Annotated in this window: 201 protein-coding genes, 3 tRNA genes, 2 pseudogenes and 4 riboswitches (2 of these 210 running past the window's edge); of the genes and pseudogenes, 90 read left to right on the forward strand and 116 right to left on the reverse strand. The window is 59.4% G+C overall.

The window, feature by feature from the left end:
* The 3 genes from gcvP to gcvT form a co-directional block, all read right to left on the reverse strand.
* Positions 1–1,891 carry the 5' portion of an aminomethyl-transferring glycine dehydrogenase gene (gene gcvP, locus GKA01_RS03365; protein WP_194265848.1) on the reverse strand. The gene continues 965 nt to the left of window position 1, outside the view, so only the first 1,891 of its 2,856 coding nucleotides appear in the window; the start codon lies at positions 1,889–1,891; its stop codon lies off the left edge, out of view.
* Positions 1,892–1,968: 77 nt separating this feature from the next.
* Entirely contained in the window at positions 1,969–2,328 is a 360-nt protein-coding gene (gcvH, locus tag GKA01_RS03370) for a glycine cleavage system protein GcvH (protein ID WP_146859238.1), read from the reverse strand.
* A gap of 36 nt (positions 2,329–2,364) precedes the next feature.
* Positions 2,365–3,510 (reverse strand): glycine cleavage system aminomethyltransferase GcvT, encoded by a 1,146-nt coding sequence (gcvT, locus tag GKA01_RS03375; protein WP_146859240.1) that lies wholly within the window; start codon positions 3,508–3,510, stop codon positions 2,365–2,367.
* A gap of 81 nt (positions 3,511–3,591) precedes the next feature.
* A riboswitch (glycine riboswitch) is annotated at positions 3,592–3,668 on the reverse strand.
* Positions 3,669–3,758: riboswitch (glycine riboswitch) on the reverse strand.
* A 91-nt stretch (positions 3,759–3,849) separates the two neighbouring features.
* On the opposite strand from gcvT, the gene GKA01_RS03380 reads away from it, so the two are divergent.
* The 3 genes from GKA01_RS03380 to GKA01_RS03390 all read left to right on the forward strand — a co-directional run bounded on the left by GKA01_RS03380 (position 3,850) and on the right by GKA01_RS03390 (position 4,965).
* Complete coding sequence (locus GKA01_RS03380; RefSeq protein ID WP_146859242.1) at positions 3,850–4,152, forward strand: putative quinol monooxygenase; 303 nt, start codon at positions 3,850–3,852, stop codon at positions 4,150–4,152.
* A gap of 3 nt (positions 4,153–4,155) precedes the next feature.
* A complete protein-coding gene (locus tag GKA01_RS03385; RefSeq protein ID WP_146859244.1) occupies positions 4,156–4,437 on the forward strand; it encodes a putative hemolysin in 282 nt (93 codons plus the stop codon).
* Positions 4,438–4,536: 99 nt separating this feature from the next.
* A complete protein-coding gene (locus tag GKA01_RS03390; protein WP_146859246.1) occupies positions 4,537–4,965 on the forward strand; it encodes a MarR family winged helix-turn-helix transcriptional regulator in 429 nt (142 codons plus the stop codon).
* 36 nt (positions 4,966–5,001) lie between these two features.
* On the opposite strand, the gene speE is transcribed toward GKA01_RS03390, so the two are convergent.
* The 6 genes from speE to miaA all read right to left on the reverse strand — a co-directional run bounded on the left by speE (position 5,002) and on the right by miaA (position 11,123).
* Complete coding sequence (gene speE, locus GKA01_RS03395; protein WP_146859248.1) at positions 5,002–5,874, reverse strand: polyamine aminopropyltransferase; 873 nt, start codon at positions 5,872–5,874, stop codon at positions 5,002–5,004.
* Positions 5,875–5,939: 65 nt separating this feature from the next.
* Positions 5,940–6,419 (reverse strand): adenosylmethionine decarboxylase, encoded by a 480-nt coding sequence (gene speD / locus GKA01_RS03400; protein ID WP_146859583.1) that lies wholly within the window; start codon positions 6,417–6,419, stop codon positions 5,940–5,942.
* Between the two features lie 341 nt (positions 6,420–6,760).
* Positions 6,761–7,780: a ketol-acid reductoisomerase gene (gene ilvC / locus GKA01_RS03405; protein WP_146859250.1), complete on the reverse strand. Its 1,020-nt coding sequence runs from the start codon at positions 7,778–7,780 to the stop codon at positions 6,761–6,763.
* Positions 7,780–8,307 carry an acetolactate synthase small subunit gene (ilvN, locus tag GKA01_RS03410; RefSeq protein WP_146859252.1) on the reverse strand — a complete coding sequence of 176 codons (528 nt, stop codon included), beginning with the start codon at positions 8,305–8,307 and terminating at the stop codon, positions 7,780–7,782. The genes ilvC and ilvN overlap by 1 nt, the downstream gene beginning before the upstream one ends.
* On the reverse strand, positions 8,307–10,100 hold the full coding sequence (ilvB, locus tag GKA01_RS03415) for a biosynthetic-type acetolactate synthase large subunit (RefSeq protein WP_146859254.1): 1,794 nt from the start codon (positions 10,098–10,100) through the stop codon (positions 8,307–8,309). The genes ilvN and ilvB overlap by 1 nt, the downstream gene beginning before the upstream one ends.
* Before the next feature lie 30 nt (positions 10,101–10,130).
* Entirely contained in the window at positions 10,131–11,123 is a 993-nt protein-coding gene (gene miaA, locus GKA01_RS03420) for a tRNA (adenosine(37)-N6)-dimethylallyltransferase MiaA (RefSeq protein WP_146859256.1), read from the reverse strand.
* 41 nt (positions 11,124–11,164) lie between these two features.
* Here miaA and serB point away from each other — a divergent pair, with 41 nt between their 5' ends.
* A complete protein-coding gene (gene serB, locus GKA01_RS03425) occupies positions 11,165–12,058 on the forward strand; it encodes a phosphoserine phosphatase SerB (RefSeq protein WP_146859258.1) in 894 nt (297 codons plus the stop codon).
* 63 nt (positions 12,059–12,121) lie between these two features.
* Here the strand turns inward: serB and GKA01_RS13580 are convergent, their stop codons facing one another.
* Positions 12,122–12,796 (reverse strand): hypothetical protein, encoded by a 675-nt coding sequence (locus tag GKA01_RS13580; RefSeq protein WP_194265849.1) that lies wholly within the window; start codon positions 12,794–12,796, stop codon positions 12,122–12,124.
* Positions 12,797–12,909: 113 nt separating this feature from the next.
* Entirely contained in the window at positions 12,910–13,452 is a 543-nt protein-coding gene (locus tag GKA01_RS03430) for a DUF721 domain-containing protein (protein WP_146859260.1), read from the reverse strand.
* A gap of 10 nt (positions 13,453–13,462) precedes the next feature.
* Here GKA01_RS03430 and mutY point away from each other — a divergent pair, with 10 nt between their 5' ends.
* From mutY to GKA01_RS03445, 3 genes are all read left to right on the forward strand, one after another.
* Positions 13,463–14,521 (forward strand): A/G-specific adenine glycosylase, encoded by a 1,059-nt coding sequence (gene mutY / locus GKA01_RS03435; RefSeq protein ID WP_146859262.1) that lies wholly within the window; start codon positions 13,463–13,465, stop codon positions 14,519–14,521.
* Positions 14,518–15,141 carry a hypothetical protein gene (locus tag GKA01_RS03440; protein WP_146859264.1) on the forward strand — a complete coding sequence of 208 codons (624 nt, stop codon included), beginning with the start codon at positions 14,518–14,520 and terminating at the stop codon, positions 15,139–15,141. Before mutY ends, GKA01_RS03440 begins: the two co-directional genes overlap by 4 nt.
* Before the next feature lie 653 nt (positions 15,142–15,794).
* Complete coding sequence (locus GKA01_RS03445; protein ID WP_146859266.1) at positions 15,795–17,486, forward strand: alpha-keto acid decarboxylase family protein; 1,692 nt, start codon at positions 15,795–15,797, stop codon at positions 17,484–17,486.
* Between the two features lie 92 nt (positions 17,487–17,578).
* Here GKA01_RS03445 and GKA01_RS03450 read toward each other — a convergent pair whose 3' ends face one another.
* Positions 17,579–18,643, reverse strand: a complete 1,065-nt coding sequence (locus tag GKA01_RS03450) for a transporter (protein ID WP_146859268.1) — start codon at positions 18,641–18,643, stop codon at positions 17,579–17,581.
* A gap of 245 nt (positions 18,644–18,888) precedes the next feature.
* On the opposite strand from GKA01_RS03450, the gene GKA01_RS03455 reads away from it, so the two are divergent.
* The 3 genes from GKA01_RS03455 to GKA01_RS03465 all read left to right on the forward strand — a co-directional run bounded on the left by GKA01_RS03455 (position 18,889) and on the right by GKA01_RS03465 (position 21,161).
* Positions 18,889–19,266, forward strand: a complete 378-nt coding sequence (locus GKA01_RS03455; protein ID WP_141353555.1) for a hypothetical protein — start codon at positions 18,889–18,891, stop codon at positions 19,264–19,266.
* Positions 19,267–19,410: 144 nt separating this feature from the next.
* Positions 19,411–20,706 carry an adenosylhomocysteinase gene (gene ahcY, locus GKA01_RS03460; RefSeq protein WP_062107190.1) on the forward strand — a complete coding sequence of 432 codons (1,296 nt, stop codon included), beginning with the start codon at positions 19,411–19,413 and terminating at the stop codon, positions 20,704–20,706.
* Between the two features lie 74 nt (positions 20,707–20,780).
* On the forward strand, positions 20,781–21,161 hold the full coding sequence (locus GKA01_RS03465; RefSeq protein WP_141353553.1) for a DUF3597 domain-containing protein: 381 nt from the start codon (positions 20,781–20,783) through the stop codon (positions 21,159–21,161).
* 87 nt (positions 21,162–21,248) lie between these two features.
* On the opposite strand, the gene GKA01_RS03470 is transcribed toward GKA01_RS03465, so the two are convergent.
* The 4 genes from GKA01_RS03470 to sucB all read right to left on the reverse strand — a co-directional run bounded on the left by GKA01_RS03470 (position 21,249) and on the right by sucB (position 27,067).
* Positions 21,249–22,436 (reverse strand): histidine-type phosphatase, encoded by a 1,188-nt coding sequence (locus GKA01_RS03470; protein ID WP_146859270.1) that lies wholly within the window; start codon positions 22,434–22,436, stop codon positions 21,249–21,251.
* The gene (locus GKA01_RS03475) at positions 22,433–24,697 is read right to left on the reverse strand and encodes a TonB-dependent receptor (RefSeq protein ID WP_146859272.1); all 2,265 of its coding nucleotides are present in this window, start codon (positions 24,695–24,697) and stop codon (positions 22,433–22,435) included. Before GKA01_RS03475 ends, GKA01_RS03470 begins: the two co-directional genes overlap by 4 nt.
* 143 nt (positions 24,698–24,840) lie before the next feature.
* Positions 24,841–25,851, reverse strand: coding sequence for a L,D-transpeptidase (locus GKA01_RS03480; protein ID WP_146859274.1), 1,011 nt, complete (start codon positions 25,849–25,851; stop codon positions 24,841–24,843).
* 115 nt (positions 25,852–25,966) lie between these two features.
* On the reverse strand, positions 25,967–27,067 hold the full coding sequence (gene sucB / locus GKA01_RS03485) for a dihydrolipoyllysine-residue succinyltransferase (RefSeq protein WP_146859276.1): 1,101 nt from the start codon (positions 27,065–27,067) through the stop codon (positions 25,967–25,969).
* A gap of 167 nt (positions 27,068–27,234) precedes the next feature.
* Between sucB and GKA01_RS03490 the strand changes: the two genes are divergently transcribed.
* The 3 genes from GKA01_RS03490 to rho all read left to right on the forward strand — a co-directional run bounded on the left by GKA01_RS03490 (position 27,235) and on the right by rho (position 31,007).
* Complete coding sequence (locus GKA01_RS03490; protein ID WP_146859278.1) at positions 27,235–27,882, forward strand: gluconate 2-dehydrogenase subunit 3 family protein; 648 nt, start codon at positions 27,235–27,237, stop codon at positions 27,880–27,882.
* A 14-nt stretch (positions 27,883–27,896) separates the two neighbouring features.
* Positions 27,897–29,426 (forward strand): GMC family oxidoreductase, encoded by a 1,530-nt coding sequence (locus tag GKA01_RS03495; RefSeq protein WP_146859279.1) that lies wholly within the window; start codon positions 27,897–27,899, stop codon positions 29,424–29,426.
* 279 nt (positions 29,427–29,705) lie between these two features.
* Positions 29,706–31,007: a transcription termination factor Rho gene (gene rho, locus GKA01_RS03500; protein WP_141352803.1), complete on the forward strand. Its 1,302-nt coding sequence runs from the start codon at positions 29,706–29,708 to the stop codon at positions 31,005–31,007.
* A gap of 82 nt (positions 31,008–31,089) precedes the next feature.
* On the opposite strand, the gene GKA01_RS03505 is transcribed toward rho, so the two are convergent.
* A complete protein-coding gene (locus GKA01_RS03505) occupies positions 31,090–31,536 on the reverse strand; it encodes a methylated-DNA--[protein]-cysteine S-methyltransferase (protein WP_141352805.1) in 447 nt (148 codons plus the stop codon).
* A gap of 463 nt (positions 31,537–31,999) precedes the next feature.
* Between GKA01_RS03505 and GKA01_RS03510 the strand changes: the two genes are divergently transcribed.
* The 11 genes from GKA01_RS03510 to GKA01_RS03560 all read left to right on the forward strand — a co-directional run bounded on the left by GKA01_RS03510 (position 32,000) and on the right by GKA01_RS03560 (position 45,395).
* Positions 32,000–34,273 carry a PQQ-dependent dehydrogenase, methanol/ethanol family gene (locus GKA01_RS03510; RefSeq protein ID WP_141352807.1) on the forward strand — a complete coding sequence of 758 codons (2,274 nt, stop codon included), beginning with the start codon at positions 32,000–32,002 and terminating at the stop codon, positions 34,271–34,273.
* 29 nt (positions 34,274–34,302) lie between these two features.
* Positions 34,303–35,739 (forward strand): c-type cytochrome, encoded by a 1,437-nt coding sequence (locus GKA01_RS03515; protein WP_146859281.1) that lies wholly within the window; start codon positions 34,303–34,305, stop codon positions 35,737–35,739.
* A 115-nt stretch (positions 35,740–35,854) separates the two neighbouring features.
* Positions 35,855–37,168, forward strand: a complete 1,314-nt coding sequence (mnmE, locus tag GKA01_RS03520; RefSeq protein ID WP_146859283.1) for a tRNA uridine-5-carboxymethylaminomethyl(34) synthesis GTPase MnmE — start codon at positions 35,855–35,857, stop codon at positions 37,166–37,168.
* A gap of 3 nt (positions 37,169–37,171) precedes the next feature.
* Positions 37,172–39,028 (forward strand): tRNA uridine-5-carboxymethylaminomethyl(34) synthesis enzyme MnmG, encoded by a 1,857-nt coding sequence (gene mnmG, locus GKA01_RS03525; RefSeq protein WP_146859285.1) that lies wholly within the window; start codon positions 37,172–37,174, stop codon positions 39,026–39,028.
* Positions 39,025–39,606, forward strand: coding sequence for a 16S rRNA (guanine(527)-N(7))-methyltransferase RsmG (gene rsmG, locus GKA01_RS03530; RefSeq protein WP_146859287.1), 582 nt, complete (start codon positions 39,025–39,027; stop codon positions 39,604–39,606). Before mnmG ends, rsmG begins: the two co-directional genes overlap by 4 nt.
* Complete coding sequence (locus GKA01_RS03535) at positions 39,596–40,399, forward strand: ParA family protein (RefSeq protein WP_146859289.1); 804 nt, start codon at positions 39,596–39,598, stop codon at positions 40,397–40,399. Before rsmG ends, GKA01_RS03535 begins: the two co-directional genes overlap by 11 nt.
* Before the next feature lie 6 nt (positions 40,400–40,405).
* The gene (locus GKA01_RS03540) at positions 40,406–41,281 is read left to right on the forward strand and encodes a ParB/RepB/Spo0J family partition protein (protein ID WP_146859291.1); all 876 of its coding nucleotides are present in this window, start codon (positions 40,406–40,408) and stop codon (positions 41,279–41,281) included.
* A 118-nt stretch (positions 41,282–41,399) separates the two neighbouring features.
* Positions 41,400–41,475, forward strand: a tRNA-Lys gene (locus GKA01_RS03545).
* Positions 41,476–41,963: 488 nt separating this feature from the next.
* Complete coding sequence (locus tag GKA01_RS03550; RefSeq protein ID WP_167506309.1) at positions 41,964–43,538, forward strand: CHASE2 domain-containing protein; 1,575 nt, start codon at positions 41,964–41,966, stop codon at positions 43,536–43,538.
* Positions 43,535–43,909: a hypothetical protein gene (locus GKA01_RS03555; protein WP_146859295.1), complete on the forward strand. Its 375-nt coding sequence runs from the start codon at positions 43,535–43,537 to the stop codon at positions 43,907–43,909. The genes GKA01_RS03550 and GKA01_RS03555 overlap by 4 nt, the downstream gene beginning before the upstream one ends.
* Before the next feature lies 1 nt (position 43,910).
* On the forward strand, positions 43,911–45,395 hold the full coding sequence (locus tag GKA01_RS03560) for a M48 family metalloprotease (protein ID WP_146859297.1): 1,485 nt from the start codon (positions 43,911–43,913) through the stop codon (positions 45,393–45,395).
* Between the two features lie 45 nt (positions 45,396–45,440).
* On the opposite strand, the gene GKA01_RS03565 is transcribed toward GKA01_RS03560, so the two are convergent.
* Together GKA01_RS03565 and GKA01_RS03570 are read right to left on the reverse strand one after the other, a co-directional pair.
* Complete coding sequence (locus tag GKA01_RS03565) at positions 45,441–46,127, reverse strand: histidine phosphatase family protein (RefSeq protein WP_146859299.1); 687 nt, start codon at positions 46,125–46,127, stop codon at positions 45,441–45,443.
* Positions 46,124–48,172: a hypothetical protein gene (locus GKA01_RS03570; RefSeq protein ID WP_146859301.1), complete on the reverse strand. Its 2,049-nt coding sequence runs from the start codon at positions 48,170–48,172 to the stop codon at positions 46,124–46,126. Before GKA01_RS03570 ends, GKA01_RS03565 begins: the two co-directional genes overlap by 4 nt.
* Positions 48,173–48,359: 187 nt before the next feature.
* On the opposite strand from GKA01_RS03570, the gene rfbB reads away from it, so the two are divergent.
* The 5 genes from rfbB (at position 48,360) to GKA01_RS03595 (ending at position 52,933) form a co-directional block, all read left to right on the forward strand.
* Positions 48,360–49,415, forward strand: coding sequence for a dTDP-glucose 4,6-dehydratase (gene rfbB / locus GKA01_RS03575; RefSeq protein WP_146859303.1), 1,056 nt, complete (start codon positions 48,360–48,362; stop codon positions 49,413–49,415).
* A gap of 20 nt (positions 49,416–49,435) precedes the next feature.
* Positions 49,436–50,302 carry a glucose-1-phosphate thymidylyltransferase RfbA gene (gene rfbA / locus GKA01_RS03580; RefSeq protein ID WP_146859585.1) on the forward strand — a complete coding sequence of 289 codons (867 nt, stop codon included), beginning with the start codon at positions 49,436–49,438 and terminating at the stop codon, positions 50,300–50,302.
* A gap of 103 nt (positions 50,303–50,405) precedes the next feature.
* Positions 50,406–50,969 carry a dTDP-4-dehydrorhamnose 3,5-epimerase gene (rfbC, locus tag GKA01_RS03585; RefSeq protein ID WP_146859305.1) on the forward strand — a complete coding sequence of 188 codons (564 nt, stop codon included), beginning with the start codon at positions 50,406–50,408 and terminating at the stop codon, positions 50,967–50,969.
* A gap of 8 nt (positions 50,970–50,977) precedes the next feature.
* Positions 50,978–51,883 (forward strand): dTDP-4-dehydrorhamnose reductase, encoded by a 906-nt coding sequence (rfbD, locus tag GKA01_RS03590; RefSeq protein WP_146859587.1) that lies wholly within the window; start codon positions 50,978–50,980, stop codon positions 51,881–51,883.
* Between the two features lie 111 nt (positions 51,884–51,994).
* Positions 51,995–52,933: a glycosyltransferase gene (locus GKA01_RS03595; RefSeq protein WP_146859307.1), complete on the forward strand. Its 939-nt coding sequence runs from the start codon at positions 51,995–51,997 to the stop codon at positions 52,931–52,933.
* On the opposite strand, the gene GKA01_RS03600 is transcribed toward GKA01_RS03595, so the two are convergent.
* The gene (locus tag GKA01_RS03600) at positions 52,925–53,365 is read right to left on the reverse strand and encodes an HIT family protein (protein ID WP_146859309.1); all 441 of its coding nucleotides are present in this window, start codon (positions 53,363–53,365) and stop codon (positions 52,925–52,927) included. The two genes, GKA01_RS03595 and GKA01_RS03600, sit on opposite strands and share 9 nt — an antisense overlap.
* 35 nt (positions 53,366–53,400) lie before the next feature.
* Complete coding sequence (locus GKA01_RS03605; protein ID WP_167506310.1) at positions 53,401–54,885, reverse strand: sugar porter family MFS transporter; 1,485 nt, start codon at positions 54,883–54,885, stop codon at positions 53,401–53,403.
* Positions 54,886–55,003: 118 nt separating this feature from the next.
* Between GKA01_RS03605 and GKA01_RS13965 the strand changes: the two genes are divergently transcribed.
* Positions 55,004–55,132 carry a hypothetical protein gene (locus tag GKA01_RS13965; protein WP_264788709.1) on the forward strand — a complete coding sequence of 43 codons (129 nt, stop codon included), beginning with the start codon at positions 55,004–55,006 and terminating at the stop codon, positions 55,130–55,132.
* On the opposite strand, the gene GKA01_RS03610 is transcribed toward GKA01_RS13965, so the two are convergent.
* The 4 genes from GKA01_RS03610 to GKA01_RS03625 all read right to left on the reverse strand — a co-directional run bounded on the left by GKA01_RS03610 (position 55,119) and on the right by GKA01_RS03625 (position 57,962).
* On the reverse strand, positions 55,119–55,925 hold the full coding sequence (locus GKA01_RS03610) for a metal ABC transporter permease (protein ID WP_146859311.1): 807 nt from the start codon (positions 55,923–55,925) through the stop codon (positions 55,119–55,121). The two genes, GKA01_RS13965 and GKA01_RS03610, sit on opposite strands and share 14 nt — an antisense overlap.
* Entirely contained in the window at positions 55,912–56,601 is a 690-nt protein-coding gene (locus GKA01_RS03615; RefSeq protein WP_146859313.1) for an ATP-binding cassette domain-containing protein, read from the reverse strand. The genes GKA01_RS03610 and GKA01_RS03615 overlap by 14 nt, the downstream gene beginning before the upstream one ends.
* Positions 56,588–57,460 carry a metal ABC transporter solute-binding protein, Zn/Mn family gene (locus tag GKA01_RS03620; RefSeq protein ID WP_146859315.1) on the reverse strand — a complete coding sequence of 291 codons (873 nt, stop codon included), beginning with the start codon at positions 57,458–57,460 and terminating at the stop codon, positions 56,588–56,590. Before GKA01_RS03620 ends, GKA01_RS03615 begins: the two co-directional genes overlap by 14 nt.
* 100 nt (positions 57,461–57,560) lie before the next feature.
* Entirely contained in the window at positions 57,561–57,962 is a 402-nt protein-coding gene (locus tag GKA01_RS03625; protein WP_146859317.1) for a lytic transglycosylase domain-containing protein, read from the reverse strand.
* Positions 57,963–58,043: 81 nt separating this feature from the next.
* On the opposite strand from GKA01_RS03625, the gene GKA01_RS03630 reads away from it, so the two are divergent.
* Entirely contained in the window at positions 58,044–58,547 is a 504-nt protein-coding gene (locus GKA01_RS03630; RefSeq protein ID WP_146859591.1) for an aminoacyl-tRNA deacylase, read from the forward strand.
* Here the strand turns inward: GKA01_RS03630 and galE are convergent.
* The 5 genes from galE to GKA01_RS03655 all read right to left on the reverse strand — a co-directional run bounded on the left by galE (position 58,544) and on the right by GKA01_RS03655 (position 62,202).
* Entirely contained in the window at positions 58,544–59,533 is a 990-nt protein-coding gene (gene galE, locus GKA01_RS03635; RefSeq protein WP_146859319.1) for a UDP-glucose 4-epimerase GalE, read from the reverse strand. The two genes, GKA01_RS03630 and galE, sit on opposite strands and share 4 nt — an antisense overlap.
* A 69-nt stretch (positions 59,534–59,602) precedes the next feature.
* Positions 59,603–60,052, reverse strand: coding sequence for a DUF2501 domain-containing protein (locus tag GKA01_RS03640; protein WP_146859321.1), 450 nt, complete (start codon positions 60,050–60,052; stop codon positions 59,603–59,605).
* A 94-nt stretch (positions 60,053–60,146) separates the two neighbouring features.
* Positions 60,147–61,301: an AGE family epimerase/isomerase gene (locus GKA01_RS03645; protein ID WP_228119897.1), complete on the reverse strand. Its 1,155-nt coding sequence runs from the start codon at positions 61,299–61,301 to the stop codon at positions 60,147–60,149.
* A 111-nt stretch (positions 61,302–61,412) separates the two neighbouring features.
* A tRNA-Ala gene (locus GKA01_RS03650) sits at positions 61,413–61,488 on the reverse strand.
* A 102-nt stretch (positions 61,489–61,590) separates the two neighbouring features.
* Positions 61,591–62,202 (reverse strand): Maf family protein, encoded by a 612-nt coding sequence (locus tag GKA01_RS03655; protein WP_146859323.1) that lies wholly within the window; start codon positions 62,200–62,202, stop codon positions 61,591–61,593.
* A gap of 353 nt (positions 62,203–62,555) precedes the next feature.
* Here GKA01_RS03655 and hemE point away from each other — a divergent pair, with 353 nt between their 5' ends.
* Genes hemE through hemJ form a run of 3 tightly spaced genes read left to right on the forward strand, consistent with a single transcriptional unit; the run spans position 62,556 to position 64,773 of the window.
* Complete coding sequence (gene hemE / locus GKA01_RS03660; protein ID WP_146859325.1) at positions 62,556–63,617, forward strand: uroporphyrinogen decarboxylase; 1,062 nt, start codon at positions 62,556–62,558, stop codon at positions 63,615–63,617.
* Between the two features lie 8 nt (positions 63,618–63,625).
* Positions 63,626–64,330 carry an HAD family hydrolase gene (locus GKA01_RS03665; RefSeq protein ID WP_146859327.1) on the forward strand — a complete coding sequence of 235 codons (705 nt, stop codon included), beginning with the start codon at positions 63,626–63,628 and terminating at the stop codon, positions 64,328–64,330.
* Positions 64,327–64,773 (forward strand): protoporphyrinogen oxidase HemJ, encoded by a 447-nt coding sequence (gene hemJ / locus GKA01_RS03670; protein ID WP_146859329.1) that lies wholly within the window; start codon positions 64,327–64,329, stop codon positions 64,771–64,773. Before GKA01_RS03665 ends, hemJ begins: the two co-directional genes overlap by 4 nt.
* A 101-nt stretch (positions 64,774–64,874) precedes the next feature.
* Here the strand turns inward: hemJ and GKA01_RS03675 are convergent, their stop codons facing one another.
* Together GKA01_RS03675 and GKA01_RS03680 are read right to left on the reverse strand one after the other, a co-directional pair.
* Positions 64,875–65,846 (reverse strand): SDR family oxidoreductase, encoded by a 972-nt coding sequence (locus GKA01_RS03675; protein ID WP_146859331.1) that lies wholly within the window; start codon positions 65,844–65,846, stop codon positions 64,875–64,877.
* Between the two features lie 23 nt (positions 65,847–65,869).
* Positions 65,870–66,469: a DedA family protein gene (locus GKA01_RS03680; protein WP_194265847.1), complete on the reverse strand. Its 600-nt coding sequence runs from the start codon at positions 66,467–66,469 to the stop codon at positions 65,870–65,872.
* 150 nt (positions 66,470–66,619) lie between these two features.
* Here GKA01_RS03680 and GKA01_RS03685 point away from each other — a divergent pair, with 150 nt between their 5' ends.
* Positions 66,620–68,530 (forward strand): S9 family peptidase, encoded by a 1,911-nt coding sequence (locus GKA01_RS03685; RefSeq protein WP_146859333.1) that lies wholly within the window; start codon positions 66,620–66,622, stop codon positions 68,528–68,530.
* Positions 68,531–68,540: 10 nt separating this feature from the next.
* On the opposite strand, the gene GKA01_RS03690 is transcribed toward GKA01_RS03685, so the two are convergent.
* Positions 68,541–68,924 carry a hypothetical protein gene (locus tag GKA01_RS03690; protein ID WP_194265841.1) on the reverse strand — a complete coding sequence of 128 codons (384 nt, stop codon included), beginning with the start codon at positions 68,922–68,924 and terminating at the stop codon, positions 68,541–68,543.
* Positions 68,925–69,279: 355 nt separating this feature from the next.
* On the opposite strand from GKA01_RS03690, the gene GKA01_RS03695 reads away from it, so the two are divergent.
* The gene (locus GKA01_RS03695; RefSeq protein ID WP_228119896.1) at positions 69,280–70,245 is read left to right on the forward strand and encodes a DMT family transporter; all 966 of its coding nucleotides are present in this window, start codon (positions 69,280–69,282) and stop codon (positions 70,243–70,245) included.
* Between the two features lie 67 nt (positions 70,246–70,312).
* Here the strand turns inward: GKA01_RS03695 and GKA01_RS03700 are convergent, their stop codons facing one another.
* A complete protein-coding gene (locus GKA01_RS03700) occupies positions 70,313–71,611 on the reverse strand; it encodes an MATE family efflux transporter (protein ID WP_146859601.1) in 1,299 nt (432 codons plus the stop codon).
* A 243-nt stretch (positions 71,612–71,854) separates the two neighbouring features.
* Between GKA01_RS03700 and flgE the strand changes: the two genes are divergently transcribed.
* The 5 genes from flgE (at position 71,855) to rfaE1 (ending at position 79,270) form a co-directional block, all read left to right on the forward strand.
* Positions 71,855–73,165: a flagellar hook protein FlgE gene (gene flgE, locus GKA01_RS03705; RefSeq protein ID WP_228119895.1), complete on the forward strand. Its 1,311-nt coding sequence runs from the start codon at positions 71,855–71,857 to the stop codon at positions 73,163–73,165.
* Between the two features lie 23 nt (positions 73,166–73,188).
* Positions 73,189–74,697, forward strand: coding sequence for a flagellar hook-associated protein FlgK (gene flgK, locus GKA01_RS03710; RefSeq protein WP_146859335.1), 1,509 nt, complete (start codon positions 73,189–73,191; stop codon positions 74,695–74,697).
* A 2-nt stretch (positions 74,698–74,699) separates the two neighbouring features.
* A complete protein-coding gene (locus GKA01_RS03715) occupies positions 74,700–75,761 on the forward strand; it encodes a flagellin (protein ID WP_146859337.1) in 1,062 nt (353 codons plus the stop codon).
* A gap of 66 nt (positions 75,762–75,827) precedes the next feature.
* The gene (gene htpG, locus GKA01_RS03720) at positions 75,828–77,699 is read left to right on the forward strand and encodes a molecular chaperone HtpG (RefSeq protein ID WP_146859339.1); all 1,872 of its coding nucleotides are present in this window, start codon (positions 75,828–75,830) and stop codon (positions 77,697–77,699) included.
* Between the two features lie 131 nt (positions 77,700–77,830).
* Positions 77,831–79,270 (forward strand): D-glycero-beta-D-manno-heptose-7-phosphate kinase, encoded by a 1,440-nt coding sequence (gene rfaE1 / locus GKA01_RS03725; RefSeq protein ID WP_146859341.1) that lies wholly within the window; start codon positions 77,831–77,833, stop codon positions 79,268–79,270.
* On the opposite strand, the gene GKA01_RS03730 is transcribed toward rfaE1, so the two are convergent.
* From GKA01_RS03730 to GKA01_RS03755, 6 genes are all read right to left on the reverse strand, one after another.
* Complete coding sequence (locus GKA01_RS03730) at positions 79,256–80,116, reverse strand: helix-turn-helix domain-containing protein (protein WP_194265840.1); 861 nt, start codon at positions 80,114–80,116, stop codon at positions 79,256–79,258. The genes rfaE1 and GKA01_RS03730 overlap by 15 nt on opposite strands.
* Positions 80,117–80,326: 210 nt before the next feature.
* Entirely contained in the window at positions 80,327–83,758 is a 3,432-nt protein-coding gene (locus tag GKA01_RS03735) for an AAA family ATPase (RefSeq protein ID WP_146859343.1), read from the reverse strand.
* Positions 83,758–84,996, reverse strand: coding sequence for a metallophosphoesterase family protein (locus GKA01_RS03740; protein ID WP_146859345.1), 1,239 nt, complete (start codon positions 84,994–84,996; stop codon positions 83,758–83,760). Before GKA01_RS03740 ends, GKA01_RS03735 begins: the two co-directional genes overlap by 1 nt.
* 93 nt (positions 84,997–85,089) lie before the next feature.
* On the reverse strand, positions 85,090–85,608 hold the full coding sequence (locus tag GKA01_RS03745; protein ID WP_146859347.1) for a DUF892 family protein: 519 nt from the start codon (positions 85,606–85,608) through the stop codon (positions 85,090–85,092).
* Positions 85,609–85,762: 154 nt separating this feature from the next.
* Complete coding sequence (locus GKA01_RS03750) at positions 85,763–88,282, reverse strand: TonB-dependent receptor (protein ID WP_146859349.1); 2,520 nt, start codon at positions 88,280–88,282, stop codon at positions 85,763–85,765.
* A 225-nt stretch (positions 88,283–88,507) separates the two neighbouring features.
* Positions 88,508–89,278 carry a sulfotransferase family 2 domain-containing protein gene (locus GKA01_RS03755; RefSeq protein WP_146859351.1) on the reverse strand — a complete coding sequence of 257 codons (771 nt, stop codon included), beginning with the start codon at positions 89,276–89,278 and terminating at the stop codon, positions 88,508–88,510.
* 159 nt (positions 89,279–89,437) lie between these two features.
* Positions 89,438–89,645: riboswitch (cobalamin riboswitch) on the forward strand.
* A 107-nt stretch (positions 89,646–89,752) separates the two neighbouring features.
* On the opposite strand from GKA01_RS03755, the gene GKA01_RS03760 reads away from it, so the two are divergent.
* The 4 genes and pseudogenes from GKA01_RS03760 to GKA01_RS03775 form a co-directional block, all read left to right on the forward strand.
* On the forward strand, positions 89,753–91,771 hold the full coding sequence (locus GKA01_RS03760; protein WP_167506311.1) for a TonB-dependent receptor plug domain-containing protein: 2,019 nt from the start codon (positions 89,753–89,755) through the stop codon (positions 91,769–91,771).
* A 28-nt stretch (positions 91,772–91,799) separates the two neighbouring features.
* Positions 91,800–92,621, forward strand: coding sequence for an ABC transporter substrate-binding protein (locus GKA01_RS03765; protein ID WP_146859353.1), 822 nt, complete (start codon positions 91,800–91,802; stop codon positions 92,619–92,621).
* Entirely contained in the window at positions 92,618–93,604 is a 987-nt protein-coding gene (locus GKA01_RS03770) for a FecCD family ABC transporter permease (protein WP_146859355.1), read from the forward strand. Before GKA01_RS03765 ends, GKA01_RS03770 begins: the two co-directional genes overlap by 4 nt.
* 73 nt (positions 93,605–93,677) lie before the next feature.
* A pseudogene (locus GKA01_RS03775) lies at positions 93,678–94,385 on the forward strand (ABC transporter ATP-binding protein); the annotation flags it as partial.
* Here the strand turns inward: GKA01_RS03775 and GKA01_RS03780 are convergent.
* From GKA01_RS03780 to GKA01_RS03800, 5 genes are all read right to left on the reverse strand, one after another.
* On the reverse strand, positions 94,310–95,332 hold the full coding sequence (locus GKA01_RS03780; protein ID WP_146859359.1) for a bile acid:sodium symporter family protein: 1,023 nt from the start codon (positions 95,330–95,332) through the stop codon (positions 94,310–94,312). The pseudogene GKA01_RS03775 and the gene GKA01_RS03780 sit on opposite strands and share 76 nt — an antisense overlap.
* A gap of 111 nt (positions 95,333–95,443) precedes the next feature.
* Complete coding sequence (locus GKA01_RS03785) at positions 95,444–96,454, reverse strand: DUF6624 domain-containing protein (protein ID WP_146859361.1); 1,011 nt, start codon at positions 96,452–96,454, stop codon at positions 95,444–95,446.
* 72 nt (positions 96,455–96,526) lie between these two features.
* Positions 96,527–97,156, reverse strand: a complete 630-nt coding sequence (locus GKA01_RS03790) for a DUF1269 domain-containing protein (protein WP_146859363.1) — start codon at positions 97,154–97,156, stop codon at positions 96,527–96,529.
* Between the two features lie 113 nt (positions 97,157–97,269).
* Positions 97,270–97,731, reverse strand: coding sequence for a hypothetical protein (locus GKA01_RS03795; RefSeq protein ID WP_194265839.1), 462 nt, complete (start codon positions 97,729–97,731; stop codon positions 97,270–97,272).
* 145 nt (positions 97,732–97,876) lie between these two features.
* Complete coding sequence (locus GKA01_RS03800) at positions 97,877–98,800, reverse strand: FkbM family methyltransferase (protein ID WP_146859365.1); 924 nt, start codon at positions 98,798–98,800, stop codon at positions 97,877–97,879.
* Here GKA01_RS03800 and GKA01_RS13755 point away from each other — a divergent pair.
* Positions 98,797–98,967, forward strand: a pseudogene (locus GKA01_RS13755) (IS5/IS1182 family transposase); the annotation flags it as partial. The gene GKA01_RS03800 and the pseudogene GKA01_RS13755 overlap by 4 nt on opposite strands.
* Before the next feature lie 189 nt (positions 98,968–99,156).
* On the opposite strand, the gene GKA01_RS03810 reads toward GKA01_RS13755, so the two are convergent.
* The 9 genes from GKA01_RS03810 to hisG all read right to left on the reverse strand — a co-directional run bounded on the left by GKA01_RS03810 (position 99,157) and on the right by hisG (position 105,473).
* A tRNA-Phe gene (locus GKA01_RS03810) sits at positions 99,157–99,232 on the reverse strand.
* Between the two features lie 60 nt (positions 99,233–99,292).
* Positions 99,293–99,472: a DNA gyrase inhibitor YacG gene (locus GKA01_RS03815; RefSeq protein ID WP_146859367.1), complete on the reverse strand. Its 180-nt coding sequence runs from the start codon at positions 99,470–99,472 to the stop codon at positions 99,293–99,295.
* The gene (locus GKA01_RS03820) at positions 99,469–100,512 is read right to left on the reverse strand and encodes a ribonuclease E/G (RefSeq protein ID WP_146859369.1); all 1,044 of its coding nucleotides are present in this window, start codon (positions 100,510–100,512) and stop codon (positions 99,469–99,471) included. The genes GKA01_RS03815 and GKA01_RS03820 overlap by 4 nt, the downstream gene beginning before the upstream one ends.
* Complete coding sequence (locus GKA01_RS03825) at positions 100,509–101,165, reverse strand: Maf family protein (RefSeq protein WP_141353310.1); 657 nt, start codon at positions 101,163–101,165, stop codon at positions 100,509–100,511. The genes GKA01_RS03820 and GKA01_RS03825 overlap by 4 nt, the downstream gene beginning before the upstream one ends.
* A gap of 13 nt (positions 101,166–101,178) precedes the next feature.
* A complete protein-coding gene (gene infA / locus GKA01_RS03830) occupies positions 101,179–101,397 on the reverse strand; it encodes a translation initiation factor IF-1 (RefSeq protein ID WP_007282896.1) in 219 nt (72 codons plus the stop codon).
* A gap of 195 nt (positions 101,398–101,592) precedes the next feature.
* Entirely contained in the window at positions 101,593–102,888 is a 1,296-nt protein-coding gene (locus GKA01_RS03835; protein WP_146859372.1) for a DEAD/DEAH box helicase, read from the reverse strand.
* 127 nt (positions 102,889–103,015) lie between these two features.
* Positions 103,016–103,456 carry a hypothetical protein gene (locus tag GKA01_RS03840; protein ID WP_146859374.1) on the reverse strand — a complete coding sequence of 147 codons (441 nt, stop codon included), beginning with the start codon at positions 103,454–103,456 and terminating at the stop codon, positions 103,016–103,018.
* Positions 103,456–104,748: a histidinol dehydrogenase gene (gene hisD / locus GKA01_RS03845; RefSeq protein WP_146859376.1), complete on the reverse strand. Its 1,293-nt coding sequence runs from the start codon at positions 104,746–104,748 to the stop codon at positions 103,456–103,458. Before hisD ends, GKA01_RS03840 begins: the two co-directional genes overlap by 1 nt.
* On the reverse strand, positions 104,748–105,473 hold the full coding sequence (gene hisG, locus GKA01_RS03850; protein WP_371859248.1) for an ATP phosphoribosyltransferase: 726 nt from the start codon (positions 105,471–105,473) through the stop codon (positions 104,748–104,750). Before hisG ends, hisD begins: the two co-directional genes overlap by 1 nt.
* Positions 105,474–105,633: 160 nt before the next feature.
* Between hisG and GKA01_RS03855 the strand changes: the two genes are divergently transcribed.
* Together GKA01_RS03855 and GKA01_RS03860 are read left to right on the forward strand one after the other, a co-directional pair.
* Positions 105,634–106,074, forward strand: a complete 441-nt coding sequence (locus GKA01_RS03855) for a GntR family transcriptional regulator (protein ID WP_146859378.1) — start codon at positions 105,634–105,636, stop codon at positions 106,072–106,074.
* Positions 106,075–106,079: 5 nt separating this feature from the next.
* Positions 106,080–107,024 (forward strand): slipin family protein, encoded by a 945-nt coding sequence (locus GKA01_RS03860; protein ID WP_228119894.1) that lies wholly within the window; start codon positions 106,080–106,082, stop codon positions 107,022–107,024.
* Here the strand turns inward: GKA01_RS03860 and gmk are convergent.
* A complete protein-coding gene (gene gmk, locus GKA01_RS03865) occupies positions 107,014–107,640 on the reverse strand; it encodes a guanylate kinase (protein ID WP_146859380.1) in 627 nt (208 codons plus the stop codon). The two genes, GKA01_RS03860 and gmk, sit on opposite strands and share 11 nt — an antisense overlap.
* 225 nt (positions 107,641–107,865) lie before the next feature.
* On the opposite strand from gmk, the gene GKA01_RS03870 reads away from it, so the two are divergent.
* Positions 107,866–109,602 carry a PAS domain-containing protein gene (locus GKA01_RS03870; protein WP_146859382.1) on the forward strand — a complete coding sequence of 579 codons (1,737 nt, stop codon included), beginning with the start codon at positions 107,866–107,868 and terminating at the stop codon, positions 109,600–109,602.
* Between the two features lie 24 nt (positions 109,603–109,626).
* Here the strand turns inward: GKA01_RS03870 and GKA01_RS03875 are convergent, their stop codons facing one another.
* From GKA01_RS03875 to GKA01_RS03895, 5 genes are all read right to left on the reverse strand, one after another.
* Positions 109,627–111,063, reverse strand: a complete 1,437-nt coding sequence (locus tag GKA01_RS03875; protein WP_167506312.1) for a PepSY-associated TM helix domain-containing protein — start codon at positions 111,061–111,063, stop codon at positions 109,627–109,629.
* The gene (locus tag GKA01_RS03880) at positions 111,060–111,377 is read right to left on the reverse strand and encodes a hypothetical protein (protein WP_146859386.1); all 318 of its coding nucleotides are present in this window, start codon (positions 111,375–111,377) and stop codon (positions 111,060–111,062) included. Before GKA01_RS03880 ends, GKA01_RS03875 begins: the two co-directional genes overlap by 4 nt.
* The gene (locus GKA01_RS03885; RefSeq protein ID WP_146859388.1) at positions 111,370–111,651 is read right to left on the reverse strand and encodes a hypothetical protein; all 282 of its coding nucleotides are present in this window, start codon (positions 111,649–111,651) and stop codon (positions 111,370–111,372) included. Before GKA01_RS03885 ends, GKA01_RS03880 begins: the two co-directional genes overlap by 8 nt.
* Positions 111,648–113,924, reverse strand: coding sequence for a TonB-dependent siderophore receptor (locus GKA01_RS03890; protein ID WP_146859390.1), 2,277 nt, complete (start codon positions 113,922–113,924; stop codon positions 111,648–111,650). The genes GKA01_RS03885 and GKA01_RS03890 overlap by 4 nt, the downstream gene beginning before the upstream one ends.
* Positions 113,925–114,037: 113 nt before the next feature.
* Complete coding sequence (locus GKA01_RS03895) at positions 114,038–115,297, reverse strand: AI-2E family transporter (protein WP_146859392.1); 1,260 nt, start codon at positions 115,295–115,297, stop codon at positions 114,038–114,040.
* Between the two features lie 192 nt (positions 115,298–115,489).
* On the opposite strand from GKA01_RS03895, the gene pqqA reads away from it, so the two are divergent.
* The 5 genes from pqqA (at position 115,490) to pqqE (ending at position 118,673) form a co-directional block, all read left to right on the forward strand.
* Positions 115,490–115,570: a pyrroloquinoline quinone precursor peptide PqqA gene (gene pqqA, locus GKA01_RS03900; protein ID WP_010502998.1), complete on the forward strand. Its 81-nt coding sequence runs from the start codon at positions 115,490–115,492 to the stop codon at positions 115,568–115,570.
* A 112-nt stretch (positions 115,571–115,682) separates the two neighbouring features.
* Complete coding sequence (gene pqqB, locus GKA01_RS03905) at positions 115,683–116,597, forward strand: pyrroloquinoline quinone biosynthesis protein PqqB (RefSeq protein WP_146859394.1); 915 nt, start codon at positions 115,683–115,685, stop codon at positions 116,595–116,597.
* The gene (pqqC, locus tag GKA01_RS03910; RefSeq protein WP_146859396.1) at positions 116,594–117,313 is read left to right on the forward strand and encodes a pyrroloquinoline-quinone synthase PqqC; all 720 of its coding nucleotides are present in this window, start codon (positions 116,594–116,596) and stop codon (positions 117,311–117,313) included. Before pqqB ends, pqqC begins: the two co-directional genes overlap by 4 nt.
* The gene (gene pqqD / locus GKA01_RS03915) at positions 117,310–117,600 is read left to right on the forward strand and encodes a pyrroloquinoline quinone biosynthesis peptide chaperone PqqD (RefSeq protein ID WP_146859398.1); all 291 of its coding nucleotides are present in this window, start codon (positions 117,310–117,312) and stop codon (positions 117,598–117,600) included. The genes pqqC and pqqD overlap by 4 nt, the downstream gene beginning before the upstream one ends.
* Positions 117,597–118,673 carry a pyrroloquinoline quinone biosynthesis protein PqqE gene (pqqE, locus tag GKA01_RS03920; RefSeq protein ID WP_146859400.1) on the forward strand — a complete coding sequence of 359 codons (1,077 nt, stop codon included), beginning with the start codon at positions 117,597–117,599 and terminating at the stop codon, positions 118,671–118,673. Before pqqD ends, pqqE begins: the two co-directional genes overlap by 4 nt.
* Here the strand turns inward: pqqE and GKA01_RS03925 are convergent.
* The 7 genes from GKA01_RS03925 to GKA01_RS03955 form a co-directional block, all read right to left on the reverse strand.
* Positions 118,664–119,965 carry a discoidin domain-containing protein gene (locus tag GKA01_RS03925; RefSeq protein WP_146859401.1) on the reverse strand — a complete coding sequence of 434 codons (1,302 nt, stop codon included), beginning with the start codon at positions 119,963–119,965 and terminating at the stop codon, positions 118,664–118,666. The genes pqqE and GKA01_RS03925 overlap by 10 nt on opposite strands.
* 41 nt (positions 119,966–120,006) lie before the next feature.
* Positions 120,007–122,124: a hypothetical protein gene (locus GKA01_RS03930; protein ID WP_146859403.1), complete on the reverse strand. Its 2,118-nt coding sequence runs from the start codon at positions 122,122–122,124 to the stop codon at positions 120,007–120,009.
* A gap of 264 nt (positions 122,125–122,388) precedes the next feature.
* Positions 122,389–122,868, reverse strand: a complete 480-nt coding sequence (ribH, locus tag GKA01_RS03935) for a 6,7-dimethyl-8-ribityllumazine synthase (protein ID WP_146859405.1) — start codon at positions 122,866–122,868, stop codon at positions 122,389–122,391.
* The gene (gene ribB / locus GKA01_RS03940; protein ID WP_146859407.1) at positions 122,865–124,118 is read right to left on the reverse strand and encodes a 3,4-dihydroxy-2-butanone-4-phosphate synthase; all 1,254 of its coding nucleotides are present in this window, start codon (positions 124,116–124,118) and stop codon (positions 122,865–122,867) included. The genes ribH and ribB overlap by 4 nt, the downstream gene beginning before the upstream one ends.
* Positions 124,115–124,753 carry a riboflavin synthase gene (locus GKA01_RS03945; protein ID WP_146859409.1) on the reverse strand — a complete coding sequence of 213 codons (639 nt, stop codon included), beginning with the start codon at positions 124,751–124,753 and terminating at the stop codon, positions 124,115–124,117. Before GKA01_RS03945 ends, ribB begins: the two co-directional genes overlap by 4 nt.
* A complete protein-coding gene (ribD, locus tag GKA01_RS03950) occupies positions 124,735–125,769 on the reverse strand; it encodes a bifunctional diaminohydroxyphosphoribosylaminopyrimidine deaminase/5-amino-6-(5-phosphoribosylamino)uracil reductase RibD (RefSeq protein ID WP_146859411.1) in 1,035 nt (344 codons plus the stop codon). The genes GKA01_RS03945 and ribD overlap by 19 nt, the downstream gene beginning before the upstream one ends.
* Positions 125,770–125,885: 116 nt before the next feature.
* Positions 125,886–126,043, reverse strand: a riboswitch (FMN riboswitch).
* Between the two features lie 178 nt (positions 126,044–126,221).
* Positions 126,222–126,425: an entericidin A/B family lipoprotein gene (locus tag GKA01_RS03955; protein WP_146859413.1), complete on the reverse strand. Its 204-nt coding sequence runs from the start codon at positions 126,423–126,425 to the stop codon at positions 126,222–126,224.
* Positions 126,426–126,623: 198 nt separating this feature from the next.
* Between GKA01_RS03955 and GKA01_RS03960 the strand changes: the two genes are divergently transcribed.
* The gene (locus GKA01_RS03960) at positions 126,624–128,063 is read left to right on the forward strand and encodes a cryptochrome/photolyase family protein (RefSeq protein ID WP_146859415.1); all 1,440 of its coding nucleotides are present in this window, start codon (positions 126,624–126,626) and stop codon (positions 128,061–128,063) included.
* 60 nt (positions 128,064–128,123) lie between these two features.
* On the opposite strand, the gene GKA01_RS03965 is transcribed toward GKA01_RS03960, so the two are convergent.
* Positions 128,124–128,579, reverse strand: coding sequence for a hypothetical protein (locus tag GKA01_RS03965; protein ID WP_146859417.1), 456 nt, complete (start codon positions 128,577–128,579; stop codon positions 128,124–128,126).
* Positions 128,580–128,653: 74 nt separating this feature from the next.
* The gene (locus GKA01_RS03970; RefSeq protein WP_146859615.1) at positions 128,654–129,250 is read right to left on the reverse strand and encodes a Crp/Fnr family transcriptional regulator; all 597 of its coding nucleotides are present in this window, start codon (positions 129,248–129,250) and stop codon (positions 128,654–128,656) included.
* Between the two features lie 271 nt (positions 129,251–129,521).
* On the opposite strand from GKA01_RS03970, the gene GKA01_RS03975 reads away from it, so the two are divergent.
* The 4 genes from GKA01_RS03975 (at position 129,522) to GKA01_RS03990 (ending at position 136,391) form a co-directional block, all read left to right on the forward strand.
* Complete coding sequence (locus GKA01_RS03975; RefSeq protein ID WP_146859419.1) at positions 129,522–130,328, forward strand: OmpW/AlkL family protein; 807 nt, start codon at positions 129,522–129,524, stop codon at positions 130,326–130,328.
* 280 nt (positions 130,329–130,608) lie between these two features.
* On the forward strand, positions 130,609–131,745 hold the full coding sequence (locus GKA01_RS03980) for an efflux RND transporter periplasmic adaptor subunit (RefSeq protein WP_146859421.1): 1,137 nt from the start codon (positions 130,609–130,611) through the stop codon (positions 131,743–131,745).
* Positions 131,746–131,763: 18 nt separating this feature from the next.
* Positions 131,764–134,874, forward strand: a complete 3,111-nt coding sequence (locus GKA01_RS03985) for an efflux RND transporter permease subunit (protein WP_146859423.1) — start codon at positions 131,764–131,766, stop codon at positions 134,872–134,874.
* Complete coding sequence (locus GKA01_RS03990) at positions 134,871–136,391, forward strand: efflux transporter outer membrane subunit (RefSeq protein WP_228119892.1); 1,521 nt, start codon at positions 134,871–134,873, stop codon at positions 136,389–136,391. Before GKA01_RS03985 ends, GKA01_RS03990 begins: the two co-directional genes overlap by 4 nt.
* 127 nt (positions 136,392–136,518) lie before the next feature.
* Here GKA01_RS03990 and GKA01_RS03995 read toward each other — a convergent pair whose 3' ends face one another.
* The 8 genes from GKA01_RS03995 to GKA01_RS04030 form a co-directional block, all read right to left on the reverse strand.
* On the reverse strand, positions 136,519–138,459 hold the full coding sequence (locus GKA01_RS03995) for a M61 family metallopeptidase (protein ID WP_146859425.1): 1,941 nt from the start codon (positions 138,457–138,459) through the stop codon (positions 136,519–136,521).
* Between the two features lie 117 nt (positions 138,460–138,576).
* Positions 138,577–139,998, reverse strand: coding sequence for a glycosyltransferase family 2 protein (locus tag GKA01_RS04000; RefSeq protein WP_146859427.1), 1,422 nt, complete (start codon positions 139,996–139,998; stop codon positions 138,577–138,579).
* Between the two features lie 37 nt (positions 139,999–140,035).
* Positions 140,036–141,916 carry a glycosyltransferase family 2 protein gene (locus tag GKA01_RS04005; RefSeq protein ID WP_167506313.1) on the reverse strand — a complete coding sequence of 627 codons (1,881 nt, stop codon included), beginning with the start codon at positions 141,914–141,916 and terminating at the stop codon, positions 140,036–140,038.
* A gap of 62 nt (positions 141,917–141,978) precedes the next feature.
* Positions 141,979–142,590: a histidine phosphatase family protein gene (locus GKA01_RS04010; protein WP_146859431.1), complete on the reverse strand. Its 612-nt coding sequence runs from the start codon at positions 142,588–142,590 to the stop codon at positions 141,979–141,981.
* Positions 142,591–142,636: 46 nt separating this feature from the next.
* The gene (locus GKA01_RS04015; protein ID WP_146859433.1) at positions 142,637–143,569 is read right to left on the reverse strand and encodes a ribose-phosphate pyrophosphokinase; all 933 of its coding nucleotides are present in this window, start codon (positions 143,567–143,569) and stop codon (positions 142,637–142,639) included.
* 128 nt (positions 143,570–143,697) lie between these two features.
* Entirely contained in the window at positions 143,698–144,588 is an 891-nt protein-coding gene (locus GKA01_RS04020) for a hypothetical protein (RefSeq protein WP_146859435.1), read from the reverse strand.
* Positions 144,589–144,665: 77 nt separating this feature from the next.
* On the reverse strand, positions 144,666–145,613 hold the full coding sequence (locus GKA01_RS04025; protein WP_146859437.1) for a hypothetical protein: 948 nt from the start codon (positions 145,611–145,613) through the stop codon (positions 144,666–144,668).
* A 76-nt stretch (positions 145,614–145,689) separates the two neighbouring features.
* Complete coding sequence (locus GKA01_RS04030) at positions 145,690–146,808, reverse strand: energy transducer TonB (RefSeq protein WP_146859439.1); 1,119 nt, start codon at positions 146,806–146,808, stop codon at positions 145,690–145,692.
* 266 nt (positions 146,809–147,074) lie between these two features.
* On the opposite strand from GKA01_RS04030, the gene GKA01_RS04035 reads away from it, so the two are divergent.
* On the forward strand, positions 147,075–147,722 hold the full coding sequence (locus GKA01_RS04035) for a DNA-3-methyladenine glycosylase family protein (RefSeq protein ID WP_146859441.1): 648 nt from the start codon (positions 147,075–147,077) through the stop codon (positions 147,720–147,722).
* 17 nt (positions 147,723–147,739) lie between these two features.
* On the opposite strand, the gene GKA01_RS04040 is transcribed toward GKA01_RS04035, so the two are convergent.
* From GKA01_RS04040 to GKA01_RS04050, 3 genes are all read right to left on the reverse strand, one after another.
* Positions 147,740–149,920 carry a putative bifunctional diguanylate cyclase/phosphodiesterase gene (locus tag GKA01_RS04040; protein WP_228119891.1) on the reverse strand — a complete coding sequence of 727 codons (2,181 nt, stop codon included), beginning with the start codon at positions 149,918–149,920 and terminating at the stop codon, positions 147,740–147,742.
* 416 nt (positions 149,921–150,336) lie between these two features.
* Positions 150,337–151,065 (reverse strand): hypothetical protein, encoded by a 729-nt coding sequence (locus GKA01_RS04045; RefSeq protein WP_146859445.1) that lies wholly within the window; start codon positions 151,063–151,065, stop codon positions 150,337–150,339.
* 221 nt (positions 151,066–151,286) lie between these two features.
* Entirely contained in the window at positions 151,287–152,054 is a 768-nt protein-coding gene (locus tag GKA01_RS04050; protein WP_146859447.1) for an alpha/beta fold hydrolase, read from the reverse strand.
* A 249-nt stretch (positions 152,055–152,303) separates the two neighbouring features.
* Between GKA01_RS04050 and GKA01_RS04055 the strand changes: the two genes are divergently transcribed.
* The 6 genes from GKA01_RS04055 to flgA all read left to right on the forward strand — a co-directional run bounded on the left by GKA01_RS04055 (position 152,304) and on the right by flgA (position 158,496).
* Entirely contained in the window at positions 152,304–154,082 is a 1,779-nt protein-coding gene (locus tag GKA01_RS04055) for a chloride channel protein (RefSeq protein ID WP_146859619.1), read from the forward strand.
* Positions 154,083–154,181: 99 nt separating this feature from the next.
* Positions 154,182–154,649 (forward strand): RidA family protein, encoded by a 468-nt coding sequence (locus GKA01_RS04060; RefSeq protein ID WP_146859449.1) that lies wholly within the window; start codon positions 154,182–154,184, stop codon positions 154,647–154,649.
* A gap of 22 nt (positions 154,650–154,671) precedes the next feature.
* Positions 154,672–155,853, forward strand: a complete 1,182-nt coding sequence (locus tag GKA01_RS04065; RefSeq protein WP_146859451.1) for a GNAT family N-acetyltransferase — start codon at positions 154,672–154,674, stop codon at positions 155,851–155,853.
* Positions 155,854–155,935: 82 nt separating this feature from the next.
* The gene (gene flgF, locus GKA01_RS04070; protein ID WP_146859453.1) at positions 155,936–156,676 is read left to right on the forward strand and encodes a flagellar basal-body rod protein FlgF; all 741 of its coding nucleotides are present in this window, start codon (positions 155,936–155,938) and stop codon (positions 156,674–156,676) included.
* A 33-nt stretch (positions 156,677–156,709) separates the two neighbouring features.
* Entirely contained in the window at positions 156,710–157,501 is a 792-nt protein-coding gene (flgG, locus tag GKA01_RS04075) for a flagellar basal-body rod protein FlgG (protein ID WP_146859455.1), read from the forward strand.
* Between the two features lie 2 nt (positions 157,502–157,503).
* Positions 157,504–158,496, forward strand: a complete 993-nt coding sequence (gene flgA / locus GKA01_RS04080) for a flagellar basal body P-ring formation chaperone FlgA (RefSeq protein WP_146859457.1) — start codon at positions 157,504–157,506, stop codon at positions 158,494–158,496.
* A gap of 30 nt (positions 158,497–158,526) precedes the next feature.
* Here flgA and GKA01_RS04085 read toward each other — a convergent pair whose 3' ends face one another.
* The 4 genes from GKA01_RS04085 to GKA01_RS04100 all read right to left on the reverse strand — a co-directional run bounded on the left by GKA01_RS04085 (position 158,527) and on the right by GKA01_RS04100 (position 165,940).
* Positions 158,527–160,452 (reverse strand): alpha/beta hydrolase family protein, encoded by a 1,926-nt coding sequence (locus GKA01_RS04085; RefSeq protein WP_146859459.1) that lies wholly within the window; start codon positions 160,450–160,452, stop codon positions 158,527–158,529.
* A 33-nt stretch (positions 160,453–160,485) separates the two neighbouring features.
* Positions 160,486–163,791 carry an efflux RND transporter permease subunit gene (locus GKA01_RS04090; RefSeq protein ID WP_146859461.1) on the reverse strand — a complete coding sequence of 1,102 codons (3,306 nt, stop codon included), beginning with the start codon at positions 163,789–163,791 and terminating at the stop codon, positions 160,486–160,488.
* An 80-nt stretch (positions 163,792–163,871) separates the two neighbouring features.
* A complete protein-coding gene (locus GKA01_RS04095) occupies positions 163,872–164,687 on the reverse strand; it encodes an SDR family NAD(P)-dependent oxidoreductase (RefSeq protein ID WP_146859621.1) in 816 nt (271 codons plus the stop codon).
* Between the two features lie 56 nt (positions 164,688–164,743).
* Positions 164,744–165,940, reverse strand: a complete 1,197-nt coding sequence (locus GKA01_RS04100) for a lipase family protein (RefSeq protein WP_146859463.1) — start codon at positions 165,938–165,940, stop codon at positions 164,744–164,746.
* Positions 165,941–166,122: 182 nt separating this feature from the next.
* On the opposite strand from GKA01_RS04100, the gene GKA01_RS04105 reads away from it, so the two are divergent.
* Genes GKA01_RS04105 through GKA01_RS04115 form a run of 3 tightly spaced genes read left to right on the forward strand, consistent with a single transcriptional unit; the run spans position 166,123 to position 168,626 of the window.
* On the forward strand, positions 166,123–166,374 hold the full coding sequence (locus GKA01_RS04105; RefSeq protein ID WP_146859623.1) for a DUF3297 family protein: 252 nt from the start codon (positions 166,123–166,125) through the stop codon (positions 166,372–166,374).
* Positions 166,371–167,339, forward strand: coding sequence for a nucleoside hydrolase (locus GKA01_RS04110; RefSeq protein ID WP_146859465.1), 969 nt, complete (start codon positions 166,371–166,373; stop codon positions 167,337–167,339). Before GKA01_RS04105 ends, GKA01_RS04110 begins: the two co-directional genes overlap by 4 nt.
* Before the next feature lie 39 nt (positions 167,340–167,378).
* On the forward strand, positions 167,379–168,626 hold the full coding sequence (locus tag GKA01_RS04115; protein ID WP_146859467.1) for an NAD(P)/FAD-dependent oxidoreductase: 1,248 nt from the start codon (positions 167,379–167,381) through the stop codon (positions 168,624–168,626).
* A 139-nt stretch (positions 168,627–168,765) separates the two neighbouring features.
* Here GKA01_RS04115 and GKA01_RS04120 read toward each other — a convergent pair whose 3' ends face one another.
* The 4 genes from GKA01_RS04120 to GKA01_RS04135 all read right to left on the reverse strand — a co-directional run bounded on the left by GKA01_RS04120 (position 168,766) and on the right by GKA01_RS04135 (position 176,492).
* Positions 168,766–171,969, reverse strand: a complete 3,204-nt coding sequence (locus tag GKA01_RS04120; protein ID WP_228119890.1) for a TonB-dependent receptor domain-containing protein — start codon at positions 171,967–171,969, stop codon at positions 168,766–168,768.
* A 711-nt stretch (positions 171,970–172,680) separates the two neighbouring features.
* Positions 172,681–173,226, reverse strand: coding sequence for a cupin domain-containing protein (locus GKA01_RS04125; protein ID WP_194265838.1), 546 nt, complete (start codon positions 173,224–173,226; stop codon positions 172,681–172,683).
* Complete coding sequence (locus GKA01_RS04130) at positions 173,223–173,786, reverse strand: VOC family protein (RefSeq protein WP_194265837.1); 564 nt, start codon at positions 173,784–173,786, stop codon at positions 173,223–173,225. The genes GKA01_RS04125 and GKA01_RS04130 overlap by 4 nt, the downstream gene beginning before the upstream one ends.
* 117 nt (positions 173,787–173,903) lie before the next feature.
* Positions 173,904–176,492, reverse strand: coding sequence for an MMPL family transporter (locus tag GKA01_RS04135; protein ID WP_146859630.1), 2,589 nt, complete (start codon positions 176,490–176,492; stop codon positions 173,904–173,906).
* Between the two features lie 80 nt (positions 176,493–176,572).
* On the opposite strand from GKA01_RS04135, the gene GKA01_RS04140 reads away from it, so the two are divergent.
* Positions 176,573–177,160 carry an IMPACT family protein gene (locus tag GKA01_RS04140; protein WP_146859471.1) on the forward strand — a complete coding sequence of 196 codons (588 nt, stop codon included), beginning with the start codon at positions 176,573–176,575 and terminating at the stop codon, positions 177,158–177,160.
* Positions 177,161–177,337: 177 nt separating this feature from the next.
* Positions 177,338–178,960: an alginate export family protein gene (locus GKA01_RS04145; RefSeq protein ID WP_456305904.1), complete on the forward strand. Its 1,623-nt coding sequence runs from the start codon at positions 177,338–177,340 to the stop codon at positions 178,958–178,960.
* 6 nt (positions 178,961–178,966) lie between these two features.
* Here GKA01_RS04145 and GKA01_RS04150 read toward each other — a convergent pair whose 3' ends face one another.
* The 10 genes from GKA01_RS04150 to pspA all read right to left on the reverse strand — a co-directional run bounded on the left by GKA01_RS04150 (position 178,967) and on the right by pspA (position 189,960).
* Entirely contained in the window at positions 178,967–180,937 is a 1,971-nt protein-coding gene (locus tag GKA01_RS04150; RefSeq protein ID WP_146859475.1) for a glycosyltransferase family 4 protein, read from the reverse strand.
* 20 nt (positions 180,938–180,957) lie between these two features.
* Positions 180,958–182,556 (reverse strand): Hint domain-containing protein, encoded by a 1,599-nt coding sequence (locus GKA01_RS04155; RefSeq protein ID WP_146859477.1) that lies wholly within the window; start codon positions 182,554–182,556, stop codon positions 180,958–180,960.
* Positions 182,557–182,760: 204 nt separating this feature from the next.
* Positions 182,761–184,164 carry a DNA repair protein RadA gene (gene radA, locus GKA01_RS04160; RefSeq protein WP_146859479.1) on the reverse strand — a complete coding sequence of 468 codons (1,404 nt, stop codon included), beginning with the start codon at positions 184,162–184,164 and terminating at the stop codon, positions 182,761–182,763.
* A 178-nt stretch (positions 184,165–184,342) separates the two neighbouring features.
* Positions 184,343–184,549: a hypothetical protein gene (locus tag GKA01_RS04165; protein WP_146859481.1), complete on the reverse strand. Its 207-nt coding sequence runs from the start codon at positions 184,547–184,549 to the stop codon at positions 184,343–184,345.
* Complete coding sequence (locus GKA01_RS04170) at positions 184,546–185,373, reverse strand: ABC transporter ATP-binding protein (RefSeq protein ID WP_146859483.1); 828 nt, start codon at positions 185,371–185,373, stop codon at positions 184,546–184,548. The genes GKA01_RS04165 and GKA01_RS04170 overlap by 4 nt, the downstream gene beginning before the upstream one ends.
* Positions 185,370–186,155 carry an MlaE family ABC transporter permease gene (locus GKA01_RS04175; protein WP_146859485.1) on the reverse strand — a complete coding sequence of 262 codons (786 nt, stop codon included), beginning with the start codon at positions 186,153–186,155 and terminating at the stop codon, positions 185,370–185,372. Before GKA01_RS04175 ends, GKA01_RS04170 begins: the two co-directional genes overlap by 4 nt.
* 71 nt (positions 186,156–186,226) lie before the next feature.
* Positions 186,227–187,651, reverse strand: coding sequence for a GIN domain-containing protein (locus GKA01_RS04180; RefSeq protein WP_146859488.1), 1,425 nt, complete (start codon positions 187,649–187,651; stop codon positions 186,227–186,229).
* 3 nt (positions 187,652–187,654) lie between these two features.
* The gene (locus GKA01_RS04185) at positions 187,655–189,013 is read right to left on the reverse strand and encodes a hypothetical protein (RefSeq protein ID WP_194265836.1); all 1,359 of its coding nucleotides are present in this window, start codon (positions 189,011–189,013) and stop codon (positions 187,655–187,657) included.
* Positions 189,010–189,249: an envelope stress response membrane protein PspB gene (gene pspB / locus GKA01_RS04190; RefSeq protein ID WP_146859490.1), complete on the reverse strand. Its 240-nt coding sequence runs from the start codon at positions 189,247–189,249 to the stop codon at positions 189,010–189,012. Before pspB ends, GKA01_RS04185 begins: the two co-directional genes overlap by 4 nt.
* Before the next feature lie 27 nt (positions 189,250–189,276).
* On the reverse strand, positions 189,277–189,960 hold the full coding sequence (gene pspA / locus GKA01_RS04195; RefSeq protein WP_146859492.1) for a phage shock protein PspA: 684 nt from the start codon (positions 189,958–189,960) through the stop codon (positions 189,277–189,279).
* A 114-nt stretch (positions 189,961–190,074) separates the two neighbouring features.
* Here pspA and pspF point away from each other — a divergent pair, with 114 nt between their 5' ends.
* The 5 genes from pspF (at position 190,075) to GKA01_RS04220 (ending at position 196,497) form a co-directional block, all read left to right on the forward strand.
* Positions 190,075–191,130 (forward strand): phage shock protein operon transcriptional activator, encoded by a 1,056-nt coding sequence (pspF, locus tag GKA01_RS04200; protein ID WP_146859632.1) that lies wholly within the window; start codon positions 190,075–190,077, stop codon positions 191,128–191,130.
* Between the two features lie 306 nt (positions 191,131–191,436).
* Complete coding sequence (locus tag GKA01_RS04205) at positions 191,437–192,117, forward strand: phosphoadenylyl-sulfate reductase (protein ID WP_146859494.1); 681 nt, start codon at positions 191,437–191,439, stop codon at positions 192,115–192,117.
* A gap of 80 nt (positions 192,118–192,197) precedes the next feature.
* A complete protein-coding gene (gene cysD, locus GKA01_RS04210; RefSeq protein WP_146859635.1) occupies positions 192,198–192,992 on the forward strand; it encodes a sulfate adenylyltransferase subunit CysD in 795 nt (264 codons plus the stop codon).
* A 2-nt stretch (positions 192,993–192,994) separates the two neighbouring features.
* Positions 192,995–194,875 carry an adenylyl-sulfate kinase gene (gene cysC / locus GKA01_RS04215; RefSeq protein WP_146859496.1) on the forward strand — a complete coding sequence of 627 codons (1,881 nt, stop codon included), beginning with the start codon at positions 192,995–192,997 and terminating at the stop codon, positions 194,873–194,875.
* 215 nt (positions 194,876–195,090) lie between these two features.
* Positions 195,091–196,497 carry a sugar porter family MFS transporter gene (locus tag GKA01_RS04220; protein ID WP_146859498.1) on the forward strand — a complete coding sequence of 469 codons (1,407 nt, stop codon included), beginning with the start codon at positions 195,091–195,093 and terminating at the stop codon, positions 196,495–196,497.
* Between the two features lie 22 nt (positions 196,498–196,519).
* Here the strand turns inward: GKA01_RS04220 and GKA01_RS04225 are convergent, their stop codons facing one another.
* The 4 genes from GKA01_RS04225 to GKA01_RS04240 form a co-directional block, all read right to left on the reverse strand.
* Positions 196,520–197,845, reverse strand: coding sequence for a UDP-glucose dehydrogenase family protein (locus GKA01_RS04225; RefSeq protein WP_194265835.1), 1,326 nt, complete (start codon positions 197,843–197,845; stop codon positions 196,520–196,522).
* Positions 197,846–197,921: 76 nt separating this feature from the next.
* Positions 197,922–199,841, reverse strand: a complete 1,920-nt coding sequence (locus GKA01_RS04230; RefSeq protein WP_146859500.1) for an AsmA family protein — start codon at positions 199,839–199,841, stop codon at positions 197,922–197,924.
* Positions 199,842–200,002: 161 nt separating this feature from the next.
* Positions 200,003–200,536 carry a GlcG/HbpS family heme-binding protein gene (locus GKA01_RS04235; protein ID WP_146859502.1) on the reverse strand — a complete coding sequence of 178 codons (534 nt, stop codon included), beginning with the start codon at positions 200,534–200,536 and terminating at the stop codon, positions 200,003–200,005.
* Between the two features lie 147 nt (positions 200,537–200,683).
* The gene (locus GKA01_RS04240; RefSeq protein WP_146859504.1) at positions 200,684–202,411 is read right to left on the reverse strand and encodes an OprO/OprP family phosphate-selective porin; all 1,728 of its coding nucleotides are present in this window, start codon (positions 202,409–202,411) and stop codon (positions 200,684–200,686) included.
* Between the two features lie 355 nt (positions 202,412–202,766).
* Here GKA01_RS04240 and pstS point away from each other — a divergent pair, with 355 nt between their 5' ends.
* A complete protein-coding gene (gene pstS, locus GKA01_RS04245) occupies positions 202,767–203,795 on the forward strand; it encodes a phosphate ABC transporter substrate-binding protein PstS (RefSeq protein ID WP_146859507.1) in 1,029 nt (342 codons plus the stop codon).
* 147 nt (positions 203,796–203,942) lie between these two features.
* Positions 203,943–205,190, forward strand: a complete 1,248-nt coding sequence (locus GKA01_RS04250) for a multidrug effflux MFS transporter (protein WP_146859509.1) — start codon at positions 203,943–203,945, stop codon at positions 205,188–205,190.
* A 78-nt stretch (positions 205,191–205,268) separates the two neighbouring features.
* Here the strand turns inward: GKA01_RS04250 and GKA01_RS13585 are convergent, their stop codons facing one another.
* Both GKA01_RS13585 and GKA01_RS04255 read right to left on the reverse strand, forming a co-directional pair.
* Complete coding sequence (locus tag GKA01_RS13585; RefSeq protein WP_153429664.1) at positions 205,269–205,406, reverse strand: hypothetical protein; 138 nt, start codon at positions 205,404–205,406, stop codon at positions 205,269–205,271.
* Between the two features lie 282 nt (positions 205,407–205,688).
* Positions 205,689–206,186: a DUF2721 domain-containing protein gene (locus GKA01_RS04255; protein ID WP_146859511.1), complete on the reverse strand. Its 498-nt coding sequence runs from the start codon at positions 206,184–206,186 to the stop codon at positions 205,689–205,691.
* A 143-nt stretch (positions 206,187–206,329) separates the two neighbouring features.
* Here GKA01_RS04255 and GKA01_RS04260 point away from each other — a divergent pair, with 143 nt between their 5' ends.
* Entirely contained in the window at positions 206,330–207,202 is an 873-nt protein-coding gene (locus GKA01_RS04260) for a creatininase family protein (RefSeq protein WP_194265834.1), read from the forward strand.
* Positions 207,199–208,431: a YncE family protein gene (locus GKA01_RS04265; protein WP_146859513.1), complete on the forward strand. Its 1,233-nt coding sequence runs from the start codon at positions 207,199–207,201 to the stop codon at positions 208,429–208,431. Before GKA01_RS04260 ends, GKA01_RS04265 begins: the two co-directional genes overlap by 4 nt.
* Positions 208,432–208,500: 69 nt before the next feature.
* Here GKA01_RS04265 and GKA01_RS04270 read toward each other — a convergent pair whose 3' ends face one another.
* The 3 genes from GKA01_RS04270 to GKA01_RS04280 all read right to left on the reverse strand — a co-directional run bounded on the left by GKA01_RS04270 (position 208,501) and on the right by GKA01_RS04280 (position 209,690).
* Positions 208,501–209,052: a hypothetical protein gene (locus GKA01_RS04270; protein ID WP_146859515.1), complete on the reverse strand. Its 552-nt coding sequence runs from the start codon at positions 209,050–209,052 to the stop codon at positions 208,501–208,503.
* Positions 209,053–209,129: 77 nt separating this feature from the next.
* Positions 209,130–209,363: a hypothetical protein gene (locus GKA01_RS04275; RefSeq protein ID WP_146859517.1), complete on the reverse strand. Its 234-nt coding sequence runs from the start codon at positions 209,361–209,363 to the stop codon at positions 209,130–209,132.
* 15 nt (positions 209,364–209,378) lie between these two features.
* Positions 209,379–209,690 carry a hypothetical protein gene (locus GKA01_RS04280; RefSeq protein ID WP_146859519.1) on the reverse strand — a complete coding sequence of 104 codons (312 nt, stop codon included), beginning with the start codon at positions 209,688–209,690 and terminating at the stop codon, positions 209,379–209,381.
* Between the two features lie 202 nt (positions 209,691–209,892).
* Here GKA01_RS04280 and GKA01_RS04285 point away from each other — a divergent pair, with 202 nt between their 5' ends.
* The gene (locus GKA01_RS04285) at positions 209,893–210,090 is read left to right on the forward strand and encodes a hypothetical protein (RefSeq protein WP_146859521.1); all 198 of its coding nucleotides are present in this window, start codon (positions 209,893–209,895) and stop codon (positions 210,088–210,090) included.
* A gap of 36 nt (positions 210,091–210,126) precedes the next feature.
* On the opposite strand, the gene GKA01_RS04290 is transcribed toward GKA01_RS04285, so the two are convergent.
* Positions 210,127–212,601: a mechanosensitive ion channel family protein gene (locus GKA01_RS04290; RefSeq protein WP_146859523.1), complete on the reverse strand. Its 2,475-nt coding sequence runs from the start codon at positions 212,599–212,601 to the stop codon at positions 210,127–210,129.
* Positions 212,602–212,683: 82 nt separating this feature from the next.
* Positions 212,684–213,100 carry a winged helix-turn-helix transcriptional regulator gene (locus GKA01_RS04295; protein ID WP_146859525.1) on the reverse strand — a complete coding sequence of 139 codons (417 nt, stop codon included), beginning with the start codon at positions 213,098–213,100 and terminating at the stop codon, positions 212,684–212,686.
* Between the two features lie 109 nt (positions 213,101–213,209).
* Here GKA01_RS04295 and GKA01_RS04300 point away from each other — a divergent pair, with 109 nt between their 5' ends.
* The 3 genes from GKA01_RS04300 (at position 213,210) to GKA01_RS04310 (ending at position 216,938) form a co-directional block, all read left to right on the forward strand.
* Positions 213,210–214,307: an SDR family oxidoreductase gene (locus tag GKA01_RS04300; RefSeq protein ID WP_146859527.1), complete on the forward strand. Its 1,098-nt coding sequence runs from the start codon at positions 213,210–213,212 to the stop codon at positions 214,305–214,307.
* A 126-nt stretch (positions 214,308–214,433) separates the two neighbouring features.
* Complete coding sequence (locus tag GKA01_RS04305) at positions 214,434–216,518, forward strand: protein-disulfide reductase DsbD family protein (protein WP_146859529.1); 2,085 nt, start codon at positions 214,434–214,436, stop codon at positions 216,516–216,518.
* A gap of 36 nt (positions 216,519–216,554) precedes the next feature.
* On the forward strand, positions 216,555–216,938 hold the full coding sequence (locus tag GKA01_RS04310; RefSeq protein WP_146859531.1) for a hypothetical protein: 384 nt from the start codon (positions 216,555–216,557) through the stop codon (positions 216,936–216,938).
* Positions 216,939–216,944: 6 nt separating this feature from the next.
* On the opposite strand, the gene GKA01_RS04315 is transcribed toward GKA01_RS04310, so the two are convergent.
* From GKA01_RS04315 to GKA01_RS04325, 3 genes are all read right to left on the reverse strand, one after another.
* A complete protein-coding gene (locus tag GKA01_RS04315; protein WP_146859533.1) occupies positions 216,945–217,475 on the reverse strand; it encodes a cupin domain-containing protein in 531 nt (176 codons plus the stop codon).
* 112 nt (positions 217,476–217,587) lie between these two features.
* Entirely contained in the window at positions 217,588–219,936 is a 2,349-nt protein-coding gene (locus GKA01_RS04320) for a TonB-dependent receptor (RefSeq protein ID WP_146859535.1), read from the reverse strand.
* Positions 219,937–220,132: 196 nt separating this feature from the next.
* Entirely contained in the window at positions 220,133–221,041 is a 909-nt protein-coding gene (locus GKA01_RS04325) for a LysR family transcriptional regulator (protein ID WP_146859537.1), read from the reverse strand.
* A 170-nt stretch (positions 221,042–221,211) separates the two neighbouring features.
* Here GKA01_RS04325 and GKA01_RS04330 point away from each other — a divergent pair, with 170 nt between their 5' ends.
* Genes GKA01_RS04330 through GKA01_RS04350 form a run of 5 tightly spaced genes read left to right on the forward strand, consistent with a single transcriptional unit; the run spans position 221,212 to position 225,834 of the window.
* Entirely contained in the window at positions 221,212–222,657 is a 1,446-nt protein-coding gene (locus tag GKA01_RS04330) for a SidA/IucD/PvdA family monooxygenase (protein WP_146859539.1), read from the forward strand.
* Between the two features lie 14 nt (positions 222,658–222,671).
* Positions 222,672–223,571, forward strand: coding sequence for an allantoinase PuuE (puuE, locus tag GKA01_RS04335; protein WP_146859541.1), 900 nt, complete (start codon positions 222,672–222,674; stop codon positions 223,569–223,571).
* Complete coding sequence (gene uraD, locus GKA01_RS04340; protein ID WP_146859544.1) at positions 223,568–224,092, forward strand: 2-oxo-4-hydroxy-4-carboxy-5-ureidoimidazoline decarboxylase; 525 nt, start codon at positions 223,568–223,570, stop codon at positions 224,090–224,092. Before puuE ends, uraD begins: the two co-directional genes overlap by 4 nt.
* Entirely contained in the window at positions 224,089–224,421 is a 333-nt protein-coding gene (gene uraH, locus GKA01_RS04345) for a hydroxyisourate hydrolase (protein WP_146859546.1), read from the forward strand. The genes uraD and uraH overlap by 4 nt, the downstream gene beginning before the upstream one ends.
* A 9-nt stretch (positions 224,422–224,430) precedes the next feature.
* Positions 224,431–225,834 (forward strand): nucleobase:cation symporter-2 family protein, encoded by a 1,404-nt coding sequence (locus tag GKA01_RS04350; protein ID WP_146859548.1) that lies wholly within the window; start codon positions 224,431–224,433, stop codon positions 225,832–225,834.
* A 45-nt stretch (positions 225,835–225,879) separates the two neighbouring features.
* Here the strand turns inward: GKA01_RS04350 and GKA01_RS04355 are convergent, their stop codons facing one another.
* The 4 genes from GKA01_RS04355 to GKA01_RS04370 form a co-directional block, all read right to left on the reverse strand.
* The gene (locus GKA01_RS04355) at positions 225,880–226,863 is read right to left on the reverse strand and encodes a DUF3034 family protein (RefSeq protein WP_228119889.1); all 984 of its coding nucleotides are present in this window, start codon (positions 226,861–226,863) and stop codon (positions 225,880–225,882) included.
* Between the two features lie 176 nt (positions 226,864–227,039).
* The gene (gene guaD, locus GKA01_RS04360) at positions 227,040–228,392 is read right to left on the reverse strand and encodes a guanine deaminase (RefSeq protein ID WP_167506314.1); all 1,353 of its coding nucleotides are present in this window, start codon (positions 228,390–228,392) and stop codon (positions 227,040–227,042) included.
* Positions 228,393–228,402: 10 nt separating this feature from the next.
* Positions 228,403–229,644 (reverse strand): DUF6056 family protein, encoded by a 1,242-nt coding sequence (locus GKA01_RS04365; protein ID WP_146859550.1) that lies wholly within the window; start codon positions 229,642–229,644, stop codon positions 228,403–228,405.
* On the reverse strand, positions 229,628–230,113 hold the full coding sequence (locus GKA01_RS04370; protein ID WP_146859552.1) for a hypothetical protein: 486 nt from the start codon (positions 230,111–230,113) through the stop codon (positions 229,628–229,630). Before GKA01_RS04370 ends, GKA01_RS04365 begins: the two co-directional genes overlap by 17 nt.
* A 167-nt stretch (positions 230,114–230,280) precedes the next feature.
* Between GKA01_RS04370 and trhO the strand changes: the two genes are divergently transcribed.
* Positions 230,281–230,686: the 5' end (the start) of an oxygen-dependent tRNA uridine(34) hydroxylase TrhO gene (trhO, locus tag GKA01_RS04375; protein WP_146859554.1), read on the forward strand. Its footprint extends 536 nt past the window's final position; only the first 406 of its 942 coding nucleotides appear in the window; the start codon lies at positions 230,281–230,283; its stop codon lies off the right edge, out of view.

A 230,686-nucleotide genomic window follows, 5' to 3' on the forward strand; every position in this document is an offset into this window, starting at 1 on the left:
CATTGCCGTTCTCGTCGCAGGCCACGACGACAACCCGCATCCCAACCATCTGCGCCGAAGCCGGATTGGTCCCATGCGCGGACGCCGGAATCAGGCAGACGTCGCGGTTCTCGTCCCCACGCGCCCGGTGATAGCCACGGATCGCCAGAAGCCCGGCATACTCACCCTGCGCGCCGGAATTCGGCTGAAGCGAGACAGCGTCATACCCCGAGATCGCACAGAGCGTACGCTCCAGATACGCAAACAGCTCGGCATAACCCTGAACCTGATCGGCAGGTGCGAACGGATGAATCCGCGAGAACTCCGGCCAGGTGATGGGGATCATCTCCGCCGTCGCATTGAGCTTCATCGTGCAGGAGCCCAGCGGGATCATCGTCCGGTCCAGCGCCAGATCCTTGTCCGCCAGCGCGCGCATATAGCGCAGCAGATCCGTCTCGGAACGATGCGCATGGAACACGGGATGCGTCAGCAGCGGAGCCGTCCGGGACAGGCTCTCCGGCAGCGCATCCGTCACATCGAGCGACTGTTCGACAGATGCGAGATCTGCGCCTTCACCCGCGAACGCCGCCCAGACCGCACGGATTGTTTCCGGCGTCGTGGTCTCGTCACAGGACACGCCGATCCGGCCATTCCCCGCATCACGCAGATTGATGCCGGATACCACGGCCAGCGCCAGAACCTGCGGTGCAGCAGCACCCACCTGAACGGTGATCGTATCGAAGAATACGTCCGTCTCGACGCTCGCGCCCAGAGCCTTCAGCCCCGCGGACAGGATCGCCGCCATCCGGTGTGCGCGCGCAGCAATCGCCTTCAGCCCTTCCGGACCATGATAGACCGCATACATGGACGCGATGATCGCCAGAAGCGCCTGCGCCGTGCAGATGTTGGACGTCGCCTTCTCGCGGCGGATATGCTGCTCGCGCGTCTGAAGTGCCAGACGATAAGCGGGCTTGCCCGCACTGTCGCGCGACACTCCAACCAGACGCCCCGGCATGTGCCGCTTGAACGCATCGCGTGTCGCCATGAACCCCGCATGCGGGCCACCAGCCCCCATCGGCACGCCATAACGCTGCATCGAGCCGATCGCGATATCCGCGCCCAGCGCACCAGGGCTTTCCAGCACCACGAGCGCCAGCGGATCACAGGCCAGAGCCGCAATCGCACCCTTCTCATGCAGCGCCGCAATCACGCCGCGCAGATCCCGCACCTGCCCCGAAGACCCCGGATAGGACAGCAGCGCGCCAAACACGGAGGACGCATCCAGATCCGTCTCTGGATCACCCAGGACAACATCCCAGCCCAGCGGCTCAGCCCGCGTGCGGATCACGGCAACCGTCTGCGGGTGCGTGTCGGCATCCACAAAGAACGCCGTCGCCTTCGACTTGCCCACGCGCTGCGCCAGCGCCATGGCTTCCGCACAGGCCGTGCCCTCGTCCAGCAGGGACGCATTGGCAATGTCCAGCCCCGTCAGATCCGCCACCAGCGTCTGGAAGTTCAGCAGCGCCTCAAGACGGCCCTGGCTGATTTCGGGCTGATACGGCGTATAGGCCGTGTACCAGGCCGGATTTTCCAGAATGTTCCGCTGGATGACCGGCGGCAGAACCGTGTCGTAATAACCCTGCCCGATCATGGACGTCAGAACCTGATTGCGCGACGCAATCTGACGCAGACGCGCGAGCGCATCCTGCTCGGTCAGGGCCGCACCGATCCCGTGATCCCCGCGATCGAGAATGGCGGCCGGAATGGTCCGGTCGATCAAGTCATCGAGACTGGACGCCCCAACGACCCGCAGCATCTCCCCGATTTCGGAAGGACGCGGGCCGATATGGCGGGAACTAAAATCTTCGGTCTGGGCAGGCCACAAGGTCGTCACAGGCAGGTTCTCTGGCATTTTCATGAAAAGCGGAGGCAGGAATTCGGGGTAGGCCGAAAGAAAAACGGGGCCTGCCAGCGCAGACCCCGCAAGCCTCAGAGGCTCTTGTACTGCTCGGCCGTCAGCAGGCCCTTGAGGTCGTCCGGGTTGGAAACCGTCATGCGGAAGATCCAGCCCTCGCCTTCCGCATCGCGGCCCACCAGCGTCGGATCATCGGACAGCGCTTCGTTAAAGCCCGCCAGCGTCCCCGCAACCGGCGCATAGATGTCGGACGCCGCCTTCACGGACTCGACAACCGCAGCCGCATCACCGGCGGCAACTTCCGTGCCCTCGTCCTTGGCTTCAACGAACACCAGTTCGCCCAGCTCTTCGGAGGCATGCGTCGTGATACCAACAATCGCCTGCTCGCCATCGACGCGGATCCATTCATGGGACTTCGTGTAATAGGTCGTCATTGCTACTTTTTCCTGATCTGAAATTCGACTGTAAATTCAGCGCTTGAAGCCGGGTGCCACGAACGGCATCGCCCGCACATGCAGTGGCACATACTTGCCCCGCAGTTCCGCAAAAACGGGTGTGTCCAGCGCCGCATAGTCCGACGCGACATAGCCCATCGCAACAGGAGCCTTCACGCTCGGGCCAAACGCCCCAGACGTGACCACCCCAATTTCCTTCTGCCCCTCCGCATCGGCAAAGAGCTTCGCCCCCGCCCGCACCGGAGCCCGACCTTCCGCCAGCAGACCCACGCGTTTGCGCGGCACGCCATCGTGCACCTGCTTCAGCACGACCTCAGCACCCGGGTAGCCACCCTCACGGGAACCGCCCTCACGGCGCGCCTTCTGGATCGCCCAGCCCAGCGAGGCTTCAACCGGCGTGGTCGTGACATCAATGTCATTGCCATACAGGCACAGCCCGGCCTCAAGACGCAGCGAGTCCCGCGCGCCCAGACCAATCGGCAACACATCCGGCTGCGCCAGAATCGCACGCGCGACCTTCTCGGAATCCGCGCCCGCACAGCCGATCTCGAACCCGTCCTCGCCCGTATAGCCGGACCGCGACACCGTCACCTTCACGGGCCCAGTCGCAGTGGCCAGCTCTGTCTCGATCACATCCATGAAGCGCATATCCTTCACGGCCGGGCAAAGCGGCGCCAGAGCCGCTTCCGCAGCCGGCCCCTGAAGCGCCATAAGCCCACGATCAAACTGGCGCGTCACAACACACCGATCAGACAGCGCCTTCTCGATCCGGTCCGCGTCCTGAACCTTGCAACCCGCGTTCACGACCACCAGAAGATCATGGCCCATATTGGCGACCATCAAATCGTCCAGAATGCCACCCTCTTCATTGGTCAGCAGTCCATAACGCTGACGCCCGGCGGCAAGGCCGACATAATCCGCGGGGACCAGCGTCTCCAGAGCCGCAGCAGCCTCCTTCACGTCGCCGCTTTTCGCAGCAATGCGGATCTGCCCCATATGAGACACGTCGAACAGACCGACCTTCTCACGCGTATGCAGATGCTCCGCCATCAGCCCCGCAGGGAACTGGATCGGCATTTCAAAGCCTGCGAATGGCACCATCTTCGCGCCAAGTTCCAGATTCAGATCATAAAGGGGAGTACGCTGGAGGGAATCGCTCATACGAAAAAGCCCGGTCCATTCTATCTCAAGACGTGAAGATGCAGACGCCCCCAGCTCCACGCAGAACGCGGCCGGAAACACGTCGCCCCTTCTGTCCTTTCGCCTGAGATCGCTATCCCGTCGGCGGATGCGTCACGCGCACCTCTCTCCAGAATGTCCTGACCGCCTCGGTCCTTTAGCCTGAGAGTTTCCGGGGCGGTTGCTCCTTCGGCGCCAGCCTTTCGGCTGGTCTCTCCCGTGTCGGTCCTTCCAATCCTGCCAGTTTCCGAAAAACTCCGCAATCGTTACGATTGCTCATGCGTTGTGTCTTCTGACCCTAAAAACATGAAGGAGAATTCCATGGCTGGCGAACTGACGGTTATTGCCGAATTCGAGACCACACCCGCGACCTACGAGAAATTTCTCGAAGCCTGTGCTTATGACAGCGAACGCTCCGTCGCCGACGAATCCGGCTGCCACAGCTTCACGGTCCTCTCTCCCGAAACGGAAGCCGACACCGTCATCCTGGTGGAAGTCTATACCGACCGCGCCGCTTTCGAGGCCCATCTCAAAACCACACATTTCGGGGTCTTTGCAAACGCTGTAAAAGAACTGGACATTAAGGAACGCGGCGTCCGCTTCCTGAAGAAAAGGGCTCCCTGAGCAATGCATCTTTCAAGCACGAAACGCCTCCTCGCCATCACACTCCTGTGCGGCACGGTTTCCGCCTGTGCTTCACACCCGCAGCACAATCCCCGCCAGCGCCTGATCGGGATCCCCAACCCTGCCAGCGTCTATTGCACGCAGCAGGGCGGCCGACACGGCGACGTCCGGACGCGCGGCGGCGAAACCGGCACCTGCACTTTCCCCCCAAACCAGATCTGCGACGAGTGGACGCTCTACCGCGAACACCGCTGCGTCGCTCCCCTGGCCAAGATGAAGCCCTGATTTTCCAGCCCGGTCAGGCCTGAACAGGGCCGCCGGGTTTTTAACAATCCATATACATAACATGTTATGTATTCTATCCACACAATACCCGGAATCCGCATGACCACCCCTTCCCCGCTAAGTGCCCTGACCACGCGTAACACCAGGCTCTTCACGCTCCTGCTGGAACGCGAACTCAAAAAGACAGGCCTACGGATCGGTCAGCTTCCTGTGCTTCAGGCTTTGCAGGACGGGAAAACCCTCAATCAGAAAGCGCTCGCGGATTTTGCAGATATCGAACAGCCGGGCATGACGACACTTCTCGTCCGGATGGAACGCGACGGCCTGATCCAGCGCGAACCAGACCCGACAGACCGCCGCAGCACACTGGTCACACTGACATCGGACGGACAGCGGAAAAGCCGGAATATCGTTCCCATTATGGAACATTTAACCGACATAGCACTCAAGGGGTTTACACCCCTCGAACGCGATATTCTCGTAACACTTCTGGAACGGATCAACAGCAGTCTGAAAGAACAGCTGTAACCGCCCGCCCCTTCAGTCAAAGAGGCAGGCGCACGATCATTTTCCGGTTTTGGGAAGATGCTCGGCAATATAGGGCGGCAGGTTGAACGAGCCGACATGGATTTCCGGCGTCCAGTAGCGTGTCGTGCCCACAATCTTCGCAGCCTCCGCACGGGTACGGATCTGCTCGACCGTCTGCGTGTTCGGTGCCTGTCCCTTGGAGGCCACACCCAGCGTCATGAACCCACCGACATAGGTCGGAACAGCGGCCACATACGCTCCCACATGCGGGAAGAACTTCGCACGACGCAGACTCGTCTCATGCAGTTCGTCCGCCTGCATGAACGGAACACCGCACTGGTTCACGATCAGACCTTCGTCCGAAAGAATGCGCGCGCAGTTGCTGTAGAACTCGTCCGTGAACAGCACTTCACCCACACCGATCGGATCGGTGCTGTCGACGATAATCACATCAAACGAGCCGTCTGCCGCCTTCAGGACGTAGTCGATGCCATCGCCAACGATGACCTCGGCCCGCGGATCGTTCCACGCATCACCGGCAATATTCGGCAGATACTGCTTGGACAGTTCAATCACCGCGCCGTCGATCTCGACCATGACAGCCTTCTCGACCGTGTCATGCTGCAGGACGCGACGCAGAACACCGCCGTCACCCGCACCGATGATCAGCACGCGCTTTGCACAGGGATGCGCCAGAAGCGGCACATGCGTCAGCATTTCCTGATAGACGAACTCGTCACGTTCGGTGATCTGGATGACACCATCCAGCACCAGCACACGACCATGGCTGGAGCTTTCAAACACCACCACATCCTGGAAGTCGGATTTTACCCGTGCGAGCTCACGCGTAACGAGAAAGCGCTGTCCCCAGTCCGGGTACAGGGTCTCGTTGAGCCATGTTTCAGCCATGGATCATCGTTTCCTTGTCGGATTGTATTGAAAAAGGGCCGGTTTCATCCGGCCCTTTGGTCAGTTCAGGCAGCCTTGACGGCCTTGTCCTGCACACGGCCACGCCGTACGGCGTCAACCTCGATCCGGCCGGCCTGGAACAGGCGCTGCATCACCGGGATCGACAGATTCGGATCACACACGCCGCACATGAACACGTCCACGGCTGCATAATTCCGTTCCGGCCACGTATGGATCGAGATGTGGCTTTCCGCCAGCACGATCACGCCGGATACGCCACCATTGGGCGTGAAGTGATGGAAATGGCTGTGCAGGATCGTCGCACCAGCCGCCACGGCGGCTTCGCACAGCGTCTCGTCGATCCGCATCGGATCATCGAGATTCCGAGCGTCCCAGAAATCGATCAGCAGGTGATTGCCAGCAAAACGCTCGCCATCACGCTCAATGAAGTAATCCTTGCGCTCATCTTCAACAAAGTGAGCGTCGCTGTTCTGGATATCTCTCGGGAGTTCCGATACCATCCCCAGTTGAGCAAGTGCGTTCATCACGTACCCCCAAACCAGTAGACAGCCTGTTGGGCAAAAAATGCCCCCTTGGGCCAAGAAGCGCGCTAGTTACCGGCCCCTCCCCCCCGATGCAAGCACTTTATGGGGCGATTCCCCAATATGTCATATATCTTCTCCGGCCCATGTCCCTATTGCATGAGAAAGAGGTTTTCCCTTTCCTAGACACAGGGCTGAGACCGAAAATTTCATACCCCCCCAAGCCCCAGAAACAGTTCGGGCGTCGGGATCTGCGGGAAACGACTCCCCAAATCCCGACGCCCGACAGACGCTGATACATCCCGTTTTCGGGAGGCAGCATCCAGCCTCCCGAACCTGCCTGATCAGTTCTTGGTTTTGTCGACCAGCTTGCCCTTGGCAATCCACGGCATCATCGCACGCAGCTTCTCACCGGTCTTTTCGATCTGGTGCGCGTCGTTGCGGGCGCGAATGGCCTTGAAGCCAACGCCACCGGACTGGTTCTCAAGGATGAAGTTACGAACGAACGTGCCGTCCTGAATGTCCGTCAGGACACGCTTCATCTCAGCCTTGGTTTCCGGCGTGATGATGCGCGGACCCGTCACGTACTCACCATACTCCGCTGTGTTGGAGATGGAGTAGTTCATGTTGGAGATGCCACCTTCGTAGATCAGATCCACGATCAGCTTCATCTCGTGCAGGCACTCGAAATAGGCCATTTCCGGTGCATATCCGCCTTCGACCAGCGTCTCGAAACCAGCGCGGATCAGATCGACAACGCCACCACACAGGACAGCCTGCTCACCGAACAGATCGGTTTCGACTTCTTCCTTGAAGGTCGTCTCGATGATGCCTGCACGGCCGCCACCATTGGCGCTGGCATAGGACAGGGCGATTTCGAGCGCATTGCCCGAAGCATTCTGCGCCACAGCCACGAGGGACGGAACACCACCACCACGCTGGTATTCGGAACGGACCGTGTGCCCCGGGCCCTTCGGCGCGATCAGGAACACGTCCAGATCCGGACGGGCTTCGATGATGCGGAAGTGGATGGACAGACCATGCGCGAAGGCAAGGGCCGCGCCCTGCTTCATATTCTTTTCAAGGCTATCCTTGTACAGGGCGCCCTGGCCTTCATCCGGCGTCAAAACCATGACCACATCGGCCCATGCGGCTGCATCTTCCGGGGACATGACCTTGAAACCAGCCTCTTCCGCCTTCTTGACGGCAGAAGACGTCGGACGCAGGCCAATGACGATGTCCGTCAGGCCACTATCCTTAAGGTTGTTGGCATGCGCGTGACCCTGGCTGCCATAGCCGATGATCGCGACTTTCTTGCTCTTGATCAGATTCAGATCGGCATCGCGATCATAATATACCCGCATCAGACAGGCTCCTTGTTAAGGTGAAAGACAGAAGGACCACGCCCGATGGCGGCAATCCCGGTGCGCGAAACCTCGGCCAGACCAAGGGGGCGCATCAACTCGATGAACGCGTCGATCTTCTCGGGCGATCCCGTCAGTTCGAACACGAAACTCGTGGCCGTCGTATCCACAGGCCGCGCGCGGAACGAATCCGCAATGCGCAGGGCCTCCGTCCGGTGCTCGCCGGACGAGACGATCTTCACCAGCGCAAGCTCGCGACCCACATACGGACCTTCTTCCGTCAGGTCGCAGACGTCATGCACCGGAATCAGACGCTTGAGCTGCGCCTTGATCTGCTGGATCACCATCGGCGTGCCCGACGTCAGCACCGTGATGCGCGAGAGCTTCTGCTCCGCATCCACCAGCGCCACCGTCAGGCTCTCAATGTTGTAGCCACGGCCGGAAAACAGACCCACTACGCGGGCCAGCGCGCCACTTTCGTCCTCGATCAGGACTGAAATGACCGAATTCTGGATCGTCTCCGTCATCAGACCAGCATCTTCCCTTCTTCGGTCAGTCCCGCCGCTTCGGAATCCTGATCCGGACCCAGCAGCATCTGGTTATGCGCCGCACCCGACGGGATCATCGGATAGCAATTCTCGCCCTCGGCCACGCAGATATCCGCCACGACCGGCCCGTCATGCTCCAGCATCCGGCGGATCACGTCATCAAGCTCACCCACATGCGTTGCCCGCATTCCAGTAGCGTGGAAGGCTTCGGCCAGCTTCACGAAGTCCGGCAGCGCTTCGCTGTAGGACTGCGAATAGCGTGACCCGTGAAGCAATTCCTGCCACTGACGAACCATGCCCATATAGTGGTTGTTCAGGATGAAGATCTTCACCGGCAGGCGATACTGCGCGATCGTCCCCAGCTCCTGGATGTTCATGAGCGTGGACGCCTCACCGGCGATATCGATCACCAGCGCATCCGGATGCGCCACCTGTGCGCCCACAGCAGCCGGCAGACCATAGCCCATCGTCCCCAGACCACCGGATGTCAGCCACCGGTTCGGCTTGTCGAACTGGAAGTGCTGGGCCGCCCACATCTGGTGCTGCCCAACTTCGGTGGACACGAACGTATCGCGGCCCGTTTCCTTCGCCAGCTCATACAGACGGCGAACCGCATGCTGCGGACGGATGACGGCAGACGGCGTCATATCTTGCGTGAAGCCGAACCCATCCACACTCCGCCAGGACGCAATCTGGTTCCACCAGGTCGACAGATCCGGCGCAGGCGTATCACCCCAGGCTTCCAGAAGCGCTTCGAGCGTATCACGCACATCGCCTTCGATCCGCACATCCACCGGCACGATCTTGTCGATCTGGCTCGGATCGATATCAGCATGAACCTTGAACGAATTGGGCGAGAACGCATCCACACGCCCCGTCACACGGTCATCGAAGCGCGATCCCAGAGCGATCAGCAGATCACAGCCATGCGTGGCCATGTTTGCCTCAACCGAACCGTGCATGCCCAGCATACCCAGAAACTGCGGATCGGGAGACGGAAACGCCCCCAGCCCCATCAGCGTGGACGTCACCGGAAAGCCGGTCTTGCGCGCCAGACGACGCAGCAGGTCCGACGCTTCCGGCCCTGAATTGATGATACCCCCGCCCGTATAGAAGAGCGGGCGCTTCGCCGTCTTCATGGCTTCGAGGGTCCGGGCGATCGCCTCCGCATCCGGACCGCCCTGATGACGCAGCCGCTGGAGGCGCGACAGTGCCGGCTTCGTCAGCGGCGCCTTGCCGACCGTGATGTCCTTGGGCAGATCCACCAGAACCGGCCCCGGACGGCCCGAACGCGCAACCTCGAACGCCTCACGCACGGTCTGTGCCAGCGTGCCCGGCTCGCGCACGAGATAGTTGTGCTTGGTCGCAGGGCGCGTGATGCCCGTCGTGTCGGCTTCCTGAAACGCATCATTGCCGATCAGCTTGGTCGGCACCTGACCCGACAGGCAAACGAGCGGGATGGAATCCATCAGTGCATCCACCAGCCCGGTCACGGCATTCGTCGCACCAGGCCCCGACGTCACCAGCACCACGCCCACCTTGCCCGTCGAACGCGCATAGGCTTCTGCCGCATGAACGGCAGCCTGCTCATGGCGGACAAGCACATGGCGAATTCGGTCCTGCTGGAAAAGAGCATCGTAAATCGGAAGGACAGCCCCACCCGGATATCCGAATATGACCTCCACACCCTCTTCGTCGAGAACGCGCAGAAGCACTTCCGCGCCATTCAGCGCCTCGTTGCCTGTTCCTGCGTCTCTTTCAGCAGCCGTCACCGTTCCCTCCCAAGGTATGAGCCGCCGGATTTAGGACGACACCGCGACGGCGTCAACTCGTTCCGATATAAAGTTCTCTATTTTTTCATAATGACTTTCCGAATCTTGCGCATAATGGGTATATCTACGCAACGAAATCATCGCATCACCCTCTTTCCCCAATGCATGATGCCGGAACCACGTCGCCTGCCGCCGCGTATAGCGCCCGATCGAAAGAACTGCAGATTTCTGGGCCTCCTCAATCGATTCCTCCCCCCGCAAAACAGCAGTCAGTTCGGGCACACCATGCGCCCGCATGGCAGGCAGAACCGGATCGAGCCCCCGTTCCAGCAAAGAGGACACTTCTTCAAGAGCCCCGGCTTCCAGCATCTGTCCGAATCTGAAATCGATCGCCCGGCGCAACCCCTCACGCTCCGGATCAAGCTGCACGGACACGAACCGGCACGGCGCAGGTGGCAGACCCGGCTGCGACCGCCACCACGCCAGCCCATGCCCCGTCCCCGTCCAGACCTCCCAGGCCCGCGAAATCCGCTGCGTATCGTTCGGACGCAAACCAGACGCTGTTTCCGGATCAACTTCCGTGAGCCGCGCGTGCAGCGCCTCCGGCCCTATCTCTTCCGCCAGCCCCCGCGCTTCGGTCCGCGCAGCGTCTCCGGGATCCGGCACCTCCACCAGACCATCCGTCAGTGCCCGCAGATACATCCCCGTCCCACCACACAGGATCGGTATACGCCCCACGGCCCACGCTTCTTCCATTTCCCGCAAGGCTTCGGACCGCCACCACGCCACACTGCCCGGCACAGCCGCATCCAGAACCCCGTAAAGCCGGTGCGGGGCGGCAGCCTCATCCGCGTCGTCAGGACGGGCCGTCAGAATCCGCAAATCGCGGTAAACCTGCATGGAATCCGCGTTGATGATCGTACCGTTAAAGCGTCGGGCAAGGTCGAGCGCCAGTGCCGACTTGCCGGAGCACGTCGGTCCAGCCACAATGATCGCAGTTTTTATTGTCTTCGGGGCGTTCATTCTCCCCTCCTGCCACACGTGCCGGACCGTTACGAGATCTCATGTCCCTTCCTGCTGTCCTGACCCTCATCGCAGACCGGAAATCCGGTCCCCTCAAGCCAGAAGCGATCGACATCGCCCGCACGCTCGTCAAGGGCAATGCCCCGATCGTCCTGTCTCCGGGCGAAGCGGTAGATATTCCCTGCCCGCCGCCGCGTCCCGGCTCGGCCAGCATCGCCACAATCCGCGCAACCCTTGCGCCCTGTCGTGTCGATGCGCTGCTTCTCAAAACCCGTGGTCGCCGCCGGGCCGTCCTCGTCGCGGACATGGACAGCACCATCGTCACCGGCGAAACGCTGGACGAACTGGCGGACCTTCTGGGCTGCGGCGAAGAGGTCGCGGCCATCACCCGCGCCTCCATGAACGGCGAGCTGGATTTCGACACTGCGCTCGAACAGCGCGTGGCCCTTCTGGCCGGAAAACCGGCATCAGTTCTCGAACAGGTCTGGGAGTCCGTCACACTGACAGAAGGGGCCCGCGAACTCGTGCAGACCATGCGCAGGCATAATGGCCGGACGGCCCTCGTCTCGGGCGGCTTTACATGGTTCACCCAGCGCGTCGCCGAGCTTTGCGGATTCGACGAGAATTACGGCAATGAACTGGAAATCGCAGACGGCAAAATTACCGGCCGTCTCGCTGGCCCGATCCTCGGCCCCGACGCCAAGCGCGACCATCTCGAACGCCTGACCTCAGAACGCGGCGTTCAACTCCGTGCAGCCCTGACGACCGGCGACGGCGCCAATGACATTCCGATGCTCGCCAGCGCGGGACTTGGTCTAGCCTTCCACGCCAAACCCAATGTCCGCCGCATCATTCCCACTCAGATCAACTTCGCCAACCTGCGCGCGCATCTTTTCGCACAGGGCTATCATGCGAAAGACTTCGTCACGGACTGAGCGGACCTCAAACCCGCAGAAACGAAAAAGCCGCCGGACACTCTCTCCAGCGGCTTTTTTCGATCAGTATCCCCAGGTGTAAGGCGGCACACCCGAATAGGACGGCGCGGCGTAATAGCCAGGAGCATAGCCCGGCGCGTACCCATAGCCACCGCCATAACCTCCGTAACCGTATGGAGTGCTGCTTTCGATCGCCATGCCCGCAGCCATCCCGAGACCAACGCCAAGGCCCCAGCCACCCCAGCCCCAGCCGCCGCCCCAGCCCGGCATCCCCCAGCCGTAACCGAACCAGCCAGGACCGCCCCAGCCATTCCAGCCACCCCAGCCCGGATATCCCCAGCCAGCAAAGCGGGGGCCACCCCAGCCGCCGCCCCATGCATATCCCGGACGAAATCCCCAGCCCGGGCGTCCACCGCCCCAGCCACCGCGATATCCGCCGCCGGGTCCACCTCCGGGACCAAAGCCGGGACCGCCCCGGAAACCGCCACCTCCCATACCGCCGCGGACGCCTCCGCCCATGCCGCCGGGGCCCATGCCGCCTCCACGGAAACCGCCTCCCCCCGGCCCACCGCCACCATGAAAGCCCCCGCCGCCACCTGGTCCACCGCCACCTCCGCCATGCTGGGCCAGAGCGGAAGAGGAGAATGTGGAGGCCAGAAACGCCATCGACAGGACCATCATCGGTCTGCGTACGCGAGAGACCACAGGCCACACGGCGAATGTTGAGGCGAGAGTCATGGGAAGTCTCCTGTAGGAAAGCCCGTTCATTCTATCCATATCGGCATTGCCTGATCGCGCGCAAAGGTGGCTTTCCGATGACGAAACAACTTGTTTCACGTGAAACACTTCCGTCACCTTTTCTTGCGCCGCGCCCCCAGATGCCCCCCTAGACTTTCGAGCGCCAGCCGGAGTTCCTCGTCCTCAATATCCGGAACCTCGATCTGAAGCGGCCTGGGCCGTTTCGGGGATGGCCTTTCAAAGGCCACCAGATCCTGAACAATCTTGAGGCGCTCAATTCCGTATTCTCCCCGCAGGCCGCAAGCCACATTGATGCGCTCGATGATCTGCGGTGCCAGATGCTGAAGCTCCATGGCGATCGGCCCGGAACAGGCAAGCGTCAGTGTTCCCGCCGAAAGCCGTCGCGGTTCGGTCTGCTTACCCAGACGTGGCCCCACGAAATCAACCCAATCCATCATCAGGCGCGCCAGAACCGGGGGTTTCTTCCTGAAAACAGGCTGCGTCAGACCGTGAACGAAAGATCCGATCTGCTTCGCTCCCGACCGTCGCGGCGTCCAGTTCCGCTCCGATGGAATCCATCCATCCGGCTGGGGCAGCGCTTTCGCGCGGGAGGTCTTTCGTGTGGGCCGCTTGTCCGAAGCGTGATCCTTCGTCATATCCGTCCCTGTGACTCCTGATGCATCCGCCCTGCTCCGCTGGTACGACCACCACCGCCGCGTCCTGCCCTGGCGCAGCCTCCCCGGCCATCGCCCGGATCCCTATGCCGTCTGGCTAAGCGAGATCATGCTCCAGCAAACGACCGTCAAGGCTGTCATAGCCTATTACGAGCGTTTTCTCACACATTACCCGACCGTGCAGGATCTTGCGGCGGCCCCGCTCGAAGACGTCCTGCATCTCTGGGCTGGCCTCGGGTATTATGCCCGTGCCCGCAATCTCCATGCCTGTGCGAAACGCGTCTCCGAACGCGGCGGTTTCCCAGACACTGTCGAAGAGCTTCTAACCCTTCCCGGAATCGGGGCCTACACAGCCCGCGCCATCGCCGCGATTGCTTTCGGGCGCCCCGTCGTCCCCGTTGACGGCAATGTCGAGCGCGTCACGGCCCGGCTCAACGCCACCGAAGAGCCACTGCCAGCCTCACGCCCACTCCTCGCCCGACAGGCCGCGCTCCTCAACGACGACCCTGTGGCCCAGGGCCGCCCGTCAGATTTCGCACAAGCCCTCTTCGACCTTGGTGCAACGATCTGCACACCCCGCAATCCGGCCTGCCTGACCTGCCCCTGGCAGAGCAGCTGCATTGCCCATGCCCGTGGCATTGCGGCCCGGCTTCCCGCAAAGCAGCCAAAACAGGCACGCCCCGAACGCTATGGTGTCCATTTCCTCCTCCATGACGGCAATGGACAGATTCTCCTGCGCACCCGCCCTCCCACAGGCCTGCTCGGCGGCATGGACGAACTTCCCGGCACTGAATGGCGAAGCGCACCGTGGACCGGGGATGAGGCCCTCCTGCATGCCCCTGTCCTGACGAACTGGACCCACCGGGGACAGATCCGGCATGTCTTCACCCATTTCACCCTGCATCTGACGGTCTATGAAGCTTGCCTTCCAGAAGGCCATAATGCAGGGATCGATTCCTCTTTCGGCACGTTTCGTCCAGCGCAACGCGCCGCACTGCCCGGCGTCATGAAGAAATGCCTGGCCCTTACCAAGCACCCTTCGGAGACATGATGACTGAATCTTCCCCGAATATCCGCCTGTGGTTCATGGACTGGTACGGCTGGATGCTCGACCACGATCCCCTGAAAGACACCCCGACCCGCACGCCGTTCCAACCCGGACGCCTGCCGGGACTTTCCGCAGTCGTTCCCGCGCCGCTTTCATTTCCATGCTCTCCTGTCATGGAAAAGCGGGTGTCCATGCCGCGTCCTTTTCCGGAACTCGAAATGCAGGAACTGTCCAACAATCGTGTTGCTTTTTTCGTCCCCCGGTCCGGGACCTATCTGAGAAGCGTTCCCGTGCCGACCCCTTATGTCGATTACACAGGCTCGACTCCACTCGGATGGGAAAGTTTTCTGCCCCTGACCCTCAACATGCTGCGCGGCCTCTCTCTGATCATGACACCCGGGGCCCTCCGGATAGAAAACGGGACCGGCGACCTTCTCACCGCCCCCTCTTTCGAAGAGGAAATGACCCTTCGCTTCGGTGACCGGACCTTCCCGCTCTTCCTGAATCCGGCGGCCCTTTCGCAACTCGGGCAGCTCGCCGCCGGGCAGAGCGCATCACTCTCCGTGACCTGGGAAAACGGCGCAGAACCCGACATCCTCAAGGCACAACGCCAGACAGAGTAACGCCCAATCCCGCCATTGTCATGAAGGGGTCGTGTATCGGTAGGCAATCCGGTGCAATCTCATCCCCCTCATGAGAAAATTTTTTGAATTAATTGTAATATTTGATTGATGTCCTTCACAGACAGGATTTTTGTTTTAAACATTCCCGTGTCTGGAACAGGAAAATATTTCATACAAGGCCGGTCTTCTTTCCGGCTGTTATGGGAAGATATGTTACCATCAGGTTATTTTCTTGCCGAATGTGGAGACCTTCTTAAAAAATTGGTCTGTTTACTCGATTATACTCTCCGTTATTTAACGAAATACAATCGCTATCCCGAAAAATCCGGTCTTTCATGCCCCACTGACAGCGTGATTTTTCTCTCTCTCCTGTTCCAGACATCCGTTCCCTTCATGCAGACCGCATCCCGCGTCTTTTCCGGCATGAGAACGGATCATTACTCCGTTTCACATCACAGATTTTCCTATTGGCCGCGAGGGTCCGAAAGACTCGCCGGCGACTTTGCGTCCGGATCCATCAGGCGCACGGCCCCGGTTCCGTATCCCCGTGACCTCCCACCCGCCTCCTCCGGTCGGATGACTGCATGGTCCTGTCAGCACGGCAGATCATCCAGTCATCCGATCGTTCCCATGGCTCCTGAGGTACTGAAATCATGACTTACACTGTCGGACATTATCTTTCAGAACGACTTTCGCAGATCGGACTAAAGCATCACTTCGCCGTAGCGGGTGACTACAACCTCGTGCTGCTCGACCAGATGATCGAGCAGGGCGGCACCAAGCAGATCTATGACTGTAACGAGCTGAACTGCTCTTTCGCTGCCGAAGGCTACGCCCGCGCCAATGGTGCCGCTGCGGCGATCATCACCTTCAGCGTCGGCGCGATTTCCGCCATGAACGGTCTGGGCGGTGCTTACGCCGAAAACCTGCCAATTCTTGTGATTTCCGGCGCGCCGAACACCAACGATCACGGTTCGGGCCATGTTCTGCACCACACGATCGGCACGACCGAATACAGCTACCAGATGGAAATGGCGAAGCACGTTACCTGTGCCGCCGAAAGCATCACCTCCGCCGAAACGGCCCCCGCGAAGATCGATCATGTCATCCGCACGATGCTGCGCGAAAAGAAGCCCGCCTATCTCGAAATCGCCTGCAACATCTCGGCCGCGCCCTGCGTCCGTCCGGGCCCCGTCTCGTCCCTTCACGCCCATCCACGTCCTGACGAAGCCAGCCTCAAGGCTGCTCTGGACGAGAGCCTGAGTTTCCTCGACAAGGCCACCAAGGTTGCCATCCTCGTCGGCACCAAGCTCCGCGCTTCGGAAGCCCTCAAGGAAACGGTCGAACTGGCCGACAAGCTTGGCTGTCCCGTCACGGTCATGGCTGCTGCCAAGAGCTACTTCCCCGAGACGCATCCCGGCTTCCGTGGCGTCTACTGGGGCGATGTCAGCAGCCCGGGCGCCCAGGAGATCATCGAAGGCGCCGACGCCGTGATCTCTCTGGCTCCGGTCTGGAACGACTACTCGTCGGAAGGTTGGACGAGCGTTATCAAAGGCGAGAAGGTTCTCGAAGTCGATCCCGACCGCGTCACCGTCAACGGCAAGACCTTCGACGGCTTCCGCCTGAAGGAATTCGTCAAGGCCCTGACCGAGAAGGCCCCGAAGAAGTCCGCAGCCCTGACCGGCGAATACAAGCCCGTCATCCTGCCCAAGGCCGATCCGGCAAAGCCGCTGACCAACGACGAAATGACCCGCCAGATCAACGATCTGATCGACGGCAACACCACCCTTTTCGCCGAGACCGGCGACTCATGGTTCAACGCCATGCGCATGCATCTTCCCGAAGGTGCGAAGGTCGAGACGGAAATGCAGTGGGGCCATATCGGCTGGTCCGTTCCGTCCATGTTCGGCAACGCCACCGGCTCGCCGGAGCGCAAGCATGTGCTGATGGTCGGTGACGGTTCTTTCCAGCTCACCGCGCAGGAAGTGGCTCAGATGGTCCGCTACGAACTGCCGGTCATCATCTTCCTGGTGAACAACCACGGCTATGTCATCGAAATCGCCATCCATGACGGCCCGTACAACTACATCCAGAACTGGGATTACGCCGCTCTGATGCAGTGCTTTAACCAGGGCGTCCCCGGCAAGGAAAGCGGCAAATACGGTCTCGGCCTGCATGCCACGACGGGTGAGGAACTGGCCGAAGCCATCGCCCAAGCCAAGAAGAATACCCGTGGCCCGACGCTTATCGAGTGCAAGCTCGACCGGGCGGACTGCACCAAGACACTGGTCCAGTGGGGCAAAGCTGTTGCAGCTGCAAACTCCCGCAAGCCCCAGAACACTTGATCAACGCCTGACCACAAACAGGTCTCCAAAGAAAAACCCCCGTGTCAAACACGGGGGTTTTTCTTTTGTCGCACATGAAAACCTGACGATCGTCAGAGCAGACGCGCGACCTTCATGAACAGAAACGTCACGCTCATGAAGACGAAACAGACAATGCCTGCCTCCACGGTCCCCAGCGATCCCTGAGCCAGAAACATCCCGCCGGTATTCATGCCGAAGAACCCGGTTACGAATGTCGCGGGCAGCATCAACGTGGTCCCGACGGAAACGATATACAGCCGCCGGTTGGTCTCTTCCGCCTGATTGGACCCGAGTTCGTCCTGCAACGACCGCGCACGGTCCTGAAGCGCGATCAGATCGTCCAGAGCCGCATGAACCTGCCGTTCCGCCCGGTCCCGCAGTTCATCTTCCGCCCAGTCCGGAAGGTCCAGGTCCTCGTCTTTCAGAACACGATCGATCGGCGTCACAACCCGGCGCAGCTCGGTCGCACGACGGCGCACCTTGCCCACGATACTACCCAGATGCCCCAGATCGGAGCGATGCTCGATCAGCAGAAGCACGTCCTCGGCCCTGTCCAGCTCGTCATCAAGATGTCCGAGCTGCCGACGCACGGTTCCCGTAAATTCCCGCAATGCCCGATCGATGATTCCCGCGGGCGTCCGGGGAATCTGATCCGGTCTGAGAGAGCGATAGGCCGCTCCCAGAACAGGAATGGGGTTGCGTCGTGTCGTGATCAACAGATCCGGACGCATCGCAAACCGCCAGGCGCAGATCTCCCGGTCCTCTTCGGACAAAGCATCATCGAACGCTGGCAGCGCGCCCCAGATTAGATCGCCGAATGCTTCCAGAGCGATGCCGTATTCCGTCTCTGCCAGCATGGCGCAGACGTCCTCGGGCAGATCAGGCAGATGCGCGACATATCCGCGCGCCGAACTGTGGACCGTATCGAAATGCAGCCAGTACCAGCCATCATCCGAAACCGAACGCCCTGCCGCCAGAAGTGCTTCGACCTCGGCTGACCCAAGGGTGCGCAGCTCCTGCCCCGGAACGGCATGAACAGCCCAGACAAGACCATTCGCAAAAGCAGGAGCGCCGGTCTCCTGATGTTCGGGATCCAGAACCGTGAAAGGGAAGTTGTAGGCAGTGCTCTCTGACACGACATCCTCCTGTTCTCAGGGGGTTCAGGACCGATAGGCGATTTTCACAGAAACAATCCGAAAAAGGACTGGGAACAAGCCCTGTCCGGCTTCTCGCATGCCCGGTGAAGGGACGCAATACACCTGTCCGGACCAAAAATGTGAGGCCCGGCAGATGCAACTCCCACCCATTGGGGCTGTTATGGTTCTGCTCCGCAATGAGTCAGCCCCTGACCTAAGAGGCTTCCCTCCGGAAAGGAATATTCATGTCCCTCCGCACTTCTTTTTTCGTTGCCAGCCTTATGCTCGGCACCGCAGCACTTGCGCCTTCCGCAATGGCGCAGGCCGTTAGTGCTCCCAGCAATGATCAGACACAGACCTCCACATCAGCGATCCAGAAAGCCCAGAATTCTACGATCAGCCAGCCCAATAACGCTCTGCCGACCAATCCGCGTACGATCACGGAACAGCCTGACCAACCACCACCGAGTTCTCCGGGCGCCATGACCAGAAGCACGAGCGAAACTGGGCCCGTGCCGCCGAACCAGAAAAACCCCCGTAAGCTTGATCGCCGGCACACCCATTCTCACAAAAAGGCGTCGACGCCTGCCGAAACATCCCCACAGACCACGGCACCCCAATAAGGCTAGGCATCCAGACTGACGGTAAGACTGAAAAGTCCTGTCGGGGGAAGCCGCAGACAGGGACCCGGTAAGGGCGCCCTTTGCGCGGCTTCCCCAAGCCTTTATACAGGCACCCATCCAAAGATGGGCAGCAAGGGCCATTTCATGACGACGCAGGATTACAAGGTTCGCGACATTACTCTGGCAGACTGGGGCCGCAAGGAAATCTCCATCGCCGAAGGCGAAATGCCGGGCCTGATGGCTCTTCGCGAAGAGTACAAGGATACACAGCCGCTCAAGGGCGCCCGCATCGCAGGCTGCCTGCACATGACCATCCAGACCGCCGTTCTGATCGAGACGCTGATCGACCTCGGCGCCACGGTCCGCTGGTCCTCATGCAACATCTTCTCCACGCAGGATCATGCCGCCGCCGCCATCGCAGCAGCGAACATCCCCGTCTTCGCCTGGAAGGGCCTGACGGAAGAGGAGTTCAACTGGTGCATCGAACAGACCATCCACGGTCCCGATGGCTGGACGCCGAACATGATCCTCGATGATGGTGGTGATCTCACCATCATGATGCACGACAAGTACCCCGAAATGCTCAAGGACGTGCGCGGCATCTCCGAAGAGACGACAACGGGCGTGCATCGTCTGTGGGAAATGTCAAAGAAGGGCACGCTGAAGGTTCCGGCCATCAACGTGAACGACAGCGTCACGAAGTCGAAGTTCGACAACCTGTATGGCTGCCGTGAGAGCCTCGTGGACGCGATCCGTCGCGGCACGGACGTCATGATGGCGGGCAAGGTCGCCGTGGTTGCCGGTTATGGTGACGTGGGCAAGGGCTCCGCTGCTTCCCTGCGCAACGCAGGCTGCCGCGTTCTCGTGACCGAAGTCGATCCGATCTGCGCCCTTCAGGCCGCCATGGAAGGCTATGAAGTCGTCACGATGGAAAACGCAGCCCCGCGCGGCGATATTTTCGTCACCTGCACCGGCAACGTGGACATCATCACGATCGACCATGTACGCGAGATGAAGGACCGTGCGATCGTCTGCAACATCGGTCACTTCGACAGCGAAATCCAGGTCGAAGCCCTGCGCAACTACCGCTGGAACAACATCAAGCCGCAGGTTGACGAAATCGAGCTGGCTCCGAACCGCCGCATCATCCTTCTGTCCGAAGGCCGTCTGGTAAACCTTGGCAACGCAACGGGCCACCCGTCCTTCGTAATGTCTGCATCCTTCACCAACCAAACCCTGGCACAGATCGAACTGTGGACGGCAAAGCCCGGCCAGTACGAAGTCAAAGTCTACACCCTGCCGAAATCTCTGGACGAGAAAGTCGCTGCCCTGCACCTCGCAAAGGTCGGTGCAGAACTTTCCAAAATGTCACAGAAACAGGCGGACTATATCGACGTTCCAGTCAACGGTCCGTTCAAGCACGAAGAATACCGCTACTAAGACGAGGCGGATCAGGAAGGGCGGAATCCCGGTTGCACCCTTCCGGATTTCCTTAACCAACAGGAGTTACACTCATGGGTCTTTTCAGCACGATCATGTCCAAGATCTTCGGACATGCAGAAGCCGCCACACCGTCCACCACAGCCGCTCCGGCTGAAGCAGCCGCAGCTCCAGCAGCAGCAGCCCCGGCCGCAGCGCCCGTGGATGTGGACGCCGTCCTGTCCGGTCTGGCCGCAAATGCAGGCCAGCCGCTGAACTACAAGACTTCCATCGTGGACCTCCTGAAGCTGCTCGGCCTCGACAGCTCGCTCCAGTCCCGCAAGGAACTGGCCGGCGAACTGCATTATTCGGGCAGCACGGACGACACCGCAACGATGAACGTCTGGCTCATCAAGCAGGTCTACGCCGAGCTGGCCAAGAATGGTGGCAAGGTTCCGGCTGACTGGACGCACTAATCCGCGCCCCGTTCCTACGGACATCATGAAAAAAGCCTGGCTGTTACCAGCCAGGCTTTTTTTACGTCTGATCGCGGAAACTGGCCCTCAAGGAAGAATGGGGTTATGCGGCTCCAGCGTCTGCATCGACGCCTCAACACCGGCCGCCTGCCCTGTCCGGAGTTCTTCAAGGGACTGATGGAAAACCCGGACTCTGACCTCCACATGCCGGTCAGGATAACGCCACCGCTCGAACGCCAGAACCGTATCCGGCGCGGTGCTGTCCGGCTGGTCATCGAACGTCCAGGACAATCCGAAAATTGCCGCCATGGCATCCTGGTTCGTATCATGTCCCGCCAGAACCAGAAGACGTGTGGAGGGCGTGACACCGGGAATATCCGCAACCGGACGATCCGCCAGAAAAGCACGGATACTCTGCGCCATCACACCATTTCGCGCCCGTGCCACGACAGGCAAACGACGCAACAGCAGACTTTCCGCCTCATGAACCGGCATCACGGTTTTCAGGAGCGCCGGAACATCCGCTTTCCCGGATCCGAAAACCTCCGCGGGAAAACCCTGCGCATAAAGAAGCAGCAGACTTTCCGCCGCCATGCCGCCCCGTGCCACGGCACCCGCAAGATGCGGTTCGGTTTTTTTCCATTCCAGAACCGGTTTATCGCGCAGACACCATGCTTTGCGGCCGGTCTCCTGACAGGCCTTCGGCGCCATCAGCGCCTGCAAAGCCTGTAATCCACGCTGCACCTCAAGCGTGCGGGCCACGGGTTGCACGGAAGCAAATGCCTGTTCCGTCTCCTGTTTCTGCGGCGCTTCCCGCCCCGCGGCGATGGCATTGTACACAGGATCAGCCCCCTGCTCCTGCCATTGAGCCGAAACATGGCAGTCCGGAGCCAGACCCCGCGCCCAGACCTGTCCGGTCTGCTGCGTCCTGTGATCCGCGCCATCAGCCCAGATCCGGACCATATTGGAACAGGACCCCAGCGGACTGAAACCAAGGTTCTGGTAATGCATGCGCACGACCTGAATCATGGCCCCCAGTGCCTCCGCGCCATGCGGCGTCATCTCACCCGGCGCTACAGACCATTGAGGCCAGTCAAAGCCGGTCTTGTCCCGCAACGCCGCCGGGGACGCTGTCGGACTCCGGATGCCATGACGCGACAGAAGCACGACTTTTTCGAGTACAGGCCCGGACGAAACAATCCTGTCTTCCGAACAGCCTGTCAGGAACAGGGTCGGAGCCAGAGCAAGAATAAACGCATAGCCGCTTTTTTTCATGGGAATGTCGCCGTCATGTTGAAGAAGACGCTCCGACCTGCGAGCCGCCAGTAAAGCGGCGCATCACCATAAGACTGGTTACCCGCGAAATCGCTGATGGAGCGGTTGTTGAAAAGGTTGGAAATCTTGAGGCTCGGCGTCACGTCACGCATAAAACCGCCGATATTGTGAATGCGCCACCCCAGTGCCAGATCCGCCGTCACATTGCTGTGGATTTTGTACTGGTTTTCAAACACCGTATTTCCGGCCGCGTTCGTGGTGCTATCCAGCCCCCAGTGATGCCCGACATATTTCCCCATCAGCGAGAAATACGGCCCCTTCGGATTTTCATAAAGCAGACCGAACGACGCCAGTGAATCCGGCGTCGTCGCAACGCGCACGGTGCTATGTTTGTAGCGCGCATCATTCACGCTGTAATTGCCGTAAAGCGAGAAGCCATATCCAATGACATACTGCCCCTCAAGCTCGATTCCCTTATAAATCGCGCCGCCACTGTTCACATAAGTGGATGTCGTCCCGATCCCATCGACCTTGATCTGTGCGGATGCGATATAATTGGAAAAATCGATGTAATATCCATCCAGTGACAGCATCCAGTTCTTGCCGTGATAAACCGATCCAACCTGATAATTCAGCGTCGTTTCGGGCTTCACGTTCCCAACCGATTTTACCTGAAAAACCGACATTGGAGGCGCCAGAAAACCACGTGCGATCTGCGCATAAGCGCTCCAGTTTTTCATAATTCGTTGGTTAATCGCAATAGAAGGCTGCCACGAACTATAATGCTGGGTATCCTTCAGCGGTACTTTCGTGGACTTATTGATGGCCGCATCATAATCCCTCGTGAACATTGAATATTTCACACCCGGTTTGATAACGGCACCTTTCCAGGGATGAATATCAAACTCAAGATAGGGCTGGATCGTCGTGTTCAGATCGGAAATATCATAGCTGTAAGCCGACCCGGTTTTGGACGGAACCGAAACGGAGTTTTTACTCAGATCCAGCGCATAGGTATAGCGACGATCCTTCTGTACATCGGCCCATACACCAAACAGAATATCAGCATAGGACATATGCGCCTTGAATCGTAACGTATCGCCATAAGAACGGAATTTGGCGTCCGCATATTTCCCGGGAATATCATTGGCATAGGTCGCCACCTTCTTTCCGGCCGTATTATAGAACGTCACCCCGTTCGCAGCCGTGCTCGTCTGGCTGGCATCCGTGCTTTCCGTATAATCATGCTCAAACCCGCTCGTATAAAGCTGGTTCTCCATCGTCAGCCACGACGCAAGACGGCTTTTCAGACTGACGTAATCAAAATCCGACGTGTAGGTGCTGGGATTATATCCATAATAACACTGCGCGGCCGGGTCGTTGCACAGACCATAATTTTTGCCGTATTTCGCATATTCTGCGAGCGTCGCACCCTGCGTCGTAAACTGCCATTCCTTGTTATACGTCGTCTCGAATGTCAGCGTTGTCTCTGGCGCAAGATCGACCACGTCCTTGAACATCAGATTGCTCCGGCGCTCCGCCGAATTGGTCAGATACCCATTTGTCTCTTCATGCTGCATATCAAGAAATGCACGACCAAACCGCGTCTTTCCACTGTCAAATTCGACACCGCCCGCGCGCGTATTGAAACTTCCATAAGTCCCGTACAGCGACACACCGCTCCTGGCCGATGGTATTTTGGATATGAATCCCATCGTTCCACCGAACGTCGCATTTCCAATCGTAGAGCCCGTTCCGGGACCGCGATCAATCTGCGCCTCACCCAGAAAATGCGAAATAAACAGCGATGATGTTGTGTGGTGCAGGTCACTGGCATCACCAAACGGAATGCCATCGAATGTCATGTTGTATTGCCCGTCCTGAAAGCCACGAAGACTCATCGCCTCAGCCTTACCCATTCCGGGACCGTTTGGATTTTGCGAATAAACACTCGGCTGAAATCGGATAATATCGTCAACGCTGGCAAGCGGAATAATGTTGTTACTCAGAAAGCCGGACTGAATTTTTGATGTCGGCTCCGTAATATCCAGTGGTACCGTCGCCGGCGCAATCCGCGCGGCATGCCCCAGAACGGTCAGGTTTTCCACACTGGGTGTGGTGTCTTTTATTTTTTTGGCTTTATGCTCTTCATGTTTTTTCTGTTTTGAATCAGGAACATCAGCCTGCGCGCCTCCTCCCAGAAACAGGGCGCCAGCAAAGCACCCAGAAAGCAGGATATGGTTACGCATTTTAAACGTCATGGGGAGTGGGCTCCAGTGAATGGCGCGCACTCCATACGGAAAGCTTCAGGTCAGGAAAACTGCTTTACCGTTCCTGAAATAAAACATTCACAAGTATTACCTCAAACCTTCATACTTATTTTGAAATATTTTCAATTCTTTACCTATGGCAACGGTCTTTTATCCGCAATTGGATCAATCCTGGGTTCCGTCAATGGTCCAGAATCGACCACAACGACCAGATCGCCCGCGATCCGCGTCGGCTGCCGATCTTTCGGCAGGAGTGCCTGAAAACGCGGATCGTAGCTCGCCGCCTGTTCATACAGCGCATCAATTAGCCCGTAATGGTCCATGAATTTGTTCATGGTCGCCGGAATACGAATGCACCCTTCCGAAGCCGGATGCCCCAGCCGCCATTCCAGAAACTGCGGGTCTGTCGCATGGATCTCCAGCCGGATCTGGCCGGTCTCATGACGCGGCAGCCAGCCTTTCATCGCAGTCTGCCAGCCCATGTCCCACACACGCGATCCCTTGGCTCCGATTCCGCGGATCCCGTATTTGTTCTTCGTGCCTTCCGCCCGATACCCCAGACGGTCCGCCGTATTCTGAAAAACCCCGGTTGGCGTGATGTAATAATATTTACGTCCCGTCGTTCCGGTCGAAACCGGCGTTCCACCCAGAGATTCCCAAGGAGCATCCGGCAGCGCCAGCACGTAGTCCAGATGCTGGACATGCTCATTGCGATCCACAACCATAATCAACTGAGGCCGTGAAACAGGCATGGCAGCCTGCGTCACCTGGTCTTTCGCAAGTGTAAGAAAGGCCTTGCGACGTTCAGGTGTGTAGGTCGTAAATCCCTTGACCGTGTGTTTCATCAGGACCACGAGGCGAGACGCTTCTTCCCGCGCTTCATCATCAGGAACGACTGGAAGATCCGGAATGACGAGGGCTGGCGGTACCAGATCCGGACGTGGCGGCGTATCGGTCGGCGGATTGCTGGCAGGAGGAGGCACGGACGCGCCCAGCGACGGTATCGTATCCGGCTGATGCGTGGACAGTTCCGGCGTAGCCCCGTCCGGCCTTGCGCAGGCCGCCAGCGGCGCCACGCCTGCGATCATCGCCGTGGACGCACATAAGAAAGCGGCAAACCGCGTCAATCTGGAAACATCACGCATATTCTACGACACCATCCCCGAGCTCAGAACAACACATGGAACGCGAGGAAACAGAAGCCTGTCCGGCGTTCGGCATGACTGGAATGTCTACAACGCACCAGCCACGCAAAAGGCATCACAGATCCAGAAGCAAACGCCTCGGATCTTCCACAAGCTGCTTGATCCGGACTAGAAAGCTCACCGCTTCCCGCCCGTCCACGATCCGGTGATCGTAAGACAGCGCAACATACATCATCGGCCGGATCACGATCTGCCCATCCCGCACGACCGGACGATCCTGAATGGCATGCATCCCCAAAATGCCCGACTGCGGCGTATTCAGGATCGGCGTGGAGAGCAGAGATCCAAAAATCCCACCATTCGTGATGGAGAACGTCCCGTGCGACAGTTCCTCCAGCTTCAGACCGCCCGTCCGCGCCCGCTTGCCGTAATCGGCGATGCGACGCTCCAGCTCGGCAAAGCTCATCTGATCGGCATCATGCAGCACCGGCACCACCAGCCCGCGCTCCGTGCCCACCGCAATGCCCAGATTGACGAAATCGCGATAGACGATCTCATCACCCTCGATCTGCGCGTTGATCGCCGGATAATCCTTCAGCGCACCAACGACTGCGCGCGCAAAGAACGACATGAATCCCAGACGCGCACCATCATGCTTCTTCTCGAACTCGTCCTTGTATTCCGCCCGCAGCGCCTTGGCGGCGGACATGTCAATTTCGTTAAACGTCGTCAGAATGGCCGCCGTGTTTTGTGCCGCCTTCAGATTCCGCGCGATCGTCTGACGCAGACGGCTCATGGGAACCCGGCGCTCCCGCACCTCATGCGCAGACAGCTTGGGGACCGGTGCGGCAGAAACGGGCTTCGGCGCTTCCGGAGCGGGAGGCGTGACGCGCGCGGGGGATGTAACAGATTCCAGAGCCGCAGTCTTGAGAGCAGGAGCCGGTTCAGCCGCGACAGGTTCAGGCGCAGCCGGTGCCTCCGCCGTCTCGTCCACAGCCCCGAGCAACCCACCAATCTCGACTTCTGTGCCCACCGCCACACAGCCTTCCAGACGCCCGGCGGACGGCGCGGTCACTTCAACGCTGACCTTATCCGTCTCCAGTTCCACGATGGTCTCGTCGTGCTGCACATAGTCGCCGGAGTTTTTAAGCCACCGCGCGACAATCGCAGTCGTCAGGCTTTCTCCAAGCGCCGGAACCCTGATTTCGACCGTCATGCTGCTTCCCTGTCTTGCGTCCCGCCGCGAAGCGGGGAAATGTCTGTGCCGTACCCGGCACTCTGTCCGGAAAAGGTTAAGAATGCAGAATACTGCATCTTCGTTCCCAGCGGGAGGCGGAACCCTCCCCGTCGCCGGACTTTGAAACCAAAACACAGGAGGCCGCAATGTCCCGCCCGCCCGACCGTCCTGAAATTCTGGACTCCGACCACCTCTCTGCCCGCACCCGCGAGATCCTGACGTCTCGGCTTTTGATTCCCACCGTACAGCCGCACACCCTATCGCTTCAGGCTTATGCCGTCCTCGACGCACTGCTGCCCGTCCTTCTCCCGCTGGACGAGATCCTGCCTCCCGGCACTGACATTGCCATCACAGCCCGGATCGATTCCGCGCTTTCCGGCCCACGCGACGGCTGGCGATTTGCGGACCTTCCGCCCGATGCCCAAGCGTGGGAATCCGCCCTCCTGACGCTCGACGACGTGACATTCGAGCAGCACGGACTCCGCTTTATCCATCTAGCTCACGACCTGCGCGGCACCCTGCTCGACGCCGTCATGGAGGGACAGATCGGTCTCGAGCGCGAAGGCCGGCTCACGGCATCCCAGATGAAACGCTGGTCCGGAGACCTGCGTGGCGAGGTCGTAGACTGCATCATGAGTGACCCGCGCATCCAACAGGCACTCGGCATTTCCTCCAGCCTCACCGGCGGCGACACGGTCTTTCAGGGCTTTACACAGGTCGGCTCCGACAGCCGCGAAGACTTCGAACCCAAAGCCACCGCCCCCCTTCTCCAGATGGCAGAGTCCAGCGAATGAGCAGCAGCACCCTCATGAAAACATTCGCCGAAACGGACATCGTCGATACCCTCATCGTCGGCAGCGGTGCCGGTGGCGCGCCCCTGGCCGCAGAACTCGCCCGCAACGGCAAAACCGTCGTCGTGCTCGAAGCCGGCCCCGCCTTCCCCGCCACGGGACATACGCCTGACGAAATAGCCGCCCGCGAACTGTACTGGCTGCACGAACGCCTCTCAGCAGGCACAAACCCGCAGGCTTTCGGCGGCAACAACAGCGGCACCGGCCTTGGCGGCTCCATGCTTCATTACGGCGCCTTCATGCCGCGCATGGACGCCCGCGACTTCCACCTGCACACCGAAACCGGCAAGGGCGTGGACTGGCCCTTCGGCCTGGACGAACTGCTCCCCTATATCGAGCGCGTAGAATCCTTTATCGGCGTCTCCGGCCCCGCCCATTACCCGTGGGACCCGGACCGCCGCTACGCCTACGCGCCCCCGCCGGCCAACTCCGCCGCGCTGAAAATGCGTGAAGGCTGTGACGCGCTCGGCCTGCGCCACGCAGACGGCCCCGCCGCCCTCATCACCCGCGATATCGAACAGCCACATTTCGGCACCCGCCATGCCTGCGCCAACTGTGGGGCCTGCCATCAGGGCTGCCGCAATGGCGCCAAGTCGGGCACGGACAACACATGGCTCCCCATGGCCGTCGCCTATGGCGCGGAACTCCGCCCCGGCTGCTTCGCCCACACGATCGAACGCGACAGTTCAGGCCGCGTGACCGGCGTGGTCTATCGCCAGAACGGCGTCGAACACCGCCAGAAATGCGCGACCCTCGTCCTCGCCGCCGGTGCCGTCGAAACCCCGCGCCTGCTCTTGACCAATGGTCTTGCCAACAGCTCCGGTCAGGTCGGCCAGAACTACATGACCCATGTCTCCACCCAGGTCTGGGGCGAGTTCGACGAAGACATCCGCCCCAATCGCGGCTACCCGTCCCTGACCATCACCGAAGACATGATGCGCCCAAAAGATGCGGATTTCGTCGGCGGCTACCTCGTGCAATCGCTAGGCATGATGCCCGCAACCTGGGGCCAGAACCTCGCCCGCAGCACCACGACACGCGGTCCGGCCTTCGCCCGCGCGCTCGCCGGATATAACCGCTCCGCAGGCATGGGCATCAACGGCGAATGCCTGCCCCGCCCCGAAAACCGCGTGACACTTTCAGACGAGAAGGACGCCTTCGGCATCCCCAAGCCCCTGATCGAACATTCCTATGGTCCCAATGAATGGGCCATGCATCATCACGCCGCGCGCCTGATGACACAGATGTGGGAAACCGTCGGTGCAAAGGACATCCGCGTCATCGACCGCGCTGCCCACATGATCGGCACCTGTCGCATGGGCGCCGATGCCGGAAGCAATGTCGTCAATCCGGTCGGCCGCAGTTTTGATATCGACAATCTGTGGGTCTCCGACCACTCAATCTTCCCCAGCGCCGCCGCCGCCAACCCGGCTCTGGCCATCATGGCCCTCTCCCTCCGCACAGCAGAAGCCATGCTGAGGACCTGACCTAAAAGAAACTGACATAGATCAAAGTGATCCGGAGCCTGCGCAGGAGTCTTGACACTGCTTCGCGCGCTCCGGTAAGCGATGGACGACTTTCCGGTGGCGTCCTGTCACCCGGTCTCCCTTTCCTTACGGATGCTTCCTGCTTCCCCCGTCCTGCGAAATCCTCACAGATAACCGCCTGACACAAGCAGTTCCCGTTCAGTAGCTCCGCCTTCTGTACGGTCGCGCATCCCTCCCCTATCAGGTCTGCCACTACCGGCACATCAAGGCGCGTCTTTCATGCATCTTGCCGAACTCAAGAAAAAATCCCCAGCCGACCTTCTGGATTACGCAGAGGAACTGGAGATCGAGAACGTCTCGTCCATGCGCAAGCAGGACATCATGTTCGCCATTCTCAAGACCCTTGCCGAACGCGATCAGGCGATCTACGGCGAAGGCACGCTCGAAATCCTGCCAGACGGCTTCGGTTTCCTGCGGAGCCCGGAAGCCAACTACCTTCCCGGCCCCGACGACATTTACATCTCCCCCACGCAGGTCCGCCGTTTCGGCCTGCGCCCGGGCGACACAGTTGAAGGCCAGATCCGCGCCCCGCGCGACGGCGAGCGCTATTTTGCGCTGCTGAAGGTCAACACCATCAATTTCGAGGCCCCGGAAACCGTCCGGACCCGCATCAACTTCGATAACCTCACGCCGCTCTACCCCGAGCGTCGCCTGAAGATGGAAGTCGAACAGTCCGAACCCGCCGTCACGGAATCCTCTCCGCGCGGCCGGGGCAAGAAAGACCAGCGCGACTACACCCCGCGCGTGATCGATCTCGTGACGCCGATCGGCATGGGCCAGCGCGCCCTGATCGTCGCCCCCCCCCGCACCGGCAAGACCGTGATGCTCCAGAGCATCGCAGCCTCCATCTCCGCCAACCACCCCGAAGTGTTCCTGATCGTCCTTCTGATCGACGAACGCCCGGAAGAAGTGACAGACATGGCCCGCTCAGTCCGTGGCGAAGTCGTCTCCTCCACCTTCGACGAACCAGCGACCCGCCACGTCCAGGTGACGGAAATGGTGCTGGAAAAGGCCAAAAGGCTCGTCGAGCACAAACGCGACGTGGTCATCCTGCTGGATTCCATCACCCGTCTCGCCCGCGCCTACAACACTGTCGTTCCCTCCTCGGGCAAGGTGCTAACCGGCGGTGTGGACGCCAACGCCCTGCAGCGCCCCAAGCGCTTCTTCGGCGCCGCGCGTAACATCGAGGAAGGCGGCTCGCTGACAATCATCGCAACCGCCCTGATCGACACGGGCTCGCGCATGGACGAAGTCATCTTCGAAGAGTTCAAAGGCACCGGTAATGCCGAACTCATTCTGGACCGCAAGCTGGCCGACAAGCGCACCTTCCCTGCCATCGACATCACCAAGTCGGGCACGCGTAAGGAGGAACTGCTGGTCGATCGCGCCGAACTGTCCAAGATGTGGGTTCTGCGCCGCATCCTCGCCCCGATGGGCACGATGGACGCCATGGACTTCCTGCTGGACAAGCTCAAGTACAGCAAATCCAATCAGGACTTCTTCGACGCCATGAACAACTGATCCCGGATCAGCACACGAAAAAGGGGAGCTTCGGCTCTCCTTTTTTTGGCCTTCACCCGCAGACGAGGGGGAAGTGGGGCCCCTAGAGAACGCCTTCCAGATGCAGCATGGCATGCTTGTCCGCGATGCCACCGAGCCCCGAATACCCGCCAAGTCCCGCCCGGCCAACAACCCGGTGACAAGGGATCAGGATCGGAATCGGATTCGCCCCAACTGCTCCACCGACCGATCTCGCAGACCCGCCGACCTCAGCCGCGATATCCGCGTAAGTCCGGGTCTTGCCATAGGGAATCCGCCGCAGCGCATCCCAGACCTTCTGGCGATACGGAGTCCCGTAGGGGCGATAGGGTAGCGTGTCGAAGTCGACTGATTCCCCGTCAAAATAGCGCTCCAGAAGATCGCGAGCCTTCAGAAGGAGTGGAGTCTCCTCCTGATCGCGTCCCCACCCCCAGTCGAGAGCGACAATCTCGCCCTCGTCTTCACTGATGGTAAGGGCCCCGAAAGGTGAGTGGCAGGATAGCTGTGGCATGAACAACACGGTGCCCGAGTGGCTCAAAACCGTCAATCCGGCGAAACTGCATCATACCGAGACTTTTTAGCCATGCGATATTCGCATACCGGCACATAGAAATATACCGAAAACACATATGGTACCGCTTATGTAGGCTTTCCAGCAATGTTCTGTAATGTGTTGGAAAACTGCCATTTTTCGTATCGAAAATGCCATACCAGGTTTTCCGAAACGCGAGTGTAATCATTTGGTGAAGCCTGTCACAGGCACTCTATCCCTCTCCTGCACAACTTCCTCACGGAAACGTCAGAAGCCGTGTTTGTCTTAGGTAATAAAATAGGGGCAGTAAGTTCTCATGCTGCGGGTGTCCGGTACTAATTGTCGGCTTGAGGGGACAGGGATTTTCATCTCGACCTTTCAAGACTTCACGGGTCCAGAATATCACAGCGGAAACAGTCTTTACAAAAAGGACAGTTGGATCATGACTTCTGGTCTACTGACGCCGATCAAGGTTACGAAAAAGCGCCTCCTCAGCTGCGCCGCCGCACTGGCGTTCTCGGCAGCTGTGCCCGTCGCTTTCGCCCAGGAAGATACCGGCGCAGCAATCACAAGCGCCGATAATGGCGGCCATGCCGGGGACTGGATGTCCTATGGCCGTTCCTATTCCGAGCAGCGTTACAGCCCGCTCGATCAGATCAACACGGACAATGTCGGCAAGCTGAAGCTCGCCTGGCACTATGATCTGGACACGAACCGCGGCCAGGAAGGCACCCCCCTGATCGTCAATGGCGTCATGTACGCCACGACCAACTGGAGCAAGATGAAGGCGCTGGATGCAGCGACCGGCAAGCTACTGTGGTCCTACGATCCGAAGGTTCCGGGCAACATCGCCGACCGTGGCTGCTGTGACACGGTCAGCCGTGGTGCTGCCTACTGGAACGGCAAGGTTTATTTCGGCACGTTCGACGGCCGTCTGATCGCGCTCGACGCCAAGACCGGCAAGCTGGTCTGGAGCGTCTACACGATCCCCAAGGAGGCCCAGCTCGGCCACCAGCGCTCCTACACGGTTGACGGTGCTCCCCGTATCGCCAAAGGCAAAGTCCTGATCGGCAACGGTGGTGCAGAATTCGGTGCCCGTGGCTTCGTCTCTGCCTTCGACGCAGAAACCGGCAAGCTCGACTGGCGCTTCTTCACTGTTCCGAACCCCGAGAACAAGCCTGACGGCGCAGCCTCCGACGACATCCTAATGTCCAAGGCTTACCCGACCTGGGGCAAGAACGGCGCCTGGAAGCAGCAGGGCGGCGGCGGTACCGTCTGGGATTCGCTCGTCTATGACCCGGTGACGGACCTCGTCTATCTGGCCGTCGGCAACGGTTCGCCTTGGAACTACAAGTTCCGTTCCGAAGGCAAGGGCGACAACCTCTTCCTCGGCAGCATTGTCGCGATCAATCCTGATACCGGCAAGTACGTCTGGCATTTCCAGGAAACGCCGATGGACCAGTGGGATTACACTTCGGTCCAGCAGATCATGACGCTCGACATGCCGGTCAACGGCGAAATGCGCCATGTGATCGTTCATGCTCCGAAGAACGGCTTCTTCTACATCATCGATGCCAAGACGGGTAAGTTCATCACCGGCAAGCCCTACACCTACGAGAACTGGGCCAACGGTCTGGATCCTGTTACGGGTCGTCCGAACTACGTGCCTGATGCTCTGTGGACGCTGACGGGCAAGCCCTGGCTCGGCCTTCCGGGTGAGCTGGGTGGCCATAACTTCGCCGCCATGGCCTACAGCCCGAAGACGAAGCTGGTCTACATCCCGGCACAGCAGATCCCGCTCCTGTACGATGGCCAGAAAGGCGGCTTCAAGGCGTATCATGACGCCTGGAACCTCGGCCTCGACATGAACAAGATCGGCCTCTTCGACGACAAAGATCCAGCACACGTCGCCGCCAAGCAGGACTTCCTGAAGGTTCTCAAGGGCTGGACGCTGGCCTGGGATCCCGTGAAGATGGCACCGGCCTTCACGATCAACCACAAGGGTCCGTGGAACGGTGGTATCGTTGCCACGGCCGGTAACGTGATCTTCCAGGGTCTGGCAAACGGCGAATTCCACGCCTACGACGCTACGAACGGCAACGATCTCTATTCCTTCCCCGCACAGAGCGCGATCATTGCTCCGCCCGTGACCTATATGGCCAACGGCAAGCAGTATGTCGCAGTTGAAGTGGGCTGGGGCGGCATTTATCCGTTCCTGTATGGCGGCGTTGCCCGCACTTCAGGCTGGACGGTCAACCACTCCCGCGTGATCGCCTTCTCGCTCGACGGCAAGGACAACCTGCCTGCGAAGAACGAACTGGGCTTCACCCCGGTCAAGCCGGTTCCGACCTATGACGAAGCCCGTCAGAAGAACGGATACTTCCTGTATCAGACGTTCTGCTCGGCCTGCCATGGCGACAACGGAATCTCCGGTGGCGTTCTGCCTGACCTCCGCTGGTCCGGCGCGCCGCGCGGCAAGGAAAGCTTCTACAAGCTCGTTGGTCGCGGTGCTCTGACAGCCTACGGCATGGACCGCTTCGATACGTCCCTGACGCCTGACCAGATCGAGGACATCCGCAACTTCATCGTGAAGCGTGCAAACGAATCCTATGATGAGGAAGTCAAGGCACGTCAGAACTCAACAGGCGTTCCGAACGATCAGTTCCTGAATGTCCCGCAGTCCACGGCCGATATCCCGACCGCGGATCACCCCTGAGGCAGCGGTTTGCATAAGGAACACGTGACATGCTGAACGCATTAACTCGGGACAGGCTGGTATCTGAGATGAAACAGGGATGGAAATTCGCGGCCGCTATCGGCCTCATGGCGGTGTCTTTTGGCGCCGCCCATGCCCAGGACGCCGATGACGCCCTGATCAAGCGCGGCGAATACGTCGCCCGCTTGTCGGACTGCATTGCCTGCCATACGGCCCTGCACGGACAGCCCTATGCGGGCGGTCTGGAGATCAAGAGCCCGATCGGCACGATCTATTCGACCAACATCACACCCGACCCGGAACACGGCATCGGCAACTACACCCTTGAGGACTTCACGAAAGCCCTCCGCAAGGGCATCCGTAAGGATGGTGCAACGGTCTATCCGGCCATGCCCTATCCGGAATTCGCACGTCTGTCCGATGACGACATTCGCGCGATGTATGCCTTCTTCATGCACGGCGTGAAGCCGGTCGCCCAGCAGAACAAGGCTCCGGATATCAGCTGGCCTCTGTCCATGCGCTGGCCGCTGGCCATCTGGCGCGCCATGTTCGTCCCGAGCATGACGCCGGGCGTAGACAAGAGCATCAGTGATCCGGAAGTCGCCCGCGGCGAATACCTCGTCGACGGCCCTGGCCATTGCGGCGAATGCCACACGCCCCGCGGTTTCGGAATGCAGGTCAAGGCCTACGGTACAGCTGGCGGCAACGCCTATCTGTCCGGTGGTGCTCCGATCGACAACTGGATTGCGCCGAGCCTTCGCAGCAACGCCGATACGGGTTTGGGTCGCTGGTCTGAAGATGACATCGTTACGTTCCTCAAGAGCGGCCGCATCGACCACTCCGCCGTCTTCGGTGGCATGGCTGACGTGGTGGCCTACAGCACGCAGCACTGGTCCGACGATGATCTGCGCGCCACAGCCAAGTACCTCAAGAGCATGCCGGCCGTACCGGAAGGCAAGAACCTTGGCCAGGATGACGGCCAGACGGTCGCTCTGCTGAACAAGGGTGGTCAGGGCAACGCCGGTGCGGAAGTCTATCTGCACAACTGCGCCATCTGCCACATGAATGATGGTTCGGGCGTCAATCGCATGTTCCCGCCGCTGGCAGGCAACCCGGTCGTCATTACCGACGATCCGACGTCGCTCGCCAATGTCGTGGCCTTCGGTGGCATCCTGCCCCCAACCAACACGGCACCGTCCGCAGTTGCCATGCCCGGCTTCAAGAATCACCTCTCCGACCAGCAAATGGCCGATGTCGTGAACTTCATGCGCAAGGGCTGGGGCAACAACGCACCAGGCACCGTGTCCGCTGCTGATATCCAGAAGCTGCGTACGACGGGCGCTCCGGTCTCCACAGCTGGCTGGAACGTCTCCAGTCAGGGTTGGATGGCCTATATGCCGCAGCCTTATGGCACAGGCTGGACCTTCTCCCCGCAGACCCACACCGGCGTGGACGACGCACAGTAAGCGTCCCCACTCCTGTCAGTCTGAGAGAAAGGGCGGATCGGAAACGGTCCGCCCTTTTTTCGTGCCTGCGCGCGGGGCATTTCACTGCGGAGCCACCTGCACTACATAGAAACCTATGATGCGCTCATCCCTTCCGGACGTCCCTGACAATACGCCACAGGTCATTTTTGCCCTAGCCACAGGTCCCTCCCGCGCTGCCATCGCGATCATGCGCGCCAGCGGTCCAGGCTGTGATACGATCCTGAAGACGCTCTGTAACGGACGCCTGCCCGAACCACGGCGCATCAGCCTGCGCACCCTGCGCCATAACGGAGAGGTGCTCGATCACGCCGTCGCCCTCTGGCTTCCCGGCCCCAATTCCTACACCGGGGAAGACGGCTTCGAGCTGCACCTCCATGCTGGCCCCGCCATCATCGCCCGCGTAGCCGACGCCCTCACCGATCTAGGAGCCCGCCCCGCCGAACCCGGCGAATTCACACGTCGCGCCGTGCAGAAAGGAAGACTGGATCTCCTTCAGGCCGAAGCCATTGCCGACCTCGTGGACGCTGAAACCGAAAGCCAGCGCAAACAGGCCCTGCGTCAGGCCGACGGTGCCCTGAGCCGCCTGTATGATGACTGGGCACAGCGCCTGCGTCTCGTCCTTGCCCATCAGGAAGCCCTGATTGACTTCCCGGACGAAGACCTTCCGCAGGACGTGGAAGACGGGCTGGTCGAGGAACTCTCGAAACTCCAGACCGAAATGTCCGCCCATCTTCAGGACAATCGCGGCGAACTCATGCGGCAGGGCCTGACCGTGGTGATCGCAGGCTCGCCCAATGTCGGAAAATCCAGCCTTCTCAATACGTTATCCGGAACAGACTCTGCTATCGTCACCCATCGCGCAGGCACCACACGGGACGCCATAGCAATAGACTGGACTCTGGACGGCGTCCGCCTGCGTCTGATCGACACGGCAGGCCTGCGCGAGACGGAAGACGAAATCGAGGCCGAAGGCATCCGCCGCGCGCTGTTTCACGTGAAACAGGCAGATGTCCTCCTCCATCTGATCGGCCCGGACGAGAGCCTCGACACCCTTTCCGGACAGGAAATTTCCATCCGGACGAAAATCGACATCGCACCAGCCCCGCCCGGCATGTTAGGGATCAGCACGCAGTCGGGCGAAGGACTGGATGCGCTGCGTCAGGTCCTATCCGAACGGGTATCCGAACTCATGGCCGGTTCTGCCGCACCCCCGCTGACCCGCGCCAGACACCGCGCCGGAATCCAGGAGGCCGCAACCCATCTGGACCGTGCCCAAACTGCGACATGGCCAGAACTGCGGGGCGAAGAACTCCGGCTGTCCATGCTGGCTCTCGGGCGTCTGACCGGACGTGTTGATGTTGAATCCCTGCTCGATGCGATTTTCGGGCAGTTCTGTATCGGGAAGTAGGTTGTGAGCGATTTCGACGTCATCGTGATCGGCGGCGGTCATGCCGGATGTGAAGCTGCAGCGGCATCGGCCCGTTTCGGCGCGCGCACCCTGCTGCTCACCCATCGGCTTGAGACGATCGGCGCCATGTCCTGCAACCCTGCTATCGGCGGGATCGGCAAAGGCCATCTCGTGCGCGAAATTGACGCGCTCGATGGCCTGATGGGCAAAGCCGCAGACCGCGCAGGCATCCACTTCAAACTGCTCAACCGCTCCAAGGGTCCGGCTGTTCACGGCCCCCGCGCGCAAGCCGACCGCTCCCTCTACCGCGCGGCCATCCAGGATCTGCTCGCCGCCACACCCAATCTGACGATCCTCGAAGGCGCCGCCGGAGACCTGATCGAAGAGAACGGCCACATCACAGGCGTCATCTGCGAAGACGGCCGCACCTTCCGCTGCGGCGCTGTCGTCCTGACCGCCGGAACCTTCCTGCGCGGCGTCATTCATGTCGGCCACACCCAGACAGACGCCGGACGCATCGGCGAGGCTCCAGCCAAACGTCTGGGCGAACGGCTCTATGCGCTTGGCCTCCAAATGGGCCGCCTCAAGACCGGCACGCCCCCCCGTCTGGCCAAAGACAGCATCGACTGGGAAAACCTCCCGGCCGACCCCGGCGATGCCGAGCCTGAAGCCTTCAGCCCCATGACAACGGCCATCACTAATCCGCAGGTCGTCTGCCGCATTACCCAGACCACCGCCGAGACCCACAGGATCATCAACGAAAACCTGCACCGCTCGGCCATGTATGGCGGCGCCATCGCCGGTCGTGGCCCGCGCTACTGCCCGTCCATCGAAGACAAGGTCGTCCGTTTCGCCGACCGCAGTTCGCATCAGGTCTTTCTCGAACCCGAAGCCCTGCCCGGCAATCCGGGCGGCGATCTGGTCTATCCCAACGGTATCAGCACCAGCCTGCCTGCCGACGTGCAGGCCGCCATGATCACGACCATGCCCGGTCTGGAAAACGCCCGCATCGTCACCGCAGGCTATGCTGTCGAATATGATTACGTGGACCCTCGCGAGCTTCTGCCGTCCCTGCAACTGCGTCGCCTGCCGGGCCTATATCTGGCCGGACAGATCAACGGCACGACCGGCTATGAAGAAGCAGGCGCACAGGGCCTCCTCGCAGGACTGAACGCCGCCCGCGCCACGGCTGGCAACGAGGCCCTCACGCTGGATCGCAGCGACGCCTATCTCGGCGTCATGATCGACGACCTGACACTGCACGGCATCAGCGAACCCTATCGCATGTTCACGTCCCGCGCCGAGTATCGTCTCACCCTGCGCGCCGATAACGCCGACCTGCGCCTGACGCCCAAAGGCATCGCCGCAGGCTGCGTCCTGTCCGAACGCGAAACTGCTTTCACCGCCCAGAAGGCCGAACTCGACGCCGCCATGGCCCGCGCCGCCGGAACAACCTTCCTGCCGCAGGCCCTCCGCGACGTGGGTTTCGAAGTCTCTCTGGACGGTCGTCGGCGCACGGTTCTGGACGTCCTCGCCAGCAACGGCGACCACACGATCCTGAACGCTCTGGCGCCGTGGTTCGCCGAACTCCCCCTGCGTGTTCGCCGCCACGTCGAGACGGAAGCCCGCTATGGCGGATACCTTCACCGGCAGGATCGTGAAATTCGACAGCTTGCATCGGAAAGTGCCATCGCCCTTCCGGCCGATCTGGATTACACTACCATCGGCGGCCTGAGCAGCGAAATGCGCGAGCGTTTTTCCCAGGCCCGCCCCACCAGTTTCGCCGCAGCACAGCGCGTGCGCGGGGTTACACCCGCCGCGCTGGTCGCCCTGCTGGCCCATGTAAGGACCCTGTCATGACCACCGTTTCACGTGAAACACACGAAAGGCTGGAGCGCTTCGCCGACCTGCTCGTGCAGTGGAACGCAAAGATCAATCTCGTCAGCCCGCGGGACATCGCACAACTCTGGCCGCGCCATATCGAGGACAGCCTCCAGCTTGCCGAGCTGATCCCCGAAGGTGCCACCATCACCGATTTGGGGTCGGGCGGCGGTTTTCCAGGCATCATTCTGGCCATCGCCACAGGCAACCCCGTCACCCTGATCGAATCGGACCAGCGCAAATGCGCCTTCCTGCGGGAAGCCGGGCGCATCTGCGAGGCAAAGGTCACGGTCATCGCCAAACGTATCGAAGCCGCCAGCCCCCCTCCGGCCGACATCATCACGGCCCGAGCGCTGGCCCCCCTTAACAGGCTCCTGGACTGGGCACGGCCATTGCTGAAAGAAGACGGGTTCTGCCTGTTCCTGAAGGGTCAAAAAGCACAGGCCGAGTTGACCGAGGCAAGCAGCGACTGGCACATGAGCCACAGCATTATTTCCAGCCGCACCGACCCCGGCGGAGCCATCATCAAGGTCAGTGATTTCAAGCGTGTCGTCTAAAACCGAATCCCCCACCACCCGGATCATTGCCGTCACCAACCAGAAGGGAGGCGTCGGCAAGACCACCACCACCATCAATCTGGCAGCCGGTCTGGCCCGGCAGGGGCAGCGCGTCCTGCTCGTGGATCTGGACCCGCAAGGCAACGCCTCCACCGGACTTGGCATCGACTACGACCAGCGCAATACCGGCACCTATGCCGCGCTGATGGTCGAAGCCGAACCCCATGCCCTGCCCCAGCCGACCGCGTTCGACAATCTCGCGATCATCACGGCCAATAACGAACTGGCCGGCGCAGAGCTTGAAATGATCGGGGACGAGCGCCGCGAATACCGTCTGCGCGACGCCCTGCACGCGCTGCAAGGCGATTACGACACGATCCTGATCGACTGTCCGCCGAGCCTCGGCCTGCTAACGCTTAACGCACTGGTCGCGTCCGACAGCGTCATCGTGCCGCTGCAATGCGAGTTCTTTGCGCTCGAAGGCATCAGCCAGCTCGTCCGCACCATCGACCGCGTCCGCCGCGCCTTCAACGCAGACCTGCATCTCGAAGGCATTATCCTGACGATGTATGACCGGCGCAACAACCTGTCCGAACTCGTGGCGCAGGATGCGCGCGGCTTCTTCGGCGATCAGGTGTTCGAGACGATCATTCCGCGCAACATCCGCATTTCCGAAGCCCAGAGCCATGGCTCTCCGGTGCTGGATTACGACGCCCGCTCCACAGGCGCCATCGCCTATCTGGCGCTGGCGGACGAGCTGATCAAACGCAACAAGAACAAAACAAAGGCGTAACCGGCGATGGCCAAAAAGGACAGTTCCCCGCGTCTTGGTCGCGGCCTCGCAGCCCTTCTGGGCGATCAGGCGCCGCAACTGGCCCGCGCCACACGCACAAATGCCCAACCGCAGCAGCTTTCGTCCCTTTCGGTGGATGTTCTGGCCCCAAGCCTCTTCCAGCCGCGACAGGACATGAACCCCGAGCGCCTGTCCGAACTGGCCGACTCCATTCGCTCACGGGGCGTCCTGCAACCCCTGCTCGTCCGTCCCGATCCTGAAAAATCGGGCCATTACCAGATCATCGCCGGTGAACGTCGCTGGCGCGCCTCACAACTCGCAGGCCTGCACAGCGTCCCCGTTCATATCCGCGAACTGGATGACACGGACGCGATGGCCGCAGCCCTGGTCGAGAACCTCCAGCGCGCAGATCTCAACCCGATCGAAGAAGCCGAAGGCCTGCAACGCCTCGTCACGGACTACACTCTGACACAGGAAGAACTGGCCGGTGCCGTCGGCAAGTCCCGCCCGCACATCACCAACACCATGCGCCTGCTGAACCTGCCGCCGGAAGTCCGCTCGCATGTCCGCAACGGCGACCTCACAGCCGGTCACGCCCGCGCCCTGCTCACACATCCCGATCCGATCGCTGCCGCCAAACTCGTCATCGCCCGCGGCCTGAATGTCCGCCAGACGGAAGCCCTCACCAGCGGCAAAGAAACCACGACCCCGGCTAAAAAAGCGCGAGACGCTGAAATTCTCCAGATCGAAAACGACCTCTCTTCCCGCCTCGGCCTGAAAGTCCATATTTCCTATAACGGCAAAAAAGGCGGCTCCCTGAAGATCGACTATACGTCACTGGAGCAGTTCGAGAGCGTCATGCGCCTCCTCAACCGTAAATAACACGCTCAAAAACAAGGTTTTTCTTCTTTTTGAGACCAGACAGGAAGAAAAGAAGAAAAACCGCTTGCAGCCTCCCGACGAATCCCGCTATAAGCCGCTCCACCGGTAGACGGGCCATGGGCACATAGCTCAGTTGGTAGAGCAGCTGACTCTTAATCAGCGGGTCCAAGGTTCGAGCCCTTGTGTGCCCACCATGCCCGTCTCCGGTTATTTCCATAAAATTTATTTCCTGTCTTTTCTGACAGACGTTTTAATTCTTTGCTTCTTTTAGAGCTGCAAACAGAGCTGCCTCCTGCCGTTTTACTGAAAATCTGGCAACCAGGTCGGCGGAACCGATCATCCGTTTCTCCTTGATCGAAACGGGATGAATTATTTCTGACACTTGTTCCGAACAAGACACGTTTCAGAGCGCCATCCCCGAAATTAAACTTGCTTTTCCATATTTCAATTTTTACAAAAAGAAACATAGAATGAAATAGATGAAATCGTGCGTAAAAATCTTTTTTCCCGCCAGTCTCCACGTCTTATTAACAAGACCTTAAAATATCGGTCGGCCCTCTACGTCGTCATGATGCTGGTGTTTTGGATCGTTTATAAATTTTTTGACCCTCTCTCTTTGGAGAGTGCAACAAAAAATTCATCTGCACAGTTTTTCTCAGCCATTACCGCACCATTCTACGGAATGTCTTCTCCACGATCGCATCAGAAGGTCGCGGTCGTTACGATCAATGATCTTACACTTAAACGCTTCGATGCTGACCTGCCACTGTCCTACCAGAGACAGGTTTTCGTTCTCCGGCAGATCCTGGAAGCCGATCCGGCTGCCATCTATGTCGATTTCCGTATGGCCTATGAGCATACGGATGAATCCCTGACGCAGTTCCAGAGCATTCTGGACGAGGCGAAATCGAAACATATTCCAATTTTCTTTGCCCGGGGCGAGGAAGGTCACGACCAAATCGATCTTCCTGCTCCGCTGACGGGCGTAGAGAGCTATAGCAACGCTCTGGAAACGTCCTCCGCCTATCCCCTTATGTTCGAAGAAGAGGGAGGCGAAAAAACGGAAAAGAGTCAGGCAAATGCTGCTTTTGATGTCTATCGCAGCCTGTGCACTTCCACCTGGTCAGGTCAGTGCGGGGTCTTTCGGGAAGATGATTTCCATAGCCCCATGATCATCCAATGGGGGCTACATGTGGACCCAGACCAGACACAGGTCACTTCGCTGGATAATTCGCCCCGCAATACATGCGCCGTACCGTTCACCGGTGGTATTTTGTGCAGAAGTATCGTTCAGTCCTTCACTCTGGGCTTCCGGGCATTCTGGGGAAGCTCGCGCGACTATGAAGTCGGACATGCCTACTATCCTCTGACCATCGGTGCGCAACAGCTTAACGAGCGTGGACGGGGCACGCCGCCGGGCAGCCCCCCTCTGTCCCATCTACTGAAAGGCCGGGCGGTCTTTTACGGAACCGACATCCGTGACCAGCATGACGACACTGTCATTCCCTTTCTCGGCCGCGTTCCGAACGTCGTGCTTCATGCCATGGCCTTCGACAATCTCGTTACCTATGGCAGCCGTTATTTTCAGGAACCCCCTGAACACGAGCTTGGCCGAGGGTTCAGTTTCGGCACGGCAGAGGTTTGTGAACTCGCCCTGTGGCTCATCTTCACCGGATGGATGGCCTTCAAGTTCTATTACAGCCACCCTCAGATTCCCGCCGGTCACGGAACAAGACTTCAGCGTGGTCTCCTGCGTAAAAGCCGGGACTTCCTCTCCCTGCCGCTGTTCGTCAGCGCCATTATCCCCGCCTGTTTCTGTGTCGCTCTCGCAGTCTTTGACCTCTCGCATCTGCCTTCTCTGCGTAACGGCATCGACGAAACGCTCCTGTATGTCTGCCTTTTTCTCCTCCTGCTGGGCACGCTGAGCCTGTTGCGCCTCTCGGCACGGCGGGCGGAAGCAGAGGAAACTGCTCCCGAAGATGACGAGTCCGAAGCCGAGAAAGCCGAGAAACTCCGGTTGGGCTTCTGGGCCCATCTTGCTCTGCTCACAAGCCTGACCGGCATCGTGTTCGCCCTGAACGAACTCTTCCTACATTGGCCAAACGCTGACTGGGTCGGATTCATCCTGCTCTGGCTGGCCGTTGGGGAGTCCTGTGAGTCAACTGGATTCGTTCTGACTTTCGTCAATTTTTTCAGCCGTCGGTCACAAGACCACACCAGAAAACATACGCCAAACCCAGAAAGCCTCTCTCAATGAAAAAGATCCTGTCTCTTGGCCTCCTATGTGGTCTCATCCTGGCTTCCCCGATCCGGGCGGCCACCACAACCACGATCAACGGCGTCTTCGAAAAAACGGTCCACGCCTTTTCCGAAACCTATGCGCCGCTCGGCCAGATTCCAGCTTCTGAACTGATGAACCAGCCTGTAGTTGGCATAGACGAAAATAGAGGACTCCTGAAGGTCCAGACCGCACGAGGCATCGTGCTGATCGCAGGTGCGGCTGTCACCACGACAAAGGCTGCCGCCGCCCCCCGCGAAACGGCGTGCAGTTATATTGCAACGCTGTCCGCTTCCAGCACAGGGTCCTCGGCCGGCTTCGCCGATAACTGCAAGCCGAGTGGACACTGACATGAAGAAACTTCTGGCACTGGCGGGAACCCTCTCCCTTCTTGGATGCAGCAGCACGAATCCCGGCATCCCGGCACAAGGCACCTATATTTCCCACATCACGCCGCTCGCCTCATATCCGCCGCGACCTCCACTGCAAAAGCTAATCTTTCCGGTTAATACCGGGATTGAAGGCATTGTCGTCGATCCAGCCGTCACCTCCTATATGGAGCAGATCCGCGACCGGCTTCTGGCCCAGTGGAGCGGCGTGCGCCCCGATGCACCCATCTTCCTGAGCGTTGATGAACATTTTTCATCGGATGTCTCGCCAGCAGGCGCGATGTTCATCAATGCGGGTATGATCCAGTATTTTTCTGATAATCCGGAAACACAGTCCGAGGACGCGTTCGCTTTCGTCATCGCTCACGAACTGTCCCATATCCTGCTGGGGCATGCCGCCAACAAGGCCGCAAATACGAAGCTCGAGCAAAGGTTTGCAGGTATTGGCGAGATCGGCACGATGGTCGCCGCAGCCGCGGGCGGAGGCGCCGTCGCCGGAAGTGCCAAGACAGCGCTTCTTGCGCTGTATGGCGCCCATGCCGTCGGTGAGTACGGTGGCTTTCCGAGCTGGAGCCGAAGCCAGGAAGAAGAAGCAGACACGCTTGCCGTCGATCTGATGGCAAAAGCGGGATATTCGGTTTCGATGGCGGAGACATCCCTGAATGCGCTCGATACCGCCGACAAACGCGATGCCGCTGAGGCTGCCCTGAAGCAGAAAGCAGTTCAGGAAAAAGCTCAGCAGGAAGCAGAAAAAACGCAGCAGAACAATCTCGCGACAGCGGTTCTGAATCCCCTTCTAACACCGGGCTTCTCGCTGCTCGGCACGGGCCTGGGCTATGTCGGAAAAGGCGTCACCTACGTCCATCTTGATCATCCGCACGCAGCGGAGCGTAGGGAAGAGCTATCCCATTACATCGATCGCAATTACGCCGATCTAATCCCAAGCCTGCACAAGGCTCCCTTCCAGAACTGGATCAGAAGCCACGACGTGCAGAAATTCCTGCAACAAAGTCAGGCCATCAACGATGTCAGCGCTGTCGCCCCAAAGAAGAACTGGCAGAAAACCCGGCAGCTTCTATCCAAGATTGGCGAGCCGGTCCGCTCAAGCCAGATCTGGCTTTATTTCAACATCCAGACGGAAGCGGGCCTGGGCCAAAACAAACAGGCCCTTGCGGACCTTACGACGGCCGCGCAGCGTGACGACGTCATCCTGAAAATCGTCACCATCTGGGCGAATTATCTCAACAGCCAGGGCAAAACGGATGATGCCCTTGCCTATCTGGCTCAGCAACAGAAACTGTTTGATGATCCGAGTACGCTTCCGCAGCAGATCATGATTGCGAAAAAGGCCAAGAAAACCGGCACGGTCGATGGACTGGTGATGGAGTGCCAGATGACGGGTATCGACAGCCTGCAACAGGCCTGTTCGGCCGCGTCCAAGTCCTGAAACCCGTCAGGGGGGGGAGAGACCAGAAGCGTCTCCCCCTCTTTTTCATCCCCGGAAATCCGGCAGTTCGTTAACCGTCACGACACGCCACAGACAGTCAATGCGTTCAAGAATCGTGATGGACAGGTTCTGGATTGAAAACCGCAGGGCCGTGTCCGGATGCACGCCCAGCGCATGCGCCAACGCCGCCCGAATGGCACCGCCATGACTGACGACAATCATGTCCTGCCCTTCATGAGCATTAGCCAGATCGTCAAGTCCGTGCGCCACCCGCGCGCAGACATCCAGCATGCTTTCTCCACCCGGTGGAAGTTCGCAGGCAGAAATGGACCAGAACGGATTGGGCGGCAGACGCAACAGGGACATGAACTCCGTATGCGGTGTGCCATGCCAGTCACCGATCGACTGTTCGATGAAACGCGCGTCAATCGTCACATCCCGCGAAAACGCGCCTGCCCTGCGGATCTCGGAGGCGGTATCCTGCGCCCGCTGCAACGGCGAACTATACCACAGGGCATCCTTGGGAAGACGCCGCGCCAGCGTGGCATAGCCTCCCTGCTGGTTCGCCATCGCTTCGCGGCACAATGGCACGTCGAGCGCGCCATACATCGTCTTGCGCGCACTGGCTTCCACAACGGCGTGGCGGATCAGCCAGAACCGCGTAACACCCGTCGGCAGCTCCGGCGTATCGAGAAAATGCCCGTGCGGGACCGCTTTATCTGTCTGGGTCATGACAACGGGGCGTAACGGGGGACGGGGTTCGCGTCCAGCAGAACATCCCAGTGCTTCAGGATCAGTTCCAGTTTTCCAAGCACCCGACGCGCATCCATGCATTCGCGCTGCAACCGGCGCTCTTCGTCCAGCCCTTCATGAGACGGCTCCCCGGAAACGAGCCGCGCACCCGCACACAGACGCAAGGCCCCTGCAGGCCCCTCGAGCAGAGGATGTGGCACCGGTACGGGCTGTCCCAGAACACACAGAAGACTGCCCTCCCCCTCCGCAACCCAAGGGGAGAGATCCGCATTCAGCCAGCGATGCAGGCGCCGCGCATCTTCGAGCGCAAGCGGGCGGCCCGGCGCATGGGGGGCATCAACCAGAAAGGAGAGAATGGTCGGAACCGCGTCCCAGCGCCCGTCATCGAAAGGCGTGCCCATCGGCAGCATGGTCAGCGCCGGACGCGCCTTCACCATAGCGACGGCTTCCGTCATGAACCGGGTCAGACGACTGCGAATGACAGGATCGGAGAGGGCGAACAGGGCATCCATTTCAGCCAGGGCAGCGTACCAGCGCAGCGCCAGACCGATATTGTGACCATCATTTAGGGCTGAGGCATCTGCGCCGTCAGGCCACTCATCCCGGTTGCCATAGGCCCGCAGTCCCCGAGGAAGAGACAGAAATGGAAGACGGCGACGGATTTCGGGGGGAAGCAGAATGGCCCCGCAGAAAGGGGGCCCGGTAAAGAACTTGGAGCCGGTAATCATGACGATGATTCCCCGCCCGACCCATTCCGCCACACGCGAAGGACTCAGCCGCGCCTGACAGACATCCACGACAATGCTGAGCTGATCGCCCAGCCGGCTACACAATTCTCCGACAAGATCCATGTCCGGCGCGGCCAGCCCCGTCTTTGACTGATCAAGCCGGTGCAGCAGAACATGACGTCCTTCAGCAACCTCACGTTCAGCGAGATCCCGACACTGCGCATTGATGGCCGCCACCGGACGCGCCGTACCGTCCGGTTCACGGATATCAACGCCGATCAGTCTGGTCTCAGGAGAAAACCCTTCGATCACCTCGCCTTTGCCCACAAGCGTCGCACACGCACTGTCTGTCGCGAAATGACGGCCACAGGCCGCGAGAGGAACACCGCTTCCGGTTTCATCCGGGGCCAGAAGAATGGACGTAACCGGACGGTCTGTTCCGGCGGCCACAAGCGCCAGCACCGCCAGTTCACAATCCGTGCCGGAGGCGGACAGCAACACCGCATCCTCCGGCAAGCCATAATGAGCCCCGATCGCTGCGCGCGCACGGCGCACGACCCCTTCCTGAACCAGATCCGGGTCCTGCTTGGCCAGCAGCGCATTCATCATCCCGCGCCTGGCGGCTTCCGCTCCGCCGAACCCACGCTCCGACAGGGAAGATGCTGTCGATGACCCAAATGTGATCGCCCAGGGACGGGGACGGTGCGAGCTGGAATACCGGTTCAGTCCCGTGCGGGGGTCCACCGCCAGCCGGGAATCCCCTCCACCGCTCATAAGGGTTTCGGCAGGGGCAAGAACAGGCCAGAGGCGGGCCAGAACCCCTTGCAGGCGCTCGGCTTCTTGAGAGGTGAATTCAGGAAGCTCGGGTAGGAACGCACTCAGCACCGTCCAGCAGGCGCAAAGGTCCGAGGCCTGTGGCACCTCATCGCTAAAAAGACCAAGCCACGCCGGAAGAGGCACGACCTCGTCTGTATCAAGGGCATGAAACAGGGCTGCCACCCGTGCGGCGGCGAAACTGGCCAGATAGGGGTTGGCCCCCGGCTCCAGAAGCCGCATCAGCTCGATCGCATGCCGGAGGAACGTCGGCGCGAGACGAGGGGCTTCAAGACACGGACCGCCCAGAGTCAGGGTTGCGGTCTGCATGGAAAAAGGAAGCCCGGGCTTCAGGGAACCCGTAATGCGGAACGGCAGGGACAGTGACACATCCAGAACGGGAACCACCCCGTCTGCAATTACCCGTAAGTCGGGCCGCTCCAGAACATCCGTCAGGGAACGTGTCAAAGTATCAGCCAGCATCCTGCCTCTCCTGTCTCCGCACGACAGTGGGATTAGCCCATCGGTCCGAACGGGGAAAGTGTCCGCTGAAGTCATATATCTTGCGTTTCGGGAAACGGGTGGACGTTATTTGCGCTGTTTCAACAACGCTGTAAGATAAAATGGCTCCATCGGGGTCAGACTCCTGACCTAATATCATGAGGTTCAAATGCGGATTTTGCTGACAGGCGGCTGTGGTTTCATAGGATCGGCAGTTGTACGCCATCTGATCCGGAACACCGAACATTCGGTTCTGAACGTCGACTGCATGACCTATGCAGCCTCGGAAGACACTGTCAGCGAGGTCGCGAACGATCCCCGATATTCCCATGCCCGTGCGAATATCGTGAACGGCGTGGAAATGCAGCGGCTGTTCGAGGAATACCGCCCGGACGCCGTCATGCATCTCGCGGCTGAAAGCCACGTGGACCGCTCGATCGACGGCCCCGGCGTCTTCATCCAGACGAACGTCGTCGGCACCTATTCGCTGCTCGAGGCCGCCCGGAAATACTGGAACACGCTGGGAGAGGCCGAAAAGAAGGCCTTCCGCTTCCATCACATTTCCACTGACGAGGTCTTCGGTCATCTGGAGCCGAACGACCCGCCATTCACCGAAACCACGCCCTACGATCCGCGCAGCCCGTATTCAGCCTCCAAGGCCTCGTCTGACCATCTGGTCCGTGCCTGGTTCCACACTTACGGCCTGCCGACCTTCGTCACCAACACCACCAACAACTACGGCATCTGGCATTTCCCCGAGAAGCTGATCCCGCTGGTCACGATCAACGCCATCGAAGGCCGCGAACTGCCGGTTTACGGCAAGGGCGAGAACGTCCGCGACTGGCTGTTCGTCGAAGACCATGCCGAAGCTCTGGTCAAGGCCGTCGAGACCGGAAAGCCCGGCGAAACATACGCCATCGGCGCCCGCCAGCCCCGCACCAACCTTGAAGTCGTCAAGAAGATCTGCGCTGTCCTCGACGAGCTTCAGCCGGACCCGGCTGGCCCGCGCGAGCGCCTGATCCGCTTCGTGACCGACCGCCCCGGCCATGATTTCCGCTACGAGATCGATCCGTCCCACGCCGAGAAAGAACTCGACTGGAAAGCGACGCATGATTTCGAAAGCGGCCTCCGCAAGACCGTTCAGTGGTATCTCGACAATCGCGCCTGGTGGGAAGGAATCCGCTCCAAGCGCTATACCGGCCAGAGACTGGGAGCCAGCAAGTGAGCACCATCGAAACCAAGCCCATGAAGGGCATCATCCTCGCCGGCGGGTCGGGCACACGCCTGTATCCTATGACGATGGCAGCCTCCAAGCAGCTGCTGCCCGTCTATGACAAGCCGATGATCTACTATCCCCTTTCCACGCTGATGCTGGCGGGAATCCGGGACATCATGATCATCACGACGCCCCATGACATGCCCCAGTTCCAGCGTCTTCTGGGCGATGGCTCGCAGTTTGGTGTGAGGTTCGAATACCGCGTTCAGCCTTCACCGGATGGTCTAGCACAGGCCTTCCTGATCGCAGAAGACTGGATTCAGGGCGCACCCTGTGCTCTGGCACTAGGCGACAACCTGATCTTCTCCGAGCATCTGGGCGTTCTGCTGCGTGCAGCCTCAAACCGTCCCGAAGGAGCGACCGTCTTCGCTTACCAGGTCCGCGATCCGGAGCGTTACGGTGTTGTTTCCTTCGATGAGAACGGTATAGCCCTCACCGTTGAAGAAAAGCCGGCCAACCCTGAGTCCCACTGGGCCATCACAGGGCTGTATTTCTACGATCACCGCGTCGTGGACTTCGCCAAGAAGGTAAAGCCCAGCCCCCGCGGCGAACTGGAGATCACCGATCTCAACCGCATGTATCTTGAAGAAGGCACCCTTCAGGTGGACCGTCTGGGCCGTGGCTGCGCCTGGCTCGACGCCGGAATGCCCGACAGCCTGATGCAGGCCGGAACGTTCGTGCAGACCATCCAGTCCCGTCAGGGCATGCTGGTCGGCTCCCCCGCAGAAGTGGCTTTCCGCAACAAGTTCATCACGGCCGACCAGCTTCGCGAGCATGCGAAGAAAATGGGCAAGACCGAACTTGGCCGTCTCCTTCTGGAACTGGCTGACAGCTGATTTTTTTCCAGCGGTTCCAGTTTTCTGCATCCCTTTGCAGCCGGAGCCGTTTTTTCCATGAGACATTTTCACGCCCCAACATTCAGGACAGGGATTTCAGAGCATGAAGGTCGAACGTCTTTCCATTCCAGAGGTCATTCTCGTCACGCCTCCCCGTTTTGGTGACAATCGCGGCTTCTTCTCCGAAACCTACAATGTGGACCGCATGGGCGAAGCCGGCATCAACCTGCCTTTCGTTCAGGACAACCAGAGCCTGTCCCGCCAGAAAGGCGTCGTCCGTGGCCTGCACTGCCAGCTCGCCCCTTACGAGCAGGGTAAACTCGTCCGCGTCACACGCGGCGCCATCTGGGATGTAGCTGTCGATGCCCGCACCGGATCACCGACCTACGGCAAGTGGTGCGCAGCCGAACTTTCGGCTGAAAACTGGTCGCAGCTCTGGATCCCGCCCGGCTTCCTGCACGGCTTCGTCACGCTCGAAGAAAACACCGAAGTACAGTACAAATGTACCTCGCTCTACAGTAAGGTTTCCGAGCGCGCGGTCATCTGGAACTGCCCCGAACTGAAGATCGACTGGCCCGTTTCCGAAGCTGACGCCGTTCTGTCCGACAAGGATCTGATCGCACCGCATTTCTCGGAAGCCAAAGGCTGGTTCCAGTACGAAAAGTGAGCATGACGATGTCCAGCACCCCAACGAGCAGCACAGGTCCCATTCTCGTCACGGGCGGCAACGGCCAGCTTGCGACGTCCCTCCAGAACCTCGGAACCGAACGCATCATCCGCGTCGGACGTCCGGAATTCGACTTCGACCACCCGGAGACGATTGCCGCGACGGTTGAGAAATACAAACCATCGGTCGTCGTGAACGCAGCGGCCTGGACGGCTGTCGATCTCGCCGAAACGGAAAAGGACGGTGCGGAACGCGCCAACAATTCCGGCCCGGCAACGCTCGCCGCAGCCTGCGCGAAGGCAGACATTCCGTTCATCCACGTCTCGACCGACTATGTCTTCTCCGGCGACAAGGGCACGCCCTATACCGAAGACGATGCCACCTCTCCCGAGACGGTGTATGGCAGCACCAAGGCCGACGGCGAACAGGCCGTCCTGACCGCCAACATCAAGAGCATCATCCTGCGTACGGCCTGGGTCTATTCGGCCCACGGCAAAAACTTCGTGCGTACGATGATCAATGCGGGCGCGAAAAATCCCGTGCTCAAGGTCGTGGGGGACCAGAAAGGCAATCCGACCAGTTCGGACGATCTGGCCGAAGCCATTCTTGCCATCATCGTCCTGATCGAGCGCGATGGCTGGAAGCCGGAATATCGCGGCATCTTCCATGCCAGCGGAACCGGCGAAACCACGTGGCACGGTCTGGCCGTCGCCGCGCTGGAAGAAGCTGCGAAACATGGCCAGGCCATGCCGCAAGTCAACGCTATCCGTACTGAGGACTGGCCCACGCCTGCCAAGCGTCCACAGGATTCCCGGATGGACAATTCAAAGCTGCATCGCGTTTTCGGCGTAAAGATGCCAGACTGGCGTCACAGCGTGACGACTATCGTTCACAGGCTGTTTTCCGAAGCCTGATCTTCTGCTGCCCTTCTCAAGCGAGAGGGCAGCCGACTGTCACCCTCTCTTTCGTTGCGTCCGAATGATCCCCTTTTCCCCTCTTTCGGCCTCAAGCCCCGGTGCCGAAACATGACACAGAAAAGGGCATCCTCTTCGCGTCAGGTCGCCATCCTCCTCTCCCTCTATAATGGTGAGAGCTATCTGGACGCGCAGCTTTCAAGCATTCTGACGCAGACCCATCAGGACTGGACTCTCTACTGGCGCGATGACGACTCCTCGGATGCATCCCGTGAGCGGATGCACGCTTTTGCAGGCGGCGCCGGCGCGGGCCGATGTGTCGAAATTACGAGCGCTAACGGACGGCTCGGGGTCGCGGGATCCTATGCCCACCTGCTTGATGCCGTGCCGGACACCCCCTATGTGGCCTTCGCGGATCAGGACGATATCTGGGAGCCGCAGAAACTGGAATGGGCCGTCGATATGCTCAGCCGTCATCCGGCCGATATCCCTGCCCTTTACTGCGCACGACAATATCTGACGGATGAGGATCTGGTCGTCTTTCAGGAATCTTCCGTTCTGCGCCGGAAGCCCGGCTTCCCGGCTTCCCTGACACAGAACATCGCAACGGGTCACACCGTTCTCCTGAACGCCGCCACCCACCGCCTCATGCAGAATAATCTGCCCCCGCCCTCAGTGCTGCATGACTGGTGGGCATATCTCCTGACCGCCGCGGCAGACGGATCCGTTATGTTCGACGACCGCTGCGTCAGCTATTACCGCCAGCATGCCCATAACACGGTCGGGGCTAGTGGTTCGTTCATCAAGCGCGGCTGGGCCGCCCTTCGTCGCGGCCCGCATGTGTTCATGACGATTTTCCATTCGAACGTGACCCATCTTCTGGCCCAGCCGGAGCATGTCTCCCCCTCAGCCCTGCGTCTTCTAAAGGAGATCGCAGCCGCCCGGACATTTGCCACCCGACTGCGCACACTCGTCATGCACCGCGATCTCAGGCGGCAGAGGTTCTCCGAAACAACGGTATTCCGGATCTGGTATCTATTTTCACGCTAGATTCAGGGCGCGCCGCATAGCCTGCATGAATGTTCCGTCCTGCTCCGCGCTGGATCGACGAGCCATATCATAATCATAGACCGTTCCCGCCGGGCGCGTGGCTTTTTCCGGATCTTCAGACGCATAGCGCGGCACGATATGAGTATGTAGGGACGGTGCCAGATTGCACCACGTCTCATAATTGATCCGCACTGCGTCAGTGACCGCCAGCAGCGCATCCCCGACCGCCGCCATATCGGCCAGATACTGCGCCCGCGCCTCGCCCTGAAGATCATTGATCGTCGGCACGACCGGATCGGCCAGGAGCTGACAGTATCCTGGCAGAGGCTGCGTCTCCCCGATCACCAGCCAGCCCGATTTCATCCGCCCGATAACAGAAGGGTTGCTGCCACATCGTGCGGCAGCAACCCTCTGTGCGATAACATCCGTCATGGTCGGTTCCCCTTCTGCGTGAAGGGGAAAGCGTATCATGCAGCGGCTTCGACGTCCTCGTCTTCGCTCTGCACGATCCGCGTATTCCCGCGCGTGGGGCGGAAACGCTTTTCAACCAGCGCCTCTTCAATATCTTCCAGAGACGCACCGGCCGTTTCCGGCACGAAGAAGAACACAAAGATGACAGACGCCAGATTGATGAACGCATAGAACCACATCGTCCAGCTCAACCCTATTGCTTCAGCCATGCTCAGCGCCGTGCTGGTCACCAGAAGATCAGCCCCCCACAGCGTCGCGGCATGAAGCGACGTCGCCTGTCCGCGCATCGAAAGCGGGAACATCTCGGCCCCCAAAAGCCAGCCACAAACCTGGATACCGCCGGAATTGAACATCATGAACAGCAGCAGGAACACCACAATCAGATAGGCCCCCGTGCTGCCCGGAGCCGGATGGCTCAGGAACATCACGCCAAGCCCTACGAGCGACAGCGCAGCCCCCGGCCCCATGATAAGCATCAGACGACGACGGCCGATCCGGTCTACGAACATGCAGCCCAGAAACGTCATGATGCAGTAAATCACCGCCACACCCAGCGACGCCAGAAGGGCGGAGGACGTGCCGAAACCCGCATCATTCAGGAAGGTCGGCGTATAGTAGATCATCATCTCCAGCCCGCCGCACTGCGTAAAGAACGCAACGCCGAGCGCCGCCACGAGCGCAGGCCGCACCCAAGGCTGGAACAGACCACGCCAGCCACGGTTCTGCGGTTCGATCCCTTCCGCATTCTCACGAATGGTCTGGACTTCCCGACGGATGGCGCGCTTGGTCGTGCGGATACGCCCAAGCTGGATGATGGCACTCTTCATGCCCTCGTTCTCAGCCACCCAGCGCGGGCTCTTGGGCATGAAGAACATGGAAACGAATACGATAGCAGCCGGAATGGCAGCAATCCCGACCATCGGACGCCAGCCCCAGTTCACACGCTCGGTGAAACCAATGATATTGGCAATCAAGATGCCAAGGCCGATGGCCACATTGAACATCGTGACCAGCGTGCCACGGCGCTCCTGCGGAGCCAGTTCGGAAATATACATCGGCACAACCTGCGTCGAACCACCAACAGCCAGCCCCAGAACGAAGCGCGCCGCGATCAGGCTCCAGACATCCGGCGCCAGAGAACAGGCAGTCGCCCCCGCCACGAACACACCGCTGACCAGACAGGTCGTGTTTCGCCGCCCGAATTTCTCCGACAGGCTGCCAGCCCCGAAAGCACCGAAGATGGCTCCCAGTAGAATAGCCGAAGCAACCCATTCTTTCATGGCCGCATTCAGGTGAAAATCATCACCAATCAGAGGCAGTGTGCCGGAGATGATGCCGGTATCATAACCGTAAAGACCGCCACAAATCGCAGCAACCACGGCAGCCAGAATCAGCATCAGCTTGGCATTGGGAGAAACTTCGATGGAAGCGGGATCAACTGACTCCCGTCCGGTTCGGACTGTTTTCGTATCGTTTTCCATGACGACATAACATATCACGAAACAGATGGTTTTTCAGCTGCACCGGAAAACCTTACAAAATGATCCGGGGATACGATCAGGATTGACGCAGCCACCCCAAGCCCGTCAGGATAAGCTCATGCAAACACCCGATACCACCAACGATGTTCCGGTCATTGGCACCAAGACCCTGATCATCATACATGTGATGCTGGTCGCCTTTATCCTGCTGGTACATTTCAAGCTGGCACATCTTACGCAGTTCTGAACCGGCCCCACAGATCGGCCAGAGCGTAGGACAGAGCGGCTCCAAGCCCGATCCAGAACGGAACAGGTGCGTCCGTTACCCAGGACAACATCAGTCCGCCCCATGACAGACCCAGCGCCAGCCCCACCGAAACAGTAATCCCGGAGAGCGGCCCAAGCCCGAGCTTCAGCGCCGTCGCGGCAGGCCCGATCATCAGGCTGAACGCCAGAAGCGCCCCAGCCACTTCCGCACAGGCCGCACAGGCCAGCGCCGCCACGGCCATGAACACCACCGACACCAGCCGCGCCGGAACACCCCGCGCCCGCGCCACTTCCGGCGCCAGACTGGCAAACAGCAGCCGACGCCCCAGAAACGCCAGCAGCCCCAGACACAGCACGGCCACTCCGCACAGCGCCTCCAGCGTCGGCATATCAATGCCCAGAACATCCCCGAACAGCAGCGTGGTCGCAAGGCTAGAGCCCCGGTTACTCATATGCAGAAACCACGCCCCAAGCCCCAGACTAGCCGCGAGCACAAGCCCGATCGTGCTGTCCCGCTGGGCGGGAACGCCACGCTCCCCCTCGCGCTCGGCCCCGATGACAAACCCCGCCATCAGACTGAACACCACCATCCCGGAAAGCGGCGGAAAGCCGAGCCAGACTGCTCCGGCCGCCCCACTGAACCCGATATGCGACAGCGCATGGGCCGCGAACGCCTGACGCCGCAGCATCAGGAACCAGCCCACCGTCCCTGCCAGAACCGACACAACCGCCGCACCCACAAAGGCATGGCGCATGAAATCAAACTCGAACATGCAGCCCCCCGTCCGCAAGCTGCACAACCCGCGTCACGGCCCCAGACAGAGCTTCAGTTTCATGAGACGTCAGAACAATCCCGATCCCCAGATTCTCCGTCAGATCCCGCAACAGACGCACCGTCCGCTCCTGCCCCGCCTGATCAAGCGCCGCCAGCGGCTCATCCAGCAACAGCAGATCCGGCTTCCCCGCCAAAGCCTGTGCCAGCCCGACCCGCTGCCGCTCCCCACCGGACAGCAGCCCCAGCGGGCGATACGCAAACGCCGAAGCCCCCGTCAGCGCCAGAAGCCGGTCCGCCTCTTCCCGCCTAGACCGCAGACGCAGCGGCAGCCCCCAGCGCACGCCGTCCACCGCCACCCGCACATGACTGACCGCCGGAAGCAGCAATGCTGCATCCGTCACACTCTGGGGCATGTAACCGATATGCTGCCGGGCCTGCGCCGGTGACAGACCATGCGTGAGAATTTCGCCCGCCTGAAGCGGGATCAAACCCAGCATGGCCCGCAGCAGCGTGGACTTCCCCGCCCCGTTCCGCCCCGACAGAAGCGTCATACCCGAAAGCGGCACCGTCAGCGAGGCCCCCCACAGCACGCAGGTCGAGCCCGCCATAAGCGTCACGTCCCGCAGGACCAGCCCGCGCTCCGGCTGACAGCAGACCCGTTTATTGTCGGCCATCACCCAGCGCCTGCTCCACCGTCTGAAGAATGCCATGAACCCAGCCCTGCCAGGATTGACCCGGTGGCAAAGTCTCCCCAATCGCCACGACCGGCAAGCCCACAGCCTGCGCCCGGTCCACCAGCCGATCGATCTGCGGGGAATGAATAGCGGGATTGGTAATCAGCATCCGGACCCGCCGTCCGTCGATCAGGGTATCGACTTCCGCCACATCCCGGGGCGAAGGTTCGGCATGGTTCATGATCGCCAGTGCAAAACTTTCATCCACAATATCCAGCCCTGCATCCCCCAGCAACGTCTGTCCGACCGGCTCCACGGCGGCGACGGAAACGACATCGTGACGCGCCTTCATCGCAGCCAATCCGGCCTTCACGCCGTCCAGCTCCTTCAGAAAGGCATTCAGCCGCCCGTCTACAGCAGAAGCGGAAACGCCGGGCTGATGCGAAAGCTTGTCCGCAAGAACCCGGGCAACCTTCTCTACCGCAGCCGGATCAAGAAAGAGATGGGGGTTGTCGCCCGGATGCCATCCGGCGATGGAGGCCACCACGATCCTGTCCGAAGCCGACGCTGCGAACGGAAGCGCCCAGTCATCGTAAGTCGCGCCATTCACCACCGCGAGACCTGATCCGGCCATGGCCCGGGCCATCGAAGGCGAAGGCGTCAGATCATGCGGGTCAATCCCCGGCGTCGAAAGCAGCGCCTGTGTCCGGACATCCGGCCCCCCGATCTGCGCCGCCACATCACACCATGCGGCTTCCGCACAGACGATATTCACAGGGATACGGGAGGATTCGGCCCGGACGACAGCAGGAATGCCCGAAATCAGGCCAGCCAGCAGAAGAGCCGGAAAGCAGCGCATCAGTGTCCTCGGGATCAACTCAGGGGAGGATGTTATAAAGTAACATTCCGCATCTGACCATCCCAGGATGGCCCTTAATTCCCCGCCCTGTTTTTGGGCCCTATCCTCGGCGCAGCAAAAGCGCGGCCGCCACGACCTTGCGCTGATACTCCAGATTGAGCGGCAACGTCCGGGAATGATAATCCCCAATAGCCCTCATCAGATTGCCATGCTCGTCATCGAGCGCCCTACGCAGGATCATGGCCGCCGCAGCGATATTGAAACACGGATCCAGCGCGAGCCGTGCCGCAACCTGCGAAACCGGCTGGTGCGTCATGGAGGCGATCGGCAGAATCCAGCGCGAATTGATCTGCATGAGCCCGATATCAACCGAGCCGTCCGCATTGGTGCTGACATGCCCCATCGTCCCGCCCTCGACCCGCTGGATCGCAGGAAGGATGCGCGGCGGCAGATGGTAATGCAAAGCCGAAGCCAGCATGCAGGCCAGCAGACCGCCAGCCATGATTATGAACGGACCACAGGGTGAATCATGCCCCGGACCCTAGCATCGGACGCACCTGCCTGCCATCCTGAACCCCTCGTGATGACCGCAAAGGACAGGAGGACAAGCGTGCAGGACACATCCGCGACCCTGACACTGGACGCGCTCGGCATTTCCTATGAACGCCACGTCTATGAGTATGATCCCTCAGCGGGGAAACTGGGCGTGGCTGCCGCCGCAGCGCTGGGCCTGTCGCCGGACCATGTCCTCAAGACCCTGATGGTCCAGATCGACGGACGCCCCGCCTGTGTGGTGTTGCCCGCGGATCGGGAACTGGATTTTGCCCGCGTGGCACAGGCTTTCGGAGGCCGCAAAGCCAAGATGCTCTCCCGCCCCGACGCCGAACAGCGCACCGGCTACCGCATCGGCGGCGTGAGCCCCTTCGGACAACGCAGCGCCGTCCCTACGGCTTTCGAACAGTCAGGCATGGACGGCCCACCCGTCGTCATCAACGGGGGCAGTCAGGGGCTGCTGATCGAACTTTCACCTGACGATGCCCTGACCGCCACCGGCGGCCTCGTAGCCGATCTGGTCAAACCGCTCTAACAGGATCCATAACCGTTCGGATGGTCCACACGCCAGCGCAGGGCCGTCTCGACAATATCGTCCAGACGGCTGAAACGCGGGCTCCATCCCGTTTCCCGACAGATTTCCAGGGAATCTGCGACCAGAACAGCCGGATCTCCCCCGCGACGTGGCGCCCATTCCCAGGGCACCTTCCGACCGCTCACACGCTCGACGCTCTGGATGACCTCCAGATTGGAAAACCCGACTCCGTTTCCGAGATTATAGGTCACCGAGCGTTCATCAAGCTGGCTCATGACACGGATATGGGCATCAGCCAGATCGCTGACATGCACATAGTCACGCACACAGGTGCCGTCCCGCGTGGGATAGTCGTTTCCGAACAGCTTCAGTCCGGGTCTGCGCCCGAGCGCCGCATCAATCGTGAGCGGTATCAGATGCGTCTCGGGACGGTGATCCTCGCCCAGTCGCCCGAGCGCATCCGCCCCGGCCGCGTTGAAATACCGCAGACAGGCACTCTTCATCCCGCAGATACGATCGGCCCAGACAAGAGCCCGTTCGATCAGATACTTGCTTTCACCATAAGGCGATCCCGGCTCGATCCGCGCTTCTGCCGGAATCCGGGGAAGTTGGCCTTCGCCACCGAACAGTGCTGCCGTCGACGGGAAAACAAAGCGCTTTACCCCATGTCGGGCGCAGGCCTCGATCAGGTTGAGGGACGTGATGAAGTTGCGCCGCAGATAGAGAAACGGCTCACGCATGCTCTCTGCGACGAGCGACACGGCGGCAAAATGCAGAACCGCATCCCACACCCCCGCCGCCACCGCCCGGTCCGTCACATCAGCATCCGACAGATCGGCGTGCACAAACCGCGCCCCCTCCGGGACGGCCGCACGGTGTCCCGTGCTCAGATTGTCCAGAACAACAACATCATGCCCGGCATCCACCAGAGCCTGCGCCAGATGACTGCCAACGAAACCGGCGCCACCCGTAACAAGATACTTCACTGACCCCACGGTCCTTTTGCAAAAGCATTGCAGCCACCCGTAACGAGCGGCCGCAATGCGAGCGTCAGATCAGAGCAGATTCTGCGCGCGATTAAGAATCATGTTGCAGACCTTCTGCTTCATCTGCCCCTTCAGGCTCGACAGCGAAAGCGAATTGGTGCCACCCGTCAGAAGCTGCCCCTGTTGCCCGGCCTTAAAGTCATTCGAAGATGTTACATCCTGTTTGCCTGTCAGGCTGCTCAGGGCCGAGGTGGCACCGCTGCCACTCAGATAGTTGTTCTGCACACAGTAGCCCAGAACACCAGCCACGTTGCCTGTGCTGGCCGAAGCCACATTCGGCACCATGCGGCTCATGATATTTCCAGCGCCCGTCATCCCGGTCATGCCCGACATGCCGCTCATTGCATCGCCAGTGCTGCCAACACCAGGAATGGACTGTGCCTGTGCCGGAATATGTGCCGCGGACATCACAAGACCGACCGCCGCAAGAACCGCGAATACACCGTTTGAATAACGCATCGTATTGCTCCTTCAGAGAACGTTCAGGACAGGACCAGACCAACCCCGTATGAGGACGCTACCATAGCCCGACCTCAGGTTCACCCTCACCGTTTCAGCGAAACTCCCGGGCGGCCCCGTAAATATGATAGAGCGAACTGGCTGGCACGTCGGTCACAGTAGCGTTTCCGGAGGCATCAAACCGGTCGATCCACAGGGCCGCGCCAGCCACGGCGTTCGGACCGGACATGAAGGTCGCGAAAAAATTGTCGCTCACCTGCCGCAACACCTCAGGCCGCTCGTTGCGACAGACCAGCAAACGACACAGTTCGGTCTGCGGCCAGATCCGCGTCCCATTCTCAAGCGGCCGCCCGTCATCCAGCACGGCATCACACACCGCAGAACCGGTCATTCCATGACGCATCCCGAACCCGAACAGCGCATCAGCCGATCGCAAAACGGCCTCGCCATCCCTCGCGGAAGGATTAAGCCGCAGATATTCTCCCAGCAGCCAGGACCATTCGAAAAGATGCCCCGGCTCCACCCGGTTTTTCCCGAACGCTTCAGCACTGCGCCAGTCAGCTTCAAATGTTTCGGGAAGTACACCCGTATCAGGCTGGATCAGCTTTTCCATCGCCAGACGCACTAAGGCGGTCGCCTCGTCCAGATAGAAACTGTCCCCGGAGACTTCGAACAGGAAAAGACATGCCTCAAGGAGATGCATGTGAGGATTCTGGTGACGAAACGCGCCGGAACGCGGCACTTCATCCGCGAACCCACCATGATCTGCCCGGAAAATCCGTCGGATCTCCAGCATCGTCTGCCGTGCGGTCTCCAGAAAAGCGGAACTGCCACTCAGACGATAGGCACAGCCATGAGCATAGAGAATGAAAGCATGGGCATAGAGATCCCGCTGCGTGCCGGATGGAGATCCATCCGGAGCAACAGAAAAGATCCACCCCGGCTGCCCGTCCGTATGCCGGTAGAGACGGGTCACTTCCTCCAGACAGATCAGGGCCTGCGCAGAAGCATCGTGCAGCCCGTCCAGCGCAGCCCGGCAGAAAGTCGCAATCTGCCGGGCCTGCACCATCAGCCGTGATGCTGGAAGAATAAGGGGTCTACCGTGGAAATCCAGCTTCTCATGATACAGACGCCGCCCGCTATCAAAACCGGCGCTACTCCACATCGGAAGAACTGACTGTTTCATCCAGCCGGCCCAGCGCGCACGCAGGTCAGCATCCATAATCAGCGACGAGGAAGCGGGTGGCATTACAGTCTGCATTCTGACTGCCGTATGAGAGCTGAACGCGCGCGTCAACAGAGACACATGCGTCAGCACTGAAGCTAAACCAGAATTTTGTTTTTCAGGAAATTAGAAAACTGGTGGAGCCAATCGGGATCGAACCGACGACCTCCTGAATGCCATTCAGGCGCTCTCCCAACTGAGCTATGGCCCCACATGTTTCAATCGGCCCCTTTGGGACGGAGCCGGATGAGGGCGGTATATCGTCATGATTTCGCCCTGACAAGTCTGAAAAACAGATTTTGACAGCAGTTTTTCACACAAAAATCGCCTTCAGCCTCCTCAGTTCCTCCAGTAGTGGAAGAAGCGGAAGCCCCAGAACGGCGTCCTGCGTCCCTTCGACAGCCGAAAAAAGTTGGATCCCGGGGCCTTCCAGCCGATACGCCCCTACACAGGACAAGATCGCAGCCCCTTCCCGCTCCAGATAGGCCTGAAGGAACGCCTCCGAAAACGCCCGCATCGTCAGACGCGGCGACGCCAGATGCTCCCAGACCTTCTCGCCTCCTTTATAGAGAACAACCGCCGTGCGCAGAACATGCGTCCGCCCCCGCAACCGACGCAGATGCTCTGCTGCTTCAGCAACAGAACCCGGCTTGGCAAAGGCCACCCCATCCAGATCGAGAATCTGGTCCGCTGCCACCGTCAAATCATCGAAGCTCACATCCCGTGTCGCGAGATTAGCCTTTGCATCTGCCAGAACGATCGCCGTTTTTGAAAGCGTATGCCCCTGCGCCTCGCAGGAGCGACGAAGCGCCTCCTCGTCAAGATCGACCGGTCTGGCCAGTACCGTAAGACCCGCATTTTCGAGCAGCATGCGCCGGGCTGATGAGCCGCTGGCAAGAATCAGGGAAGTACTGAAAGACATCATGATGTACGACTCCGTACTATCGACTGCGAAAAGAAGGACGAGTACTGCAAGAAACCCTGTGAAGGCATTGCGTCAGTACTGGGGTACATGGGGATAGTACCAGCTCTTCCGAAAGGAGTACCGAGTACCGTGGATTGTACGGTACACCAGCCGGAACTGGGGGTTGTACACAGCCTCTCTGTGGGCAATTCGGGATTGAATCCGCGACTCCCATGCAGACTGCGGCCTCCAGAGTTGTACACAGTGTGAACAAGATGGGGTACATTTTCAGAAAGCCGGGTACCCCGGTATCCACAGGGATCATCTTAACCTCCAGCATTTCTTTCTTTTTTCTTTTATGATTAGTGGGCGGCATGATTTCGGAAAACGCACCTTCCTCACCCTCATCAAAACCGCTTTTGCGGGCCCTCCGTGGTGAGGCCGTCTGGCCGCCTCCGGTCTGGCTCATGCGTCAGGCAGGCCGTTATCTCCCCGAATTCCGCGCCATGCGTGACAGGGCCGACTTTCTGACCAGGTGCATGACCCCGGACATGGCCACCGAGCTGACGATCCAGCCGATCCGCCGCTACGGCATGGACGGTGCGATCCTGTTTTCCGACATCCTGATCCTGCCCTGGGCCATGGGTCAGTCCCTTGAATTCATTGAGGGTCGCGGTCCCGTGCTTAGCGCCATCCGCTCCGAAGCCGACCTCGCCCGGCTCGATCCAAAACGCGTACAGGACGCCGTCGCACCAGTGCGCGAGACCTTGTCCCGCCTCGCCAAAGAGCTTCCCGACGTTACCACGCTTCTGGGCTTCGCAGGCAGCCCGTTCACGGTCGCCTGCTACATGGTCGAGGGCGGTGGATCGCGGGATTTCGCCGAAACCCGTCGCATGATGCAGACCAACCCAGGCCTGTTTGATCGCCTGATCGACACCCTGACCTCGAGTACCGCCGAGATGCTCTGCGGCCAGATCGAAGCCGGGGCGGAAGCTGTGATGCTATTCGATTCCTGGGCAGGGATTCTGCCGCCTTCCGCTTTCCGCCGCTACGTGATCGAGCCGACACGCCAGATCGTCGCGTACATCCGCGCCCGTCATCCCAAGACTCCGATCATCGGTTTCCCACGCCTCGGTGGCATCATGGTCCGTGAATACGCGCAGAAAACCGGCATCAACACGCTGGCGCTCGACACAGTCGCCGACCCGGCCCAGATTTCCGAACTCCTGTCCGAAGCCGTTCCGGGCCTCACCCTTCAGGGCAACATGGACCCGATGATCCTATTCTCCGGCGGTGAGACAATGATCCGCGAAGCTCAGGCCATCCGCGACGCAATGCGCGGAAAACCCCATGTTTTCAACCTCGGACACGGTGTCATGCAACATACGCCTCCTGAAAACGTGGCGGCCCTCGTCGAAGCGGTACGCGCGGTATGACAGGCCGTATGACAAAAGCCCTGGATCCGGCAGGCCAGTTGAAACTGGTTATTTTCGACTGTGATGGGGTTCTCGTGGATAGCGAAGGCCCCTCCTGCCGGGCCACGGCGGAATTCGCCCGATCCAAAGGGCTGTCCATGACGGACGAAGAGGCACATAGGCGTTTCGCAGGCATGGCGCTCCCTCAGGTTGTCAGCGAACTTGAAGCCGAACTGGGTCATTCCCTACCTGACGAAACGGCATTCATTCTGCGTGAAAATCTCGTACAGATGATGAAAAAAAGCGCAGAACCCGTAAGCGGAGCGCCTGAAATGCTGTCAGGAATCCGGTCCTTGGGACTGCCGGTTCGTGTCGGGTCGAATTCTTCCCTCCGGGAGATGGACGCCAAGTTCGAGCGAACCGGAATGACGCAGTTTTTTCCCGAAAACCGCATCCATTCCGCCAATGACATGGGCTGTCCCAAACCTGCTCCAGACGTGTATCTGTACGCAGCGAAGGCAGAGGGCGTTCTGCCAGAAAACTGTGTTGTGATCGAAGACAGCGATACTGGAGCAGAAGCCGCCTGGAAGGCTGGCATGGCCTGTGTGCTTCTTCGCTCTGAAGACATGCCTGCCCCGCCCTTCTGGCCCGTCGAAGGTTCGGTCCGTATCGCCCATCTGGACGAGCTGGTACCGCTGCTCCGCCGGACGCTGGAAAGCCAGAAACCCGCATGACTGACTTTCTCGCGACGTATCAGAGCTGGATCCTGTCCCTGCACATCATGGCGTTCATCGCCTGGATGGCCGGGACATTTTATCTCCCGCGTCTATATGTCTATCACTGTCAGGTGGTACCGGGTTCTGACGAGAGCGAGCGGTTCAAGGTCATGGAGCGCAAGCTTCTGCGCCAGATCATGACGCCCGCCATGATCGTGACATTCCTCGCAGGCGGTGCCCTGGCCTCCATTCCTGGTCTGATCGACTGGAATGCGGGCTGGTGGTGGGCAAAGCTGATCTGCGTCTTCGGTCTCGCAGGATTTCACGGTGCCTGCGGAACATGGCGTCGTGGTTTCGCCGAAGACCGCAACCAGCACCCGGAAAAATTCTACCGGATTGCCAACGAAGTCCCCACAATCCTGATGATGATCATCGTCATCATGATCATCGTCCGCCCCTGAAAGAACTCTTTGATAAAAGTTTTTGGGTGTCGCCTTTTTTCAAAAAGGTGACAGTCTTCGAAGCTTTTTGAAAAAAGCTTCACCAAAAACTTTTATGACTTTCAGATCAGGCCGTATTTTACGCCGGTCATCTGTTCCGAGACGGTCCACAGACGCGCGGCCAGTTCGGGTACATGCGCCAGAGCCGGCAGCCCCGCGATCCCCGGCACACCACGGCGTTCCCCCGGCCCCTGCGGACCATAATAGCTGCCGTCATGCGCCTGTGGACTGGCAAGAGCATAGAGCAGCGGCCACGCCCCCTCCTCGACCGTCTGCCCCATGGCATGAAACACCGGCCCGACGACACTGCGCGCCAGACCGCGCATGAACCGCGCGGCTTTGTTGGCGGACTGATCCAGATTGCCATTATTTGCGATGATATCACTCGCCGCCCAACCGGGATGCGCTGCACGGGAATGGATGGGCCAGGGCGCTTTCGTGGCCCGGCGGTTCAGTTCGAGTGCAAACAGCAGGTTGGACAGCTTGCTCTGACGATACCGCACCATCGGATTGTAGGAATGCCGCGCATTCAGATCGCCAAATGGGATCTCCCCTGTCAGCGCCGCCAGAGACGCCACCGTCATGACTGTCGCATTCCCCGCCGCCAGCAATGGCAGCAGCCGTCCCGTCAGAGCGAAATGCCCGAGATGGTTGGTGCCGAACTGCAATTCGAACCCGTCTTTCGTCGTCAGACGTGTCGCAGGCCCCATGACTCCGGCATTGTTCGCCAGAAGATGAATTGGCTCGCCCCGGCTGCGCATTGCGGATGCGAATGCCTCGATCCCGGCCAGAGATGCCAGATCCAGCAGTTCGAACCGCGCCTTGACGAACGGCACGCGCTCATGAAGCCGTGCCAGCGCCGCCTGTCCCTTGTCATGACTGCGACCGCTCAGCACGATTGCAGCGCCCTGTTTCGCCAGCCCGCAGGCGACCTCAAACCCCAGCCCCCCGGTTGATCCGGTGATGAGCGCCGTCTTTCCGTCCAGACGTTCAAGAGAGTCCGTGGACCATTCGGGAGCGGAGGGCTGTGTCATGAGGTCTGTCCTTCCAGTCTGTGTCAGCTCGTTTTTTTGTCCACACGCGATTCCTCGCGCTTTTCGTCTTCCTTGGCCTGCCGGAGTGCCTCATCCGTCAGGCGTTTCTCGTTTTTCTTGAGAAAAACGAGCGCCCCGACCAGACAGCAGACCCCCACGACCGCCATGGCGATTCCGACTGGCCCGGTGATTTTCTCGATCTGCTTGCCAAGCTCATAGGTCACAAAGGCATAGCCACCGGCCCAGCAGATGCCACCGAGTGCATTGAAAAATAGGAACGAATGCCAGGGCATCCGGTTGGCTCCTGCCAGCAATGCCACGAACACGCGCAGCACCGCGACGAAACGCCCCAGAAACACGACGATCCCGCCATGCCTGCGGAACAGATACCGCCCCAGCATCAGCCGCTCTTCGGTCAGACCGACTTTCTGGCCGTGCTTTTTCAGAATGCCGTAACCAAAGTGATGGCCAATCAGATAGCCGATATTGTCGCCCATGATGGCGCCAAGGACGGCCGCGAGCGCGATCCAGCGGATTTCCAGATGATGGGTGCTACCCGCGTAGAGCGAAGCGGCGATGATGACGCTTTCTGCCGGAAGAGGAAGGCCCATGCTCTCGAACATGACGGTGATGCCGACGACGCCATAGCCATACTGCACCAGCATGTGATCGAGAAAATGACTGAGATGAAACAGTGTCCTGGTCCTGTTCAAGCTGTGGCGGAAGAGAGTGCCACCGGCTACGATACTACGGCATCGGAGACAGGATGAGAAATGACGACATCGCCTTCCCCCATAGCCAACCCTTCTGTATCGGGAAACTGGCCGTCCTGGGTGACGCCCGAACTGGTGGCGGGTCGCACGCTGTCTTTCTCCGAACTCCGCACTGCTGGGAACTGGACCTTCTGGCTCGAAAGCCGCCCGGATGAACAGGGCCGCTCCGTCATCACGGGCCGTAATCCGGACGGAAAGATCCACGACCTGATCCCGCCTGGCTACTCGGTCGGCACCCGCGTGCATGAATATGGCGGCGGCGCATGGGATGTGCGCCTGAAGAAGGGTGTCCCGCAGGTCGTTTTCAGTGATCGCAAACGCGGTGGGGTCTGGTTCAGCGATGGCACCACCGCCACGCAATGGGCCGAAGCTGGCGAAATCCCTGAACATCGCTACGCTGATCTCACCTTCGATCTCACATCCGACGCCGTATTCTGCGTCCGTGAAACTCATGGTGAGGGCGTGCCCGTCGCAGCTCTCGTCCATGTTCATTCTGACGGACGCGAAACCGTTCTGGTGGAAGGGGCGGATTTCTACGCCGCCCCCCGCCCCTCACCCGACGGCTGTTTCCTCGCATGGTTCAGCTGGAACGACCCGGCCATGCCCTGGACCGTCACGACCCTCTGCGTCGCCCCCTTGGATCGCACAACCGGCACGCTCGGCCCCGTGACAAACCTTTCAGGCCCCGAACCATGCAGCATCATCGAACCCTGCTGGTCCCCTGACTGCACGCTCTACGCAACGTCCGACGCCTCGGGCCGCTGGACCCCCATCCGCTTTTCCCATGACGATACAGATTGGCACCCCCACTCCCTCAACGGCGCCAACGCAGAAATCGGTCTGCCGCACTGGGTCTTCGGTCAACGCAGTATGGTCCCGCTGCCCGGAAACAGATTGCTGGCCCTTGGTATCCGTCATGGCCTCAACCACGTCCTGCTGGAAGACAACGGACGGTGGACGGATGTCTCCCTCGGCACCCCCGTCAACGTCCCGCAACCGCTCGAAGACGGACGTTTCGCCTGGATCGACTCCCCCGCCGATGCCCCAGCCGCCATTGCTACAGGCCGCATTGGCGAGCCCTGCGACCGTTTCCGCAACAGCGTCACACTCCCGCCCGGCGTTACGAAAGCCGATATCGCAACTCCCACACCCCTGACCTTTCCGACCACCAACGGAGCAGAAGCCCACGCCCTGTTCTACGCCCCAGCCAGCAGCACCAGCGCGTTGCGGGAAGGAGAAAAACCCCCACTCGTCGTCATGGCGCATGGCGGCCCGACCGGCCGCGCCAATCCGTCCTTCGCCTTCAAGGTGCAGTGGTGGACCTCGCGCGGTTTCGCCGTCCTCGACGTCAATTATCGCGGCTCAACCGGCTTCGGCCGCGCTTATCGCGAAGCATTGGACAGGCAGTGGGGCGTCGCGGATATCGAAGACTGTCTCGCCGGCGTGAAGGCCGTTCTCGACCGCGGCCTCGCTGACCCAGCCCGCTGCGTCATCCGCGGTAGCAGCGCCGGCGGCCTGACTGTCCTGGGGGCTCTTGCACAGTCAGACCTCTTCGCTGCCGGAACGTCCCTCTATGGCGTCACGGATCTGCGCGCTCTCGCCGAAGAAACCCATAAATTCGAAGCCCGCTATCTGGACGGCCTGATCGGCCCCTATCCCGAAGACGAGGCGGTGTATCTGAAACGTTCTCCCATCACGCAGGCAGGCGGAATTTCCGTTCCCGTCCTGTTCCTGCATGGCGGCGCAGATAAGGTCGTCCCCCTGTCACAGGCGGAATCCATGCGCACAAAACTCGAACATTCCGCCCTGCACGTCTATCCGGAGGAAGCCCATGGCTTCCGCGCCCGCGAAACCATAGAAGACGCCCTGCAACGGGAACTCGCCTTCTATCAGCAGGTTTTCAATTCATAGATCCTCGGTCTCAGTCGTCGGAAAGTCCGAACTGGCTGGGATAGGGCATGGCGTTGCGGCTGAGCTTCTTCTTTTTCCAGTCTGCCAGCGCCCTGTCATATTCGACATGGCGCAGGGCGAACTGCAAAGCTTCCACATGCCGCTCGTCGGCCGGGTCCATCATGTTCTTGCGCCAACCCGCCGCAATCAGCCAGTATTCCCCGGCCAGCCGCCACTCCCCGGCTTCATGATGCTGCAGCGCCAGCCGCTCAAGCCCATGATATTTATTCTTCGGATTGGCGAGCGCGTCGGGCGTGAGGATGAAATCATCCCCTTTCCAGAGGAATGTCGATTTCATGTAGGGAAACTGCCGGGTCATCACACCCGGATCTCCGAAATGCTCCTTGATCAGCATCGGAACCAGCCTGTCGTAAGACCTACGCCATTCGCACTGCACAGACCGTTCCCCTGAAAAGCCGTATTGAAGAATGCCGCTTCTATAACGGGCGCTTCCATCAGAGTCGATTTCTGCACCTGAGCCAGAACCCACGCAAAGCAGAATCGAATGTCAATCAATAACATTTTTAGTGTTATATATAAATAAATAAATGTTACATTGAAGTGCGTAATAAATTAGGGAAGAAAATGTCCGCTATTCTGTAAACGGGTTTGAATTCCCATAATACTTCTTCTAAGAAGCCTCACCGAAATTACTGGTGCCCTGTTTCAGGCCTGCCTATTTCCTCTTCTCTTTAGAATCCCAGAGTCTCATGGACACCAAAACCCTCTTCTCCGGAATGGCGCTGGCCTTCGGAGCCTATTCCGCATTTGCCGTCAGCGACGCCTTCTCCAAACTGCTGGACGGGAGTCTCGATCCTTTCGAGGTTGCGTTTTTTGGCGGGGTGTTCGGGTTCCTCATTCTTCCCTTCATCCGCAAATCAAACGAATCCTATCTCGACATCGTACGCCCGAAGCTTCGTGGCATGTGGCTGCTGCGGGCCATCTGCGTCTTCGTTGCTACGGCGGCCAGCGTTGAAGCCTTCATGTTGCTTTCGATGCCCGAGGCCCTGTCGATCACCTTTCTGATGCCGCTGTTCGTCACGATCCTTTCCGTCGTGCTGCTCAAGGAGAAAGTGACATTCTGGGCGTGGCTTGCGGTCGCTTTGGGCTTTGCGGGCGTTCTTATCGTGCTGCGTCCGGGAATGCGCCCGCTCAATCTGGGCCATCTCTGCGCGCTTCTGGCAGCCTGCGCCAATGCGGGTAGCGTGATCGCCTACCGGATCGCCAGCAAGGAAACCGTGCGCCTGTCGCTCTTCGGGTCCAGCCTGATGGGCGCACTGGTCGGCAATGGTCTCCTCATGCTCGCCCATGCCACATGGCCCTCTAACACAAAGATCTGGTTCTACCTGTTCGGCTACGGCTCCCTGGCCGCCCTCGGACAACTCTGCATGATGCTCGCAACCGCCAGAGCACCGGCAAACCGTGTAGCTCTGCCACAATACAGCCAGATGGCCTGGGGTGTCGCGCTGAGCTACCTCCTCTTCAAACAGCCGCTCGACCGCTGGACCTTCGTCGGCATCGCGGTCCTGACAGCATCAGGCATGCTGAACTGGATCCGTCAGCGCATCCGCTACGAAAAAATGGCGATGAAAGAGCGTCTCGAACGCCTCAAGGCGCGCAAAGTCGCCAAGGGAAACCTCAAAGCCGCCAAGAAGAGCGCGCTCTCCACACGCTAAATACTCGTTCCGCTGCTGTGCATGCGGGTCAGAATGCTGACTTTCAGAGACGCGGCGGCACTTCTGATTATGGTTCTATAATTCCCGGCTCCAGCTTCCGGATCACCCGGAATGCCATCACGACCGCCAAACTGCCGAACAGCACCACGCCCAGCGACTGCCCAACCAAAATTCCGACTGGTCCATAAGCTGACCCGAACCAAACGAATGGAATGGTCCCCAGAGTCGCCCGCCCCCAGTTGAAACCGGTTGAATAAAACGGGTGTCCCAGATTGTTGAACGCCGTATTGGCCACGAACAGCAATCCGACGAACATGTAACTCAACACTAGCCAGCAGCAGAACAGCCGTACGATGTCGACGCCCACACCCTGAAGTTCGAAAAGCTGGATGATGGAATTATGTGCCACCGCCAGAACCAGCCAGGTCGCGCCTACACAGAGTGCCGTCAGCTTCAGCGCCGCCAGTAGCGCCTCCTGAACACGATGGATCTGCCGCGCGCCGAGGTTCTGGGCCATGATTGGCCCGACCGATCCTGTCAGTGCGAAAACCAGCGAAAACGCCACCGGCACGATCCGGTCAATGGTCGCCTGCCCCGAAACGGCATTGAGTCCGAACCGCGCCATCGCATGCGTCACGAACAGCGCGCCTGTCGGGGTTGCCAGATTGGTCGCAATCGCCGGAACCGCAATCCCGCCAATCAGCCGCGTGGATGGCCCGAAAGCGGAACGTCGGGGCCATTCCAGCATGGCATGGCCCCGAAGATTCAGAAATCCGCTCGCCGTAATGGCCAGCCGCGCCAGAAGTGTGCTGATCGCAGCTCCCTCAAGCCCCAGATGCAGTCCGAAAATCATGATCGGATCCAGACACGCGGACACAGCCGCCCCCGTCAGTGTCACTCGCATCGAGCGTTTGGCATCCCCCACCGCTCGCAATAGCGAAGACAGCGCCATCCCTAGACATACCAGCGGCAGTGCCGGTGAGACGATATGCAGGAACGTGGCGGCGTTCCGCTGCGCTTCGCCATGCGCGCCAAGCAGCCCGAGCAGAGGCATGGCAAATGTCGCCGTCAACAGGCCCAGAACGGTCGCAATCGCCACCATGACCACCAGAAACGCCGAGGCCATCCGCCGTGCCTCGGCATGCTGACATGCTCCGATCAGCCGCCCCGTGCAGGCCCCGAGCCCGATCGTCATCCCGATTGATACCGAGACCTGCACGTAACTGACCGCCGTCGCAAATGCGATAGCCGCCGTCAGCGTTTTGTCATGCAGATGCGAAATATATCCGTAATTGAGCAGATCGACGGCAAACACGGCCATCAGCCCGATCGCCCCGGTTCCGGCCATGGTCACGACATGACGCATGATGCTGCCATGAACGAATCTGGCCGGCCTTACCGGAGAATCGTCAGGAATACAGGGCTTTTTGGGATCGTCATCTGGCTCTGGCATGTCATTGTATCATGCCCGTTTCAGGGCGGGAGAACCAGAGGCCGGCAGCGTTTTTTCGCCTCCATCCTGGCTCTGTCTCTGTTCGTAACAGTAGGCGAATCCGTCCTTTTCGGGCTTGTAAGGACTTCTTTAATATCCGGTGTGGAATCTTCCCTGATGATGCTCGGGCATACGACCCGCAGCCTGTTCCATGTCCGGGAGTATGCCATGTCCTCGATCATCAACGCGGTTCAAACCGCCGTCAGTGGCCTGAACGCCCAGTCCCACGCCTTCACTGACCTCTCTAACAACATCGCCAACAGCCAGACCACGGGCTACAAAGCGAGCACCACCAGCTTCGAGGACTACGTCACCAATAACGACCTCGCCAGTGACGGCGAAGCTCTGAGCGACAGTGTCGTCGCCACGACCCGACAGCACAATGACAACCAGGGCATGGTGACAACCTCGACCAACAGTACGGCCCTTGCCATTTCCGGGAACGGCTTCTTCAACGTCGTGCAGGCCACCGGCCAGAGCAACGACAGCACGCCTGTTCTGGGTTCGCAGCAGTATTACACCCGTAACGGTGACTTTTCGCAGGACAAGAACGGCTATCTGGTCAACACGTCCGGCTATTATCTGGAAGGATACAACGTCAACGCCTCGACGGGCAGCCTGGGCACGTCTCTCAGCCCCATCCAGGTTCCTTCCACCATCAAGTTTCAGCCGACCGAGAGCACGAAGCTGACCATGACAGGCCAGATTGGCAGCAGTGCGACCAGCAGCGGTGGCAGCAGCACCACCTCGGCCACGGCCTATGACAGCAAGGGCAACGCTCAGACGGTCAGCCTGAACTGGACGCAGGTGAATGCTACGACCTGGACCGTCAGCAATGCGAGCGATCCGACCAACAGCGCGACCGTGACCTTCGATGCTTCGACCGGCGCCCTTGCCTCCGTCAACGGCCAGTCCCAGTCTTCGGGGTCGGCTGCGACCTTCGAATATGAGGGCTCGCCCCAGAACATGACAGTCAGTCTTGGCACTATCGGCAATACGAGTGGCGTCAGCATTGTAACCGATGGATCCACACCTACAGGTGTGACTACGGTCTCCGACAGTGTCACGAGTGGAACGTTCTCGGGAATTTCCATGCAGACCGATGGTTCCGTCATGGCGACCTTCGACAATGGCTATTCCCAGCTCGTCGCAAAGGTGCCATTGACCACTTTCGCCGATCCGAACAGCCTTTCTCCCGAGAACGGGCAGGCCTATACCGCAACGTCCCAGTCAGGCAGCCCGCAGATCAAGACGGTCGATACCAATGGTGCCGGCACCCTGACGACCGGCTCCATTGAGGAGTCTACATCCGATCTGACCGGCGATCTCAGCAAACTGATCGTGGCGCAGCAGGCCTATGGTGCAAACACCAAAGTGGTCTCCACGGCAGATCAGCTTCTTCAGACCACACTGGCAATGATCCAGTAAGATCATACTGAAGGGATCGCCTCATGGGACTGAGCAGCGCACTTTCGATCGCAACGTCTGGCCTGAATGCCGTTCAGAACGCCATGGCAGTTGCGTCCAACAATATCTCTAATGCCGGAACGAGTGGCTACATCAAGGAAAATGCCAACGTCCAGTCGAGTGTCTCGACCAACACAGGATCTGGCGTCCGCACCGCTGTCACGACTCTCGCAACCAACGAACAGGTCCAAAAGGCGCTCTACGCCCAGAATTCGGAAGTCGCGGCTTATACCGCCACCAGCAATTCCCTGTCTAACATCACGGCACTGCAGGGCTCCACCAGTGCCACGTCCGGTAGCAGCGGAACCCTGTCCGATCAGCTCGGAAATCTTCAGTCTGCCCTGACCTCTCTGACCTCGACCCCGGACAGTGCTTCGGCCCAGAGCACAGTGATTTCCGACGCCGCCAGTTTCGCGCAGTCGGTCAATAACCTCTCATCCGCCTATCAGACACAGCGCCAGACTGCTCAGAACGCCGTCGTCTCTTCGGTTTCGGACATCAATACCGACCTTACAACGATCGGCAGCCTGTCCACCAAGATCATGAACCTCAAGAGCACTGGCCAGGACACGGCCGCTCTGGAAAACCAGCGTTATACCGCCCTGTCGTCGCTTTCGTCCGAACTCTCGGTATCGTGGTCGGAATCGGCGAATGGTGACATGACCATTTCGACGGCAGATGGCGTCACACTGCCAACGCGCGATACCAGCGGTGCCAATGGTGCGACCATTTCCTCCACCTGGCCGCTCTCCACATCTTCAGCCCAGATTTCCGTCAGCACCACCTATCCCGGTACGTCTTCCAGCAATACAATTCCGGCCATTACTCTGAATGGTCGGGACATCACCACGCATCTGACGGGTGGCACGCTGGGCGCGAACATCACCCTGCGGGATACGACGCTTCCAACCATGCAGGCACAGCTGGACTCGCTGACCTCGACGGTCGCGACCCGTTTCAGCGATCAGGGCATGCCTCTCTTTACCTCAGGATCGGGGGGCGACGTGCCGGGAACGTCGCAGACAGATCTGACCCCTGCGGGCAGTGTCGGGTTCTCACAGGAGATGGGCGTCTCCAGCACCTATTCTGATGATCCCTCGAAGCTGCTTGATAACAGCACTTCCGGGACCCAGACGGTTCTCAACGTGCTGAACAACAGCTTCGGCAGTAGTGGGACGCCCGCTCCAAGCACAAATCTTGGCATGACCGGAAACCTGTCCACAGGATATACTGGCAATCAGGGAATTATCTCCCTGGCGACGTCCCTGACGGCCAATCAGGCAGCGACGGCGAGCAATGCCAGCAGCGGCCTGAGCCTGTCCCAAACGACGCAGACAAGCCTGACATCCAATCTTTCGGGAACGTCAACGGTCTCCGTCGATACGGAAATGGCCAATGTCGTTACCCTGCAGAATGCCTACGCTGCCAATGCCAAGGTCGTTTCGACCGTCCAGACAATGTTCAGCGCCCTGCTGAGCGCGATTGGAGTCTGATCATGACCGGAATTATTTCCAGCTTCGGTTTCGGCGGTGTCTCCGCTCAGCTTATTCTGGGCGTTCAGAATCTTTCCCACTCGCAAGATGCACTTCAGCTTGAGACCGCAACCGGCGTCCGGGCCAGCAGTTATGCCGATCTCGGGGCTTCCCGCACGCAGGCCCTCGCCCTTCAGCCCGCAATCACGCAAATCTCCGCATGGAAAAGTAACGTCACCAACGCCCAGAATACCCTGACCACAACCCAGACGGCCCTTACACAGATTTCCAGCATCGCGGAAAACCTGACAAGCTCGCTCTCTACTCTTGGAAGCACGCTGTCTTACTCGACCCTCACGACAGCCGCGACCGCAGCACAGTCCGCCCTGACTACATTGGGAAATCTCCTGAACACGAAGCAGGGGGACAGCTACGTCTTCGCCGGGCAGCAGAATACCGTCGCCCCTGTCAGTACGGATCTGGGAACTTCGGAGCTGTCCAGTCAGATCAGTCAGGCCGTCAGCCAGCTTGCCTCCACCAGCGCAGCGGATGTCCTCAGCACGACGCAGACCCTGGTCGATAATACCACGGCCGATCAGCCGTTTTCTGCTTCAGTCTCCTCCTCGCCTGATGAGGCTTACCAGCAGAAAACCCAGATCGTCGTGGGACAGGCCGAAACGGTGTCTGTAGGTATGGTCGCCACGCAGGGCGCCACCTCCACCTCCACCAGCTCTCCCATTCGCGATCTGATGCGGAATCTCATGGTTGTAGCTTCTCTCGGCTCATCCTCTACCAGCACCTCGGACTATCCCAATCTGATTGCAGGTCTTCAGAGTTCCATGGACAAGGTCACGACAGGTCTGGGAGACATGAGTGGTCTGATGGGTGTCCAGCAGAACAGCCTTACGGGCCAGAGTTCCATGCTGGCTCAGATGTCGTCTGCTTTGACCACTCAGCTCGGGCAGGTGAAAGATGCGGACCTGGCTCAGGTTTCAACACAGGTTACCGATACGAACAACCAGCTTCAGGCCTCCTATTCGCTCATCGCGGATATGAAGAGCATGACGCTTGCATCCTACCTCTGATCCCGGTTGAAAATCTTATCGTGACATCGCATATCCAGATCACTTTCCTTGACGGAGATTGATGATATGAGCGACGAAAATAACCAGAAGACCGCCGAAAAGCATGAGTTCAGCGCCGAAGTTGGCCGTCTTCTGGACCTGGTGGTCCACGCCCTTTATTCTGATCGTGAAATATTTCTGCGTGAGCTTGTCGCGAACGCTGCCGATGCGACTGACAAGCGTCGTTTCGAGGCTCTGACAGACAGTGCGCTGTCCTTGCCGGAAAATGCTTCCATCCGCATCAATCCGGACAAGAGTCAGAAAGAACTGACGATCTCCGATGACGGTGTGGGGATGACCCATGACGAACTGGCACAGAACCTCGGCACCATTGCCCGTTCCGGCACTCGTGCTTTTGGTGAAAAGCTGAATGCCGCCAAGCCGGAAGACCGCCCGAACCTGATTGGTCAGTTCGGCGTCGGTTTTTACGCGGCCTTCATGGTCGCGAACCGTGTGGATGTAACGTCACGGAAGGCAGGGGCCGAGGATGCCTGGACGTGGTCTTCCGACGGTAAGGGTGCTTTTACGTTGACGCCTGCTTCGCGTTCTACGCCGGGCACCGATATCGTCCTGCATATGAAGGATGATGCCGAAGAGTTTCTTGATAGCTGGCGCTTGCGGTCGATTATCCGCAAATGGGCGGATCATGTTTCCTGGCCGATTACCCTGCGGGAGACGAAGGAAGACGGCACAACGGAAGACCAGTCTGCCAATGAAGGTACGGCTCTGTGGAGCAAGCCAAAATCCGAGATTACACCCGAACAGTATGCCGAGTTCTATCGGCATGTCTCACATGCCTTTGACGAACCTTATGCCACGCTGCACTGGCGCGCTGAGGGTGTGACAGAGTTTACAGCATTGCTCTTTCTGCCCGGCGCGCGCCCGTTTGATTTCATGGAGCAGTCGCGTGAAAGCCGGATTCATCTTCATGTCCGGCGGATGTTCATTACCGACGAAGCCGAGCTGGTCCCGAACTGGATGCGTTTCGTTCAGGGTGTTGTGGACACCGAAGACTTGCCGCTGAATGTCTCGCGTGAAATGCTCCAGGCCACGCCGGTTCTGACCCGTATCCGCAAGGCGGTTACCAAACGCGTTCTGGCGGAAATCCGTAATCGCGCAAAAGATGCGGAAAGCGGTTTCAATACTTTCTGGGAAAACTTCGGCGCCGTCATCAAGGAAGGTTTGTGGGAAGACGCCGAGCATCGCACAGAAATTGCTGGCTTTGCCCGTTTTCATTCGACCAATGGCGAAGACCTTGTCACGCTGGATGATTATATCTCCCGTATGAAAGAAGGTCAGGACGCTATCTATTACCTGACCGGTGATAGTCTCGACGCTCTCAGATCTTCCGCCCAGCTTGAAGGGTTCCGGGCTCGGGGGCTTGAAGTCCTGCTGTTGTCGGATGCAGTGGATGGTTTCTGGCCAGAGCGGCTGTCCTCCTATCAGGATAAGCCTCTACGCTCCGTAACCCATTCTCACGGTGATCTGGAGAAATTTGAATCTGCGGAAGCCGACACGACGGAAGCTGCGGATGTCACGCAGCTTGTGCCAGCCCTTAAGGATGCTCTGGGTGACCAGGTTAAAGATGTTCGCAGCACCGTGCGCCTGACGGGCAGTGCTGTGGTCATCACCTCTGAAGGCGGTCCGGATCTGAGCATGCAGCGCTTGATGCGTCGCTCTGGTCAGTCCATGCCTGCCATGCCGCCAATTCTTGAGATCAATCCGAAGCATCCGCTCATCAAGGCCCTGGCCGAGCGGGTAGCAAAGGGCGAGGAAGTCAAGGATTATGCCAGTGTTCTGCTTGATCTTGCCCGCGTACAGGAGGGTGAACCGCTGCCCGATCCGACTGGTTTCGGGCGCTCGCTGGCCACTCTTCTCGCTGGCCCTGCGGCGGTTTGAAGCAGGTCTGGAAGACCGTAAGAACATATTTTAGGTGACTGAAAGGCGAGGGGATTATCCCTCGCCTTTTCTTTTTCTTTCGCTCCTGTGACATATGAAGTGCCGTGCATGACTGAAGGAGACGCAGGCCCGTGATCGACGATTTTCGCTTTGGCCGTATCACGGTGATCGGTGACCTGCTTCTGGATCAGTATATTTCCGGGGATGTCAGCAGAATTTCTCCTGAAGCGCCTGTGCCTGTGGTGCTGCATGATGGTCTTCGCTGTGTGCCTGGAGGCGCGGCCAACGTTGCCGTCAATGCGGCTGCGCTGGGTGCGGAGGTTCATCTGGTTGGTCTCGTGGGACATGATGAATCGGCGCAACGTCTGGAAGAGACGCTGAAGCTTTGGCCGACGATCCGGATCGGTGGAATTGTTTCGGCCCCTGACTGGACCACCATTACCAAGACCCGTGTTGTCAGTGGGCGTCAGCAGATTGTGCGGATCGATGTTGAAAAGCTTACCCCTCTCTCCAGGTCCTTACAGCAACGCATCATCGATGCCGCTACTCGCGCCATCGCGGTGTCCGATGTGCTGGTGTGCTCCGATTACGCCAAAGGAGTCCTGACGGATGAGGTCCTGCGGGCTGTTATCGCGGCCGGTCGGGAACGAGGCATTCCCGTCATAGTCGACCCTAAACGACGTACTCTGGAAGCTTATGCGGGTGCTACGCTCGTAACACCCAATCGCATCGAAGCCGAGCAGGCCAGCGGTCTTTCGGCCCGTACGGATGCTGAAGTCCTGAACGTCGCGGAAACCCTTTCAAAGCAGTTCGGGGGGGATGTGCTTGTGACACGCTCGGAAGACGGCATGACGCTTTGGCAGCGGGCTTCAAAACCGCTGCATGTCGCTAGCCGCAAGTCCGAGGTCTTCGACGTCTCCGGTGCGGGCGATACTGTGGTGGCAACGGTGGCGGCCGTGCTGTCAGCGGGGCAGCCACTGGAAACGGCCGTCGTCATCGCAACAGCCGCGGCCGCTCTCTCTGTCAGTAAATTTGGGACTGCCACGGTTTCGCGCGAGGAACTTTGCCGCGAACTCCTGCAGGAAATGCCCGAAACAGGTGCACTGGTTCCGGTGGAGCAGGCGGCTCGTATTGTGGAAAACTGGCACCGGCATGGCGCGAAAGTGGTTTTCACTAATGGCTGCTTTGATCTGGTGCATCCGGGGCATGTCAGCCTTCTCCAGGCGGCAGCCCGCGAAGGAGACCGTCTTGTCGTGGCGCTGAATACGGACAGATCAGTCAGCCGCCTCAAAGGACCCACGCGCCCCGTACAGAAGGAAGAGGCTCGGGCTCGCGTGATCGGAGCCCTGCGATCGGTAGATCTCGTTGTGCTGTTCGATGACGACACGCCGCTGGAGGTGATCCGGATGCTGAAGCCGGATATTCTCGTCAAAGGTGCCGATTACACGGAAGACCAGGTGGTTGGCGCCGATATGGTCAAAGCTTATGGCGGCAAAGTTGTTCTCGTGGATCTCGTTGAGGGACAATCTACGACCCGGCTGGTTCGCGGGATGCAGTTACCCTCGTCCTGACAGATGGGGTTTGTGGAGAACGCGCTGGCGGATCTCGCGCGGTGATGCACCGAATTTCTGACGGAAACGACGTGAGAAATGGGCAGCGTTGCGAAACCCGTGATTGAGCGCGATCTGTGCGATGGGGAGCGCGTCATGGGTCGGGTTCGTCAGGTCCGCATGAATCCGTTCCAGGCGGCGATTGAGAATCCAGCCCGCCACCGCGCCCGTTTCCCCATCGAAAAGCTGATAGAGTGCACGGGTTGAAATTCCGGACGCATCCGCAATGCGCTGTGGCGTCAGGTCAGGTTCGTGCAGGCGTGTTTCGATATAATGACGGATCTGTTTTTGCCGATGCCTGCGACGGCCTGCCACGCTGATTTCGAGATCCAGACAGTCCAAAATCGTCGTGATCAGAAGGTCCGTCAAGTGTTGCAGCAGACGCTGGCTGGTCTGTGGAACGGCATCTTCCAGACATCCGTCTTCCAACAGGCAGGCAAATGACAGGAGGAAAGCTCCTGGTCCCCTGTCGATGTCAAATTTCAAGGGAGGCAGTCCACTCAGCATGGGGAGATGCCGCAGAAGGGCAGGGCGCCTGACACTGAGCAGATAAACATCTGTTGTGGGTTCGATGGCGGGAGGTGCGGTTAGTGCCGCGAACTGCCTTTGGTCAAGATAGAGTGTTCCCTTTGATTCCCGTGACAGTACAAGAACGGCCCGATCCTGTTTGAGGGTCTCCAGAACAGCTGCAGAGAGCGCCGTGCTAAGACGTGCCACCACGGGATCCATCCCCCGGGGAGGGACGGCAAGTGTGGCAAGCGGTACGATACGCTGTGTATTCAGGTCACCGCGAGGGGTGTCGGTCACGGTCGGGCTCTGTGTGAAAAAAGAAAACACCGTTAAGCATCCTGTTCGGAGAATGATCTCCGGGGAGGCAGAAGACGGTTCAGGGGATATAGGAAAGATAGGATGAAATGAAAATAGAGGCGTTGTATTTCATTCTATGTCTGGAAAATCTTTACTCCTGAGACTCCGGATCATTGAACGTTATAAAAGTAAAAAATTTTTATAAATTTTCTATAGTTCTATAGTTTGAGAAGATAGTTTCGATTGATTTAGTATATACCCATGATGGGTAAAAAACAAAACCTGCGTTTTCTTTGAAATTTCGGAAAGTATATCAAGCCCGGCTGCTGTTCTTTCTTCGTCAAACGTGATGAACAGGTCATCGGCTAGGAACGGCAGCCGGATTCCACGTTCCAGCGCCTGTTCGACCGAGGCGAGACGCAGAGCCAGATAAAGCTGGTCCCGTGTGCCCTCGCTCATGGCGTTCACTGGTACGAGCGCTGTATTCCCCGGACGACGCCCGGCCAGCATGATACCCCCCGTGCTTTCCTCTTCTGTCGCGAGCCCGCAATATCGTCCCAGCGTCAGACGGGAGAACAGGTTTCCAGCCCGTGACAGGAGGGGGCCATGGGTTTTCTGCCGCTCCTGTTCGACCAGTCGCGAGAGCATCATCTGCTGGAGCCGGAGCGAGACATAACGATTGGCACGCTCGGCAATTTCCGCTTCGGTCTCCTGAATTTCTTCCGCTGTATCATGCACGCCGCGGGCGGTCTCCAGTTCGGACAGGGCGGCCCGTGCCTTGAAAAGACGTTCGTTCACTTCGGAGCGCCGGGCATCCAGCGTCGCGGTTTCGGCTTCAAGAGCTTCAAAATCCTGTTCAAGCCGCTGCGGGTCCGTTGTGCGCGCTTCCTCCAGAAGAGCGTCAAGCGGCCTGCCCTGTCCCGCCTGCAAAATCTGTGTCCTCAGTTCATCGCGCCTGTTACACAATGTCGCCCTGTGCTGCGCCCCGGAGAGCGCCTGACGCAGGTCTTCGTCCTGTGGTGCGCCGAGCCGGACACGCAAAGGAGCCAGTTGCGCCTCTAGTGCTGAAAGACGCAGCCCGGACTGCAGGATGTCATCTTCCAGAGCGGCCCGCTGTTGCAGAACGGTCTGTCGCTCCTGTTCGCGGGTCAGTTCGCGTTTCAGAAAAGCGTCAAGTTCCGTGGCATCCCGCTGTTCATAACGCTCAAGGAATACCGTCAGAGCAGCTTTGAACGATGCAATATCCTGCGCGTCGGACGCCTGCTCCCTGCTCTCGCTTTCAAGGCGCCCCCGGATCGTGCGTGCTTCGCGCATGTCCTGCACATCGACCCGTTCCGGCCGTCCGGGATAATGACAGGCCTGACATGCGACGCTCCAGTCCTTGTTCCATTGTGCCTGACTGCGATCCAGTTCAGACAGTCTCGTCCTGTCCTGTGTCAGGGTTTTTTCAAGACGCAGACGATCCGTCGCCAGAGTCTCATGACGTTTTGCCAGCGCTTCGTCATGCTCCAGAAGCGAGGATGCCTGCCGGATCTGAACTGCCAGCCGGTCGGATGTGAAGGTCTTGACGAACACTTCCAGTCGGCGGCGCATTTCATCCCGGCTGGCTTTTGCTGCATGAAGCTGCGTCCTTTCGGCATGCAGGGCATCTTCTGCCGACAGTGCGCCCTGTCGGCGCGTTATCCACGCCTGAACCAGCGCCGGAGGAAGAACCGGCAGCCCGAGCGTCTCCAGCGTCTTTTCCCAGTCCGCCTTTCGCCGATCGAGTTCCGCTGCGGCATGCTGTGCCCTGCGGTGTGCATCCTGTATCCGGAGTGACAGATCTTCTTCCTGCCGCACCAGTGCAGCCAGTTGCGCCGATTGTTCGGCATGAGCGTGTCGTCGGTCGGCCAGACTGTCCGCGTTATGGACCAGAATCCCGAACGCCGCGCGCATTTCGGCTGGCAGACACGTTCCTGACTCGGAATGGTTTTCCATCACCTGCCAGAGGCGGTCACGTTCCTGTCGGGCCGCGGAAAGCTGTTCCCGCGAAACAGCATGACCTTCTTCTTCCAGCCTTCTGCGTTCCAGCATCAGTTTTGCAGCGGTTTCTTCCCCGGCCTGAGCGTCTTCAAGCGCCATGCGTCGCTGATCGTCCAGAGAAGCCCAAAAGCGGCATTCCTCTTCGAGAACGGCGCTGTCCGGTAGGGCAATCTCCCTCAGATCCCCGCGTCGATCTGTCGTTTTCGGTCGCCAGGGTGCAAGTGCGCCATATGCTTCGGCGGTAAGGTTTTCGTGGCGTGAAACGGCCTCTTCAAGCGTATCGATCCTGTCGTCGATCGGTCCGAGGCTTCTTGCATCCTCGATTTCCAGCCTGAAAAGACGCAGCCGGTCTGGAGTAGGCGGTTCGACCGGAGCTGTTGCACCCTCTTCTCCGGCCGCCACAAAGGTTTCCAGCGCCCGCTCCGCATCCTGAATGCGGGCGCGAAGTTCCGTCTCCTGCGCGTGCAGCAGGGCACGGGCATCAAGCCGGCGGGTCAGATCATCCAGTGCCGAAACTTCTGGCAGGTTTCCCGGCTCCTGTCCCTTTTCATAGCCATGTCGTGCCCAGAACTGCTCAAGCCAGATCCCGTCCCGTGTCATGCGGGTTTCCCGGTCTGCGGAGGCCGCATTCAGACGCTCGACAAGCGTGCTTCTGGCCAGAAGGGCGCGGATATCGTCCTGATCCGCAAGAACGGGATGACGCTCTCCGAACGCGCCGGAATCTTTCAGAACGGCCGCGAGTTTTCCGTTCAGGATCGACAGGGCCTGTTTTTCGTGGCGCAGGTTTTCAAGCGTTTCGCTGATCCGGTCGCATTCCTGCATGGAAAGACCATGGTCGGGAAGCCTGCTGATTTCCTCTTCTGTCTCTCTGAGCTTCTGGTAGGGAACAGCCGTCATTTTCAGGCGCGAATTCTCCCGCCGACGCACGCCAAGACGGGCAGAGTCCTCGTCGCAGGTTGCCTTTCCCGTTTCTGAAAGAGAAAGTTCTTTTGTTGCAATGGAAAGCTGCCGTGCGGTTGTCGTCTGATTGCGCAGCGATTTCTGCAACTCGGTAAGTCTGGTTTGCGCCTGTTTCAGCCCCGATTTGGAAGATCGGAATTTCCACTCGGCACTGGCTTCGTCCTCCAGGGAACTGGAAAGCCTGCCGATCCCTTCCAGACCGAGCCCGGCCGCCAGAAGCTGAAGCCCTGCATCATCCTTCAGGCGTCGCATGTCTTCTCCGCCTTCGCGGAGCCGCGCATGATCCAGCGCCCATGCCGCTTCAAAGTCCTTCGCGTCCAGCCCCCCGAGCCATGTTTTCAGTGTCAGGTCATCCAGCGGTGTTTCATCATCAGGTGCGAAAAGCGTCTGGCTCCGCCCTCTGCGCCGGATTCCTTCAAGAAGCGTTCCATCCTGTTCCAGACAGGCGCCGACCCGCAGCAGCGATGCCGCTGTCCTCCAGTCTCCGGAAATATGATGTGGAAACCCGAACAGAAAATCCCGGATCGCGCAGAGCGTGGTCGATTTTCCGGCTTCGTTGGGACCATAAATGACATGCAGATCCCGCTCGCCTTTCGGAAAGGCCAGAGTGGTGTCCTGAAAGCCGCCGTAGCGCAGGAGGTCGAGCCGTTCGAAGCGCATCAGCCTGCATCCCCGACTAGCCGCGCCCGCAACGCCGCTTTGGCCTCTTCAAGTGGAAACTGCCCTTCGGCCATCAGGCTCTCCCGCTCCACGCAGGCGGGCAGGGCGGAGAAAAACCCTTCAAACGCACCCGGCAGGGAGTCCAGGAAGTCTTCGTCCCGCATCAGTCCTTCAAGCGCCAGATCCAGTTCCCGCGTCTCCGTCACGCCAGTCCGATGCTCCGGCGCGGAGGTCTCGTTCAGGATCTTTTCCAGACCGATCTGTGCTCCGCCTGATGTCATCGATGCCGCAATGACCCGCAGATCCTCTTTCCATATCTTCGAGGCGCACAGCTTGTCGTGAAGATGGCTCTGTCCCGTCAGCACCACCCTCGCAATCAGCGTTCGTCCCCCCGCTTCGGAGAGCGCGTTTTCCATCCTGCGCCGCGCGGTCCCCATGATAGCCTCCATGTCGTGCAGGTCGCTGACATCCAGTTCCAGCCGACACCAGCGCACGACGTCGCATTCCACGAACGTGACGGACCGGACAATCCCGTCTTCCACCGTCACCAGTTCGCAGCCACAGGCCCCGGTTTCCCGGGCATGCCGGCCCTGAAGCACACCAGGAAACACGATCCACGGATGCTCGCAGACGATCTCGCGTGCATGGACATGCCCCAGCGCCCAGTAATCATAACCTTTGGTAGAAAGCGTCTCGACGGAGCAGGGGGCATAGGTTTCATGCGCCCCATAACCGGATAACGACGTATGGAGCACACCAATATTGAAACACCCCGGCACCGGCGCAGGATAGGTGCGCGTCATATCCTGCGTGACATGCCGGTCCTGGAAACTCTGCCCGTGCAGCGCTACGCCCAGTTCGGGCCAGTGCAGCGTCTGGGGCGCATCATAGGAAAAATGATCGATCCCGGCTGGCAGAGGCAGGTCACGCGCAATGACTGACTGGGCATCATGATTGCCGGAAAGCGTCACGACCCGGATCCCGGCCTGAACCAGCCGACTGAGCGCCCGGACCATGTAAAGCCCGGTTCCCACGTCCTGCCAGGTGCCGTCATACAGATCACCGGCCAGCACGACGAAATCCACTTTCTCCGTCAGCGCCGTCTCGACCAGCCGGTCCAGCGCGCGACGTGTGGACCCCCGGATTTCCGCTTCCGGAAGACCGTCATAGCGGCTCAACCCCCTTAAGGGGCTGTCCAGATGAATGTCAGCAGCATGCAGAAAGCGGAATGAAGACATGCGGGAAGTTTACGCCCTCGCAGATGTCTTGCAAGCCGGTTCGCGGATCCCGGCTGATCTGTTTCGGAAGACGGATTTCGACGGAGAGCTATTTCAGGACGTCGCCTTCTGGCTCGCGGCCAGATATTGCGACGTGATTTCCGGCATCAGGCTTGCAAGAGCATCGGTGGCAGCCGTTTCCTCGTCCTTCAGGCAGTCCAGAACGGCCGCGTCCTGCGTAAAGCCAAGCTGGCGCGCCATCAGGATCAGAGACCGTAGGGAGGCGATCTGATGCGCGCGATACCCGCTCGCCGCCAGAACGTTTTTCAGCACATCATGATCCTCGCCGCCATGCAGCAGGCCCGAGACCGTGCTGAGAATGGACGACACCGTTTCGTGGGGCACCGGGGCAGGGTGGCCATGCCGGGACAGAAGCGTTGTGATTTCCCGCGCGTGGCTCCGGCTCATGGCCAGATCCTCTTCCATGCGGCGGCACAGCCCTGGATACTGCTCGCAGACAAACAGCTCCGACAGCGTCGTCTCGATCGCCTTGGACTCAATGGACAGGTGATCGCGAAGGGCGCCCAGATAGATGTCCGGCCCCGATCTGGCCGTCGTTCTCGTTCTGCCCACCGTGGATCCTTTTCATCTCTGGTGTAATGTAAATGGCCATATCGGCAGGGTGAGCGCAAGGGGCGGTCAGCGCTCCAGACGCGCCATGCAGACATGAAAAACCCCATGCCGGAGACCAGCATGGGGTATTCAGTTTCAGCAGGATCTGAAGGGATCAGAAACCGGCGCTGATTGAACCGGTTGCAGCGAACGGTGCTGCGATCATGTAAGTCGGAGCCGTTCCTTTGACGCTGTTTCCGAAGATGCCACGCTGTGTCTGTGCGTTGGTCTGAACTCCGGTCGGAAAACCGAGGTAATGGTTGTTGGTGATGTTGGTCAGGTTGAACTTGATGTTCGGTGCTTGCAGGAAGCCCAGATTCTTGAAGCGATAGCCGACCGAGATATTCATTTTGACGTAACCCGGAATATGCTGGTCGTCCATGAATGTCGAATACTGCTTGGCAACGTACTTCAGGCTGTAAGCGCCAAAGATATTACCGTCGTCATAGTCGAGGTTGAAGCCAACCTGGTATTTTGGGGTTTCAGGAGCAAATTTTCCGGCGGTATGCAGGTAGTCGCTTGATGCACCGCTACCAGCGCGCAGGTTACTGGTGGTGCGGGCGTCAACGTACTCGAAGGACGCATAGGGCCGCAGGTGATAGAAAATTGGACGCGTTCCGATTTCGGCATCCACACCGTTCGTGCTCTGACCACCGGCATTGATATTGGTCGTGGCGTAGTTGGTGCACGCTGAATTCAGACATTCGGTCTGAGAGAACAGACGGTTTGTGAAGTTATAGTGGAAGTATGTGATTGAGGCCATGACCGTTGGGCCAGTGTAACGCCAGCCGGCTTCTTCTGAAATGGAAATTTCAGGCTGCTGGTTTGCATTGGCCTGCGTGCTGTATCCGCCGTTTTTATAATATGTACCCGCGTCATAGAGCGAGTAGTTCATCGGGATACGGAAGTTCGTCGCGCCAGAGACGAAGACCTGCATTTCCGGATTGATCTGATAGCGGATCGATGCTGTCGGCAGAGGCTGATAGAATGTTTTGTTGATGTAAGGACCTGTTGACGTATCGGGCAGCATATTGTGAGCGTCGCGTGTGACGATTGCATACTTCAACCCGGCGTCGATGGTCAGCTTGTTGTTCAGCAGCGACAGGCTGTCACCAATAAACATGACGTGGGTGCGGGTCTGCGTCAGACTGGCGCGGTACTGATAGGTCGTGCCGTCATTGAAGATGAAATTCGGACCACTGCCCCAGATGTTCCAAGGTGTGCCGTTGGATGCGATGCCTGTTGCAGGCGCCGTCTGGATTTGCTTGGCATATTCAAACCAGTATCCGACCATCAGGCGGTTAACGCCGGTTGTCAGTGTCAGCTTTGTGACGGCACCCGGGCGATAGGTCGTGGTGAGCGAGGGTTCATACATCAACGTGCTGCTGGAGGGCTTTTTGCCGTTCAGTGTGCCAGTCATGCTCGTGGCGCCCCAACTTGTTGGTGTCGTGTAAGCACCGCCGCCGCTGCCGTCACCGTACCAGAAATAAGGCGTTTCTGTGAGAACAAGGTGATCCGTTAACTTGAAGGTCGAGGGGGCACTAGCGTAGATATTGGTAAACGGATTCTGATGGAGTTTATAGTAATTGCTATTATTTTCTTTGTATGTGCCATTATAAACTGTATTGTTTATTGTGGCATTGCTTGTGTTTTTAAAAGTAGTTCCATTCGGGCGAGTGCAAGTGGAACCAGCATAACACGGTGCAACGTAACCCGTTTTCTCGCCAAAACCATACGCATTCCACGATGGAAGATTTACGCTTGGTGACAGGTAGTTATAGAGTCGGTTTCCGACGATAGCGAGCGAGACGCGGTTGCCATCACCCCAGTCGTTTACGAATTTCGCTTCAGCATGGAGCTTGCGGTTCGTTGCTTCAGAGTGGATGGCGTCTTCTGTGGCATAGGAGCCAGAGAAGTAGGCGCGCAGATTGGTGTTGCCGATCTTTCCGGTGTCGAGGCGTAGGAAGCCACGCGTATAGGCATACGATCCGTAAGACACGTCGAACGCGCCACCCTTCTTCATTTTCGGGTCGATCATGTACATGTCGACCACGCCGCCGGTGGCGCTGAGATGGGGGCTATCAAGGTCAGAGGAACCCTGTGCAAGGCTGACCTTGCGGAGGTTCTCTGAGTCCGCGATTTCCTGTGAATAGACTGAGAAAGACCCGATATCGTTGATTGGGAAGCCTTCAAGCGTAAAGCCCATCTGCGACTGGTCGAGACCGCGGGTGCTCATGTGGCTGCCCGTTAGACCGGCTGGATCGGAAGACGTGACGTTCGCACCCGGAAGCAGAGCGATAAGCTGCATTGGGTCCTGACCCGGTGCCTGCTTTTCGATGTAGTCGCGGGAGATGGCGGAAACGGACTTGGCCGCATCCTGTTTCTGCATCAGTCCACCACCGACATCGCGACGTGTTACGCCATCGAAATAGGAGCGGTGACCGCTGACGGAAACATGTTCTTCGTGTTCGTCTGTTGGAGCCGTGTTGCCCATCATGGACGGGGCGGAGGCGGCAGCGACTTTCGTCGGACCCTTCTTGGTTGAAGGGGCCGTACTGTTTGCGGGTGCGGCAAAGGCCGACACCGTACCGAATGCAAACAGGGCCGAAGTCGAAAGCAGGCGAGCAAGGCGCATCGTATTTTCGGTCTTTCTCGGTCAGGGGAACTTTCAGCCGAGAAAAAGCATGAGTGGCAGCCTTATTTCAATCAGATGTGGACTGACATGATATGACATGCAGGAGATATGGCAATTTAGTCACATTTCATTGGCGTAACGGTGAAAAAACGGCAGGAAACCTCTTAATGATTGTGACATTTGAAAGACAGGCGTCGTTTTTCCGTCCCCGATCGTTACGGTTTCCTATCCCGCGGGTCTCAGCGCCTCGTCTGCACTGTAAAGTTGACGAATCCTTCTGGCCTGGGCGGCCGTAGGAACGAGGTCATGATGATTGCGGTTGAGGTGGGGTACCGTGCGGTTCCGAAATGCGGGGACGAGGTCAGGCAGGGATGAGATCTTCTCCATAGGAAACAGCTCATCAACGGCAAGTTTTCCGTCTCGGTCACAGACATAAAGTGTCTGGGGGCGAAAGACATGATCCATGTCGTAGACCGAGGCGCAGGACTCTACATGGTCGATCGCATCGTCCAGCGTGTGAAACGAGCGGTAGAGGGCATTGACGGACGCGTGGATCCGGACCCGCGATGTTCCGCCGCGCCGGGCAAAGGCCCAGGCGGAGACAAAGCGCTCCACCGGATCGCGCCAGATTGCGAAACTGGGAAGGGTCTGGCCCAGATCAGGTGCGACATGCTGATAGTAACGCCAAGTTTCATGCATCATGATACCGCCGTAAAGCAGTTCGCAGATCGATGTGCCGCCGTTTTTGGGAACATGGATGAACAGGACACCGGCTTGCCGGATCTTTTCGATCCGCAGGAGACGCTTGCGGCCCAGCGGCAGTCGCAGGTGCAGGTCGGCGGCCCGCGCATGGACATCATTATACTGGCGGACCCGGAACACCGTACACAGCAGGCGGTGGGGGAGGCCAATTGCCGCTGCGCTGCCCGTATTACAGTCGGCCTGAAGAGATGTGTCCGGCTGGGCAGTGGAGAGTGCAGCAGAAGGAGGCGTCATAACCGTGTCCTGATTCTGTATCCGGTGGCGCAACACTGGCGGTGGGAAAAGGTCAAGGCAAAGGACGGATTGTAACCGAATGAAATTCATGTTGCAGGGAGAGAATGTGTCAAATCCGTCACGGACGGTTTTTTGTATTTGACTCGCCGGGTCCGGAGCGCTTCATGACATCTGACGGTGCCCGGAGGACGGGTGAAAAGGGAACGCAGTGCAAGGCTGCGGCTGCCCCCGCAACTGTAAGTGCCCGCTGCTCTGTCCGGACGGACGGACGGCGCGGTTTCGGGACATGAACCCACTGGTGTCTCAGCCGGGAAGGGCCTGAAGCCTCAGGACGAGCCAGGAGACCTGCCGTCAGCATGAGTTGTCCGAAGGACGGTCCGGGCGGGGTGCATCGGAACGCCGGGTCAGGCCCTTTTGGCATGGGTCTGCCTCCTTCTTGAGGGCAACGCTGAACGACGAGACATTGCCATCACCATGCCCCGTATTTCCTGTCTTCTTCTTGCGAGCAGCATGCTTGTCGCCGTGCCTGCGCTGGCTGCGCCAGTCGCTCAACCGGCACAGGAACCGCTCCTGTCGCAGAAGCTCAAGGCACCCCCGGCACCATCTGCGCAGAAAGCTCCGGGTACTGCGATGCGCGCGCCAAATCAGGCTCCGACAGCAGTTTCATCGTCTTTTCCCGAGACCGTGACGGTGACTGCGAACCGTATGCCGCAGGATCTGAGTAGGGTCGGTTCGCAGGTTACGGTTGTGACCCAGCGTGACATTGAACTGCTTCAACGGCGCGATCTTGCGGACCTTCTGTCGCGCGAACCGGGCCTGAACATGGTGCGCACGGGCGGGCCCGGCGGTACGGGGTCGATCTTTATGCGCGGCACCAACGCCAATGAAGTGAAGGTGCGGCTGGACGGGATGGACATCAACGATCCGTCCACGCCGGCCGGTGCATTCGATACAGCGCAGTTTCTTACCGATGGGCTGGCCCGTGTGGAAATCCTGCGTGGACCGCAGAGTGGCCTGTACGGCGCGGATGCGATGGGCGGCGTCATCGACATGACGACCAAACAGGGGCAGGGACCGCTGCACGGTTTCGTCCGGCTCGAAGGCGGCAGCTACTCCACCAAGAACCAGACGGCCGGGTTCTCGGGATCGCTGCGCCGTTTCCATTACATGGTCGAAGTCTCGCACAATCATGTCGGCGACTATCAGGCCGTACCAAAAGCCATTCGCGCGCAGGTTCACGACCATGACGTTGCGTCCAACCGTAACGACAACCGCACAGCCAATGTGCGGCTCGGCTACGACGTGACGGACAATTTCGATCTCGGCTTCACGGCCCATCTCACGCAGGCGGATTACGAATACGTCGCTGACGATTACAGTTCCTACCCGACGCTGCCCTCAGCCCAGCAGAATGAAAGCGATCTCAAACAAGCAATTCTGCGCGGAACGGCCCATCTGAAATCCTTCAAGGGTGTGTTCGAGCAGACGCTCGGCGTCGGGTACGTCACCTATCGCCGCCATGACATCACGGCTGGAGAATCAGATATCGCGTCCAATCGTGGCGATCGTCTGAAGGTGGACTGGCAGGGCCTGACCCATCTTGGTCATAATGGCTCCTTCCTCGTGGGATATGATTATATCCGCGAACGGATCATGACCCCGGTCGCAGCTCAGACCACGACGAATGCCGCCTGGGGTCAGCTTGAAGGTCATTGGCACGATATTCTCTTCGGTTCGGCCAATATCCGTTACGACAACAATTCCCGTTACGGTAATTACGTGACCTGGCGTGTCGCCCCGGCGGTGAAGATCCCTGGTACCGGTCTGACACTGAAAGCCAGCGGTGGTTCGGGTTTCCATGGACCGTCTCTGAACCAGCTTTTCGTCAGCTATCCGGCCTATTACTCCCTTGCCAATCCGAACCTGCGAGCCGAGCGTCTTCTGGGCTTCGACGCTGGGTTTGAGGAACGTCTTCTGGGCGGCAAGCTGACCTTTGGTGCTGACTATTATGGCAACCATGTGCGGAACCTCATCAATTACGCACTGTCGGGCTACAACTACACCTATATCAACGTCGCCCGTGCGCAGACGCATGGTGTGGAAGCTTTTGTTGATTACCACATCATCAAGAGCGTAGATCTGCGCGGTACTTATACCTGGACGGACGCCACGGATCGCAGCACGGGTGCGGCCCTCGTTCGCCGTCCCCGCCACAAAGCCACGGCCAGCGTCATCTGGACGCCGACCAAGCGCCTGAGCATCACGCCAAGCCTGCTCTATGTCAGCGGCTGGCACGATCTCGACCGCTACACGTCCATGAACACGATCGGTCATGACTACGTCACAGTGAATATCGCTGCGGAATACAAGTTGGCTAATTTCGTAACCCTGTTCGCGCGTGGCGATAATCTTGGGAATCGATATTATGAAAACCCGGTCGGTTATCTCCAGCCAGGGCGTTCTTTCTACGGCGGTGTGACGTTTGGCCTCTAAGACGCTTTTTCACGTCTTTGCAGTCCCGATGGCAAGTTTCCTGCTGTGGGGCTGTTTTTCCGGATCGGCCTGTGCCGGTCCGGTGCGGACCCGTATCGTCTCGCTCAATCTGTGTACGGACGAACTGCTGCTTGAACTGGCGGACCCGTCTCATATCCTTGGTCTCAGCCCGTTGGCCACGGACTGCGCGGAATCCGTTCGCTGTGAGGCTGCAAGGGCTTATCCTGTCCAGCGGCCTGATGGCGAAAACCTTGTTGTCACCCATCCGGATGTTGTTCTGGACGGGACATGGCACCGTCCGACCGTTCCGCTCGTGACCGATGTGCTACATGTCCCCTTCGTGCAGCTTCCCTCCATTGCATCTCTAGCGGATATTCCCACCCAGATCCGCACAGTCGCCCACGCCATCGGCGAAGATGCACGCGGCGAGGACATGATCCGTGCGTTTGGTAAGCGTCTGGAAAGTCTCCATCCTGTTCATCCGGAGCAGATCCTGACGGCTACGGTCATCGGCGCGAACCTTGCCGGAGAAGAGGGCGGCTTGATTACCGATTTGCTGAAACGCGCGGGCTTCCGCCTGTCTGCGTCCGAGCGACCAGATGGCACCATCGCGCTGGAAACGCTGATTGCCCATCCGCCGGATCTTTTGGTGACGGGCATGATTTCGGAAGGCGTCTCTTTAGCGGAAGATGCCGTTCATCATCCTGCCCTGCGGGACCGTTTCACGGGCATGCATCTGTTAGCCCTTCCCGGTCGGCTGACCATGTGCGGCACGCCTGATACTCTCGATGCGCTGACCGCCCTGATCGCCGCGCATGACCGTCTGACCGGCGCGGAGTCTACACCATGAGCCGTTATGCCCTGACCGTTGCCATTCTTACCACGCTGGTTCTGGCTCTCGCCATTTTGTCATTGGCCGCAGGTCTGGCGGGGATCGGCGTCACTCAGGGCCTGTCCGACATGCTGCATGGCCGCGCGACGATCGCCGCGACCATCATCGGCCAGATCCGCCTGCCGCGTATGACCCTCGCTTTGCTGATCGGCGCAACGCTGGGTCTGTCGGGGGCGGCGCTTCAGGGACTGGTCCGTAATCCACTCGCTGATCCGGGCGTGCTGGGTATTTCGGGCTGTGGTGCTCTTGGGGCGGTATTAGTCTTCTATACTGGCGTCTCGGCAGTCTGGGCGCCCGCACTCCCGCTGGCGGCGTTGTCCGGCGCTGGGCTCGCGACACTCCTGCTTCTGGTCCTCACGCGCGGCGGTACGCTGGTTCTGGTACTCGCCGGTGCGGCGCTGGGCTCCATGAGTGCCGCGCTTCTGGCTTTGACGCTCAATCTCGTGCCAAGCCCTTATGCGTCTTATGAAATCATGCACTGGCTCATGGGCTCCCTGTCGCGTGCCAGCCAGCAGGATGTTCTGATTGCGATGCCTGGTCTGCTGATCGGCTCCGCGCTGCTTTTCAGCACGGGGCGGTCGCTGGATGCCCTGACCCTTGGTGAAGACGTTGCCCAGACGATGGGCTTCCCCCTGCGGGCCGTGCAGTGGCGCGTCGTGATCGGAACAGCGCTTGCGGTCGGCAGCGGGGTTGCCGTTGCGGGCGGGATCGGGTTTGTCGGGCTCGTCATGCCGCATCTCCTGCGCCCGCTCGCCGGAGCGCGCCCGTCACGTCTGCTGTTGCCCTCTGCCCTTGGTGGCGCGGCGCTCTTGCTGGCGGCTGACCTGTTTGTACGCCTGCCCGTCAGCGGGGCCGAACTGCAACTCGGTGTCGTCACGTCGCTGATCGGAACACCGGTCTTTTTCTGGCAGGTCTGGCGCCTGCGCGGCCGGCCGGTATGAGGAGTGCGTCATGATCCTCCAGACAGATACGATCAGCCTGACCCTTCAGGGCAATAGACTTCTCAATGATATTGCACTCGAGGTGCGTCCCGGCGAAGTCCTCGGCCTGATCGGCCCTAACGGTGCGGGCAAGAGTACGCTCCTGCGCGTTATGGCCGGACTGCTTCGCCCCGATACGGGCTGTGTTTTTCTGGATGGACGGGACCTGTTCACCATGCCGCCCGAAGAGCGCGGTCGCCATCTGGCCTATCTCCCGCAGGAAGCCCCGGCCTCAATCGGAATGAGCGTGCGGGACGTCGTGGCCCTCGGTCGTCTGCCCCATCGCCGTACGGCTTCAGCGCAACAGGACGCCGCCGCCGTGCGACAGGCGCTCGACGCGGTCGGGATGAGCGCCTTCGCCGACCGTTCTTCCGCCAGTCTGTCAGGCGGCGAACGCGCTCGCATTCTGCTCGCGCGTGCGCTTGCCGTTCAGGCTCCTGTGATGCTGGCGGACGAACCCGTCGCGGCCCTTGATCCCGCGCAGGCCCTGACTGTTATGAACCTTTTTGGCCAGTACGCCGCACAGGGCCAGGCCGTCGCTGTGGTTCTGCACGATCTGGCGCTCGCGGCCCGCTTCTGTACTCGCATTGCGGTCCTTTCGGAGGGACGTCTTGTCGGTATTGGGACGCCCGCCGAAGTGCTGACGGATGCTTTGTTTGCCGAAGTTTATGGTGTGGCAGTGCGACGCTGCGGTGAGGTCGCCGTGCCCTGGTCGCTGGTTGCGAGCACGCGACGACCATAACGCCGGGCCAGCAGCGTACAGGTGAAGAGCTGGATCTGGTGGTAGATCATCAGGGGCAGCACGATAATGCCGACCGACGCCGCCGGAAAAATGACGCTCGCCATAGGCACGCCTGACGCTAGTGATTTTTTCGAGCCACAGAACTGGAGCGCGATCTTGTTTTCCGTCGTCTGTTCCAGACCGTCGCCCATCAGATGGGACAGCACAAGAACCAGCGCTAGCATGAGACTGTCGAGTAGCGCGACTTCCAGTAGATGCGCGCCCGAAACCCGGTGCCAGATCCCTTCGACCACGGCCGAACTGAACGCCGTATAGACCACCACGATGATGGACCCACGATCGGTGAATGAGATCAGGATTTTGTGCCTGCGTACGATCGGCCCGACCCATTTTTGTAGGATCTGCCCCAGCGCAAATGGCAACAGCAACTCCTTGCTTACGTCGAGAATGGACTCCAGCGGCGAATGTCCCGCGCCCACATGCCCGAGCACTAGTCCCGTCAGTAGCGGTGTGAGCGCGATACCTGCGATGTTGGAAACCGTTGCCGCGCAGATCGCCGCCGGAACATTGCCCTTCGCGATGGAGGTCAGCGCGATGGAAGACTGCACGGTGGATGGCAGGCAGCACAGGAACAGAATGCCCGACCATAGATCCTCACCGAACAGGGCATCCGGAAAGACGCTTCGGAACAGCAGATGCAGTCCGATCCCCAGTAGCGGAAACAGCGCGAAGGTGCAGAGCAGCACGCTGCCCTGAAGTTTCCAGTCCTTCACGCTGTCCACGATGGCATGACGTTCGAGCTTTGCGCCCTGAAAGAAGAACATGAACGTGATGAGGATCGTCACAACATGCTGGAGGATATGCTCCATCTGCCCACGGCAGGGCAGAAAAGAGGCCAGTGCAATGGCGGCGATAAGAGACAGGAGAAAGGGGTCGAGACGCTTCATGCCGCACTATGTCCGGATCATTCGTGGACATGCAACGGTTCTGGAGGTCACATCCTGTTTGTTGCTAGGCGACGGAGAAGAGTCTGTGAAGCTGAAACCTTTTACCTGCGCTCAGCAATGGGGCGGGAGGTAGGTCAGATAGGTCGCTTCCGAAAATAATCCCATTTCGGCGCGCCGCCGGTCCAGTGTCTTTGGATCTTCTCCGCCCGCATCAAGCGAATAGGGCGCATAGTGATGGTTTTGGCACGAGAGCTGGGAGCCATAATGCTGTTTGCCTGTTGTCGCCAGCATGACCCGGTCTGTCAGAAGCGCAAAATCGGGTTTGTTGAATTCGCCTGCGCGCGCATATGGCGTAAGCTGACGCAGGGCTTTGGCCTGAAAAGCTGGGTCGTCATCCGCATGCTGCACCATAAGCCAGATCATTTTTGCGGTTCTTGGTCCCGTCTTTATGACTGCTGACCATCCCTTTGTTTCCAGCAAATGCCGCACCCAGTGACTGTTGTCCCAGTCTACATTCTCTATGCTCTGTTCAGTACGGTTCTTCAGCATCCTGAGCGTATCGGCATCAACTCCGGACAAATTGTCTAACGTTCCCATTCCAGGGGGCCCCCGCCAGGCCTGATCGGGAATAACGCGTGCTGTGGCCTCTTCTTCGAGTGTGTTCTCTTCTGCCCCGTGAATGGCATTGACTGAAGCCGTGATCCCGGCCTCGTAAGTCTGGAAATAGGGAATGCTGCGGGACAATGCTGTCCGGAATGCCTCCCAATTCGCAAAACCTTCCCGCGCAGAGGTGACGTCAAGGATCTGCGAACACAGCCGGTCCTGATAACCGCGATCTTTCGGGACGGATGCGATAATTCCGAGCTTTTTCAGCTCCGTGTCCTGCACGAGTGCCGCATCTTGCATGCAGGTCTTGCCGTAAGCTTCAATGGCCTTCCAGTCTGCCGCCTGCTGCGCTGTCGCGCCCGGAAAAGCACCACGGGCAAACCTGTAATCGCCGGGATTGAAACTGCCGTCATGAATAAAGGGCGCCAGAACGGCTGGTGGTGCAGGAGCCGCGGACGCTGTCGAAAACGCGCCCAGACCGGTCAGCAGAAAGATCATACGAAAACGGGCCATCATGACGACATCCTGTAAGGAAATATTTCGTCATGATGATCCGCATCAGAGGGTCAGATCAAGACCGTAACGGTCTCAGTCCCCTGTGATCTTGCTCTTGAGGTTATGAAGACTGGTCGAAACCTGCTTCTGCCATTCGTTCATGCGCTCGTGCCATTCATTGGAATGCTGCTGAACAAGAACGCGCTCGGCTTCTGCTGCCGCTGCGGCCTGTGCTTTCTGCTGGGCAAGAACTTCGCGTTCGACTGCCTCGATCGGGCGCCGCAGCACAAGGGAAGCGCCGAGAGAGGCCGCCACCTGGTCCACGACCTGCGGGACATATTCTTGTACTGTGGCGATGACCGCTGTCGTCCCTGCGGGAATAACGGATGCGATCTGCGCCAGAAGGCTGCTGCGGATTGCTGCGTCTTCGACCGACAGGCTCTCTCCCACCAGAGCGCCCATGGAGGCTCCGAGCAGGACGCCCAGCGGACCCAGCAACAGCCCTACAACCGATCCCAGCAGGGTACCGTTCAGAACCTGCTCTCCGGAAGAATTCTGTGCCCAGTTGTCGTGAATGACGAGCGTACCGTCCGGATTGCGTTCGACAATGGCTTCGTTGACGACAACCAACTTCTGGTCTTCAGCCTGTTCGCGCAGTTCGGAAAAGGCCTGGAAAGCTTTGCTCTGCTCGGTGAAGGAGAGAACAAGAATATTGGTGTCCATGATCTGTCATGCTCCGCTCCCCCGCAAAGGATGGCTGGAAGAGGCGGGCATGCGGGGGCTGTCCACCCTGTGACCGAGGCCTTTCTGGAAGGCCTCGGCAGGAGGACACCAGATTACCTGCTCAGCGTAAAGGTCAGACCCTGTGCCCCTGCAGCCAGGCGCGCGCCCTGGGTTGCGGTTTCAATCTTGATGCGCACGCCATTGCTGTTGGTCAGGACGGCTCCGCCCAGTCCCTTGTCCAGAGTTGCTTCTCCGGCGAGTGCGCCATAGCTGCCGTCGAAATCATGCAGATGCTTGAGATTATAGACGGTGCCTTCGGCCTTGAGGGCCGAATATCCAACGGCTGCGATGTTCGCGCCTGTTACCTTGAAATGGTAAGTCTGATGCCCGTAGGTCAGGGTTCCGTCACCCCAGGTATAGCCGATGCCGACATCGGCCGACCGTGCAGAAAGCGTGACGTGTCCAACTGGTGTTCCAAGAGTATCGGCGGCATGTACGGTGGGGGCGGCAGCCAGTCCCGTTCCGAACAGGAGTGCTGCGAGAGCGATACCACGGCGGTTGATACTGATGGACATTGTCTGGAACCTTTCATGCGTCTGAAGAACTGTGTCGTCCTGAGGACACCCGGCTGCGAGCCGGCATGGAGATCTGAACGTGTCAGAAGCTCTCCAGATGCATGAAAAGTGAGTGTTCCTTATTCCTGCATTGATTGCGGACCCTTTATTTCGTCAGCTGATTGAGCGCTTCCAAGCGCTCAAAGGCGAGCTTCTGCGCCTCCTGCAGCAGGACACGGGGGTCATTGAGTGCCGATTCCAGTTCGTGACTGTGAGTGTCGGCTTCCTGAAGCTTGTCCAGCCGCTCGGCCTCCGGAGCCTCCTCCCCGGGAGCGCTCTTCGGGCTCTGGTCGGATGGAGCGTTGTCGGTTGTTGCCGCTGGACTGAGAAAGTCTTCATAGGCCCAGGGAAGTAGCGGTTCGATCTGGGAACGATAATTTTCGAAACTATGCGCTGGAAAAGAAAAATAATGCAGTGTGAGTCCGAGCAGCAGATCTGCGCAGTCGAGTGATGAAATTTCTTCATTGTATTCGATCCAGATCAGGGAGTCTCCGGTCGCCACAAATTCCCGATCATCCTTGAGGATGGCATATTCCATACCTTCGGCGTCGATCTTGATGAGATCGAAGGGGCCGTTCTGCTTTCGCAGTTCAGTCAGGGGGAGTGTGGCTTTTACCGGAACATCATCTGGGACATTCGCCGTTGCTTCGTCATAAACGAAGGATGTGGATCCGAGATTTTCCTCCTGACCATAATGGCCATGCACCTCGTAACCCGAAGGGGCGACAATCGCATTGATAACAGAGGTTGTCGGGCATTGGGCAGCGAGGGAGATGTTCGCATTCAGAAAAGGAATGAGCTCGGGATTACCTTCCACGGCACACAGGCTCGTTAGCCGGCGCAGGGAGGCGACTCCCAGACCGAACGTTCCGATGAATGCCCCAATATCAAGAACCCTTGCGCCTTCTTTAAGAAGAGACGCACAGAACTTGACTTCGTTAAAAGCCCATTCACCACAATAATCAAGAAAACGTCCGATTAGATCATGCTTTAGGCTCAGGCCCCATTGATTTGATTGTAGAAATCGGATTCATGCCCTGCATTCCGGGGCGAAGATCCCGCGGAAAACCAGTCAAATACGACAAATGAAAATATAAACGCCGCAATCGCATCGAGATCATGTTCGGAAGGCTCAAGGACTGGCGGAGGGTAGCAATCCGCTACGACAGATGCCCCACCGTCATCTTCTGCCTATGAGTCCTGAGCTTAGGAGTAATCCAACGTCTTTGATTGTTCTGCTATTCATGCAGACCATAGATCATTTCAGCGCATGGCAGACAAAAAGACCAGAAGCACACGGCGAAACCGTGTTCTGTTGCGAAAAGCGCAGATCGCGCCAGAGATGCCGACGCGTTTTTAATTATTTTCGTGATTTATGGTTAATAATGGTGCCCAAGGGCGGAATCGAACCACCGACACTGCGATTTTCAGTCGCATGCTCTACCAACTGAGCTACTTGGGCACCGAAGCCACAGGGCGGACCCTGCTGCGGAATGGGGTTTAGCGGATGATTGAGGTGGGATCAACCCTCTCCGTCGTGATATTCGTTCTGCTCTTCGTCATTATCCTGCCGGAAGGACGGAACCCGGTATGATCCATTGAACCAACGGCCCAGATCCACGTCTGCACAGTGTCGGGAGCAGAACGGGCGGAACTGGGGATCTGTGGGGCGGTGGCAGATCGGACAGGTGGACTCGCTCATGACAGGCTCCAGCTTGCGGGTGGGGCATTGGGATCAAGGATAAGGTCCAGCGGCCGGGCGCGGCGGGACGTGAAATCAGCAAGCGCCTCGGGGTCACTTTCCAGTGCTTTGATAAGGCCGATCGAAGTTGTCAGCGTCTGGCCTGGGCGCTCTTCGCGCAGGATCGTCCGCAGGAGGGACAGAGCCAGACCTTGTGGGGAAGACAGAAGTTCATGCAAAGGAGGGCGACGGCGAGGGCGCGTCAGTTCCAGCAGGCCCGACGGTGTTGCGCCGAGAACATCTGGCTTGAGCGGATCGTCTGACAGGGCTTCGCGCAGGAATGCGACCAGCGCGGGGCGTTTGCGCGTCTTTACACCTGCCGGATCTACCAGAATCGTGCCTGAGAGGTTCCGCAGGCGGATCTGCCGCGCCAGTTCGGGAAAGGCCGCTACATTCCCCTTGAAGTCAGGAGTGCCAGTGCTGTCGAGGTCGACAGCGACAAGGGCGGGGGTCGGAAAAAAACTGGCGGTCAGCAGGCCCAGATCGGCATCGGAACTGCCAAGACTGTCGAAATCGGCCTCAAGCGCGCCATCGAATGCCTGCTGGCAACGCTGGAGGCGCGGACGCAGCCGGACAGGGAGTTTTGCGGCAATGCCCGGATCATCCACGAAAATCGGAGCCTCCGGATAGCGGTCCGCAAGTTCGTCGAGCGGGGTCGGGCCGCGTTCCAGGAGTTTTGGAGCGGAGGGGGCTTCGGTGGGCATGTCCGCCCGACGCAGGCGCAGACCCTTGTTGTTCTGGGCTGCGCGACTGACGCGCGCTGCGGTCAGAGCCCCTTCGATCAGGGTTTCACGTGTGGAGAGAAAGCCGCTCTGGCCGTCTTCGAGCAGGACGAACGCGCCACCCAGAGCGGAAGCGGCTTTCTGGACGCGGACAACATGCCAGTCTTCCAGACCATCCGGGCTGCCGGGGCGCCAGATCGCGGCATCCAGGAGCGTGTCATGATCTGTGACGGCAATCCGCACTTCACCTGGAGAACAGGCTGCGCGGATTTCGGTCATGCGATCCAGCCACCTGAGGGCTTGCCAACCGGCTGACCGCGCAGGAGCTGCGCGGTTTCAAACAGGGGTAGCCCTACAACGGCGGAGTAACTGCCGCCGATTTGGCGGATATGAGCAGCGGCGGCGCCCTGAATGGCATAACCGCCTGCCTTGCCCTTCCAGTCCCCCTGCGCGATCAGAGCGTCGATCTGAGCATCCGTCAGGCGATGGAAAATGACGGAGGTTTCCACCAACCGCTCGCAGGAATTGCCCTGCGGCCAGCTCGCGCTCGGGCGCAGGACAACAGCGGTCAGAACCTTGTGCCGACGGCCCGATAGCAGCTTCAGGCACGCGCGGGCTGTCTTTTCGTCTTCGACTTTCGGCAGGATGCGCCGACCGACCGACACCACGGTATCCGCGCCGAGGACCAATGCGGCGTCCGTGCGCTGCGCGGCCACATGCTCCGCCTTCTGGCGGGCGAGGCGCTGCGCGAGCGGGCGCGGCAATTCGCCGGGGCGCGGTTCTTCGTCGATATCGGCGCTGACGATGGCGTCAGGCACGATGCCGATCTGTTCCAGCAGGCTCAGGCGGCGCGGGGAGGCAGAGGCCAGAACGAGCTTCGGACGGTCCAAAAGGCCGGATGACCCTTCTGCGGAAGACGGGGATGCGGTCATGCGGCGGACTGTCTTACTTGAAGCGGAACGTGATCCGTCCCTTGGACAGGTCGTAGGGCGTCATTTCGACATTGACACGGTCACCGGCCAGAACGCGGATACGGTTCTTGCGCATCTTGCCGCTCGTATGGGCGAGGATGGTGTGCTCGTTGTCGAGCGTGACGCGGAACATGGCGTTAGGGAGCAGTTCCATGACGGTGCCGGTAAACTCGATCAGGTCTTCTTTTGACATGTGAATCCTTGCTTCAGGGACAGGGTAATGATCTGCACGTGGCAGTGGCCCCGGTGCGGAGCCAGAAAATCCAGCCCGCTATGTGCGGACTGTCAGCCCAAAGGTCAAGCATGGCCGGTCCCTGTCCGGGGATTCTTGCGGTTTTTTGGCACTCTGGCGTCGTGCCGCCCTCTCAGACAGCACGATAGGGTCCGTTCAGGACGTCTTGGCAGCAGCAGCCCGGGCGGCCATTTTTTCCTCTTCGGTCCAGACGCGGCGCTCGCGCACCTTCTGCGGCTTGACCTGCTTGACCGGACCACCGCCGAGGACGGGCGGACGCATGGTGGAGTTCCGGGCCTTTTCGCAGTGCCATTCATGGCTGTCATGAACGTCCAGAGTCCGGCCGATCTCACGCTCCACGGCATGGAGCCAGGCGCGCTGTTCGGCATCGCAGAGCGTGATGGCAAACCCGCTGCGGCCTGCACGGCCCGTGCGTCCGATCCGGTGCACATAGCTTTCCGGCAGGCTCGGCAGATCATGGTTGATGACATGCGTGACCGTATCGACGTCAATACCGCGCGCCGCGATGTCGGTCGCCACCAGAACCTGAACGTCGCCGTCGCGGAACGCATTCAGCGCCCGCTCGCGCTGACCCTGCGACCGGTTGCCGTGTAGCGCTTCCGCCGTGATACCGGACTCCGTCAGGAAGGTGCAGACCTCGTTGGCGATGTTCTTTTGCAATGTGAAGACGACGGCCTGACCGATCCCCGGCGTCTGAAGCTGGGACAGGAGGGCCGCTTTCTTGTTGGACGCATCGAGGAACATGACAGACTGCGCGATCCGGTCCACCGTGGTCGAAGGTGGTGCGATCTCGACCTTTGCCGGGTCGCGCAGGAGGCTCTCGACGAGGGCTGTAATGGATTTCGGCATGGTTGCGGAAAACAGCACTGTGTGACGGTCTGCTGGGAGTGTTGCGACAATGCGTTCGATCGGCTTGGCAAAGCCCATGTCCAGCATCTGGTCGGCTTCGTCCAGCACCAGCGTTTCAAGCTGCGACAGATCGCACAGGCCCTGCTCGATCAGGTCCAGCAGGCGGCCCGGTGCGGCCACAATGATGTCCATGCCCTCTTCAAGAGCCTTGACCTGGTGGACCTGACTGACGCCACCGAAAATCGTAGTGACACGCACGGGCTGGTGACGGCTGAAGCTCTCGAACCCGTCCGCAATCTGCGAAACCAGCTCGCGTGTGGGCGCCAGAACCAGAATGCGCGCGCCGTTTTTAGGGGCTGGGCGCGGGGTTTCGGCAAGCCGGTGCAGCAGGGGGAGTGCGAAAGAGGCCGTCTTGCCCGTGCCGGTTTGGGCCAGACCGAGCAGATCGCGGCCTTCCAGCAGAAACGGAATGGACTGGGCCTGAATGGGTGTGGGCTTGACGTAGCCTGCGTCGTCCAGAGCGCGAAGGATTGTGGGCGTAAGGCCGAGATCGGCAAAAGTCGTAGCGGAAGTCGGGGACATTATAAAGCGGCGCCTCCGGCGCTGAGTAAAGCTGCGCCTGATGGGGCTTCGCGGATTCAGAAAGCGGGCTTGTACGAATGATGCTTTCCGGCGTCAACGCGGCGGAAACATGTGCTGACTCAGCCCGTCAGGACAGTTTGGAAAGATCGCGCATGGCGACGACCAGATTCATGTGCGACGCCAGAAGTCTCTGCGGCAGGGAGGGAAGATAGATCCGGATGGCCTCAAGTCGTTTTGACTCCGGAAGGGCCGCAAATGGCGTGCGTGATCCCGGACCGTCACTTCCTGCGTCATAGCTTTTTGCAATCGCGGCAAGCAGCGCCGCGGGGACGGAGGCCAGAAGCGCTTTCTGTGCCGGATTTAGAAGACGGTCCCGTAGAGGGCCGGAGAGCGTGCGCTCCTCGGCTATTTTCGGAGCCTCATAGGGTTTGAGCTGGCTCAGAGGGAACTCGATCTCCACGCCATTGGCCTGCTCGATATAGCCAGTGGTGCCGTCGATATCGACCAGCCTGCCGTCATGCGTGCCCTTGAGGTCCGAAACACGGTCACCGATCGACAGGCGGGCCATTAATTTTTCTCCAGCCGGGCCGACAGGCTGAGGGCATGGGCGTCCAGTCCTTCGGCGGTCGCCAGTGCCACCCCGGCCGGGCCGATCCGGCGCAGGCCGGCTGCATCGGTTTCGATGGTGGTGGTGCGTTTGATGAAGTCGAACACCGACAGGCCGGAGGCGAACCGCGCCGTGCGGCTGGTCGGCAGAACGTGGTTCGGACCGCCGACATAATCGCCCACGGCTTCGGGGCAGTTGCGGCCCATGAAGATCGCACCCGCATGGCGGACCATCGCCGAGAAGTCGCGCGGGGCGTCGAGCATGACTTCCAGATGCTCGGGTGCCAGTGCGTTGACGATCTCGGCGGCTTCCTCAAGCGAGCGTACGACAATGACCGCGCCATGATCGTCCCAGCTTTTCGTGGCGATGGCAGTGCGGGGAAGGGTTTCCAGCTCTTTGCGGACGGCCTCGGCGGCACGTTCGGCAAAGGCGGCATCCGTCGTCACGAGAATGGCCTGAGCCTGTTCGTCATGCTCGGCCTGAGCGAGCAGATCAAGTGCGACAAGGCGCGGATCATTCTGTCCGTCGGCCACGACCACGACTTCGGATGGCCCGGCGATGCTGTCGATACCGACATGTCCGAAGACCTGCCGCTTGGCTTCCGCAACATATGCATTGCCCGGCCCGACGATGCGGTCCACCGGGGCGATTAGGTTCGTGCCGAATGCCATGGCGCCCACGGCCTGCGCGCCGCCAATTCGGTAGATCTCCGTAACGCCGCAAAGCTGTGCGGCTGCGAGAACCACCGGGTTCAGCACGCCGTCCGGGGCCGGAACACACATGGCCAGCCGCTTCACGCCCGCCACGCGGGCGGGCAGGGCGTTCATCAGCACGGAGGACGGATAGGCCGCCTTGCCACCCGGAACATAAAGCCCGACAGCATCCAGCGGCGTCCAGCGCATGCCAAGTCGAATGCCGTCTTCGTCCGTGAAGTCCAGATCCTTGGGCATCTGGGCGGCATGAAACGTCTCGATCCGGCGGGCGGCGGTTTGGAGGGCGTCCATCAGGTCCGCCGGGACGCGCGCGGCTTCGGACGCGATTTCTTCTGCGCTGATGCGCAGCCTGTCAGCGGGCAGGGTCAGACGATCGAACCGGGCGGTGTAGTCGCACAGGGCGTCGTCGCCCCGGCTGCGGACGTCTGCGAGGATCGCACGGACCGGTTCGGCCACGCTGCGTTCGTCGCTTCCACGCGCGGCGAGCAGCGTGGTGAAGTCTGTGGAAAAACTGGCTGCGGATGTATCGAGGCGTTTCATCAGACCGCACCCTCCGTGGCAAGGGCTGTGCGGAAACGCTCGATCAGGGCGCTGATTTCTTCAGGCCGGGTCTTGAGCGCGACGCGGTTGACGATCAGGCGGCTCGTGACATGGGCGATGGTTTCGGTTTCCATCAGGCCATTGGCACGCAGCGTGGATCCGGTATCGACCAGATCGACGATGACGCTTGCCAGATCCAGCGTCGGCGCGAGTTCCATCGCCCCATTCAGATGCACGATCTCGGCGTTGATGGCGCGGGAGGCGAAGTGGCGGCGGGCAATGGTCGGATACTTCGTGGCAACCCGCAGGCGGGACTGACCTGTTGCGGGGTCTTCGATCATGGTTTTGGGGCGCGCGACACAGATGCGGCAGCCCCCGATGCCCAGATCGAGCGGGGCATAGATGTCCGGATAGTCGAATTCCATCAGGACATCCGCGCCGCAGACGCCGATATCGGCGCCGCCATAGGCCACGAAGGTTGCGACATCGAAGGAACGGACCCGCACGACATCCAGATTCGGATCGGAGGTGCCAAAGCGCAGGCGGCGGCTGCTTTCGGTCAGGCAGTCCGGATCGGGTTCGATGCCCGTGCGCGTCAGAACCGGAGCCAGCGCCTTGAGGATGCGGCCTTTCGGAAGGGCAAGGATCAGCGGCGTATGATGATGCGCAGTCGTGTCCGTTCCGTTCCGGGTCATGATCGGGGGGTCGGTCTGGAGCGCTGTCATGCGACGTCTGGTCCTTGGCTGTCCGCAGTCACTGGGAACGGCAGCGCATATCACGAAGCCGAGGGTTTCCCAAGCTTTGCGCGGTTTCAAACGGCCCTAATGAGCCTTTGACGCCGAATCTTCTTGACGGATGTTCCGAAAACGGATCACTCTTGTATGCATGTCTGCTGACATAGAAACATATCTCTTCCCCACGCCGCTTTCGGATGCCAGCGCCCTGCCGCTGCGTGTTCAGATCCGCGAGCGCGTGCTGGCCGCCATCGGTGCGGGGTTGCTGAAGCCCGACGACCGCCTGCCGACCATGCGCGCGCTTGCCGTTCACTTGAGGGTAGATCTCAACACTGTTCAGCGGGCCTATGCGGAACTTGAACGGCTGGGCGCGATTCGGACGCTGCGGGCCCGGGGCAGTTTCGTCAGTGACACGCCGCCACACCCGGACGGTGCGCTCAAAGCCGCGGAAGCACGGGCGCTCGCGGCCTCCACCATCGCCCGCAGTCAGGCTGCGGGTCTTGATCCCGAAGCGGTCGTTATGGCCATGCGCGATCTTCTCAGTCTGCCTCTCCTCCCATCCGAGCCCGAGAGCGGCTCTGCCAAAGGCTGATGTCCATGCCGGATTTCCCCGTCCCTCCTTCCATGTCGCTGGTGCCATCCATGAAGCGGAAACTGCCTCTCAACACGATTTCTGCCTCCATTGTGGCGGCGTTACTTCTGCTCTCGGCCGGACTGACGGCCATGACACGGCAGCCCGGTTGGGTTATTGGCGGTGTTGTGCTCGCGGTGCTCGTGCATATGTCGCTTAAGATGTGCAATTCCTGGCAGCGTGTTCTCGTGCTGCGAGCGGGAAAGATTCAGGGTCTGCGTGGGCCGGGCCTGTTCCTGATCGTGCCTTTTCTCGATCAGATTGACGCCGTTGTGGACCAGCGCATCCGGACGGTGCCCGTGCATACGCGTCAGACCCTGACGCGCGATACGACGCCGGTGGATGTGGACGCGGTCGTGTTCTGGATGGTGCATGATCCGCTGCGGGCCATCACGGAACTGGACAACTACGAGGGTTCGGTCTCGATGGTTGCGCTCACGACGCTGCGCGAGGTTGTCGGTAGTTCGGATCTGGCGACGCTGCTGGAAGACCGCCGCCGCATTGACGGCGAACTGCGTGATCTCATCGAAAGCAAGACGCGGGAATGGGGCGTTACGGTTCAGGCCGTCGAAATCCGCGACGTGCAGCTCCCCGACAGCCTTCAGGACGCCATGAGCCGTCAGGCGCAGGCTGAGCGTGAGCGTTCTGCCCGCGTCACGCTGGCTTCGGCAGAGCGCGAAGTGGCGCATGAACTGGCGCAGGCCGCCAAGACTTACGAGGCTGCGCCGATCGCGCTCCAGATCCTTCAGATCAACCGTATTTTTGAAATGAACAAGAACCGCGGCACCACCATTCTGATGCCGACGACTATGGCGGATGCCATGACATCCGCAACGGCCTTCGCCGCCGCGATGCAAACCGTCCAGCCGGAGCCGGGTGCTCCAGCTGCGACCGGTGAGGTCAGCGGCTGAAGCTGGCGACCATGTCCAGCAGGTTGCGCTGCCGCCGCGTGGCAAGCCGCGCAGCTGTTAGCACGGAGCGAGCCTGAGAGATGGCGGTATCGAGGTCAGAATTGATGATCGTGTGATCGAATTCGGACCAGTGTGAAATCTCGTTCAGCGCCGCCTGCATGCGCTTGGCGATTTCTTCCGGATGGTCCGAAGCGCGCTTGTTCAGGCGGCGTTCCAGTTCTTCCAGCGACGGCGGCAGAACGAACAGGCTCACCACATCGTCCGGCAGGGCCGCGCGCAGAAGGCGGTGTCCCTGCCAGTCGATGTCGAACACCATGTCATGTCCGGCATCCAGCGCTTCCTCAACCGGCGCGCGTGGCGTGCCGTAGCCCCGACCGAAGACTTCCGCCCATTCCAGAAGCTCGCCCTCCGCAGCCATGCGGCGGAATTCTGCGATATCCCGGAAATGGTAATGCACACCCTCGACTTCGCCCGGGCGGGGCCCGCGTGTCGTGACCGAGACGGAATGGCGCAGGGTCGGCTCTGAAGCGCGCAGGGCATTGGCAATGGTGGACTTGCCTGCACCAGACGGGGCCGAGATCACCAGACAGACGCCACGGCGGGACAGTTGAGGCATGGGATCTCCTTGCGGTTCGGACTGTTGTTTTCCAGACGGGACGGAACTGTCCTTCGGGATTGTTCTTATGGACATATCCCTTGGGGGTGTTTCTGTCGAAGCGTCTAGCGTGAAAATGGTTCTTCTGACCAGTGATCCGAAACTCTGCAAGATTTGTGTTGCCGCTCTGTTTTGCGTCGTGAGATGGAAAGTCATGCAAGCATTTCAATGTCAGCGACCGGGTTCATGAATAACGACGAGCACCGTCACGGAGTCGCTCTGACAACCCAGGGTTCTCCGGATCAGCCTTCCCTGCAGGACCGTGAAGCGCTGAACGCGCGCGAGCCCCGGCACTGGGCCCAGACCCGGATCAGCGACCCGACACTTGAAAACAAAAGCAATGTCTTCTTTGCCGCGGTCGAGATGACACGGATGCCCATGATTCTGGCAGATCCGAGGCTTCCTGACTGTCCGATCGCGTTCGCCAACAACGCCTTCCTCGACCTGACGGGATATGAGTCCGGCGAGGTTGTCGGAAGGAACTGCCGCTTTCTCCAGGGGAGCGGTACCGATCCCAATGATGTCCGGCAGTTGCGGGAGGCGATAGCGGAATGCAAACCCGTCGCTCTCGAAATCCTCAACTACCGACGCAACGGGACCCCTTTCTGGAACGCGATTTTCATGGGCCCTGTCTTCGACGAAGACGGTGAACTGATCTATTTCTTCGCCAGCCAGCTTGATGTCTCAAAGCGGCGTGAGAGTGAAATGGCCCTGCGTCAGGGTCAGAAAATGGAAGCGATCGGGCAGCTTACGGCGGGGCTGGCCCATGATTTTAATAACCTCCTTCAGATCCTGAACAACAGTCTGGAAAGGATGAAGGAAAAACGGCTCGACCATCAGGCGTTCGAGCGACAGCACATGATCGCACAGCAGGCGGCGGAACGCGGCGCCAGGCTGACGCGGCAGCTTTTGTCCTTTGCCCGACGCACCCGTCTTGATCCGGTGGAAATCAATCTGAGTTCCTTGATCAATTCCTTTCGGGAACTGATCGAAATGTCAGTCGGAAACCAGATCGAACTGTATCTGAATCTCCGTCTACGCCTGCCCGATGTGAAGCTTGATACGAATTACTTCGAAATGGCGCTTCTGAACGTCATTGCCAATGCCCGGGACGCATCGATGCCGGGCAATGCGATTACGATCAAGACGGAACTTCTGCATCTGAACGGCAATGCGGAGGCGCGTCGTCTCAAGCCTGGCGATTATGTTGTCGTGACGGTATCGGACGAGGGGCAGGGCATGCTTCCCCATATCGTCATGCGTGCGACCGAACCGTTCTTCACCACAAAGCCGTCCGGACAGGGCACAGGGCTGGGTTTAGCTATGGTGCAGGGTTTCGTCCAACAGTCGGGCGGACGCCTTGAGGTCGAGAGCGAGTATCAGCGCGGCACCAGCATTCACATGATCTTTCCGGTACACGCGCCCCGGGATCCGATTGAAACTGGCACGAAAAATACGGGATATAAGGCCCATTTTGTGGAGGAAGGAGAACATTCTCCCCATATTCTGGTGGTCGAGGACAATTCCGATATTGCCCAGTATGCGTCGGACTCCCTCACGGAGATCGGCTATCAGGTCACGATCGCGCAGAATGGAACGGAGGCGCTGGAAGTCTTCGAAAGGGCTCTTGCTGCGAAGAAGCCTTTCCGTGCCGTCTTTTCGGACGTCATCATGCCGGGGGGCCTCAATGGCCTGGTTCTGGCGGATAAAATCAGTCGGCTTCATCCGCAGACCCCCGTCATTCTCACGACCGGCTATAATGATGAAATGTCGTTGAACGGACCTGAGAACAACAATTTCGAAGTTCTGGGAAAACCCTATCAGCGTTCCGAACTGATCGACCGGATTCAGGCCGCCCTGAAAAACGGCTCACGCAGCGGGGATGGCCGGCAGACCTCCGACTTCGGACATGTGGAAGAATAGTCGGCCCTGTTCCTCCCGTTCTCTTCAGTGCGTTGACGGACGTGTCGTTCGCGGGCGGAGCATGAACAGGACAATACATCCGACGAAAACGGCGTAATAGAGTTCCGACACGACTGTTTCCGTCATGAGGTCCGGCATGAGGAAGGCGGCGGCGAGAATCATGGCATTGCCGATCACGCATCCCACAACCCAGCCGGGGGTCAGTCGTCCCAGAATATGGGTGGCAAGACTGTCACGGGCGAAACCAGCGGCCTTTTCGCGCCGCCGCCGTGCATCCACCCAGAGGCGGTTGCCTGTATAGAACAGGGCAGCCCCCGCAAAACCCAGAACGACATAGCCCCACCGGATGGCGTTGCCTCCAAAGCTGCCGAAATGCAGCGCGAAGAAAACGGTCAGGATCGCGAAACCGGTTTTCTGGTGACCGGGGAGATAGTCTGCAGACAGGATTTTGCCGGTTCGCGGATCCATGGTTGTAAAACCTGCAACGGGGCCACGGGTACTGTACCGGCTGTCGTGACCCGTAACCCTCAGCGTCATGTCACCGCGCCCGTTATGACTGTAGAATAGTGTATCCGCCACAAACCCCGGTGCCTGCGTTTCGAGAGTGGCAAGGAGGTCGGTTGGGGCCAGAAGTGCGCTTTCGTCATGGCTGATGGCGGGGTGTGGTCCGGGATGTCCGTCTGCGATCTCGTGCATCGGACCCGGCGTCCCTGCGTGCATTGATCCGGGCATCGATCCGTCTACCGATGCGTGGCGGGCAGACGGTGAGGCGAAAAGACGGCTCTGCACGGCGAAAATGGGGTCATGAAACGCAAAGACGACCGAGGTTACCGCCATGACGATGTGAAAAGGCAGCGAGAAAAAGCCAAGCAGATTGTGAATGTCCAGCCAGAACTTGCGGGGGCCGTCTATCCTGCGGAAGGCAAAGAGGTTGCGGGCCAGCGTGGGGAGGAACACCAGCGTTCCGGAAATCAGGGCAAGTCCGTAAAGCAGTGCCACGACGCCCATAACCGGGCGGCTGATCGCAGGCGGTAGCGGCAGGCCCACCTTCTGATGGAGGGTATCGATGAAGGATGCAACCGGCGAGACCTGGGGCTGACGGACCACCAGCGCACCATCGGAGCCCAGCGTTGCGACATTCAGGACACTGGCACCGTGCCCCGGTGGATGGGAGCGCCAGGCCACACGGCCGGGCAGGCTCCGGTCGGGGGAGAGGACGACCGTGTAGCTCCGCCGGGCCTGCGGATAGGCCTTGAAGACCTGCTCCAGAAGAGCAGGCGTTTGTGACAGCGGGGTCGGCGGGGGCAGGTCGAGCGCCGGTGTGGTCAGGTTCTGGAGCGGGCGTTCGAACATGCTGATCGCACCGGCAAAAAATGCCACGAATAGCAGCAGCCCGGCGCAGATCCCGACCCAGCTATGGACCTCTCGATAGACGCGAAGGATATCGGGGCGGATTTTCATGACAGAATCGTTCGCAGCAGCAGAAAAAATCCCCAGAGAAGGACGCATCCCCCGCCGAGAACGGCCCAGGCCTGACGGGCCGAGGCGAACAGGAAACATGTTCCAAGAACCAGCAGCCACAGCGTCGCTGTCAGCCACATCAGCGCCTGTGCGGACAGTGTTCTGGGGTCGCCGGTCGTGCCACTCAGCAGTCCAAGAAGGCCCATGATGGCAAAAGCCAGTCCGCAGCCCGGAAAGACTGCCGCAAGCACTTTGGGCAACCACTGCCGGTTGTTGAGGCCGTGGCGGCGTGCTGTCTGCCGGGTGTTACTCATGATCGTGCTGATCGCGGCAGAAGGGAGCAATCAGTGGCAGCAGGGACCAGATGATCATGAGGAGGATCATGATCATCAGACATGCTGTGCACGCACTCGCCGCCGCCATGAGTACGGCGCCCCCCGCGATGATCAGCCCGGTGCCGACCAGCATCGGAAGCGGACCGCGCAGTGCGTGACGCAGAAGGATCTGGTTCGACGAGCAGGCATAGAGGAGGATGGCTCCCCCCGCGACAAGCAGGGTCGACAGCCCGTAAAATAGCGTTTCGCTCACCAGCGGTATTCCAGTCGGGCGGTGAGATTTCTGCCCTGCCCGTAATAGCAGGCGGCCACTGCCGTACAGGTTGCGACGAAGCGCTTGTTGGCGACGTTGCGCATGTTAAGCGAGAGCATCAGGCCCTTATAGGCGGGATGGGCATCGCCGATATCGTAGCGGAGGAAGGTATCGAATAGCGTGTAGTCGGGGATGGCCAGTTTGTTGGCCGTATCGCCGTAGCTTGTGCCAGTGTAGCGCACGCCGCCCCCGACCCCCAGACCGCGGAGGGCGCCGTAGCGGATGCGCTGATCGATGAAGAGCGAGGCCATCCATTTTGGCGCCTGCGGCAGGTAGTTGCCGATCTGCCCTGCCGTGTTGGACTGCCGGATGCGGGCGTCGCTGCGCGTTCCGGTGAAGATCACGGCCATGTCCCACGGAAGGGTGGCGCGTCCTTCGAGTTCGAGACCGCGGACGCGACCCTTGCCTGTCTGGATCAGGCAGGTTGCGGTGCCACAGGTTTCGCCGTCGGGGTCGGGGGTCGTCATGTTCTTCTGGGTGATCTGATAACCACCGAACGTGACATAGATGCTCTTGCCGTACTGGTAGCGGATGCCGGCTTCGTACTGGTCGCCGGTGGTCGGCTTGAAGGGCAGGCCGTTCTTGGCCGTGGATGGATCGGAGACGGTCGGCTGGAAGGACTGGGCATAGCTGAAATACGGTGCCAGTCCGTTATCGAACAGATAGACACCGCCCGCGCGCCAGGTGAAGGCCTGCGAGGGAGTGATGTATCGTTTGTGGGTCAGGATATTGTAGGTGTTGTCATTGGCCCAGTCCTGACGACCGCCGATCGTAACGCGCAGGCGCTCGAACTTGAGCTGATCCTGAAAATAGATTCCGTTCTGGCGGCTGACCGTGGACGTATAAACCTGCGGGGACAGGTTGCTTTCGTAACCCGCGCTGCCGCGGCTGACAGGATCGAAGATGTTTAGGAGTGGCTTGACCAGTGCCGAGCTGACGAGGTCGCGGTCGTGGTTCCAGTCCGTATAGAAATAGTCTGTCCCGGCAAGGAGGAGGTGACGTACGGGTCCGGTGCGGACATGGCCTTCGACCTGTGTGTCCATGGCGACGCCCTGTGACCGCCCCCGGCCTTCCACGGCGCGGCGGTTGACCGTCTCTCCCGCCACGCATCCCGCAATAGTGCTGGCGCATTTCGCAAGCGTATCGCCCGAGAGGACCGTGGAGCGGTAGAGCGTGTCGAGATAGGTATAGCGGACGTTGTTCCGAACCGTCAGGAAACGGTTGAAGCGATGTTCCAGGAACGATCCGAAAAGGGCCTGATTGCGGTCGAATGTGTTCCAGTCGGGTTCGCCGATATTGGCATCATTGGCGATGTAACGGCCTTTGGATGCGTAAAGCGTGCCTGTTGCGGGCAGGAACTGGAACGTCGAGCCGCCGACATCGCGCTGGTATTGCGCAAGCAGTGTCCATGTCGAATGGGGGGCAAATTTCCATGTCAGACTGGGCGAGACATAATAGCGGCCTGCCGTGACATCATTGACCTGCGTACCGCCGTATTTGGCCAAGGCTACCATGCGCCCCATAACCGTTCCACTGTGGTTCAGCTTTCCTGACACATCGCCAGAAGCCTGTCCCTGCCAGTTTTCCAGATCTGTATAGCCACTGCTCTGAAGGAAGAATTCGCCTTCACTTTTCTCGGTCGGACGTTTTGTCACGAGATTGACGACGCCGCCGGGGGCCGTCTGCCCGTAAAGTGCGCCTGAGGGGCCTTTCAGAACATCGATCTGTTGTAGAGCGAACGGATCGAAAGACGTGCGCGTCCACTGTCCACCAGCGGGAAGACGCAGACCATCGACGAAGTTGTTGTTGGACGAGAAACCGCCAGCGCCGAACCCACGAACTGAAACTTCGTCGACACGGTTGTCGATGCCCTGAGGCTCCGCCTGTACACCGGCCGTATAGGCGAGGGCGTCCGCAATGGTGGGAGATGAGCGCAGCTCGATCTCTTCACGGCTGACGATGGAAATCGTCTGCGGCGATTCAATAATGGGCGTCCGTGTTTTGGTTGAGGCACCTGCCTGCGACAGTCCCGTTGCCGTCACGGTGATGATTTCCGCCGGGGTTGCCGCATCTGTGCTGCGCGGTTTCGTAACCTGCGTCGTGGCCGGTTTGGCTGTCTGTTTTTTCTGCGGATCGAGGGACGACGCAGAGGCGATCTGCGTGCTTAGGGCAAGGCAGGAGGCCGTGCCGCAGATGATCCGGGGAAAACTCATGGAGTGCTCTCATTAAATGAAAATTTATTCTCCTATTTCGATAATGAGAATCATTGTCAACTAGATTCTGGAAAGCCGGATGCCCCGAAAGACGTGGAAATCTCGTGTGAAGGTCAGGGGTCCGACTGGAGCTGTGCGACGATGGCGCTGCTGATCGTGCGTCTTGTAGGGCCACCGAGGACATGTCCCAGTGGAGCCAGCACTTCAATATGGTCGCAGACGATCTTGAAGACGGCTAGCATTGGCACTGACAAAAACGCGCCAGAAATGCCCCACATCCAGTCCCAGAACAGCAGCGATCCCATGACGAAAACGGGATTGAGCGTAAAGCGCCGGGCCAGCAGCATGGGCGTGATGGTTTCGCCTTCCAACACATGGATCAGCAGATAGATCGATGGCGGCAGGAGTGCGTAAAGCAGGGATGGGAAGCTGAACAGACCGACCACGAAATAGACCACGACACCCGTCAGTGGTCCGATGATGGGAATGTAGTTCAGCAGGAACGCCAGCACGCCCCACAGAAGCGGGTTGGGCATGCCGGTCGCCCAGCACTGGATCATGTTTACCAGCCCGACACCCAGATTCATCATCGTGATCGTCACGAGATAGAGCGACACGTTCTGCTCGATCTGTGTCGCCATTTCCACGAGGCGGCGCTTCTTGGCGTAGGTTGGCATGATTTCGACGCAGCGGCGTAGTAGCGTGTCGCCTTCCGTCATGAGGAAGAACAGCATCAGCAGCATCGAGAAAAAACCGCCAGCCAGTTCCCGCGTCCCTGCTAGGACGGAGGACCCAAGCCGTGACAGCGCGGTCTCTCCCCCAATCGTTCCCGCTACACCATGACTGGCATGGGTCGCTCCCGAATGACCGCTGAACATGGCTGACAGGCGCATGTAATCCCGCTGCATGACGTCGATCGGGCCGCTCAGGACCGCCAGCTTGCTCTGGAGTGCCGGCAGAGTTTGCGGTGCCCGCGTGATCCATCCGGCTGCGGGCACCGAGATGGTTGTGGCAATCCCTCCTACGACTCCGAACATCATGACAATTAAAAGCAGACCCGCCAGATGCCGGGGCAGCCGCAGCCGCTGCGTCAGGAATCGCATGGGGGTGATCATCAGCAGGTTCAGAACCAGCGCGAAGACAAACGGCAGAAGGATGGGCGCTGTGAAATACAGCGAGTAGAACACTGCAAGAATCGTCAGGATCAGGACACACATGTCCCGGATATTGAGATGGTCGCGCAGCAGGTTGCGATCGAGCGTCGGATCCGGAAAATCATCATCGGGAAGTAGTTTTTCGCCGTTTTCTTCGGGTGACGCTGTCCGGGGAGGGCAGGCAGTGTCGGCGGAAGAGTCAATGGGACGACCGGACATGTTTTCTGCCTGAAACGGAAGACGGAGCGCGCGGATCAAACGAGGCGCAACAGGACACAGTTGCGTGTTCTGCCCAAAAACCCCCTTGAACTCCAGTGCCATCCGGTCACTAAATCATGAGGCGCGCCTGTGAATGCAAATGGATCATTGCCTGTTGCACTCGCCGGTTGTCGGAAACCAAGGAGAAGAAACATGGCCTGGAACACGCCGAAAGTTACCGAAATCCCGCTGGGCGCAGAAATTAACTCGTATGTCTGCGGCGAGAAGAAATAAGCCACTTTCCCGAGGCTTCGTCCTTGAGGAATAAGGCACGGCCGCTCCCCCTGGAGCGGCCGTTTTCATTCATGGGTGCCACAGGGCGCCCCAGTCAGACGGTTTGTGAAAAATGATTGATGTCATCGTGCTCGGCGCGGCGGCAGGGGGTGGATTCCCGCAATGGAACTCCGCAGCGCCCGGCTGTGTGGCGGCCCGCACGCGACAGGGCGCCAAAGCCCGGACCCAGGCCTCCATTGCCGTCAGCGCCGATGGAAAACGTTGGTTCATTCTCAACGCCTCTCCCGACCTGCGCCAGCAGATTATCGAAACACCTGCCCTCCATCATCAGGACAGCCTGCGAGGCACGCCCATTCAGGGCGTCGTGCTGACATGTGGGGAAATCGACGCCATTACGGGGCTTCTCACGCTGCGCGAGCGTGAACCCTTCACGTTGATGGGAAGTGCGTCCACCCTTCACCAGCTTGCAGAGAATCCGATTTTCGGTGCGATTGATCCGGACATCGTGCCGCGCATTCCCCTGATCCTCGACGAGCCCACATCCCTGATGAACAAGGACGGTATTCCCTCCGGTCTTCTGCTCACGGCGTTTGCCGTGCCGGGCAAGGCTCCTCTTTATGCGGAGGCATCGGGGTCAAAGCCGGATGAAACGCTCGGCCTTTCCATCACCGACGGAAAGAAAACGATGCTGTTCATCCCCGGCTGCGCCCATATCACGCCTTCGATTGTGGAGCGTGTGGCAAAAGCCGATCTGGTTTTCTTCGACGGAACGCTGTGGCGGGACGATGAAATGATTCGCGCCGGGCTGAGCCCCAAAAGCGGGCAGCGGATGGGGCATGTGTCGGTCAATGATGCGTGTGGCCCCGTAGAATCTTTCACGACATGCGAAAAACCCTGTAAGGTGTTGATTCATATCAACAACTCGAATCCAATTTTGTTCGAAGACAGTCCCGAACGCAAAAGCGTCGAACGCGCCGGCTGGATGGTTGCGGAAGACGGCATGACTTTCAGACTGGATACACCATGACGCTCCTTACTCCTGATCAGCTTGAAGCAGCGCTTCGCCAGATCGGTGCCGAGCGGTACCACAACCGGCATCCGTTTCATCGCAAACTGCATGACGGCAAGCTCGACAGGGCACAGGTTCAGGCCTGGGCGCTGAACCGCTATTATTATCAGGCGCGCATTCCCGCCAAGGATGCAACATTGCTGGCCCGCCTGCCTACGGCCGAGCTGCGCCGTGAATGGCGTCGCAGGATCGAGGATCACGACGGCACGGAACCGGGAACGGGTGGTGTCGCGCGTTGGCTGATGCTGACGGATGGTTTGGGGTTGGGTCGCGACTATGTGGAGAGTCTCGACGGCCTGCTTCCGGCCACACGCTTCTCGGTTGATGCCTATGTGAACTTCGTACGGGATCAATCGATTCTCGCCGCTATTGCGTCCTCCCTGACGGAACTGTTCTCGCCAACGATCATCAGTGAACGTGTTTCGGGCATGTTGCGACATTACGATTTCGTGTCGGAAGAAACGCTGGCGTATTTCACGCCGCGTTTGACGCAGGCTCCCCGGGATTCCGATTTCGCCCTTGCCTATGTACGCGAAAACGCCCGCACGCCCGAGCAGCAGAAAGAGGTTCTGGGAGCGCTCGAGTTCAAGTGTTCCGTGCTGTGGACCATGCTGGATGCGCTCGACTACGCTTATGTGGACGGCCATATCCCGCCGGGCGCCTTCGTTCCATGACAGTAGCCCCTCCAGGTATCGCGGAGGAGACAGTGCTCTCCTTCGCCCGTGGCCACCGGCTCCAGCATGATCGCGTGCGGGACCTATGGATTGTGCAGGCCCCCGAAAAAGCATTTGTGATTGAGGGCTCCGCGCCGCATATTCTGCGGCAGCTGGATGGGAAACGCAGCGTCGGCGATATCATTCAGCAGCTTACAAACGAGTTTTCCGCCCCGCGTGAGGTCATTGCGAAGGATGTCCTCGCGCTTCTTTCTGAACTGACAGAAAAGAACGTCCTGCATATATGACACTTCCTTCGCCGCCGATGAGCCTTCTGGCTGAATTGACGCATCGATGCCCGCTTTCCTGCCCCTATTGTTCCAATCCGCTTGAACTTGAACGAAAGACGGCAGAACTCGATACTGCCGGCTGGCGTTCCGTACTGGAACAGGCGGCGGATCTGGGAGTTCTTCAGGTTCATTTTTCCGGCGGTGAACCCATGAGTCGGCCTGATCTGGTCGAACTGGTCTCCGTTGCGCAGAAACTGAATCTCTATTCGAACCTCATTACGTCCGGTGTACTCTTGGATGAGCCACAGCTTGAGGCACTAGACAAAGCAGGGCTCGACCACATCCAGCTTTCCTTTCAGGATGTTACGGAAGACGGAGCCGAGCGTATCGGCGGCCTGAAAGGTGCGCAGGCACGAAAGATCCGGGCGGCGCGTCTCATTCGTGCCTCCGGAATTCCGATGACGCTTAATTTTGTTGTGCACAGGGAAAACGTAGCCCGGATCCCGCAGATGTTTGCGCTGGCCCGCGATCTGGGGGCCGCGAGAGTCGAGATCGCTCACACGCAGTATTATGGGTGGGGGCTGAAAAATCGTGGAGCCCTTTTGCCCAGCCGTGAACAGCTGGAAGCCTCAACGCGCGCTGTCGAAGAAGAACGTGCAAAAGGAGGTCTATCCATTGATTACGTCACACCGGATTATCACGCCGACCGTCCCAAGCCCTGCATGGGAGGCTGGGGCCAGCGTTTCGTGAACGTCACGCCGTCCGGGCGGGTGTTGCCGTGTCATGCGGCGGAAATCATTCCCGATGTCGATTTTCCGAATGTAAAGAATGCGACCCTGTCGGAAATCTGGAACGCCTCTCCCCTCTTCAACATGTTCCGCGGAACTGATTGGATGCCTGAGCCCTGCCGTTCCTGTGAGCGTAAGGAACGGGACTGGGGTGGATGCCGCTGTCAGGCTCTGGCTCTGACCGGAAAGGCCGAAAACACCGATCCGGTCTGTGAGCTGTCTCCATTCCACGGACAGGTAAAACAAGCCGTGGAAGAGAGTTCTTCGAAGGGAGAGGAGCTGGTCTACAGGCGTTACAGATAGGTGCCGTAGACATTCACTTTGCTGAGGTGAAGAAAGGACGTGCCATCCAGCACGATCCGGATATGCCGGGTGACGAGGTCTGTCTCGATCTGCAGGGGTTCACCGAATTCTCCGCCGATATATTCGGTGCTGGTTTTTTGATAGAATTCTTCCCAGTAGAGGCCATCGTCGGATTTGAGCAGCGAAAAACGACTCAGTCTGCGGGCATATTCCTCATTGTCGCAGCGATTGAAAATAATGATCTGCCGGACATGGGAGAGCTGCCGCAGTTCAAGGCTCCACCAAGGATTTTTCTCGAAACCGGTATGGAAGGCCGGGATCATTCGCAGTGGTTCGGAAATGGCCCGCTGGGCCTCCGCTTCCGTATTGATCCTTTCGAAAGAATATTCGCAGACGCTGCTCTGGGTGGCGCGTCCTTCCTCTGAAATCAGGGGAAGATCAGGAAGATCGATAAAAATATCGTACCGGAATGTCTGGTTCCCAATCCATTTCACAAAGGCTTTTGGATTGGGTTCAACAATATTACACAGAAGATTCGAGAATAATTTTTCTGAAAAATCCACTTTCATATTGTAAAAAGTATTCAGAACAATGTTTAGATAATTTATATCGTAGTCTTTTTTGAGGTGACGGGCAATATCGTGATGGGTTGTATTCAGGACTACGACTTCAAAATTTTCAGATTTGAAAAATTTTGCGTGAAGATTGTCTTCATAGGAACAGGAAGGATAAATCAGAACGGCTTTGGAGGCCGCACTTTCGGGAGCATAATCGCTGAAAGCGAAAGTGCCGATCGCTCCGTCTAAAGGAGAGAGTGGCCCATACCATTTGCAGAACGAGGGCAGGGCCGAATATTGCGGACTGAATGCCAGAATGCGGGTAATTTTTGAGCAGTACTTTGAAAAAAGCAGTGCACCGGATCCACCCAGGCTTTCCCCCATGGAATAAATATACTGGTATCTGCGACAGAAGGCATCAAGAAAACGAAACATCCTGACGGCATTGGGATTATTGTACCAGTCCAGATGCTTTGATCTTACGAAAACATAAGACGTATTGAATTTGCTGATCGTGTTTCGGAATTCCTCGACCGGCTGTGCTAACGCTAGGGCACCCGCGCTTGAGAAAACTACGGTGACATTATTGGTTTTTCGGTTCCAGTATGAAATTTCGTAGTTATCATCATCATGGATAATTTCGGACATGCACGGATCCCTTTTCAGAGGCCTCTCGAGACTGGACATATTGCTTAAACGAGATCTAGCGCTATCCGTAGAATGGTCAACAATCAAAATACATTGAAAAGCCGGCGTCGGGTGCCTATCCAGAAAATTCAGTTTGAGAGTGTATTATTCTGACTGTCAGTCCACTCTGCCGCACTGGCGTGCCAATAGACTTCTACACCAGAGATGTTGTTCAATTTGCAATCCGAACACCAGAGATGATTGCCGTCGGTTTCATTCTTGGTCGGAAGAGCGGCAAGAGTGTAGGACGCCTGCCTCATAGCTCCGCCAGTTGCGGTATCTGTCGTTGTATTCCAGTTGCCGTGGCCATCGGCATGAAAGCCGGAAATGTTTCCGTCCGTCATCGTGGACGAAGATGTTCCGCCGGTGCTCTCGAAATCTCCCGATACCTTTACGAAGATTGTGGCTGCCGTATTGGAGCATGTGGCCATCAGATAGCTCGTCGGAGCGCACCAACCACTATACAGACCGTTACTGGACGTCGTGGGGTCGATCCAGAATGTCTTTCCACCTTTGAGGTGCATGTCGGCTGTGAAGGACGCTGCTCCCGTGACATTGAGAGCGCCGCTGCCCAGAACCGACAGGCCGCAGGCGCTGCCGAAGCCGCAGAGTGAAATGCTGCCGTAACTGGCACCCACATTCCATTCGATGTCACCCTGTTTGGAGCCGCCTGGATTTCCTTCCGATACCGGATCGCCGTCAACGGTCGGGCCAAAATGGCTCACAGCCTGCTGCCAGCCCTGCGTGGCGCTGGGGTTCCCGTAGGAGTTCCACAGAAGGAAGCGAAGACGGTTTGCACCAGCGATCCACTGATCCCATTCCTGGTAAATCTGTGCCGTGTTCTGTGCCGTCAGTGACTGGTTTTTCAGGGACGGGACATAGATGTTGTCGCCATCAATAAGCCAGTTTCCTTCACCACCATCAAACAGGAGGTGATGGTTGACGTTGCCGCCCAGAAAGATCTGTCGGCTGTCGGTCGTCAGCGCGGCGGGCTGATTGCCTGCATTCATGCTGATGCCTTGCCAGTCGACGGAGTTGGCGGGAGCGGTGCCATTTACGATGTTCAGGTCAACTTCAAGCGGCGTGATCTGGTGAATGAACGACCTGTTGGAGGTAGAAGGCGTCAGGTCCGTGGCCTGAAGATTGAAGAACCAGTTGTTGCCGAACGCACTTGAAGCCGCACCACCGCCGAGCAGAACCGTCGGAGAGGTGTACTGGCTCCAGACGGTATCCAGTGTGGTCGTCTGCGGGACCTGTCCGCTTGCTTTGGTGCCATAACCTGCCACGTCCCAGGCGTAGACACTGATCGATGTATCGCCTGCGGATGGGACTGTGCTGACGAAACCGGCATAGAGGTTTCTTTTTGGCAGGGTGCCGGCTGTATTCGTCAGGGAAAGGGCGGGATTGGGGCTGTTGGTTGTGATGTACATGTTGGGATGGATCTGCGCGGCCTGAGCTGCCGTCAGAGGACTGGCAAGCTGGACCGAAGTCGCCGTGTAGCCTGTGGCTGTCAGGATGAGGCGTGCCGGCAAATTCGATACCAGAACGCAGTTTGCAACAGTGTCGAAGCCTCCCACGCCCACAACCGCACTGGCCCCGTTATGCGGGTCCTGCTCCGAGACCGGATACTGGGAGTTGTAGATCGAACCCGTCATGGCGACACCCATCGCACATCCGGCTGAATAGGGGCCGTAAGGGTCGCTCTGGATCAGGACAGAGCGGGGCTGAAACGTATTGTTCCCTTCGTTCGTGCTGGTTTGGCCGCCAAAGAGCGCGCTTTCATACCCCTGTGCGAACATGTCCACCTTGGGCGCGTTTTTTTGCCAGGCTCCCAGCCAGTCCGTCCCGGACGTCAGGGGGTTGGTCAGATCCATATTGGCGTCTAGGGCCGCAACACCGTTGGCCGTATTCATGGAAGACTTCTGAACATAGTTCAGAAGGGTGCTGGCATTGGTACTGTCGGCACAGACAAGAGGATGATTGTCTGAATCCACGCCGCAGGCCTGCACTGAGACCGTTGTGTTGTGCCACTGTCCCTGCTGGTCCTTGTAAGATCCGACCACAGGTTTTCCCGAGGCATCGAGACCTGACGTGATGGTAACGGAACGATACTGGTTGTCGGAAGCCCGATAGGCCTGTGGGATCACGTCCGATGCCAGGGCCGGACTGGACAGCAATGCGCAAAAGAAAATAAATTTCTTCAACATTAAATTCCTCGATTTTCAGGAAGAAAATGTAATCGACCTTGGCCCGATGGCATCGGGAAGGAATATCTGATATATTTTCAGGAATGTTGCAAAGAGTTAAATGAATACTCTTCTGCATTCGGTAAATATACCAAAATCTGCGTTCAATTGCAAGTCTGACGGAATATTTAGTCTGTCATATGCTTTCGGGTGAAAACGTCTTGTCAGAAGATGGAGCCCGAACAGTCGCGAAAAACAGACCGCAACCGTCGGGCTACACGCTGTTCAGGGCTGGCCGGGAAGGCTGCGGAGAAAGGCTACGCTTTCCACACAGGCTGCCGCTGCTTCGCGGCCCTTGTTCTCTGCATCCGCCCGTGAACGGTCGACCGCCTGCTGTTCTGTGTAGGTCGTGAGGATTCCGAAAGCGATCGGCACTTCGGTGGCAAGCTGGGCCTGCATGATGCCGATGGTCGCGCCGAGCGAGATGAACTCGAAATGCGCCGTGTCGCCCTTGATGACGCAGCCAAGGCAGATCACGCCTTCATATTTGCCGGACTTCGCCAGACGCTGGGCCAGAAGCGGCAGTTCGAAAGCGCCAGGCGCGTCATAGACGTCCACATCCGTGATGCCGCGCTCTTCCAGCCATTCGAGCGAACCGTTTTTCAGGCCGCCCGTGATGTTCGTGTTGAAGCGGCTGACCACGATGGCCATTTTCGGCGCAGGCGAAAGACGCAGGTCGGGGGCGACGGGGATATGCTTGCTCATGCCGGCTGTTCCTGAAGGAAATGGCCCATCCGTGTGCGTTTTGTCGCAAGATAGGCGCGGTTGAAAGGGTTGGCTTCGATTTCCAGCCGTTCGCTGGACTGCACGTCAAAGCCGAAGCGGACGAGGTTAGATTCCTTGTCCGGATTGTTCGTCAGAAGGCGGAGCGAACTCACGCCCAGATGCCGCAGCAGGTCGGCGGCCGCATCCCATTCGCGGGCATCGGCGGGCAGGCCGAGAGCTTCGTTGGCCTCCACTGTATCCATACCGTGATCCTGAAGCTCGTAGGCGCGGATTTTGTTGGCCAGTCCGATCCCACGGCCTTCATGGCCCCGCAGATAGACCAGCACGCCGGATTCGGATGCCGAAATCCGCTCCAGAGCCTCGCGGAGCTGCGCGCCACAGTCGCAGCGCATGGAGCCGAGCGCATCGCCCGTCACACATTCCGAATGCAGACGCACCAGCGGCACGCCTTTGGATGGATCGCCCTTCACCAGCGCGACATGTTCTACGCCATCGACAGCGCGGAAGGCATGAATGCGCAGATCGTGGCCGCCGAAAATGCTGGGGAGGGCGGATTCGGCCACCATTTCGCCTGCAGCCGGAACGGGGGTGCAGATCAGGTCATGGTCTGCGACGGGCCCACGGCCATGCTCGCGGCACCACTCCTGAAGATCCGCGATGCTGACGATGGGCATGTTGTGGCGTGCGGCATATTTTCGCAGTTCGGGCAGGCGCATCATGCTGCCGTCATCGGCCATGATCTCGCAGATCACGCCTGCGGGCTCCAGCCCGGCCAGACGCGCGATGTCGATCGAACCTTCCGTATGACCGTTGCGGCCCAGAACGCCTTCAGGGTGTGCCCGAAGCGGGAAAATGTGACCGGGTGATACGACGTCTTCCGGTGTCGCAGTCGGATTGGCGGCGATGACGATCGTGCGGGCGCGGTCGGCGGCAGAAATGCCGGTCGTCACACCTGTTGCCGCTTCGATCGAAACCGTGAAGGCCGTGCCGCGCGGGTCGCGGTTGCGTGCCACCATCGGGGGCAGGGCCAGGCGGTCGGCCTGTTCGGCTTCCAGCGGCAGGCAGATCAGCCCGCGCGCCTCGCGGACCATGAAGTTGATGGCTTCCGGCGTGGCGAACTGTGCCGCCATGACCAGATCGCCCTCGTTCTCCCGGTTTTCGTCATCGACCATGACGACCATGCCACCGGCGCGGATGGCCTCGATGGCTGCTTTCAGGGACGGCTTCATGAGGCCACCTTTCCAAGGCTGGGGGAGAACCGCAGCAGGTTCTCGACATATTTGGAAAGCACATCGACCTCCACATCCATCCGGTCCCCGACCGACAGTGTGGAGAGGTTGGTGTGTTCCCAGGTGTGCGGGATGATCGTCAGGCCGACTTCGAAACCGGCCTGATTGCCGCGCGTGATGTCATCATGCAGATCGTTCACCGTCAGGCTGATGCCGTCGAAGGTGATGGAGCCCTTTTCCACGACATACTGGCGCAGTGCCTGCGGGACGAACACGCGGAGGGCATAGGAATCGCCCGCTTTTTCAACACTGGCGAGGGTCGCCACGCCATCCACATGACCCTGCACGATATGGCCTGAAAGACGCGTGCTGGCAGCAACGGCGCGTTCCAGATTGACGCGCGATCCGGCTTTGAGCTGATCCAGTGGTGTGCGGGAGAGCGTCTCGCCGCTGAGATGGAATGTCGCCACGCCCGCTGCATCGAAGGTCTCGACCGTCAGACACACGCCATTGACCGCCACGCTTTCGCCGAGTTCCAGATCGGGAAAGCCTGTCTCCACGGCCAGGTCCATGGCCTTGTCGCGGACGGATGCTGAGCGGACTGTGCCCAGACGCTCTATGATTCCAGAGAACATGCGTTTTCCCTCAGCAGTCGCAGCGGGCTCTCGTCCCGCGATTTCAGGTCGATGCGGTCAGCGCCCGCAGTTTTATGAATGGTGAGCCAGTCATCCCACAGCCCGGCTTCGGACACTGAGGCCAGCAGGGCAGGTCCCGCTTCGACCATCGCCCAGTTCACACCCCGCTCCGCCAGCATGGCGGGGACCGAGAGCAGATCATGGCTGGAAATGACGTCGAACCCGGCCTGCGTCATCTCGGCTGTCCAGTCTGCCGGAAGACGGCCGTGGCGGTCGCAGACGACGAGCAGGCGGGGTTTGCGGTCCTCATGGTCCGGAACATGTCGGACCGTGAAGCGTGGTCGGTCCGCCAGAACGGTGCCAATCCCGGTGATGATCGCATCCGTTGCCCGGCGCAGGCGATGCGCGAGGACGAGCGAGTCCGGAGATGTGAAGGTTTTCTGCCCCGGCGGCGGCACCATGGAGCCGTGTTCGTCCAGCGCCTGCTTTACGCTGATCCACGGGCGGTGCCGGACAACGCGGCTTGCGAAAGGCGCCAGAAGGGCTTGGCAGTCCCGTGCCAGATCGGCCATCTCCGGCCGGTCCGCCAGCATGATCACGCGTTTTGCACTGGGCTCTTCGCGCAGCCGGGCGGCTCCGCCAGAGGCCTGCGGGTTTGGGTCGGCTGCACCAATCCAGACCTCCTGAACCGGGCTGTTGCGAAGGGCTTCGCTGCACGGAGGGGTGCGCCCGGTGTGATTGCATGGCTCCAGCGTGACAAGAGCCACCCGTGCCTGATCCAGCACGCCTGCCGTCCGGGCCTGCGCCAGAGCCATCGCTTCGGCATGGGGTTGCCCTGTGCGTGGATGAGCGCCGATTGTCAGGATACGACCTTCCGCATCCAACAGCGCGCATCCGACGGATGGGTTGGGTGCTGTGGCACCAAAGGTCTCGACAGCCTGCGAGATGGTCGCACGAAACCCATTGCGAATGGCGCTTGGTGCTATGGTGTCGGAAAGGGTGGTCTGGTCAGGCAAGTTGCGTCTTCTGGTCCCGTTACGATCGGGACGTCCGCAAGGCGCACGCTGCCCTCAGCCGGAGCGAAAAACAGGCGGGACTGCAAGTGCCCAACCTGTCCGCGACCGGACAAGTGCTGCGTTCTCTTCCATCCGGACTATGACCGTCGGCTCCGGAGTCTCACCGGATCTGCTTGTCCCTTCCGGACCGAAATCCGGAAGGCGCTCGCGGGCTGAGGCGGGGAAAACCGCCAATACCGCCGGTGGGGAATTTCACCCCGCCCTGAGAACGTCTGTGTTCAGGAGGAACTATGGAACCGTCCGGACGGGAATGACAAGCAAAAATCCACTTTCGTCTTTCACCTGACAGAGAGGCGTCATGTCAGGTGAAAGGATAGATCAGCTCATAGATATAGAAAAACCGCCGATCACAAGACCGGCGGTTTCGAAATTTCTGTGCGGGACAGAAGTGTTCAGTGCGTGGATGCGTTGGTATTGCGCTGGATCGCATCCTGCGTCGCATTAGCGCCACGGGAGACATTGTGCCCGATGGAGCTTACGTCCTGCCCGGCGCCATGTACGGTATTGCAGGCTGAAAGCGAAACGCCCGCACCCGACAGCAGAGCCAGAGACAGGGCAAAACGGGAAAAGGACTTTGCAAAGGACTTGGTTGACATCGGTGGAAATCCTCTAAAGAGCGTTTTGCCTTGTAAACGACATGCACGGACAAAGGTTCACAGCAGCAAAAGAATTTTCTTCGACAGATCATCAGCCGCTTCAGGACAACCATGACCTGGACAGGTACGGTGCAACCTTTCTGAACGAACCCACCCTTCATGCGCTCTGTCAGTTGTTTTCCCCAGTTGTGAGAATCCATGCCCAGTTCCAGCCCCCTCCCTGCCATCGTCTGGTTTCGAGACGATCTGCGCATGGCAGACCATCCTGCTCTGCATGCAGCGGCAGATTCAGACCGGCCGCTGATCTGTCTCTATGTTCTTGATGACATTACGCCAGCCCTTCACCCTCTGGGAGCCGCTGCCCGCTGGTGGCTGCATGGAGCGCTGGCGGATCTGCGACGGGACCTGAAGAAACAGGGCGGAACGCTGCTGACATTGTTGGGGTCTGCCGAAAAGCTGCTTCCCCAACTCGCGAAGTTGACAGGCGCAACCTCGGTTTATTGGCATCATCGACTGCATGAAAAGGAGCGGGCGCAGGACGACCGTATCCGGACAGCACTGGAACAGCAGGGATGTGAGGTTCGTCCTCACTGGGGCACGGTTCTGGTGGACCCTGAAACCGTGCAGACGAAACAGGGTGGATTTTACAAGGTCTGCGGCTCGTTCTGGAAGGCGCTCCAGACTCATGCTGTCCCTGAACCGCTAGAGGCGCCCTCCCGTCTGTCCTTTCGTGTTGTTCCCTCCTCCATCCTGTCCGATGCAAGACTGAACGAGGATGATCTCTGCCCGCACGCTCCTGACTGGGCGGTGGATTTCAGAAAAACATGGGAGCCAGGAGAGTCTGAGGCGCAGGAACATCTTGAGGATTTCCTCAGACATTCCGTTGCCCACTACTCTACGGGGCGTGATCGGGTGGCGGAGGAGGGAACATCCCGCCTGTCGCCCTATCTCGCTTCGGGAGCCGTCTCGCCGCGGCAGGTCTGGGCAGCCATTCAGAAATATGGAGCCCATACAGAAGGTCCAAGAATTTTCCTGTCAGAACTCGGATGGCGGGAATTTGCGCGTTACACCCTGTATCATCTCTCGAAGCTTCCATTCGAAAACCTTAATCCGAAGTTTTCAGGACTGAAATGGCGCAGTAATGCAGCAGATCTCAAGGCATGGCAGCAGGGCCGGACCGGTGTGCCGATCGTGGACGCGGGGATGCGTCAGCTCTGGCAGACAGGCTGGATGCACAACCGGGCGCGCATGATTGTCGGTTCCTTCCTGACGAAGCACCTTCTGATTGACTGGAAAAAAGGGGACGCCTGGTTCCGTGACACGCTGGTGGACGCGGATTTCGCCAACAATGCCATGAACTGGCAATGGGTCGCGGGAACGGGGATCGAAGCCACGCCTTTTTTCAGGATTTTCAATCCGACCAGACAGGCTGAGAAATTCGATCCGGACGGAGATTACATCCGTCAGTGGGTGCCGGAACTGCGTGGGCTCTCAGGTCGCGCTCTGTTTGAGCCCTGGGCTGCGAAAGACGATGACCTGAGAAAAGGTCGTGTCCAGCTTGGCCGAACCTATCCGCATCCGATTGTCGACCTGAAAGAAGGGCGGGACCGGGCTCTTCAGGCTTTCAGGGAACTATGAGTCACTGAAAGCCTGAAGAAGTCTGAAATCCGCCCCGCCGGAGCAGGGCGGAAAAGCAGTTCAGAGGCCGCCGTTCAGGAAGTTGCTGACATCCCCACGGGCTTTGGTGCCCAGATTGTTAAGGCGGTCGCGCTGTTCCTTGGGAGCATTCTTCAACTGCTGAAGGCGCTGGCTCTGCTGGTCGCGCAGGTTCGTCAGTTTGCCCTGCTCATTGCTGATCTGCTTCTGCAGACGGGCCTTCTCGTTCGCAGGGGCATTCGTATATTTGTCCTTCAGGTCCTGAATCCGCTTTTCACGGGCCGCCTGTGCCTCTTTTGACTGCTTTTGGTAGTTCTGGACCTTGCTGTTGAGGCAGTCTTCCCGCTGTGCCAGACGGCCAATGACATCATTCTGGCCTGTCTGCTGGCAGGCTGTAGAGGCCTGCGTATCGGCTGCGCGGCTCTGTGGAGCAAAGGAAACCGCTCCGGCAATCAGTCCTGCAGCCAGCATCGAGCGGGAAAAAAGGGTGAAATTCATAACATCTCCTGTAAACGGATGGATGAATCAAAGCACGTTCTGATGGCGGGAATGTGGCCTTTATGAAGAAGGCCTTATTCCATGCCTTCAGCGATCATCGAGATCCGTTCCGGCATCAGAAGTGTAATATGTGTAATGCTTCTGATACTGATGAATTTCTCTTTTTTGAATGCACTGAGGATGCGGCTGACTGTTTCAATAGTCAGTCCGAGATAATCCGCGATATCGGTGCGGGGCATCGGAAGGTCCAGTTCGACGGGCTGCGACACATCGGATCCGTGCAGCGCACTGCACCGTTCGATCAGAAAGGTGGCGACCCGCTCGCGGGCCGTTTTACGCCCAAGCAGGGTCATGCGGGCTTGCATAAGAGCCAACTCGCGGGACGCTTCCTCCCGCAACCGGTGTTCGAGACTGGGAAAACGTTCCGTCAGACGCTGCATTCCCGCGTGGGGAAAGCGGCAGAGCGTAGCCCCCCCGAGTGCCTCTGCTCCGAATGCATAGCTGGTGGAGGCCGCGAGCCCCAGAAAATCTCCGCCTTCCGCAAATCCCGTAATCTGGCGACGTCCATCCGGCAGAAGAGTAAAGAGCTTGACCCTCCCTCCCGTCACGACAAAGAAATCATGAGCCGGCGCGCCCTCTTCTATAAAGGAGCGCCCGTCGGTGACCGTCATGCGCGAAGACTCGTTGGCCAGAATTGCCAGATCACAGTCGTCAATACTGTTACAGATACTCAGACGTCGCCCCACGCAGTGTGCACACCGATCATGAATCTCGTCTGAACCCTGTGACGCCGACATGATGAACCCCGTTTCCGTTGCGCTGAATGCGCCCTGATGACTTTCAGCCACACTACCACATAATTTACCAGACTTGATTCAGGTCAAGGTGATGGGGAGGAGGGAGTGCTTTGTGAGGCTCAACGAATGTTGATGGAACACTCAGATGAAATTTAACGCTCTCGCTCTGGCCGCCGCAGTCGGTGCCGTTGCAACCCCGGCGTTTGCCCAGACGGTGCCCCAGGCGGCCCCTGTCACTGCTCCCCAGGTCATGGTCAGCGCCCCGATGACGGCCGCTCCCGTCCCGACCGTAAACATCCATGCTCCTGCATCGGGTCACTGCGGCTTGTTCCAGACCTGCGCCAATACACGCATTGGTCTTGGCAAGGGCGATTTCATCGTCCGTCTGTCCGCTCTTGGTGTTCTGCCGGAGGACCGTGACAGCAGCCTCTCACTGAACGGCGCCCATCTTGGTGGTCGCGTGAAGGCGACGCGTCAGGTCATGCCGGAACTGACGTTTGAGTATTTCTTCACGGATAACGTATCTGTGGACCTGATTGCGGCCAGCACGCGTCATGAAATCGCTGCTGAAGGCGTTCCGGGTCTGGGTAAGGTCGATGTCGGTAGCGCCTGGGTTCTGCCACCGACGGTCACGTTCGCCTGGCATTTCCGTCCACACAAGCGTTTCAATCCGTATGTGGGTGTCGGCGCCACGCTGGCATGGTTTCACAACGTGTCTCCTGCAGGTGGCCCGCTGACCCAGAAGTTGAACCTCGGCGTGACCGGTGGCCCGTCCGTCAATGTCGGTTTCGACTATCAGGTTGTCGGCAACTGGTTCTTTAATTTCGATGTGAAGCAGATGTTTATGCGGGTCCATGCCTGGGCGCAGAACAATGCCGAGACCACAAAGATTACGGCTCATGATTCCCTTGACCCGACCGTTGTCGGCGCTGGTATCGAATACCGCTTCTGATTCTCAGGTCAGGATACGGATCTTGAAAAAAACGGCCCCTCTCCTGAGAGGGGCCGTTTTTTTTCATTTTTGTGGCAATCTCATAAAACTTTTGCAATGAGATCATTCGGGAAGTGCAAAAGTCCCTTCATTTCCTTATGTGACATCTGTCGTGCTACCATGGGCATGGTCAGGCCATCTGCCATGAAAATGTCTGACTGGTGGCAGATATATCATCTTTCAGACGTTCCGGACGAAACGGGTCGTCTGTTCTGACAGAGTTACGGGGTTTTCTATCAGCATGCGCGTTCCACGCGTCGGCGCGCTGGCCATAGGCCTGCTATGCCTGGCCATTCTTCTTGTCGTCGTCGTGCGGTTCCGCACCCCGCACTCATCCGTTGCCACGGCCGAAGCCCCAATGGTGATGCAGTCGCAGGGCAGACTTGTCGTGCGCGACGGCAGCCCTCTTGCCAAACGCCTGACCATTCAGCCGGTTGCCAGTGTTTCCCGGGGCCATGACCTCACCTTGCCCGCACAGGTCATGGCGGAGCCTGATCGTCAGGTGAATGTCTATGCGCCCGTCACCGGACGGATCACAGGTGTTCAGGTCCATCTGGGGGAGAAGGTCCATCGGGGACAGGTTCTCGCCACGATTGCCGCCAGTGATCTGGATCAGGCCTGGGCTGACGACAGCCGTGCCCGCGCGGCCCTCGATTTCGCTCGACGGGCCTATACCCGCGCACAAGGAGTTCAGGCGATCGGCGGTAACGCTGTGAAGGATCTCGAATCCGCCCGCAACGATCTGGCACAGGCTCAGGCAGAAGCCGAGCGGACGCAGCGCAGACTTCAGGTTCTTGGCGCACGGCCAGGCTATGCAGCACAGGGCGAAGCGCCGCTGGTTTCCCCGGTAGATGGCGTGGTGTCCATGACGACCATGGCCCCGGGCGAAAACATCACAGATGCGACAGCCATTCAGATGACGGTTCTGGATCTTTCGGAAGTCTGGATCGCAGCCGCCATTCCGCAGGACAACCTGTCCCAGATCAGCGATACGAACGTTTTGTCCGTCGGTTTCGACGCCTTCCCCGGTCGGACCTGTTCAGGACGCGTGGTGAGTTTTGATCCAACCCTTCACGCCGACACGCGTCGGGTCAACGCTTATGTTGCCTGTCCGAACACCGACGGTGCCCTGCGTCCCGGCATGTTCGTGAACGCGACCCTGAACGTGCCCCAAGGCAGTGACATCATCATCCCCAAGTCCGCTCTCCTGATGAACAACGATCAGGTCTCTGTTTTTGTTGAGACCGCCCCCCGCGCCTTCCAGAGGCGCGACATCGTCATCAGCTACGATGAGGGCGACAGTGTGCGTGTTCTCAATGGCCTTTCCGCAGGCGAACGCGTCGTGACGAGCGGTGCCATTCTCCTGAATGATGACTAATCCGGTGGCCCTGAGCTGATGATCGAACGTTTCATCTCCTGGTGCTTCAACCACCGGAATATCGTTTTCTTTTCCGCCCTGATCCTTGCCCTTCTTGGCGGACTTTCATGGAAGATCCTGCCGGTCGAGGCTTACCCGGATCTGGGCGCTGTCAGCGTGTCCATCACGACCCAGCAGGAGGGTCTGGCGGCTGAGGAAATGGAGCAGCAGGTCACGATCCCGCTCGAGCGGACGCTGGCCAGCGTTCCGGGTGTGACGGACAGCCGCTCGACCAGCACCTTCGGCCTGTCGCTGATCACACTGATCTTCCGTGAAGGCACGAATGTCTACGCGGCGCGTCAGCTCGTCGAGACGCAGCTCGCCAACAATCCATTGAGCAACGGCGCCATGCCGTCGCTGGGCCCGATTTCAGGACCGAGCGGCGAGATCTACCGCTACACGCTGGAATCCGACGACAAGAATCTTCTGGAACTGTCGGATCTTCAGCGCTGGACCGTCATCCCCGCGATCCAGCACGTTCCCGGTGTGGTCAGCGTGGATAATTTCGGCGGTCTGACGCGCGAATATCAGCTCGTTCTCGATCCCGCCTCCCTGATGCGCTACCACGTCGGCCTTGAAGACGTGCTGACGGCCATCCGCAACAGCAACGTCAATGCCGGTGGCGGCCGCGTCAGCCGGGGCGAGCAGTCCTATATTATCCGCGGGATCGGCATGATCCATACGCTGGATGATATGGGCAACGTCGTCGTTGCCAGCCATGGGGGCGTACCGGTCTTCGTCAAGGATCTGGGACAGGTCCAGTTCGGGCATCAGGTGCGGCAGGGTATTCTTGGCAAGGACAAGAACCCTGATACCATCGAAGGCGTGGTGACCATGCTGAGCGGGGAAAATCCCTCGCTCGTGCTCGACGGTCTCCACAGCACGGTGGCGAAGCTCCAGAAACAGCTTGCGCCAAGTCATGTCCGTATCGTGCCGTATATGGACCGTGACCATCTCGTCCTGTCCACGACCCACAAGGTCACGGAAACGATGATTGAGGGTATCGTCCTCGTCGGTGTGATCCTCACCCTGTTCCTTGGCAGCCCCCGCAGTGCCATCGTCACGGCCGTGACCATCCCGCTGGCGCTGTCGGTTGTGTTCGTGCTGATGCACAGCTTTGGGATGTCAGCGAACCTGTTCTCGCTGGGTGCCATCGATTTCGGCGTGATCGTGGATGGTGCGATCGTCATCACCGAGACGATTCTCCGCATCCGCGAGGAGCGCCCGACCGAGGCGCTCGATCCTGTTGAGGTCCTGCCGGTCGCGCAGCGTGCGGGACGGGCGATTTTTTCGTCCACGCTCGTCATCATTGTGGCCTACAGCCCGCTTTTCGCGTTCGAGGGCAGCGAGGGTAAGCTCTTTCGTCCGATGGCCTATACCGTCAGCTTCGCGCTGCTGGGTGCGCTGCTCTGCGCTCTGACACTCATTCCAGCTCTGACCTATCTGGCGCTGCGCAAGCCCAAGCATATCTGGCACAATCGACCACTTGAATGGCTGCATGCACGGTACACGCACTGGCTCGGCCATTTCATTGACCGTCCGCTGATCGCCTATGGCGCCGGTGTTGCGGCCACGGTCGCGGTCGTGATTCTGGGGGTCTCGATCGGGCGCGAGTTTCTGCCGGATCTGGATGAAGGCTCGCTCTGGCTTCAGGTCCAGATGCCAACCGGAATTTCGCTGGAGAAAGGCGAGTCTATTGCCAACGAACTGCGGCATGCCGTCCGCGAGTTCCCTGAAACCTCCTATGCTCTGACGCAGCTTGGCCGTTCCGACGACGGGACCGACCCCTGGACACCGTCCCATATCGAAATGCCGGTCGGTCTCAAACCCTATGACCAGTGGCCGTCCGGAGAGACGAAGGCGCAGTTCGTCGAACGTCTGCGCGCGCGTCTGTCCCGTATTCCGGGCATCGATTTTGGCATCAGCCAGCCGATTCAGGACAATATGAGCGATCTGGTCGGCGGTGCACACAGCCCGCTCGTCCTGCGCGTCTATGGTAATGACTTCCAGGAACTGCGCCGCATCGGCCAGCAGATCGTGGACATTCTCCATCATGTCCCGGGAACGGCGGAAGCGTCGATCTTCCAGGAGCCTCGCATTCCACAGATCGATGTGCAGGCCGACCGTCTGGCCGCGGCTCGCTACGGCATCAGCATTTCGAATATTTCTGATGTCGTGTCGAACGCGATCGGCGATGCCCCGATCACGACCGTCTATGTGGATGACCGTTTCTACAACGCGACACTCCATATCCGTCGCAAGGATCTGCAGGACATGCAGGCTCTGTCGCAGATCCCGCTTCTGGATGCGGAAGGCGCCTATATTCCGCTGTCTCAGGTCGCCCATGTCGGGCTGCATATGGGTGAGAGCAATATCGCCCATGAAATGAGCCATCGCCAGATCACCATCCGCGTGGACAACGGCAAGCGACCGCTCTCGCAGTATCTGGCGGAAGCGCAGACCCGCATCGACCAGCAACTGCACTACGACAAGGAAAAATATACGCTCGAATGGGCCGGTTCCTTCCAGCAGGAAGAACGGGCCCAGAAGCGCCTGATGATCGCGCTGGGCGTGATGTTCGCCGTCATGCTGGTCCTGCTCTTTGCCGAGTTCCGCAAGATCCGTCAGGCTCTGCTGATCCTCAGCGTCGTGCCGCTGGCGACGCTGGGTGGCCTGATCGCGCTGCATGTCCGGGGCGAGACGCTGAACATCGCCACCGCCGTGGGCTTCATCGCCCTGTTCGGGGTGGCGGTGCAGAACGGCATCATCATGATTGCCAGCATCAACCGTCACCGGGTGGAGGGACTTGCCGTAAGAGACGCGACCATTGCAGGTGCCGCCGAACGTTTTCGTCCCGTTCTCATGACAGCGACTGTGGCAACGGCCGGCATGTTGCCGGCAGCCCTCGCCACGGGTGTGGGCACGGACGTACAGCGCGGACTGGCGACGGTTGTGGTGGGCGGTCTGGGCATTGCCACGCTGCTGACGCTGTTCGCCCTGCCGGTTTATTTCAGTGAGCTTGAGATGTGGGTTGAACGCCGGGATGCGAAGAAGCGTCCGCAACCTGCCACAGAGGGAGTCGGATCATGAAGATGCGCTCCATGAAGTACGGTCATGCATCGCTTCTGCTGTGCCTGACAGCGCTTTCCGCCTGTGCGGTCGGGCCGGATTTCCACCGCCCGGACCTGCCGAAGAACGCGGCCTATCAAGGCCAGCCCCTGACCGCGACCGTCGGACACGGTGTCACAGGTGCGACCGTACCGCAGCAGTTCCAGTCGGGCGTGGATATTCCGGGACAGTGGTGGACGGTGTTCGGTAATTCGTCCCTGAATGCGCTCGTTGATCAGGCTCTTGCCAACAACCAGTCGCTGCGCGCTATGCAGCAGGGGCTGAAATCGGCCTGGGAACAGCGCCGGATCGAGGGCGCTGGCCTGTATCCGACGCTGTCCGCCTCGTTCAACCCGACACGCAACAAGACCTCGCGCGTTTATTCGCCGGTTCCGAACTCGAATGTGTGGCTCTATAACGTCCACACCGCGCAGTTGAATATCGGCTATGTGCCGGATCTCTGGGGCGGGACACGCCGTGCGATCGAGGCCGCCGGAGCGCAGGCGGACCTGCAGAAGTTCCAGCTTGAAGCCACAGCGCTGACCATGATTTCCGATCTCGTGAACGCGACGATCGAGGAAGCCACGATCCGGGCCGAGATCGACGCTACGAACGAACTCATCCGCAGCCAGCGAGCCGTGCTGAAGATCGTGACGGCCGAGCAGGGCATCGGCAACGCATCCCGACAGGACATGGTCCAGCAACTGGCGTCTGTGGCCCAGCTTGAGGCGACGCTGCCGGGCCTGAACCTGCAACTGGCCCAGACCCGGGACCAGATGGCGGTTCTGGTAGGCGTTACGCCTAACTCGCCGCTGCCAGAGTTCCGTCTGGAGCAGTTTACCCTTCCGAAGGTGCTCCCGGTCTCGCTCCCGTCTGACCTGCTGAACCAGCGCCCCGACATCCGCGCCGCGCAGGCGCAGATCCAGTCCGCTAGCGCCCAGATCGGCGTGGCCATCGCCAACCGTCTGCCGAACGTGCAGCTCAGCGCAACGCCGGCGCAAGCGGTCGGGGTTATGAGCGACTTTTTCAAGCCCGGCTATGGCAACTGGACGATTGCTGCGACCGTCATGCAGCCGATCTTCCAGGGTGGTTCGCTCCTGCATGCCGAGCGTCAGGCGCGCGACAACCTGCTTCAGGCCAACGAGACCTACAAGGCGACCGTCCTGTCCGCCATTCAGGACGTGGCGGACAGCCTGCATGCCGTCACGTTCGACGCCGATGCCCTGAAGGCCGACGAAGACCTTCTGAAGGCCACGACGCAGAGCATGACGATTGCGCGCGGGCAGTTGCGTCTGGGAGATGTCAGCGAGCTTGTGCTGCTGCAAGCCCAGCAGACGGATGCGCAGGCGCGTCTGGCCTATGTTCAGGCCGAGGGCGCGCGTTTCTCCGACAGCGTCGGGCTGTTCCAGTCTCTTGGTGGAGGATGGTGGAACCGCAATGACATGGGCATGACGCCAGCGGCCCAGAAAGCGCTCGGGAAGTCTCTGCTGCCTTGGTAAAATTCAGGTCTCTGCCCTGAAACCCGCCAAAGGCCGGGGGCCTTTGGAAACCGCTTTATTGGAATCGGGATCAAAGGGACCGCGTCCCTTTGCGGGGTTCCGGGGCAGCGCCCCGGCATAGTCAGTCTTACGGACGCGGAGCGTAAATCGCGCTCAGACGATCCGGCGTACCTGCGATGCGCTCCAGATGCGGGTAACGCAGACCGTCGTGATAGGGGATGGAGACCGTGGTGACATGGTCGCCGGACTTCACGATCAGACGGATATCCTGCTTCGGGTCCTTCTGCGCGTCCGTGACGGCATGAAGCAGACGCTGGGGCGTGAAGCTCATGTCGTTGACGGCCACGATCGTCATGCCGGGAACGACACCTGCCTTGAAGGCCGGGCTCATCCAGTGCTCACGTCCCACACGTCCGGCACCGTTCACAGTCAGTCCCAGAGAAAAGGACAGGTCGGTGGCGTGCCGTGCTGCTTCGCTGGCCTTGACGAAAGACGTCGGCTTGGACGTGTAGACCAGCTTGTAGCCACCATTGGTCAGACCGTTCAGCGGTGCATGCGGCTGGATCGTGTCGAGGCGCTCATGCAGGAACTTGGCCCAGTCATAGGGCTGAACGCTGTTGAGTGTGGCGACCACATCGTCGAACTGATAGGGGCTGACGACGAAGCTGCCGCTGTTCGTACCAAAAAAGGCCTTGGCGAAATCATCCAGCGACTTGTGGTCGTTGGACAGCTTGCGGATCAGCGCGTCCGCATCCAGCCAGACGAGCTGCCCCTCGACGTAATAATCTTCTGAACGCTGCCAGTCGCGCCATGACAGCGGCGCACGCTGGGCGATAACCGGATCGTTCGTCGTGTCTTCCAGCGGACGCCACTGACGGCCCGTCTGGTTGTCATAGGACGCCGCCATATAGGCTAGCGCCTCGAGGCCCTGATCCTTCGTCACCAGACCCGAACGTGCGGCCAGAACATTGCCCCAGTACTGCGTCTGCCCCTCATAGACCCACAGCATGGACCCGCGCTGCGCCGTGTTGAAGTTCGGCGCCCACAGATCGGCCGGGCGGCGATACTTGCCGTTCCAGGAATGAGTGTATTCGTGGGCCAGCAGATCACGCTCGGGGAATGTCTTGTCCCATTCCGTGAAATAACCCGGAGCCGCGCTGTTTTCGCTGGACTGGTGATGCTCGAGCCCGATGCTGCCAAGTTCTTCCGTCAGAGCCAGCAGGAAGTCGTAATGGTCATAGTGATGCGACCCGAACAGTGATGTCGCCTGACGCACGAGGTTCTGATGCGCAGCAATCTGCTGCGGCGTGGCGTCCAGTGAATCCGGATCATCAGCCACAACGTCCAGAGAGACTGGAACATGGTCCGGCCCGGTCAGATCGAACTTGCGGAAATAGCGCCCGGCATAGATCGGGGAGTCGACGAGCGTGTTGTAGGTCGTGGCGTTGAAATGCGTCTCGTCACCATAGGTTCCGGCCCGCAGCGCGGAACCAATCTGCCAGCCATGCGGCACGCGGACGGACGGCTGGACCGTGATGCCACGCGTAAAATAGCCAGCCGGGTAGAGGGAGACCTGATCCCACTGCACATTGACGATGGACGGCGTCATGACCATCCGTCCCTGACCTGGCGCAATAGGAGTCAGAAGCTGGAAATGCAGATCCAGCGTCGGCGTGCTGGTGGAAACAGGAATGTGGAAGGCCGCCACATTGACGGTGTCACGCTTCCACTCCAGCGTCCGACCGCCGCTCTGCACACGCAGGCTGGCGAGCTGCTCGAGTACGCCGGTCGGGGAATGATCGCCCGGGATCCACATGGGGTATAGAAGGATCATCTCACCCTTCTGTTGCGCCTCTTTTGGCACCGGCACCGTCTCGTGAATGGACATCACATGATGGACGGTATCCGTCGCATCGACCGAAACCGTCAGATTACCGGGAAACGGCCGGTCCTGCGGTTCGGGAATGGGGGCTGGCATGGGCAGCGGCATGGGCTGGGACTGCGCAAGTGCGGGAGAAACCAGACCGCTGAAAGCCGTCAGGGCAGCCAGAAGGCGCAGAGGAGGCATGAACAGATTCCATGAACAGAATAAAATCCTTTCACGCCTAACGGGCTTGATCCCTATTAACAAGAGGTTGCGGTAAAGATGGACGATCCTGAAACGTTTTCGAGGAAAAGCCGCGTCTCAGGATGCGAGTTTTCCAAAGAACTGGATCTGATCGAAATGCAGATAGGTCTGTCGGCCCGGGATCGTAATCCGGAGAAAACGTGCCTGGATGCCATCCTGATCAACCCATATGAAAGGAAAGCCGTCAGCCCCGCCGTAGAGAACGCCATCGTTCTTGCGCATGATCTGGAACCATTTCTGGGCATTCACCGAACCATGCAGCACAAAATTGGCAACGCGCTCCGGAACACCGTCCAGCCTGTTGAAGAGACGCATTTCATGAACGCGGCAGAGACTGCCCAGATCGACTGTCCACCAGGGATCGTTTTCAAGCGCGGTGTGGTTCTGGGATTTGCCGCAGATATTGCCTGACAGCACACGGGCCGCATCTTCCTCGACTGTTCCGGCGTGGGCCGTGGAGATCTGGGTGGCGCTTTTGTGCTGTGAAATATTGTCCCAACGGCAGCGCGGGAAAATACTGAAATCCCAAGCTGCTTCTCTCTGTCTCGTCCAGTAATCGTGAAGATAGAAGTCTGAAACCTGATTTGTCATTTCGTGATACGCGGTGCGCTGGTCTTGGGAATAGGTGCCCCAGACTTTCTCGCTGCCATAATCACCCTGTGTTCCACGCTGAACCCGCAGATCGAAATCGGCATCTGACTTCATGGTGAAATGTGCGACATAAGCTACGGAAAGCATTTTCTGCCTCCGGTCGTCACTATTCAGGATTTTCCACGGAGTATCAGGAAAGTTCTCATAATATTGTCCCATGTCCTCACCGAGAACATTAATCATGTTCAGGTTGGGATCGAGGCTGTTGTATTCGTGCATGATGGGAGAGCTGGATATTCGGTAAATTTCTTGATAGGGTATTTTTTTGCTACGAATTAGGACTTTTGTATAAGGCGTGACGCCGTTTTCACGTTTGGTATAGTTCGTAAGGACATGGCCGTCAGGGCGTTTCTGGTGCCCATTATTGCCGTAGCAGCACCAGTTGAAGTGCACACCGTCAACATCACTGGCTACATTCTGCATGAAGGCGGGTAGAAAATTTCCCGGTTTGATGCAGAGAAATTCATCAATATCCAGAAGCATCATCCACTCGGTTTCCGTGGAGAAGTTTCTCAGGAAATGGAAATACATCTGATACTGCTGGCCGGGAATGGGATAGTGACGGAATGTCACGAATGGATCATTTCCCAAAGTGTAAGGACGGATACGATCATAAATCGTGTCCGGACAATCATCGTTCGAATAGAGGTAGACATGGTCGAAGCCGATGGAGCGATGATAGTCGATCCACTCACAAATATATTTTTCTTCCCACCGTGCGCATGCCACAAGAGAGAATTTATATTTAGGCGCAGGCCGTATTCCCCTATTGCCTGCCGCAGCGAGCGGCTCGGTTGCATAACTTGCGATGGCATCGCTGTATTTCACAAATAACTCCACATTTAATAATATTTGTTAAAATAAATTATTTGTTTTCGGCGCGTTCTTTTCTCCAGGACAGGCAGAGATTTTGCCAGGCCTGCTTGGTATCCGGATCAACGCGATTGTCCGCGAGTATGCTGTGAAGGCTTTCTTCAACAAAAGTCACCGATGCCGTGCTGTATCGAAATGCGATGTTCTGCATGGCGTCCATAACGCCCGGAAGACTGGCCAACCGCCGGATTTCAGCCCTTACCTTCTCCGTCAGGCGGGCAGACTGCGACGTTCCCCGCACATCAAAGGTTTGCGTAAAGAGGTTGAAAATAGCGGGGCTATTGTACCTGAAATGTTTGTTTTTCACGACGCCATGACCATCATTTTCCCCACGGGAAAATTTCCAGACATATTCCTCAAAGGAGCGAAGATGATAATGGCAGACAGAGGCCCACTGTGTGGGTTTTTGACTGAAGTTAAGATCGTCGGTGAACGTGTTGCTTTTCGAATAATAGTTTCCGTCAACAGTGGCATATTCCCTGCTGGTATAAGAACATTCCGGGTGATGGGCGTATGAATAATTGAACAGACCTGTCCTGAAGATCGATTTTACCAGAGGATGTTTTTCACCTTCTATAAAACGTTCCGCAGAGAGCTCGTTTTTCCAGGTAAGGTGACCATTGGGATAATAAACGCGCCAGCTCAGGGAGAAACAGTCGACCCCTTGTGCATCTCGTGCCGCAATAACGGGCGCAATACTGTTGTCGACATTTTCAGAAGGTAGAATTGCTTCGTCAATATCCACGACAGCACACCAGCGGTAATCAAGAATTTCCGGTAATGTGGTCAAGGCATGGTTATAAGCCTTGAACTGCATATTGATTCCCGGTGTATGGTTCCCGGTATTATTGATCCATGTGATTTCGTTGTTTTCGGACAAAGCCTTGAGGATCAGGTCTGATCCATCCGTATTGTCATTTGTATAAATAAAGAAGTCTTTTATGCCTATAACTCTATGGTGTGCGATCCATTCCAGCAGGTAGATGCCCTCGTCACGTGCCGTGGCGAGAAGGGCGATGTCTTTTCTGCTTCTGATGGCTTCACGCACAACGCCGAGTAGAACCGCACCCCAGTAAATACCATTGCCCCGGTCCCGGATGTGACCATATCCCAGAAAATCGAACTCGCCTGATACATTTCTGAAGGAACGACTGGTTCTACGAATATTCCAGTGTGACAGCTCCAGAAGAGCTCTGTGTATCCAGTGTTTGTAAGGGATATGATTAATGATTTCTGAAATATTAAAATAATTATCATCAGGAAGGTTGAGAAAAGCATCTGTGACAATTTTTGAGAACTGTTTTCTCTGATCTGCATTCAGCGTGTGGCAGAACAGATTCAGAAGCTCGGCTCTCATATTCTGATGAGATTTGCTGATGGCGTGGAGTGATTGTTCAGGAGTATTTCTGGTTGAGAAAACTGAACAGATTTCGGTAAACAGACGGGAAGTTTTATCACTTACCAAGACATGGCTGGGATACAGGGAAAAGACTTCCCACTCCTGGCTTTCGTCCCTGTTGAAGGCGACATTTCCAAAAGGATCGGCGGAAAAAAATTTTTTTCCGTCAAGCGAGATCAGCGATACTGTGTCGTCATTATGGAAGCCGGTTGAGAAGAGAAAAAACCTGTCTCTGAAAACGCTGTTTTCCTCCGGACGGGTCTGCTCGACATCCTCGTCGAGATGAACCGGAGCAATCAGGAAAAAGCCAGGATCTTCCGGAAAAGGAACAAGGACGACATCAATATATGAAGGCTGTTTCTCAAGAGAATGTTTTAAAATCCGTTCTTCCGAGCAGAAAAATAGACTGGTTCCATGAAATGTTTTCAGATGGAACAGTTCCATTCCATTATTCTCCTCTGTAATCCCGCTCATAAGATCACCATTTACGGAGGCCTTCAAGGGGATTGCCATAGGAGCTGTTCTGGCAGGAATCTCTAGATCCGTGCGGCCTGAAGTGGGATGATTTCGATATCCCATCCCGTTTGCTTATTAGGGGTCAGGGCAAGAGGGACAGCATTCGGGAGGCGCACATCGACAGGGAGTTGCATGGCGGAGCGCAATCCTCTGAATAGTGCACCGTGAGCAACGATCAGGGGTGTTTCGGGGCTGTTCAGGATAGTATTGACAGCCCGGGCGGCTCTTGCAGTCAGTGCGTGAAAACTTTCTGCATCCTGCGGTACAAAACCCTCTTCGATCCAGGGTTTGTACCAGTCTCCCATCAGTGTGCCTTCCTGAACTCCGAAACAGACTTCCCGCAGCTCATCGTTCACCTCCAGAGGCACACGAAGGGCACAGGCTTCTTCGATCATTGCCTGGACCGTCTTTGCTGTCGTCAGCGCACGTGTCAGGGGTGAAGACAGGATACGGCTGAAAGGCTTTTGTCCGCTTCGAAAAAGGTCAGCCAGCGCCTTGCCTGCGAGGACGGCCTGCTGTTCGCCCGTCGCGTTAAGGGGAATATCCGTACTTCCCTGCGCCAGTCCCTGACGATTCCAATCGGTTTCGCCGTGCCGGAGGTACCAGTAGGGTCTGGAAATGAGTTGGGACATGATGGGTCCGTTCAGAAAGGCCAGACCAGGAAACCGTCCGTGAAAATCAGTCGAACAAAGAAGAGACTGAACTTTCATCGGCGACGGCGCTCATGGCCCGGGCCAGCAGGTTGGCTGTCGTGATCTGGCGGATATTCGGGGTCTCGAGGAGCTCCTCGGTCGCCGGAATACTGTCCGTCAGCGTCAGCATGTTGAGTGGACTGTCTTTCACGCGCTGGCAGGCATTGCCAGTCAGAACGCCGTGAGTGACATAGGCCTCCACGCCCTCCGCCCCACGGGCCATGAGGGCGTTGGCGGCATTGCACAGCGATCCGCCACTGTCGACGATGTCGTCCACCAGCACGCAGTAGCGGCCGGCGACGTCACCGATGACGTTCATGACCTCGGAAACACCAGCGCGTTCACGACGTTTGTCGATAATGGCCAGGTCCACATTCAGACGCTGTGCAAGCTGGCGGGCACGCACCACGCCACCCACATCGGGGGAGACGATAATGAGTTCACGGTCCGGCAGGCGTGTCTTGAGGTCACGCACGAACAGGGGGGCGGCGTAAAGGTTGTCTGTGGGGATGTCGAAAAACCCCTGGATCTGCATGGCGTGCAGATCCATCGTCAGGATGCGGTTGGCGCCGGCTTCAGTCAGCAGGTTCGCCACAAGCTTTGCACTGATCGGTGTGCGCGGGCCGGATTTGCGATCCTGCCGGGCGTAGCCGAAATAGGGCATGACGGCCGTGACGCGACGTGCAGATCCGCGGCGCAGCGCATCCAGCATGACCAGAAGTTCCATCAGATGGTCGTTCGTCGGCATGCAGGTGCTCTGCACGACGAAAACGTCCTCACCGCGGACATTCTCCTGAATTTCAACGAAAACCTCGCCATCGGCAAAGCGCTTCACAACGGTTTTGCACAGTGGCATCCGAAGTTCATGGGCGACCGCGCGGGCCAGCGGCAGGTTACTGTTGCAGGCTACGATCTTCATGAAAAACGGCCTCGTCCGGTGTCCGACAGGGAATTTGGTGGCCTTCTAACAGTGCTTCGCCCCCCTGTCATCCATCCTGTCTTATTCTTTATGCGTATCAGTCTCGCAGTCAGCGGATGGCTGAGCCGTCAGAATTGCCACGCCAGACCGGCATGTAGTTTCAGACCATTGCTCAGAGCGCTGGATGTGGACGAATAGGAAAATGTGCTTTCCCAATCATTGCCGTAGCCAGAGTCCCGGTTACGACCGTAGGAAATATAGGAATAGTCTCCTCCGGCCGTCAGATGCAGGCGCCGGGTCATCCGGTAATCCATGCCAAGACCCCCCTCCCACAGGGGACGGGGTTGGTGGGTGTATGAAATTCCGGAATTGAGGACTTCCGCCCATCCGAAGCGTCCACGCAGCACAAGACGGGAGGACAAGGCATAATCTGCCTTCAGGCCAGCACCCGCGAAATAGCGGCCGGAACCGTAACCAAAATCGCCGTCACCACCGCTCGTTATGTAGCCCCCCTGAATGAAGGGCGTCAGAAGGAATGTGTCGGAGAGCAGAAGGAAGCCCTTGCCGATTTCTCCGCGGTTATCCGTGCCGTTGGAAGTGTCGTTTCCGCCCGCTGAATATTCATACGAACCGGAAGTGCTGGAATATCCTCGGTGGCGGGACTTGTAGTTCCTCTGTCCGTCTTCGAGCGAGAAACGCAATGCACCATAAAGGTTCTCAATCCCGAACGCATTGAACATGGCTGAGGCATCCACCTGAAAGCCAGGAGTCCAGCCGATGGTCCGGTAGCGTGAGGAACTTGCGGTCGCTTCTGTAAAAGCATAACGGCCGAAACCGCCACTTTCCGCCGTGCGGGAATTGAAGCCTTCAACGCTGTTGCGAAACGTACCTGTCATCGAAAGGCCGATTTCACGGTTTACGGCAATGACAGGAGCCGGGTCCGCAAGGGCGGGGACAAGCGGCGCGATGCCTGCACAGAGACCCAGACTGGACAGCAACAGGCGGAATGAAAGACGCATCGAAAACTCCGGACGAAAAGACCGGAGTTATGTAACGAAGTGTACGGGTAAAAGATACACTGTGTTACATCTTTGGATCATGCTGCTTTTTGTGGAGTGTTTTTGCTGTCGGACCTGTTGTCTGGAAGCGGAGTATGTCCGCGGCCTGAGAAATTGGTGACAATCGTCCGCACCCCCTGAGCCGCCTCCTCGGCAGCCATATCCGCCGTATCTCCCCACGCCCCGTCGAGGGAATGGGGGGCAATATCGTGCAACTGTGTCGCGGCGCCAGCCTCTTTGCCGTCGGGTGTGAGGACATGCCAGACGATCTCGATGTGATCGACCGGATGACCGGTATTGCCTTCGGCGCCACGCTTCAGATCGACCGTTCCCCGGACAATGAAATCGGCGCCCTTGTCGGTTGTGGTCACGGTATTGGTCTTGTCGGGAAAGGCGGAATAAAAGGCCCGCGCCAGAGACACGTTGCCGTCTCCAGGGGCGCCGCTGACTCCCTTGAAGCAGATTTTTGCCGGTCGGTTCATGAGACTGTGCGGGTCCTGTTGCATCATGCTGGCCTGAATGCCCGTCAGAAGACTCGCCAGTTTTGGCGCTTCCTGAACAGCAGCTCCCTGAAGGGCAAGCCTGTCTCCTGCGCTCCATCCGGCCATATCCACAGCCGGACCGTCCGCCTCCGCCCGGACTTTGCCTTCCGGCGTCATGACGACGTAATGGGGAACAACCGCCCCATCACGGGTGGTGGCGCTCATTTTCAGCCACCAGTCTCCCTTTTTGCGCGGCTGCGCGATGGCAGGGACAGACTGTCCGACCATGGCCTGCGCCATGTCGTGCGCCCAGACCGCAGCCGCGTCATCCGTCAGCAGGGAGTCAGTGGGGGTCGGTACCGCCAGCCGGGCCGGGGGAAGATTGGCGGCTGTCAGATATCTGGCCTGCTGTCCGGGATCGGCGAAGGGGCGGGAAAGACTGAAACATCCGCCTAGCACAAGGGGGAAGCAGAGAGGCAGCAGGACAGGACAAAAGCGGCGCATCGGTGTTCCGGCAAGAGGACAGTGACCTGATGGACTGTATGGGATTGCGGCTCCGATGTCGAAGCCGCAGTCAGTCTTAGCGGCGGATCAGGATGTAGTTGATCGTTACGTCGATATCGAAATGGTCGCCTTTCATGTCCGGTGGCACCGGCGGAAGATGCGCGCCCTGGAACATGCCCGTCGTTGCTGCATCAAGCGAATACGACCCCGACTGACTGACCAGCCGGACCGACTTTACATGCCCCGAACGGTCCAGCACGACATGTACGGAGGACGGTCCGTCTTCGCCAGCCCGTGCCGCTTCTTCGGGATAGTACATATGCGACCTGATCCAGCGGTCGATTTCTCCGCCGTAATCCTCGCTGACGCCCTTGACGCTTGTCCGCGTCTGGTAGGGCGCATTGATCGCCCCGTTCATGCTGAGCGGCCCCAGTGACATGTCGATCGGACCACCCGAACCGGACGCACGCCCCCGATGGCGCCGGTAAGGCGAAGGCTGCTCGCCAAAAGACAGATCCATCGGATGCGCGAACGGGTTGTTCCGATCGGAGCGGACGGAATGCTGGGACCGGCGCGCCTGGGGGGATGTCTGATGGCTGCGCTGGCTCGGCGCGGCTCCCGGTGTCACGGGTGCGGGGCTGGGAGCCGTCTTGGGCAGTTCGGCCGAGGGCTCTTCAGGCACGTCAGGCGCAGAAGGTGTCTCCGGGGTGGGAACGGCAGGTGTCGGCGTGGCCTGTTCTTTTTCCGGCTGCTGCTGGTTTTCCTGCGTTTCCTGAGGGCTCTGGGCGGAGGGAGGGGGAGGTGCGCCTCCTTCCTCATGTGCCCGGGGGCCGCGCATGCTGCTTTTCGACGGCGGAGCATCGAAAACCATTTCGACCTGAGGCTGTTCCTGCCCGGCAGGCGTGCCATGCATGCCGTGATGCTGCATCAGCAGAAGCGCGAGGAGTGCGATATGAAGCCCGGCCGAGAAGATGAACGGGACGGTCGGCCCGTCCTCAACGACGGTCTCCGGCCGCATCATGGGCGTCAGGACCGGACGCACCGGAACCGATGCAGGGACATAATCCCTGAGTCTCGTGCGTGTTCCCGTCGGCAGATGGGGCGGATGCGGGGATACAGTTTTCACCCGTGGGGCGAAGAGCTGGGGCTCGCGTTTCTGCGGTTTCCCTGAGGTGGAAGCGATTGTTCCGCTCATATGCGGGACTGCCTGTCCGGAATAATCCCGGCCGGAATGATTCCGTCTGGGACGATGCCGGCGAGCAGAGTGCGGTCAGTAAAGGGAAGGTGGCGTCGCGTCATCGCCAGACCTTTTGCACCAGGGCGGTCGGGGTTGTCATCCGGCAGGCTGGTTATCCGGGGCTGGGGGTGGGCGTTTTGTCAGCGTATCATGACAGTAATGAGCCCCCCACGAAAGATGCAAAGAGTCATGCAAACCTTAACTTCCCGAAAGACGCGTTTCCGATGACGGATTCCCTGACCGTTCTTGGCGCCGATCCAGATCTCGCCGCTGTCATCGCCCGCATCGGCCCATGCACCCTGCGCGGAGACGATGGGCAGGAGCCCTATGACGCTCTTCTCAGAGCCATTGCCGGACAACAGCTTCACGGAGCCGCGGCCCGCAGGATTTTCGGGCGTCTGTGTCTGCTGGGAGAACAGGAAGACCCGGACGGTCCGCCTCCGTCTCCCGGTCGGCTTCTTGAACTGTCCGAAGAAACCCTGCGTGCCTGCGGACTGTCCGGAAACAAACTCCTTGCCATGCGTGGCGTCGCACAGGCGCGTCTGGACGGAAAGATTCCCAGCCGATCAGAGGCGCAAAGCATGACAGATGAGGACCTTATCGCACAGCTCGTGACCCTGAGGGGCGTTGGACGCTGGAGCGTCGAAATGCTGCTGATGTTTACGCTCAACCGTCCCGATATAATGCCGGTGGACGATTTTGGCGTCCGCGAAGGATGGCGCAGGATCCGCAGGCTGGAGCTGGCTCCGCGCCCGAAGGTCCTGAAAGAAGAGACTGCCCGTTTTTCTCCCTACCGCTCCACGCTGGCATGGTACTGCTGGCGTGTGGCGGAGGAAGGAAAGAAACAGGCTCCAAATCCCCTGACGGCCTGACATTCCGCTTCCCGGACTCAGGATGGCTCCATGATTACAGGCGGAGAGAGCATGAACTGGCGGGTGTCTTCAGGCGAAAGTGGGCGTGACAGAAGGTAGCCCTGCACTTCCGTGCAGCCCAGACGCTTGAGATAGGAAAGCTGTTCCTGGCTCTCCACACCTTCGGCAGTTACGGCAACCCCTAGGTCGATGGACAGGTCCACAACAGCCCGGACAATTGAAGCTGCGCGGGATTCGCGCAGCATGTCCCGCACAAACAGGCCATCCAGCTTGATTTTCGAAAACGGGAAAAACCGCAGATATCCGAGAGACGAAAAGCCCTTACCGAAATCGTCCAGAGCAATGGAAATACCTGCGTTCTGAAGTCGATTCAGTAGCGTGAATGTAGCGGCATCTGGCTCCATGAAGATGTTTTCCGTCATCTCGATCTGGAGGCAGCGGGCGGGAAAGCCCGTTTTTTCGAGAATGCGGAACGTATCTGTCAGGAACGCCGGAGCTTCAAGCTGACCGACCGACACATTGATGGACAGAACCAGTCCCGGCTCCCATTCATGCGCAAACTGACAGGCCCTTTCCATGACATAGACACCGAGCCGGTGGATCAGTCCGGCTTCCTCGGCCAACTGGATGATCCGTTCGGGGGGGACGCGCCCATATTCGGGGTGCGACCACCGGATTAATGCCTCAAATCCGCAGAGCTTCTGGCTCTGGATATTGAAAAAGGGCTGGTACATGATCCCCAGCTTCCCTTCTTCCAGTGCTTCGGGAAGGGCGCGGATCAGGTCCCTGTTCCGCTTTGCAACGGTACGCAGTTCCGGATTGTAGAAGCGATGCGTGTGACCCCCAAGACTCTTGGCTTCGTAAAGCGCCAGATCGCTGGCTTCCAGAAGGCTGCCAACACGCTCTGACCCTCCGACCGAAAGCACAAGGCCGACACTGAGGCCAACGGCGCATCGGACGCCCTCTCCCACGCGGATGGGAACATTCGTCAGTGCATTGATCAGCCCGGTCGCCGTAGCGGCCGCCTGGGTGGGCGTCGTCTGACGCTCGAGAAGCATGAATTCGTCGCCGCCAAATCGATAGAGTCGGTGCCGGTCACTGAGCGTACGGCTCAGAACGACCGTAACTTTTCGCAGCATCTCGTCGCCGGAAGAATGACCGTATCGGTCATTGATCTGTTTGAAGCCGTCCAGATCAAGGTTAAGCAGCGCAAAGGCCTCCCCCGTCCGCTCTGCCTCGATCAGATAGGTTTCCATATCGTCGAGGAACGCACCCCGGTTGGGCAGGCCGGTAAGAAGATCATGTCTGGCGCGGAAGGAGGCGCTTTCCTGCGCCCAGTGGGTCTGGGTGACGTCCGTCCCGACGCCACGATATCCAATGAAAATCCGCTCCCGAAAGATGGGGCGCCCGCTCAGGGACCAGAAACGCTTCTGGCCGTGCAATGTCCCCGAGACCACGATGTCCCGAAAGAAGATCCGGTTGTCGAAACACTGTTTCAGACGCCCGAGCCCTGTCCGTTCGTCGCCATCGAATGCTGCAGATCCTGCAAGATCGGAAAGAATGTCGGAAAAGCCACGGTTCTCCAGCCACTCCCGACTATAACCGAAAGCCGCTGCCAGACTGGCCGAAACATTACGCAGTGTTCCCGCCGCGCAGGTCTCCCAGAGCCAGTCGCCGGTATCGTCGTCGGCATTGCGCAACAGCAGCTGGACGATGCTGTTGCGCTGCTCAAGGGAATACCGGCTGACGAGAAACGCCGTAAACAGGGTGCGGACCGCCATCGTCAGGGATAGGACGAAGAACAGATAGATCGTCAGTTCGATGGCGATATAAAAATAGAAGAGGCTGTGATCGATCGTCCAAGCGCTGAAAAGCGCTCCGCAGCAGGAAAGGACCAACATGAAGGCGATAACTTCGCCAAGGCCGACCAATGGAATGAGTGTGATGGTCGTTGCAGTCAGCCCGACCATGATCCCAGCCACCAGAACTCGGTCATTGGCATCCCCGTGCGGAAAGACGACAGGTGGCAGCGTTACCCAGCACAGGGCAAAGGCAATGTTGATGCTTTTGAGAAGCCAGGACTGTCGGGTATCGACCAGTTTTTCCGCTGGGATCGCATAAAAGCAGAGATTGTAGATGACGAGCAGAAACAGGACTGAACTGCACAGGATTATGCCATAAGCGGGATAGTTCCGCATCAGGCAGAGTCCCGCGATAGGGGCACAACTGACCTGGGGGACGAAATGGAAAAAATTCAGGCCGCGGAGCACGCGGCATCGCGACAGCCGGATTTCCTCCTCGGCGCCAGCCGGTATTTCCGTCCGGAAAGCAAAGAGCCGGTTGAGCCGCAGCCGTCTCGCAAAGCCGGACATGACGGTCATTGGGCTGTGTCGGCCGCAGGGGTGGTTGCAGAGGTGATCGAGGGGGCGACCGCAGGATCCGATGAGACAGGCAGGGGCATCATGAACCTTCCCAATAGAGGAGGAGGGTGCCACGATGACAGGGATTTATGAAGTTTTTCTTTGCGCTGGACGAATCTGTTGCGGGCAATATCTCCGTGCGTCGATCATGACCCCTTGCGCACGGAGATAGCCGATAAAAGTTTAAGGTTTCGTCAATGCGCCATTTCATCTGTCGTGGCGTAAATTTCGATACCTGCTTTCTCAAACATCTCAATGCATTCGCGCATGTTGGTCGTCAGGGCCGCACGCGTGATTTCCGGATCGTTTGACGGATAATAGGCCCGCGCCAGATCCTCGTCGATCTCCAGATGGGAAGGACCGTGATGTTCATGTTCGTCATGAGCCAGCCCCCAGGTCCAGTGCTTCTTTGCAAACAGGTTCGTGAATTTCGGTGCGTGGCAGAGATAGGCCGCCAGTTCCTCGGCGATGTATTCCACCGCTGCCAGCCAGGAGAAGAAAATCACCGGATCTTCGCTGTCGGCATTGGCAATCAGCTTCTGTACTGTCGGGAGTGTCTCGTAATGGGTTCCGAACAGGTCGAGGCCGAATTCCCGGGCTCCGTCGGCCCACAGAATGGCGTGCGAGCCTTCCTCTTCCTTCATTTCCCGGACAGCTTCGCGGGCCTCGGAGAAGAATGCCTTGATCCGTGTCTGTCCGAAGCGCTGAACAAGTGGTTTGATCGGCAGATGGCCCACGCGCACGTCAATAGCGCGCTCGAAAGCCTGAATAAAAGGCCACCATCCAATCATCATGGCCCGAATAGTTTCCTCGTCGCCCTGGGCTGCACCCCGCGCCAGTGCGGAAGAATAGATTTTCTCCCGTGTAAAGACACGCATTTCGGCACGATTTACCAAAGGCTCGGAGAACAGTAGAGCGTACATCCGCCTAATCCTGATGAAGTTTATTGCATTCGCCGGTCTGGCAGGGATGTTTTAGTCGTTAATTTTTCGAAAAAGTAATATTTTTACTTTAATTTTAATTGAGTTTTATTAAATTATTAAAAAATTAATATATTATATTTTTATATGTTGCTTAATCGTAACTATTTAAGTGATGTGGATGGCTGCCTGTAAGGTTTGGTCCGTTTGTGTAACGTCTATAGTCAGTCCGACTGGTGGAGAAATGCCATCATTTCCCTCAGAAAGGGTCGGGGCTGTTCGGCATGGAGCCAGTGTCCGGCCTCAGGCAGGGAATGGATCAGGGCCTGCGGGAAAAGATCCCGGATCAGATCATGATGTTCGGGTCGAACATACGGCGATGCTCCCCCCCTCAGAAAGAGGACAGGTCCTTCATAAGGAGCGATCTGAAGATCGGGCCAGCCTTCGATTTCATGAATATCGCGGGCGATGTCATCAAAACCGATACTCCATCCCGGAGAATCGCCAAGCCGGATGTTTTGGAGCAGGAGTTCCGCGACGGCTCTGCTCCCGGCAACCGGCTCCAGAAGATCCAGTCCTTCGCGACGTTGTAGGGCAGAGGGAAACGAAAGCGCTCCGAGCCGGTCCAGCATGGCACCATGCCCATGACCGGTCCTGGCAGGAGCAATGTCTGCGACCAGAAGCCTGCTGACCCGTTCGGGTGCAGCAAGAGCGAGCATCATCCCGACTTTTCCACCCATCGAGTGCCCCACCACTGCAAAACGATCGATCTCCAGATGGTTCAGCGTTTCCAGAACATCCTGCGCCATGAGGGCGTAGCTGACCGGACCGTGCGGACTGTCACCGTGATTGCGAAGGTCGAGGGCGATGGTCCGGAAATCGGCGGCTGCCCCGCGCTGAAGGAAACCGAGATTCCGCGCCCGCCCGAACAGACCATGAAGAAACACGACAGTCTCCGGACCTTCGCCGCGTTCGATGACATGTAGTTTCATCAAAGATCCTTTCGTGACCGCTCTTGCCAGACCATGTGTTGACCGTGACATCTGTTGATCGTCGGCGCACTTGCCGTCAAACAGGATCACACCTGCCGCCCGGGAGATCTCTTGTCCACCAGCCCCGCCCTGCCCCCTGGCTCTGCTCATAGTTTGCCGGATGCTCCTTCTTCTGGCTCGAATCCGGGTAGAGAAGCTTACAGGGGCTACGGCAGTGACCCCGGCAAGGCCCACGCATTACGGCACCGGATGAACCGTTTTCAGGCCCGCCTGTTTCCTCACGCTCCACCGAATCTACGAAATCTTGTCCGTGGCAACGAGATCTGGCTGAGCGTACTGGCAGGATTCGTGGGGCTGGTGTCCGGTCTGTGCGTTTTTGTCATGACTCATCTGACCTTTCTGATGCACCGACTGCTGTTTGGTGTCTCGGGTCTGTCCGGTGGACATCTCTCGGGACTGACTGTCCTGCCGCCTGTGCGGACGGTTGCCGTTCTGACGGGAGGCGGTCTGATGATCGGCCTGTTCGGTGTCGCGATCTCGAAAATCATGCCACGCAGTCCCGTTGACCCCATCGAAGCGAATGCGCTGCATGGCGGGCGTATGTCTGTACGGGATAGTCTGGTCATCGTCTGTCAGACCGTTCTGTCCAACGGCGTTGGCGGCTCCATCGGGCTGGAAGCCGGTTTCACCCAGATCGCCGCGGCTTTTGGGTCCCGGATCGGGCGCTCCTTCCGGGTTCGTCGGGAGGATCTGCGCGTGCTGGTCGGGGCCGGAGCCGGGGCCGCGATCGGAGCCGCATTTGACGCCCCTGTTGCGGGAGCGTTTTACGCCTTTGAACTGGTGATCGGGTCGTATTCGCTGGGCAGTCTCTCCCCAGTCGCGGTCGCTGCTCTTTCAGGTGTGAGTGTGACCCGGTTTCTAGGCAGCGTTCCGCCCGGAATCATCATCCCTTCGCCGGGAAACCTGTCATGGGAAGGAACCGCAGGGGCGGTCCTCATCAGCGTTCTGACCGCCCTGACCGCCATCGGTCTGATGTTCTGCGTCACCCAGACGGAGTCGCTTTTCCGGCGTCTGCCTGGCCCTGTCTGGCTGCGACCCGCCGTGGGCGGCCTGATCGTAGGCGGACTTGCCACACTGCATCCCTCCGTCCTGTCCGCAGGGCACGAGGCGATGCGGGCGGTTTTTGCGGGCAATGTCACGGCCCGGGCAGCCGTGATCCTGCTTCTGCTCAAAGCTCTGGCCTCCTGTCTGTGCATCGGCTCGGGCTTTCGCGGAGGGCTGTTTTTCGCATCCCTTTATCTCGGTTCTCTGGCGGGCATGATCTACGGCACCCTGCTTGATCCGCTCGGGGTCGCACCGGATTCCGGGACAGCCTGCGCCCTGGTCGGAATGAGTGCCATGGCTGTGGCCGTTATAGGCAGTCCGATGACGATGATCTGCCTGATGCTGGAACTGACCGGCAGCGTGTCGATGACCGGGGCCACGCTGGTGGCCGCCGTTCTATCGCTCCTGACCGTTCGTCGCCTCTTCGGCTACAGCTTCGCGACCTGGAGGTTTCACCTGCGTGGTGAATCGATCCGCTCGGCTGTCGATATCGGCTGGATGCGGTCTCTCAATGTCCGGCGCATGATGCGCGGGCAGGTCCGCACGCTGCCGGCTGAAACGCCAGTCAACCGCGCGCAGGCCCTGTTTCCGCTCGGCTCCGCACAGCGGATCGTCCTGCTGGACGGAACAGGTCGGTATGATGGCATCGTCCATCTGGCGGAGCTGCACGCCGTGCCCTCATCGCAGACACCCATCGGCACGATGGCCCTGTTCCGCAACGCCATGCTGACACCGCTCATGAACATCCGCGAGGCGATCGAACTGTTCGAGAAAGCCGAGGCCGACGCCCTGGTAGTGGTCGAGGACCCGCAGTCCCGACAGGTGATCGGAACCCTGACCGAACAGCATGCTTTACGACGCTACGCCGAAGAACTGGAACGCAGTCGTAGAAATCTCGCGGGCGAGGAAAGCCTGCCCACCTGATCCGGTTCCGGCCTTACCCTCTTGGCAGTAGGCTGTTCCCGTTTCAACATGCGGCCCCATAGATGCCCGTTTCGGGTGCCCCAACCGGAGATTTTCCCTATGACTGCGACCCCAGATTCCCGCCTTGCCGCCCTCGACATCACGCTGCCGGTCGCAGCCGCTCCGGTTGCGAATTACGTCACGACCGTCCGGACGGGAAACCTGCTCGTCGTGTCCGGACAGCTCCCTCTGGTGGACGGCAAGCTGCTCATCACCGGCAAGCTCGGTGACGAAGTTTCGGCCCATGCTGGTGTGGCCTGTGCCCGCGCCTGCCTCATCAATGTTCTGGCACAGGCCAAGGCCGCGCTCGACGGCGATCTTTCCCGCATCACGCGCGTTGTGCGTCTGGGCGGCTTCATCGCCTGCACACCGGAATTCACCGATCATGCTACTGTCATGAACGGCGCTTCAGATCTGGCTGTCGAAGTGTTCGGCGATGCCGGACGTCATGCGCGCTCCACCATCGGCGTGCCGAGCCTGCCCGTGAATGCACCGGTCGAGGTCGAGGCCCTGTTCGAAATCGCCTGATACCCTGGATGGGAGAAACCGAATGGGAGAAGCGGAGAACCTACCGTCCTCCGACTGGAGCCTGAGCCTTCACGCCTCGATCCATGAGATCGGGGCGGAGGCCTGGGATGCCTGTGCGGGAGTGGACAATCCGTTCGTCTCTTTCGGTTTCCTGTCCGCTCTTGAAGATAGCGGTTCCGTCGCGGACCGCTCCGGTTGGCTGGTTCGTCATGCCGCCTTGCGCGCGCCGGACGGCACGATCGCGGCTCTCGCCCCACTTTACGGAAAAGCCCATTCCTGGGGCGAGTATGTCTTCGATCAGAGCTGGGCCCGTGCCTATGAGGCGGCGGGCGGCCGCTACTATCCCAAATTCGTCTGCGCCGTTCCGTTCTCGCCAGTTCCAGGACCGAGGCTGCTGCTGCGCCCCGATCTACCTGATGCACAGGGTGTGGCGCAGGCCCTTGCCGCCGCGCTCATTCAGGCCACGGCCCAGCTTGGCCTGTCCTCCCTGCATGCCAATTTCTGCGATGCGGCTTCGCTCGAGGCCTTCACCGGGGCCGGCTATCTGCCACGCACAGGCCTTCAGTATCACTGGCAGAATAACGGCTACACGACGTTCGACGATTTCCTGTCCGCCCTGTCTTCCCGCAAACGCAAATCCATCCGCAAGGAACGCAGCGCCGCCCAGTCCTGCGGTCTGACCTTCAGCACGCTCCGAGGAAATGACATCACGACAGAGGACTGGAAAGCATTCTATCGCTTCTACCAGTCCACGATCGACCGCAAATGGGGCAGTGCCTATCTGACTGAACGCTTCTTCTCCATGCTGTCCGAACGGCTCGGCAACCGTGTGGTCCTGATGATGGCCCACCATGACGGAAAAGCCGTTGCCGGTGCTCTGAACCTTATGGGGGCGGATGCGCTGTTCGGTCGCAACTGGGGTTGCGAGGGAGACTGGCCCTTCCTGCATTTCGAGCTGTGTTATTATCGTGCAATCGAGTTTGCCATCGAGAACCGTCTCGCCCGCGTTGAGGCCGGCGCGCAGGGCGAACACAAGATCCAGCGCGGCTATCTGCCAACGTTTACCCGTTCCGCCCATGCCATTCTCGATCCAGGCCTGCGGCAGGCCGTGGCCGCTTTCGTGGAAGAAGAGCGCGCTGCCATGGAGGCGGAAGCGGCGGAACTGCTGGCTCTTTCACCATATCGTCACGGCGAGTCGGGGTAACCCTGTTCGTTTAACGATTAGGAAAGCATTGCGGCGTTAGGTTGAGCTCCGAAATCGGGATTGACCGGAGCCTGTAAAGCCCATGGAGAACAGTACCTATATCGCGCTTTCGCGCATGGATGCCCAGCAGCGTGCCATGTCGGTGGTTGCGGCCAACATGTCGAACGCTTCAACCGTGGGCTACAAACGCGAGAGTGTTCTCTTCAGCGACTTTCTGTCCCACCAGCACGGTTCGAAACAGACACAGGGCGCGGACACGGAAGCCTATACGCAGGATCGCGCCACATATCGCGATTTCCAGCAGGGCGACATGCAGTCGACCGGCAACCCCCTTGATCTGGCGCTGGGCGGCGAGGGATATTTTCAGGTCCGTACCACCAATGGCGTCCGTCTGACCCGCGCCGGCCGTTTCGAGGAACAGCAGGACGGCGCGGTGGTGGATGAAAACGGCAATGCGCTTCTCGATCGTGATGGCCAGCCGATCGAAATTCCCCAGACCGATCACCGGATCACCGTTTCCGCAGATGGCGTGATTACGACCGAAACCGGCGAGCAGGGACAGATCGGTATCGTGACCGCGCAGGACAACAACAAACTCCAGGCCGAAGGTGGCAGGCTTCTGCGAACCGATCAGCCCACCACGGCTGTCGAGCGGCCCAACATCGTGCAGGGCATGGTGGAGGGCAGTAACGTCCAGATGATGACAGAAGTCACGCAGATGATGGAAATCCAGCGGAACTTCGACTTCATGGCACAGTTCGTCGACGCCGAAGCCACGCGCCAGAAAAACGCCATCGATAAGATCGTTCAGGTCTCGGCCTGATTGCTGATCCTGACGGGACAAGGATAATTTTTCATGCGCGCACTCGACATCGCCGGAACGGGCATGCAGGCCCAGCAGACCAACGTCGAAACCATTTCCAACAATATCGCGAACATGAGTACGACGGGCTACAAGCGCTCGCGTGCGGAATTTCAGGATCTGATCTACCAGAACATCCGTCGCGTGGGCGCCAGTTCGTCCGATACGGGCACGACCATTCCCGCCGGTGCACAGGTCGGTCTCGGCGTGAAGACGGCTGCAATCTATCGCATCAACGATCAGGGCAGTCTTGAGCAGACGAGCAACTCCCTCGATCTTGCCGTACAGGGAAGGGGTTATTTCCAGGTCCAGCTCCCCTCAGGGCAGCTTGCCTATACCCGCGACGGCACGTTTTCGATGGATAATAACGGTTCCCTCGTCACGGCGGATGGTTATCTCATCAGCCCGACCATTACGATTCCCAACAATGCCCAGAGTATTTCCATCGATCAGTCGGGACAGGTCAGCGTTCAGATCGCCGGGCAGAATAATACAACCCTCGTCGGACAGCTTCAGCTCGGGATCTTTACCAACGAAAACGGCCTCGCCGCGATGGGACAGAACCTGTTTACCCAGACCACGGCGTCTGGTGATGCCATGATGGGAAATCCCGAAGCCGTTGGTTACGGCAGCATCATGCAGGGGTACGTCGAGAACTCAAACGTCAATGTCGTGACGGAAATCACCGATCTCATCACGGCCCAGCGCGCCTACGAGATGAACAGCAAAGTCATTACGGCTTCTGACGACATGATGAAAACCGTAACCAATCTGGGTGGTGCCTGAGCATGATCCGTGTCCTGCGGACAGGCGGTATTCTCTTGCTGGCAGGATGGAGTGTCTTGTCGTCCGTATCGGCCGCAACCCTGCGGACGAACGTCAATGTCGATCATCCGCACGTGCGTCTTTCCGACCTCTTCGCCGATTTGGGCAAAGGACAGGATACGGAAATCGGCGACGCACCTGCGCTGGGTGCAAGTTATATCGTAGGCGGTCCCCAACTGACGGCCATTGCCGCGCAGTTCGGTGTAGACTGGCCTGACGCGTCGCCGCTGGTGTCCGCCGTTGTCACGCATGCAGCGCGTACGATTACGGTGGATGATGTCATTCCGGTCGTGCGTCAGAGTCTCGAACTTCCTTCGGAAGCCCGTGTGGAAGTAGCGCTGACAGGCTTCAAGCCTGTAGCCGTGCCTGTTGCGGACAAGAGCGCTCCGGTTGTTTTGCATATCGACCATCCGCCTCACGGCAGCGAGCATTTCACTGCCCGGCTTGAAGTGCCTTCCGCAAATGGCGGACAGGGAACCGCCTTCAATGTGAGCGGTACGGCGACTATGGAAGTCCGTGCGGTGACCCTGCGTCATACCATGCGACTGGGGCAGCCCATTCTTCCTGAAGACGTCGCTATGACGTTCGTGCGCGTGGGACTGGTACCGGATGATGCTCTTCAGTCGCCTGAGGATGCCGTGGGACTGGAAGTCCGTGGCGTGCTTGCGGCAGGACAGGTTCTGAGTGTCTCCCAGCTTGCACATCCCCAGCTTGTGCATCGCGGCTCACCCGTCGTCGCTACATTTTCCGGGCCAAGCCTCCATCTGACCGTCTCCGGTACGGTTTTGGAAGCTGGAGGGAAGGGAGATACTGTGCATGTCTACAATGCCAGCAGTCACATGGTCCTGACCGGGCGGGTGATGGACCGGACGGAAGTCGAAGTCATTCCCGGTATCATGCCGCTCTCCGCAGATACACGGGCGCGTCAGCAGACCACGGCTCTGCCATCCCTCTAACGGCGGGTGCAGAGCTGTCGCTGGCTGCTTTTACTTCATCAGGTAACGGCTGAACCAGCCGACTGTGCGCTGCACGGCGTCGTTCCAAGCTTGCGGATTATGCATCCCGTGCCCCTGTCCCGGATAGATGACCAGGGAACTCGGAACATGTAGCGTTTGGAGAGCGTGGAAAAACTCCTGACTCTGGGGCATCGGGCATTCTTCGTCGGCTGAGCCGACGAAAATGAAAGTCGGGGTGTGGACCTGTCGGACATACAGGATCGGCGATGAATGGGCGTAGATGTCCGGATCGTCGTAGACTGATTTCCCGAAGAACGGCAGCATCCAGCTATCAATGTTGTTCTCGCCATAATAGGAGAGCCAGTTCGCAATTCCGGCTCCGGCGACGGCTGCGTGAAAGCGGTCTGTCTGGGTGACGCTCCACATGGTCATGTAGCCGCCATAGGAAAAACCCGTCAGCCCGAGCCGACGGTCATCAACAGGCGCGCTTTTCTCTACGGCATCAATACCGCGCAGAATGTCACGCAGGTCTCCATGTCCGAAATCCCGGCGGTTTGCGAGAGTGAACGCTTCGCCCTGACCGTAACTTCCGCGGGGATTGGGCATGAACACGTCATATCCTGCATCCAGCAACGCCATTTCCATACGGTCATGATCGTGAAGATAGCGGGGGACAGAAGCGCTGGACGGGCCCCCATGGACGTAGACGATCATCGGAACTTTCCCATTCCGCTCCATGCCCTCTCTGCGTTTCAGAGGTTCCAGAAGCCATCCCTGTACGGAATATCCATCGCTTTTCCATGTCAGGCTTCTGGCCGTGAGGTGAGGCGGCTGCAGGGCATTGTCCCGGCTGACGGGTTTCCAGAGCGCAATGGGGCCCGCCGCGATTTCCGGGGCTTTTTCGAAGCTCTGCCGGACGATGGCGGTGTGATGCGCCGCGCAGGCCAGGCCGGGTTCGGACCGGCCATCCGAAATCGTTTCCGCAGCTTCCCAGACGGATCTCAGACCATCCTGCAAGGACCAGATGACGCTCCGGTCTCCCTTCAGACCCGTCGCCACCAGTCCCGGCCCGCAGTCCCAGGACAGATCCGTTACGGTAGCTTTCAGTCCCGCTGTCAGATTGACGGGCCGGGCGCCGGGCTTCGTCAGGTCCAGACTATAGGCGTCCCCACCAACTGCTCCGAAATCGCTCATCAGGCCCCCGATGAAGGAGAGCTGTTTTCCATCCGGAGAGAGGCGTGGCAGATTGATCTGCTGTTGCTGGGGTGGCGTGTAGAGAACCGTATCCGTGCCCCTGGAGAAAGCATGAAGTCTGGCAATCCACCAGTGATCGTCTCCATTTCCGGGTGCAGCAGTTGCGATGAAGCCCTGTCCGTCCGGTCGCCAGTCATATTCATAGACGTAAAGGTCTGCCGGAGATTGCCAGTTCAGGCGTCCGTTCTCGAGTGTTGCGATCCGCTGTTCGTCGACCTCCGCATTGATTTCGCCCGATGGAGGGGCGCCGGCTTCCAGTGCTCCGGGCTGGCGATGGGCATTTTCGATGGCCAGAACACCCAGCCGCCCGTCTGGTCCGTAGGAGAGAGACTGAAGCGTTCCCGTGAAGGTCAGGAGCTGCGTGGCATGATGGCCGTTCCGGTCCGTCTGCCAGACCGACAGGGTTTTCGCAGAGGGATCTTTCAGGACATACGCCATTGCCTGCCCGTCCCGTCGCCATGCGAAAGAGGTCGCCACGCAGTCGTGGCACAGGGTCAGTTCACTGCGGGAGCCGGAGGGAAGGGAATAGATGACGGGCTGGGATGGTACGGCCTGTCCCGGCGCGCCGGCCGGATGCTCCAGCGACAGAAGCCGCGTTCCGTCCGGCGATATGGCGAGATGGGTGTAGATCTGAACGGGCGCGGAGAGGGCCGTTGTCGGAAGGGCGGCGATCAGCAGGGCAAGGCGAAGGGAAAAGGGCATGAGGCGTTTTATCGTCCGGGTTCAGATTTCGACTCAGATTTCTGTGGCGGAATGCGCGGCTCTGTCATGGCGGCGCAGCAGGCCCAGAATCCGGTGGCAGAAACGTCGTGTTCCGGCGCCGATGGCGTCCATCCACAGATAGACGATCGGCGTGGTGTAAAGGGTCAGAAGCTGGCTGACGATCATGCCACCCAGAATGGAAACGCCGAGCGGACGACGCATTTCTGCTCCGTAACCGTTGCTGATGATCAGGGGGACGGCTCCCAGTGCAGCGGCAAGGGACGTCATCAGAATGGGACGGAACCGGGTGATCGAAGCCTTGAAGATTGCTTCTTTCGGAGAGAGTTTTTCAACGCGCTCGGCATGGATGGCGAAGTCGATGACGAGAATGGCGTTTTTCTTGACGATGCCTGTCAGCAGGATGATGCCGATCATCGCGATGATGCTGAACGACTCTCCTGCAATCCATAGTCCCAGAACTGCACCAATGCCCGCAGAAGGCAGGGTCGAGAGGATCGTAATGGGATGGATCAGGCTTTCGTAGAGGATTCCGAGCACGATATACATCACGGCAATCGCGGCCAGGAAGGCCAGCGCACCATTGATCATGAGCTTCTGCGTATCGCCGGCGGTTCCCGTGAAATCGCCAAGAACTCCATCCGGAGCATGCGTGTTCTGCATGGTCTGTTTGATAAGTTCGACGGCCTGATTGTAGCTCACGCCGGTCGCCAGATCGAAGGAGATGTTGGCGGAGTAGTAACCACCGCGGTGGGTGATATCGAGCGGCTGCGGCTTCCACAGAATGGATGCCACATTTGTCAGCGGGATCATGGTTTCCATCGAGGACGAGACTGCGGCACCGCTGGAGGTGTTGCCCGAAATCTGGTTGGCGAGGGAGTTCTGGATCGATGCCGTCGCAAGGGATGTGAAACTGTTCGCGGATGTGCTGCCAGTTGTGCGGACCCGGATAAGATTCGACGCTACGCCGCCTGCCGCCGTACCGGCAGATGTTGAAATCCAGACCTGACGGAGCGTTTCGGGATCCATGCGGTATTGAGGCGCCAGAACCATGATCACGCGATGTTCGGTGGTGGGCAGATGGATCGTGGAGGCGATCGCCTGTCCGTACGAATCATATAGTACGTTCTGGATAAGCTGCGGGGTGACGCCATACCGTGCCTCCGTGTCACGATCGACCGTGACGTAGGCGGCGACGGACTGACCTTCCGTCGTGGAGGACACATTGACCAGCTTGCCCGATGCCCGCAGGGCGCTCAGAAGAGTTGGAATATAGCCGAACAGATCGGAGACATTTTCTCCCCGCAGCACATACCGGTAACTGCCGGTATTCTTGGAGCTGCTGCCGCCCTGGCTGCTTCCTCCCACATTCCAGAACGAGACGTCGGCACCGGGCTCGTTCGGAAGGCGCTTGCGGATGCGGTCCAGAATGGTTTCGGCGGAGGCTCGCTGATCTTTCTCCTTTAAATGCAGGTATAGCTCACCGCTGTTCTTGTCGTTGCTGAAGATGGTGGTGGAGGTGACATCCGGATCCGTCTGGGCGATGGCCCCTACTTCCCTCAGACGCCGGTCGATTTCCTGAAAGGACATGGTGGCGTCGCCCTTGACGTGCCCCGCCAGCAGCGACATGTCCTGCGTGGGAATGAACTCCTTGGGCATCAGGACCACGGACCCGATTAGCACCACGAAACTGAGCGGAAGGGTCAGTCCCATCAGGATCGGATGGCGCAGGCACCAGTGCATGGAGCGGCCATACTGCTTGAGCGTCCAGTCCAGCGACGTTTCCGTAAGAACGGCGATACGGCCGATGATTCCTTTTCTCGGCTGCTCTCCATGATCGATTTCCAGAAGGTGGGCACACATCATTGGCGTCAGGGTCAGGGAAAGCCACATCGAGATCACGATGGCGGAAATCATCGTCATGCAGAACTCGAACATGATCGAGCCTGCTCCCCCCGGAAGGAACAGCAGCGGAATGAAGACCGCCACCAGAGAGGCACTGATGGACAGCACGGTAAAGCCGATTTCCGAAGCGCCGATAAGGCTGGCTTCGTAGCGGTCTTTTCCTTCCTCCATATGGCGGGCAATGTTTTCCAGAACCACGATGGCGTCATCGACCACGAAGCCCACAGCGATCGTCAGGGACATGAGCGACAGAACGTCGAGCGTGAAGTTGAAGGCCGACATCGCTGCCAGCGTGCCCGAGAGGGCGATCGGGACAGTGACGGCGGGAATGAGTGTCGTCACCATCTTGCGGAAGAACAGCAGGATGACGAGAACGACCAGTACGACCGACAGGATCAGGGTCAGCCGTGCGTCCGCCAGAGATGCTCGAATGGAGCGCGATGTATCAAGCCCCACGACCAGATTGACGTCAGCGGGAAGCGCATCCCGCAAATGCGTCAGGTTGGCGTTGATCCCGTCCACGATGGCCACTGTGTTGGCGTGCGGCTGCGCGGTGACGACGAGGGTCACGGCACGATGACCATTGATATAGCTGGCCTGGTAGACGTCCTGAACGCTGTCGGTGATGGTGGCGATATCGCTCAGCCGGACGGGATAGAAATCGTTCCGGTATCCGACGATCAGGTCCCGGTACTGGGCTGCGTTGATGGCCTGATCGTTGGTGGACAGCATCATCCGCTGGCCGTTGCTGTCGATGAAGCCCTTGGGCGTAAAGGCGTTGGCGGAGGCCAGCGCGGTACGGACGTCCTCAAGACCGATTCCCCATTTGTAGAGAGGGCCGGGATTGAGTTCGACGCGCACAGCGGGATTTGTTGATCCCACGACCTCCACGCGTCCCACGCCTTTGACCTCAGCCAGCAGCGGTTTGATGCGGATATTGGCGATGTCGTAAAGCTGGGCCTGTGTCTTTTGATCTCCGGTCAGACTCATGAGATAGACAGGAAAGCCGCCGCCATCCATTTTGAACGCCTGTGGATCGGCATCCATCGTCCCGGTCGGCAGGTCCGCTCGCGCCGCGCGCAGCGCTGCCTGTGTGTCGCGCAGGGCACCGTCGATGTTTCGCGACGACGAGAATTCGAGGAAAATCTGCGCCTGCCCCGCACTCGTGTCGGATTCGATGCTTTCCAGATCCGCGATGGACCCCAGCCTGCGCTCCAGAGGCGTGGTTACGGATGTCGCCATCTGCTGCGGGTCAGCGCCCGGCTGTGTCGCCACGACCATGATAGACGTCGTGGTCATATCCGGCATCGTTGCGACCGGTAGCAGCGGATAGCAGATGAGACCCGCCATGAAGATGGCAATGGACATCAGGGTCGTCGCAACGGGACGGTCTATGAACAGGCGGCAGAAATTCATGCGGGCAGTTTATCTACAAAACTGCGTTTCGGGTCATTACTGATAGGACACAAAATGTCAGCGCTCCGTCATGCGGGGGATCAGAAGTCGGGCATTCCTGCTGGTTGCGCGGAAGGCTGGGTTCCATAATACCGTTCCGCGAGCCGGGGCGGGAGCAGATCCATCAGGCGCGATCCCATAACCAGCCAGGCGGGAAAGATCACGCGCCGGGTTCGGCGGAGTGTTCCGCGCAGGATTTGCCGGACAGCTTCTTCCGTGGATACCAGACCAGGCATCGGAAAACGGTTCTGGCGCACCATGGGCGTATCGACGAAGCCGCAGCACACACTGGTCAGGCTGATGCCGGAACGTTCGAGACAGGATGCGTTAGCTACGATGAACCGGTCTAGCGCGGTCTTTGAGGCGGAATAGGATGGTGTGCCGGGATAACAGACAAATCCTGCCACCGACGCCATGACGCAGATCCGCCCGCGCAGATTGGCGCCGCTGTGGTCATGCCGCCGTTCCTGCTGGCGCATGGCCGTCACGACCGGAAAGAAGGTGTTGAGCGTTCCGGTCAGGTTGATGTCAATCATCTCCCGGACCCGCTCTTCGCGCTCCATGACCCATCCGTCATCAGATGCAGGCGGCAGACCTCCCGTAATGCCTGCGCACAGAAACGCCATGTCCAGCCGCTCTCCTGCTGCCCCCGAAACCCAGTCGGCCATTCCCTGCCTGTCGCGGATGTCCAGAACTGCCGGAAAAGTGCGCGCCCCTTTTTCAGTGCACAGGGCAGCAGTTTTCATCAGGTCGTCTTCCACGCGGTCACATAGATGCAGGGAGACGCCCGGACGGGCCAGTTTTAACGCAAGGCCGCGCCCGATGCCGGACGCGGCGCCTGTAATCAGGATATTCATGAAAAAGACTGTAACAGAGCGCTGTCCGGACGTGATCCCTTCATGAGCAAAAAGGATCATCCCGGCGCATTGCAGTCCGAACGCGGGGTGACGCCCTTAAGAAGCTGCCCCGCGAAGCCATGGGCGTCCGTAATCATGGCTGCGAGAGTACCGTTATGACTGGCGTCATGAATGCGGTGCGTCACGGCCGTTCCCGCCGCACAGAGCCGCGCAACAAGGCGTTTCTGCTGCCGCGTCGAGGTATGCAGATCCTGCGCGCCGGATTCAATCAGCACGGGAGACGGTAGGGAAAAGGCAGGATATTTCGCCCAGTCGAAAGCTGGCGCCAGCACACGGGCTGCATCGGGCTCAAGCAGAGTTGCAGGTGTCAGCCCGGAGCGTTTTGCGATCGGGAAAAAATCCGAGGCGCACATGGTGCCCGCGTCATGCAGTAGACGCTGGCCGCGTGGCGTGAAAGCTTCGTTGATGTCTGTGGAGGGATCGGCCTCGGTCAGAGACTGTCCTAAAGTCAGGAGTTCCGGCACGGCGGGAGAAAAACTGTGCGGACTGGCGGGGTGCAGCAGTTCCTGCACGGCTTCCTCGTCGAGATAGGGTGGAGCCGCGGCGATCGTGCCCAGAATCCGCAGATGGGGGGCATAGGTCGCGGCCATGCCCGCGGCCGCCAGAACCGCCTGTGCGCCCTGCGCATGTCCGTTCAGAACCACCCGTTCCGAGATGTCCGGCAGGCGCTCGCGGGCTGCACGAACGGAATCGAGCACGCTCATGCCTTCCGAGCGTGCGTTCAGCAGAAGGGGTGCGCCGGGTTCTCCCATGCCGGGATAGTCGGTCGCGACAATGGCGAAGCCCTGACGCAGCCAGCCGTCATAAAAACGGGCCTGGACGGTGCCGATCCCCATGACTGACGGGGCGCAGGTCAGATGCAGGCCGCTTTCGCCATGCGCCCAGGCCAGAACCGGCCAGCCTCCCGCCGGCGCATGACCGTGCGGGATCAGAACCTGGGCCGAAACGCGGACGAGCTGCTGCGGATTACGCGCATCCGTGCTGCGATAGGTCAGGCGATAAACGGAGGCCGGTTCATGGGATGGAACGGAATCCAGCCGGATCGCCTGCCCTGCAGAGACGGGAGCACTGACGGACCAGTTATCGCCATCATCATCCGAAGCACATCCGGACAGGACGGCGCCCGTTGCCAGAAGCATAACAAGGGAGGCCAGAGCGGTGAGCGGTCTATGACGAAAAGGGCGGTGCGGCATGGGCGGTCTGTCTCCGACAAGAAGCCCTCCTCATAGCAGTGCTCAGCTTCCTGTGGGAGCGGTCATGTCCTGCATCGGGTCATCCCCGGACTTGGAGAGCCGCCAATCCGGCGCTACAGAGAAAAGTTCTGACGGACCGGTCAGCCATGACCGGACCTGATAAAAGCGAGGATAACCCTGCCATGACCGACACCATTCCCGATCGTCTCTCCGCCAGCCCGGACAGCCCGTATTACAACGAAGAGCTGCTGTCGCGTGGCATTGGCGTCCGCTTCAAGGGCGAAGAGCGTACCACCGTCGAGGAATACTGCATCAGTGAAGGCTGGGTGCGTTTGGCCGTGGGCAAGTCCATGGACCGTCGCGGCCGCCCGATGACGATCAAGGTCACGGGACCGGTGGAAGTCTGGATCAAGGACTCCGAAGAAAACGCATGATGACGCAGGCCAGCCCCACCGGCTCCACACCGCGCCGCATCGTCATTGATACTGACCCCGGTCAGGACGATGCCGTGGCCATCCTGCTGGCGCTGGCCTCGCCTGAACTGAAAGTTGAGGCCATCACGACCGTCGCGGGTAATGTTCCCGTTGCCCTGACGACAAAAAATGCCTGCGCCCTGCTCGAATTGGCAGGCCGCCGCGATATTCCCGTATTCGAGGGCGCGGCCCGTCCGCTGCATCGTGCGCCCATCAGCGCCGAACATGTCCATGGTGAGACGGGAATGGCCGGTGCCAATCTCCCGCCTCCGAAACTGCGCCCGCAGGCGATCGATGCTGCGACCCATCTGATTGATTTGCTGCGGCGCGAACCGGCAGGGACGATCACGCTGGTCTGCCTTGGTCCGATGACGAACCTGGCGCTTGCTCTGACCCATGCACCGGATATTGTGTCCCGGATCGCGCAGATCGTGGCTATGGGCGGGGCGCAGCGCGAAGGTGGCAATATTACCCCGACCGCCGAATTCAATTTTTTTGTGGATCCGCATGCCGCCAGGATCGTCATGCGTTCGGGAGTTCCGATCACGCTTCTGCCGCTGGACGTAACGCACCGCGCCATTGCGACTCCTGCCCGCCTGAAGCCGATTGCGGCGATCGGTTCGCGCGTAACCGACATGGTGGTGCGGATGCTGGGTGCGGAAGACCGGTTCGAAAAGCTCAAATATGGCTGGGAGGGCGGTGCATTGCACGACCCCCTCACGATCGGTTTTCTGTTGCGGCCCGACTTGTTCTCAGGGCGGACCTGCAATGTGGACGTGGAGGTCGATGCGCCACTCTGTCTGGGGCAGAGTATTGTCGACCTGTGGGCCGTAACCGATCGGGTTCCGAACGCGCTATGGATAAATGACGTTCAGGCAGATGCCTTCTATTCCCTTCTGACGGAAAGACTTGCCCTTCTGGACTAGACTCTTTGCCGTCAGACAATGACGTAGGAGTAACCGAACATGGCAGACCCGATTACAGACCTAACCGGGAACGACCGCTTTTCAGTGGTTATCGTAGGCGGTGGTGCCGCCGGAATCACAATCGCAGCCCAGCTTCGGCGTGAACGCACCAACCTGTCGATCGCCATCATCGAGCCCTCCACGACCCACGCCTACCAGCCCGGCTGGACCCTTGTGGGCGCGGGCGTGATGACGTTGCCCGAGACCCTGCGTCAGGAAGGCGGCCTGATTCCCCGCAATGTCACTTGGCTGCGTGACAGCGTCGAAAGCTTCCAGCCCGAAGCCAATACCGTAATGCTGAAAAGCGGCCGCGTCGTCGAATATCGTCGTCTGGTCGTCTGCCCCGGCCTTCAACTCGACTGGGACAAGATCGAAGGTCTGCCCGAAACGCTGGGCCGCAATGGCGTGACGTCCAATTATTCACGCGAAACGGCCGCCTACACCTGGGAATGCATTCGTCATCTCGATGGCGGCAAGGCAATCTTCACGCAGCCGCCCATGCCCATCAAATGCGCCGGCGCTCCGCAGAAGATCGTCTATCTGGCCTGCGATCACTGGCGCCGGGAAGGGTCGCTCCATCGTACCGACGTCGATTTTTCGATGGCGGGCAATGCGCTGTTCGGCGTGTCCTATTACGTCCCGTCACTTCAGCGCCAGATCGACTATTACGGTGTGAACCTTCACAAGCAGGAAAATCTGATCAAGGTGGATGGCGAGAAGCGCGAAGCCACTTTCCAGATCGTTGGAACGGATCAGACCGTCGTGCGTCCGTTCGACATGCTGCATGTCGTGCCGCCGCAGAGTGCTCCGGATTTCGTCAAGAAAAGCCCCCTTGCCAATGAAGCCGGCTGGCTGGATGTCGATCCGACCGTCCTGCGTCACAAGACCTATGACAATATCTTCGGCGCGGGTGACGTTTTGGGCACCACCAATGCCAAGACAGCCGCCGCAGCCCGCGAACAGGCTCCGGTCGTTGTGGAAAACCTGCTGGCTTCGCTTGATGGCCGTCCGCAGACAGGCAGCTATGACGGTTACGGCGCCTGCCCGCTAACGGTGTCTTACGGCAAGGTCGTGTTGGCTGAGTTCCTGTATGGCGGCAAGGTCGCGCCGAGCTTCCCCTATGACCAGCGTAAGCCCAGCCGCTTTGCCTGGTTCCTCAAGACGGAAGTCTTTCCGAAACTCTACTGGTACGGAATGCTCAAAGGTTACAACATCAAGGTGAAGCACACGCCCAAAGAGACTGGTTGACCTTTGCCCTTACCGGGAGCTGGAACCGAAGATGGGGCGGATGAAAATCCGTCCCGTTTTTTTTGCCTGCGTTTGGGACGACAGACAAAAAAAGAGGGGCCGAAGCCCCTCTTTTCCAGTGTTCTAGCTGATCAGAGGATCAGAAATGAACGCCGAGGTTCATCTGGAACGAACGGCCGATGATCGCGTCGTAGTAGCGATTCAGGCTGACCGTACCGGGATACTTTGGCAGCGCATTGGTGATGTTGTCCACCATGAAGCTGGCGCTGAAATTTTTGGTAATTTCGTAACCAACCGTCAGGTTGAACATGGCAAAGGACGGACGTTTGTTGGCAAAGTACTGGGTGGCCGGCACCTGCACTGCGTAGTGCGAAGGACCATACCAGAGGGTCTGCCACTGCAGGCTGAACGGACCACGGATATAGTTCGCATTCAGCGTGAAGTTGTCGTTGGGTGCTGCTGTCGTACCGCTGAGCAGATAGGTGTTGCCCAGGTAGCTCTGCTGGCTCTTGAGATAGTGAACATAGGTGCCTGTCAGGCCGACCTCACCCGCAGATGATGGCAGACCAAAGCGCGACAGTGGGCTGTTATATTCGAGATGAGCTTGCAGAGCCTGTGTCTCGTAGTTGGCAATATTATAATAACCAGCTTGGAAGTTCGTGAGCTGGCCATCTGTTCCACGCGTAAAGCCGGCGCAATAGGCATTGCCTGGCCCGTAGGACGTCGAGTCGTAGCAACCGTCCATGATATCTTCAGCACCAAGATATGTGATCGCGTTGTTGATCTTTACGTCTACGAAGGAGCCCATAAAATCGAGGCCGCGAATAAAGTGCGGATGGAATTCAAGGTTGCCGGTATAGCTGGTGGAAACTTCGTTTTTCAGCTTGTTATTGCCACCTGCGGTGCCCTGAACAGTGAAGTTGTTGAAGTTTGACTCGAACGGCTGCTTGATCCCCGCTTTCGCGCAGTTGGCGGCACGCACAGCGGGATTCGGACCAGCATCAATACCAGCCGACGAGCAGGGGTCGATACCATCTTCGTAATCTGTGCTCTTGGGCGCGAACAGTTCGGTGACGGACGGATTACGGACCGAACGGGAATAGTTACCGCTCAGGCCGAAGTCTTGTGTCGGCCACCAGGCACCACCGAACATATAAGTCCAATAGCCACCGGTCATGCTGTTATTGATGTAACGACCGTTTGCTGAAGCAGACAGGTTATAGATGCCAGGCACATGCATGCTCGGTGAGACCAGCGGAACTTCAAGTTCCCCGAAGACTTCATGCGTGTGATAGGAGCCGCCTGTGGGCGGCAGTGAGGTTGAGTTGCCATACTGCAGATATGAACCGTCAGACTGTTCCCATCCGCGGGAGAATGCGCCTGGATTGAAGCGATATCCTTCCCGTCGATGTTCGTAACCGATATCCCAGCGGACATCGCCAGCGGGAAGGCGCATGACTGTGCTGGAAATTTCAGCCTGAATGTCGCGTTGTGCGTTGGCATTCTTCTGGTGGGCATCAGCCAGGATGTAATTCCGTGCTGCAGCTGTGGACTGACCGGTGCCGAACGGGTTGAACGGTGCGCAGGTGGAGCTGCGGGTCTTGATGGGGGCGCTGGTGTAGCCGGGGGCGCAGACGATATTGCCGCCGGCGTCCGTCGTGGCGTCAAGCGCGTTGATGAGGTTCTGTGTGACGATGGAAGGCTGCCATGTATCGTTCAGATAGCGGCTGTATTCCCCACGAACTTTCCAGTTGAAGTGACGACCGACGGCATCGAAGTCACCGTTCAGTCCTCCTTGAAAGCGATACATCTGCATCGTCGTTTGATACATGCCCGCATCCAGATCCTGATTTAGGCGCGACATGTAGAACGTATCGGTCGGTAGACCCGCTGCAGACAGGGCATTGACGATTGTCGTGCGTTCCGCGGAGGACAGATATGGGTTGTTGGTGCTCAGTGCGTAGGCACCGTTCACTTCAGCATTGTTGTGGTAGTTGTCCATCGTCAGCGGATCAGCAAAGAGCGGGGTGCTCCAGGTGCCCTGTCCAACTTCACTGGATGCTGTACCGCGTGCGTACCAGCCCTGCCATGTTGCGTGAATGTGATCGGTGATGTCGTAGTGGCCAAGAAGCGTCAGATTGAGCTTCTGGGTTGGGGTATAGAGCTGACCGTAATCCTGAAGTGCAGTTCCGTTACCGCCAACCACCGTTGTGGGGCTCTTGGTAGCATAGTTCCACGTCAATGGAACGAGAGACTGACCATTGCCGCTGAACATCAGGGGTTGACCGGCGGCATTGGAGATACCATCCAGAACCTGACCGCTATAGACGGGCGGATTTTCGCCTGTGAGCTGTGGAACACCTGTAACTGATGCTATGATGTTACGAGCGCCTTGCGCAAGATTGTAAGTGTATTTCCCTGTCCCGCCAATTGGCTGGCGAACATATGTTGTGGCGTTTCGACCAGTCAGATAAGGCCGGTCATTGTCGAGCATGCCGCCGTTATTTCGGTATTCAACATCGAATACCATGCCGCCTTTGCCGTGATCGAAGTCGTGACCAACTTTGAAGGTGATTTTCTCACCAGGGGCATCGAGCTTCTGGCTCCAGTTGCCCTGGGCATTGAAGTCTACGCCAGTGAAGTGATCGTCAAGTTGGTAGTTGACCACACCAGCCACAGCGTCCGCGCCATAGGCTGCGCCTGCGCCACCCAGCTTGGTTTCCACACCTTTTAGGAGTGAGGTCGGAATGGCGCTGATATCAACCTGCGACCCTGATCCCGCACCGTAAAGGGATGCCGTCGAGCCGCCGACCATGCGCATACCGTCGACCAGCGTCAGGGTTCGGTCACTGCCGAGATTGAGCAGGGAGGTGAAGGACTGACCTGCACCGAAGCTGCCCTGAGCACCGATCGGCGTATTGTCGCCGACACCGAAAGCGGGATTTTCACGCATCAGCGCGATACCGATATCGGTGTAGCCACGCTTCTTGATCTGGTCTGCACTGAGTGTTGTTCCAGCCATGACATTTGTCAGGCGCGTCTGGGACAGACGCGTACCGGTGACCGTGACAACTTCAGCTGCGTTTGAAGCTTCCGTGCCCTGCTGCAGCACCTTGCTGTTCGACTGGGTTGCGGGAGCCGTCGCCGTCGCGGTTGCAACCGGGGCTGCTGCAGTGGCTGCCGGAGTTGCGACGGGTGCAGTTCTGGCTGTCGTGGCAGCTTTTACCGGAGTCTTTTTCTTAGCTGCGCTCTTGTGAGCGGAAGCGTGTTTTGCGGGTGCGGTCGTGGTGCTCTGGGCATGAGCGTTCACGCAAGGCAGGACACTGTAGGAAATGCCGGCCATCAGGAACATCCGGACGACTGTCCGGGGCGCAGGAGTGCGCTTTTTCAATGAATGTAGCACAGAGGTGGTCATCGCGGCCGTTGTCCCTTCTCGATAAGGTCGCAAGAAAACATGTATCTCTGCGCTTACTTTCATCGGAAATCGAAACGGTGTGCAACGGTTTTGCTACGAGAATGCAACACTCCTGACATATGTCACCAAAGGCGTTGCGCTTATGTCACATTTCTCAGTTTTAATTGAATTGTGACAATATAATTCTTGAAATAATAAAACAATATAAGAAAAAACTTTTTGAACAATAGAAGATTTTTCAATAATAAAAATAACAATTAATGAAGATATTTTCGGTAAACGGACGCCGCCTTAATGATAAGGCTTTTCATGAAAATAAGTTAATTAAGTATATTTACGAAACAAATATTATAATTCAAAATTATCACATTCCGGAATTTAAATTTCTCTTATCTGAGGGCATTTTTGCACTATATAAATGTGCATTTTAGTTTAAAAAACTAAATAAAATAGTTTTATGTCTTTGTGGTGGGTTTCCTACTTATGAAATGGTTTTCCGGTCAGTCCACGATTCCATCCCGATATCTCTCCGACGTAGAGCGGGCGCCGCGATCCGAAAAATGAAACCGTCCGTCGCGCGTTTGCCCAATGACAGAGGCTGCCGGTTACAATCAGATTTGTTTCAGATGATTGTTTAACTCAATGAAAGCGGCAGGGCTGATTGACTGTCGGTTTTTCGTCTGTCTGGATGACCATCAGCGTGACCGGACCGTCACCGATATTGCCTGCGAAATGTCCGATATGACCCTTGGCATCCCGCCGGCTCATCTGGTCCTCTCCGAGAGAAACATCTCCGGGACCCATAACCGCTCGTTTCCCATCCATGGCCGTAACATACCAGGATCCTTTGAGCGGAATGATCCACTGGACTTTCGGATCAGGGTGCCAGGTCCCATCCCAGTGAGCGGGCTGGACGGTGGAAATGATCTCGGCATTTCCCTGATGGACATGGTCCTGCCATTGCGGCCCCGCGGGCTTGGACATGGTTTTCAGATCATAATTATGAAACGGGCAATGGGTCATGTGACTGATGCCGTCATTATCCGTCCAGTTGTGCCAGTACCAGGCCGTCGGTGGGGTGGGGTCGGCAGCATTGGCAACCCCGAATGTCGGGGTCGTGAGCAGCGCATAGGCCAAGGGAAGAAGGACTAAAGGAAAAGAGGCCCGTAGAGGAAAGCGGGTCATGCGTCTGATCCTTTGTTCGGGGAGGAAAGCGGTGGCGGCTGATAACGATCCATGGGCGCGATGTCGTTGAAGCGTTCCTGATGCGGGGTGCAGACGAGTTCCACGATCATGCCCCAGGGTGTGCGGCCATAGCAGAACATGTTGCCCGGTGCGGCTTCCAGCGAGGGCTGACCCTGTGGTTCGGTCAGGAGGGTGCCGCCCGCTTCACGGAAACGATGGCAGGCGGCATGGATGTCATCGACATAGACCGCGAAATGCTGAAGGCCCCAGTCGCAGGCGCGCGCGGCCTCGCGCTGGTCGGGGCCTTTCATTTCAAAGAGTTCGATACCCGGTCCATGCCCTAGTGCCATCATGCACATTTCGATAACGACGGTACCGCCCGGAAGACCGAGAATCTTTTCCGTCTCCGGGCCTTTCTGCGGCTTCGTGCGGGTGACGTTGCGATAGAGCGCGACAGCGCCGAAAGCTTCTTCAAGAAAGCGGACGGCGACGTTGATGTTCGGGACGGTGACGCCGACATGATCGATGCCACGCGGCAGGCCTGAGTGTTCTGTGGTCAAGGGGCGATCCTCCTTTGCAGAAGATCTCAACCCCTGAGGAAACGCACGGTTGCCGTAATGCGGGTCACATTGCCGCAAACCGTGTCAGTAGATGTCCGTCTCGGGGATATCCGGGAATCAGGCCTCGTCGATCGACCGTTTGGGAAGCAGGGCCGGAACAAAGACCATTGTGCAGAGCAGTGTGCAGCCGAGGGACATTAACAGCAGTCGGCCCATGCTCGCCGTGCCCGGATGCCCGGAGCGCGCCAGCGAGCCGAAAGCCGTGGCGGTCGTTAGGGCTGAAAACAGCACCGCGCGTGCTGTGGGAGAAGTCAGCGGACCCTTCACGCCCTCACGCCAGTTCATGACGAAATAGATGTTGAACGATACGCCCACACCCAGCAGCAGCGGCAGGGCGATGATGTTGGCGTAGTTCAGCGTCTCGGGAACGGTGACGACAAGGATGACGGTCAGCAGCGCCGACATCAGAAGCGGTGCCATGACAAGCGCCGCATCCAGCAGGCGGCGCAGAACCACGAGTAGGATGATGGCAATCATGATGAGTGCACAGATTGCCGCCACAGTGAAAGCGTGAACAATCGTATTGGCACTCTCTGTGATCTCCATCGCGGGGCCCGCGACATCCGGATTGACCGAGCGCAGTTCGCGGACGAAGCGGTGCAGCACCGGCGTTTCGGACATCTGGCCCTTGGGGTGGATCGTCAGGCGGGCGCGACCATCGGGCAGGACATAGTCCTGACGCACATCTTGCGGGATGCTGTCCATCGTGACCGACGTGGGCTGTAAAGCCGTACGCAGCATTGACAGTTCGTCCGGCAGGAACCGCGTCAGGGACGTGCTGGCCTGAAGAAGCGTGGTGTCGGAGGCTGTGGAGAGCGTGTGCAGCGCCTGGCGGATTTTTTCCAGAGGGGCAGGGAGCTGATCCTTCACGGCATCCAGCTTCTGTGCGGCCGTAACAGCTGCGGCGCGAATGGCTGCGGCGTCCGGTGCTGGCGCAGGATTAGCCACCGTAATGGTCGGCAGCAGGATGGAGGCCGTGTCCTCGATCATGGCCAGCTTGGTCTTCTGATCATCGGGGACCAGAGCGCCGAGCCAGAGCACGTCGTGTACGCTCGGCAGTTTCGAGAACGCTGCAGCCTGTCGGGCGGCGTCTGTCAGGTTCGGAGTCAGGACCTGCGCACTGTAAGGCGTGGTGAGCGGATTGGCTTCCAGCAGATGGAGCGCGCGCATACCCTCGGTGTTGGGGTCTTTGGTGTGCAGCGGATCGGCGTCGAATTTCAGGAGCGGCATGAGAGCCAGCCCCACGATACCCAGAAGTGCGAAGACACCGACGACCTTGTGGCGTTTATGGCGCAAGAAGGCGTCTGCGGGCGCCATGAAAGCAAATCCCGGTGTTCCGCTACCCAGCTTCGCGCGGAAGACGGACAGCAGGGCCGGAAGCAGCGTCATGGTGCAGAAGAAGGCGATCAGCATGCCGAAGCCCGCGATCAGCCCGAGCTGCGCCACGCCGATGAAACTTGTGGGATAGAACGCCAGAAAGCCCGCCGCCGTGGCAAGGGCTGCGACAAGAATTTGTGCTCCGCTTTCCTGACCCGTGAGGGTGATGGCGTCATGCAGGGAAGGGTGGGACCCGTCGTTATTGCGCTGTCCGCGCAGACGCACAGTATACTGAATGGCGAAATCGACCGCGATGCCGACGAACAGGATCGCGAAGGCTACCGAAATTAGATTCAGTTCGCCAACCGCCAGAGCTGCGAAACCCGTCGTCAGAAGAAGGCCGCCGATCAGGGTGAGCAGGATCGGAATGATGACGCGAGGAGAATGGACGGCAAGAATCAGCCAGACTGCAACCAGAATCAGCGAAATGATGAGCCCCAGCACCATGCCGTGCGCAACGGTGAAGAACTCTTCGTCCGACAGTTTCACTTCACCGGTAATGATGCCCGAAGCCTGTTTCGTCTTCACGAATTCAAGGTTGTTGATCGCCTGACGCATGGCGGTCGTGGCGCCTTCGCCGGGCTGGAAGGAGCTGTAATCGAGCTTCGGCTGCGTGACGACGAACTCATATTGCGTGCCCAGTTCAGCCAGCTTGCCGATCAGCAGGTTCTGCCACGACATATCCTGCGGATGGCCGTTTGCCGCCGCCGTCAGGGAGTTGGCGAAACCGTCCAGCGCCCCATTGAAGCCGCTGGGGATGCCTTGTCCGGCTTTGATGCCTTCACCAATCAGGCCAAGAGCGCCGAACAGGCCGCGGGCGGACGGATCGGCGGCCAGCGTACCAAGGAAAGGCTGGGCGGAGACGATCGAGTCTAGCAGCGGCTCCAGATCCTTTGTGTCGAGGAACAGGAAGCCGTGACTGTTATAGAAGGCATTGTCTCCGGGCAGGCTGACTGTCTTGAAATGCGTATGGTCCTGACTAAGCGCCGCGGCGAGTTCCCGTGCGGCCACACGCCCCTGTTCAGGGATGCGGCTGTCGATGATGGCGACGAGCTGGTTGCTGTCCTGCGGGAACAGGCGCGTCAGTTCCATGCTTCGTTTTTTCCAGGGCAGACTGTTGGCAAACATCTTGCTGGTGTCCGTTGTCACGCTGATACGTGTGACACTCAGGGCGATGGAGCCGGCACAGAGCAGTGCGAACAGGGCCAGGACGAGGGGCGCACGACGCGCGCAGACGGCATTGAGCCGACCGGTCAGATCCGAAAACATGGGGCCTACCCTTAACAGAACGGGCAGCGTTTCCCTACCCCATCCTGACATTTCAGCGATCCTGATGCAGAAGGAAAGCCATGACATGGACTCTGCCCGGCCTCGCGACCTACGAAAGTATGATTAAGAACAGTGTTTTCCGGGCTTCCGCAGCTCCTGTGGAAGACGAGGCCGCCGCCATGGCCTTCTTCCGTGAGGTCGCCGTTCTGGAGGCGACGCATAACTGCTGGGCTTTCAAAACCGGCCAGCGCTTCCGATGCAGTGACGACGGAGAACCCGGCGGCACGGCAGGACGGCCGATTCTGTCCGCCATTGAGGGGCAGGACTTTGATAACGTCATGATCGTCGTGACGCGGTGGTATGGCGGTGTGCAGCTTGGCGCTGGAGGGCTGGTGCGGGCTTATGGCGGCGCGGCGTCGGCCTGTCTGCGCGAGGCGGAGCGGATTGAGCGGATTGAAACAGTATCCCTGCGTTTTCACTGCCCGTTCTCCAGCTTTGCGATGGTGGAATCGAAGATCGAAAGCTGGCGTGCGAACCGGACGGAATGTGACTTCGATGCCGAGGGTGCCTGGATGACACTGGCTGTACCGGCCGAGGACGCTGAGGCCATCACGGACTGGCTGCGGGATCTGACGCGAGGGCAGATGGAGATTACCCGATGGGATTAAAAACTATATAAAATAGTATTTTTTATTTAAAACTATGGAGATTGATGTTTTTGGATCTCTGAATAATGTTCTGCGAACCCCGTCTGGAGTTTTCAGGGCATGTCGCGTCATCTTTCATACCGCAACCGGTCCTTTTTTGTCCTGATGGCAGTGGAAATCTGCATGCCGTACAGGGGCATGGCCGCTGAGACCACAGTGCCCGTGACTGCTCCGCAAATCTCCGCTGCGCCTCAACCTCTTAAAACAGAAGAATGGATCCGGGTGCCTTCCACGGAGCGGCCGCCCATCCAGAATTATCCCCACGCCGGTGTCGTAGGGCAGCCGCGTCGTGTGGTTGCCAGTCAGAACCACGCGCCGCAGGGTCGGCAGGGGCCATGGGGCGCCTTCAGCTATGGTAACGGCGAAGCAGCGGGTTTTGGGCCAGTCGGCCGCTATGGTGTGGCGCCTTGGGCGGAGGACTGGAGTTTCCTGCGCGATAAAAGTCGTCGGGATGATCCGTTCGACCCGCTCAAATTCATTGCCTTGAACGATGCGGGAACAATCTGGTTGTCCTTTTCCGGCGAGACGCGTCTGCGGAACTGGTATGAGGAAGCACCTTTTCTCGGAAAGAAGGGCAATAGCAATTCCGGCCGGTTCGGTGTGCGAAATCTCTACGGCGCAGACCTGCATCTGGGCGAGCACGTCCGACTGTTTGGACAGCTTATCAACGCGGATGCCGGGGGCTGGAAAGGCTTTGGCTACAACACCACCTATCGCAAGCGGCTGGACCTCCAGCAGGCTTTCATTGAGTTCAAGGGCAAGCTCGCAGGGGCGCAGACCGGCTTCATGTTCGGGCGACAGCAGTTCCTCGATGCCCCGTCTTACGTGCTGTACAATCGCGAGACGCCCAATGTGCCGTTGTCGTGGAATGGCGGGCGCATTTATGCGATCTGGCCCAATATCCGCGTGGATGCGTTTGATTTCGTCCAGACCAAAACGGACGCGACCCTGATGTTCCACGACACGGAAGATTACGGAACCCGCCTGTATGGCGGGGACATTACGGCTCTGGTGCCGCAGTTCTCGATTGGCGGTGAGACGGTCCATTCGTTTCTGGACATTTTCTATTATGGCTACCGCTATGGCGGCAGTCTGTCCGTCGTGCCGCTTGCCTCGGGTGCAATGAAAGGCACGTCTTCACGCGGAAATGTTGGTTTCCGCTGGTACGGCACGGCTGCGTCGTTCGAATATTCGTTTGGTGGTCTGTATCAGGACGGGACGTTCCAGAAATCGGGAAGCGAACGCAAATTTTCGGTTCAGGCCTATTCGGTCAATACAATCGTGGGATACCGGCATACGCCCTCACCACTGCACCCGTTCATCGGCGTTCAGGCAGATCTGTATTCCGGCGGTGCCAACGGAACGGACGGCCCGGTCAGGACCTATATGGCGCCCTTCAACCCGCAGACGAACTATCTGGACACCACGACCTATATCCAGCCGTCCAATCTCGTGAGCCTCTCCCCGGTTCTCAGCATCACACCGTGGAAAGGCTTTGCGAGTATCCAGTTCAAGGTGCCGTTCATGTGGCGGGAGAACGCGGACGGAGCGATCTGGAATTCGTCGGGCCCCTACACATTCTCGAAAACCTATCACGGCGGCTATATCGGCGTGGTGCCGCAGGCGTCCCTCAAACTCCAGCTCAACCGGCACTTGACCTGGCAGATCTATGGCGCGCGGTTCATGGCCTCGAACGGCCTTCACGCGGCAGGCGGGAAAAGCGGCAGCTATGCCCAGTCCAATGTGATTTTCAGGTTCTGAGGCGCGTCAGTTCAGAAGGGCGGGGTCTTCATGCTCCGTGCCCTGAAGAACAGGTGGCACAAGCGGCGAAAGAGCCGAAAGGACAGCCTCCCGTGAAAAGCGCGTTCTAAGCAGTTTTCGTCCAGCCGTAACCTGTTTGCGGGCGGTGGCCGGGTCCAGACATGCGACAATCCGTTCCACGAATGCAGAGGGCGTATCGGCAATGCTGTCCCGCCATGTCTTGTCGTCCGGGTTCACCAGTCCTTCGGCGGCGATAGTGGTCATGACGACGGGCAGACCGGCAGCCCAGGATTCAAGAACCTTGCCCTTGATCCCCGCGCCGAAACGCAGCGGCGCCACGCAGAGGGCAATATTTGTCAGTGCATCGGCCAGGTCCGGGACGGCGCCCACGATTTCCACATCCTCCGCTGCCAGCGTATGAACGGCATGAGGCATGGCGCTCCCGATCAGGCGGCACCGAAGCCCCGGAACAGCCTCCCGCAGAAGCGGCATGATCGTTAGAACCAGCCATTTCGCCGCATCCAGATTGGGCTCATGCGCGAAGTGTCCGATAAAGGCGATGACAGGGGCCTGCGGGCGCACGCGTCTGCGGGACGATACTGGCACATCCCACGGAACGACATGGATGTTGGCGGTGGGAACCGTCCGGCCAAGGCGCCCAGCCTCTACGGAAGAATGGGTCAGTACGAAATCCGCCAGCCAGGCGCACATATTTTCCCGGACTTCAAGGCGGCTGGCAAAGCGTTCAAGTTCCGGGCGTGATTCGACGGCGGCCTGCCGGTGAAGGCGCAGGGATGTCAGGTCCGCAACGCTCCAGATCAGCGTTGCGGCGGGAGCAAATGCCCGCGTAAGCGCCGCATAGCTTTCCGCGTTGTTGAGGCGGTGCAGATAGACCACCTCAAGTCCTTCGCCCAGTCGCCGGAGTGCTTCTTCGGGGCAGGGGAAAACCGGGGGCATCAGGCAGTCGATCCCCAGATGTTCCAGCCGTGCGCGATCCTGCTCGTCCGGCGGAAAGCGGGAGGCCATGAAACAGCACCTATAGCCAAGGTCACGGGCGGCCTGGATATGGGACAGGAAGGCGACCGAACCAGCATCGCGCGCCGGATCGGGTGCACGGTCATCGACAAACAGGGCCACCGGACGTGGCATCGGGACACCGACCGCTTCGGCTCTGGCCTCGGACGGTTCATGCCCCAGACGTCGCGCCCGCCGGATCTCCATGCGTTCACGAAGGGCCGTCACGTCCGCACCCTCCCGCGTTCGGAGCGCGCTGGCTTCCGAGACCAGAAAAGCCAGGGCTTCTGCTCGGGCATTCGGGGTGTCCAGTCCACACAGAATGCTGGAGACATGGTCTTTGAGTTCGGCGGACAATGCGCCCGTTCTGCGCAGCGTGTGCGGTGTGCCGAAGCGCTCCTCACCGTAGCGGAGTTCGATGACATGATCCGTCAGGGGATCGATCGCGGCTGTAAAGGCATGGTGAAATCCATGGCGCCCCGTACCAAAACCCGCGTCGCGCAGATCTGCGCGGAAACGGTTCGCCGCGATGCGTCCGGCGGGTCTGCCGTCCACCCAGACTGTCAGCCAGACAGTTCGGTCCGGGTTGTCGCTATCCCGGACCCAGCCCGCGATGTGATAGCGGTCTGCGACATCGATCGCCCCTTCAAGGGAAGCGGGCAGTGGAGGAATCCGAACCGGAGAGCCATTCAGGGGGCGGTCTTCCCGCGTATCCGTGAATTCGATCAGCGCTCCTTCATGCGGTAGCGGAAAAGGCCATGTCCTGCTGAAGGCGCAGCACCCCTGTCGTGCCGTGCCATCAAGATCGGCACGGAAGGTGTCGGCATCCGTTTCATCCACCAGTTCGCCATCGACCCGTACCTGAATCCGCACGGGCATGTCCGGTGTGGCGAGATCAACCGCCCATCCGGCAAAACGTTCACGGTCGCAGACGTCGACATAGCCGACAAGAGGAGCTGTCAAGGCGAAGGATATCCCCGGGTTCAGGCCGCGCTGATCTCTGCGATCCCATCTTCCAGACGTCCGGCCCGGAGACATAGCCGGCGGTAAATGGCCTCAAGCTCTGCACCCTCTTCGAGGCGCGGGGCGCAGTAGCGTGGCGGCTGGGGAGGAGAGTCGGGGTAAAGGGCCGCGTAATCATCAGCATTATGGAACATTCCACGGGAGCCGTCATCAAGGAAACTTTCAGACGGCGCGCCTTCCGCCAGCAGCAGATCGTGGCTTTCAAGCTCGACATGGATGTAGCGGATCGTCTCTGGACGCAGGATCTGAAGAATGGATGTTCCGTTTACGAGATGAAGGGCCGGGATCAGGAAACCATCGATGAACATGGCGTGCAGTGGCGAAACCATCAGATCGCGCCTTGGCAGCCCTTCTTCCAGTGCTCCCGCCCGGATGAGAACCGGCAGGATATCCCGGTTGCCGTAAGCGAACAGGGGATCGTAGGCGCGGCGTCCAATCCAGTGTACGGTCCGGATCTTGCCGTTGGCCGTTAGGATGGCGTCTCCGATCTCCAGATTTTCTACCGGCCGCTCTCCGTCTGGCGTCGCGATCAGCGTTCCCGGGCAGTAACAGGGCGTTCCAAAACCCATTTCGAGATAATTTCCGCTGGCCGCCTGCGTAAAATAGAGCGGCGAGGTAAAGTCACCCTGAATGGCGATGTCCTTAACCATCGTCGTTCCGGAAAAGACTTCCAGTCTCCCGCTTGTCCCGTCTTCATCAGGGATGACAGTTGCCCTGACTGTTCCTCCTGAGGGACTGATATCGGTGAAAACGAGGGCTGCGGATGTCTGGATCGTTACGGGGTTTTCCAGGGATACGCCTGAATCGAGTTGGAGCACCCCACCGCTGCTGACCGAGATATCAGACAGTATGGCCCCACTATGGGCGATTACCATGCCGCCACTGGACACCGTGGCATTCCGGACTGTGCCGTCAACCACAAGCACGCCATCGGATTGAACGGTTACATTCTCGCTCGTCCCCTCCACATCCTGCTCTGCCTGGAAGTGGAGTGTCTCATAGTGCCAGTCATTCCCGCCGCTCCCGAGGAAGAAAATTGCAGACGAACCCTTAAGAACCGTGTCAGTGGCGGAGCCGCCTGCCTCGATTGTGGAAAGGGCGTCATTCTCCACATGAACGCCGCTGACATACCCGCCGCTTTCGACCGTCTGGTAAGCTTTTATTTCCTGATCATAGTATTTGCCAACACCGACATAGGCATTCACGGCCGATCCCTGGACGGTCGTGTCAAAGGCGCTACCCCCATTTTGAATGATCTGGTTGGCAGGAGCGTCCAGCGCGGTCCAGCCATTAGCTTGATAATAGAATTCGGACAGGATCTGAGTGTGATCAGCGACGCCACCAGATTGCACAATCTGAGTACCTGCTGAGGTAGGAATATATTCGCCGTAGCTGCTACTATCTTCATAGCCGTGCACGATCGTATCGACTGCCGAGCCGAGCACATATTCCGTTACGCCATTGATGGTCAGTCCCGAGACCGTGGCGCCCGCGACAACGGTGATGGAGCCATCGGTCCCGGTTTCAGTTCCGGACGAAGCCTGAGAGGAAGAAGACATGGCGCATGTATTCCTTTATCGGGAAAGGACAATACTTACGCCGCGGCAGGTGCGAGCGGATGTCCGGATTCCAAGATGGTTGCTGTGTAACCATAAACAATCCGGTTCTGGAGATCGCGCAAATAAATCGTTAAAATCGATCAACGCAAATGGAATAAAATAAAGATCAATTCAACGTTATTTACTGTATTTTGACTCAGTTATTCACGATTCTGTTTTTTCAGTGAAAAGTCCGACTAGATCCGTCAGATGCCCGATTTCGCGCAGTTTCAGCCCAACGGGCGGTTTAACACGGGCAGACGCCGCAGAGACGCGTCGCGGTAGGATTGCCTCGCCAAAGCCCAACTTGGCTACTTCTTTCAGGCGCAGATCGGCCTGACTAACCTGCCGGATTTCGCCTGACAGGCCCACCTCGCCGAAATAGGCGGCGTTGGGTGAGGTGGGGGTGCCGGTTGCCGCCGAGACGAGCGCTGCTGCGACGGCCATATCGGCGGCAGGTTCGTTCACGCGCAGACCACCGGCGATGTTCAAATAGACGTCCATATTCGCCAAATTGAGGCCGCAGCGGGAATCCAGAACAGCCATGAGCATGTTCAGTCGCGACGTGTCCCAGCCCACGACAGCCCGGCGCGGCGCCCCGTCCCCTGCCTTGGGTGACAGCAGCGCCTGGATTTCGAGCAGAACGGGGCGTGTGCCCTCCAGACCGGCAAAGACTGCCGAACCCGCGATATTGCCGCGACGTTCTGCCAGAAACAGCGCGGAAGGATTGGGCACTTCGGTGAGGCCAATATCGGTCATGGCAAAGACGCCGATTTCGTCGGTCGCACCAAAGCGGTTTTTGGCCGCGCGCAGGATGCGGAACTGGTGCCCGCGATCACCTTCGAAATACATGACCGCATCGACCATGTGTTCCAGCACACGCGGCCCGGCGAGGGAACCTTCCTTCGTGACATGCCCGATCAGGATCAGTGCAAAACCGAGTGTCTTGGCCAGCCGGATCAACTCAAACGCACTTGCCCGCACCTGCGAAACCGACCCCGGCGAGCTTTCCACGCTTTCCAGCCACATCGTCTGGATGGAATCGATGACCACGACCGTATGCGCCCGGTCCTGCTCCAGAGAGCCCACGATCTCGCCGACATTGATCGAAGCGGCAAGATCCAGAGAGTCCAGCATTTTGGGATCGCGGTCCAGACCCAGCCGCTGGGCGCGGATGCGGATCTGGTCCACCGATTCTTCGCCCGAAACATACAGGACGCGATGCCCCGAACGCGCCAGAGCGCAGGTCGTCTGCAGCATGAGCGTGGATTTGCCGATGCCCGGATCACCGCCGACCAGCACGACCGACGCCGGAACAAGCCCGCCACCCAGAACACGGTCCAGTTCGGTAATGCTGGTCGTGATGCGCGGGGGCGGGCGGGTTTCGCCATCCAGCCGGACGGTCTGCAAACGCCCTGAACTCAGCTTGCCGGTTTTGCGGGCTGTCGGTTCGGGAGTTTCCTCAGTCAGCGTATTCCATTCGCCGCAGGCTTCGCACTTCCCGTTCCATTTCGGATAGGTAGCGCCGCAGTTCTGGCAGACGTAACGGGTGGTCGGCTTTTTGGCCAAGGCTGGGTCTCATGGGTCGGAAGGGGGGGGAACAAACCCAGTATATAGGGGGTGCTTAGCCGTTGATCCAGCCGGGGCTTTACCCCGGCCCCCACCAAAGGTTGTGACCTCTGCAAACCTTTAGAATCAGGGTGCAGGGATCGCGATCCCTGCCGGGCCCGGGCAGAGCCCGGAATCCCTACTCCCGTGTCCGCAGGATCAGCCGCGCCAGAAGCCGCGAGACCACAATAATCAGCAGAAATCCGAGAAGCTGAAGCACCATGTTTGGATGGGCGGGCTGACGGCGGAACATGATGAACAGAAGCGGCAGAGCGATCAGATAGCTCAGCCCGATGCGCTTCCAGATGATGGGATCGGTTTTCGGAAAACGGGGCAGAAGGCTCATTTGCGCAACTCCATGCTAATGGGACCTTCGCGCCGTCCATGGGTGAACTGATCGACCATGGCGTTGCCTGAATTCATGAGTTCGGATGCCTCGCCCTGCCAGATCAGCTGCCCGCGATAGAGCATGGCCGCACGGTTCCCGATCCGCTGGGCCGAGGCCATGTCATGGGTGATGGCAATGGCGGTCGAGCCGAGCTTCTGTACGCAGTCCACGATCAGCCCGTCGATGACGGCGCCCATGATCGGGTCCAGTCCGGTCGTGGGTTCGTCGAAGAACATGATGTTGGGATTGCCCGCAATGGCACGCGCCAGACCAACGCGTTTCTGCATGCCACCCGAAAGTTCGGATGGGCTCAGATCGCCAACGGACGGGTCCAGCCCGACCTGTTTGAGCAGGTCACCAGCCATCTGGAGCGCCTGCGCGCGGGATGGGGTGGCGCCATTACGGTCGGAATGTTTGGCGCGGATGCCGAAAGCCACGTTCTCGCCGACGCTCATGCTGTCGAACAGGGCAGCGTTCTGGAACAGCATCCCGATCTGCCGGCGCAGGGCGTCCTGTCGGGAGCGCGAAGCCGTCAGGAGGTTTTCACCATCGATCTCGATGCTACCGGCGTCAGGTTCGATCAGGCCGAGGATGCAGCGCAGCAGGACGGATTTGCCTGAGCCGGACCCGCCAATGATGACCATGGACGTGCCGGCCTCGACATCAAGGTCCACGCCATCGAGCACGATCTTGGAGCCGAAAGCCTTGTGCAGACCCCGGATGCGGATCTTCGGGGTGCCCAAGGGAGTGCTTGGGGAAGTGCTTACGGGGGGAGTGCTCATTGTGAGAAGAACAGGTCCGTCAGGAGGTAATCGAACAGCAGCAGCAGGATGGACGCGCCGACGACGGCGGCCGTCGTGGCCGAGCCCACGCCTTCCGCCCCGCCCCGGCTGTTATAGCCGTTATAGCAGCCCAGCAGAGCGATCAGGAATCCGAACACTGCTGCTTTGACGAGGCCCACAACGACATCCATCGTCTTGAGCGAGTCCAGCGTGGCGGTGATGTAGGTCGAGGGCGAGAAGCCGAGTTTGGCGACCGAAACAGTGAAACCACCCATCACGCCCAGAATATCCGCGACCAGCACGAGGCAGGGCAGCGCGATCGTCCCGGCTAGAAGGCGCGGCGTCACGAGATATTTCATCGGATCGGTGGAGAGCGTGGTGAGCGCGTCGATCTGGTCGGTCACGCGCATGGTGCCGATCTGCGCAGACATAGCCGCGCCCACACGTCCGGCCACCATCAGTCCGGCCAGAACCGGGCCAAGCTCGCGGGTTACGGCCAGCACAACGATCCCGGCAATGGCGCTCTGAACGTGATACTGCCCGAAGCCCACATAGGACTGAAGCGCAATTACGGCCCCAGAGAACAGGGCGGTGAGGGCCACGACGGGCAGGGAGAAAAACCCCGTCTCGATCAGGCTGGAGAAGAAAATCCGCCAGTAAAAAGGCGGTCGCACCAGATGCGACAGAGCCTCCAGCGCGAACAGGGCCAGAGCACCTGCCTGCTTGATAAGGCCGAGAGCGGCGCGGCCAAGGGCCGCTATGGGGTCAAGAACGGCATTCACTCTTCAGCCCCTACCCTGCCAGCCTCCGGACGTCAAAGTTTCCGTCGTGCGCAGTCTCTGTGTGGAGTAGTTCAGGCGCGGCGTCCGTTAGTTCGCTCCAGATCCCGGAACTGCCGTTCCAGACTGAAATTGGGCGATGTGACGAACTGCTCCATCAGGCCCAGCCGACGCTCCATCCGGGCCAGACGGTCCTGAAGGCGGGCCAGCGGATGGCCAGGGGGAACCGAACGGGAGAAATCCTCTGTCGGTTCAGAAGGCTGCCGGAAACCCGAAAGGACATCTTTCACCACAGCGCTCGCGCTCGCGGCTGGTGTTTCCCGCCAAGCCGCGCGGTGTTGCGACCAGCTTCGTACGCCCTCGGCATATCCCGCGGCAGCTTTGTCCAGCGTGGCCCTGAACGGCAGGACGCCCGTCCGGCGATAGCGCCGGAAGAGACGCACGGCCCAGACGATCAGGGCGATTTTCAGTAGAAGTCCAATCAGGCCGTGGCCACCTGAATGATGGCTGCCGCCACGGGAATGCGTCTGCGATGACGCGGCGGATGCGGCCTCCGGGTTATCTATCTGCACATGCAGCCGCCCGAGGATTTTCTGCGTGGCATCGGAAAGAATGGCCGACCCGTCCGGTGCGCTGGTGGTCGTCACCCGTGCCCCGGAAGTTTCCCCTACGGAAAGCGTTCCGGATCCGAGGGGGCGTTTCCTGAGGGCCTCACTCACTTTCTTGATGGTAATGTCGCCGCTGCCCAGTAGCGTTACATCTGCATCCCGGGCGGTGGCGTTCAGCTCGATATCGGACGAGCCGTAATCGCGGACCGTAAGGACGTCCGTATTGCCTTGCCTGACATCAATGTCACCCGAGGACATGGATATGAAACTGGCGCTGGATGTGGCGAGATTACCGATGTCCAGATCGCCGCTCGCGAAACTCTGTACTGCCAGCCGCCCGGTCACGAGACCGACAGAGACGTTTCCGTCTCCTTCCATGTTCAGGGTCAGGCTGTTCGCCTGATCGATGTCCAGATCGCCGCTCCCGCTGGTGGCTGTGATGTCACCGCTGATGCCGCTGACCCGATATGCCGTGGCATGGCTGTGCGGGGGCTGGATCTTGATGTTTGTCTGGGCTGGTACCATCAGGACCGCACTGTCCTGAGCCGCGCAGTTTTGTGCGGATGTCGTGAAGGTCAGCCGATCTTCCTGCATGTCTAGTGTTCCGTGCCCAGCGACGATCCGGGCATCCGTTCCGCCGGTGACAGTCAGATGGTCCAGGCAGGTTTCCGGGATGACAAGGGTTGCGGCAGCGGTCCGGGTTTCAACGGGTGGAAGCGGTGAGCGTGGCGCGGGAGGGGCCGGGGGCACCGGAGGGACAGGTGGCACCGGGATAGCTGATGGTGCCGCGACCGGTGCAGCCAGAGCGCTCCCTGCCATTCCGGCGCTTCCCAGTAGAAATGTACAGAGGGCAAGGCGTGAGGCACGGCGTCGGATCGGTCGAGGGGACATGTCTTATTCTCCCTTCGAACTGTCGCTGGTCGTTGGAGCAGAGTTGGAAGTTGCGGTATTTGCCGAGGGGGAGGCAGTGTGCGGCGTTCCGCTGTCGGCCGTCGTCGTCTGCTCCGTCTTCGGTACCGAAGCGTTCGGCCGCGAAGCAGGCTGGACGGCTGCCTGTTGTTCTGTCTGTGCCTGATTCTGAATTGTGGTCTGTGAAGTAGGCTGCCCGGCAGACCGTGCTGGCGCGGAAGCTGTGTTTTCCGGCGTAGTGTTGGCTTCCTGCGTGACTGACGGACCTGATGTCCCCGGAGAAACCGGCGCGGCGGGCAGCGCGGCTGGCTGCTGACGATCTGTGGAGTGGTTCGACGGCGCGTCCGGCTGTGACGGTGCCGACGGGGCAGGGACGTCGTGTGGCTGAGGAACGGAAGGATTAATAGGAGCCGCCGGAGCCACGGGGGCTGGAACAGGCGGAGGAGCCGTCGTCACGGGAGTGGTGGGAGTAACGTCTGTCACAGGCGGCTGAACCGGCGTGGCCGGCAAAGGTGCTGGTGTGGCTGCTGCCGGAGGGGCAACGGGAGGCGGTGGCGTCTGGCGATAGATTACGCCGTTCTGGGCACCGACGCGGACCGTGCCTTTTCCCGATCGGACCATTGGCCCCGATACGGACTCGATATTGACGTCGCCCGTGCCATTGGCCGCGACCGTCGCAACTGTTGCCTGCCCAAGAATGGTGGCGCTCGCCTGATCGGCCGTAATCAGCGTCAGCGCATCAATGGTGCCACCAGAAAGCGTCATGCCCGCATTCTGGGTCAACTGTGCGGAAAGGGCCGCAAGCTGCGCGGTATCGGCGGTCAGGGTCGAGGTCCCAGACGCCACGATCTGAGCCGCGCGCTCGAGGGATTTGATGTGGACGGTGGAGGCACCCTGCATGTCCAGATCCAGAGACTGGGTATTTTCGATGTCCATGGTCGTGGAATTGAGGCTGGCGTCCAGTGAGGCGAGCTTTCCCGTGATGATGAAATGGGTGTCGTGGCTGTCGTGGATCGTCAGGCCGGTACTGGGGGAGATGCTGATCGTCAGCTTTCCGTTGGGGGCGCAGGACTTCGTGGCGATGGAGATGCGGCTTTGCGCTTCTTCCTTGCCAGTATGCATGGAGACCTGTGCAAGGCTGCTTGAATCAAGCGTTGCCCCGTCCTTCATGCCGGGATCGACCACGACCCTGACCTGTCCGGTGCAGGGGATCGACAGGTCCAGATCTTCTCCGGACAGGGTCATGCGCGCGGCGTGGGCTGCGGGCGACAGCAGGACGGTACCCGCCAGCAGGGCCAGAAGCGCCGGGCGACGGCCGGAAAAGGGGACGGGGCGGCGTGTCATCGTGCGTTCCTTGCTCTCCAGCCCGGGATATCCTCGTCGAGGATGCGTTCGAGCTGGTCGATCCTTTCTTCCAGACGCGTAGCATGGGCTTCGGCCTGTGTCAGGGCGGCCTGAAGCATGGGGTCCTGCTGTGGTCCGCCTTTCGGCGTGCCATTGGCATGTTTGACCATGCTGACGATGGACCAGCAGATAATGGCCGTGATGGGAACAAGGAAGGGAAAGATGGACGAATTCATGCCTTGGGCCTTTCGGTCAGCCTTTTCTCAGCCTGCGTTTTTCTTTTCGGCCACACGGCGCTTGAGGGCTTCGAACTCGTTTTCCACGACGGCATCGGTTTCCAGCGCCGCGAGTTCTTCCTGAAGCGTCGGGTGGCCGGTGCGGCGGCCCAGATCATAAGCCTCCGCCTTGCCTTCGAGTTCATCAAGAGCGCGTTCCACCTGATCGAAACGGTTGAGCGTGTCGTCGATGCGGCTGTCGTAGAGCTTTTCGCGGGTTTTCAGGCGGCCCTGTGCGGTGCGGGCGCGGATGGAGAGCGCCTTTTCGCGGGATTTGGCGTCGGCGATCTTGGCCTGAAGTTTGGAGATGTCGTCGTTCTGCTGGTCCAGGCCGTCCGAGATCTGGGCGATCTGCTGTTCGAGTGCCTCACGGGACTGCTCGACGCTGTGGCGGGCAGCGAGGGCGGCCTTCGCCAGATCGTCACGGTCACGTTCGATGGCGAGGCCGGCCTTGCGGTGCCATTCGTCTTCTTCGTGCATCATGGTGCGGACGCGGCGTTCGAGCTGCTTGCGCTCCGCGATCGTCCGGACGGCCTGACTGCGGACTTCAACCAGCGTGTCTTCCATTTCCTGAATGACCAGGCGGATCATTTTCTGCGGGTCCTCGGCATTGGCGAGAATCGCATTCAGATTGGAGTTCACGATATCGGCGAGACGAGAAAAAATACCCATGATGCTTTCCTTCCTGCTGGAGAGATTTAGGACAGAATGCCCACACTTGTCAGCGAGGCTGTTTTGAGGGTGTTATGAACTTAAGACCGAAACAGGGGCGTGAGAGACCATAAAATGGCGAGAAGCACCGATATGGACGAGGTGCCGACCCCGATCGGGCGGGCTCCGGCATTTCTGGGGATGCTGGATCAGGTCTCCCGTCTGGCGCCCCTGCGACGTCCGGTTCTGGTGATCGGGGAGCGCGGGACCGGCAAGGAACTGGTGGCGGCGCGTCTGGCCCTGCTGTCGGAGCGCTGGGACCGGCCGCTGGTGAAGCTCAACTGCGCGGCGCTCCCCGAAGCGCTGCTGGATAGCGAACTGTTCGGCCATGAGGCGGGCGCTTTCACCGGGGCGCAGAAGCGTCGTCTGTCGCGCTTTGAGCGGGCGGACGGGGGCACGATGTTTCTGGATGAGATCGGCACCGCATCTCAGGCTGTGCAGGAAAAGCTGCTGCGGGTGATTGAATACGGCAGCTTCGAGCGTGTGGGCGGCAGCGAGACCATCCGGGTGGATGTGCGGTTGATCGGGGCGACCAATGCGGACCTGCCAGCCATGGCGCGGGAGGGACGTTTCCGGGCGGATCTGCTGGACCGGCTGGCCTTTGATGTTGTGAACATTCCGCCGCTGCGGGCGCGTCCGGAAGATATTTCCCTGCTGGCCGAGCATTTCGCCACCCGTATGAGTGCGGAGCTGGGGCGGAAGATGTTTGCGGGGTTCACGGAGCGCGCGCTGGTGCGGTTGCAGGCCTATGACTGGCCCGGCAATGTCCGCGAGTTGCGTAATGTGGTGGAGCGCAGCGTTTACAGGATGGATCGGCCCGAAAAGGCGCTGGACGAGATTGTGCTGGACCCGTTCGTAGCGCCGGACTGGCCGAGCGTTCAGGGTTCGCACGCGGTGGCGCCCCGGGCGGCTCCGGCGGCGAGAGAGGTGCTGAGTTTTCCCCGTGACTTTGAGGCTGATGTCCGGACGCATGAGCGCAGTTTGCTGGAAGCGGCTCTGCGCGAGGCGCAGTTCAGCCAGCGGCGCGCGGCAGAGCTGCTGGGCCTGACTTATTACCAGTTCCGCCACCATCTGCGGTTGCATGGTCTGGCGGACAAGGAGGCTCGCAAGGCGCTGGGTGGGAAGGGGTGATGGCATATCCATGAAAATGGATGATGCATGAACCGTGCCAAATTTGAGAGGACAAGATTTTTGTAAAGAAGGTTACGTTCTGTAGGGGGTCAGATTGGTTTGTGGCACCATTTTATGGGTTGATACACCATGTGTTGCGGAGGGTGCTTCTTCAATTGGACGAATTTTTCTTTACAAAGACGTAATATGAACTAAAAATAAAAGTTATATCAAACAAAATAGTTTATTTTCCCAATTGATGCGCCTATGTCTCGGGTCGTGTCGCGAGGGCGGCATGACCGATCTGGACACGGACAGGTGCAGCTTATGTCGCTTTCACAGATGGAACTGGACCGTCTTCGCCGAATCCCTGAAGAGCGGGTTCTGGAGGAGACGCTGGATCTGTTGCAGGGGCGTGTGGCCGTCATTTCGTCATTCGGAGCGGAGTCGGCTGTCCTGCTGGACCTGGTGGCACGGGTTGATCCCTCCGTTCCTGTCTTCTTTCTGGATACGAAGCGGCATTTTCCTGAAACGCTGGAGTATCGCGACAGACTGGCCCGCAGGCTGGGTCTGACGGATGTCCGGACGCTGTCGCCGACGCCCAAGATGCTGCACGACCGTGATCCACAGGATCAGCTTGCGGATTTCGATCCGGATGCGTGCTGTGCGCTGCGCAAGGTCGAACCTTTGGAGCTGGTGCTGCCGGATTTCGATGTCTGGATCACGGGGCGTAAGCGCAGTCAGGCTGCGACGCGTGCTGCTTTGCCTCTGGTTGATCCCCAGCCTGATGGCAGCGTGAAGCTTAACCCGCTTGCGGGGTGGGGGCCGGAGAAGATCGAGGCGCAGATGCAGCGCCGGGATCTGCCGCGGCATCCCCTGGTTGCAAAAGGTTACACCTCGATCGGTTGTGCTCCGTGCACAAGGGCGGTCAAGGATGGTGAAGATGGACGGGCGGGCCGATGGGCCGGTCTGGCCAAGACGGAATGCGGCATTCACAGGCCGGCATGACTACGGAGCGGATAATGACGCAGACACCGATCCTGTCCCGGGATCAGTCCTCCACCCCAAGCTTGGCGCAACCGCGTATCATGGATGATCTGGACCAGCTTGAGGCCCAGAGCATTTTCATTCTGCGCGAGGCCTATCGCAAGCTGAAGCCCCTGTCCCTGCTGTGGTCGCTGGGCAAGGACAGCAACGTGATGGTGTGGCTGGCGCGCAAGGCGTTCATGGGGCACGTTCCGTTCCCGGTCATGCATGTCGATACCGAGAAGAAATTCCCGGAAATGTATGCGTTCCGCGACGAATATACGAAGAAATGGAACCTCGACCTGCTGCTGGGCTACTGCCCGCCGGTTGAGGAAATTGACCCGTCGCTTCCCCCTGCCGCCCGGTCTGCTGCGCGCAAGACGGCTGGTCTGGCCGCGATGATCGACAAGCACAAGTTCCGGGGCGTTATCGCCGGTATCCGCCGTGACGAGCAGGCGACGCGGGCGAAAGAGCGCGTGTTCAGCCCGCGCGGGGCCGGGCATCGCTGGGACGTGCGCAACCAGCCGCCCGAGTTCTGGGACCAGTATGCGACGCCGTATGAAGACGGCATGCATATCCGTGTTCATCCGCTGCTGTCGTGGCGCGAGATCGACATCTGGCGCTACATCGAGCGCGAGAACATCCCGCTGGTGGATCTGTATTTTGCTAAAGACGGCAAGCGGTATCGCTCGCTGGGCGATCAGGACATCACCAGTCCGGTCGAAAGCAATGCCTCCACAGTGGCGGAAGTGATTGCGGAACTGGAAACCAGCCGGACGTCCGAGCGTGCGGGGCGTGCGATGGATCATGAATCCGAAGACGTGTTCGAGCGTCTGCGTGTGGCGGGGTATCTGTGACAATGGGCGACAATATCGTGACCGGACAGTATTCTGAGACCCATCGTGCTGCGGCAACGCCCATCGTCATCGTCGGGCATGTCGATCACGGTAAGTCCTCGCTGATCGGGCGTCTGCTGTATGACACGGACAGCCTTCAGGACGGCAAGCTGGCGCAGATCGTCGAGAGCAGCCGCAAGCGTGGTCTGGCGGTGGAGTGGAGCTTCCTGCTCGATTCCCTTCAGATCGAGCGTGACCAGGGTGTGACTGTTGATTCCACGCGGATTCCGTTCCGTCTGGGGTCGCGGGAATTCGTGATCGTCGATGCGCCGGGCCATCGTCAGTTTCTGCGCAACATGATTACCGGGGCCGCCGATGCGGAAGCGGCTGTGCTGGTTGTCGATGCCAAGGAAGGCGCGCAGGAGCAGACACGGCGTCATGCCATGTTGCTGCGGCTGATCGGCATCCGCCATGTGATCGTGCTGCTCAACAAATCCGATCTGCTGGAATTCGACGAAGCGAAAATCGTCAAGGTCGAGTCTGACGTGCGCCAGCTTCTGGGGCGTCTGGAAATCGAGGTTGAGGCGGTTGTTCCGGCCTCGGCGCGCGATGGTGATAATATTGCCAGCCGCTCCGAGCGGGCGCTCTGGTACAAGGGGCCGACGCTGGTGGAGGCTCTGGCCAATGTGCCGCCGCCGGCCTCGCGGGCTGCGCTGCCATTCCGGATGCCGGTGCAGGACGTCTATCGCTTTGATGGCGTCCGCTATGTGGCGGGGCGGATCGAACGCGGGACGGTTCGCGCGGGCGATCGTCTGAGCATTGGGGCACAGGGGCAGGTTGCGACCGTGGCAGAGGTCTGCCGCTGGCATGCGCCGGAACTTCCGGTTGCAGGTGCGGGTGAGTCCATCGCGCTGCGTCTGGAGCCGGATCTGGTGCCGGATCGTGGCGATCTGCTGTTTCCGGCGGATGACAAGGCTGCGGCGCCTGAGCGTTCGGCCCGGATTCGCACGCGTCTGTTCTGGCTGCGGGGCGAGCCGCTTCGGGTGGGTGAAAGCTTCACGCTGCGTCTGGCAACGGCCGAGCATGATGTGACGGTGGCCTCCATTGATGCCGTGGTCGATCTGGAAGACCTGACCCTGCGTGAGGGCGACAGCGTGCCGCCGGACGGGTTTGCGGAAATCACGCTGGCTGCGTCTCATGCCGTGCTGTTCGATCCGTTTGCGCCGGGCTTTGGTGACGGGCGTGGTGTTCTGGTGGATCGTTACCAGCGTATTGTTGGTGGCGCGCCGCTGATTGGTCCGGCTGAACTGGCAGACGGCGAACACGCCATTCATCCGACGGCCAGCCGTGTGTCTGCAGCCCGGCAGGTTCAGACCCGCGGTCACAAGAGTGGCGTGTTCTGGCTGACGGGCCTGCCGGGTTCGGGCAAGAGCACGGTGGCACGGGCGGCCGAACTCGCATTGTCCGAGCAGGCGATCAATGCGACCGTTCTGGATGGGGATACGCTGCGGGCCGGGCTGTGCAGCGATCTTGGATTCTCGCCGGAAGACCGTCGCGAAAACATCCGTCGTGCAGCGCATGTGGCGAAGATTCTGGCCGAGAGCGGGCAGGTCGTGATCGTGGCGCTGGTGTCTCCGCTTGAAGCTGACCGGGCGCAGGCGCGGCAGATCGTGGGCGAGAACTTCCATGAAGTCTTCGTTGATACACCGCTGGAGACTTGCGAAAAGCGGGACCCCAAGGGGCTGTATGCGGCGGCGCGTTCAGGGAAAATCCCGGAATTTACGGGTGTTTCCGCGCCGTACGAGTCTCCTGTAGCCCCGGAACTCCGGCTGCCTGCCGACCGTCCGGAACAGGAAGCCGTCAGTGCCCTGGCGGCTTTCATCCTCAGGCTTGTCCAACCGTAAGACTCATTTTTGTATGAGCGGATTGTGTTGCCCCCTTTCCTTGCGGAAAGGGGGTTTTTTTTAATCTGAGGTGTCTTTGCAGGAGGACACGAAAAATTTCACGGGAAAAACGAAAACCGTCACTTTTTTGATGTTACTTTCTCTGTTCCGGACGTTAGGTATGTGAGTTGTCTTGCGAAAAACGGCGTACGGCTGCCGTAGTGGAAGGGTTCACGATGCAGAACAGGAACAGGTCCGGAAGGCTGAGCGGAAATGCTCTGACGAATTTCATCGCGACCATCTCGGCGACGGGCGGACTGTTGTTTGGATATGATACCGGTATCATATCCTCTGCTCTGCTTCAGCTGCGCGAAGAGTTTCATCTCGACACGTTCGGTGCGGAAGTCGTGACTTCGGCCATTATTCTGGGGGCGCTGCTGGGGTGTCTCGGGGCGGGGAGTATTTCTGATCGGATCGGCCGTCGGCGGACGGTGATGATTGCGGCTGCTCTGTTCCTTGTGGGAACTGTCATCGTGGCAGCGGCGCAGAGTGTGGCTGTTCTGATTATTGCCCGTCTGATTCTCGGGCTGGCTATTGGCGCAGCGTCGCAGATCGTGCCGATCTATATTGCGGAAATTTCACCCCCTGAGCGCCGTGGCCGTCTTGTCGTAGGCTTTCAGCTTGCGGTGGTGTTCGGCGTGACGTTTTCCTTCATCACCGGCTATCTCCTGCGAGATTCAAGTTGGCGTATGATGTTTGGGATCGGGATGCTGCCGGCGTTGATCCTGTTTGTGGGCATGGCGTTCCTGCCGAACAGCCCGCGATGGCTGGCCCTGAACGGTCAGACCGAAGAGGCGCGAATGGTTCTGCGCCGGGTGCGGGTATCCGATGAGGCCGCGGACCGGGAACTGGATGAGATCATCGAGAACCACGATGTGCAGGCGCCTTGGTCCGAGCTGGCAAAGCCTTGGGTGAGGCCTGCGCTGATGGCCTCTGTCGGCATTGCGCTTCTATGTCAGTTCACGGGCATTAATGCGGTCATGTATTATGCACCGACGATCTTTGCGGATGCAGGTTTTGGACAGGATTCCGCGCTTCTGACCTCGGTGGCTGTGGGTGTGGGTATGGTTTTTGCCACGGTGTTCGGAGGATGGGCGGTCGATACCTGGGGGCGGCGTACACTGCTGCTGCGGTTGCTCCCGGGGGCCGTGGTGGCGCTCGCGGTTCTGGGAACGGCGTTTGCGATGCACCTGACCGGAGGACTGGGCGCATGGATTACGGTTGTCGCCGTGATGGCCTATACGATTTTCAACACGGGTAGCCTGTCGGTCGCCATCTGGCTTGTGGGGGCGGAGGTCTACCCGCTGTCGTGCCGTGGCAAGGGTATGAGTCTGGTGGCGGGCAGTCACTGGGGGGCGGATCTGATCATTTCTCTGACCACGCTCTCACTGGTGCGGATACTGGGGGCGGGATGGACGTTCTGGATGTTCGCCGCCGTCAATGCGTTCGCGTTCTGGTTCGTGCTGCGCTACGTGCCCGAGACCAAGGGGCAGTCGCTTGAAGAACTGGAGCGGCGTCTGAAGAACGGGACGTTTGCGCCGGTGGATCGCGCGGCGGCCCGGGCTGAAGCTCAGGCCCGCTAAGTCAGGTTTCTGGGGCCGCCCTTCAGGGGCGGCCGATGGACTGGTAATTGAATCCGGCCTCACGCATGAGGTCGGGGCTCCAGATATTCCGCAGATCCGCGATAGCGTTGCCGCGCATGGCGTCGCGCAGGCGGAGGGGATCGAGGGCGCGGAACATGTTCCATTCCGTCAGGACGACCACGACATCTGCATCCTGCGCGGCTGACAAAGCATCTTCGCAGTAGCGCACGCCGTCCGGCAGGAGCGAGCGGGCGGCGGCCATGCCTTCGGGATCGAAGACCTGAAGGATTGCCCCCGCGTCGTGCAGGCGGGCGAGGATGGGCAGGGACGCCGCTTCGCGCATGTCATCCGTGTCTGGCTTGAACGTCAGGCCGAGGATGCCGACGGTCTTGCCGACAAGGCTTCCGCCTGCCTGTGTGATGATGCGCTCGGCCATGCCGGTTTTGCGGGCTTCGTTGATAGCGACCGTGGCTTCCACCAGTTGTGTGGGGGCGCCGGCATCCTGGGCGATCGCGGTCAGGGCGCGGGTGTCCTTGGGGAAGCATGAGCCGCCATAGCCTGGTCCGGGGCTGAGGAAACGGCTGCCGATCCGCTGGTCGAGGCCCATGCCACGGGCGACGTCATGGATATTGCCGCCGACTTTTTCGCACAGATCGGCCATTTCGTTGATGAAGGTGACTTTCATCGCGAGGAAGGCATTGGCGGCGTATTTGGTCAGTTCCGCCGTTTCCAGATCCGTCAGGACGATCGGGGCCTGAATGGCCGTGAGTGGTCGGTAGAGCTGTTCGATCAGACTCTGCGCGCGGCTGCCGCCATCCGGGCCGGAGCGGTCGATGCCGACGATGACGCGGTCCGGGCGCATGAAATCGTCGATCGCGTTGCCTTCGCGCAGGAATTCGGGGTTCGAGGCCACGTCGAAGGTCAGGTCCGGGCGGGTCTGGCGCAGGATGCGGGCGACTTCGCGACCCGTGCCGACGGGGACGGTCGATTTGGTGACGACCAGCAGGTCCGTCCGGGCGGCACGGGCGATTTCTTCGGCGGCCGCATAGACATAGGTCAGATCGGCGTGTCCATCGCCGCGCCGGGTGGGGGTGCCGACCGCGATGAACACGGCATCGGCGTTTTCCATGGCTGCGCCGAGGTCGTCTCCGAAGGTCAGGCGGCCTGCGGCGACGTTGCTGCTGACGAGGGCGTCCAGTCCGGGTTCGTAGATGGGGATGCGCCCGTCATGGAGGGCCGCGAGCTTTTTCGGGTCCCGTTCCACGATGGCGACGTCCGCTCCGAACTCGGCGAAGCAGGCACCTGAGACGAGACCGACATATCCGCCACCGACCATTGCAATACGCATCTCTGGACCCTCTCCTTTACGGTCCGACGTGCATAGCCGGGGGCAGGATGGGGTGCAAATCCCGGGGACCCACCGTCTAGCGCGTGGGGCGGGCGCAGGCGTTCGAGGCTGCGAAACCCTGAAGGGCGGGGGGCAGGTTCGTCACTTCGTTCGAGTCTGCTAGCATGTTGCGGCCCTCTTTCGACCATTTGGCGAGGGATAGGCTTGGGGCATCGAAGCGGCCACTGACGCGGATGGGAACATCCAGCGCGAAGAAGCTGGTGGAGAAGGGGCGGCTGGCGAAGACGAGATCGAGCCATCTGCGGTTAAGGTTGAAATTCGCCTTTGCTGCGATGGTCCCGGCTCCTGTCCGCAGGCGGAGTGGAACGACCGTGCCGACACCCTGATTCATCTGAAGCACGCCAAGCAGACATGTGATGGGCGTGACGCCCTTGGCGTGGCGGAACAGCAGGCGCAGATCCATCGAGGCAGCTTCGACGATCTCGCGGGCGATTTCGCCTTTTTCCATACTGACGGCGGCAGTCATGTTGGCGCGGCTCATGGCTTCGTTGAGGGTGTGAACCCTGTTCGCGCTGGCGATCACGCGGAAGCTCAGGCTGCCCTTGACCGGAACGGGTGCGAGGCCCGCGACGCGGCGCAGACGGTCAATATCACCATGGGTCAGCGCGACTTCGGCGGCGATGCGTGAGGATGGGCCGTCGGCTTCGATATGTCCGTTGGCACTGAGGGACGCGCCGATATAGCCGAGACGCAGCAGGGGGACATCAATCCGGTTGGGGATCTGTGCTGCCTGGATTCTGAGATTCGTGAAATCGAGTTTGTTGTAGACAAGCTGGCGGGCGGACAGATCGAAATGGACCAGCGGGTCCGGATCGGGGGGCGTCAGTAGCACCAGGTCGGCATGTAGCGTGGAGGGGCTTTTTTTGCTGCCTCTGGAGCCGGACGGGGCGAGAATGGGCATGAGACCGTTGATGTCGAGGCGGCCAAAGCCGATTTTGGCTGTCACGTCATCGGGTTTGCCATGACTGCCCTCGATCAGGGTGAAGTCACCGTCCTGCATTGTACTGGTCTGGATGGTGCCGCGCGCCTTGCTGAAATGCCAGTCATTGCCGGAATGGCTGAAATCGCCGGACAGATCCAGCTTGACCGGGGCATGATCGCCCGTCATCCCGGCCATGCTGAACAGCGCGTCAGAGCTGGGCGTTGTGACGGTGGTATGGCCTTCCACGCCGTCGAAATTCAGTGGATCTGTCAGGGTGCCGGTGAAATCGGAGGTCATGTCTCCGGAAGTGACATGGGCGGTGGTGCCGTAGGGGCGTTCGGGCGTTTTGCGCAGGTCGTTCAGGGGTTCCATCTCGGCGGAAATGGTTACCGGCGTCTCGTTATAGGCTCCTGTGAGCGTCATGGTGAACGGACTGTTGTCGCTGCTTGATGCGAACTCGACCTTCGTCAGTGTGGTCTTGTAGGAGGCACCATTGGCCGAACGATAGGTGACGTCGCTGTCGAGGATCGTTGCGTTGCGCAGGCCTGGCGCGTCATGCAGGTCGGGCGGGGTGTTGGCTTTGGCCTGCTGCTCGGGAGACATCGGCGGCCGTGGGTCGTTCTGATGCGGGCCAAAGCGCCAGTTGGCCAGATGCGCGGGCGTGCGCTCGAATAGGCCGGAAAACTTCGAGATGACGATATTGCGGGCTTCTGGTGGCCCCCAGATCAGGGACGTCAGTCGGATCTGCGCGCCCAGATGGCTGAGCGTCATCATCTGTGGGCGGGAGCCGCTGGTGATGTTGGCGACGGAGATGTCGTCTGCGTCGATGGTCAGCCATGCGCCCGGATGGACGTGCAGGGCGCCGATATGGACGGTGCGGCCGAGCTTTTTCTCCAGCCGGGGCGTGGCGAAGGCGGCGAAGTCCCGGTGGTCGATCCAGATCCACCCTGCCCCGAGCAGAGCCAGGAGGAGGACGGTAAGGGACAGGAGGGAAACCAGAAACCAGCGCAGCAAGAGGACTGTCTTTCAGGACGTATTCAATGAGGTCGGACAATACCGGGAAGTTCTGTGAAGGGAAACTCCACGGTACAGGCTGGAGGATACACGGAATATTTCCGAAAACTCCGCAGCAATAAAAAGACCGTGGTTTTTTGATTGAAATAAATGCCGCAGCGTTACTGGAGGGAGTTTCGGAATTTTTCGACGGCGTGCAGGGCGCAGGCTTCGTCTTTGTCGCCGCCGGGTGCGCCGGAGACGCCCAGACCGCCGAGAATGGTATGGCTGGTGCTGCTGCGCAGGGTGACGCCGCCGGGGACGAACAGGACTTCGGGGATGGTGTTCAGGGCGCCGTTTGCGGGGCCGGTGACACCTGCGGCGATCAGTTCGCTGGTTGTGTTTTTATTGAAGGCCAGACCGTAAGAATAGGCCGTATAGGCCTTGCGGTAGGAGACGGAGAGCGATTGCAGCGGCACCGTGTCGCCCTTGACGACGGCCTGTTCATGGCCGGTCGTGTCCACGACGGCGGCGGTGACGGAATAGCCCTGTGCGGCGCAGAGGCGCACGGCTTCGGTGGCGAGAGCGGCGGCAGTTTCCCAGTCGAGTTTCTGGCTCGTGACGATATGGGAGGGTGTTTGCGCGCGGGCGGTGGGGCTCAGAAGGGCTGCGATGAGCGCTGCTGCGGGCAGAACTGTTTTTGCGTTGGGGAGCATCAGCCGGCTCTCTCGTTGTGGAACGGGCAGCATGCTGTCTGCGGGGTGTGGGTCGCAATCGGGAAAGCGGGGGTGCACGTAATGGTGTTTGATGGGGGGCTGGGGTCTCTCCCGGACCGGGGTCCGGGAGAGGGGAACGGGTCTGTTTTAGAACGCGGCCTGAATACGGGCTGCGAAGGAGTTGCCAGAGCGACCGGAAACGTTGGTGGCAGAGGCTACGCTGCGAGACGTGACGAAGTGGCTGTAGTCCACCATGAAGCGGAAATGGCGGTTCGGGTACCAGTTCAGGCCGCCGGTATAGACATTCTGCATGCCGCCCCGGACGTAGCTGACGCCGTTCTGGCTTGTGATCCCGGCCGTTGCGGCATTGATGTTGCTGTTCAGGTCCAGGCCGCTGTACTGGGCCACGGCTTCGAGGGCACCCCAGTGGTTGAGCGCGGGGTTGAATTCCTGATCAGCGCCGACACCAGGCGCACCGAAAGCGCCTTCCTTGATGTTATACATGCGGGGCTTGCCGAAAATCGTGTAGGCAGCGGCACCATACCACCCCTGGAAGTTGAACGCGGGCAGGTTGGCCTGCGAACGCTGAACGCCAACGTGATAGTATTCACCCTTCACGAGGAGGCGATCCCAGCGGAACCCGAGTTCCGGACCTGCGGCCCAGACCTGGGCAGCCTTGGTGATTGAGCCGGTTGCCACGAGGCTGGCTTCACCAACGTCAAATTCAGGACGCTGCCCAAAGGACGTCGTGCGGGAGCAGTAATTGGCGTTGGCTCCGGTGTTGCAGGCGAGGCGGAAGGCCGCTATCGCCGATACACCGACGTGAAGATCCACATCCTTGGTTGCGATTGGACGGCCGGCCGCGCGGAGCATTCCGCCTGTCTGGCTGTCGATTGTGGACCCGCTGCCACCACCGTAATAGGTGGAGCTCATGTCAGACGCGTTGCGGTGACCCCATTCCTGACCGGTGAAGTAACCTGCAACCCACCAGCGCTTCTCGTAATGCAGGCCGCCGACCACGAAGCGAGCGTCACCCGCTGCAATGTTGCGTACCATATCCGTGATGCTGGGACGTTCCAGCGTCATGAAGTCGTTGGAGCTTTCAGCATCCTCTTCCGTTACACGCGGCTGGAAATAGCCGACCGTCAGGATGGTATTGTGGAAGCCGGTGTAGTTCAGGTTGCCTTCATAGAGGCCCACATAACCGTCATTATGGTTGGCGCCGAAATCAGGTGTGACGGCTGCGACCCAGTTCTTGTAGCGGAACATGAATGGAATACGCAGGCGGCGTTGGTTGGTGGTGAAACTGTTGAAGGCACCACGGGTGTCATTGCCGCGAGGTCCAGAATTGAAGAAGCCGCCGAAGTCTTCATGATAGGCGAGGCCGATCGAGAGAGCGTAGGCGCCGTCTGAAGACTGGATCGTCGGACGACCGCCCGGGAAGCCGACCTTGATGCCGCCGACGCTGACTTCTTCGTCCTGCGCGGTGGCACGCTGGAAGTCGGCCCACGAGGAGACGTCAGCGCGGTCTGACGGTGGACGGCCGTCATCGGCGCCCGGCTTGGCCGGACGCACGCTGATCAGCGGCTGTGTAGCCGGACGCGGCTGTCCAATATAGCGGCCACGCTGTGCGTAGGGATTGTTTTCAGCTTCTTCCCGCTGGCGGGCCAGAACGGCGCGCGCGCGCTTCACTTCTTCAGCATGCTCTTTCTTCATGCTGGTGAGCTGGGCCTGCATGGCCTGGATCTGCCGTTCCATGATCTGCATCTGGTCGGCGGCGCGGGCCTGATGACAGAACGGAAGAAGAGACATCAGGGTCGTCGTGGCCAAAAGGGCCGTGGGACGGGCCTTGGTTCGGCGGGAAAGGAAAGCCATTGCTGCGGTGCGTCCTTCTGGGGAGGGCGTGTGGTCCGCAGTTCAGGTATCTGATTCGTATTTTGAAATAATGGGAAGGTTTCGTGACGGGAGCATGACAGTTCCATGACACTCCCCTCTGGAATCCGCGGGAAACCGGGAGTTCGCGTTTTTGTATGTCAGTTTTGTTGCGAAACCGGAGCGTGGGAGGCAGCTGAGAGCAGGAAGGTGTGACATTTCCGCACCGGCGGTCCTGGCCGGGTCTCTCCAGGCGGGTTGCGAAGGGTGTCATGAAACTATCACGCATGGACGACTGTTTCTGTGGGCATGTCGGCGTTACTAAGGACGCAGTTTTCACGCCCTACAAGGGATTCCCATGATCAAGAGCAGAGCTCCGCTATTCGGTCTTCTCGTCGCTACGGCCCTTGGCACTGTCGCCATGATGCCGTTTGCGTCGTCGGCGCAGGCTGCGGATATTACAGGCGCAGGTTCCAGCTTCGCCGCCCCGATCTATGGTGCATGGGGGACGGGCGCCAAGAATCAGGCTGGTATTTCCGTGAACTACCAGAGCGTGGGCTCCAGCGCCGGTCAGGATCAGGTGATCGCGCGTACGGTTGATTTTGGTGCGTCCGACAAGCCGATGAGCGGCGAGCGTCTGGCCAAGGAAAAGCTGTATCAGTTCCCGACTGTCATGAGCGGCATCGTGGTTGTGGCGAATGTTCCGGGCATCGCGCCGGGCCAGCTTCACCTCGATGGCCCGACGCTGGCTGCGCTTTATGATGGCGAAATTACGTCCTGGGACGATGACCGTATTAAAGCGCTCAACCCGGGTCTGAAACTGCCGGAAACGGATGTGGCGCCGATCCATCGCGCCGACGGATCCGGCACGAGCTATGTTTTTACATCCTATCTGTCGCAGGTCTCTCCGACCTGGAAGCAGAAGCTGGGTGCCGGCACGTCCATTGCCTGGCCGGGCGGTTCGGGTGCGCGTGGCAATGACGGCATTGCCGCTATGGTTCGCCAGACCGAAGGTGGCGTGGGTTACGTCGAGTATTCCTACGCGGCGCAGAACCACCTGAACATCGCTCAGATGAAGAATCACAGCGGTGCGTTCGTCGCCCCGACGCTGGCCAGCTTCACCGAGGCCGCCAAGGCTGCGGACTGGACGCATGCCGATCACTATGCCGTGAATCTGCTGGATACGGATGGTGCCGGGTCCTGGCCGATCGTGACGGCCACGTTCGTTCTCGTGCCCGTCGATGCCGCGCAGAAGGCTTCCGGCAAGGCTGTCCGGGACTTCTTTACATGGGGTTTCCAGAACGGCGACGCGGATAACACCCGTCTCGACTATGTCGGTCTGCCGCAGAGCGTGAAGTCGGACATTCTGGCCAACTGGCCGAAATAAGTCCTGCCTTCCCTGTCCGAAATGAGGGGACAGACCTGAATTCGGGGCTGGTCAGTCAGGACAAAAAGGCGTTGAGTATGAAAACGGGCTTCTCCAGCAGGGGAAGCCCGTTTTCAGTTTTCTGCTTTGTCCTGTCATGGTGCCTGCGTGTCCGTTACGTCACTTTCTGAACAGCCCTCCCCTCCGCCGATGAATGCTCTTACCCGCGTCCTGATCGGACTGATCTTCATTCTGGGGCCCGTTTCGACGGATATGTATCTTCCGGCGTTTCCGGCGCTCGAGCATGATCTGGGGCACGGGGCGGGATCGGCTCAGCTCACGTTGACGGCCTGGCTGGCAGGGCTTGCGATCGGACAGTTCACGCTTGGGCCTTTGTGTGACCGGTATGGGCGCAAACTGCCGTTGCTCTGTGGGCTAGTGGTCTATGCGGCCGCATCGGTGGGGCTGGCTCTGACGAACAGTTTCCACGCATTCTGCATCCTGCGTTTCGTGGCTGCGCTGGGTGGAGCGATCAGTTCGGTCGCGCCCAGGGCGATGGTCCGTGACGTGGCGACCGGCTCGGCAGGCGTCAAGCTGATGTCGCAGCTTATGCTGATCTTCGGTCTGGGGCCTCTGTTGGCACCGTCGATCGGGAGCTTCCTGCTCGATCTGGGCGACTGGAGGCTGATTTTCTGGGCCAATGTGATCTTCGGACTTGCCATGTTTTTGGGGACGCTGTGCTTTCTGCCCGAGACGTTGCCCATGGAGCGGCGTTTCGCTCTGCCGGTCAGTGGCATGGTGGCGCGTTACCGGGATCTCTCACGGGAGCCGCTGTTCTGTTCTGCGGTGATGGTCGTGAGTTTCGCGACGTTCACCATGTTCGCCTATCTATCGAACGCGCCTGCGCTGTTTGAGGGAATCCTGCATTTTTCGCCCCACATGTTCGCGATTTTCTTTGGACTGAACGGTATGGGGTTCATTCTGGGATCACAGATCAATGCGCGGCTTGCCAATCGCTTCCTGTTCACGAGGGTGATGGAAACGGGCATGCTGTCGGTGCTGGTGTTCTGCGTGCTGGGGGTGCTGGTCTGTCTGACGGGATTTGCCGGGCCGGGTGATCCGTGGATCCTGTGTGTCCTGATCTGGTGCACGACATTTTCTCTGGGCTTCATCGGTCCGAACGCAGGCATTCTTGCGCTGACGCATCATGGGCATCAGGCGGGGGCGGCGTCTGCTCTGATGGGGACGATGAACTGGACGATCGCAGGTCTGGCTGGCGTCATGATGTCGTTTCTGCCGACACACTGGGTCGGGTCGACATCGGTCGGAATGTTGGTGGGAATCAGCGGATGCTGGCTGTGCGATCTGTGGCGTCGCAGGCTGGATCCGGAGTCCTATCTCTCTGTTCGTCACTGAACGCGGAACGTGCCTGACGGGAGAGGCAGGAGCGGGACGCCCGGCACGAAGGCCGGGCTTGTCCCGAGAAGACTGTGATCAGCTCTCGGAAACGCGGTCGGAAGCAACCGTGGCGATCATCAGGGCGCCGATCATCGGAACGAAGGCAACCATCGAGAACTGGGCGAGAAGGCTGGTGGGAAGGCCGATCAGGTGGATCAGGGTCATGGACGTCATTTGGAAAATCTCCGTTGGTTCTGTTTGCCGACTTGCGGCGTGCAGCGGGAGAAACTCCAGAATCGGAGGGTAAAGCAACAAATACAGATGCAGGGTCAGCCCTGCATTCCGTGCATAAAGGCTTTTTAAACTTTTGCGCCTTCCGTCATTCCTGCGTCTTTGTTTTCCAGAAGGGATTATTGCGCTTTTGGTAAAGTAAAGTGTAGGAACTGCTTCAACCTGGGTTTTTGTCTTGAAACAGTACCGTCCCGGGTGGTTTTTGAAATAAAATTGCGTTCTGGCTTATTCCGCGTCCAGCGTCAGGTTGGTGTCGCGTCGCAATCCGTGCCAGCTCAACAGCGTGTCGGCGAGGAAGAACATGAGCGATCCGACCGTGCAGGCGAGAGCTATGCCAAAAAGTGCAAGCAGCCATGCTGAGGTCGAAGCGTCCCGGATCGAGCCCACGAACAGTGCCATGGCCGCGCCGCAGGTGGAGGCACCCCCGATGGCGTTTAGCAGAATCGCGGCGTCCAGAACGAAAACGCGCCGGTGCAGACGTTTCTGCTGGCTGTGGAGGCGTTCGGGCGTGTTGAGCGGATCTGCGGGCGTATCGTCCGAAGGAGGTGCGCTCAGTTTTTTCCGGACATCTTCGAGATGATCAGCGACGCGGGCGAGGCGCGTGTTGAAGACGTTAATGAGCGTGCCGATGCCCGACAGCATGAAGACGGGGGTCAGGGCGACCTGGATCAGATGGGCGGCGCTGTCGACGGGATCGGGATCGTAGGAAATCGGAAAAGGCATAGTGTCTTATACTGCATCATGCTTTTGCGGGAAGAGTACCTGAAAAGGGTACCTTCCGGGCCTGTCTGGGAGGCAGCCCCTGGCAAAAGGGGGGAGAGATGGAGTAGGGAAGAGCAGCCATTGCAAGAGACCCTCCGGCCCAGATGCTGTTTTCCTTCCGCCTGTCCTGTCGTATCGCGTTGATTGGGATAGGATTGGCCCTGTCCGTTTCCGTGGTTTCCGTTTCGACAGTCCATGCACAAGGTATCACGGAGACGCCGCCGCATTGCGCTGATTTGGCGTTTCAGGCGGAATTTGCGTGTCGGAGCTGGACCGAAGTGGCGCGGGATGTGAAGGCGGGGACCGATACCGTCATTATTCCTGTTGGCGGAACCGAGCAGAGTGGGCCATATATTGCGGTCGGCAAGCATAATGTGCGGGCGCAGGTTCTGGCGGATATGATTGCGGTTCAGGCCGGACATACGCTGGTGGCGCCTGTTGTGGCCTATGTGCCGGAGGGCTCGACCAGCCCGCGCACGTCTCACATGAAGTTTCCGGGCACGATTTCCGTGCCCCCTGCCGTGTTCGAAGGGCTGCTCAAGGGCGCGGCGGAGAGTTTCCGCGTTCAGGGCTTCAAGCGGATCGTGCTGCTGGGCGACCATGGGGGATACCAGTCTTTCATGGCGCAGGTGGCACAGGAGCTGAACCGGGCCTGGAAGGGGCAGGCGGCTGTGCTTTATCTGCGTGATTATTATGAAGTCGTTCCTCACCAGTATGCCGAGGCCCTGCGGGCGCAGGGGCATGCGGCGGAGGTGGGGCTTCATGCGGAGCTGAGCGATACGTCGCTGATGCTGGCGGTTGATCCGTCACTTGTGCGTCAGGATGCGTTGCGCGCGGCTCCGAAACCGGGTGCGGCCGAGGGCGTCTATGGTGGCGATCCGCGGCGCGCATCGGCCGGGCTCGGCCGGATCGGCACGGACATGCAGATCCGGACCGCGGTTGCGGCAATCCAGTCTTTCCAAAGGAGCCATCCATGACCTTCAAGACTCCTCTTCTGGTGGCGATGACGCTGCTGGGAGCTGCCGCGGCCCATGCGCAGGAATATTCTCCGAGTGCCCCGATGGTGCCGGTTCCGGCCGATGCGTCCGCTCCGGTCACGGCTCCGGCGCCCGCAGCAGTGCCTGCATCCGGTATTCAGACGATCCCGGGCATGCCGCCTGTGATTGATCCGAAGAACATCTACAGCGAGACGACCCCGTCCCACATCTCGCCGGCAATTGCGCAGGACCCGGCGCGCGTTTATGTGCCGAACCTGCGTGGGGACAGTGTTTCCGTTATTGATCCGGCGTCGTTTCAGGTCGTGGACACGTTCCCGGTTGGGCATTCGCCGCAGCATGTGGTGCCGTCCTGGGATCTGCGGACGCTGTGGGTGACGAATAATAGCGAAGGCCGTCCGGACGGATCGCTCACGCCGATCAATCCGGCGACGGCCAAGCCGGGCCCGTCCATTGCCGTGGATGATCCGTATAACATGTATTTCACGCCGGACGGCCGATACGCGATTACGGTGGCCGAGGCGCACAAACGTCTGGATTTCCGCGATCCGCATACGATGGAGCTGAAGGGCTCGGTCGAGACGCCGGAATGCAAGGGCGTCAATCACGCTGATTTCTCCATTGACGGCAAGTACGCGATCTTCACCTGCGAGTTTGGTGGTTATGTCGCCAAGGTCGATACGGTGAATCTGAAGATGATCGGGATGCTGAAGCTGTCCAAGGGGGGCATGCCGCAGGACATTCTGACGGCGCCGGATGGTCACAAATTCTATGTCGCGGACATGATGGCGGACGGCGTGTTCGTTGTGGATGGGGATTCCTTCAAGGAAACCGGCTTCATCCCGACGGGTATTGGCACGCATGGCCTGTATCCGAGCCGTGACGGCAAGGTGATGTATGTCGCCAATCGTGGCTCACACCGCATTCATGGTCCGAAGCACGGGCCGGGCGGGGTGTCGATTGTCGATTTTGCGACGGACAAGGTCGTCAAGACCTGGATGATCCCTGGTGGCGGTAGTCCGGACATGGGCAATGTCAGCGCGGACGGCAAGCTGCTGTGGCTGTCGGGGCGGTTTGACGATGTGGTCTATGCGATCGACACCGACACGGGTGCGATGCGCAAGATCCCGGTGGGTGCGGAGCCGCATGGCCTGACGGTCTGGCCGCAGCCGGGACGCTACAGCGTCGGGCATACGGGGATTTTGCGGTAAGGTTTGCAGGATTGATGGATCGGGAAAGGGAGGCAGGTATTCTGTCTCCCTTTTTTATTGGGTGCGGCTCTACAGATAGTTGGGGCGGCAGACGTCGAGGGCCCGTAGGGCGACTTCTCCGAACTCCTGATTGCTGGCATTGAACGAAGCGTGAAAGACTTTTCCTTCGTTTTCGTTCGTATACCAGGCTGAGTGACTGGTTCCTCGTCCCTTTGAAGCGGCAAACCGCACCTGATCTGTCTGTTCGCACTCCCAGTCTATAAAAACCAAGGCGGATTTGCATCGTGCGTCCCGCGCTTCCTTGAAACCATATTTCTCCCGGACCTTCTCCCAGAACTCATGGAAGAGCGGGCCGGACTTCTTGCTTTCCGCAGCCATCTTGTCTCGTGGAAGAGGATCTTCGTTCCATTCCATGACAAAATCACGACTTGTCTCAAGGGCTTTGCGGAGATTTTCTCCGATCCATTCCGGCGTGGCGTCCTTGCGGTCAATGAAGGTTGACCATCCGGTGACCGAGAAGAAACTTCCTCCCCGGTTATCCATTGAGGTCACCGCAACGTACTTCCGGGTCCGGATCAGGTGAGCATATCGTGTGATGCCGTTTGCACCTGGAGCAATCATGCTCGTCCTCCTGAAATCGGTGACGTTCCGAACTCAGAAACAGAGCTGTCTGAACAGCCGCTCCGGCCCGGCGTGCTTTACGGTCTGTTGGTGCTGGAGGATTTTCTGGAAAAAAAGCGATCGATCGCGGGGCCGATGAAATAGCCGATGATTCCGGTGATCAGGACGGAGGGCCAGGCCCAGCCGGCGTAATCCTTGAAGAAATCCTGATTTTCCAGATAGGTCATCACGGCGATGTCGATCAGGACGAGCGTCCATAATGTCGTGGACAGGAAGGGCTGGAGCCAGGTGTGGCGGACTGTGCGGGACATGAGGGGTGCTCCGGCTTACGAGATCGAGACGTGGAAGACGAAGATCATCCCGCAGATGAAGGCGCCGAGCAGTGGAAGCCAGCAGGTGTGCAGATGATTGAAATTGTCCATGTAGGAGTAGGCCAGCGCGAGCGCCACGTAGACATGCGCGAAGACGAGGCCGAGAACCATGCCGATGAAGCGTTTTTTGAGAACATGTTCTTCTTGGCGGTTCTTTTCGGCCAGAGCGGCTGGATCCGGCGGAGTTATGGATTGTGTCTGGGGGGTGATTTCCGGAGACGTGGGATCCGGGGTGGAGGAGGCTGACGTCATCAGGGTGAGAGACATCGCTGGATTCCTTGGCAGATCCTCACCGGTTGGCGGGCGATGCGAGGCCGGAGGAAGTCCTGGGCCGGGAAATCGTCTCGTGGAAACGGGAGGAAGATTTCTGATAATGTGGGTTCAGAATGAGCCTGCGCGCGCGATAATGCAAGACTTTATTTAATTGGTTAAGAGTTCTGTGTTGGATTCTGGCAGCGAAGGAGGAGTCATGGGCTTTCTGAGGGATGTCGTCGTTGCGCGTGCACGGCGCAGACTGAAGCGCGAGGGCGCGTCGAAACGGGAGCGTTTTGCGGTGTCGCCAATAATGCGTAATTCGCTGGCGGCTGATCGGGCCCTGATGCGCCGATGGGAAGCAGAAGGTCTTCCGCGCTGGAGGCGTGTGCTCAGGTTGATGCTGACGAAATGAAGATTTGGGTCGGCCCCAGAGCGGGGCCGACCGGGGTCAGGCAGGAGCGTGATCGTCGGGTTTGCTGTTTTCCGGAGCAGTTTTCCCGGCTGCGGGGTCTGAAGAGCCGTCATTGGCCGGCCTTGGCAGAGCGACATCCGCGGTGATGCGCATGGAATTGCCAGGGGGCGTCGTGAAGTAGGACGTGCCGGTGTAGAACTTGACGCTTTCAGCGGCGAGCAGGTTGGTGATGCGGCGGTAGAATTCGCGCTTGACCTTCCATTTCATCATGGGCGTCGTGCGGAAGCTGCCGAGGAGGGTGGCGCCGCCGCTGTCGCTGTTGTCCACGCCCAGATCGTTGTAGTCCGACAGGATCATGGGTCCAAAGATCGGATCGGCGCGCATCTCCTTGAGCGTTTTCGCCATGATGGCTGTCACGCGCGGCAGGTCTTCGGAGAGGTCGAGCTGCTGCTTGACGATCACCTGATTGTAGCCGCGGGCCGTGTTGGCGATCGAGGAGACGGACGAGAACGGGATGATGTGAAGGTCGCCGTTGATGTCGCGGACCTTCACGGTGCGGATCGAGAGGTTTTCCACCGTTCCGGAAACGCCGCCGGTCGTGACCCAGTCACCGACCTGAATGGCGTCTTCGACGAGCATGAAGAAGCCCGTGATGAAGTCCTTGACCAGACTTTGCGAACCGAAAGCGATGGCCGCACCCATGATGCCTGCGCCGGTGAGCAGCGGGGTGACGTTGATGCCGATCTGCGAGAGCGTTGTGACGGCGACGATGATGATGATGATGGCCAGCAGAACGGTGCGGATGATGGGCAGCACCGTGCGCAGGCGGGTTGCGCGGGACATCTGGTCCGATTTTTCGAACCGGGTGAGTTGCTGGCTGAGGAAGGCGTTGATGATTTCCCAGATCGTGACGGCCACGCTGAGCGCGACCAGCATCGTCATGATGGCGTCGAGCAGGTGGCGGCCGACGGCGTTGTACATGAAGAAGCCGAAAGTGGGCAGGCCCCAGGTTTCGGTCATGGCGATCAGGGTCAGAAATAGCAGCACGCCCGTGAGGATCTTGCGGGCAAACGGATAATAGCGGTCGGCGCGTTTCTGAAGATCGGGAAAGCGTTCCGTTAGGACCGGATTGATTCGGAAAAACCGGTCCTGAAGTCCGTAGGCCAGAACGGCCACGAGACGGGAGGCGACAAGGATGCCGATGGTGATGCTGGTGGTGTCGAGGATCCAGCGATAGCCGCCGGGCAGATGCGCCGCCCAGACGATCCAGAGTGAGATATCGAGGAACATGGCCGGGACCCACCATAGGCGGGTGAGGGCCACGAGGAACGTCCACATGGCCGTATCAGGAACCGCGCGTGGCTGGAGAGCCCGGCTGACGAGGTGCCGGATGCGCCAGATGAAAATGGCGATCAGGACGTGTTCGATCAGGACCACGCCGCGGATCATCGCGGTTGTACCGCGCGGCGAGAGGTTGAACTGTCCGCCCAGTGTGGAGAGACAGAAGACGATGGCGGGGGCTGCGACCAGCACGTTCCACCAGCGGGTCAGCAGAAAAGCCGTCGCATCCGTCGCGGGCAGAAGGCGGATGGTCGGCGAGCGGGGTGCGAAACCGGTTTCGACGAAGAGATAGAGGATCCGCGCTGCAGCATAGCAGTTGGCGAGCGTCATGATGACGTTGTCGGTTTTCTCGCTCCAAGGCAGAACCAGCACGGCGAGATAGGCGATGGCCAGGAAGGCCAGCACCGGAATGGCCTTCAGCGCGAAATGTCCCAGAGCGTAGGGAACGCGAGCGAGGAACCGCAGGGTCTCGACCTGTCGCCGCTGGTCGGCGGCGCGGGTCTGGCTCGAGTCGTCCACGATAGGCTCAGGCGGAACGGAGCTATCCGGTTCCGCTATTACGCGGTGCTCACGGTCTTCTGCGTTCTGGGTGAGCTGGAGAAGAGGTTTGTGCAGGCTGAGGGCGACAATCCGTTCAAGGGCGACACCGCAGAGCATGGTGATGAGCCCGCCTGCAAACGCATGCAGGATTGTGGTTCGGGTATCGGCGGATGCGAGGGTATGGCGTGCCCAGTGGCCGACAATGGCGAGGTCACTGAACAGGCTGAGGAAATTGTGCAGATATCCGAGGGTCTGAAGACGGATGCTGCTGAGGCCCGTATGGATGTCGGGCGGGACTTCCGCCACGGTTTTCGCCGGAGGGGCTTTGGCTGTGGGGGATGCAGGTGCCGGCGTCGTGTTTGCGGGCGTCTCGACCTGAAGGCCGCGTGCCATCAGGGAAAGCGTGTGGGTGAAAGCGTCTCGTTCTTTCGGATTGTTCAGGACATTGAGGAGTTGCTGCGCTTCCTGCTGGTTCAGCGGAGGGTTTGCGACCGTTGCGGTTTCGGCGGCCCGGAGCGTGGGGGCCGGAAGCAGAAATCCTATGACCAGAAAGAGGAAAATGCCGAGGGTGGCGCGTCCGGATCGTGGGGAAGAGGGTGGATATGGAGCGGGACGGGGTATCGACGGCATCGGTCTGGCAGGTCCTTCGAAATGCGTGTTGCTGGCGCAGCGGTCTGTTGGTGCAAACATGGCACAGGGTGGCGCCGCTGTCCTAGCCTGTTTGGCGCAGGCTCTTCATGGTGCTGCTCCGGCCGGAAGCGTGGGTATCAAGGCTGTCGAGGGCGTCCGTGTGGCGGATGGCCCAGTGATAGAGTATTTCGACCGGTTCCACGAAGGTCTGCCCCAGATCGGTTAGACTGTAATCGACATGGGGCGGCATGATCTGCCGGACGTTGCGGCGGATGAGGCCCTGCGTTTCGAGCTCGCGCAGGGTCTGGGTCATCATTTTTTTCGACAGGCCGGGAATGCTGCGCTGGAGCTTTCCGGGGCGTGAGGTGCCGCCCAGCAGATGCAGCGTGTGCAGGATCATGGTGGTCCATTTTCCGCTGAAAATCCTCAAGATCCGGCGGGGCGCGCAGTCTTCTGCAAAGGGCGCCTGACGGTAGTGTTCGGGCAGCGGCGGGGTCATGGAGTGGGCACCTTCTGGTCACCAGGGCACGAAAAGGTGCCGTCTGGCGGAAATGCGGATGGTCTTCCAGATGTGGAGCAGACCCTGTTTTCTGCAAAGGAAAAATCCCATGACATCTTCTGTTCCTGCCTCTGCCGGAGTTTCGGCCCGGATTGCGCTGGTCGTCGGGGCGACCGGTATTGTTGGTCAGAACATTGCGGCGCGTCTCGTGGCTGAAGGCTGGACCGTGCATGGTCTTGCGCGGAGGCCGCGTCATGACATGGCGGGCGTGCTGCCGGTCGAGGCCGATCTGCTGGATCTGCCGTCGCTGACCCATGCGCTGCGGGATCTGCGGCCGAGTCATGTGTTTTTCTGCTCCTGGCTGCGTCAGGACACGGAAGAAGAGAACTGCCGCGTCAATTCCGCGATGATCCGCAATGTGTTCGTCGCTCTGCCGGAGCCGGGACTGCTGGTTCATGCGGCGCTGACGACGGGCATGAAGCATTATCTTGGCCCGTTTGAATCCTATGCGTCCGGCGCGCCGCCGGTGACGCCGTTCCGTGAAGACGCGCCCCGGTTGGACCTGTTGAATTTTTATTATGATCAGGAAGACGCGCTTTATGAAGCCGCTGCCCAGCACGGGTTTTCGTGGAGTGTGCATCGTCCGCATACGGTGATCGGCTATGCGGTTGGCAATGCGATGAACATGGGCAGCACGTTGGCGGTCTATGCGACGATCTGCCGCGAGACCGGGCGGCCTTTCGTCTTTCCGGGATCTCCCGTGCAGTGGAACGCCCTGACGGATCTGACCGATGCGCGGCAACTGGCGCGGCAGCTTTTCTGGGCTTCGACCGAGGCCGGGGGACGGAATCAGGCGTTCAATATCGTGAACGGGGATGTGTTCCGCTGGAAATGGCTCTGGCCGCGTCTGGCGGAATGGTTCGGAATCGAGGCTGCGCCGTATCCCGGCCATGCGACGTCTCTTGAAGAGACGCTGGCGGGGGATGCGGAACTCTGGGAACGGATTTCCACGAAATACGGGCTTGCGGAAAGCCGAATCGAACGGCTGGCTTCGGCCTGGCATACGGATGCTGATCTGGGTCGGCCGGTCGAATGTGTGACGGATATCAGCAAAAGCCGCCTCGCGGGGTTTACGGGATATCAGTACACGCCGGACTCTTTCACCGATCTGTTTACGCGCCTGCGGGCTGAGAAGCTGATCCCGTAATATGGGGTTTGCAGGGCCTTTCGGTTTCACGACCGGAAGAGTCCTGCTTTTCGTTTCAGTCAGTGATATGATGAAGGCTGTCTTCTGAAAACGTGGAATGAGCCTGTCTTGCATCGAATGTTCAGCATGTCGGCCCTGCTCCTGGCAGGGGTTCTGGGTCTGGGTTCCGTCTCTGCACGGGCGGCCGAAAGTGCGCCTGTTGCGTCCGCGAACGATACCGCGACGCTTGTCACGGATCGCGATGCGGTCGGGCCGGACCAGCATCTGCGTGTCGGGCTGCGGCTTCAGCTCAAGCCAGGCTGGCATACCTACTGGATCAATCCGGGCGATGCCGGGGACACGCCAACGCTGGATGTGACGGCTGAGGGCGGTGCGACGGGCAAGGGGGGGGCGATCCACTGGCCAGTGCCGGTGCGGATCAGTGAGGGCGGCCTCATGTCCTACGCTTATATTAACGAAGTGACGCTGCCGGAGGATCTGGTTCTCAAGGGTTCCGGCGGGACGACACTTCACGCTCATGCGGAATGGCTTGCTTGTGCGCAGGTTTGTATTCCTGAGAGTGGTGATTTCACGCTGACGCTTCCGGCTTCCACGGCCGATGTGCCGGAAGGCGGGGCGCAGGCGAGCCTGTTCCGCAAAGCGGAAGCTGCCATGCCGGTGGCGTCGCCGTTTCCGGCCAGCGTGTCGGGCGGCGGCGTGTTGACCCTTTCGGGCAAGGGGCTGTCTGCGGCGTCCGTGTCGCAGGCATGGTTCCTGCCGCAGGATGGCGGTGTGATTGATCAGGTCGCGGAACAGCCGCTGCATGTCTCTGACGGCCAGCTGACACTCGGGCTGAAATTCCTGAAATCGGCGCATCGGGACAAGCCGTTGCTGGGCGTGGTCGTGCTCAAGGATGCGGCGGGGCAGGAAAGCCCGTTGCAGATTGAGGCGCGTCCGGCCGGGGGAGCGGCTTCGGCCCCGGGGCAGGCCCCTGGTCAGGAGGTGCCGACGGGCGCGGGCTGGCTGCGGGTTCTGTTGTTTGCTTTTGTGGGCGGTCTGATCCTGAACCTGATGCCGTGTGTGTTCCCGGTTCTCGCGATGAAGGCGCTGTCTCTGGCGAAGATGGGCGGTGCCGGACGGGGGGCACAGCTTCAGAGCGCGCTGTTTTACACGCTGGGCGTGACGGGAGCGTTCGCGGCGCTAGGTATTGTCATGATCGGGCTGCGTCTGGCCGGGTCTGCGGCAGGCTGGGGCTTTCAGTTCCAGTCGCCGGGATTTGTGGTCGGCGTGTGCTGGCTGCTGTTCCTGATGGGGCTGAATCTGCTTGGTGTGTTTGAAGTCAGCGCCGGGCGTTTGGGGCAGGTCCAGACCGGAAGCGGTCGGAGCGGGGACATGATGACGGGCCTGCTGGCGGTTATTGTGGCGACGCCCTGCACGGCGCCGTTCATGGGCGTTGCCATTGCCGGGGCTCTGGGTGGGCCGCCGGTGATGGGGGTTCTGGTATTCCTGTCGATGGGGCTTGGACTGGCATTTCCGTATATTCTCGTGGCCGGCGTTCCGGGTGTGGCATCGCGGATGCCGAAGCCGGGGGCCTGGATGGGTATTCTCAAGCAGGTTCTGGCGTTTCCGCTGTTTGCGACCTGTGTATGGCTGCTCTGGGTGGCGGCAATCCAGCGGGGCGTGACGTTTGTGGCGCTGACGGCCGGGGGTGTTGTGCTTCTGGGGTTTGCGGGCTGGATTTATGGTGTTGGGCAGCGTCGGTCCATGCTGGAGGGCGGCCGTGGGACGGTGGCGTTCTGCCGGATCGTGGCTGTGCTGTGTGTTGTGGTTTGTGGGGCCGCGTTGGCGCAGGGACTGCGGGCCGCGCCTGCTCCTGTGGTTACGGGCGCTTCGGAGGCCGGGATCGAGCCGTTCTCGGAGGCGCGTCTGGCCGAGCTTCGGGCGCAGGGCAAGCCGGTGTTCATCGACATGACGGCATCATGGTGCATCACCTGCATGGTCAATGAGCGTGTGGCGCTGGATGTGCCATCCGTTCAGCAGGCGTTCCGGGACCGAAAGATCGTGTTCCTCAAGGGGGACTGGACGAACCGCAATGCGGCGATCGGTGCGTTCCTCAAGGCGCATGGGCGCGATGGTGTGCCGTTCTATATCTATTATGCGCCGCATCAGGATGGCGTTGTGCTGCCGCAGATCCTGACGCCGGGCATCGTGCTCTCGACGATCGGAAAATGATGTCAGGGCAATGAGACAGGCTCGGGAGGAATGGTCATGAAAGCATGGGTGTTTCTTCCGGGACTGTTTCTGACTGCGCTGATGCCTGTCCTTAGTGTGGCGCAGATTCCTCCGACAAATCCGTTCAATGCCGTGAAGATCCTGCCGGGAAACCTCTTCGGGACGCAGGGCGTAGCAGGTTCGGGGACGGGTGAAGAAATTCGCGTCGTGGGACATCGCCGGGCGCCCTCGGTTTTCTTCGCCTCGCCGATCATGACGCGCTATTTTGAAGACGGTCATACGGAGAGCCGGGTCACCCTTTGGAAGGGTATGACGGCTCGTCTGAAATTTGGGCGAGATCTGGATCATGATCCCGTCACAGGCACCAATACGTCGCGGTTTGGCGAGGCCTATGGAATGTCCTCGCCGTTGTTGCCGTGATAGGGGTCAGCGGCCCGTGTTGCGCGGATCGTCCTGCGGATTGACGTAGGCCATGCTGAACGGCCCCGTTCCTGAGACCTGAAGCACGGCCCCTTGGCGTCCTGCCTTAATGGCGTGGGGTACGTTGACCGGCAAATGGACAAAGCCGCCTGGTCCAAGTGTGCGTTGCTGCGTCGCGTCGATGTTCTGCCCCACGAAATGCTGGATATTGCCGCTGATGACAGTCAGCATTTCATCCAGATTATGGGTGTGGGGCGGGATGAACGATCCTGCGGGCATCATGACGCGCAGGGTGAATGGGCCTGGCTTGCTGGTATCGCCGGTCAGGACGGCCATTTTTGTTCCATGCGGGAACATGACAGGAGCGGGTTGCCATTTCACGGCATCCGAGCTCGGAATGATGGTGGCGGCGGACTGGTCCGACGCGATTTCCGTCGGAACCGGGGCGCTGTGCGCGAGCGGTGTCACAATGAGCGTTGTGCAGAGCAGCAGGGCTGAGCTGGCGAAATACTTTTTTGAAATATTGCAGGGGGGCATAGGGATCTCCTCCGTTTCGTAGGGCGTATGCGTGCCGCCTTGCGGCAACGCATTGGAGGAGAGTCGGTTCGGAATGCAGGGACAGGAACCGGCGGTTTCCCGTCCCGCAGGATCAGAAGGCAGTGGAGACCGTTCCGGTCATGGTGAAGCGCGGGGCGACCATGAAGGAGTTTCCGTAGCCGGTATAGGACGCCATGTTGCCGCTGTAGACCGTGCTCGGGTCTTTGGCGCTGTAAACCGCGCCCATGGCGCCGGTACGGACGACAGAGCCCGTGAGGTTGGTGAAGTTCAGGCGGAATGTCGGGGATTGTGCGAACATGAAGGGCTTGAAGTGATAGCCCATCGAGAGCGTGTCGGTGACGTAGCCCGGAATGCGCTGGTCGCCCGCGATGCTGACGGATTGCGGGCCGGTATAGTGGACCGAGCCATTCGCGAAGAAGCCCTTATAGGTGTAGGTCAGGCCGAAATTCGCAATGACATGCGGGGCCATGACGGCCTGCGTGCCTTTGGAGTGCAGCATCGTGTTTAGATACGGATCGAAGACGTTGCTGTCCTGTGAGGCGTGCAGGTATTCAACCGAGGCGTACGGGCTGAAACCATGGATCGGGCGTGCGGCGACCATCACGTCAAAGCCACGCATCTGCTGGCTGCCAATATTGAACGGCTTGTAGCTGTTCATGCCGACATACTGGTCCACGATGCGGTTCGTGACGTTGTAGTTGAAGAAGGCGACGTCCGCGATGATATGGTCGTCGTGGTAGCGGTAGCCGAGTTCTTCCTTGATGGAATACTGGTTTTTGGGGATCGCAACACTGGTATACAGCCAGCCGAGATCGACAGCGCTGGGCTGACGGTAGTCGCCTTCGACGTTCAGGTAGATCTGGCTGTTGTTATTGATGCGATAGCCGATCGAAAGCTGCGGCAGCGGTGCGGTGCGGTTGGCTTCCTGATGGCCGTAATAGTCCTTGTTCCAGATGTTCGTCATGACAAATTTGAACCCGGCGTCCACCGTCAGGTGGTCGTTGAAATATTTGGCGGTGTCATGCACGAACAGCGAGTGGATTTCGTAACCGGCCGTCTGTTTGTCGCCAGCGGAAACCTGGTACGCGGCCCAGTTGGGGCTTGGTGCGTTGCCGTCCGCCATCTGGTAGCTGGTGGGGTAGGACTGGATCGTCTGGGTGTTTTCATACCAGTAGCCGACCGAGAACGTGTTGTGGCGGTCGATCTCCCAATTGAGTTTCGCAACCGTTCCGACCGAGCGGTATTCGTTCTGTAGGAAGTAGCTGGTCAGACCGCGTGTGGCGCCGCTTGAATCGGTTGTGGTGCCATCAGGCGACGCGTCCCAGCCTTGTCCGAAGCTGAAATAGGGATGGATATCGAGCGACAGGCGCGAAGGTAGCGCGATATGGACCGGAGCCGAGATGAAGATCTGGTTCCAGTGATCGTTGTTGTTGCCCCAATAGTTGTTGCTCTTACGATTATCCGTTCGGCCATAGCCCTGACCGGTGTGTTTGTAGCGGAAGAACTGGTCAGAGGTGGGGTAGTTGTCGATGATGAAATCGGCGGAGTTCCAGGAGAGGAAGAATTTGGCGTTGGAGCCGTTCTTCCAGTCTTTCTGCAAACCAAAATCGATATGTTTGCGCTGGTTGATGCCAGCGCCCATCCACGAGCGGGCATGCGTGTTGGAGAATGAGAAATAGCCGCGGACGCCGCTATGTCCGATCTCGCCGGATTCGAGGCGGATGAACTCGCGCGACAGGTTATTGGTGCCGTAGGAGAAGTCGATCAGGCCGCCGCGCTTCTGCGACGGGGTGCGGGTTTCCTCGGCCATGACGCCACCGGCTGCCGACATGACGGGAAGATCCGTTGCGGAAGAACCTGGCGTGACACTGACGCTCTCGAGGTTCTCGGAATCGACGTTTTCGCTCAGATATTTGGCTGCTGCTGCGGGGGCGCCGTCCACCATCAACCCCATGTCGAGATCGGTGAGACCACGGGACTGGATCTGTCCGCCTTCCATGCCTGACGAATCCGGTGTCGTAACATTGAGGCTCGGCAGGTTCTGGATCAGGTCGAGCGCCGTGCTGGTCGGCGCGCGCATGTTGATGAATTCTTTAGTGACGGTCTGCACGGCGTGTGGCGCGGTTTCGACGCGCATCATGCCGCCACCACCGTTCAGGGCGCGGCGCGAGGATGTGACGGAGACCGTTTCGGTAGCGGAGGCATTCAGGGCGTGTGGCACTACATGCGCGCCCGCCGAGGTCGCATGGGAGGGAGCTGACGGTGCGTGAGAACGGAGACGGGAGGAGGCGCGAGAGGGAGCATGGTGACGCGGCAGGGGATGTTTTGTGGCCTGTGCGGCGCGGGCCGTGGTGCCAAGGACTCCAAGCATGCTGCCTGCAAGGCAGGTGAGTGCGAGGAGCTGACGTCGATAACCCGATGACGAACGAATGTCTTTCATGCGGCCGCGCTCCTGTCCTGTCGAAACGAATGGTTCACGTTAGAAACGGTATTTATTCGAAACGTGGATGTAAAACGGATGGCCTATCTGCATCAAAGATAAAATGAGGGGCAATGCATTGCCGTTTTTAGGGTGGTGCAAAAATGTGACAGTTCATGTCTGGTGCGGGGGTTAGCCGCGCCAGGTCTGCAAAGGGCTACTGTGCAGGAGGAGACAGGAACTCTTTTTCGAGTTCGGAAATTACCAGTCGCGCTGCGCCGGAGAGCTGCCGGGAATGGTCGACACACAGTGCCAGTGTCAGGGGGGCGAGGTCGTGATTTGAGATCGGAATGAAGGCCAGTTCTCCGCGCGTAACTTCGTCCATGACGTCTAGGGCGCTCAGGATTCCCAGGCCGATCCCCTCGCGGATCAGAGACTTGATCATCTGAATGTTGTCTGAGGCGGCAGCAGCATGGATGTCGAGATTGCTGTCGATTTCAAGAATTTCGATCTGTCGATGAAGTGCGAGCGGGGGTTCCGGCATGATCATGGGGTAATCCATCGCCAGACTGAAACGGGCGCTTTTCCGGTCTGCGACGGGATGATTGGGCAGACATACGAAGCCGAGCGGAAAATCCTTGTGGGCGCGGACGAGAAGGCCCTTGGCATGTGTCGGGTTGAGGAGGAGTGCTACATCGACCGAGCCGTCGATCAGGGTGCTCTGGATGCGGCTGTTGTCGAGAACATGAGTCGATATCGTAATGCCGGGATGGGTCGTGCGCATGGCGCGCAGCAGACGGGGGAGAAAGCCCCGCGTCAGGGCGTCGGGGATTGCAATATCCACTTGTCCGCGACGCAGTCCGCGCATGTCCTCGATTTGAACGCACATATTGGTCAGGTCCCGCGACCATTGCTTTCCGTGCGCATAGAGTAGTTCACCTGTGGCGGTGAGGCGCAGGCCGGTGGGGAGGCGTTCGAACAGCGGTGTGCCGAGGGATTCCTCACCTTGCAGGATCTGCCGGTCGATGGCGGATGCTGCAATGCGTAGATGTTCCGAAGCCCGGCGGATGGAGCCATGCTGGGCAACGGCGAGGAAGTAGCGCAGGAAGCGTGAGAAGACAGGCATGGAGTACTGCTCTCTTTTTGCGAACGGAAGATACGTTTTTCTGGAGTATACGCCCTCATGGCGGTGTGAAACTATCCCGCCAGACAGGGGTATTGTCATTTTGTTGCGAAAAATGAGGACAGCGCTGTCCTGATGATGCCGTTTTCTGCCGTATTTTGGGATTCTATCACATGACGTCCACCGTTTCTTCTGTCGAGGCTCTGGACGCGCTTTCGGAGCGCGTGCGGGAGGATCTGGCGAAAATCCGTTATGCGACGGGCAACTGGAGCCTGACGCAGGACCGGGACGGGGAAGCGGTTCTGGATGTGGCGATCATCGGTGCGGGGCAGGGGGGCATTACGTCGTGCTTCGGGCTGCGGCGGCAGGGTGTGACCAATGTGCAGGTCTTTGAAAAAGCGGCGAAAGGCGGCGAAGGTCCGTGGGTGACGTTTGCGCGTATGATCACGCTGCGTACGCCCCGGCACGTCACGGGGCCGGATCTGGGTATTCCCAGCCTTACGCCGCAATCCTGGTTCGAAGCGCGTTACGGGGCGCAGGCCTGGGAGGATCTGGACAAGATTTCCCGTCATGACTGGCAGGCCTATCTGGATTGGGTGCGGCAGACGCTCGACATCCCGGTCGTGAACGATCAGGAGCTTGTGCATGTTGGCTGGGACGAGGGGCTGCTGCGGCTGACATTCCGCAATGCGGCCGGTCAGGAAACGGTGCGTCTGGCGCGGCGGATGGTGCTGGCGACGGGTATCGACGGCGGCGGGACATGGTATGTGCCGTCCTTTATTTCCGAGACGCTACCGAAATCCGTTTATGCCCATACGCATGAAGACATTGATTTTGAAGCCCTGAAGGGCAAGCGGATTGGTGTTCTGGGGGCCGGGGCCTCCGCGTTCGATAATGCGGCGACGGCGCTGGAAAAGGGCGCGGGTCGGGTGGATCTGTGCCTGCGTCGGGCGAAGATCCCGGCGATCAATCCGTATCGCTGGATGGAAAATGCGGGCTTTCTCGCGCATTTCTCGGAACTGCCGGACCTGACGCGCTGGCGTTTCATGCTGCAGATTTACAGCCTGAACCAGCCGCCGCCGCAGGACACGTTCTGGCGCTGCCGCCGTCATGAGAATTTTGCTTTCCATCCCGGAACGCCCTGGACGGCAACGCGGATGGACGGCGACGAGATCGTGGTGACGACGCCGCAGGGCGTGATGCGCTTCGATTTCCTGATTATCGGGACGGGGTTCACGATTGACCTGTCGCAGCGTCCGGAAACGCGGGATTTTGCGTCTTCGGTGATGCTGTGGCGCGATCATTTCACGCCGCCTGCGGGGGAAGATAGTGCACTTCTGGGGAGCCATCCCTATCTGGGGGCGCGGTTCCAGTTCGTGCCGAAAGACAAGGCCGATCCGAAGGCACCGATGCTGGCGAAGATCTACAATTTCACGTTCGGAGCCATGCCGAGCATGGGGCTTTCGGGCGCGTCCATCAGCGGGATGCGTTTCGGTGTGGAGAAACTGGCGCGGGGCATTGCGCGCGATCTGTTCGTCGAGGATGGCGACAGGCATCTGGAAAGCCTGCTGGCTTACGACACGGAAGAACTTGTCAGTCTCGATCCGCCGGTGCTTTAAGAAGGGAAACGCCCATGACGCAGGACAGCTATCCGCGGGACATGATCGGCTATGGCCGCACGCCGCCTGACCCTAAATGGCCGAATGGCGCGCGTATCGCTGTGCAGTTCGTCATCAATTACGAGGAAGGGGCGGAGAATTCGGTTCTGCATGGGGATGCGGGATCGGAAGCGTTTCTGTCCGAAATGGTGGGCACGAAATCCATCATTGGCGCGCGCTGTGCGCAGATGGAGAGCCTGTACGAATATGGCAGCCGGGCCGGGTTCTGGCGTCTGCGGCGGCTGTTTGATGACGCCGGGATGCCGGTGACGGTGTTTGGTGTGGCGAAGGCGCTGGCCCGTAATCCGGATGCGGTGGCGGCCATGAAGGAGAGCGGCTGGGAGATTGCGTCTCACGGTCTGCGCTGGATTGATTATCAGGATTTTCCCGAAGATGTGGAGCGGGCGCATATCCGCGAGGCGATTGCGCTGCATACCGAAGTGACAGGTGAGCGGCCTCTGGGCTGGTATCAGGGGCGTACGAGCCCGAATACGGCGCGTCTGGTCGCGGAGGAAGGCGGGTTTGTTTATGACGCCGATTCCTATGCGGATGATCTGCCGTATTATGATCGGACCAATGGTCGGGCGCAGTTGATCGTGCCCTATACGCTAGACGCGAATGACATGAAGTTCGCGGCGCTGAACGGTTTTACGGAAGGTGAGCAGTTTTTTACCTATCTGCGCGATGCGTTCGACATGCTGTATCGTGAGGGCGGACGGATGATGTCGGTCGGGCTGCACTGTCGTCTGGCGGGCAAGCCGGCGCGGGCGATGGGACTGCTGAAATTTCTGGAGCATATTCAGAAGCGCGAAGGCGTGTGGGTGGCGACGCGGCTGGACATTGCGCGGCACTGGCAGTCTGTGCATCCGGCATGAAGATTTCTGACGTCAATGCGCTGTCGGATGAGGCGTTCGTTGCCCGGCTCGGTGGACTCTACGAACATTCGCCCTGGGTGGCGGAAGGGGCGCTGAAGGCACGGCCTTTTGCGGATGTGGGTGCGATGCTGTCCGCGTTTGCGGAGGTTGTGCGGTCTGCGGGCGTGGAGGCGCAGCTTGCGCTAGTGCGGGCCCATCCGGAGCTTGGACACCGGGCGGGGATTGATCCGGATCTGACGGAACATTCCGCCTCGGAACAGGCTTCGGCCGGGCTGGATCGGCTGACGCCTGCGGAGTATGAGCGGTTTCGGGGGCTGAATGACGCGTATCGCGCGCGGTTTTCCATGCCGTTCGTGATCTGCGTGCGCAAGGTCGCCGCACCCGGAAAAGCTGCGAAGACCGTGATTATGGATGAAATGGAGCGCCGTCTTTCTGGCACTCCCGAACAGGAACTGACCGAGGCGTTGACGCAGATTGATGCGATTGCAGGGCTTCGTCTGAAAGATCTGGTGACGGCATGAGTTCTCTGTCCACGCATGTTCTCGATACGGTGTCCGGAAAGCCTGCCGCGGGTGTGAGCCTGCGTCTGTTGCAGGGGGATCGGGTTCTGTTTGAAGGCCAGACCAATGCGGACGGGCGTTGTCCGGAGCTTCGGGATGTTACGGTTTCGAAAGGGGCGTATTGTCTGGAATTCCGGATTGGCGATTACTTCCGCCAAAGCGGCCAGGTTCTGTCTGATCCGCCGTTTCTGGATGTGGTGCCGATCGTGTTCGGGCTGGCGGCGGAGGCCCATGCGCATGTGCCCCTGCTGGCGGCTCCGTTCGGATATTCCACCTATCGCGGAAGCTGAGGGCTTTTCATGACTGCCGAGAATGCCGCGATGACCGGTCTGCATCCCGTTGACGAAAAACTGCCGGTCTGGCGGCTTGGGGCCTATGGGTTGCAGCATGTGCTGGCGTTCTATTCGGCGGCGGTCATTGTCCCGATCCTTGTGGCGGGGGCGCTGCACCTGCCGCGCGAGACGCTGATCCATCTGATTGATGCGGATCTGTTCACCTGCGGGATTGCGTCGCTACTTCAGGCAGTGGGGTTCGGGCCGGTCGGGGTTCGGCTGCCGCTGTTGCAGGGTGTGACGTTCACTGCCGTGGGGCCGATGATCGCCATTGGCTCTGCCGTGGGGGGCGGGACGCCGGGGCTTTTGTCCATCTACGGGTCCGTCATCGTGGCGGGATTCGTGACGTTGCTGATGGCGCGGCATTTTGCCGGGCTGGTGCGGTTTTTTCCGCCGGTCGTGACGGGTTCCATCATTCTCATTATCGGTCTGGCGTTGTTGCCCGTGGCGGCGAACGACATTGTTTCGGGTGCCAGCCCGTCCGTCATGCAGGATCATGTTCCGCTGCGGAGCATCTGGTACGGGCTTGGGACACTGGCGTCCATTCTGGTGATCCAGCGGTTGTTTCGCGGGTTTATTGCCACGATTGCCGTGCTGATCGGACTTGTGCTGGGAACGCTGGTGGCATGGGTTCTGGGGGATGCGAATTTCGGGGGTGTGGCGTCCGCGCCGCTTCTGTCCATCACGCATCCCTTCTATTTCGGAATGCCGACGTTTCATCCGGTTTCGATCCTGTCGATGGTGATCGTCATGACGATTTCCATGATCGAAACGATCGGGAACGTCTATGCGACGGGTGAAATTGTGGACAAGCCGATCACGTCCGAAGACATCGCCCGCACACTTCGGGCCGATGGAATCGCGACCATGCTGGGTGGCGTGCTCAACTCCTTCCCCTATACGTGTTTCGCTGAAAACGTTGGTCTGGTGCGGATGACGGCGGTGAAAAGTCGCTGGGTCGTGGCAGCCGCGGCGATCATTATGATGATGCTTGGTTGTCTGCCCCGTCTGGGGGCGCTGGTGGCTGCGGTGCCATTACCCGTTCTGGGTGGGGCGGCGCTGGCGATGTTCGCAACTGTGGCTGTAGTCGGTGTACAGACCCTTTCACGGGTGGATTTCAACCGGCAGAGCAATGTGATCATCGTGGGCACCAGCATCGGACTGAGCATGCTGGCGACGGCCCAGCCCCATATCTCCGACACGTTTCCGATGTGGGCGAAGATCGTCTTTGGAAGCGGGATTACGCTTGGATCGCTATCGGCGATTTCGCTGCATCTGATTTTCAATGTGAAGCGGACGATTCATGAGGCGACTCATGCGACGGATGTGCCGCGTGAGTCTTTGATCGACGAGCGTATCCGCGAAGGGTGAGAGATCCGGGCTCTGCCAGGTCCGGGCAGAACCCGGATTGTCATGTCAAAATCCCGTCTGGGCGGAAAAATAGAAACCCGTCTGATTTTTATACGTCGCAATCGTTCCCAGCGACACATAGGCCAGCGTGACGTTCAGGTGTTTGTTGACGAAATAGCTGGTGTAGACGTCGAACCAGTTACTTTCGTCGGTGAAGCGCTGGTTGCGCGGTTTGGTGCGGTATTCGACGCCGACGACCAGGCCGGGAATGAAAGACGGCAGATAGCCGAGTGAGCCCTCGAACTGGGCGTGATAGTTGTTATCCTTGTCGCCGCCGAAACCGAGGATGCCCCACTGGTTGCCTTTGGTGAAGCGGACGGTGGTGTCGATCAGGATGCCGATTTTCGGAAACAGCTTGGTTACGGCGAGATAGGCATCTCCACCATCTGTATGCATTGAGCCGACTTCGTGAATGACTTTGCCGTCACTGTCATGCTTGTACATGCCTCCGATGGCGACTTGTGGGATCAGGGTGTTGTCCGCGACATGACCGAAGAGGCGGACCTTCGCACCTGCGACGTCGAGATCGAACTGGTAGCCATTGCCGATACCGAGTTTTGCGCCGGTGCCGCGGGTCTGAAAGAAGTTGTGGGTGTAGGAAATTTCGACGCGGTCGAAGAAACCCATCGACGCACCGACATTCTGGTCCCAGTAGCTGGTGAGGTTCACGTAGCTGTAGTGCAGGGCCATGCCGGCGCTCTTGTTGGAGCCATAGCCGCCGATTGTGGCCCAGCTTGCGATGCCGCCGCCGCTTGCACCTTCGAGCGAAGAAAGGCCGCTGGTGCCGAGGGCCCGCTGGCCGTCGAAAAGCGTCCGGAACATGGAGTGTCCGGTGCTGGTTCCATCATTGCCAAGCGTCACGCTGGGGGGGGTGTCTGTACTTTCGGCGGCATGAGCTTCCCCTGAAAAGCGGGCAGTGGCGAAGGACAGGCTCGCCACAAGAGAAAGCAGGGAGTGGTAGAGGAATGTACTACGGGACGAACGGTGCATGGTGCCTGCTTTTAAGTCGCGAGCCCGATGATGAGCCGGAGTATTCTCGCAGAGGGAATACTACGATCCGTTCTATCGCCGCGACGCTGAAAAATTCTTAAGAGAATCTTAGAAGTCAAAAATTTTTCAGCCTGTCAAAGGAAAAAGGCACTGAGTGCCATTTTATGGGGTCGTCTTCACCCTTCCCTGCGCTTATGACGGAGTTCCCCGGCGACATAGGTGGCGGCGATGCTGCGGTCGTCGCCCAGCATGGTGAGGGCGAACAGGCGGTCGGCAAGAGTTTCGGCTGTCTGCGCGCGGATCCGGCCCAGAGGCGTAGCGGCGGGATCGAAGACGCAGAGATCGGCGTAGAGGCCGGGCCGGATGCTGCCGATCCTGTCCTGAAGGCCGAGGGACTGCGCACCTCCCGCCGTGGCAAGCCAGAGCCCCTGCGCGGGATGGAGTTTCGTCTGGAGCCCTTGCGCGACCTTGTAGGCGTCGGACAGGACCTGAAGCAGCGACAGGGACGGTCCGGCGCCGATGTCGCTGCCGATGCCGACGCGCACGCGGCGTTCGGGTTTGAGGGCTTCAAAAAGCGGAAAGGAGCCGCTGCCGAGGAACTGGTTTGAGCCGGGACAGTGCGCGATGGAGCAGCCGGTGTCGTGACAGCGCTGGAAATCGGCTTCTTCGGCATGGACGGCGTGGGCGAGGATGGCGCGGGGGCGCAGGAGACCGGCCTTGTCGTACACGTCCAGATAGGAGCTGCGGTCGGGGAACAGTTCGCGGACCCAGGCGATTTCGGAGCGGTTTTCGAGCAGATGCGTCTGCATGAACAGGTCGGGCTTTGTGGCGAGAAGGGCGCCTGCGAGATCGAGCTGTTCGGGGGTGCTGGTGGGGGCAAAGCGGGGGGTGACGGCGTAAAGCTGGCGTCCGCGATTGTGCCACCGCGCGATGAGCTCCGCAGACTGATCGTAGCCGCTCTGGGCTGTGTCGCGCAGGTTTTTCGGGGCGTTGCGGTCCATCAGGACCTTGCCTGCGATCATGCAGGTGTTGAGGCGTTCGGATTCTTCGAAGAAGGCATCCACGGACTGGGGGTGGACCGTGCAGTATACGGCGGCCGTCGTGGTGCCGACGCGCAGGAGTTCGTTCAGGAACTGCCGGGCAACAGTGCGGGCATAGGTGATGTCGGCGTATCGGGCTTCGGCGGGGAAGACGTAGTTTTCCAGCCATTGCAAAAGCTGTTCGCCATAGGAGGCGATGACCGGGAGCTGCGGGTAATGGACATGGGTGTCGATCATGCCGGCGGAAATTAGCATGTCGGGGTAGTGGTCGAGGTGCGTTCCGGCGGGGATGGTGTCGCGCAGGATGTCCCAGGGACCGGCAGCGGTGATGCAGCCGTTTTCAGTCAGGATCAGGCCATCGGGCTCGTGATGCAGGGCGTCCATGGGATCGGTGGTGAAGGGATCGGCATGGAAGGTCAGAAAGGGGCCGCGGATGGCCCGGCGGGAAATGGTGTGGGAACTGGCGTGGGAAGTGCTGCTCTGGGTCATGGAAAATACTTTATCGCAGGAAACGTGCCTGTGTCTGTGTCAGGAAGGTGTGGATCAGGCCGCAGGTATAGAGGAGCAGCGTCAGGTCCAGCACGAGGAGGATGCGATGGCTGGAAGCGTAGATTGTGGGGGACAGGCCCGTCAGGATCGTGATGATGAACCCTCCGGTCAGGAAGGACAGGAGGGTGGCGGCGTTTTTCAGGGACAGGGCGCACCACAGGATCGAGACGAACAGGCACAGCGTGAGGAAAAACGCGACATAGGTGTTGAGAGAGACCCAGTTCAGATCATAGAGGAACCGGTCGCAGCGCAGGGCCCCGAGCAGGTGTGTGGGAAGCATGAGCAGGAGACCCAGCAGCATCACGCCCATGGCGGCCTTATCCTGAAAGCCCCGGTTCTTTTTGACGAACGTCAGAAAATAGATGGATAGCACGAGGGCTGCGAGAAGGATGTGGTTGTCCGGGCTGATGCTGGTGCGGTGGATGCGGTCGAGGGCGAGGGAGAGTTTTTGAAGGGTGTCGTATTGGGGGAATTCCGGCAGCCAGTTGCCGATTTCCGCGACATAGCGGCGCCCGTTTCCGGGGGCGGCGAGGACGATGGCCGAGAAGATGGCGGCGAGCGTCAGATAGAGGGCCCTGTAAAGAGAAATCGTTCGGCGCCCCAGGGCGGACAGAGCTGTGGAAATAACTGTGCAGAACAGCAGGAGCAGGGAGGACTGTTCGATCGAGCAGCCGATGGGCAGGGCTGCAAGCGACAGGAAACGCATCGTGTTTTCAGCCTCGTTCTGCCGCAGAAACACGCTGATCGAGAAAAAGGCGAAGGAGACCGGGAGCAGGTAATTGTAGAAGCCTGAGAGCCAGTAAACGGACTCTTCCGTGACCTCGTGCGGGAGGAGCAGGAAGAGCCCCATGACGAGCGGGATTCCGAAAGCGGGTTTCAGGGATGACCGCAGGGTGCAGGACCAGATGGCATAGGCCAGAAGAACCGCGCAGAACGGGATGAGGAGTTTCCAGAAGAGCGCATAGCGGATGGTTTCAGCCAGTGTGGCCTCGATGACGACCCTGCCGGACCATGTCATGTAGCGCATGTGCAGGAAGGATAGCAGGCTCCGGTGATCGAGGGCATGGCGGAACATGTCGTTGTCGATGAAGATCGACTGGTTGATGTGGGCGTCGATCCAGAAAGTTGCGATCAGGAGGAAGGCGATGAAGGCGCCGTTGCGCAGGAGCGTCGTCTTAAGAGTGGCAGACATGCGACATCCTGTAGAGCGTGTGTCCTGTGGTGATGTTCAGATGGATGTGTGGCGTTATCCCGGCCGGGATGCGGGCGATGGCGGTGAAGCCGTACCGGTTATGAAACGCATTGCCGTCCTTATGGGCGGCGTATGCGATGTCGGGTCGTTCCTGAAGCCTGTAGGGAATGGACACTTCCTGTGCTCCGTCTCCGGCCGTTAGGAGGAAAGACGCTTTGGGGCCGGGCCAGAGATCTGACAGGACCCAGCCGGAAACGGAGATGAATTTAGGGGTGATGTGACAGGTCTCCACGCGGGCTTTCATGGAGGGGTCGTCTGCGGAGGTGAAACTGTCCGGACTGAAGGGTCTGTGTGCTGTCCAGGCATGGCAGATGGCCAGCGTCAGAAGAAGGGAGAGGCTTATCCCGAGCACAAAGGCATGGTTCTTCAGAAGCACGAGGCTCTGATGCAGTGCATCGGGTATCTTCATCGGTCTGCTTTGGCCGTTCGGGAGATGTCCTGTCTGCCATCCGGGCAGCAGCCTGTCCATGCAGCCTTTCGGGCTGGCATCGAGGCTTTGGCCCTGATATTTCCCGGGCTGTCTCTTTCATCTGATCGCGGCTGTGTCTGCGGTCCTGGTCGCCGGATCCCTGCCCCATGTCCGATAGTTTCGAGCCGATCCGTATTGTCGCGCTGTATCATTTCACGTCGTTCGCCGACCCAGCAGCCTTGCGGGAGCCGTTGCTGGAGCTGTGCGAGCGTGAGGGGATCAGAGGGATTCTGCTTCTGGCGCGCGAAGGGATTAACGGCACGATTGCCGGCACGGATGAGGGTATGGAGCGCGTGATGGCGCATATCCGCGCGCTTCCGGGCTGTGCGGACTTGGAAAGCAAGGATTCCCGCGCGCCTGAACTGCCGTTTCGCCGCATGAAGGTGCGGCTGAAAAAGGAAATCGTCACGATGGGCGAGCCGGATATCGACCCGCTTCAGGGCGTGGGGCGGTATGTGGCGCCAGAAGACTGGAACGCGCTGATTTCCGATCCCGATACGATCCTGATTGATA

Origin of the sequence: Gluconobacter kanchanaburiensis NBRC 103587 (assembly GCF_007988905.1) — a bacterium.
GTDB classification, from domain to species: Bacteria; Pseudomonadota; Alphaproteobacteria; order Acetobacterales; family Acetobacteraceae; genus Gluconobacter; species Gluconobacter kanchanaburiensis.

Coding starts and splice junctions, on each gene's coding strand:
- GKA01_RS03645 (WP_228119897.1), bottom strand. CDS start 61,301: ATGCCACCCGCTTCCTCGTCGCTGATTATGGATGCTGACCTGCGTGCG.
- sucB (WP_146859276.1), bottom strand. CDS start 27,067: ATGACGGTCGAAATCAGGGTTCCGGCGCTTGGAGAAAGCCTGACGACT.
- GKA01_RS03455 (WP_141353555.1), top strand. CDS start 18,889: ATGTCCCTCCGCACTTCTTTTTTCGTTGCCAGCCTTATGCTCGGCACC.
- GKA01_RS03665 (WP_146859327.1), top strand. CDS start 63,626: ATGACAAAAGCCCTGGATCCGGCAGGCCAGTTGAAACTGGTTATTTTC.
- pspF (WP_146859632.1), top strand. CDS start 190,075: ATGGCGAGAAGCACCGATATGGACGAGGTGCCGACCCCGATCGGGCGG.
- GKA01_RS04240 (WP_146859504.1), bottom strand. CDS start 202,411: ATGGCTTTCCTTTCCCGCCGAACCAAGGCCCGTCCCACGGCCCTTTTG.
- GKA01_RS04300 (WP_146859527.1), top strand. CDS start 213,210: ATGACATCTTCTGTTCCTGCCTCTGCCGGAGTTTCGGCCCGGATTGCG.
- GKA01_RS03930 (WP_146859403.1), bottom strand. CDS start 122,124: ATGTTGAAGAAATTTATTTTCTTTTGCGCATTGCTGTCCAGTCCGGCC.
- GKA01_RS03390 (WP_146859246.1), top strand. CDS start 4,537: ATGACCACCCCTTCCCCGCTAAGTGCCCTGACCACGCGTAACACCAGG.
- GKA01_RS03960 (WP_146859415.1), top strand. CDS start 126,624: ATGCCCAGTTCCAGCCCCCTCCCTGCCATCGTCTGGTTTCGAGACGAT.
- GKA01_RS03465 (WP_141353553.1), top strand. CDS start 20,781: ATGGGTCTTTTCAGCACGATCATGTCCAAGATCTTCGGACATGCAGAA.
- GKA01_RS03835 (WP_146859372.1), bottom strand. CDS start 102,888: ATGTCCCCGACTTCCGCTACGACTTTTGCCGATCTCGGCCTTACGCCC.
- ribB (WP_146859407.1), bottom strand. CDS start 124,118: ATGAAGCCGTCCCTGAAAGCAGCCATCGAGGCCATCCGCGCCGGTGGC.
- GKA01_RS03820 (WP_146859369.1), bottom strand. CDS start 100,512: ATGACCGAAATCCGCGCAGCCTGTTCTCCAGGTGAAGTGCGGATTGCC.
- GKA01_RS03715 (WP_146859337.1), top strand. CDS start 74,700: ATGACCGGAATTATTTCCAGCTTCGGTTTCGGCGGTGTCTCCGCTCAG.
- hisG (WP_371859248.1), bottom strand. CDS start 105,473: ATGACAGCGCTCCAGACCGACCCCCCGATCATGACCCGGAACGGAACG.
- GKA01_RS04010 (WP_146859431.1), bottom strand. CDS start 142,590: ATGTCCCAACTCATTTCCAGACCCTACTGGTACCTCCGGCACGGCGAA.
- GKA01_RS03630 (WP_146859591.1), top strand. CDS start 58,044: ATGACCGCAAAGGACAGGAGGACAAGCGTGCAGGACACATCCGCGACC.
- GKA01_RS04035 (WP_146859441.1), top strand. CDS start 147,075: ATGACGGATTCCCTGACCGTTCTTGGCGCCGATCCAGATCTCGCCGCT.
- GKA01_RS04155 (WP_146859477.1), bottom strand. CDS start 182,556: ATGTCTTCTTCCTCTCAGGCTTCGTCCGGAACTGAAACCGGGACCGAT.
- GKA01_RS03740 (WP_146859345.1), bottom strand. CDS start 84,996: ATGTCTTCATTCCGCTTTCTGCATGCTGCTGACATTCATCTGGACAGC.
- GKA01_RS03755 (WP_146859351.1), bottom strand. CDS start 89,278: ATGACGCCTCCTTCTGCTGCACTCTCCACTGCCCAGCCGGACACATCT.
- GKA01_RS03780 (WP_146859359.1), bottom strand. CDS start 95,332: ATGAAGCGTCTCGACCCCTTTCTCCTGTCTCTTATCGCCGCCATTGCA.
- GKA01_RS03985 (WP_146859423.1), top strand. CDS start 131,764: ATGATCGAACGTTTCATCTCCTGGTGCTTCAACCACCGGAATATCGTT.
- GKA01_RS03965 (WP_146859417.1), bottom strand. CDS start 128,579: ATGAATTTCACCCTTTTTTCCCGCTCGATGCTGGCTGCAGGACTGATT.
- GKA01_RS03440 (WP_146859264.1), top strand. CDS start 14,518: ATGATGACTGAATCTTCCCCGAATATCCGCCTGTGGTTCATGGACTGG.
- GKA01_RS04265 (WP_146859513.1), top strand. CDS start 207,199: ATGACCTTCAAGACTCCTCTTCTGGTGGCGATGACGCTGCTGGGAGCT.
- GKA01_RS03430 (WP_146859260.1), bottom strand. CDS start 13,452: ATGACGAAGGATCACGCTTCGGACAAGCGGCCCACACGAAAGACCTCC.
- GKA01_RS04025 (WP_146859437.1), bottom strand. CDS start 145,613: ATGCGCCGCTTTTGTCCTGTCCTGCTGCCTCTCTGCTTCCCCCTTGTG.
- GKA01_RS03840 (WP_146859374.1), bottom strand. CDS start 103,456: ATGGCCCGCCTGTCGATCGGTGACCGTGTTTCGGACCTCAAGGGCACG.
- GKA01_RS03770 (WP_146859355.1), top strand. CDS start 92,618: ATGAGCCGTTATGCCCTGACCGTTGCCATTCTTACCACGCTGGTTCTG.
- GKA01_RS03880 (WP_146859386.1), bottom strand. CDS start 111,377: ATGAGTAACACCCGGCAGACAGCACGCCGCCACGGCCTCAACAACCGG.
- GKA01_RS04315 (WP_146859533.1), bottom strand. CDS start 217,475: ATGCCCCCCTGCAATATTTCAAAAAAGTATTTCGCCAGCTCAGCCCTG.
- GKA01_RS04350 (WP_146859548.1), top strand. CDS start 224,431: ATGACTGCCGAGAATGCCGCGATGACCGGTCTGCATCCCGTTGACGAA.
- puuE (WP_146859541.1), top strand. CDS start 222,672: ATGACGCAGGACAGCTATCCGCGGGACATGATCGGCTATGGCCGCACG.
- GKA01_RS03795 (WP_194265839.1), bottom strand. CDS start 97,731: ATGTCCATCAGTATCAACCGCCGTGGTATCGCTCTCGCAGCACTCCTG.
- GKA01_RS04015 (WP_146859433.1), bottom strand. CDS start 143,569: ATGAAGATCGTAGCCTGCAACAGTAACCTGCCGCTGGCCCGCGCGGTC.
- GKA01_RS03475 (WP_146859272.1), bottom strand. CDS start 24,697: ATGACGTTTAAAATGCGTAACCATATCCTGCTTTCTGGGTGCTTTGCT.
- cysC (WP_146859496.1), top strand. CDS start 192,995: ATGGGCGACAATATCGTGACCGGACAGTATTCTGAGACCCATCGTGCT.
- GKA01_RS04045 (WP_146859445.1), bottom strand. CDS start 151,065: ATGTACGCTCTACTGTTCTCCGAGCCTTTGGTAAATCGTGCCGAAATG.
- GKA01_RS03505 (WP_141352805.1), bottom strand. CDS start 31,536: ATGCCACAGCTATCCTGCCACTCACCTTTCGGGGCCCTTACCATCAGT.
- GKA01_RS03480 (WP_146859274.1), bottom strand. CDS start 25,851: ATGCGTGATGTTTCCAGATTGACGCGGTTTGCCGCTTTCTTATGTGCG.
- GKA01_RS03680 (WP_194265847.1), bottom strand. CDS start 66,469: ATGTTCGAGAGCATGGGCCTTCCTCTTCCGGCAGAAAGCGTCATCATC.
- flgK (WP_146859335.1), top strand. CDS start 73,189: ATGGGACTGAGCAGCGCACTTTCGATCGCAACGTCTGGCCTGAATGCC.
- GKA01_RS03605 (WP_167506310.1), bottom strand. CDS start 54,885: ATGGAAAACGATACGAAAACAGTCCGAACCGGACGGGAGTCAGTTGAT.
- GKA01_RS04125 (WP_194265838.1), bottom strand. CDS start 173,226: ATGACCCGCTTTCCTCTACGGGCCTCTTTTCCTTTAGTCCTTCTTCCC.
- GKA01_RS04085 (WP_146859459.1), bottom strand. CDS start 160,452: ATGCCCTTTTCCCTTCGCCTTGCCCTGCTGATCGCCGCCCTTCCGACA.
- GKA01_RS03490 (WP_146859278.1), top strand. CDS start 27,235: ATGTCCCGCCCGCCCGACCGTCCTGAAATTCTGGACTCCGACCACCTC.
- GKA01_RS03825 (WP_141353310.1), bottom strand. CDS start 101,165: ATGACCGCATCCCCGTCTTCCGCAGAAGGGTCATCCGGCCTTTTGGAC.
- uraH (WP_146859546.1), top strand. CDS start 224,089: ATGAGTTCTCTGTCCACGCATGTTCTCGATACGGTGTCCGGAAAGCCT.
- GKA01_RS03470 (WP_146859270.1), bottom strand. CDS start 22,436: ATGAAAAAAAGCGGCTATGCGTTTATTCTTGCTCTGGCTCCGACCCTG.
- GKA01_RS03570 (WP_146859301.1), bottom strand. CDS start 48,172: ATGCTGGCTGATACTTTGACACGTTCCCTGACGGATGTTCTGGAGCGG.
- GKA01_RS03565 (WP_146859299.1), bottom strand. CDS start 46,127: ATGACCCAGACAGATAAAGCGGTCCCGCACGGGCATTTTCTCGATACG.
- GKA01_RS04030 (WP_146859439.1), bottom strand. CDS start 146,808: ATGAGCGGAACAATCGCTTCCACCTCAGGGAAACCGCAGAAACGCGAG.
- GKA01_RS03870 (WP_146859382.1), top strand. CDS start 107,866: ATGAATAACGACGAGCACCGTCACGGAGTCGCTCTGACAACCCAGGGT.
- GKA01_RS04140 (WP_146859471.1), top strand. CDS start 176,573: ATGACATGGACTCTGCCCGGCCTCGCGACCTACGAAAGTATGATTAAG.
- flgE (WP_228119895.1), top strand. CDS start 71,855: ATGATGCTCGGGCATACGACCCGCAGCCTGTTCCATGTCCGGGAGTAT.
- ahcY (WP_062107190.1), top strand. CDS start 19,411: ATGACGACGCAGGATTACAAGGTTCGCGACATTACTCTGGCAGACTGG.
- GKA01_RS03615 (WP_146859313.1), bottom strand. CDS start 56,601: ATGGCCGACAATAAACGGGTCTGCTGTCAGCCGGAGCGCGGGCTGGTC.
- GKA01_RS04310 (WP_146859531.1), top strand. CDS start 216,555: ATGAAAGCATGGGTGTTTCTTCCGGGACTGTTTCTGACTGCGCTGATG.
- GKA01_RS04330 (WP_146859539.1), top strand. CDS start 221,212: ATGACGTCCACCGTTTCTTCTGTCGAGGCTCTGGACGCGCTTTCGGAG.
- GKA01_RS03860 (WP_228119894.1), top strand. CDS start 106,080: ATGCCGGATTTCCCCGTCCCTCCTTCCATGTCGCTGGTGCCATCCATG.
- pstS (WP_146859507.1), top strand. CDS start 202,767: ATGATCAAGAGCAGAGCTCCGCTATTCGGTCTTCTCGTCGCTACGGCC.
- GKA01_RS04325 (WP_146859537.1), bottom strand. CDS start 221,041: ATGCCTGTCTTCTCACGCTTCCTGCGCTACTTCCTCGCCGTTGCCCAG.
- rfbC (WP_146859305.1), top strand. CDS start 50,406: ATGAAGGTCGAACGTCTTTCCATTCCAGAGGTCATTCTCGTCACGCCT.
- gmk (WP_146859380.1), bottom strand. CDS start 107,640: ATGCCTCAACTGTCCCGCCGTGGCGTCTGTCTGGTGATCTCGGCCCCG.
- GKA01_RS04255 (WP_146859511.1), bottom strand. CDS start 206,186: ATGCCTTTTCCGATTTCCTACGATCCCGATCCCGTCGACAGCGCCGCC.
- GKA01_RS03955 (WP_146859413.1), bottom strand. CDS start 126,425: ATGTCAACCAAGTCCTTTGCAAAGTCCTTTTCCCGTTTTGCCCTGTCT.
- hemE (WP_146859325.1), top strand. CDS start 62,556: ATGATTTCGGAAAACGCACCTTCCTCACCCTCATCAAAACCGCTTTTG.
- GKA01_RS13580 (WP_194265849.1), bottom strand. CDS start 12,796: ATGACTCTCGCCTCAACATTCGCCGTGTGGCCTGTGGTCTCTCGCGTA.
- GKA01_RS03600 (WP_146859309.1), bottom strand. CDS start 53,365: ATGACGGATGTTATCGCACAGAGGGTTGCTGCCGCACGATGTGGCAGC.
- GKA01_RS03765 (WP_146859353.1), top strand. CDS start 91,800: ATGGCAAGTTTCCTGCTGTGGGGCTGTTTTTCCGGATCGGCCTGTGCC.
- GKA01_RS03855 (WP_146859378.1), top strand. CDS start 105,634: ATGTCTGCTGACATAGAAACATATCTCTTCCCCACGCCGCTTTCGGAT.
- GKA01_RS03555 (WP_146859295.1), top strand. CDS start 43,535: ATGAAAAAGATCCTGTCTCTTGGCCTCCTATGTGGTCTCATCCTGGCT.
- GKA01_RS03990 (WP_228119892.1), top strand. CDS start 134,871: ATGAAGATGCGCTCCATGAAGTACGGTCATGCATCGCTTCTGCTGTGC.
- GKA01_RS03655 (WP_146859323.1), bottom strand. CDS start 62,202: ATGATGTCTTTCAGTACTTCCCTGATTCTTGCCAGCGGCTCATCAGCC.
- GKA01_RS04185 (WP_194265836.1), bottom strand. CDS start 189,013: ATGACACGCCGCCCCGTCCCCTTTTCCGGCCGTCGCCCGGCGCTTCTG.
- GKA01_RS04290 (WP_146859523.1), bottom strand. CDS start 212,601: ATGCCGTCGATACCCCGTCCCGCTCCATATCCACCCTCTTCCCCACGA.
- GKA01_RS04110 (WP_146859465.1), top strand. CDS start 166,371: ATGATGACGCAGGCCAGCCCCACCGGCTCCACACCGCGCCGCATCGTC.
- GKA01_RS03610 (WP_146859311.1), bottom strand. CDS start 55,925: ATGTTCGAGTTTGATTTCATGCGCCATGCCTTTGTGGGTGCGGCGGTT.
- GKA01_RS04235 (WP_146859502.1), bottom strand. CDS start 200,536: ATGCTCCCCAACGCAAAAACAGTTCTGCCCGCAGCAGCGCTCATCGCA.
- GKA01_RS04370 (WP_146859552.1), bottom strand. CDS start 230,113: ATGAAGATACCCGATGCACTGCATCAGAGCCTCGTGCTTCTGAAGAAC.
- pspA (WP_146859492.1), bottom strand. CDS start 189,960: ATGGGTATTTTTTCTCGTCTCGCCGATATCGTGAACTCCAATCTGAAT.
- GKA01_RS04055 (WP_146859619.1), top strand. CDS start 152,304: ATGAACCGTTTTCAGGCCCGCCTGTTTCCTCACGCTCCACCGAATCTA.
- GKA01_RS03690 (WP_194265841.1), bottom strand. CDS start 68,924: ATGCTGATCAAGGAGCATTTCGGAGATCCGGGTGTGATGACCCGGCAG.
- GKA01_RS04120 (WP_228119890.1), bottom strand. CDS start 171,969: ATGGCCGGCATTTCCTACAGTGTCCTGCCTTGCGTGAACGCTCATGCC.
- GKA01_RS03515 (WP_146859281.1), top strand. CDS start 34,303: ATGCTGAACGCATTAACTCGGGACAGGCTGGTATCTGAGATGAAACAG.
- GKA01_RS04225 (WP_194265835.1), bottom strand. CDS start 197,845: ATGCGTATTGCAATGGTCGGTGGCGGATATGTCGGTCTCGTCTCAGGT.
- rfbD (WP_146859587.1), top strand. CDS start 50,978: ATGTCCAGCACCCCAACGAGCAGCACAGGTCCCATTCTCGTCACGGGC.
- GKA01_RS04105 (WP_146859623.1), top strand. CDS start 166,123: ATGACCGACACCATTCCCGATCGTCTCTCCGCCAGCCCGGACAGCCCG.
- GKA01_RS03540 (WP_146859291.1), top strand. CDS start 40,406: ATGGCCAAAAAGGACAGTTCCCCGCGTCTTGGTCGCGGCCTCGCAGCC.
- GKA01_RS03595 (WP_146859307.1), top strand. CDS start 51,995: ATGACACAGAAAAGGGCATCCTCTTCGCGTCAGGTCGCCATCCTCCTC.
- GKA01_RS04205 (WP_146859494.1), top strand. CDS start 191,437: ATGTCGCTTTCACAGATGGAACTGGACCGTCTTCGCCGAATCCCTGAA.
- flgA (WP_146859457.1), top strand. CDS start 157,504: ATGATCCGTGTCCTGCGGACAGGCGGTATTCTCTTGCTGGCAGGATGG.
- GKA01_RS03620 (WP_146859315.1), bottom strand. CDS start 57,460: ATGCGCTGCTTTCCGGCTCTTCTGCTGGCTGGCCTGATTTCGGGCATT.
- GKA01_RS04275 (WP_146859517.1), bottom strand. CDS start 209,363: ATGTCCCGCACAGTCCGCCACACCTGGCTCCAGCCCTTCCTGTCCACG.
- mnmE (WP_146859283.1), top strand. CDS start 35,855: ATGATGCGCTCATCCCTTCCGGACGTCCCTGACAATACGCCACAGGTC.
- GKA01_RS04295 (WP_146859525.1), bottom strand. CDS start 213,100: ATGACCCCGCCGCTGCCCGAACACTACCGTCAGGCGCCCTTTGCAGAA.
- flgG (WP_146859455.1), top strand. CDS start 156,710: ATGCGCGCACTCGACATCGCCGGAACGGGCATGCAGGCCCAGCAGACC.
- GKA01_RS03695 (WP_228119896.1), top strand. CDS start 69,280: ATGGACACCAAAACCCTCTTCTCCGGAATGGCGCTGGCCTTCGGAGCC.
- GKA01_RS03945 (WP_146859409.1), bottom strand. CDS start 124,753: ATGTTCTCTGGAATCATAGAGCGTCTGGGCACAGTCCGCTCAGCATCC.
- GKA01_RS03750 (WP_146859349.1), bottom strand. CDS start 88,282: ATGCGCCTTGCTCGCCTGCTTTCGACTTCGGCCCTGTTTGCATTCGGT.
- GKA01_RS04135 (WP_146859630.1), bottom strand. CDS start 176,492: ATGTTTTCGGATCTGACCGGTCGGCTCAATGCCGTCTGCGCGCGTCGT.
- guaD (WP_167506314.1), bottom strand. CDS start 228,392: ATGACCCAGAGCAGCACTTCCCACGCCAGTTCCCACACCATTTCCCGC.
- GKA01_RS03385 (WP_146859244.1), top strand. CDS start 4,156: ATGCATCTTTCAAGCACGAAACGCCTCCTCGCCATCACACTCCTGTGC.
- GKA01_RS04050 (WP_146859447.1), bottom strand. CDS start 152,054: ATGAAACTACATGTCATCGAACGCGGCGAAGGTCCGGAGACTGTCGTG.
- GKA01_RS03970 (WP_146859615.1), bottom strand. CDS start 129,250: ATGACGGTCACCGACGGGCGCTCCTTTATAGAAGAGGGCGCGCCGGCT.
- hisD (WP_146859376.1), bottom strand. CDS start 104,748: ATGAAACGCCTCGATACATCCGCAGCCAGTTTTTCCACAGACTTCACC.
- GKA01_RS03685 (WP_146859333.1), top strand. CDS start 66,620: ATGACGACATCGCCTTCCCCCATAGCCAACCCTTCTGTATCGGGAAAC.
- GKA01_RS03980 (WP_146859421.1), top strand. CDS start 130,609: ATGCGCGTTCCACGCGTCGGCGCGCTGGCCATAGGCCTGCTATGCCTG.
- GKA01_RS03560 (WP_146859297.1), top strand. CDS start 43,911: ATGAAGAAACTTCTGGCACTGGCGGGAACCCTCTCCCTTCTTGGATGC.
- GKA01_RS03380 (WP_146859242.1), top strand. CDS start 3,850: ATGGCTGGCGAACTGACGGTTATTGCCGAATTCGAGACCACACCCGCG.
- htpG (WP_146859339.1), top strand. CDS start 75,828: ATGAGCGACGAAAATAACCAGAAGACCGCCGAAAAGCATGAGTTCAGC.
- GKA01_RS03700 (WP_146859601.1), bottom strand. CDS start 71,611: ATGCGTCATGTCGTGACCATGGCCGGAACCGGGGCGATCGGGCTGATG.
- rsmG (WP_146859287.1), top strand. CDS start 39,025: ATGACCACCGTTTCACGTGAAACACACGAAAGGCTGGAGCGCTTCGCC.
- uraD (WP_146859544.1), top strand. CDS start 223,568: ATGAAGATTTCTGACGTCAATGCGCTGTCGGATGAGGCGTTCGTTGCC.
- GKA01_RS03445 (WP_146859266.1), top strand. CDS start 15,795: ATGACTTACACTGTCGGACATTATCTTTCAGAACGACTTTCGCAGATC.
- GKA01_RS03675 (WP_146859331.1), bottom strand. CDS start 65,846: ATGACACAGCCCTCCGCTCCCGAATGGTCCACGGACTCTCTTGAACGT.
- GKA01_RS04220 (WP_146859498.1), top strand. CDS start 195,091: ATGCAGAACAGGAACAGGTCCGGAAGGCTGAGCGGAAATGCTCTGACG.
- GKA01_RS04305 (WP_146859529.1), top strand. CDS start 214,434: ATGTCGGCCCTGCTCCTGGCAGGGGTTCTGGGTCTGGGTTCCGTCTCT.
- GKA01_RS03550 (WP_167506309.1), top strand. CDS start 41,964: ATGTCTTCTCCACGATCGCATCAGAAGGTCGCGGTCGTTACGATCAAT.
- pqqD (WP_146859398.1), top strand. CDS start 117,310: ATGACAGTAGCCCCTCCAGGTATCGCGGAGGAGACAGTGCTCTCCTTC.
- GKA01_RS03975 (WP_146859419.1), top strand. CDS start 129,522: ATGAAATTTAACGCTCTCGCTCTGGCCGCCGCAGTCGGTGCCGTTGCA.
- GKA01_RS04040 (WP_228119891.1), bottom strand. CDS start 149,920: ATGCGGAACTATCCCGCTTATGGCATAATCCTGTGCAGTTCAGTCCTG.
- GKA01_RS03625 (WP_146859317.1), bottom strand. CDS start 57,962: ATGGCTGGCGGTCTGCTGGCCTGCATGCTGGCTTCGGCTTTGCATTAC.
- GKA01_RS04065 (WP_146859451.1), top strand. CDS start 154,672: ATGGGAGAAGCGGAGAACCTACCGTCCTCCGACTGGAGCCTGAGCCTT.
- rfbA (WP_146859585.1), top strand. CDS start 49,436: ATGAAGGGCATCATCCTCGCCGGCGGGTCGGGCACACGCCTGTATCCT.
- GKA01_RS04100 (WP_146859463.1), bottom strand. CDS start 165,940: ATGCCGCACCGCCCTTTTCGTCATAGACCGCTCACCGCTCTGGCCTCC.
- GKA01_RS13585 (WP_153429664.1), bottom strand. CDS start 205,406: ATGACGTCCATGACCCTGATCCACCTGATCGGCCTTCCCACCAGCCTT.
- serB (WP_146859258.1), top strand. CDS start 11,165: ATGTCCCTTCCTGCTGTCCTGACCCTCATCGCAGACCGGAAATCCGGT.
- infA (WP_007282896.1), bottom strand. CDS start 101,397: ATGTCAAAAGAAGACCTGATCGAGTTTACCGGCACCGTCATGGAACTG.
- GKA01_RS03815 (WP_146859367.1), bottom strand. CDS start 99,472: ATGAGCGAGTCCACCTGTCCGATCTGCCACCGCCCCACAGATCCCCAG.
- ribH (WP_146859405.1), bottom strand. CDS start 122,868: ATGAGCAAGCATATCCCCGTCGCCCCCGACCTGCGTCTTTCGCCTGCG.
- pqqB (WP_146859394.1), top strand. CDS start 115,683: ATGATTGATGTCATCGTGCTCGGCGCGGCGGCAGGGGGTGGATTCCCG.
- GKA01_RS03890 (WP_146859390.1), bottom strand. CDS start 113,924: ATGAGTTTTCCCCGGATCATCTGCGGCACGGCCTCCTGCCTTGCCCTA.
- GKA01_RS04280 (WP_146859519.1), bottom strand. CDS start 209,690: ATGTCTCTCACCCTGATGACGTCAGCCTCCTCCACCCCGGATCCCACG.
- GKA01_RS04165 (WP_146859481.1), bottom strand. CDS start 184,549: ATGAGCCTTCTGCCCCGTTTTCCGAAAACCGATCCCATCATCTGGAAG.
- GKA01_RS04020 (WP_146859435.1), bottom strand. CDS start 144,588: ATGCGTCTTTCATTCCGCCTGTTGCTGTCCAGTCTGGGTCTCTGTGCA.
- GKA01_RS04180 (WP_146859488.1), bottom strand. CDS start 187,651: ATGTCCCCTCGACCGATCCGACGCCGTGCCTCACGCCTTGCCCTCTGT.
- flgF (WP_146859453.1), top strand. CDS start 155,936: ATGGAGAACAGTACCTATATCGCGCTTTCGCGCATGGATGCCCAGCAG.
- GKA01_RS03760 (WP_167506311.1), top strand. CDS start 89,753: ATGCCCCGTATTTCCTGTCTTCTTCTTGCGAGCAGCATGCTTGTCGCC.
- GKA01_RS03640 (WP_146859321.1), bottom strand. CDS start 60,052: ATGCGTTATTCAAACGGTGTATTCGCGGTTCTTGCGGCGGTCGGTCTT.
- gcvH (WP_146859238.1), bottom strand. CDS start 2,328: ATGACGACCTATTACACGAAGTCCCATGAATGGATCCGCGTCGATGGC.
- GKA01_RS04145 (WP_456305904.1), top strand. CDS start 177,338: ATGGCCGCTGAGACCACAGTGCCCGTGACTGCTCCGCAAATCTCCGCT.
- GKA01_RS04270 (WP_146859515.1), bottom strand. CDS start 209,052: ATGATTGCTCCAGGTGCAAACGGCATCACACGATATGCTCACCTGATC.
- GKA01_RS04320 (WP_146859535.1), bottom strand. CDS start 219,936: ATGAAAGACATTCGTTCGTCATCGGGTTATCGACGTCAGCTCCTCGCA.
- ilvN (WP_146859252.1), bottom strand. CDS start 8,307: ATGACGGAGACGATCCAGAATTCGGTCATTTCAGTCCTGATCGAGGAC.
- GKA01_RS04170 (WP_146859483.1), bottom strand. CDS start 185,373: ATGAGCACTCCCCCCGTAAGCACTTCCCCAAGCACTCCCTTGGGCACC.
- pqqC (WP_146859396.1), top strand. CDS start 116,594: ATGACGCTCCTTACTCCTGATCAGCTTGAAGCAGCGCTTCGCCAGATC.
- ilvC (WP_146859250.1), bottom strand. CDS start 7,780: ATGCGGGTATATTATGATCGCGATGCCGATCTGAATCTGATCAAGAGC.
- hemJ (WP_146859329.1), top strand. CDS start 64,327: ATGACTGACTTTCTCGCGACGTATCAGAGCTGGATCCTGTCCCTGCAC.
- GKA01_RS04095 (WP_146859621.1), bottom strand. CDS start 164,687: ATGAATATCCTGATTACAGGCGCCGCGTCCGGCATCGGGCGCGGCCTT.
- GKA01_RS04285 (WP_146859521.1), top strand. CDS start 209,893: ATGGGCTTTCTGAGGGATGTCGTCGTTGCGCGTGCACGGCGCAGACTG.
- pspB (WP_146859490.1), bottom strand. CDS start 189,249: ATGAATTCGTCCATCTTTCCCTTCCTTGTTCCCATCACGGCCATTATC.
- GKA01_RS03790 (WP_146859363.1), bottom strand. CDS start 97,156: ATGGACACCAATATTCTTGTTCTCTCCTTCACCGAGCAGAGCAAAGCT.
- GKA01_RS04115 (WP_146859467.1), top strand. CDS start 167,379: ATGGCAGACCCGATTACAGACCTAACCGGGAACGACCGCTTTTCAGTG.
- GKA01_RS03735 (WP_146859343.1), bottom strand. CDS start 83,758: ATGCGCTTCGAACGGCTCGACCTCCTGCGCTACGGCGGCTTTCAGGAC.
- rho (WP_141352803.1), top strand. CDS start 29,706: ATGCATCTTGCCGAACTCAAGAAAAAATCCCCAGCCGACCTTCTGGAT.
- GKA01_RS03895 (WP_146859392.1), bottom strand. CDS start 115,297: ATGTCCGGTCGTCCCATTGACTCTTCCGCCGACACTGCCTGCCCTCCC.
- GKA01_RS13965 (WP_264788709.1), top strand. CDS start 55,004: ATGCAAACACCCGATACCACCAACGATGTTCCGGTCATTGGCACCAAG.
- miaA (WP_146859256.1), bottom strand. CDS start 11,123: ATGAACGCCCCGAAGACAATAAAAACTGCGATCATTGTGGCTGGACCG.
- pqqA (WP_010502998.1), top strand. CDS start 115,490: ATGGCCTGGAACACGCCGAAAGTTACCGAAATCCCGCTGGGCGCAGAA.
- GKA01_RS03995 (WP_146859425.1), bottom strand. CDS start 138,459: ATGCCTCCTCTGCGCCTTCTGGCTGCCCTGACGGCTTTCAGCGGTCTG.
- speE (WP_146859248.1), bottom strand. CDS start 5,874: ATGGCTGAAACATGGCTCAACGAGACCCTGTACCCGGACTGGGGACAG.
- GKA01_RS04260 (WP_194265834.1), top strand. CDS start 206,330: ATGCTGTTTTCCTTCCGCCTGTCCTGTCGTATCGCGTTGATTGGGATA.
- GKA01_RS04355 (WP_228119889.1), bottom strand. CDS start 226,863: ATGCACCGTTCGTCCCGTAGTACATTCCTCTACCACTCCCTGCTTTCT.
- cysD (WP_146859635.1), top strand. CDS start 192,198: ATGGATGATCTGGACCAGCTTGAGGCCCAGAGCATTTTCATTCTGCGC.
- GKA01_RS03785 (WP_146859361.1), bottom strand. CDS start 96,454: ATGATGGCCCGTTTTCGTATGATCTTTCTGCTGACCGGTCTGGGCGCG.
- GKA01_RS03875 (WP_167506312.1), bottom strand. CDS start 111,063: ATGAAAATCCGCCCCGATATCCTTCGCGTCTATCGAGAGGTCCATAGC.
- GKA01_RS03510 (WP_141352807.1), top strand. CDS start 32,000: ATGACTTCTGGTCTACTGACGCCGATCAAGGTTACGAAAAAGCGCCTC.
- gcvT (WP_146859240.1), bottom strand. CDS start 3,510: ATGAGCGATTCCCTCCAGCGTACTCCCCTTTATGATCTGAATCTGGAA.
- rfbB (WP_146859303.1), top strand. CDS start 48,360: ATGCGGATTTTGCTGACAGGCGGCTGTGGTTTCATAGGATCGGCAGTT.
- pqqE (WP_146859400.1), top strand. CDS start 117,597: ATGACACTTCCTTCGCCGCCGATGAGCCTTCTGGCTGAATTGACGCAT.
- GKA01_RS04365 (WP_146859550.1), bottom strand. CDS start 229,644: ATGTCTGCCACTCTTAAGACGACGCTCCTGCGCAACGGCGCCTTCATC.
- GKA01_RS04005 (WP_167506313.1), bottom strand. CDS start 141,916: ATGAGCGGGATTACAGAGGAGAATAATGGAATGGAACTGTTCCATCTG.
- speD (WP_146859583.1), bottom strand. CDS start 6,419: ATGAACGCACTTGCTCAACTGGGGATGGTATCGGAACTCCCGAGAGAT.
- GKA01_RS04060 (WP_146859449.1), top strand. CDS start 154,182: ATGACTGCGACCCCAGATTCCCGCCTTGCCGCCCTCGACATCACGCTG.
- GKA01_RS03495 (WP_146859279.1), top strand. CDS start 27,897: ATGAAAACATTCGCCGAAACGGACATCGTCGATACCCTCATCGTCGGC.
- GKA01_RS04090 (WP_146859461.1), bottom strand. CDS start 163,791: ATGAATTTCTGCCGCCTGTTCATAGACCGTCCCGTTGCGACGACCCTG.